The sequence below is a fragment of the Micromonospora sp. NPDC023956 genome (genome assembly GCF_040639195.1).
GTDB lineage: Bacteria > Actinomycetota > Actinomycetes > Mycobacteriales > Micromonosporaceae > Micromonospora.
In genome coordinates, this window is record NZ_JBEZZN010000004.1 from 115,343 (window position 1) to 320,373 (window position 205,031).

A 205,031-nucleotide genomic window follows, 5' to 3' on the forward strand; every position below is an offset into this window, starting at 1 on the left:
TGCTCATCGGCAACCGTGAGCAGGGGACCCCTCCTACCACCTACCGCGGTGGTGGCGGGACCGGTCGGGTCAGCGCAGGCGGACCTGGTACGCCCGGGCGGCGTCGCCGGACTCGAAGGCGGCCAGCAGCGAGCCGGCCCTCCCGCCCTCGACGGGGACCGTGACGGTCACCGAGCGGCCGGCGGTCAGCCGCACGGTCTTCTCGCCGAGCGCCTGGTCACCGTCCCAGGTGTACAGGTACGCCGTGCCGGTGCGGTCGGCGCGCAGGGTGACCCGCACCCCGTCCCGGGTGACCCGCTGGTCGCTCAGGCGCAGCGCCCGCTCGGGGAGCTTGGCGACGGAGGCCGGCGCGACACCGTCCACCGCGGACTGCGCGATGGTCTGCGGGCTGTGCACGCTCCGGGCGGCGGTGTCCGGGAAGACCGGCGCGCTGGGCTGCCGGGCTGCCGGGGTGTAGCCGGGGAGCGTCACCAGGCCGTAGCGGTACGGGTCGGCCCGGACGCCGGTGAAGGTGGACCAGCCGAGCCGGGACTGCGAGCTGAGGTCCTGGGTGTCCGAGTCGTACACCAGCACGTTGAAGCCCATCCGCTGCGGGTCGACCGCGTCCGGCAGCACCGAGAACGGGATGCTCGCCTCGAGCGTGTAGCCGGTGTAGGGCTCGCTGACCTTGCTGACCACGGTCATCCCCGGTGCGGTCTCCGCACCCGGGCCCTGCCGGTTGTCGGCGTCACGCTGCCAGCACGGCGGGTTGCCGTTGGCCGGGTCGTCGGTGATCGGGAAGATGCCCGCCTTGAACACGGTGGAGGTGTCCGAGGAGTTCCCCTTCGGGTCGACGATGATCTCGACGCTGTCGGTGCGCCGCTGCCGCTTGCAGTCCTGCGGCACGACCTTCTTGCCGAGCACGTCGTCGGTGACCTGCACGATCACCTTCAGCGCGTCCTCGGTGTAGGCGATCCGGCCCTTGGCCGTGGCGTCCTGCGGCGTGACCGACTGGCCCTCCCAGATCCGGGAGAAGTCCAGCTCCTCGCCGGGGTACTCGCCCGGGGCGGCCGCGCCGTCGACCGCGTGGTCGTGGCCGGCGTGCGGGACCTCGCTGGTCGGCACGATCTCCAGCGCGCCGGCCTCCACGTTGGTGCCGGACCGGCTGGTGGTGGTGATGGTGATGCCGTAGTCGCCGTTGACGCCGCCCTCGTTCGCGGTCGGCAGCGACGGGTCGCTGTTGGTCACGGTGAAGGTGACCGAGCCGGTCGCCCCGGCGGCCAGGCTGGCGTAGTTCTTCGTCGCCGCGTCGGCGGTGAAACCGGCCGGCAGGCCGAGGGTGACGCTGCCGGTCTGCGCGGTCGAGCCGTGGTTGCGCAGGTCGACGCGGACCTCGCGGCTCTTGCCGGAGCCGAGGGTGAGCACCGGCTTGATCAGGGTGTCGAGCTGCGGGTAGCCCTCCGCGCCGGCCCAGTCGCGGAAGATGCCGACCTCGGGCAGCGGCTCCAGGGTGCCCCGGACGTCGGCGACGACCCGGACGGCCCGGTCGGTGCGACCGGTGCCCTGGCCGGTGGCGAGGGTGGCGCCGAGCAGCGACTGCTGGTTGGTGGCGGCGTCGGCCGGGACGGTGACGGTGAAGGTGGCGGTCCGCTCCTGGCCCGGCGCGACCGCGCCGCGCAGCGCACCCGAGCCCTTGGCGGTCCAGCCGTCGGGCAGCCGCAGGGAGACAGTGGGCTTGGTCAGGGCCCGCTTGGCGGCCCGCACGTGGGCGGTGACCTGGACGGTCTGCCCGGGGGTGAGGTCGAACCGGTCGGCGGTCAGGTAGAACTCGGTGTCCTCGGGGAGAGCGCCCTTGACGGCGGGCAGCACCGAGCCGCGCAGGATCGCCTCGGGGGAGGCGTCCGCCGGGTCGTACGGCACCCGGCTGTCGACCAGGGTGTAGAAGTCGCAGCGGATCTGCGCCGGGTCGGTCGGGGCGGCGGCGCTGTTCGCCCAGCCCTGGGTGACGTAGTCGCGGCGGGCGTCCACCTCGATCTCGCCCCAGGTCTTACCGGACTTGCTCCGGGTGCCCTCCCAGACACCGAAGACCTGGTCGGTTCCGACGGTGGGCCGGAAGGTGGTGGCGCAGGCCGGGCCGGGCGAGGAGGTGCCGGTGCCCCCGGTACGCAGGAACTTCGCCGCCCGGAAGGGCTTGAGCCCCTCCTTGCGGATCTGCTCGGGGAAGGCCTTCGGGTCGGCTGCGGCGTGGAACGCCTCGGCGGCGAACCGGGCCGCCTGCTGGTGGTTGCCGTGGTTGCCGGGGGTCGGCGACGGGTTCATCGTCATGACGATCTCGGGCCGGGTCGTCCGGATCACCCGGACGATCTGGGCGAGGGTGTCGTCGTGACCCCAGATCTGCTCGGACAGGGGCGCGGAGGCGGTGTACCAGAAGTCGACCCGGTCCAGGTTGTAGAGGTTCTCCACCCCGGCGCGGCCGATCGCGGTGCGCTCCTCGCGCTCCCGGATGATGCCCAGCGGAGGGCCCTCCTCCAGGCCGACGGCGTTGCCGCCGCCCTCGCCCCGGGTGATGGTGACGACGCCGGAACGGACGCCGTGCTTCTCCTTCCACTGGCCGAGGGTGGCGAGGCTGCTGGCCTCGTCGTCGGGGTGGGCACTGACGAAGAGCACGTCCAGGTCGACTGCGTCGGTCGGCTTGGCGCCGGTGGTGCCGGCGGGGGCGGCGACGGCGGGTGCCCCGGACAGAGCCAGGGCGAGCGCGGTGGGTAACAGGAACGCCTTGAATCGCATGCAGATCCTTCCGCTGAACGCGGTGTCCGGGCAGCGACCGTCGGCGTCGGGCGCACGGCGGCGTCGACGCTCCGGTCGCGTTCGGACGGCTGATGGGGGACGGCCGGCGCGAGGCGCGGCAGGGCACCGGGCACCGGGGTACGCAGCGGTACGGGCATCCGTACACACTGGAAGGCCTTCGCCGGTGACGCTAGGGACCGGTGCACCGGCGCGTCAATCCTTTGCACGGCCTTTCTTTGTTTATGGAAGAAATAAAGTCGCCGGGTAGAGGCCATGATCACCCGGCGCATTCGGTGCGGTCGCGCTCGGTCAGCGACCCGGCGGTGGCGTGTTTTGCCAGCTAGCCACGGTTCTTCTCGGGATCCGAGATGCATTCGTGACTTGACTCGTTAATTCGTTCGCCGTAGGAAGGAAGTGTGACTGACGTGGTGACGCCACCGACGAGCCCGGTGAGCCGGGAGCGGGCCAAGGAGATCAAGCGGCTTTCCGTGATCTCCACCGCCCGCCAGGTGCGGGTGCTCTCCCGCGCCGAGCTGACCGAGCTCACCGGGCTGAGCCCGGCCACGCTCACCCCGCTGGTCCGGGAACTGATCGCCGAGGGGTACCTCATCGAACGCGGCCCCGGGACGTCCCGGACCGGCCGCCCCCGCGCGATGCTGGAGTTCAACCCCCGGGCCGAGCTGGTGGCCGCGGTCTCCCTCGAACCATCCCGGCTGAGCTGCGAAATCGCCGACAGCGACGGTACCGTCGTCGCCCACCGCACGGTCCGGCTCGCCGGCGACATCGTCGACACCGTCTGCCGGTCGGTGCCCGAACTGGCCGGCGACGGGCTGCCCGCGCTGCGCGGGGTGGCCATCGCCGCGCCGGGGGTCTCCTCCGGCGGGGCGGTCCGGCTCGCCCCCTCGGTGGGGCTGGTCGAGGGGCTCCCGATAGGGGAGTCGGTGCAGCAGCGGCTCGGCGTGCCGGTGGTGGTGGACAACGACGTCAACCTGATGGCGGCCGGCGAGCACGCCTGCGGGGCCGGCAGCGACGTGGCCGACCTGCTGCTGCTGCACGTCGCCGACGGCATCGGCGCCGGCCTGGTGCTCGACGGGCAGGTCCGCCGGGGTTCCGGCGGCGCGGCCGGCGAGGTCGGTTTCCTGCCGCTGGACCCGACCGGCCGGGGCCACGACGGCATCGGCCCGTTCGAGGCCCGCTGGTCGGAGAACGCCATCGCCGAGCGGATGGTCGCCCTGGCCCCCGGCCGTCGCCCGGACGCCCCGGTCGCCGCCCTGGTCGAGCTGGCCGGGACCGACGAGCGGGCCGCCGCCTACCTGGACGAGGTGCTCACCGCCTGGTCCCGGCTGATCGTCTCCTGCGTCTGCGTCGTCGACCCGGGCCGGGTGCTGCTCAGCGGGGCCGCCACCCAGCTCGACGACGCGGCCGTCGAACGGCTCCAGGATCTGGTCACCACCGCCGTACCCAGCCCGACCGAGGTGCGCCGGGCGGTCCTCGGTGACCGGGCCGTGCTGCACGGCGCGGTCAGCTACGCGCTCTCCGCAGCCGCCGCCGGCCTGCCCCACCTGCTTCCCACTCCCTGACCACACAGTTCCCCATCACCCGGAGGTACCCCATGAGACGTCGCCTTCTCCTCGCCGGGGCGCTCGCCACCGTGCTCGCCGCCGGCACCGCGTGCGGTGGCGGCGGTGGCGGTGACGACGCGGCCGGCGGCGCGAGCGCCGAGAAGCTGACCATCTACACGGCCCGCGACAAGAAGGTCTCCGACTACGTGGTGGAGCAGTTCACCGCCAAGTACCCGGAGTACAAGGGCAAGGTCGAGATCCTCAACCTGGGCGCGCAGGAGATCCTGGAGCGGGTCCGGGCCGAGAAGGCCAACCCGCAGGCGGACGTCTGGTGGGGCGGCACCCAGCAGGGTCTCTCCGCAGGTGCGACCGAGGACCTGCTCGCCCCCATGCAGCCGAGCTTCGCCGGCAAGATGGACGCCAAGTACAAGGACGCCGAGGGCCGCTGGTTCGGGGAGATCCTGCTGCCCGAGGTCATCATGTACAACAATAAGGCGCTCACCCCGGAACAGGCCCCGAAGGACTGGGACGACCTGCTCAAGCCGGAGTGGAAAGACAAGATCATCATCCGGGACGTGGCCGCGTCCGGCACCATGCGGTCGATCTACTCCGCGATGATCGTGCGGCAGTCGCCCGACGGCAGCAACCCGCAGCCCGGGTACGACTGGCTCAAGAAGCTCGACGCCAACACCGGCGCGTACGCCGCCAACCCGGCCGACCTGTACCTGAAGCTCTCCCGCCAGCAGGGCACGCTCAGCGCCTGGAACCTCCAGGACGTCCTGCTCCAGGCCAACCAGTCGAACATGCCCTTCGGGTACGTGATGCCGGCCTCCGGTGCCCCGGTGCTGGTCGACGGCCTCGCCGCGGTCAAGGGCGGCAACACCGAGGGCGCGCAGAAGTTCCTCGAGTTCCTCTTCGACGACAAGCTCCGTGCCGAGCTGGCCAAGGAGTACTTCCAGATCCCGGCGGTGGAGATCGCCGAGCAGCCGGAGTGGCTGGCCAACCTCGACCTCAAGCCGCTCGACGTCGACTGGGACGTGATCGGCAAGAACGAGACCGAGTGGATCAACCACTGGAACAGCCAGATCAAGAACAAGGGCTGACCGCGCGGACGCCGGACCGGGACCGACCCGGTCCGGCGTACCCGCCCGTCAGTGGTTCGTCCGACCAGGTGGCGTACCGCACGAAGGAGAGGGCCTCATGATCGATGTCACGCTGGAGTCGGTGAGCAAGCGCTTCGCGCGCGGTGGCGACACCGCAGCCGTGGACGACGTCGACATCACCATCGCCGCCGGGGAGTTCTTCACCCTGCTCGGCCCGAGCGGCTGCGGCAAGACCACCACCCTGCGCATGGTGGCCGGGTTCTACTTTCCCACCTCCGGGCGGATCCGCTTCGGCACCGAGGACGTCACCCGCCGGCCGCCGAACAAGCGCGACACCGGCATGGTCTTCCAGAACTACGCGCTCTTCCCGCACATGAGCGTCGCGCAGAACGTCGCGTACGGGCTGAAGATCCGCAAGGTGAACCGGGCCGAGGCGCGGCGGCGGGTCGAGGAGGCGCTCGGCGAGGTGCACCTCTCCGGCTACGGCGAGCGGCGCATCGACGAACTCTCCGGCGGACAGCAGCAGCGGGTCGCGCTGGCCCGCGCCCTGGTGATCCGGCCGCGCACCCTGCTGCTCGACGAGCCGCTGTCGAACCTCGACGCCAAGCTGCGCGAGGAGACCCGTACCGAGATCCGCCGGATCCAGCAGGAGGCCGGCACCACCGCGATCTACGTGACCCACGACCAGGCCGAGGCGATGGCCATGTCGGACCGGATCGCGGTCATGCAGTCCGGCCGGGTGCAGCAGATCGGCGCACCGCAGGAGATCTACCACCAGCCGGCCAACGCCTTCGTGGCCCGCTTCATCGGCCGCAGCAACGTGCTCGACCTGCCGGTGGTCGCCGCCACCGAGCGCGGTGTCACCGTCCGGCTGCCCGGCGGCCGCGAGGTCGCCGTCGGCGCGTCCGCCGGGCACGGCCGCAGGGCCGGGGAGAACGCCCTGGTCTCGGTCCGGCCCGAGCACATCGCCCTGACCTCCACCACCGACCCGGGCGCGCTGCCCGGCCGGATCACCGAGGTGGAGTTCACCGGCATGGCCACCAACCTGGTGGTCGACGTGGCCGGCGAGCCGATCCAGGTGGCCGCGGTGGACGTGCCGGCCGGCGTCACCGTCGGCGACCAGGTCGGCCTGCGCCCCAACCGGGAGCGGATGTGGGTGGTCCGCCCGTGAGCACCATCCCCGCCACCCCGAGCCCGGCCACCGTCCCGCCGGTCACCGGGGACCCGACGCCGCCGCGCGCCCCGCGCCGCCGACTCGCCGACCGCTTCGGCGGCGGGACCGGCTCCCGCTGGTTCCCGTACGTGCTGGTCTTCCCGCTCGCCCTGATCCTCTTCGGGTACGTCGTCCAGCCGATGTTCGCCACCTTCGCCGAAAGCGTCGGGGTGGACGGGGTGGAGAACTACACCGCCTTCCTCAGCGGCGACGGCGTGGCCCGCTCCGCCCTGGTCACCTCGCTGATCATCTCCGCGGCCAGCGTGCTGCTCTGCGGCATCGTCGGGGTGGCGATGGCCTTCCTGCTCAAGCGCTTCCAGTTCCCCGGCCGTGGGCTGATCGAGGCGATCATCCTGGTGCCGGCGGCCCTGCCGCCGCTGATCGGGGCGATCTCCTTCCAGCTGCTCTACAGCGAGACCGGCATCTTGCCGCGCGGCCTCCAGCAGCTGCTCGGCACCGAGAACCCGGTGCTGCCGTTCAGCGGCATCGCCGGTGTGCTGGTGGTGCACACCTTCACCATGTACCCGTACTTCTACCTGGCCACCTCGGCCGCGCTGACCGGGATGGACCCGTCGGTGGAGGAGGCGGCGTACAACCTGGGGGCCGGCCGGGTCCGGGTCTGGCGCACGGTGCTGCTGCCGATGCTGACCCCGGCGCTGGTCTCCGCCTCGCTGCTGGTCTTCATGACCTCGCTGGCGTCGTACACGGCTCCGCTGCTGTTCGGGGTGGACCGGACGATGACCATGCAGATCTACATCAACCGCACCAACGGCGACCTGCCGATGGCCTCCACGTACGCCTCCGTGCTCGGCGTGGTCTCGGTGCTGTTCCTGCTGGGCATGCGCTGGTACGAGGGGCGGCGCAGCTACCGCTCCCAATCCAAGGGCGTGGCCAGCCACCGGCGGGAGATCACCAACCCGTTCGGGCGCTGGGCGGCGCTGGCCGCGTCGCTGCTGGCCACCGCCGTGCTGCTCGCCCCGGTGGCGACCATCGCCCTGGTGGCGTTCTCCGAGGACGGCACCTGGACCACCGAGGTGATCCCGGCCGCCTACACCTGGCAGAACTTCGTCACGATCTTCTCCAACCCGGACGCGTTCCAGCCGATCCTGAACTCGCTCCAGATGAGCCTGCTCGCCACCATCGGCTGCATCGTGGTCGGCGTGCTCATCGCCTACGCGGTGCGCCGGCTGGACTTCCGGGGCCGGGGCCTGCTGGACGTGGCGGTCATGCTGGCCTGGGCGCTGCCCGGCACGGTGGTCGCGATCAACCTGATCTCGGCGTTCAGCACCGGCAACGCGTTCAGCTTCGGGCAGGTGCTGATCGGCACCTTCTGGATCATGCCGCTGGCGTACTTCGTCCGGTTCCTGCCGCTGGTGTTCCGCTCCAGCTCGGCGACCCTGGCCCAGATCGACCCGTCGTTGGAGGAGGCCGCCCGTAACCTGGGCGCGTCCTGGTGGCGGGCGTTCGGGTCGGTGACCCTGCGGCTGATGCTCCCCGGTGTGCTGGCCGGCGCGCTGCTCGCCTTCGTGCACGGCGTCGGCGAGTTCGTCGCCTCGGTGCTCATCTACACCTCGGACACCGCGCCGATCTCCGTGGAGATCAACAACCGGATGTACTCGTTCGAGGTCGGCACCGCCGCCGCGTACGGCATGCTCCAGGTCGTGCTGATCTTCGTGGTGATGGTGCTCTCCGGTCGCCTGGAGGGCGGCCGGCGGTCGAGTCGGGAGGCGGCGAAGTGGACGGCCTGACGGCCTGGCCGGCCGGGGGCGGGTTGATCCCCGCCACCCGGATCCCCGGCGGGGAACTGGCGGCGGTCGCCGCGGCGGCCGACTTCGCGGTGCTGCCGGTCGGCGCGGTCGAGTGGCACGGCCCGCACCTGCCGCTCGGCACCGACCTGATCCTCGCCGAGGGCTTCGCGCGCGAGAGCGCGGTGGACGGGCCGGCGCGCGAGGGCGCGGTGGACGGGCCGGCGCGCGAGGGCGCGGTGGACGGGCCGGCGCGCGAGGGCGCGTTCGGTGTGGCGGCCGGCGGGAACACGGTGGACGGGCCGGGCGGCAGGAACACGGTCGACGGGCCGGTCGGCGGTCCCGGTCCGCGCGGGGTGATCTTCCCCGCCGTGCCGTACGCGGCCTGCCCCGGGCAGACCCGGCCCTGGCCGGGCACCGTGGCGATCCGCCCGGAGATCGCCGTCGGGTACCTCGCCGACGTGATCGAGGGAATCGTGGCGGCCGGTTTCCCCCGGCTGCTGGTCGTCAACGGGCACGACGCGAACATGTCGACCGTCCGGGCCGCGATGGAGTGGGTCTCCGGGCGACGTACCGCCAGCCTGCTGCTGGTCAACTGGTTCCAACTGGTCACCCCGGAGGAGACCGCCGCGCTGTACGGGCCGCTGCCGGCGCGCGGGCACGGCGGGGCGTACGAGACCTCGGGCGTGCTCGGCTTCGACCCGGACGCGGTCCGCCTCGGCGCGGTCGACGACCTCCCGCCGAAGCCGAAACTGCCGGTGCCGCACCCGTACGTGCTGGTCGAGTCCCGACCCGACCCGTGGCAGGGCTGGTCCGGGCACATCTCGCTGGCCGACGAGACGATCGGGCGGCGGGTCCGGGAACTGGCCGGCGGGCGGCTGCGCGAACTGGTCGCCGCCTGGGTGGCCGCCGAACCCCCGGCCGCCCCCACCGCCGCCCCGCTGCCCGCGCCCGCTCCGGTCGAGCCGCCACCCGCGGTCGATCCGGTGGCGGGGCCGGCGTCGGCGGGTGCGCCGTTGTCCGGGGAGGACCGGTGACCGTGGACCGGGGACTCGACGTCGTCGACTTCCACCTGCACTTCCGGATCGGCGCGGACGAGACGATCCGCTCCTGCGAACACGCCGCCGGGATGCACCCGGGCGGCGAGCACGAACGGGCCGTCCGGGCGGCCGGTTCCGCCCCGTACGCGACGCAGTGGCGGCAGGCGTGGGGCTTCCCCGACCCGGAGCCGCCGGCCGAGCGCTGGCAGGACGAGGCGGACCGGTGGGCGGAGGAGTTGCGGGCGGTGCACGTCCGGCGGGCGGTCTTCGTCACCGGCGGCGGCAACGACACCCTCGCCGACGTGGTCGACCGGCACCCCGACCTGCTGCTCGGCTTCGCCCACCACGACCCGTACGGCCCGGGGGCCGCCGCCGAGCTGGAACGTGCGGTGGTCGAACGCGGCCTGCGCGGGCTGAAGCTCTTCGCCCCGTTGCTGCGCGGCCCCCTCGACCACACCGACCTCGACCCGCTCTGGGACACCGCCCAGCGGCTCGGCGTGCCGGTGCTCATCCACATCGGCCACTACGGCAGCGCCGGTGGCCTGAGCTTCGGCCGGTACGGCGGCCCGGACGAACTGGCCCGGATGGCCCGGCGCTTCCCCGAGTTGGCCGTCGTGGTGCCGCACTTCGGCGTCCAGCACGTGCAGGACCTGTTCTTCGCCGCGTGGGGCTGCCCGAACATCCACGTCGACACCTCCGGCTCGAACCAGTGGGTGCGCTGGATGCCCTACAAGCTGACCCTGGAGGACCTCTTCCGTCGCTGTTACGAGACCATCGGCCCGCACCGGATCGTGTTCGGCAGCGACTCGTCGTGGTTCCCGCGCGGTTACGTCACCCGCTACCTCGACGACCAGCTCCGGATCTGCCGGGAGCTGGGCCTGCCCGACGACCACCTGCGCGCCATCTTCGCCGGAAACGCCGAGCGGCTGCTCGGCCTCGACGACTGACCGGCTGACGTCGGGCGCGGCGAGCGACGCGCCCGGCCTGGAAGGAAGTGGACACCCGTCATGAGCACACCCCCGCTGACCACCTACCAGCGGCACCACCTGCGGCCCACGTACGACCACCACGTCGGGTACCTGTTCCCGGCGATGGTACGGGCCAGCCAGGCGCACGTGGTGATGCTGACCGAGCAGGGACTCGTCCCGGCCGACCGGGGTGCCCGGCTGCTGCGCGGTCTCGCCGAACTGCGCGCCGACCCCGCGCCCGCGCCGGAGTTCGACGGCACCTTCGAGGACACCTACTACCTGCTGGAGAAGCGGCTCGCACAGGCGTGCGGCATTCCCGCGTCCGAACTGGACGTGCAGATGGCCCGCAGCCGCAACGACCTGGACGCCGGGGTGTTCCGGATGCTCCTGCGCGACCAGCTGGTCGGTGTGCTCGACCGGGTGCTCGCCACCGGGACGACCGTCCTCGACGCCGCGCACCGGTACGCCGACGTGGTGATCACCGGCTACACCCACCGCCGGCCCGCCCAGCCCACCACCATCGGGCACGCCCTCGCCGGCTACGCCGAGGCGCTCGCCGGTGAGGCCGTCGGGTACGCCGACCTGATCGACGCGCTCAACGTCTCGCCGCTGGGCTCCTGCGCGTTCGCCGGCACCGACCTGGACATCGCCCCCGCCCGGGTGGCCGAGCTGCTCGGCTTCGGCGGCCTGGTCACCAACTCGTACGAGGCGGTGGCCGGGGCCGACCACCTGATCCGGGTGGGCACGCTCAACGCGCAGGCCCTCGCCACCGGTGCCCGGCTGGCCCGCACCCTGATGGACTGGCTGAGCTGGCGCTGGGTGACCACCCCCGGCGACTTCACCCAGGGCAGCAGCATCATGCCGCAGAAGCGCAACCCGGTGGTGCTGGAACACCTGGTCTCGATGGCCGGGGCGACCGCCGCCGACGCCGCCAGCGTGCTCAACAACGTCGGCGCGGCCTGGTGGGAGGACTCCAACAACGCCACCACCGACGTGCAGGTCCGGCTCTGGGAGAGCAACGACCGGGCCGACCGGTTCTTCGCCCTGCTCGGTGGCTTCCTCGCCGAGATCGAACCGCTGGAGCCACCGTCGGCGGAGGAGATCGTCGCCTCCGGGGCGACCACCACCGCCGCCGCGGACGCGCTCACCCGGCACGGGGTGCCGTTCCGGGCCGCGCACTCGGTCGTCGGCCGGCTGGTCCGGGGCGGCGCCCCGGGCACCTGGACCGTCGAGGGGGTCCGCGCGGCGGCCGGGGGCATCGCCGACGGGCTCTCCGACGCCGCGGTCGAGGACCTGATCGCCGCCGCCGTCCGTCCCGAGCAGGTCCTCGACCGGGCCCAGGTGGACGGTCCCGGCAGCGAGGCGGTACGGGCCCAGGTGGCGACCCTGCGCGTCGCCTTCGAGGCCGTCGCCGGCCGGCTCGGCGCGGTCCGTGACCGGCTGGCCCTGGCCGACGCCGCGCTGGACGCCGTCGCCGCCGAGCGAGCGGTACGGTGAGCGCGCCCGCCCTGTCGACCGGAGGTTGTGACCGGTGAGTGTTGGATTGTCCGGTCGAGCTGCCCAGCCCGCGCCGGTGGCCGGTGACCGGCCGGTACTGCTCGGCATCGATTTCGGCGGTACCAAGATGGCTGTCGGGGTGGCCGACGGGCAGGGCCGGATCCTGGTCCGCGAACGGGTCCCCACGCACGCCGACCGGGGTGCCCCGCAGGCTCTGGACCGGGCGTTGGCGCTGGCCGCGAAGCTGGTGGGCCAGGTGGGCGGCCCGGTCGTGGCGGCCGGCGTGGCCTCGCCCGGCGTGATCCGGCCCGACGGCATCGACCTGGCCCCGAACGTGCCCGGTTGGGACCGGCTGCGGCTGGCCGACGCGGTCCGCGACCGGTTCGGTGTGCCGGCGGTGGCGGTGGACAACGACCTGAACGCCGCAGCCCTGGCCGAACTGCGCCTCGGCGCGCTGCGTGACGCCGACCCCGGGCTGGTGGTCGGCATCGGCACCGGCGTCGCGGCGGCGATCACCGTCGGCGGCACGGTGGTCGCCGGCCACCGGGGCGCGGCCGGCGAGATCGGGTACGCCGTGTCCGGCGGCCCCTGGCCCGGCAGCATGCTCGAACTCGACTTCTCCGGCCGGGCGCTGGACCGGCTCGCCGACGAGCAGGGGGTGCGGGGTGGCGCGGCCGGGCTGGCCGCCGCCGCCGCGCGTCCCGGCCCGGCCCGGGACGCGCTCACCGCCCGGGTCGACGAGTTCGCCCGGCACCTCGCCACCTGCTGCCTGCTGCTCGACCCGCAGCGGGTGGTGCTGGTCGGCGGGGTGGCCGGCAGCGACCTGATCCGGGGCCTGCTGACCGAGCGGCTCGGTGCGGTGCTGCCGTACCGGCCGGAGGTGGTGCTCTCCCGGTTCGCCGACGACGCCGCCCTGCACGGCGCGGTGATCCTCGCCCGCGAGGCGGTGCCCGCGTCCCGCTGACCGCCTCCGGACACCGGCGGGTGGGCAGTGATCGACTCCGTTTCGCCGGAACGGCGGCCTCCAGCGTGCTGGATGGTCCCGCTTCGCCGGAACGGAGTCGATCACGAGCGCGCTCAGCGGGTGGCGCGCAGTGCCTCGATCAGCCACTCGAACGCCGGCACCATCGGCGGGAACGGTGGCCGCCGGTGGAGCACCCCGACCAGCTCCCAGTACCGCTCCACCCGGCGGTCGGTGAAGGTGGACATCCGGTCGGCCAGCGCGACCCGCTCCCCGGCGGAGAGCGCCGGGCCGACGATGCGGTCGAGGATCTCCCGGGCGGCGGGGGAGTCCGGGGCGATGCCGGCGGTGAGGGCGTCCCGGGCCGGGGTGACGTCGGGCATCGGCTCCGTCGGGGCAGCCTCACCGGCCGCCCCGGCCACCGCCATCTCCCGGGCGCGGCGACGGAACGCCGGGTCGCTGACCAGTTCGGCCAGCTCCACCCAGGCGTCCACCTCCTCGTCGGTGGGATCGTCCGGCAGGTCGGCCGGGATCGCGCCCCGCATCGCCGCCGCGATGCCGCCGGCGCGGGAGTCCGTGTCGATGCCGGCGAACACCTCCGCCACGAAGTCGTCGATGATCTGCTGCCGCTCCCGGGCGGAGAGGCGGGCCAGGTCGTGCATGAGTCTCAACTCCTCGGTCGTACTGCCGCGACGGACGACCGACCGCAGTACCGCCCGGCGCAGCCGTAGCGTCCGGATCTCGACGTCCAGCGCCCGGACGTGCGCCCGTGCCACCTCCGCCACCCCGGCCTGCCGGTCGAGGATGCGCGCCACGTCGTCGAGGCCGAGGCCGAGGTCCCGCAGCGTCCGCAGCAGGTCCAGCCGGGCCACCGCCGGCGCGTCGTAGAGGCGGTACCCGCCGCCGGACCGGGTGGTCGGCGGCAGCAGCCCCAGGTCCGACCAGAACCGGATGGTGCGTACGGTCAGGCCGGTGCGATGCGCGAGCTGCCCGATGGTGAACAGCTCGGTACGGTCGTCCACGACCACAGCGTGCACCCTCCAGCCGCTGGAGACTCAAGCCCTCCAGCGCTCAGCCCTCCAGTGCCGCAGCCCTTGAATGCCGCAGCCCTTCAGTGCCGCAGCCCTTCAGCGCTTCTCACCGCTAAGCGCTTCTCACCGCTAAGCGCTTCTCACCGCTAAGCGCTTCTCACCGCTCAGCGGTTCGCCCGCGGCGTTCACTCGTCGGCGGGGCGGTGGGCGCGCAGCATCAGCGACACCCCGGGCAGCCCCTTCACCGGCAGGTACCGTTCGGCGGCGACGACCGCCCGGAGCCCGAGGTTGACCACGCCGGGCAGGTCGTCCAGGTCGCTGCCGGTGGAGGTGCGCCGCCGCCAGGCGGCGACCGGCCGGAGCAGCACGTTCCAGCTCCACAGCTCGTCGACGACGAGGCCGGCCTGTTCCACCGTCGCCCGCAGCGACCCCCGGTCGTAGCGGCGGACGTGCCCCACCGCCACGTCGTGCGCCGACCAAAGCCGCATGTCGCACGGTACGGCGATCAGCGCGGTGCCGCCGGGTCGCAGCGTCCGGCGGATCTCGGCGGCGGCGAGGTGGTCGGCGTCGACGTGTTCGAGGATGTCGAAGGCGACCACCAGGTCCAGCCCGGCCGAGGTGACCGGCAGGTGTCGGGCGTCGGCCCGGATCACGTCCAGCCCACGTTCCCGGGCCACCTCCGCGCCCTCCACGCTGAACTCCAGCGCCACCGGTCGCCAGCCGTACGCCCGCAGCACGCGGGTGTTGCCGCCGCCGGCCGCGCCGACGTCCAACGCCCGCCCGGGGCGCTGACCCGAGGCCGCGAGCCGGCGCAGCGCCCGCCCCAGCAGCGCGCGACGCTCGCGGTACCACCAGTGGGTGTCCTCGAGCGCGGCGAGCTTGCGGATCTCGGTCGCTTCCACACGCACTCCTCGCAGGTCGGGCGACCCTCACCCTAACCGTGGCCGCTCCCGCCCCACCCCCGCCCGGCGAGTTGGTGGCAGGGCCCCTGCTGCCCTACCAGTGAGGGCGGGCGGGGCGGGAAAGCGCGAAGGCACCGCTGTCGCGGACGACAGAGGTGCCTTCGGTGCGGTTGCTGTCAGGCCCGGGTGAAGACGAGGGCCACGTTGTGCCCGCCGAAGCCGAACGAGTTGTTCAGCGCGGCCGGGACGTCCATGTGGCGCGCCTTGTTGGCGACCACCTCGAGGTCGAGACCGTCGTCCGGGTCGTCCAGGTTGATGGTCGGCGGCACCACGCCGTCGCGGATCGCGAGGACGGTGGCGATCGACTCCAGCGCGCCGGCCGCCCCGAGCAGGTGCCCCGTCATCGACTTGGTCGCGGTCAGTACGGGGTGGTCACCGAGCGCCTTGTGCAACGCCACCACCTCGGCCATGTCCCCGACCGGCGTGGACGTGGCGTGCGCGTTGACGTGCACGATGTCCTGCCGGGCCACGTCCGCGTCGGCGATCGCCTTCGCGATGGCCCGGATCGCCCCCGCACCCTCGGGATGCGGCTGCACGATGTCGTACCCGTCGGAGGTGATGCCGGCCCCGGCGAGCCGGGCGTAGACCCGGGCCCCGCGCGCGGCGGCGTGGTCGGCGCGTTCCAGCACGACCACCCCGGCACCCTCGCCGAGGACGAAGCCGTCCCGGCCCTTGTCCCACGGGCGGGAGGCCCGCTCCGGATCGTCGTTGCGGGTCGACATGGCCCGCATCGAGGCGAAGCCGGCCATCGGCAGCGGGTGGATGACCGCCTCGGTGCCGCCGGCCACCACCACGTCCGCCCGGCCGGAGCGGATGATGTCCAGGCCGAGTGCGATCGCCTCCGCGCCGGTGGCGCAGGCGCTGGCGACCGCGTGCACACCGGCCTGGGCACCCAGTTCCAGCCCCACCCAGGCGGCGGGGCCGTTGGGCATCAGCATCGGCACGGTGTGCGGGGAGACCCGCCGGGGGCCGGACTTCTCGAGGATGTCGTCCTGGTTGAGCAGCGTCACCGCACCACCGATGCCGGAGCCGATGCTCACCCCCAGCCGCTCCGGGTCGAGCCCGGAGTCGGCCAGGCCGGAGTCCGCCCAGGCCTGGTGCGCGGCGATCAGGGCGATCGCCTCGGACCGGTCGAGCCGGCGCAGCTTCACCCGGTCGATCAGCCCGGCCGGGTCGACCGCGAGTTGCGCGGCGATCCGGACCGGCATCTGGCCGGCCCACTCCTGGGTGAGCGCACTCACCCCGGAGCGGCCGGCGAGCATGGCGTCCCAGGTCGACGTGACGTCCCCGCCCAACGGGGTCGTCGCGCCGAGCCCGGTGACGACGACGTCGGTACGACTCATGTCAGGACTGCGCCTCGATGTAGCTGACGGCGTCGCCGACGGTCTTCAGGTTCTGCACCTCGTTGTCGGGGATCTTGACGCCGAACTTCTCCTCCGCCGCCACCACGACCTCGACCATGGAGAGCGAGTCGACGTCGAGGTCGTCGGTGAACGACTTCTCCTCGGCCACCTCGTCCGGGTTCACCCCGGCAACCTCTTCGAGGATCTCGGCGAGGCCGGTGGTGATCTCGTCACGGGTCATTGCGTTGTGCTTCCTCTCCATATGGGTTATCCGCACCCGGCCACGGTACGGCCGGGCGGGAACGGCGCGGTCGTACCGCAGCCGGATATCTGGGGCAGCAGCGCGGGCGGGCCCGCACCGACATCAGGGGCAGCGGACGACCTGACCGGCGTAGGTCAGGCCACCGCCGAAACCGAACAGCAGCACCGGGGCGCCCGAGGGCACCTCACGCCGTTCGACCAGCTTGGACAGGGCCAGCGGCACGCTCGCCGCCGAGGTGTTGCCGGACTCGACGATGTCCTTGGCGACGACGGCGTTCGGGATGCCCAGCCGTCGGGCGATGCCGTCGATGATCCGGGTGTTGGCCTGGTGCGGCACGAACGCGGCCAGCTCCTCCGGGCGTACGCCGGCCCGCTCGCAGGCCTGGAGCGCCAGCGGGGCCAGTTCGGTGGTGGCCCAGCGGAAGACCGCCTGGCCCTCCTGCGCGACGTACGGCCGCCAGCCCTCGATCCGGACCGCGTCGCCCTTCTCCGGGACCGAGCCCCACACCACCGGGCCGACCCCGGCCGGCTCGCCCTCGGCGGTGGCGGTGACCACTGCCGCGCCCGCCCCGTCGGCGAAGATGATGCAGGTGGAGCGGTCCGTCCAGTCGATGAAGTCGGAGAGCTTCTCGGCGCCGATGACCAACGCGTTGCGCGAGGCGCCGGCCCGGATGGCGTGGTCGACGGTGCCCAGCGCGTACGCGAAGCCCGAGCAGGCGGTGTTCAGGTCGAACGCGCCCGGTGCGTTGATGCCCAGCCGGGCGGCGACCCGGCATGCGACGTTCGGGCTGCGGTCGATCGACGTGCAGGTGGCCACCACGACGAGATCGATGTCGGCGGCGGTGAGCCCGGAGTTCGCCAGCGCCTTGTCGGCGGCGGCGGAGGCCATGTCGGCCACTGTCTCGCCGTCGGCGATCCGCCGGCTGGCGATGCCCACCCGGTCCCGGATCCACTCGTCGTTTGTCTCCACGAGCTGGGCGATCTCGTCGTTGGTCACCACCCGCGAGGGCTGGTAGTGGCCGAGGGAAAGGATCCGGCTTCCGCTCACGGTTGGAGTCCTCCGATACGGACGAGCGGCTGGCCCGGGGCGACCGGGTCGTCGTGGTGGGCGAGCCACTCGGTGAGCAGCCCACCGGCGTGCGTGGTCACCTCGACCGCCCCCTGGCGGGTCGAGAGGCGTCCGATGACCTGGCCGGCGTCGACGGTCCCGCCCTCGGCGAGGCCCTCGGCCGGTGCGAAGGTACCCGCCACGGACGCGACCACCACGCGGAACCGGGTGGTCGGTTCGTGCCGGGGTGCCGTGCCGTGCCGTGCGATCAGGCTGCGGGCGGCCGGCAGGTCGTCCGGGGTGTTCAGGGTGACGATCTCCGGCAGGGCGTCGGAGCCCTTGTACTCCCGCTTGATGAGGTTGTGCAGGGTGCCGGCCGGCGGCAGTTCGATCACCCCGGTCACCCCGAGGTCCACCAGGGTCGCCATGCAGAGGTCCCAGCGGACGGGGGCGGTGACCTGGCGGACGAGGCGCTGCACCATCTCCCGGCCGTGCGACACGGCGCTGCCGTCGAGGTTGGACAGCAGGACCCGGGCCGGGTTCCGGACGGTGATCCCGGCGGCGACGGCGGCGAGCGCGGCCTCGGCCGGGCCCATGTACGGGGTGTGGAACGCCCCGGCCACCTTGAGCCGCATGATCCGGGCCTTGGCCGGCGGCTCGGCGGCGAGTTTCTCGATCCCCTCGGTCGCCCCGGCGGCCACCACCTGCCCGGTGGCGTTGCGGTTGGCCGGGTGCAGGCCGTGCTGCTCGACGGCGGCGAGCACCTCGTCGGCGTCGCCGCCGAGTACCGCCGCCATGCCGGTCGACTCCAGTGCGCAGGCCGCCGCCATCTCCCGGCCGCGCACACCCGCCAGGGCGATCGCGGCCTCGGCGGGAAACACCCCGGCCAGCGCCGCCGCGCCGAGTTCGCCCACGCTGTGACCGGCGGTGAGTCCGACGTCGTGCATCGGCAGGTGCTCGGCAGCGAGCAGCGACGCCGCGACCAGCAGCGGCTGGGTGCGGGCGGTGTCCTTGATCTCGTCCGCGTCGGCGGCGGTGCCGAGGTGGACGAGATCGACACCGGCCAGCGCGGACCACCAACGCAACCGCGCCTCGGTGCCGTCGAGGTCGAGCCACGGGGTCAGGAAGCCGGGCTTCTGAGAACCCTGGCCGGGAGAGAGTACGGCGAGCACGTCTATGACTCTGTCTGAATCTTGGCGGCCGTGCGTTGTCGGCAGGCACCAAACCGCACTAGAACCTTTGGAGGGATCCTACAAAAACACCGGTTTCGGTACCCGGTCAGCGCGCCTCGGCCCGTCCGCCACCCGGCGGTGTGGGGAGCACCGGGGTGACCGGGTCCAGCCGGCCGACGGTCAGCGCCACCTGGAGGGCGAACGCGTCCCTCGGTATCAACGGGGACAAACCAGTCACCTCGGCGATCCGGCGCAGCCGGTACCGCACCGTGTTCGGGTGGACGAAGAGAGCCCGAGCCGTGCTCTCCAGCACGCCGCCCGAGGCGAAGAACGCGTCCAGGGTCTCCAGCAACTCGCCCCCGGAGCGGACCAGGGTGGCGTAGTAGTCCTGCCGTAACCGTCGGCGGGCCTCGGCGTCCCCCGCCAACGCCCGCTCGGGCAGCAGCGCGGCGGCCTCGACCGGGCGGGGCGCGGCCGGCCAGGCCGGAGCCGCCCGGTACCCGGCCAGCGCCGACCGTGCCGACTCGGTCGCCTCGTCCAGGCTCGGTACGGCGGGACCCACCACCACCGGGCCGTCGCCGAACGCCGGCAGCAGCTTGTCGGTGGCGGCCAGCGGGTCGGCCGCGCCGCCGAGCACCACCACCAGCCGGTCGCCGTGCACCCCGCCGATCACCCCGACCCGGATCCGCCGGGCCAGCCGGTAGACGGTGTGCAGCACGGCCGCCACCTCGCCGCCCGGCGAACGGCCCACCGCCACCGCCACCGGGGGCGCGTCCGCCCAGCCCAGCGCGGCGGCCCGGCTGGCCAGCACGTCCGAGGAGTCACCGCGCAGCAGCGCGTCCACCAGCAGGGCCTGGAGCCGGGCGTCCCAGTTGCCGCGTACCTCCGCGGCCCGCGCGTACGCCCGCGCCGAGGCGAAGGCGATCTCCCGGGAGAAGCGCAGCACCACCTCCCGCAACTGCTGCTCCTCGCCGTCGGCGGCCAGGTGCGGGACCTGCTCCTCCACCACGTCGATGGTCACCTTGATCAGCGCGACGGTCTGCTGGAGGCTGATCGACCGGGCGAGGGCCTGCGGGGCGATGGCGAAGACCTCGTCGGAGACCTCCTGGGTGCTGTCCGCCCGGCCCCCGCCGTCGCGCAGCCACTGCACCAGCGAGCGGACGCCGGCCTGGGCGACCAGCGTCACCCAGGACCGCTGGTCGGCCGGGAGTGCCCGGAACCAGGGCAGGGTCTCGTCCATCCGGGCCACGCTCGCCGTGGCCAGAGCGCCCGCCGCGCGTTCGATCCGGCGCAGCGTGGCGGGCAGTTGCGTACCCCCCGGCTCGGTCCCCACCGCCCTAGCCTGACACGCGCCCCGTCGGGCACCGCGCCCGAACCCCCGCCGCGTGCCATCATGGGCGATGATCGCGCGCCCGCCGCTGCTCCTGCCGCTGCTCGCCCTCACCGCTCTGCTCGTACTGGCGGTCCCGGTCCTCACCGACTGGGCGCCGCTGGACCGCGCCGACCGCGCGCTCAGCGAGGCCTTCCGGGGGTACGGCGACCACCGGCCGGGACTCGTCTCCGCCCTGCGGATCCTCACCGACGTGGCCGCCACCGTCCCGTTCCTGGTCGCCGGGGCGGTCGCCGCGCTCGCCCTGCTCGTCCGGGGCCGGCGCGCGGCGGCGGCGTTCTGCGCCGTCGTCACCGTTGCCGTGCCGGTGCTCTGGGGGCTGGCCCACTGGCTGCTGCACAATCCCCGCCCGCTGGACGGCTTCGTCACCGTCACCAGCAACGGTTTCCCGAGCGGGCACACCAGCAACGCCGCCGCCGCCGCGCTGGTGGTCGTGCTGCTCGCCTGGCCCCGGCTGGCCCGTACCGGGCGGCTCGTGGTGGTGACGGCGGCCACGGCGTTCGCGGTGTTCGTCGGCCTGACCCGGGTGGCGCTGCTGGCACACTGGCCCACGGACGTGCTCGGCGGCTGGCTGCTGGCGCTGACCGTCGTACCGCTCGCGGCGTACGCGGTCCGGGAGCGGGCGCCCGCCCGGTCCGACTGACCGCCCCACCCGGCCGGCTGCGGCCCCGCCTCGCCGGGGCGCCGGCCCCGGTCACTCGTCGACGGACATTACGCATGCGACGTACCGCCGGACGCGTCCGGCCAGTACGGTGACAGGGCACGGTGCGGCGCGTGGAACTTCCACGAACGTGATCGCGCGGCCCGCCGCCGGGGCACGATCCGGCGACGGGGCGGACAGGGCCCAGGGCGAGCGTGAGGAGACCGGAGATGCCGCACGGGGAGGCCGAGCACGGCTGCGCCCAGGGCGACGCCTGCCGGCCGGGTCACCAGGACCAGCAGGCGCCCGGCAAGCACCACAACCTCCGTCGGTCGCCGGTGGGTACGCCGCAGGTGGCCGAGCCCGTCGTCCGGCCCGCCGAGGAGGATCCCCCGGTGCCCCGTCAGCGGGGTGGCGACTGCGTCGATCCGGAGCCGGTGCGGGCGGCGTCCTGCCGCAGCGACCTGCCGGGCTGGGCCGGCGCACACCGGCACGGGCCGGTTCGGCCGAGCCAGCGGGCCACCCGACGGGAGCGCCCACCGCGCCGCTGGTGCTGACCGCCGCACCACGACACGGAACCGCTCACCCCGCTGACGCCCGCCCGGCTCGGGCCCCGGGGATCGGTGGCCGCCGATCCACGCCCGACGACCGGTGACGACGCGACGCCGGGTGGCCCCGAAGGGACCACCCGGCGTGCGACGCGTGCGGCGCGGCGGTCAGCGGGTGCGGCGCCGGATCAGCAACGCGATGCCGGCCAGCCCGACCGTGATGACGATCACCACGCCCGCGTTCAACAGCAGCAGCCGCTGCAACTCGCTGAGTGCCTGGTCGATGTCCCGGCCGGGGTCGAGGGACTCGTCGGGGAGCATCCGCTCGCCACCGCCGACCCCACCGCTGACCGCCTCGACCTGCCGGGGCAGGGGCACCCCGGCCGTCCGCAGGGTCTCGGACATGTTGAGCCGGCCGAGGAACCAGGCCGCGTTGGTCTTGGCCGCGGTCGGCTGCTTGGCCGGACGGAAGGCCCTCGGTCCCCCCTTGGCCAGCGGGTAGAGGTCGAAGGTCTGCTTCGGCTGGTCGCCGGCGAGCACCACGACCGTGTACTTCGGACCGAGGTCGGCCGCCTTGGGGCCCGAGGGCGCGCCGATGCCGAACCAGTTGACCTGGTCGATGACCGCGGTGACGTGGGCCGCAGCGGTGTCCGTCCGCAACCGCAACGGTTCGGCCAGCCCTTCGCCGCTGATGTCCACTCCGGGCGGCGCGGGCTTGGGCGCGGCGTGCGCCCCTCCGGCCGACATCACCGCCACCAGGACCGCCCCGACCGCCGCGACGAGTAGCCGCCTCACCCTCCGGACCACTGCCGCCTCCTCGCCCCGTTTCGATGGATGGCCTTGCTGCTGGTCACGCGCTGACTGGAGAAGGCACGAGCACGCCGGGTACGGCCGGACGTACTTATCACAGACTCCGCCGGCCGTCGTTCGGTTGCAGCTTCCAGGACAGTATTTTGAACTATCTGCGATGCAAGCCCGACCAATGACAAGACGTGTGATCGGTGGGCGGATCGTACCTTTACGGAGGGGTGCATGGGGGGCAGGGTCCTACGGCTGGCGGGTTGGCTGGTCATGATCGGCATGGCACTCGGCGTGTCGCTGTGGTCGGCGGCGCCGGCCGCCGCGCACAACTCGCTGACCGGCAGCGATCCCGCTGACGGCGCACGGTTGGCGCAGGCTCCGACCCGGATCGAGCTGCGTTTTCTCGCCCGACTCGATCCGAAGACGACGAAGATCACAGTAACCGGACCGGACAACGTGCCGGCGTCCCGGGGTGCCCCGACGGTGAACGGCTCCCGGGTGCGGGTGGCCTTCGTACCGGGCGCGGCCGGGCTGTACATCGTCGACTACCAGGTCCGGTCGTCGGACGGCCATCCGGTGAGCGGCGAGATCCGGTTCACCCTGACCGTCGGGACCCCGGCCGACCCGTCGCCGTCGCCCACGGTGACCGCCGCGTCGCCCACCCCGGCCCCGGTCGATCCCGTGCCGTCGACTGCCGCTGCCTCCGCCGCACCGGCTGCCGACACCGACGACGGCGGCGCACCCGCCTGGCTCTGGGGGGTCGGCGGGATCGTCGTGCTCGCCGCGCTCGCCGCCGGGCTGCTGCTGCTCCGCCGCCGCCCCCGGTCGGGCGGCTGACCGCAGGTCCCGCCGACCAGCACGTCGCCCGGCCACCGGATCGTGGACAGTCACCGTTCCCTGCGGACGGCAACTGTCCACGATCCGGCGTCGGTGCCGTCGGTGGGCGGGCGAGGGCGGATCCGCCGATGCGTTGTGGTGGTGGGGGCGGCGTGCGTCGACCGTACGGTCAGGGAAGCCGGACCCGGGCGGCACGCAGCCGGGTCAGGGTGCGCTCGCGGCCGAGCACCTCCATCGACTCGAACAGCGGCAGGCCGACGCTCCGGCCGGTCACCGCGACCCGGACCGGAGCCTGCGCCTTGCCGAGCTTGAGCCCGCGCTCCGCGCCGACCGCCTCCAGGGCCGACTTGAGTCGTTCCGCGTCCCACGTCTCCAGCGCCTCGAAGGCGGCGACCGCGGCGTCCAGCAGGTCGCCCGCCCCCTCCTTCATCGCCTTCGCCCAGGCCGCCTCGTCGACCAGCGGCGAGGCGAGGAAGAGGAAGTCCACGTTCGGCACGATCTCGCTGAGCACCGCGATCCGGGTCTGGGCCAGCGGGGCGACCGCCGCGAAGGCGTCCGCGTCGAACTCCTCCGGCTGCCACGGCGGCGGCGGGATCGTCGCCGTGCCGGTCAGCCACGGCTGGCAGGCGGCGACGAAATCCTCCACCGGCAGCGCCCGGATGTACTCCCCGTTGAACGCGCGCAGCTTCTTCTCGTCGAAGAAGGCGGGGGAGGGGTTCACCTCCTCCAGCCGGAACTCCTCCTCGATCACCGACCACGGGACGATCTCCCGGTCGCCGGAGGGAGCCCAACCGAGCAGCATCAGGTAGTTGCGCATCGCGTCGGCGAGGTAACCCTCGTCCCGGTACGCCTCCAGGGCGACCTTGTCGCGGCGCTTGGAGAGCTTCTGCCGCTTCTCGTTCACCACCACCGGGACGTGTGCCCAGACCGGCGGCTGCACGCCGAGCGCGTCCCAGAGCAGCTGCTGCTTGGGGGTGTTCGGCAGGTGCTCCTCGGCGCGGATCACGTGGGTGATCCCCATGGTCATGTCGTCGACCACGTTGGCCAGCAGGAACACCGGCGAGCCGTCGCCCCGGGCGATGACGAAGTCCTCGATCAGCTTGTTCTCGAAGGTCGGCTCACCCCGGATCAGGTCGACCACCACGGTCGTGCCCTCGTCGGGGGTGCGGAAGCGCAGCGCGCGCCCCTCGCCCGGCGCGAGCCCCCGGTCCCGGCAGAAGCCGTCGTAACCGGAGTACTGCGAGCCGCTGCGGGCCTGCACCGCCTCGCGGGCGCAGTCGCAGTAGTACGCCCGGCCCGACCCGTGCAGCCGTGCGGCGGCGGCCCGGTGCTCACCGGCGTTCTGCGACTGGAAGTACGGCCCCTCGTAGGAGCCCCGGGCGATGCCGATCCAGTCGAGCGCCGACAGGATGCCCTCGGTCCACTCCGGCTTGTTGCGGGCCGCGTCGGTGTCCTCGACGCGGAGCACGAACACGCCGCCCTGCTGCTTCGCGTAGATCCAGTTCTGCAGAGCCGACCGGGCACCGCCGACGTGGAACATCCCTGTCGGGGAAGGGGCAAAACGCACACGTACCGTCACGCCGTCCAGCGTACGGCTGCGGTGTCCCGGTGGTGGGAGGGGCCCCTCGGTGCCGCTTCCCGTCCTGGCGGAACTCCCGGCGCCCACGCGGCGGCGGAGCGGGCAGGACGGGAGGACGGCGGTGACCGGTCAGCGGACCGTGCGGATCTTCAGCACCAGGGCACTGCCGAGCAGGGTCACCAGGGCGGTCGCCGCGTACAGCGTCGGGTAGCCGCCGAGGTGCACCACGATCGGTGCGGAGACCGCCGGACCGAGCACCTGCGGTGCCGAGTTGGCGATGTTGATCACGCCGAGGTCCCGGGCCCGGTCGGTGGCGGCCGGGAGCACCTGCGTGATCAACGCGGCGTCCACCGACAGGTACACGCCGTAGCCCGCGCCGAGCAGCGGTGCGGCGACGACCGCGGTCGACCAGACCGGCGCGACGGCGAGCAACAGCGCTGCCACGCCCATCACCACCCCGGCGGCGATCACGAAGACCTTCCGTCGGCCGGAGCGGTCCGACAGCCAGCCGGCGACCACGGTGGTGACGGTCAGCCCGGCCGTGTAGAGCAGGATCAGCACCAGCAGCGCGCCGTCCGGATCGGGATGGCGCACCTCGTCGGTGAGGAAGTACAGCAGGTAGAGCGTGCCGAACGCGTTGCCGAGCTGGACCAGGAAGCGGGTGATCCAGGCCCAGCCGAAGTCGGGGTGCCGGCGCGGGTCGACGGCGGCCAGCAGGGCGCGCGGACGCAGCGCCGGGCGGTGCGCGCGGGGCAGCGGGTCGTCCGGGGTCAGCAGGGCGAAGGGGAGGGCGAGCAGCAGGACGACCGCCGCGATCGCCAGGTAGCCGGCGGCGTTGCCGGTGACCAGGACGGTCACCAGCAGCACCCCGAGCACCAGGCCGAGCGCCTGGGGGATCCCGATCCAGCCGGAGACCGCGCCGCGCTGGGCCACCGGCACCCGGTCCGGCACGGCGGCGGTGAGGCTGGCCAGCATCGCGTTGAAGCAGACCTGGGCGGCGACCCAGCCCACCGTCACGCCGAGGATGGTCTGCTGCCGGGCGAGCAGGACCAGGGCGAGGGCGCCGAGCAGTGCGCCACCGGCCGTCCAGACGTGCCGGCGGCCGAGGTACCGGCCGCCGAACCGGGCGACGGTACGGTCCGACAGCGCCCCGGCCAGCGGGTTGGCCAGCACCGCGGCCAGCGCCCCGACCCCGGTGACCAGGGCGAGCATGGTCTCCTTGCCGTCCGGGGCGATCCGTTCGACCTGCTGCGGCAGCAGCACCTGGATCGGGGTGAAGAAGGCCATCCAGACGCCGAGGTTGGCGGCCACGAGCAGGGCTATCCAGCCGCGCCGTACCGACACGGTGGGTTCGGCGAGCGCGGCCGGCAGCGAGCCCGGGGTCGGGTCGACGGTGCTCACCGTGGCCCGCCGTCGGGCGTCGGAGCCCGGGAACTCACGCCCCGCCCCCACGGCTGCGGGCGATCAGGTCCCGGTACCAGGCGTACGACGACTTGGGCGTGCGCGCCTGCGTGGCGGCGTCGACGTGCACCAGGCCGAACCGCTTGGTGAAGCCCTCCGCCCACTCCCAGTTGTCCAGCAGGGACCAGACGAAGTAGCCGCGCACGTCCACGCCCTCGTCGACGGCTGCCCGTACCGCGCGCAGGTGACCGTCCAGGTAGGTGATCCGGTCCGGGTCGTGGACCCGCCCGTCGGCGTCGGGCTCGTCGTCGTACGCGCAGCCGCTCTCGGTGACCTCGACCGGGGGCAGCGCGTCGCCGTACCGGTCGCGCAGGCCGACCAGCAGCTCCCGCAACCCTTCCGGCACCACCGGCCAGTCGAAGGCGGTGCGCGGGTACCCGTCCAGGTCGGCCAGCTCGAACGGCAGCGGCGAGCCCTCCTCCGGGGCACGGACGCCGGTCGGGTTGTAGTAGTTGACGCCGAGTACGTCGATCGGGGCGGCGATGGTGGCCAGGTCCCCGTCCCGAACCACCTCCGGCCCGGGGTCGAGGCCGGGTGGATAGCCGAGGCCGAGCACCGGATCGGTGAAGAGCCGGTTGTGCAGCGCGTCGTAGGCCGCCCCGGCGGCCCGGTCGGCGTCGCTGTCCCCGAGGACCCGAACCGGGGAGTAGTTGTTGGTCAGGGCCACCGGGCCGGTCGTCCGGGCGCGCAGGGCGGCGACGGCCAGCCCGTGCCCGAGGAGCTGGTGGTGGGCGACCGGTACGGCGTCGAACAGGAGTTGCCGGCCGGGGGCGTGGGTGCCCAGGCCGTAGCCGAAGCTCATGTGCACGAACGGTTCGTTGAGCGTGATCCACAGCCGGACCCGGTCGGCGAGGCGGGCGGCGACCAGATCGGCGTACTCGGCGAAGCGGTGGGCGGTGTCCCGGCACAGCCAGCCGCCGGTGTCCTCGAGGGACTGCGGCAGGTCCCAGTGGTAGAGGGTGGCGACCGGGTCGATACCCCGGGCCAGCAGCGCGTCCACCAGCCGGTCGTAGAAGTCCAGGCCGCGTGGCTCGGCCGGGCCGACCCCGGTCGGCTGGATCCGGGGCCAGGCGGCCGAGAACCGGTACGCGCGGACGCCGAGGCCGGCCAGCAGCGCGACGTCCTCGGCGTACCGGTGGTAGTGGTCGCAGGCGACGTCGCCGGTGCTGCCGTCGGCGATCCGGCCCGCCCGGTGCGCGAAGGTGTCCCAGACCGACGGGCCGCGGCCGTCGGTCCGGGCGGCCCCCTCGATCTGGTAGGCCGAGGTGGCCACTCCCCAGCGGAATCCGGCGGGGAACGGGGGCGTCGAGGTCGGCATGCACCCTCCACAGAAAGTGAAACGTATTCGGGACTCTAGATCCCGATCCGGCTATGCGCCATGACCGACCTTTCGTCAAGGGATTTCGGCGTGTCTTTTCGGAACCCGTCCGCATCTGTCCGTTTTGACGCATACAGTGCGGAATATCGTGGGATGTCCGCAGTGGGGGAAAAGATAGAAATGATCCTCGTGGAACGTAGTGCGCACGTGGCGGCGCCGGTGGAAGCGGTCTGGGACGTGGTGCAGCGGGCCGAACAGTTGCCGGCCTGGCTGGCCGGTGTACGGGCGGCCGAGGTGCTCTCGGGAGAGGGCTACGGTCGTCGGCAGCTGGTCCAGGCCGGGCGCGGTGCGGCGCACGAGGCCGAGGTGATCGCCTTCCAGGAACCCAACCTGATCGGTTGGCGGGAACGGGCCAAGGGGGCCGGTGCCCGGGCGGAGGCGCGCACCGAGATCTACGTCCAGCTGACCGCCGACGAGGAGGAGGGGGGCACGGTCGTCCGCCTCATCGTCGTCCGCTGGCCGGCCGGTCCGGTCAAGGCGGCTCTGCTCCGGCTCGGTCTGCGTCGGGTCGGCGCCGACCTGGAGGACTCGCTCGCCCGGCTGACCGACCTGGCCGCCGTCGGCTGAGCCGGGTCAGGTCCGGCGACGCCCGCGACGGCGGTGGCCCGACGTCCCCGCCAGGGACCCGGGCCACCGCCGTCTGTCCACCCGCCGAGTGGCCACGGGTGCCCACGGACCGGAAAGGGCCCGGCGCGGTCGTACCGCGCCGGGCCCTCGTCGGTCCGTCAGGTCAGGAGTCGCCGCCGGTCTCGCCGACCGGAGCGGCGTTGACGTCCTGGATCGCGTACTTGCGGGCCGCCTCGGCCGGCACCTCGGCCGGCACCACACCGCGCAGCGCGAGCTGCCGGAGCGTCGCGACGGCCACCGACTCGGCGTCGACGTGGAAGTGCCGACGCAACGCGTGCCGGGTGTCCGACATGCCGAACCCGTCCGTGCCCAGCGAGGTGTAGTCACCCGGCACCCAGCGGGAGATCAGGTCCGGTACCGCGCGCATCCAGTCGCTGACCGCGACCTTCGGCCCGTCGGCGTCGGCCAGCTTCTGCTGGATGTACGGCACCCGCTGCTCCGTGCCCGGGTTCAGCAGGTTGTGCTCCTCGCACTGCACCGCGTCGCGGCGCAGCTCCGTCCAGGAGGTCACCGACCAGACGTCGGCGGCCACCCCCCAGTCCTGGGCGAGCAGCTGCTGGGCCTTGAGAGCCCACTGCATGCCGGTGCCGGAAGCGAGGATCTGCGCCCGGGGCGCGTCACCGTGCGAGTTCACCGACGGGGCGGGGGAGTAGCGGTAGATCCCCCGCAGCAGCCCCTCGACGTCCACCTCGGCCGGCTCGGCCGGCTGGAGGATCGGCTCGTTGTAGATCGTCAGGTAGTAGAAGACGTTCTCCTGCGCCTCGCCGTACATCCGGTGCAGGCCGTTCTCCACGATGTGCGCGATCTCGAACGCGAACGCCGGGTCGTACGCGACCACCGCCGGGTTGGTGGCGGCGATCAGGTGCGAGTGGCCGTCCTCGTGCTGGAGACCCTCACCGTTGAGCGTGGTCCGGCCGGCGGTCGCGCCGAGCACGAAGCCCCGGGCCATCTGGTCGGCCGCCGCCCAGAACCCGTCGCCGGTGCGCTGGAAGCCGAACATCGAGTAGAAGATGTACAGCGGGATCATCGGCTCGCCGTGCGTGGCGTACGCGGAACCGGCCGCGGTGAACGAGGCCACCGAACCGGCCTCGTTGATCCCCTCGTGCAGGATCTGCCCGGTGGTCGACTCCTTGTACGACAGGAACAGCTCCCGGTCGACCGAGGTGTACTTCTGCCCGTGCGGGGAGTAGATCTTCTGCGTCGGGAAGAGGGAGTCCATCCCGAAGGTGCGCGCCTCGTCCGGGATGATCGGCACCCAGCGCTTGCCGAACTCCTTGTCCTTCATGATGTCCTTGAGCAGCCGGACGAAGGCCATCGTGGTGGCCACCTTCTGCTTGCCGGACCCGCGCTTGACGTCGGAGAACCGCTCGCTGCCGGGAATGGCCAGGGACTTCTGCTCCGTCCGCCGGGAGGGCAGGTAGCCGCCGAGCTGCTGACGCCGCTCGCGCAGGTACGCCATCTCCTCGGACGACTCGCCGGGGTGGTAGTACGGCGGGAGGTAGGGGTTGTCCTCCAGCGCCTTGTCCGGGATGTCCAGGTAGAGCCGGTCGCGGAAGGTCTTCAGGTCCTCCAGCGTCAGCTTCTTCATCTGGTGGGTGGCGTTGCGGCCCTCGAAGTGCGACCCGAGCGTCCAGCCCTTGATCGTCTTGGCCAGGATCACCGTCGGCTGCCCGGTGTGCTCCATCGCCGCCTTGTACGCCGCGTAGAGCTTGCGGTAGTCGTGCCCACCGCGCTTGAGGTTCCAGATCTCGTCGTCGCTGAGCTGCTCGACCATCTTGCGGGTGCGCTGGTCACGGCCGAAGAAGTGCTCCCGCACGTACGCCCCGGACTCCGCCTTGTAGGTCTGGTAGTCGCCGTCCGGGGTGGTGTTCATCAGGTTGACCAGCGCGCCGTCGGTGTCCGCGGCGAGCAGCGGGTCCCACTCCCGGCCCCAGACGACCTTGATCACGTTCCAGCCGGCGCCCCGGAAGAACGCCTCCAGCTCCTGCATGACCTTGCCGTTGCCCCGGACCGGGCCGTCCAGCCGCTGGAGATTGCAGTTGATCACGAAGGTGAGGTTGTCCAGCTCCTCGCGGGCGGCCACGCCGATCGCGCCGAGCGACTCGACCTCGTCCATCTCGCCGTCGCCGAGGAACGCCCAGACGTGCTGCTGGCTGGTGTCCTTGATGCCCCGGTGATGCAGGTAGCGGTTGAACCGGGCCTGGTAGATCGCGTTCAGCGGGCCGAGACCCATGGAGACCGTCGGGAACTCCCAGAAGTCCGGCATCAGCCGGGGGTGCGGGTACGACGGCAGGCCCCCGCCCGGGTGGGACAGCTCCTGCCGGAAGCCGTCCAGCTGGTCGTCGCTCAGCCGGCCCTCGAGGTACGCGCGCGCGTACATACCGGGGGAGGCGTGCCCCTGGTAGAAGATGTGGTCGCCGCCACCCGGGTGTTCCTTGCCCCGGAAGAAGTGGTTGAAGCCGACCTCGTAGAGCGAGGCGGAGCTGGCGAAGGTCGAGATGTGCCCGCCCACCCCGATCTCGGGACGCTGCGCCCGGTGCACCAGCATCGCCGCGTTCCACCGGATGTACGCCCGGATCCGCCGTTCGATGTGCTCGTCACCCGGGAACCACGGCTCGCGCTCCGGCGGAATGGTGTTGATGTAGTCGGTGGTGGTCAGCGACGGCACCCCCACCTGACGCTCCCGGGCCCGCTCCAGCAGGCGCAGCATCACGTAGCGCGCGCGCTTGGTTCCGCGCTCGTCGATGACCCCGTCGAGCGACTCGACCCATTCGCTGGTTTCTTCAGGGTCGATGTCCGGAAGCTGGCTCGGCAGACCGGCGGTGATCACCGGGCGCTTGCGTTCCGTGGCCACAGGCGTTCCCTCGGTTGTGTGTGGGATAGGTCTCTAGCGCCATCCTGCCCTCTGGTGGCACCCGTCGTCACGTCTGCCTCCCCCAGACGCGACGCTCAACACAGGTACCGACCAGTAACTTTCGAGCGGGTTGCGACCGGTGGTCCCACCCGGTCCGGAGCTGCGCTTTCCCGCCCCCGGTCGAGGCGCCGGTTCACCGTCCGTTTCCGGGGCGGCAACCATCGACCGGCGCTTGCCCGCGGCTCCTACCGTGACCGCATGACGATCCGACGCGCTCTGGCCGGTGCCCTCGTCCTGGTCGGCGTTCCCACCCTCGTGCTGGCGGTCCTCGGCATGCTCGGCGGTAACGGAGCCCTGGTGCCCATCGCCCTGCTCGGGCTGGGGCTGGCCGGGCTGGGTGTCCGGCTGGTGATCGACCCGCGCCCGGCCCGGCCCGGTGCCCGCCGGTCGCGGGGCGGGTACGTGGCTGCCGCCCACCACCCGTACCCCGCCCCCACCGGGGACGTCGGGTGGTACGGCCCGGCCGAGACCGGTGACCGTTCCGACAGCGGCCGGTCGGGCTACTCCGACAGCGGCTCGTCGAGCGGCGGCTGGTCCGGCGGCGACAGCGGCGGCTTCTCGGGCGGCGGCGACAGCGGTGGTGGCGGCGGTGGCGGTGGCGGCGGCGACTGACGCCACCGACCGGGGAATCGCGGTGGTGGCCGGTGCCGTACGACGCCGGCCCGCCTGCCCGCGTGCGCGGACTGCGGCAGAATGCGACGTATGCGTACCGAGGTGATCACCGTCCAGACCGGTTCCCGGCCCACGGTCCGGGACATCACCACCGAGGCCGGGCGGTTCGTCTCCGGTCAGGGCGACGGCCTGCTGCACGTCTTCGTGCCGCACGCGACCGCCGGTCTGGCCATCATCGAGACCGGCTCGGGATCCGACGACGACCTGCTCACCGCGCTCGACGAGCTGTTGCCCACCGACGACCGGTGGCGGCACCGGCACGGGTCGCCCGGCCACGGCCGGGACCACGTGCTCCCGGCCTTCGTCCCGCCGTACGCGACGGTGCCGGTGCTCGCCGGCCGGCTGGCCCTCGGCACCTGGCAGTCGATCTGCCTGGTCGACACCAACGGCGACAACCCCACCCGGAAGGTCCGCTTCTCCTTCCTCCCCGCCTGACCCTTCCCGGACCGGCCGGAGGTGCGGGACCGGACTACCCTCGCGCCGATGAAGGCAGAGAACATCGACGCACCCATCGTGGCGGTGACCGTCTACGCCGACCGGGCGCGGGTGACCCGGCGCGGCACGGTTCCCCTGGCCGCCGGTGAGCACCGGCTGCGGATCGGGCCGCTCCCGCTCGGCCTGCGCCGGGACTCGCTGCGGGTCGGAGGCCGGGGGCCGGCGACCGTGCTCGGTGTCGACCTGGTGACCCGGCACCAGGCGCGCAGCACCGACGAGCAGGCGCAGGACCTGGAACAGCGCCGCCGGGCGCTCACCGACGAACTGGCCGCGCTGGACGGCGCGGACGCCGTCGAGGCGCAGCGCGCGGAGTTCCTCACCCTGCTGTCCCAGCGCGCCGGCGGGACGTACGCACGGGCGCTGGCCAGCGGGGACGCGGCCCCGGCCGACGTCGCGGCCTTCGCCGACTCGGTCGCCGGGCAACTGGCCGCCGGGCACGAACGGCAGCGGGAGCTGGCGCGGCGGCGTACCGACGTGTCGGAGTCGCTCGCGGCCGTCGACCGGCACCTCAAGGAGGTACGCGCCAAGCGGGCCCCGGACCGCCTCTTCGCCGAGGTGACCGTCCTGGTCACCGACGAGGCCCCCGACGACGGCGCCACCACTCCCGCCACCCCCACCGCTCCCGGGTCCAGCGCCCCCACCGCTTCCGGGCCGGCCGTCGCCGACCTCGAGCTGGAGCTGACGTACGTGGTGGACGGGGCCCGCTGGCAGCCCTCGTACGACCTGCGGCTGGTCGACGAGGTCGTCACGCTCACCTGGTTCGGCCTGGTCAGTCAGGAGACCGGCGAGGACTGGCCGGAGTGCCGGCTCGAACTCTCCACCGCCCGGCCGGCGGTGACGGCCACCGTGCCCGAGTTGTCGCCCTGGTACCTGGATCGGGTCCGGCCGCTGCCCCCGCCGATGCCGATGTCGGCCCCGGCCGGCGGTGCGCTCCCGAAGCCGGCCCCCGCGGCCCGCTCGTTCGGCGCGGCGGAGTCCGGCCGCGCCGGTGCGCCCGCTCCCGCCCCGGTGCGGCAGAGCGTCGCCGAGGTGGAGCAGGGGATCGCGGCGGCGACGTACCGCCCGGCCCGGTCGGTCGCCGTCCCGGCCGACGGCTCCGCGCACCGGGCGACGGTCGCGGTGCTGGACCTGCCGGCGGCCCTGGACCACGTGACCGCGCCGGTCCGCGAGCCGGTCGCCCACCTGCGGGCCACCGTGCGCAACACCTCCACGCACACCCTCCTGCCCGGCCCGGCGGCGATCTTCCACGGCGCCGACTTCGTCGGCAGCACCCGGTTGCGGGCCTGGGCGCCGGGAGAGGAGACCGAGTTGGCGCTCGGCGTGGACGACCGGGTGCGGGTGGAACGGACGTTGACCCGGCGCAGCGACACCCGGGCCACCCTGGGCTCGACCCGGCGGCGGGACGTGGAGTACGCGGTCACCGTCGCCAACCACACCCCGCGCGTGGCGACGGTGACCGTGCGGGACCAGCTCCCGGTCTCCCGGGACGAGGGCGTGGTGGTCCGCGAGACGCGGCTCGACCCGGCCCCGGACGAGCGTACGGAGTTGGGTGAGCTGACCTGGCGGCTGCGGCTCGCGCCGGGCGGCACCGGCGAGGTGAGCCTGGGCTTCCGGGTGGAGCTGGCCAAGGGCGTCGACCTCGCCGGCTGGCGCGACTGACCGTCGCCGTTCGTACTGGCCGGGGCTCCGGAAGGGCGACCGGGCCCCGGCCTCGTACGGCATCGGCTGAGAACGATGCCGATGGATGATCAGACCGTAGGATGTCAGACATGACTCAGGGCACCGTGACCTCCGCCACTCCTGGCTTGGGCGACCGCGCGGGGCTCGCCGGGGACACGGTGCGCCGGATCATGCACCTCGCCGCCGCGATCCGGCACTGCCAGGACGTCGAGATCGCGGAACTGGGCCTCACCCCGGCGGTCGCCCGCGCACTGCACGAACTCGACCCCGACCACCCCGTACCCGCCCGGGACCTTGCCGAGCAACTGCGCTGCGACCGCTCCAACGTGACCGCCCTGGTCGACAAGCTGGAACGGGCCGGACTGGTCGAACGCCGGGTCGACCGCGCCGACCGGCGGCTCAAGACCCTGGTGGTGACCGAGGCGGGCCGGCAGGTACGCGCCCGCGTGCACCAGGTGCTGTCGGACTCCCGGCTGCTCACCGCCCTCGGTACCGACGAACTGGCCGCGCTGCGGCAGCTCGTCCAGAAGGTCTCCGGCGGCTGCGCCCCGGCGGACTGCCTGGACTGATCCCCACAAAACGGATCAACCGGGCGGGGGTCGCAGGGCGGCGGGCGGCGTCGGCCGGGCGGTGGCCCCTGCCCCGGTCCGTGTCTGAGTGGGCAGGTTCGGCCGTCGTCGGTAATGCTGTCGACGTGACCACCCCGCAAGATCTCGACGACCGGTTCCGGGAGAGCCTGGCCGCGCTGGCCGGCGCGGCGCAGCGACGGGACCCGGAGCAACCCGTCCGGGACGGCGCCACGCTGACCGGGACGCGCGCGCTCGAACTCTTCGACGCGCAGGTCACCAGCCGACAACTCGACCTGGCGGCACGCTGGCTCGGCAGCTTCGGCGAGGGTTACCACACGATCGGCTCCGCCGGGCACGAGGGCAACGCGGCGGTGGCCGCAGCGTTGCGCCCCACCGACCCGGCGCTGCTGCACTACCGCTCCGGCGCGTTCTACTGCGTCCGGGCCGCCCAGGTGCCCGCCGGGGACCTCGGCGCGGACGCCCCGGGCGGCGACGACACCGACGCCGGCAGGCCGGACCCGTACGCCGGTGCGGCGCGGGACGTGCTGCGCGGCGTGGTCGCCTCCGCCGAGGAGCCCGGCGCCGGCGGCCGGCACAAGGTGTTCGGCCGGGCCGACCTGGCCATCGTCCCGACCACCTCGACCGTCGCCTCCCACCTGCCCCGCGCGGTCGGCATGGGGCTGGCCCTGGAACGGCTGCGCCGGCTCGACGGCGTCGGCCGACGCCTCGGGGGACGGGGCGGCACCGGCGTCAACCGGCCGCCGTGGCCGGCGGACGCGCTGGTGGTCTGCTCGTTCGGCGACGCCTCGATCAACCACGCCAGCGCCACCGCCGCCCTGAACACCGCCGGCTGGTGCGACCACACCGGCCTGCGGGTCCCGGTGCTGTTCGTCTGCGAGGACAACGGACTCGGCCTGAGCGTCCGTTCCCCCGAGGGCTGGGTGGAGGCGATGCTGCGCTCCCGGCCGGGGATCCGCTACTTCGGCGCGGACGGGTGCGACCTGGTCGGGGCGTACGAGGGAGCGACCGAGGCCGCGGCCTGGGTGCGCCGGCACCGGCGTCCGGCCGTGCTGCACCTGAGCACCGTCCGGCTGATGGGGCACGCCGGCACGGACGTCGAGAGCGCGTACCGGGGAGCCGCCGAGATCACCGCGGACCTGGACCGGGACCCGGTGCTGGCCACCGCGCGGCTGCTCGTGGACGCCGGCCTCGCCGCACCCGCCGAGCTGATCTCCCGCTACGACGAGATCGGCTGGGAGATCCGCAAGGTCGCCGAGGAGGTCATCGCCGAACCGAAGCTCGCCTCGGCGGCGGAGGTCGTCGCCCCGCTCGCGCCCCGCCGGCCGCTCCGGGTGGCCCGCGCGGTCGCCGACGCCGCCGCCCGCGCCAGCGGCCCCGGGGCGGCGGCGAGGGCCGCCGCGTTCGACGGGAACCTCCCCGAGCTGGCCGGCGGGCTCACCCTCGCGCAGAGCATCAACGCCGCGCTCGCCGACGGCATGCTGGACCATCCGGAGATGGCCGTCTTCGGCGAGGACGTCGCCGTCAAGGGCGGGGTGTACGGAGTGACCAGGGGGCTGCGGGAGCGGTTCGGCGTGTCCCGGGTCTTCGACACCCTCCTCGACGAGACGTCGGTGCTCGGGCTCGGCCTCGGCGCGGGGATGGCCGGGATGCTGCCGGTGCCCGAGATCCAGTACCTCGCCTACCTGCACAACGCCGAGGACCAGCTGCGCGGCGAGGCGGCGACCATGCAGTTCTTCTCCCGGGGGGCGTTCCGCAACCCGATGGTGGTCCGGGTGGCGGGGCTGGCGTACCAGGAGGGCCTCGGCGGGCACTTCCACAACGACAACTCGGTGGCCGTACTCCGGGACGTGCCCGGCCTGGTGGTCGCGGTCCCGGCGCGGGCCGACGACGCCGCGCCGATGCTGCGGTCCTGCCTGGCCGGCGCGGCGGTGGACGGCAGTGTCTGCGTCTTCCTGGAGCCGATCGGGCTCTACCACACCCGTGACCTCTACGTCGACGGCGACGGCGAGTGGCTCGACCCGTACCAGGGGCCGGGCGGCTGGGTGGGCGCGCACGTGCCGATCGGCCGGGCCCGGGTCTACGGCGTCGGTTCCGCCGAGGACGTCACCATCATCACGTTCGGTAACGGAGTGCGCCTGTCGCTGCGCGCGGCGGCGCGTCTCGCCGCCGAGGGGGTCGGTACCCGGGTGGTGGACCTGCGCTGGCTCGCGCCGCTGCCCGTACCGGACATCATCCGGGAGGCGTCGGCAACGGGCCGGGTGCTGGTGGTGGACGAGACGAGGCGCTCCGGTGGAGTCGGTGAGGGGGTGATCGCCGCCCTGGTCGATGCCGGATATGTCGGGGCTGCCCGGAGAGTGGCTGCTGTCGACTCTTTCGTACCCTTAGGTCCGGCTGCCCGGCAGGTGCTGGTGTCGGAGGAAGCCATTACCCAGGGTGCCCGTACGCTGCTGGCGCGGTAAATTCCGTTCCACCCGGTGCGCCACTTGCGCCGGAAGGCTCGAGTGTGTGGACTTTGCCTAACGGTGTCGGAGGAGATGCCGGGAGCAGCGAATGAGATGAGGAGGCACGCGACAGTGAGCGCGACCGCTGGTCAGGCCGCCGACGGGGTACGCAGCCTGGCGGACCGGTTCGGGATCGAGCCGGGGATGGTCGTCATGGAGATGGGGTACGACGAGGACGTCGACCACGATCTCCGGGACGCCCTGACCGACCGCTGTGGAGAGCTGGTCGACGAGGACACCGACGAGGTGGTCGACGCGGTGCTGGTCTGGTACCGGGACGGCGACGGTGACCTCTTCGAGCTCCTCGTCGACGCCCTCGGCCCGCTGGCCGACAACGGCGTCGTGTGGCTGCTGACGCCCAAGGCCGGGCGGCAGGGGCACGTCGAGGCGAGTGAGGTCGCCGAGTCCGCGCAGACCGCAGGTCTCCAGCAGACGTCGACCATCAACGCCGGCCGGGACTGGAGCGGTGCCCGTCTCGTCCCGCGGCGTGGGTCCAAGAACAAGAAGTGACGCCGTCGCACCCGGCACCGGGTGTGGCAGGCTGGTCCCACCCGTGACTAACCAAGGAGCTTGCATGCCGATCGAGGTTGGCGCCGAGGCGCCGGACTTCGTGCTGAAGGACCAGAACAACCAGGAGGTCCGCCTCTCGGACTTCCGTGGTAAGCGCACCGTGCTGCTGGTCTTCTACCCGCTCGCCTTCACCGGCATCTGCCAGGGGGAGCTCTGCGAGGTGCGGGACAACCTCAACGAGTACGTCAACGACGACGTTCAGGCCCTCTCGGTGAGCGTCGACTCGGTCTACGCCCACAAGGTCTGGGCCGACAAGGAGGGATACCAGTTCCCGCTGCTGGCCGACTTCTGGCCGCACGGGGCGGTCGCCCAGGCGTACGGCGTCTTCAACGACGTCGCCGGCATCGCCAACCGGGGCACCTTCGTGATCGACAAGGCCGGCGTGGTCCGCTTCGCCGAGATGAACATGCCCGGCGAGGCTCGCGACCAGCAGGTGTGGCGCAAGGCGCTGGCGGAGATCGCCGCCGCCTGAGATCCCACCCCGGCATTCGGTTCGACCGGGCCGGTGGCTGGCAGGTAAGCTGCCAGCCACCGGCCTGCCGTACGGAGCGTCCGGGCGCGTAGCTCAGTGGGAGAGCACTCGCCTTACAAGCGAGGGGTCGCAGGTTCGAAACCTGCCGCGCCCACAAACCCACCTCTACCTGCGAAAACAGAGGCAGAGGGGCCTGGGTTGGCCAGGCTTAATCGCACAGACAGAACTCGCCTACTCGAATCGACGATCCTCAGGAAACGTCCACCGGGGCACCCCGAACACCCCCGGCGAGCGCGAACAACCGCCACGACCACCCCCACAGCCCGGTCACGGCAGAAAACCGCTCCACCACGCGCCCCGCCAGGGAAAACCGGCAGGAGATGAACGGCACGCGAGTGCTGTGTGGTGGTGGCGGACACGGCCAGTAAGCGCGGCAACCTACCGAAAGACCTCGGCCCTTACTCCGCTTGGATCGACTCCTTCGCGCTGTCCCTGCGCGTCGCCGAGAAGTCCGCGAACACCATCCGCATCTACACCGACGCCGCCGGATGGCTCGCCGGCTGGCTGCTGCTCAACGCCAAGGTCCGATCCTGGGACCAGGTGAGCCGGGACGAGCTGCGCCAGTTCTTCGTGCACATGCAGGAGATCGGCTACGAGCAGGGCTACCGGAACAACATCGCCCGAGGCTTGCAGGCTTTCTTCAAGTGGTTCGCCGAGGAGGAAGAGGTCCCGGACCCGTTCAAGACCTTCAGGCCACCACCGCCGCCGAAGATTGGGGAGAAGACCCCCGACGTCATCAGCAAGGAAGACCTGAAGGCACTGGTAAAGGACGCCGAGTCAGGTCGTGACTTCGAGGCCGGCGAGACGCGGCACTGCTGCGGCTGTTCGCCTGCACTGGCTGCCGGCTAGCGGAGATCACCAACCTTCGAGTTCAGGACGTGGACGTGCGGAACCGTACTGCCGTCGTGGTGGGCAAGGGCAACAAGACCCGCACGGTGAAGTTCGACGCCAAGTGTGCGCTTGCGTTGGACCGCTACCTGCGTAAGCGTGGCGAGCACAGGGCGTCCAAGGATTTCGACGCCCTGTGGTTCGGGGTGCGGCGACGCATGCCGATGACTCCGTCCGGCATTCCGCGGGTCATTGAGCGGCGCGGCGAGCGTCTGGGTTTGGACATCCACCCACACCTGTTCCGGCACACGTTCAGCCACAACTGGCTGGACGAGGGGGTGCTGAGGGGACCTGATGGAGTTGAACGGCTGGTATTCGCCGCAGATGCTCCGCCACTTTGGGGGTCGGCGAAGGCAGCCCGAGCACGTAGGGCCTACGACCGGATCGACGTGATGCGCGGCGTCTAGGCCGGCCCTTGTCGTTCTTGCCGATGGAGGCAGAGCCGAACACGGCTCACTCGCACCCGTCGGCGTCGCCCCGCCCGTAGCCCTCACAGCAGTCCAGTCGGTGCGCGTACACCCGCACCTCCCGCCCCCGCACCTCCTGAACGTCGGCCGTCCGCTCGTACAGGCAGGCACGCCACACCACCTCAGAACGCCGCGCGTCAACCACCTGGCCGTCGCCGGGGCCGCCGCGCAGGAGCGCATACATGCAGGCCACCGTACGCCGGGACAGACGGAAGCCCGGATGGAATGCTCACGGGTCACGGTGCCGCACGCCGGCTGGACCGCCACAATCCCTGCCGCAGGCTAACCTGCTCTCTACTCACCAAGGGCCACTACCGAAACGCGCCACGCACGCTCGAAACAAGTCGATCTGAGCCTTACTGGCCCACAACCCCACCTGCATCGAATCCGGATCGGCGGCAAGCCGCTCACCCATAGACACGAAATTCACACCAGCCTGGGAGATACGCGTATCAACGGCCTCGGCAGCCAGAGAACCCACCTCGCGGGCCACCGCCGGTGCCGGGGGAACATTCTCCGACGTCAGGTTCGCAGTCCTCGGCAGCGCGTAGACGGCCCGGCAGGCAAGCCGATCCTTGTCGGAGGTTGGGCTCGGCGAAAAGCTGGGAGTGACGGCGACCGGCGCACTGCTCGACGCGGCAACCGGCGTGGTGGTGTCGTCACTGGCACACCCCGAGGCCAGAACGGCACAGAGCAGGGCGGCGACATGAGCGGGGGTTCTGCTGATCACCGGCGCACCGTACCTGGACTGCCGGTTCCACGACTACAACCTCGCGTCGGCCCCTCGACGTCTACCGCAACGACGAAGCCGCCCCCATCTCGCAGGAAGGGGCGGCTTCACCGTGTCGGGCTTGAGCGCTACCAGTCGAGGCTCTGATAACCCGGTCCGCCACCCGACTCCTCAGGAGGGGGGTTGAAGACGAACTCTCGGTACGAGCGATCCGGGACGAGACGCCGGCCAGCCTGGGCCTTCTTGAGCCAGTCGACAAGTTCGGCGATGTCCTCCTCGCGCATACCTTCGTCACGGAGCTTCCCCGCGAAGGCACCAGGCTCGACGCGGTGCCACCGGTGGCGGACGTTCATGAGATCGGCCTTGAACATGGCCTGCTCGTTCCACTTCAGGTGGTTGTCGTAGCCCTTGGCCTTCATGGCGAGGTACTCAGCGATGCTGGCGACGCTAGGTGGTAGGTCTTCGGTGTTAGCCATGAGTCAGTTGTACCGGTGAGAGGTGACACCTCCACCGGGGCCATCCGAGGCGTATCGACCGGATAGCCCAGCCATCAACACGTCCACGGTCCGGGAAGGCGCACCAACGCCCGGAGGCCCCTCCATCGCCGAACAGCCGATCAGAACGGTGGAGGGTCCAGGTCCAGGTCCGGATCCGTGCCGGACGAGCCGGCGCCCCTCAAACTCTCACCCTGAGAAGGGCGCCAGCCTTCCTGAGCCGCCAGGAGTCGCGCCTCCTCCCTTGCCTGAAACAACGCCTGAAGCAGCGAATCCACCTGCTCATCCGTGAGCAAAGCCCGATAGGAAAAAGTCAGGCCGTTACCACCTGCGGTGACCCCCAGGTCGAACCAGACAGTCGGATGAACCAGCGGGCCGTCGTTGCGGGCCGAAGCACCCTCAAACGTCAACCGCGTCCCACCCCACGGATCAATGTTCACCCGATGAGGTGGGTACCACCCCGCCTCTTCTCGCTTACGCTCCACGTCCGGCTCTTTCTCCGCAGGGAGGGTGAGCTGATAGTCCATCAGTTCCCCGTTGCTGCGCATCGCCAACAGGCCAGCCTTCACCAGCTTAAGCGCCATCTCCGACAGCGGCATCGCCACGAGTTCGTCCCAGCTCATCGGCCAATCCCACACATCCGTTACCAAGGGTGCCGCATCCGACAGCGGGCCCTCACAGAATTTGTCGTGCTGGAATTCCAGGACCAGCCCACCGTCGTCGGCGGCAAGAACCAGCCCTTCCACCAGCGGTCCGAGGTCCGATTGCTCGTCGGAGAGGTACTTTTCTGCCTCTTCCGCCCACTCCTCTGCATCCACGAAGCGGGCGCCGATCAGGAAGCTCCACCCGTCAGTGCCGGTGATGATCTGGCCTGAGGTCATGGTCGGAGAGCGTAAAGCCCACTCTGGGTGCGTCTCCGGCGGGTCTACGTCGCCTTCTACGCCCCCATCACCCGCCGGCAGGGTCAGCCGGTAGTCCACGCGGTCGCCGTTCCTCCGCCCCGCTACCAGGCCAGCTTTCAATATCTCGGACATCGCCATCATCAGCGCCATCGACGAGAACAGGTTGTACGTCACCGCCTCTCTCTGATCGTCTCCCTCGCCGCACATCGCCTCCACCAGAGGACCCTCGCAGAAGCTCTCGTCCTCGAAGTCGAGAATCAGCCCGTCGTCGTCGGCGGCGAGAGCAAGGGCGGCGGTGACGGGCCAGCAGCAGAGGTGCATGCTGGTGGCGGTGATCCGTCGCGCTTCCAGTTCCCATTCGTCAACGGTTACGAAACGGGCACCGGTCAGGTAGCTCCACCCTTTGGCGTCGGTGGTGATCTGCTCTGGGGTCATGGCCGGACAGCGTAGGGCCAACGATGCCCCAATCCCCAATACGGCGTAGTGGTTACGGTCCCGCGACAAGCGGACCAGCGACGCCATCCCGACAGAACGCCAAGCCGGCGGCCACCGGCAATCTAGCCTCCGCTCGTGGACACCGAAGCCGCCGCCGGACTCGTCGGGCTCCTCGCCGTCATCGGCGTCGGCTGGGCCATCTGGAACCACGTGCACGGCGACTACTACGACGATGACGACGTCGTCTACTACGAAGAGTGGTACTACGAGGAGTGGGACGAGTAGGCGCGTGCCGGGCATAGCTGCTGGCGGATAGGCCACCCCGTAACGACCGGATAGCCTATCCACTCCTTGCGCCCCGGATGCTCACAGCGCACGCCGGCAGCAAACGAAGCAACTCGCCTCCCGGCTGCTTCGGTCCCGATGGCAAGGTCAATTAGCTGTTCCGGATCATGCTCCCGCGCGCAGAACCCGGAACCAGCCCTTCCGTCGGGTAGCCAACGCAGACGAGCCTCCCAACGCCTCACGCACCGACGCATCTAGAGCATCCATCGCAGCCAGCATGCGCAAACGCCCCGGATAGTCCTCGGGCACGTAATCACCTTCGTGTGTAGGAAACCCGTCGTTGTTCAGATCCCAATCCAAGGCAAGCTCGACGTCCTCCACCTCGGCCCACGCCCGCCGCATCGCCGGAGTCCCCAACAGGTCCAGCCGGGCGTCGACCGGCACCGACGGCTTGTAGAAAGTGGGGTGCCTGCTGGCGAGTTGGAGTACACCCCGGCCGGCGGTGATGCGGCGTTGGAGTTGGGCGAAGTTGGTGCGGCCTCGGTCCCAGACGATGAGTTCCCCGTCGAGCACTGTGCCGGCGGGCAGGGTCCTGACGGCGCGGGTGATGTCGGGGAAGTAGAGGGTGAGGTTTCGTCCGGCGCGGGACTGGAGGTACACGCCGTCGTGTCCTCGGAAGGCCAGGCATCGCCAGCCGTCCCATTTCGGCTCGTACAGGAGGTTCGGGCCGGCAGGCACTTCGTCGACCGGTGCGGCGAGCATGGGTGCGACCGGTCGGCGTAGGAGCCCTGATGTCGGCCCGGTGCGGTGCTGGGCCGGGCTCACCGCCTCCGCAGTCTGTGTGTGGTTCTCCTTGTTCCTCCCAGGTCATCGTCAGGGAGGCGGCGGCGAGCGTGGGTGAAGATCGGTGACATCGAATGGGGCACCAACGGAACGACGCCCGGACTGATGCCGGGCGTCGTCGTGCGTTGCGGGCGGGACGGCTCGATCAGTTCGTCCTGTGGGTGCGGCGGCGGAACTGCATGGCGACGGAGACGCCGACCGCCAGACCGATCACCAAGCCGGCGAACCCTACAGTCAGCGCACCGTTGCCGGAGTTCAGGCCGGACAGGTTGGACACGGGGTCCATGGTCGGTGCGGGGCTGGTCGGTTCGGCGGCGGTGGGCGCGGGGCTGGTCGGGTTGGGGCTTGGCGATCCGGTTGGCCTCGGCGTCACCGTGCCGGTGGGGATCGGGGTGGGGTTGTTGGTTGCCGTGGGCGTTGGCGTGGGGGCGTTGCAAGATGCGGGTTCGTTGACGACGCGCACGTACTTGTAGCCTGCGATTTCGAGCGACCACCGGTCGGTGGGCTTCACCCAGTCCTCGGTGATGTACGTGTTGCCGGGGAGGGCGGTTCCGGTCATCTCTTCGCCGCGCTGCTTGACGAGCTTGTACTGGCGTGCTTCGTCGGTGGCGTTCTTGATGCGGAGGGTGACCTGGTACGGGCTTGGCCGGCAGTCGACGATCAGGTTGAAGCTGGCCGCCGTGGTGCCACATGCCCTGAGCGCGTCGGGGGAGACTGAGGCAGAGGCCACGACGACGCCCTCGACGGTGACGTCCACGCTGTAGCCGCCGAGCGTCTCCCGGACGGCGCTGCCGCCTGCCGGGATCGTGAACACCGGGGGGTAGGGAGACGCGGTGTCGTTGGTGATGGCGGCTTCGATGTCGGCCGAGGTGTTGTTAGTGACCGTCCAGTACACCCAGCCGTTGCCGTAGGCGGGCTCGTAGCAGGGAGATGACACGGTTACGGCTGGGGTTTCGGCGTGGGCTGGCGCGGCGAAGCCTGTGAGTGCGAGCGCCAGGGCGGCGCTGGTGAGAACTGTGGGTAGTAGTTTCCGCATGCCTGCTCCTTGGGGATAACCTGGTGATCCGGATCGCGGTGAATCTTGACGCTTTGTGATCACTGCAAGCAAGCCATTGGTCACTCTCCCGATAGGGAGGCGCCAGGAGTGGTTGCGCCTTCTCCTTGCGTGGGCAGGGGCAAGGTTGCGGGACGGTCGGGGTGCAGCAGTTGGTCGAGCCTGCGTGGGCTGGGGACAGTAACGAAGCGGGAGCGCACGTCCACGAGCACCACCGGCATGCCGCGCTGGTGGGCCTTCAGGAGGGCCGAGTGGGTGCCGCCGGACCGTTTGCCGCGCAGCCACACCGCTACGGCCGCGTTGGATGCGGCCAGCATGCCGCCGTTCCGTTCGTGGAGGAGCTGCACGGCGCGGCGCTTGCGGGTGTCCCCGGTGAGGCCGTCGAGGTTGCCGTAGACGTGCTCGTCGGCGGCCAGGGCGCGCAGCCGGTGCCACTCAGCGACGGCCTCGGGGTCGGGCCACGGGTCGGGCTGCTGCGGGAACGGGATGTGCGCCGCGTACGGCACCTCGGCGCGGTAGAGGCTGTCTGCCCACCACATGTCCGCACCCAACGCCATGCCGGTGATGCCAGTCGTGGTGCCGTGCTTGTCGCGGAGCTTCACGGCGATGCGGTCGAGTTGTTCGCGGATCCAGTCATGGTCAGCCGCCGGGAGGTGTTGGGGGCGGTGGCCGGTGACCATCACCGTCGGCCACACCGGGGCGGTCACCGTCGGCTCCTCGGCTTGAGCGGACGTACCCGCGCAGCGTTGCCATCCAGTCGGGGTTCGGGTTCCTCCCGGCGGAACGCGTCGAGACGAGACACCCCGGCCAGCAGTTCCTCGGCGCGGGCGGCAGCAGCCAGCAACGCTAAGAACTCCTAACGAAATGATGTTGGACGTGTCCTCGGGACGTGAGGATCGTTCTGTCTGAACGTGAGGAGGGGTGAGCAGCCGCCATGGGTCGTCTCGGACGAACTGTGGGCCGAGATCGCACCGCTGCTGCCGCCCCGTCCGCCTCGACGGCATCGGTTCCCCGGCCGCAAGCCTCTCGATGGCCGCAAGGTGTGGTGCGGAATCCTGTTCGTGCTCTACACCGCGATCCCGTGGGAGTACCTGCCTCAAGAGCTTGGGTTCGGTTCAGGCATGACCTGCTGGCGCCGGTTGCGGGACTGGAACGACGCCGGTGTCTGGCAACGACTGCATGAGGTGCTGCTCGGCAGACTGCGGGCCGCTGGGCAGTTGGACATGTCCCGGGCGGTGATCGACGGCTCCCACGTCCGGGCGCTCAAGGGCGGGCCAAAACCGGTCCGAGTCCGGTCGACCGCCGCAAGCCAGGCTCGAAACACCACGTCATCACCGACGCGGGCGGCATCCCCCTTGCCGCGAGCCTGACCGGCGGCGACCGCCACGACGTCACCGAACTGCTGCCCCTGGTCGACAAGATCCCACGGATCAAGGGCATCCGCGGCGGGCCCCGGCAACGGTCCGACCGGATCTACGCCGACCGGGGCTACGACTTCGACTGCTATCGCCGCGAGCTACGCACGCGCGGCATCACACCCGTCATCGCCCGACGCGGTGTCGGTCACGGATCCAGCCTCGGCACCCGACGCTGGGTCGTCGAGCAGACCATCGCCCTGCTGCACTGGTTCCGCCGCCTCCGAATCCGCTGGGAGATCCGCGACGACATCCACGAAGCGTTTCTCACCCTCGCCTGCGCCATCGTCTGCTGGCGCAGGCTGCAACGCTCACAGAGTTAGGAGTTCTTAATCGCTGACGCCTTTTCTCCTTACAAGCGAGGGGTCGCAGGTTCGAAACCTGCCGCGCCCACAAACCCTTTCTGCCTGCGGAAAGCGCGGCCATCGGTGAGTCCTTGGCTCGCTGGGGTAGAGGCTGGTCGGCTGCCGTTGATGCACGCCGGTCAGACCGGTCAGTTGTCGAACCAGAAGACGATCCGTACATCCTGTGGAGCGCCCATCGCGGTCAGCAGGTTCAGCCGTCCGAAGTACCAGTCGCCGAGGAACTCCCGCAGATTCGCCGCCGGGGGTTCACCGTCGGTGCGGGTGTCGGTGAACGTCTGGTCGTAGTCGAAGTCGATCAGCTCGGCGAGGGCGAGCCAGGTGTGGGTGTGTCCGTCGGTGTCCCATGAGTCGCTCTTGGCTCGCACTTCCGGGGACACGTCGTCGGGAAGCCCACGGGGGTTGGCGATGACCGGGGTGTTGGAGTAGTTCCGCACGTCGGCGAGGAACCCGAACAGGCCGTAGCTGCGTATCCCGTCGAAGGGGCAGTGCCGGTCGTTCGGGTACTCGTTGTCGGGAAAGGCGTCGTCGCCTGCGTAGCGCCACTGGCCGTCGATGCGGATCTCAGCGTAGGCGTGAATGTCGCTCCCCAAGGGGATCTCCGTTCGGTGGGTGCCGGGCTGGGGCGGGTGACAGTAGTGCGGGCGTTCCTGACGTGCGCGGCGCAAGAGATCAGACAGGATTCAATCAGAAGCTGGACGCCTGGCCCTGGAGAGGAGAGCACACCCGCCACGGCTGCCGATGGCCGCGTCGACGTTCGTGTACAGACGTACCCGTCCGGTGGCCCTCGGCACGTGGCATGAGGACGGCGGCACCTGCGAGAGCGACGCGTGGGGTCCGTACGACGGCAAGAAGCCGAACACCACCCGCGACATCATGAAAGCCTGCCTCCAGGTCTGCCGTTCCTGCCGGTAGAGGGGTAACCGAGCGGCCTACTCGCACCCGTCCACGTCACCCCGCCCGTAGCCCTCACAGCAGTCCGGACGATGCGCGTACACCCGCACCTCCCGCCCCCGCACCTGCTGCATATCCGAGGTCCGCTCGTACAGGCAGGAACGCCACACCACCTCAGGACGCGAGACGTCGACCACCCGGCCGTCACCGGGGCCGCCGCGCAGGAGGGCAAACATGCAGGCCACGGTACGCCGGAGAGGGACGGCCTACTGACGTTCCAGATCACGCAGACACCCCGCCCGCCAGGCGGTACTCACCGTCGTCGTGCCGCACGCCGGCTGGACCGCCACCATCCCGCCGCCGAGGAAGACAGGCCGTCAGGCAGCCGGGGCGGCCCTGCCCGACTCCACCAGCTCGGGCACGCCAGCCGTCGTCCCGGCGCAGAAGAGGCACCCTCGAGAGAGGGTGCCTCTGGTGGAGCAGCGGAACAGCGGTGAGAAGTTCCCGTTTACCAGTTGCAGTTGGCGGCCGGGATCCAGCCGTCCTGCCCCGGTGCCTCGGCGCCGTGGCCGTAGTACCAGGTCTGAATGTCACTGCCGCCGTAGATCGAGTGGACGCGGAAGCCCGGCCCGGGGCTCAGGGTGCGGAGGACGTTGCCCCAGGGCTGGTCGCGCAGCCAGGTGGTCTGATTGGTCACGCAGATGTCACCGGGGGTGTCGCTGGCGACGGCCGGCGCGGACGTCACCGCCGTTCCGGCAGTGAGGACGGCCATTACCGTCAACACGCGTACAACGTTGCGCTTCATGCGCTTCCTCTCGATCAGATGCCGTGCGAGCCAACCGATTATGCCCAACGCTTCCGGCATGGCAAGCCGGCCCGTCCGCGCAGCAGATCCGGGCGCAGATGGTGTGTCGGTGGGAGACTGGCCGATTTACGACTCCTCAGCCGGCCCCTGTTGTAGGTGCACTCGCCGCGGGTGCGGTAGCTGAGATCGTTGGGTGGGTGGCGCTTTCCACGTCCCCGGCGCGGGGCACCCCACTCCTCGAATGTGTTCTCAGACCGCTCGAACCTCGGCGAGCCGCTTGACTGCGTACTCGTCGTCCCAGCAGACAGCGGCCTCCCATGCGGCCGACGCCTGCGCGGCGATGTCGTACGCGCCGTCGTCGAGGCCGGCGGCGTTGCCGGGCAGCACGAGATCGAGGACGGGGACGTCGACGTGCGCCTCGTCCCAGTCGATCAGCGCGACGTGGTTCGCGGTCATGCGGACGTTGCCAGGGTTGGGGTCGCCGTGCACGACGCACGTCTGATGTCCGGCGAGGCGCGCCCACGCCGCTCGGCACCGAGCAACGCCCTCAGTGGGCATCGCACCGAGGTCGATCTTCGTCCCGGTTTCGGCGTGCAGGAGATCGGTCGACGATCGCCAGCCTGGACGCTGCGGCCAGTCCTGCGTCAACCGATGCAGCTCGCGGAGCGTGCCGGCCACGCGACGCCAGTCGGCCTGCGTCTCGGGCGGTCCACCGTCCAGATAGGTCATCACCACCAGACCGTCGGCGAACAGCCGGCCGTCCGTGGTCGGGATCGGGACCGGCACGGTGAGACCTTCACGGTCGAGGTGTCGGAGGAGCTCTGTCTCCCACGCGAGATCAGCGTCGCTCCTGGTACCGAGACGACCGACCGCGAGCTGCCCGTTGACGCGCACGCTCCACAAGTCGTTGGCGACTCCGCCAGTGAGCGGCTCGATGCGAGCGACGTCCTCACCCCACTGCCCGAGTGCCTCCCACCCCACCGGCCAGATCCTACGGCGTTCCGAACACCACTGTTCTCGGCATGTCCGAACGCACCGGTACGGTCGCCGAATACTCGAAGCGACGGACGCCGACCGCGCCGCCGCGCGCTGCCTGCGGCAGAAGACGACGGATCAGCAGTGGGGCGCGGTTTCCGACAGCGCCCGGCGGTCCAGTAACTGCCCGATCGCCGTAGCGATAATCGGGTTGACGGCGAATTCCCGGCACAGCCAATCGAAGGTGAACCGGGCGGCAGCCCAGTTGTGCTCGTAGCCGGGCACCATCACCGACAGCGGCAACACGTCGGGCGGATAGGCCTGCTCGACGCGGCGGCTGGCCTCGAACGGATCTCGGCGATGCCCGGCCGGGGTGGTCAGGTTCAGCAGGGCGATCACCCGGTCGACGGCGTAGGTCTGGATGAACCGGGCGGCGGCCAGCCGCTCGCCGCGCAGCTCGCGGTGCAGGCCGACGTAGAGGTTGGTCAGCGCCTCGTTGAGATGGAACTCGACCGTGTCGAACGGTGGTACCGACGGCGACGGGCCGTAGTCGGCCAGCCCGGGTGAGACGTCGGCGCGCTGCCAGACGATCCGGGCGCCGGTGAACGGCAGTCGGGCCAGTTCGTCGACGGTGAAGATCGCGTACTCGGCGAAGACGCCGTCGGCGAACAGCGCCTTGCGGCCGTTGCGGTCGTTGGCGAAGCTGTATGCCACCGGGTGTGCGGCTGCCAGCCAGTCGATGTCGGACAGGTAGCGGTCTTTCGCGTCGTCGTCGACGACGACGAAGAAGTCCAGGTCCGAATGCTCGTCCATGCGGTCGTGCTCGGTGCCGGCCGAACCCAGGCCCAGCAGTGCGAGAACGTCGCCGCGGGTGGCCAGGTGTGCGCCGAGGTCATCGAGGCGCTGCAGCATCGGGTGCATGACACGCCGTCCCTTCGGTAAGAGTCGACGTTTCAGCCCGCACAGCCCTCCTGGCCGCCGAGGTCGCGACGCCTGCGATCTCATGGTTCGGCAGCGTCCGGGTGCCCGTCAAGGGCCGCCACACCATCTCGCCGCCTCACCCGCCTCACCCGCCTCCACCCGCCGCGCCGGTCGCACCGGTTCACGAGGACCTTGAGCGAGGGCTCAGCGAGCGGGCACCGGCTCGGACGACGGCCGCCACTCTCGCCTGATCAGCCCGTAGACCCACGAGTCGGAGACCTCGCCGTTCACGACGCAGTCCTCCCGCAACGTCCCTTCCCGCAGGAACCCGAGCTTCTCCAGTACGCGGGCAGATGCCACGTTGCGTGTGTCGGTTTCCGCCTGGACGCGATTCAGGTCCAGCGTGTCGAATGCCCACCGCAGCAGAGCGCGCGCGGCCTCCGTCGCGTAGCCGTGGCCCCACGCCGCATCGTCGAAGCAGTAGCCCAGCGACGCGCTGCGGTAGACCGGATTCCACCGGTTCAGACTGCACCAGCCGATGAACGTCGCGTCGGAGCCACGATCCACGGCCAGCCGCGCGCCGGTGCCCTCTTCTGCCATCTGCCGGCAAGCCGTGATGAACCGCTCAGCGCGTGCGCGTTCGCTCCACGGCGGCGCGTCCCAGTAGCGCAGCACGTAGGCGCTGCTGTGCAGCGCGAAGAGGTCGTTCGCATCCGCGTCTTCGAAGGGACGCAGTCTGAGGCGAGTGGTGTGCAGCGTGGGGGTGGGCAGCGACATGGGCGTCATGTCCCCTCCTGTGACGGGTGGCCGACCAACCAGACATCCGGTGCTCGACCCCTCGCAACGGATTTTCTCGGCGGGTGGGCGGAGCACGACTACTGGCATCGTTCGGTCACGATGTCGATGTGAGCGAGCGACTACAGGTGAGCCTGGCGGTACGCGGCCGGTCGTGGACGTCGCCCGTACGGCAGGCGGTGGTGGCCGGCCTGCTTGCCGCGGCTGCGGTGGCCGCAGCGCCCGAGTGGTCCGGGCGGGCCGCCGTCTCGGCGGCCCGGTGGCTCGGCCGGTACTGGCTCGTCGTCGTCCTCGTTCTGGTCGCCGTGGCGCTGGCGGCGGGCGGCCGGCGGCGGCCGGTCATGGCCGTCGGACGCCGGCCCCGGACGCCGACCACCTCCCTCCTGGTGCACGTCGTGCTGCTGGTGGTGGCGGCGACGGCTGTTGCCGTCCTGGCCGGTGTGCTGCTGTGGCGTCTCCTCGGCCAGCCGGCCATCGGTACCCCGACGGCCGGGCCGGCGGTCCCCACGGTGACACCGACGTGGAGCGGGCCGCAGGCGCTCGAGGGAATCAAGATCGTGTTGACCGTGGTGGGTGGCGTCGGTGCCATCGTCGCCCTGACCGTGGCGTACCGGCGGCAGCGCCTCAACGAGGTGGCCGCCTACCGGGAGGACACCAAGGTACTGCTGGACCGCTTCTGTGCGGCGGCCGAACTGCTGGGGTCACCAGAGGCGGCGGTGCGTACCGCCGGCATCTACGCCTTCGCCGCCCTCGCCAACGACGCGCCCGAAGCCAGGCAGGGCTGCATCGACGTGCTGTGCGCGTACCTTCGTCAGCCCTACGAGCCGCCGTCGCGGGCGACGGGAACGGACACCGGATCGCCGGGTCGTCCCGAGCGGGCGCAGCTCGCCACGGAGCCGTTGCCGGTCGGTCGGGAGCCGGGCCAGGACCGTCAACTCCGGCTGACCGTCATCCGGCTCATCCGCGACAACCTCCACCTACCCGAGGACGACCACCGCAGCTGGCGCGGTCACGACTTCGACTTCACCGGTGCGGTCTTCGACGGCGGCGACTTCAGCGGTGCGACGTTCAGCGGTGCCGGCACCGTCACGTTCGCCGGTGCCACGATCACCGGCCCGCTGACGTTCGCCGACGCCACCTTCGCCGGCGGAACCGTCTCCTTCGTCGGCGCCCGGTTCGCCGGCGGCAGCGTGACCTTCGACGGGGCCCGGTTCACCGGAGGCGTGGTCGACCTGTCGACGGTGGACGAGGAGCAGTGGACCCCAGCGGCGCTACGGTGGCCGGCGGAAGTCCCCGTACCGGCCGGGCTGCGAATGCCGGCCACCGCTGCCGACGCGACGACCACCGCAGGAGCCGTTACCCGTGCCGGCGTGAACCGTACCGCCGGCCGTCCTGCGCGCGACGGCCGACAGCACGATCAGCGGCGTCGGAGACGTGCCAGCCGCTAGGGCGCGGGCTAGCCGTCGGCGCAGTGCACGTGGCTCTCGAGGATCCAGCCGTCCGTGGTGTCCGCCTCGGCGCCGTGACCGAAGATCCAGATACGGCCGTGGACGTCACGGATACTCGACAGGTGGTAGCGGAAGCCGCGACCGGCGTGCAGCGTACGCAGGTAACCGACCCCGCCGTAACTGTCGTACGAGGCGAACAGCCATCCGTTCGAGCTGATGTTGCAGAGCAGACCGAACGTGCCGTGGGCGTGTGCGGGGCTCGCCGTGGCCAACGTCCCACCACCAACGGTGATCGCCAGTGCGGCGAACACGCTGAGAAGTTTCCGCCTCATGCGATTCCTTTCCGGCTTACGGTTTGTCGAACCCGGCGAGTGTCGCACCGCTGATCTGCGCCGGTGAATGGGAAAGGTTTCCCAGCGCCTGTCCCGACCCGGAGCAGGCGCCCAGGCTCGACGGGTGGTCGGCCCGTTCTGCACCGCGCGTCTGGCCCTGCGTACCTGCACCCTCGCGGACCTCGACGACGTCTGGGCCTACCAGCGGCGGCCGGAGGTGGCCCGGGGCCGCGATGCTCCGGCACGTGGACCAGGTTTCACCGCAACCGGCCGGACTGACCGGCCGGCCGGGGGGAACCCGCCAGAAGCCGTCGAGCCGTCGAGCCGTCGAGCCGTCGGGCCGTCGGGCCGGAGGGAGGACCGTGGGCTACGTCGACGTCAACGGGGTGCACCTGTGGCACGAGAGCCACGGGTCGGGCGTCCCCCTGGTGCTGCTGCACGGCGGCATCGGCTCCGGGGCGATGTTCGCCCCGCTCCTCGCGGCGCTCACCGCGCACCGCCGGGTGGTCACCGTCGACCTCCAGGCGCACGGGCACACGCCGGACGTGGACCGCCCGCTGCGTCACGAGACACTGGCCGACGACGTGGCCGCCCTGGTCGACCACCTCGGGCTGACCGGGGTGGAGGTGCTGGGGTACTCCCTCGGCGGCGCGGTGGCGCTGCGTACCGCGATCCAGCATCCCGGGCTGGTCCGCCGGCTGGTCTGCGTCTCGGCCCCCTGCCGCCGGGACGGGTGGTATCCCGAGGTGCTCGCCGGCATGGCCGCCATGGGGGCCGGGACCGCCGCCGAGACCCGCTCGTCCCCGGTGTACGCGCAGTACACCCGGGTCGCGCCGCGACCGCAGGACTGGCCGGTGCTCTGGACCAAGCTGGGGGCCCTGCTGCGACGCGACTACGACTGGTCCGCGGAGGTGGCTGCCCTGACCGTGCCGACCCTGCTGGTCTTCGCCGACGCCGACTCGGTACGTACCGCTCACATGGTGGAGTTCTTCGGCCTGCTCGGTGGCGGTCACCGCGACGCCGGACCGGAGGGCACCGACCGGCCCCCGTCCCGGCTGGCCGTCCTGCCCGGCCACACCCATCACGACATCGTCGGCTCGCCCGCCCTGCCGGCGGCCGTACTGCCCTTCCTCACCCACCCGGTACGCCCACCCGGCTGACCCGTTCCGCCGGTGCGGGGGCGCGCCGACCGGCGGGCACGGTCAGGGCAGGCGACGGGCCAGCCAGGGCAGGAGCGCGTCGCCCTGGGCCCGCTGGAACGCCCGTACGGTCGGGATGCCGGCCGGTGCGGGCTGCCGGGCCGCGTCGAGGAAGAAGCCGGCCCATCCGGCGAGCACCCCGGTCACCGCGTCCGGGGCGACGTCGGCGGTCAGCGGCCGGGAGCGCAGCAGCGCCTCGGGGTCGTGTCCGCCGTACAGCGCGACGTTGATCAGCAGGATCACGCTGTCCAGCCAGGCCGGCCCCCGGCAGGCCCACGGCCAGTCGACCACCGTCACCCGGCCCACCCCGTCGACCAGCAGGTTGTCCGCCCGTACGTCGACGTGGCAGAGGGTGTCGCCGGCCAGCGCGGCGAGGCCGCGGTCGGCGGCGGCGCCCAGCGCGGCCAGCCGTTCCCGAGCCCAGGGATCGAGGTCGCCCGGCGGGTCGGCGGCGATCCGCTGCCAGCCGGCGAAGTCGTACTCCAGGCTCTCGGCGGCGGCGGGCGCGTGGCCGGCCGGCGCGGGGGTGAGCACGGCGGCCAGCGCCGCCAGGGTGTCCAGCACGGCGGCCAGTTCGTCGGCGCGCCACGGGGTGACCGGGTGGCGACCCTCGACGTCGGTGTAGACCAGCGCCACCCAGTCGCCGTCGTCGTGGCAGCCGAGCAGCCGGGGCACCGGGGCGTGTCCGGGCAGGGCGGCGGCGTTGCGGGCCTCCTGCCGGTGCATGTGGGGGCTACGGTCGTTCTGGCCGGAGCTGACCGCCTTGACGAAGGCGCGCCGGCCGTCGGCGGTGCGTACCCGGTCGGCGGTACCGGGGGAGAAGCCGCCCGGCTGGGACACCGCCGCCGTGACCTCGCCGCCGATGATCCCCTCCACCGCCGTCCGTACCGTGGCCGGCAGGTCGGCCCAGCCGATCCGGTGGTTCCTGGTGATGCTCATCGGTCCACCGTGGCCGGGTCGGCCACGGCCGGGCAAGCGGAATAGTCGCCGGGGAGTGATCCGGTACCCGTGACGAGGCATGGCCGGGGCCGGGGCGGGTAGGCGCGGGGAACCGGCGGGGGAGGCGGCATGGCAGAGTTGACGATCGGTGTGCTGGGATCGTACGGAGGGCGCAACCTCGGCGACGAGGCGATCCTGACCGCCCTCCTGACCGACCTGCGCGCCCAGCAGCCGCAGGCCCGGATCGTCGTGTTCTCCCGCAACCCCGCGCACACCCGGGCCCACCACCCGGGGGTGGAGGCGGTGCCGTGGGAGGGGGTCAGCCGGGTCGACTCGGCCACCGTCCTCGACCGGCTGGACCTGCTCATCCTCGGCGGCGGCGGCATCCTCTACGACCGGGAGGCCCGCCGCTACCTGCGGGTGGTCCGGGTCGCCCAGGAACGCGGGCTGCCGCTGCTCACGTACGCGGTCGGGGTCGGGCCGCTGACCGAGGCCGTGGACTGCACCATGGTCCGGGAGACGCTGACCGGCGCGACCGAGGTGACCGTCCGGGACGAGGAGTCCCGGGTGGTCCTGGAGGAGGCCGGCCTGCTCACCCCGATCACGGTCACCGCCGACCCGGCGTTCCTGCTGAAACCGGAGGACTTCCCCGCCCAACTGCTGCGCGAGGAGGGTGTGCCGAAGGGCAAACGGCTGGTCGGGATGAGCGTGCGGGAACCGGGCCGGGCCGCCGAGCGGCTGGACGTGGACGCGTACCACCGTCTGCTCGCCCAGGTCGGTGACTTCCTGGTGCACCGGATCGACGCCAACGTGATCTTCGTACCGATGGAACGCGACGACATCCGCCACGCGCACGGCGTGATGTCTCACATGACCGCGGCCGAACGGGGACGGATCCTGCACGGCGACTACTCACCGCCGCAGGTGCTGGGGCTGATGCGTCACTTCGACCTCGCCGTCGGGATGCGCCTCCACTTCCTGATCTTCGCCGCGATGGCGGACATCCCGTTCCTGCCCCTGCCGTACGCCGGGAAGGTCTTCGACCTGGCCCAGCGACTCGGCGTGCCGGCGCTCAAGGGGGTGGCCCGGGAGGTGGAGGGGCCGCTGCTGGCCGAGGTCGACCGGCTCTGGGACGAACGCGACCGGCGCGCCGAGTCCGTCTCCCGACGGGTGGCGGAGTTGTGCGAACAGGCCCGGAGCACCTCCCAGGTGACCCGGGCGGTGCTGGACGGCCTACGGTCCCGCGCGCTCGCCCGGGTCACCGCCTGACCGCCACCGCTCGCTCCGCTCACCCCTGCTCGGCAGAAACGGTCGTGGCGTCCCCTGCCACCCCCGCGCCCCCGGGTGGCGGGCGGCTCAGGTGGCCGGGCCGCGCCAGCAGTAGCGCCAGGCCGGGTCGCCGTGGGTGGACTCCAGTTCGTAGATCTCCGCACCGGCCAGCCCGGTCGTGCCGATGTGGTGGTGGGTCAACGGCGGACGACCGTTCGGGTCCAGCTCGACGGTGACGGTCTCGCCGTCGAAGTCGCCGCCCACCAGGGGAATCTGTGCCGAGGATGCCATGGCCCCATCCTGCACGCACCCTGGTCGACCCGCACGGCTATGCCGCGACCGGCGCGGACCGGCACCCGTGGGGACAGATCGTGCGGCGGTTGGTGCGGGCCGCCACTGCGACGGCGGGATTCCGGAGGCGGAAAAGGGAGCGCTGGATGTCGGTGTTCCTCGCTACGGTCGGCGCATGGCCGAAACCACCATCCACCCGTCCATCGATCCCACGCTCGCTCCGGTGATCGCCCGCACCGGCGACGAGCGGGCCGTGTTGGAGGCCTTCCTCGACCTGCACCGGGGAGTCGTGCTCACGAAGCTGCGGGGCCTGACCGCCACGGACGCGACCCGCCGGCTGGTGCCCTCCGACACCACCGTCGCCGGGGTGGTCAAGCACCTCACGATGGTGGAGGCGAACTGGTTCCCCTGGCTGCTCGCCCCCGAGCCCGGCGAGGAGCACGTGTTCTCCGCCGAGGCGGGCCGGCGGAGCTGGACCGTCGGCCCGGAGGACACCGCCGAGCGGCTGGCGGCGGGATACGAGGCGGCCTGCGCCCGGTCCCGCGAGGTCGCCGCCCGGTTCCCTCTCGACCACGTCGTGCCGCAGCCCCAGCTCGGCGAGGTGAACCTGCGCTGGATCTACGTGCACATGATCGAGGAAACCGCCCGGCACGCCGGCCACGCGGACATCCTGCGGGAACTGACCGACGGGGCGACCGGAACGGTCTGACCGGCGAGCGGCCGCGTCTGGTGCCGGACACGGAACGGAGCGGAACGGGGGCGGGGCTCAGGGCCGGGGGAGCAGGCCGGACGGGTACTCCATGCCGTCGTGGGTGCAGGCCGCCGCCACCTGCGCCGCGTACCGGGCCGCCACCTCCGGGGTCCCGCCGCGCAACCGGCCGGCGACGAACCCGGCCGCGAAGGCGTCCCCCGCGCCGTTGCTGTCCACCACCGGATCGGGCGGGGTCGCCGCCGGCACCCGTACCGGCGGTCGGCCGGGCCGGTACAGCACCGCGCCGTCCGCGCCGTGGGTGACCACCACGGTCCGGGGCGCCAACGCGGCGGCCGTCTCCGCGGCGGCCGGGCACAGCCGTACCCCGCTGACGAAGACCAGGTCGGCGAGATCGGCGAAGGGCCGGTGGTAGGGGTTCCTGCCGTCCCAGTCGTGCAGGTCCGTCGAGATCCCCACCCCGTCGGGGAGGGCGGCACGCAGGGTCGGCAGCAGGTCGAGCGTCCAGTCCATGATCGACAGGTGTACGTGGGCCGCCTCCGCGACCAGCGCGGCCAGCTCGTCGGGGCGGAACGGGGGCGACCCCTGCCAGGGGCGGGAGTCGTACAGCGACATGCGGCGTCCGGCCGGGTCGACCAGGTTCACCGACCGCCGGGTGCCCCGGCTGTCCGTCCGCAGCACGGCCGTCACGTCCCGGCGGGACAGCGCCGCCCGGACCACGTCGCCGGGCGGGTCGTCGCCGACCACGTCGACCACCGTCACCCGCAGCCCGAGCGCGTGCGCGGCGAGCGTCACCCCCGCACCGGTGTTGCCGATCCGCAGGTCGACGGGGTCCACGGGGAGGGAGTCGGCCAGGGGCAGCGGCAGCGCGGGCACGCGTACCCGCACGTCCACCCCGAGACCGCCGAGAACCAGAAGGTCGGACACGGTGCCGACGGTATCCCGCGCCGCCTCACTATCCTGTCCCCGGGACGACGACGAGGGGGGCGTGTGCTGGTCATCCACGGGGTGTGGCTGGTCGGCGTCGGGCTCGCCCTCTGGGCCGAGGAGAGCAACGCCCCCGCCCGTCCGCCCCGGCGCGCGGGCCGTCCGCCCCGGGAACGCCCGCATCCCTTCGCCGCCGACCACGCCGCGCTGGTCGCCGCGATCGGTCCGGCCGCCGTCTCCGCCACCCGTGGCTCGACGGCGCTCACCCTGCCCACCCGGGGCGGCGCGCCGCTCGACTCGCCGGAACTGGTCCGCACCGCCGCCGGGGAACCGGTCCGCGGCGCGGTCACCCTGGCCCCCTGGCGGGTGCCCACCCTGGGGTACGCCCCGGCCGACGCCCTCGCCGTGCTCCGTCGGACCGACGGGTACGCCGGGGTGCCCGGGGCCGGTTTGCGGCACCTCGCCGAGCTGTCCGCCTTCGCCACCGATCTGGTGACCCGGGGCCGCGTCCTGCCCGTGGTGGCCGACGACGACCGGCCGGGCCGACACCTCGCCGGCCGGGCACTCGCCTGCTGGCATCCCCTGCTGACCGGCGCGGACGCCGGCTGGGCACGGGCCCTCACCCTGGCCCTGCCGCCGTCGGCGCGTGCCGTCGCCGTCGGCGGGGCGGGCCCGGCGGAGGTGGTCGCCGACGCGCTCGACGCGCTCACCGACGCCGCCGCTCGGGCCGCCCTGGACGGCCTCCGTCTGCCCGGTACCGGGCGACGTGACCCGGTCGCCGCCTGGTTGACGGCGCTGACCGGCCCCCGGCGCGGGTTCGCCGTCGACCCGGCCGACCGGGAGGCGCTCCGCGCCGACCTGGACGCCTGGCAACGCGACGCGGTCGGCAGTCCGGTCCGGGCCAGCTTCCGGCTGGCCGAGCCGCCCGCCCCGGCCGCCGTTCCCGTCTCCGTCGCCGTTCCCGTCTCCGCCGCCGCGAGCGCCTCCGTGGCCGAGCCCGTCTCCGTGGCCGAATCCCCCTCCGTCGCCGTCCGTGCGTCCGGTGCGGCAGTGGCCTCCGGCGCGTCCGCTCCCGGCGTTCCCACCGGAGCGGACGATCCGGGGACCTGGCGGATCGAGTTCGGGTTGCAGGCCGCCGACGAGCCGGGCCTGCTGGTCGGCGCCGGCCCGATCTGGCGCGACCCGGAGAGCGTCACGGTGTTCGGCGACCGGCTCGACGCCCCGCAGGAGACGCTCCTGGCCGAGCTGGGCCGGGCCAGCCGGCTCTGGCCGGAGTTGGACGGTGCGTTGCGGACCGCGACGCCGGAGGCCCTGGAACTCGACGCCGAGGGGGCGCACCGTTTCCTCCGGGAGGGTGCCCCGGTGCTGCACTCCGCCGGGTTCGGCGTGCTGCTGCCCGGCTGGTGGCACCGGCCGGGAGCGCGGCTCGGCGCGCGGTTGCAGGCGCGTAGCCGGACCGCGCCGGGCACCGTGGCGACCCCCGGCGGCGTCGGGCTGGACGCTCTGGTGGACTACCGCTGGGAGCTGGCCCTGGGGGACCAGCCGCTGACCGCCGAGGAACTGGCCGTGCTCGCGGAACGGAAGAGTCCGCTGGTCCGGCTGCGCGGGCAGTGGGTCGAGCTGGATCCGAAGCGACTCGCCGCCGGTCTGCGGCTGCTCCGGTCCGCCGGTGAGCTGAGCGTGGCCGACCTGCTCCGGCTCGGACTCGCCGACGGCGACGACGGATCCCTGCCGGTGCTGGAGATCAGTGCCGACGGCGCGCTCGGCGATCTGCTCTCCGGGCAGGCCGAGCGGCGGCTCACCCCGCTGGACCCGCCACCGGGCTTCACCGGTGAGCTGCGGCCGTACCAGCGACGGGGGCTGGCCTGGCTGGTCTTCCTCCAGTCCCTCGGGCTGGGCGCGGTCCTCGCCGACGACATGGGGCTCGGCAAGACGGTGCAACTGCTCGCCCTGCTCGCCGCCGACCCGCGCGGGGCCGGACCGACCCTCCTGGTCTGTCCGATGTCACTGGTCGGAAACTGGCAGCGGGAGGCCGCCCGGTTCACCCCGGAGCTGCGGGTGCACGTGCACCACGGGGCGGACCGGGCCCGGGGCGAGCGGTTCGCCGAGGCGGTGCACGGCACGGACTTGATGATCACCACGTATTCGGTGGCCGCCCGGGACGCGGTCGCGCTCGCCGGCATCGACTGGCACCGGGTGGTGGTGGACGAGGCACAGGCGATCAAGAACGCGGCCACCCGGCAGGCCGAGGCGGTCCGGGCGCTGCCCGCCCGGCACCGGATCGCGGTCACCGGTACCCCGGTGGAGAACCGCCTGGCCGACCTCTGGTCGATCATGCAGTTCGCCAACCCCGGACTGCTCGGTCCGGCCGCCACCTTCCGCCGGCGCTACGCCGAGCCGATCGAGCGGCACGGCGACGAGGAGACGGCCGGCCGGCTGCGCCGGGTCACCGGGCCGTTCGTGCTGCGGCGCCTCAAGACCGACTCGTCGGTCATCTCCGACCTGCCGGAGAAGCTGGAGATGGAGGTGCTCTGCAACCTCACCGCCGAGCAGGCCGCGCTCTACCGGGCGGTGGTCGACGACATGCTGGCGAAGATCGAGTCCAGCGACGGCATCGAGCGGCGCGGGCTGGTGCTGGCCACCATGACCAAGCTCAAGCAGGTCTGCAACCACCCGGCCCACCTGCTGCGCGACGGCTCGGCGCTGCCCGGCCGCTCGGGCAAACTGGCCCGGCTGGAGGAGATCCTCGACGAGGTGCTCGCGGCGGGGGAGAAGGCGCTGCTGTTCAGCCAGTACGCCGAGTTCGGCGGCATGTTGCGCGGCCACCTGTCGGCCCGGTTCGGCCGGGAGGTGCTCTTCCTGCACGGCGGGGTCGGCAAGGCCGACCGGGACGAGATGGTCACCGCTTTCCAGGCCCCGGACGGCCCCACCCTGTTCGTGCTCTCCCTCAAGGCCGGCGGCACCGGGCTCACGCTGACCGCCGCGAACCACGTGGTGCACGTGGACCGGTGGTGGAATCCCGCAGTGGAGGACCAGGCGACCGACCGGGCGTTCCGGATCGGGCAGCGCCGCCGGGTGCAGGTCCGCAAGTTCGTCTGCGCCGGCACGGTGGAGGAGAAGGTCGCCGCGATGATCGCCGAGAAGCGGGGGCTGGCCGCGCGGGTCGTGGGCAGTGGCGAACAGTGGCTGACCGAACTGTCCACGGCCGACCTGCGTGACCTGCTCACCCTCGCCCCCGGGGCGGTGGTCGAGTGAGTCCCGCAGAGCGGCGGTTCGCCGACTACGGCCCACCCCGCCGGGTCTCCGGTGGTCTGCGGGCCCGCAGCAGCCGGGGCGCGATCGGACAGTCCTGGTGGTCCCGGCGGTTCCTGGAGGTGTTGGAGTCCTTCGCGCTGGGCACCCGGCTGACCCGGGGCCGCGCCTACGCCCGCGCCGGCCAGGTGCTCACCCTGGACGTCGCACCCGGTGCGGTCACCGCCGAGGTGCAGGGATCCCGGCCCCGGCCGTACCAGGTCCGCATCGAGCTGGCCCGGTTCCCGGAACCGGTCTGGGCGGGCCTGGAGGAGGCCCTGGCCGCGCAGGCGTTCTTCAGCGCCCGGCTGCTCGCCGGCGATCTCCCCGCCGAACTGGAGGAGCTGTTCACCGCCGCCGGCGCGCCCCTGTTCCCGGCCGCGGTCGGCGAGCTGACCCAGCACTGTTCCTGCCCGGACGTCGCGGTGCCGTGCAAGCACCTGGCGGCCACCTTCTACCTGCTGGCCGAGGCGTTCGACGCCGACCCGTTCCGGCTGCTGCACTGGCGCGGCCGGGGCCGCGACGAGCTGCTCGACCGGCTCCGCGCCCGGCGCGGCGCGGCCACGTCCCCCGGTGCTCCGACCACCGCCGCTCCGGTCGGCACGTCGGTGGGACCGGCCACCGGGCGGTCGGCGGACACGCCCACGGCCGGGTCGGCCGCACCCCGCGCGGCCGGTACCGGACGGGTGCTCGGCGATCTGCCCGCTCCGCCCCTGACGGACCAGGTGGACCGGTTCTGGCTGCCGCCGGTGCCCCTGCCCGACCGGCCGCCCACCCTGGCCACGGACCCGGAGTTGGTGCTGCGTCAGCTCGGCCCGCCGGGCAGCGCCCTCGGCGGTCCGGGCCTGACCGAGCGGTTGCGCCGGGCGTACCGGCGCTTCGGCGCGACGGACCCCGGCCCGGCCGCTGCCGGTCCGACCGGTGGCGGGGCCGACGCGGCTGCGCCGGGCGGCGCGGCTGCGACCGGTGGCGCGGTCGACCCGGGTCCGACCGGTGGCGCGGTCGGCGCAGGCTCCGCCGGTCCGTCCGGGGCGGGTGCCGCGGAGGGCGGTCGGGCGTGACGACGGCCCGTCCGACGGCGGTGCCGGGACGTCACAGCCATCGCCGTCGGTAACGCCACAACAGGGCGGAGTTGGCCAGGAGCAACACGGCGCAGATCGCGCCGGTCACCCGGCCGGCGAGCACGGTCATCGCCGGCAGCGCGGCCCACAGCACGATCGTCAACAGCACCAGGTAGCGGCCCCGGTGCGCCCGTGCCCGTTGGTCGAGCCGGGCGAAGAACGCCGGGTCGCTCTCCCGGAGATATCGGGTGATCTGCTCGAACCTGCGCTGATCCTCTTTGCTGAGCATGGCGGTGCCTTCCCCTCATGCGGTTCAGCGGTCCGGCGGCATACCCGCTGCGGTCCCGGCTCACGCCCCTGCTGCTGCTTCTTTGCCCACCGGGTGCCCGCCGGGGGTCTTCCGGAGCCGCCGCCGGTCGGGCGCGGCCCCGGGTGTCCGCAGGTCGGACGTCTCATCGACGACTTAGTGGAACCTTAAGTTTCACTGTGCCGGTGACCTCGCCGGATAACGCCCCGACGCGGGGAAACGTCGCGTTCGGTGCGTCCGCCGCCGGGTCGGGCCTGCTCGGGACGGCTGCCACCGGACAGGCCGATATCCGACCCGGCCCGGCCCCTGTCACAGGGCAGTCTTAAGTGGCTCGCCGGGCGGCGTTCGCGCACCTTGATGGCCCTCTACCGCTTGGTTACCTTGCCGTAGCAACCCCCTCAGACAGCAGCCGTCCGCACCGTCGCCCCGCACCCGCGCCGGTCCCGGCCGGCACTTCAGCAGAAAACAGGATTGGTACATGGCCGACCAGAACGTGCCACCACGACGGCCGCGGGACGAGGGCCGCTGGGACGGACGACACCACCCCGACCGGGACGCGTACCAGGAGTCGTACCCGGCCCCGCCGTACGCCCCGTCCGGGCAGGGACCGACCGATCCGTACCGTCATCCGTACGCCGGACAACCGCAGGACCCCCGGGCGTCGTACGCCCCGTGGCCGGGTCAGGCGCAGTCGGCCGCGCCTCCGTGGACCGGCCCGGGTGGGTCGGCCGAACGTCGGGGACCGCAGTGGATCGGCCCGGCCGGCCCCGGTCTCCAGGGACACGGCTCCGACCCGGGACTGCCCGATCTGGACGACGACGAGGGTGACAGCCGTCGCCGCAACCGCCGCCGGGCCCTCGCCGCGCTCGGCGGTACCGCCGCGGTCGTCGCCGGTGGAGCGGCGCTCGCGATGACTCCGCAGGTACGCGGCCTCTTCCGCGACGACGCCGCCGGCGACGCGACCGTCACCCGGGTCACCGACGGCAACGCGAACCGCCCGAGCGGGCAGCAGCCGAGCACCGTGCGCACCTACACCGAGCAGAACGAAAGCTACATGGGCTCCCGGGCCGGTGCGGCGCTGAAGAAGAACACCCCGGCCGGTGGGCGTACCTTCCCCGGCCCGGCCGCCGCGGCGGCGGCCACGACCGTCACCGTCAAGACCGTGCTGGCCAAGGACCCCGCCCGGCACCTCGCCACCCGGGCCACCTTCGGCGCGACGCCCAAGGTGCTCGCCGACATCGAGCGGATGGGCATCGACGCCTGGCTGCGCTGGCAGCTCGACCCGGAGAAGATCGCCCCGACGAAGGCCGAACTGAAGCTCAGCGAGCTGCCCACCCTGCGGCTGACCCCGAAGCAGCTGCGCGAGCAGCGCGACCAGCTCAACGAGCGCGGTGCGCAGCCGGAGAAGGAGATGGTCGACGCCACCGTCGCCCGGCAGATCTGGTCGGAGCGGCAGCTCTTCGAGGTGATGGTCGACTTCTGGAACGACTTCCTGCACGTCGCCGCCGACTTCGACGGCGGCGAGGTGTACCGGCACTCCTTCGACGTCGACGTGGTCCGCAAGTACGCCCTGACCAGCTACCCGGAGATGCTGGTCGCCGCGAACCGGCACCCGGCGCTGCTGCTCTACCTCAACCAGAACGACTCCCGCGCCGACGCGGTCAACGAGAACCTCGCCCGGGAGAACCTGGAGCTGTACTCGGTCGGCGTGGACGGCGGCTACACCGAGAAGGACGTCCGGCAGGCGGCCCTGCTCCAGACCGGACGCGGGGTCGCCGACGGGGAGTACGTCTTCCGCGAGGACCGGCACTACGTCGGCAAGGTGAAGATCCTCGGGTTCACCCACGCCAACAACTCCAAGGACCCGGAGAAGGCCGACGCGGCGATCGACGCGTACATCCGCTACATCGCGCTGCACCCCTCCACCGCCCGGTACGTCGCGCAGAGCCTCGCCACCCGGTTCGTCTCGGACACCCCGGCGAAGACCCTGGTGGACCGGCTCGCCAAGACGTACACGGCGAACAAGGGCCTGATCAAGCCGGTGCTGATGACGCTGTTCAGCTCGTCGGAGTTCTGGGCCTCGGTGGGGCAGAAGGTCCGCCGCCCGATGGAGTACCTGATCGCCACGTACCGGGTGCTCGGTGTCTCGCCCGAGGTGTCCGCCGACTACAAGGCCGACGACAGCAAGCGCACCCCGTACGCCCGGGGGCTGCGCCGGATCCACGACAAGCTCCGGGAGCTGGGCCACTACCCGATGGGCCAGCCCACCCCGGACGGCTACCCCGACGTCTACGTCGCCTGGACCTCGGCCGGCACCATGGTCAACGGCTGGAACGAGGTCGGCGACGTGGTCAACGGCTACCGGCGGGAGTTCTCCTACGTCAAGCCGGAGCGGCTGGTCGCGAAGCCGCCGACCACCGCCGGGGCGTACGTGGACGCGCTCGCCCGGCGGCTCGTGCACCAGAAGCTGACCGCCCGGGAGAAGACGCTGATCCTCGGCGTCGCCGGGGTGTCGGCCACCACCAAGGTCGACGCGTCGTTCAACGGGGCCGTCACCGCCGTCGCGCGGGCGATCCTCGCGTCCCCCCAGCACCACCTCCGGTGAGGCACCCGATGGAGAAGACTGTGCACTCGTACCCCCTGCACCCCGAATGCCCGGACCTGCGCCGGCTGGCGGACAACCCGGCCGAGGCGCTGCTGCGGGCGGAGGCCGACGTGGTGGCCGCCGAGAACGCCGCCGAACGGGACCGCTACCTGCGGCTGGAGGCGGCGGAGGAGGCCCAGCAGGACGGTCGCGGGGTGACCCGGCGGACCTTCGTCGCCGGGGCCGCGGCCACCGCCACCGCGCTGGCCACCGCGCAGTTCGTCACCACCTCCGCGTCCTTCGCCGCGACGAAGACCGGCACCCTGATCCACGTCTTCCTCTACGGTGGACTGGACGGGCTGAGCCTGATCGCCCCCGCCGAGGACCCGGTGCTCCGCAAGGCCCGCCCGGACCTGCTGCTCGCCGAGGACTCCCTCGCCCTGTCCCGGGGCTTCAAGCTGACCAGCGCGTTCAAGCCGCTGGAGAAGTGGCTGAAGGCCGGCCAGCTCGGCTTCGTCCCGGCGGTCTCCGACGAGCGGCTGTCCCGCAGCCACTTCCAGGCCGCGGACGCCTGCAACCTGGGCGGCCTGCCCGGCGAGACCGGCGGCCGGGGCTGGCTGGACAGCCTCGTCGACGCGCTCGGCAAGGGCACCGCGTTCCGCAGCGTCGGCATCGGCAGCACGCTGCCCCGGTCCCTGGTCGGCAACAACGGCGCGCTCTCCCTGAACAGCGTCGGCTCGCTGCGGCTCAACGGCGACGACAGGTACCGGGCCGCCACCGAGAAGGCGATCAAGGGACTCTTCACCGGGATCAACCACCCGGTCGAGGAGGCCGTCCAGGACGGCCTCGGCGCGCTCGCCACCGCCCAGAAGCTCGCCGCCCGGCCGTACCAGGCCGCCGAGGGCGTCGAGTACCAGGGCGTCGGCAACTCGTTCAAGCAGCTCGCCCAGCTCATCAAGGGCGGCGCGAACGTCCGGGTGGCCACCATCGGCATGGGCGGCTACGACACCCACGAGAACCAGGGCACCCGGGAGGGCGGCCAGCTCTGGCGCCGGCTCAACGAGCTGGCCGGGGCGATGGCGGCGTTCTTCACCGACCTCGGCGACCAGGCCGCCGATGTGACGATCATGGTCTCCAGCGAGTTCGGCCGGCGGGTCGCGTCCAACAGCGGCGGCACCGACCACGGGCACGGTGGGGTGGTGACCGTCCTGTCCGGCCGCAAGCTCACCGGCTCGCTGCTCGGCGCCTGGCAGGGGCTGGACGACCTCGACAGCGGCGACGTGCCGGAGTACAACAACATGTTCAACGTCTACGGCTCCGTCGCGCAGGGTCGCTTCGGGCTGACCAACGCGGAGGTGGACAAGATCTTCCCCCGGATGAAGTACACCCCGATCAAGATGTACGCGTGACGTATCCCCGTACCCACGCTGCCGGCCGCCGGAGCGGGACCCCGTCCCGCTCCGGCGGCCGGTCGGCTGCCGTACCCCCACGGGTGCCGCCCCGGCGCGGGCCCGCCGGCCGGCGCGCGGTGCTCGCGGTGCTCTGGGCCGGGCTGCTGCTGGCCGTGCTGCCGTGGTGGCTCCAGACCCCGGACGACTCGCTGCGCACCACCACCGCCACGCTGACCGCCGCCGGCCGGATAACCGGCCTGGTCGCCGGCTACCTGCTGCTGGTGCAGGTGCTGTTGATGAGCCGCCTGCCGGTGCTGGAACGGCGGCTCGGCGGCGAGCAGATCGCCCGCTGGCACCGGGACATCGGGGTGACCCTGCTGGTCGCGGTGCTGGCCCACGTGTCGCTGACGCTGGTCGGCTACGCCCGGTTGCAGAAGCAGTCGGTGCTGACCGAGGTCGGGGTGCTGCTGCGCGACTACGAGGACATGCTCGGCGCCTTCCTCGCCGCCGGCATCCTGGTCCTGCTCGGCTTCACCGGGATCCGGGCGGTCCGCGCCGCCCTGCCCTACGAACTCTGGCACCAACTGCACCTGAGCAGCTACCTGGTGCTGCTGCTCGGGTTCGGCCACCAGTTCGCCCACGGCCAGCAGCTGTTCCGTCCCGGTCCGGTGCGCACGGGCTGGATCGTGGCGTACCTGCTGGTGGCCGCCGCGCTGCTCTGGGGCCGGGTGGTCGCGCCGCTGCGGTTCAACCTCCGGCACGCCCTGCGGGTCGCCGACGTGGTCGCGGAGAACCCGGACACCGTCTCCGTCTACCTGACCGGCCGCCGGTTGAACCTGCTCGACCTGCGCGGCGGGCAGTTCCTCCGGTGGCGTTTCCTGACCCCCGGTCGCTGGTGGCAGGCGCACCCGTTCTCGCCGTCGGCGGCCGGCAACGGCCGGTGGGTGCGGCTGACCGTCAAGGTGGTCGGTCGGCACACCGCGGGTCTGCGCGACCTGACCCCGGGCACCCGGGTGTGGGCGGAGGGACCCTCGGGGGTCTTCACCGCCGCGCACCGTACCCGCGACCGGGCCCTGCTGATCGCCGGGGGCAGCGGCATCACCCCGATCCGGGCACTGCTGGAGGAGCTGCCGCCGGACGCGGCGCTGATCTACCGGGCCCGGACGCCGGCCGACGTGCTGCTGCACCGGGAGCTGGACTGGCTCGCCGAGGCGCACGGCACCGACGTCTGGTACGTCATCGGCTCCCGCGACGACCCCGGCCCCCGGCGGATGATGAGCCCGCAGGGGCTCCGCCAGCTCGTGCCGGACCTCACCGAGCGGGACGTCTGGCTCTGCGGGCCACCCGGTCTGGTCACCTCGACGGTGCGGGCGCTGCGCCGGGCCGGCGTCCCCCGCCGTCAGATCCACCTCGCCACGTTCGAGCTGTAGGAAGGTTCTCCCATGCGTCGCGCGTTCCTCGCCGTCACCGGCCTGGCCGCCGGCACGACCCTGCTGGTCGTGCTCAAGGGCGCGCCGGAGGCCACCCGGCTCGCCGAGACCGTCCCGTCCGAGCGTCCCCCGGTGGTCCCCGCGCCCGCCGGTCCGACCCCCGCCGGCTCCGCCCCGGCCAGTCCGGGCCGGACGGGAACGCCCCGGCCCACCACCGGCCCCGGCGCGTCCGACGAGCCGTCCACCCCCGCCGGGGGCCGGAGCCCCAAGCCCCGTGACGACCGGACCACCGACGCGCCGCCCACCCCGCGCCGGACCACCGCGCCGCCGTCGGCGAGACGTACGGTCACCGGGCCGGTGGTCGGCAACGAGTACGGCAACGTGCAGGTGCGGATCACCCTCACCGGCGCCCGGATCGTCGACGTGGTCGCTCTGGAACTGCCGGAGGAGACCGCCGAGTCCGACCGGCGCAGCGCGTCGGTGAACAACCGGTACAGCGGCACGGACGGGGAGGCGGTGCGGCGGCAGGGTGCCGACCTGGACACCGTCTCCGGGGCCACCGCGACCAGCGACGCCTACCGGCAGTCGTTGCAGGCCGCCATCGACACCGCGCGGCGCTGAGATGGCCGGTCTCGCCGCCCGCCGTCCGCGCCGGTCCGCCCGCGCCGTCGCGCCGCCGCCCACCCGTTCCGCTCCGGTCGGCCGCGTCGCCCCGGCCGCGTCGCCCCGTCGCCCCGGCCTGCGCCGGGTCGAGCAGGTGATGGGTACGCCGATCAGCCTGGACCTCGCCGACGACCTGCCCCGCGCCACCCTGGACGACCTGGCCGACGAGGTGTTCGCCTGGTTGCGGGAGGTCGACGCCCGGTTCAGCACCTACCGGGCCGACAGCGAGGTGCGCCGCTTCGACCGGGGCGAGGTGCTGCTCTCCGAGGCGTCCCCCGACCTGCGGCTGGTGCTGGAGCGCTGCGCGGACCTCTGGGGGGCCACCGACGGCTGGTTCGACGCGTACGCCAGCGGCGGCCTGGACCCGTCCGGCTACGTCAAGGGCTGGGCCGCGCAGGTCGCCTCGGACCGGCTTCTCGCCGCCGGGGCCGCCAACCACTGCCTCAACGCCGGTGGGGACGTCCGGGTCCGCGGTCTCTCCCCGGCCGGCCGCCCCTGGCGGATCGGCATCCAGCACCCCTGGGACCGCACTGCCACCTTCCTCGTGCTCACCGGCACCGACCTGGCGGTCGCCACCTCCGGGGTGTACGAGCGGGGCCACCACGTGCTCGACCCGCGACGCGGGGAGCCGGCCCGGGGACTGCGCTCGGTGACCGTGGTCGGCCCGGATCTCGGCGTGGCCGACGCGTACGCCACGGCGGCCGTCGCGATGGGCTCGGCCGGCGTCGGCTGGCTCGGTCGGCTGGCCGGACACGAACACGCGGTGGTCACCGACGCCGGCCGGTGCCTGCGCTCACCACGCCTGCCCACCGGCTGACCGGGCCTGCTTACCGGCTGACCGTCCGGGCCCACCGGCTGACCGGGCCTGCCCACCGGCTGACCGTCCGGGCCCGTCGCGCCCGGCCGTCGTCGGCACGGCCCGGGACGGCCGGGCGGAATACGCCGGCCGGCCCGGGACGGGGTGGACCTCAGCGGGGCGGGCGGTGGCTGCCGGCGGGGCGGGTACCGAGCGGGCGCGGACGGCCCGGACGGGAACCGGTCGGTCTCGTGCCGACCCGGCGGTACGGCCGGCGGCGGTGCGGTGGTGGCTCGGCCCCCTCGGCTCGGCGGGCCGGATCGTCGATGGACATCGTTCCCCCGATCGGGGCGCGACCGCGCCCCCACCCGGAACAACGATGCGCTGCCCCGGCGGGACGTGGCGGACTCAGAAGCCGCGACGGACTCAGAAGCCGCGACGGGGGAGGGGGAGCTGACCGGGGAGCAGGTCGGCGGTCAGGGTGACGCCGAGGGCCCGCAGCACGTCCACCATCACCTTCTGCACCAGGTACGAGTCAGGCAGTCGCCAGCGGGCCTGCTCCGGAGCGAGGGCCCAACGCACCGGCCCCTCCGGCAGCCGCGTGGGCGGCGCGGGGATCCACGAGCCGACCCCGTGCCGGACGACGTGGAAGCAGTGGTCCAGTTCGGGCCGGAGCGGGTCGCCGGGGCGGACCAGGAACATCCAGCGCCCGGTGGGGGTGACCGCGACCGGACCACGGGCCCGGTCGGCGGGGTGTCCGGAGATCGCGTCGAGCACGTGCCGACCGAGGTACGAGGGCATCTCCAGCACGTCGACGGCACGTCCGGTGGGCAGCAGCACCCCGTGCGGGCGGCTGCGCCACCAGGTCGACACCCGCGCGGGGTCGGTGCTGGCGGCGAGTTCCCAGTTCTCCAGCGCGGGGTGGCAGCCGACGGTCGGGCAGCCGGCCCGGCCGCAGACGAAGCGGCTGCGGGCGAGACACGCGCCGGGGGTGACCTCCCAGCCGTGCATCGCGTACCGGACCGCGATCCGGCGCAGCCGCACCCGTTCCAGTGGCGACAGATGGACAACATGCGGTCCGACGGTCCCCCACATGGTGTGCTCCTCTCAGGTGTCACGTTCCGGTCACGTCGGTCGTCGAGGCCCGTCACTGCCGTCACCGGCACTCGTTCGACAGGCGAAATGCAAGTTGCACGAAGCTATGAGGTCTGATCGGACGAGTACCGCACAAGGTGTGCGACCGGACAAACCAGACTCGACGGATTGTCGCTTGTGGTGGGATTCCCGGACTGATCCGGGCGAGGAGGGAGCGGGAATGGACGAGTTACCGATCGGACGGCGGGTGGCCTACTGGCGTGGGCGGCGCAAGATGTCGCAACAGGTGTTCGCCGACCGGTTGGGCAAGTCCAAGAGCTGGGTCGACAAGATCGAGCGCGGGGTCCGCCGGCTCGACAAGTTCTCCGTCCTCTACGAGATCGCCGACATCCTCGAGATCGACGTGCAACTGCTGGTCGGCCGGGACCCGGAACGGCGCAGCGACGCGTTGAACTGCATCGACCAGGTCGAGGTCGACCAGATCCGGGCCGCCCTGGAGCGGTACGACGCGCTCAGCGCGTACTTCGACGCGGTACCGCAGCCGCCGATGCTCGGCGACATGCGCAAGGCGGTCAACCACGCCTGGCTCACCTACCAGTACGGTCGGTACGGCATGCTGACCCGGGCGCTGCCGAAGCTGCTGCGCGACGCCCAGGCCGCCGACGCCGCGTACGACGGCGACGACCAGGGGCGGGAAGCCGCCCACCTGCTCGGGCAGGTCTACCAGGTCACCTCGTCGGTGCTGCGCAAACTCGGTGACGGCGAACTGGCCTGGCTCGCCGCCGACCGGGCGATGGCGGTCTCCCAGCGCGCCGACGACCAGTTCCTCGCCGGCATCGCCACCACCCGGGTCGGCAACGCACTGCTCTCCATGGGCCGGGCCCGCTCCGCGCTGGAGCTGAACGTCCGGATCGCCAACCGGCTCGCCCCGGGCGGCGGCAACGACGAGAGTCCGGAACGCCTCTCGGTCTACGGGATGCTGCTGCTCCAGGGCGCGATGGCCGCCGCCCGTTCCGGCCACTCGGCCACCGTCGACGACCTGCTCGACGGCGCGCAGGAGGCGGCGAACCGGCTCGGCGGGGACCACAACCACTACTGGACCTGCTTCGGGCCGACCAACCTCAAGCTGCACCGGGCCGCCGCCGCCGTCGAACTGGGCGACGGAGGGCGGGCCGTGGAGACCCACCTCTCCATCGACCTGCCGGCGTTCAACGCCCTGCTGCCGGAGCGGCGGGCCCACCACATGCTCGACATCGCCCGGGGGTTCGCCCAGATCGGCGACGTGGCCAGCGCCGGGGAGATGCTGCTGAAGGGGGACCGGCTCGCGCCCTCCGAGATCCGCTGCCGCCCCATCGCCCACGAGGTGATGTCCGACATCCTGCGTCGCACACGTGGTGCGCCGTCTTCGCCGATCGCGGAGTTGGCTGAGCACATGGGAGTTGGAGTATGAGCGCGGTCGTCCCCTCGGCGCGCGACCGCCGGCAGGTGCTGTACGTGATCGTCTGTGGCTCGCCCCTGGCCGGCCGGGTCGGCCACCTGGTGCAACTGGCCCAGGCCGACGGCTGGGACGTCTGCCTGGTCACCACGCCGGACGGGGCGAAGTTCGTCGACGCGACGGCGCTGGCCGGGTTGACCGGCCATCCGGTCCGTACCCGCTACAAGCACCCGGACGACCCGGACGTCCTGCCACCGGCGGACGCGATGGTGGTCTGTCCGGCCACCGTCAACACGGTCAACAAGTGGGCGGCCGGGATCACCGACACGCTCGCGCTCGGGCTGCTGGTGGAGGCACAGGGCCTCGGCGTGCCGATCGTGGCGGTGCCCTTCACCAACAACGCGATGGCGACCCACCCGGCCTTCCGGGCCGCCCTGGACCGACTGCGGGAGTGGGGCGTCACGGTCCTCTTCGGCGACGACGTGTACCCGCTGCACGCGCCGGGGACCGGTGGTCGCCACCTGCACGCCTTCCCGTGGGAACTGGTCGTGGCGGCGCTGCCCGCCCCGGCCCGTCCCACGACCACGACCCGCTAGATCTCGCCCCCCGTGGCTCTGCGTAGTGGCCTCCTGGCGCAGCTGACATTGATCATTCTCGTGTTGCTTGCTTAGATTCCCGGAGCGCCGTCGAACGACGGAGCTGAATCTCCGTCGGCTGCACAGGGGTGTCAGAGACAGTGAAGAGCACAACGAAGGTGCTGCGCAGAGTGGCCGCCCTGGTGGGCGCGGTGGTGACCGCCGCCGCGCTCACCCTCACCGGCGCCTCGCCGGCCTCGGCCGCGAACTACTACTACGAGCTGCCGTACCCCGCAGGCGAGTCGTACCTGGTGACCCAGGGGCCGGAGGGCACCTACTCCCACGTCGGCCCGTACAACGAGTACGCGTGGGACTTCGGGCTCCCGCTGAACTACGAGGTCACCGCCTCGCAGGGCGGCACCATCGTCTACTCGGACTGGTCGCCGTACTGGCAGAACGGCATCGAGGTCATCATCCGGCACTCGAACGGCCAGTGCACCCACTACGCGCACCTGAACCGCTCCTTCTACTGGCCCGGCGACTGGGTCCCGCAGGGCCGGATCATCGGCTGGTCGGGGACCACCGGCGCGTCCACCGGGGCGCACCTGCACTTCCAGGTGATCAACTGCAACACCCGGGTGGGCATCCCGGCCACCCTCCAGGGCTGGACCCCGTGGACCGGCACCCGGCCGGTGAGCGTCAACCACTACGCCTGACCCGTCCCGCCACGCCCGAGCCGACCGGCCGACTGGTCGGTGAGCCCGGTGACGAGCAGAGGCCCCCTGTCGCCGCTTTTCGCGTAGCAGGGGGCCGGTGCTCGTCCGGTGCCGGTGCGCCTCCTCGTGGCCCGCGGGCGACGTGTCCCGAGCCGGGTCGCGCCCCCACCGGGCCGACGCCGGTAAGCTGGCGCGCCGTGAGCACAACCGGATCCCCACCCCCGACGGTCGCCGACGTGGTGGCCGTGCTGGAACGGCGCTACCCGCCGGCCTGGGCCGAGCAGTGGGACCGGGTGGGCCTGGTGCTCGGCGAGCCCCGCAGCGTCGTCCGCCGGGTCGCCTGCGTGGTCGACGTGGTCCCGGAGACCGTCGCCGAGGCGCTCGCCGTCGGGGCGGACATGATCGTCGCGCACCACCCGCTGCTGCTGCGCGGAGTCTCCTCGGTCGCGCCGACGACGTACAAGGGCCGCGTCGTGCACCGGCTCATCCGCGCCGACGTGGCGCTGTACGTGGCCCACACCAACGCCGACGTGGCGAACCCGGGGGTCTCCGACGCGCTCGCCGCCCGGCTCGGCCTGACCGGGCTCCGCCCGCTGCACCCACCCGCCCCGGGCAGCCCGGCGCACGGCGAGGGACGCGGCATCGGCCGGATCGGCGAGCTGCCCCGTCCGATGACGCTCGCCGACCTGACCCGGCACGCCGCCACCGTGCTGCCACCGACCGTGTGGGGGGTGCGCGCCGCCGGCGACCCGGCCCGCGTGATCCGCACCGTCGCGGTCAGCGGCGGCGCCGGCGACGGTTTCCTCACCGACGCGACCGCCGCCGGGGTGGACGCGTTCCTCACCGCCGACCTGCGGCACCACCCGGCCGGCGAGCACCTCGCCGAGGGCGGCCCCGCGCTGCTGGACGCCGCGCACTGGGCCACCGAGCGTCCCTGGCTGGACGACCTGGCCGCGCACCTGCGGGCGGCCCTGGGTGTCGAGACGTACCTGTCCGACCTGGACACCGACCCGTGGACCGTGCACGTCGCGAGCCCGCTGCCGCCCTCCGGGCCGGCGTCGTCGCCCACCGGATCGGCGTCGTCGGTCACCCCGCAGGAGAACCACACCCCCGGCGCGACCGCGACCGCCCGGGGCCGTACCGCACCCACCCAGGACGACCCCCACCCCGCCGTGGACGACAAGGAGCCCCGACCGTGAAGGCTGAACCGGCAGTCCAGCGCCGCCTGCTCGACCTCCAGGCGATCGACACCACCCTCGCCCAGCTCGCCCACCGCCGGCGCATCCTGCCCGAGCGCGCCGAACTGGAGGCCCTCGCCCGGGAGCTGTCCACCCTGGAGGACCAGCGGGTCCGCGCCCAGGTGGCGGTGGACGACCTCGACCGGGACATCGCCCGGCTGGAGAAGGACGTCGACCAGGTACGCACCCGCAAGCGCCGCAACGAGGACCGGCTCGCCGCCGGCACCGGCCCGGCCCGGGAAGTGGAGGCGCTCCAGCACGAGCTGACCTCCCTCAACCGGCGGCAGAGCGACCTGGAGGACGCCGAGCTGGAGCTGATGGAGCAGCGGGAGACCGCGCAGGGCGTCCTCGACGGGATCGAGCAGCGCCTGACGGAGGCGCGGGAGAAGCGCGCGGAGGTGGAGCGGCGGCGCGACGAGAGCCTGGCCGAGATCGCCAAGGAGGAGGAGTTCAAGCGCTCCGCCCGGCAGCCGCTCGCCGCCGACCTCCCGTCCGACCTGGTCACCCTCTACGACAAGATCCGCGAGTCGACCGGGCTGGGCGCCGCCCTGCTGCGCGGTGGACGCTGTGGCGGCTGCCGGCTCGACCTCTCCGGCGCCGACCGGGCCAGGATCGCCAAGTCCGCTCCGGACGAGGTGGTCCGCTGTGAGGAGTGCCGCCGGATCATGGTCCGCACGAACGAATCGGGCCTGTGAGCCTGGCCGGGGTGGTCGTCGAGGCCGACGGGGGCTCCCGGGGCAACCCGGGCCCGGCCGGCTACGGCGCGGTGGTCCGCGACGCGGCGACCGGTGAGGTGCTGGCGGAACGCTCCGAGGCGATCGGCACCGCCACGAACAACGTCGCCGAGTACCGGGGCCTCATCGCCGGACTGACCGCCGCCGCCGAACTCGGCGCGACCCGGGTCGAGGCGCGGATGGACTCCAAGCTGGTCGTCGAGCAGATGTGCGGCCGGTGGCAGATCAAGCACCCGGGGCTGCGTCCGCTGGCCGCCGAGGCCGCCGTGCTGGTCCGTCGCTTCGCGGCGGTGACCTTCACCTGGATCCCCCGGGACCGTAACCGGCACGCCGACGCCCTGGCCAACGCCGCGATGGACGCCGCCGCCGGCCGGTCACCGGCCGCCCCCGCCACGGCCGCGTCCCGTACCGCCGAACCGCCGCGCGAGGTGGCCGCTCCGGACTCGCCGGCCCGCGCCGCCGCCCGGGAGGCCGCCGCCCGCGCGGCCACGAAGGCCACCACGGGCACCGACCCGGCGACCGCGCCCGCCTCCTGGGAACCGCGCGGTGCCAGCGAGGCCACCCGGCTGGTCCTGGTCCGGCACGGGCAGACCGAGTGGACCGCGCAGCGTCGCTACTCCGGCCGGGGCGACGTGCCGCTGTCCGGCCGGGGGCGGGACCAGGCCCGAGCCACCGCCGCCCGGGTGGCCGCCCTCGCGCCGACCGTCGCGGCCGTGGTCAGCTCACCCCTGTCCCGCTGTACGGCGACCGCCCGACCGATCGCCGCCGCGCTCGGCGGGGCACCGCTGCGGATCGAGGACGACCTGGTCGAGTGTGACTTCGGGGCCTGGGAGGGGCGTACCTTCGCCGAGGTGCGCCAGGAGTGGCCCGGGGAACTGGACGCCTGGCTCGCCTCCCCGGCGGTCGCCCCGCCGGACGGGGAGTCGTTCACCGACGTCACCGTCCGGGTGCGTCGCGCGCTGGACCGGCTGCTCGCCGGGTACCCGGGGCAGACCGTGGTGGTGGTCTCGCACGTCTCCCCGATCAAGATCCTGCTGCGGGACGCGCTCGCCGCCGGGGACGCCTTCCTGCACCGGCTCTACCTCGACCCGGCCGGGGTGTCGGTGCTCGACCTCTGGGCCGACGGCGGGGTGGCCGTCCGCTCCGTCAACGACACCGCCCACCTCGGTTGAGGCGACGACGCCCCGCACCGGCCGTTGGATACGATCTGCTGATGTCAGCAGAGCCGGACGACCCGCACCGCGGGCGTGTGCTGGGCTGGTCGATCATCCTGCTGCTCGGTGTGCTCGCGGCGCTGTTCGTGCTGTGTCTGGGCCAGAAGTACCTGGATTGAGCAACCGGACCCCCGACCCGGGCTGACCCCTTCCCGGCCGAGGCTGGTCGACCCGGACCGGCTGCTGCTCCCCCGGCAACCACCTGGCAGCGGCGTGCCCACCGCTCGGCGCACCCGATCCGCCGCTGAGCGCAGTCACCCGCTGTCACTAGTGACGCCGGTCACAACATCGATAACCTCCGGTCCGTCTCTGTACCGCGACCCCCGGAGGTGGGCCCCATGACCTCGCCCGAACCGGAGCCGCCGACCCCGACTCCTCCGTCGCCGACGGTGCGTTCCCGGGCCAAGGACCACAGCCCGTGGAACTGGCTGCTCTTCGTCCCGATCGTCGTACCGCTGATCCCCGTGCTGTTCAACGGCGACCAGCCCCGGATCCTCGGGTTCCCGCGCTTCTACTGGCTCCAACTCACCTACATCCTGCTCGGCGTCGCCACCACCACGCTCGTCTACCAGCTGACCAAGAAGCGGGGTGGCCGGTGAGCGCGAGGAGTAAGCCGGGCCTGCCAGCCCCGCAGTCGCGAGCGAAGGTGGTGCAGTGATGTGGCGTGACCACCTCACCGAGATCATCGTTTTCACGCTGCTGTTCCTGCTGGTCAGCGGAATGGGCTTCGTCGCCGCCCGGTGGCGGGCACCGAAGGACATGGCCCATCTGGACGAGTGGGGCCTGGGCGGGCGCAGCTTCGGCGGCTGGATCACCTGGTTCCTGGTCGGCGGCGACCTCTACACGGCGTACACCTTCGTCGCGGTGCCGGCGCTGATCTTCGGAGCCGGCGCGGCCGGGTTCTTCGCCGTGCCGTACACCATCGTCATCTACCCGATGGTCTTCCTGGTGCTGGTCCGGCTCTGGTCGGTGTCGCACCGGCACGGCTTCGTCACCCCGGCCGACTTCGTCCGTACCCGGTTCGACTCGCCGGTGCTCGCCCTGCTCGTCGCGATCACCGGGATCGTCGCCACCATGCCGTACATCGCGTTGCAGCTCGTCGGCATCGAGGCGGTGCTCAAGACGATGGGCGTGACCGGGGAGAGCGCGCTGGCCCGGCACCTGCCGATCATCGTGGCGTTCGCCATCCTCGCCGCCTACACCTACCAGTCCGGGCTGCGCGCCCCCGCGCTGATCGCCTTCGTCAAGGACAGCCTGATCTACGTCGTCATCCTGGTGGCGGTGCTCTACCTGCCGTACAAGCTGGGCGGGTGGGGTGAGATCTTCGACGCGGCGGACGCCAAGTTCGCGGCCTCGGAGAACCCGAACGACGGCATCCTGCTCAATGCCAACAACCAGCTCCAGTACGTCACCCTGGCGTTCGGCTCGGCGCTGGCGCTGTTCCTCTACCCGCACAGCATCACCGGCGTGCTGGCCAGCCGGAACCGGGACGTGATCAAGCGGAACATGTCCGCGCTGCCCGCGTACAGCCTGCTGCTCGGGCTGATCGCCCTGCTCGGCTACATGGCCATCGCGGCACAGGTGAAGCCGCTGCCGGGCGCGAAGGAGGGCACGGTCGACAGCAACACCGTCGTACCGGTCCTGTTCGACCAGCAGTTCCCGGACTGGTTCGCCGGGGTGGCGTACGCGGCCATCGGCATCGGTGCCCTGGTGCCGGCGGCGATCATGTCGATCGCGGCGGCGAACCTGTTCACCCGCAACATCTACAAGGAGTACCTGAAGCGGGACGCCACCCCGGCCCAGGAGGCCAACGTCTCCAAGATCACCTCGTTGGTGGTGAAGGTCGGCGCGGTGGCCTGCATCGTCTTCCTCGACCCGCAGTTCTCCATCGACCTGCAACTCATCGGCGGCGTGATCATCCTCCAGACGCTGCCGGCCGTGGCGCTCGGTCTCTACACCCGGTGGTTCCACCGGGGCGCGCTGATCGCCGGCTGGGCCGCCGGCATGGGACTCGGCATGTGGATGCTCTACCAGATCCCCAACGCGGCCACCGGCCGGAAGCACTTCGGCGGCTCGGCGTTCCCGCTGGCCGAGTTCGGCGTCGACACGAAGAAGACGATCTACGTCGGCATCGTGGCGGTGCTGGTGAACCTGCTGGTCGCGACGATCGTCACCCTGGTGCTGCGGGCCGCGAAGGTGCCCGAGGGCGCGGACGGCACCAGGCCGGACGACTACTTCGCCGACGAGGGCGACCCCCGCGTCACCTCCGGGCCGGGCCGCGACGTCGACGCGACGTCGGAGCCGGTCGCCTGAGCCAGGCGGGGCACCTCCGTCCGGCGGGAGAGCCGGTGGCGAGGGGCCCCGCGCCCGCTCCGTCCGGGTGGGGGACGGACCGCCACGGGCATCTGCCCGGCAACCGTGGTCCGGGCCTGAGCGGTCGGTGGGCCCACCTCGGCAGGGGTGGCGGCCCCGGCCGTCGGTAGGTCCAGCGGCGGTCGGCCGGCTCAACGCAGCGCGCGGTACAGCAGGAAGCAGCCGATCACCGTCCCGAACGCCACGATCAGGGATTTCACCACCACCGGCGGGAGTCGGCGGACCAGGCGCGCCCCCGCGTACCCGCCGATCAGCGTCGCCGGGGCGACCACCGCCACGGCGACCCAGTTCACCGGCCCGAAGGCGGCGAAGATCGCCACCGTGGTCACTCCGACCACTGCGGAGATCAGGTTCTTCAGCGCCGACACCCGGGCCAGCGTCTCGTCCAGGACCAGCGCCAGACCGGCGACCAACATCACCCCGAGGGCCGCGCCGAAGTAGCCCCCGTACAGCGAGCCGACCGCGACCATCGCCTGGAGCGTCACCACCCGGCGGCGCGGGCCCAGGTCGCGGGGGTGGCCGACCAGCCGGCGCAGCGGGTCCTGGAAGGCCAGCACCGCCGTCGCCCCCAACACCAGGAAGGGTACGACCAGTTCGAACGCGCGGGCCGGGGTGTTCAACAACAGCAGGGTCCCCGCCACCGCTCCGACGACCGCCGTCGGCGCCAGTCGCAGCACCGTGCGACGGACCGGCAGGTCCCGCCAACTTCCCGCCACGCTCGCCAGGTAGCCCGGGGAGACGGCGACCGAGTTGGTGACGTTCGCCGGCACCGGTGGCAGCCCCACCGCGATCAGCGCGGGAAAGGTGATCAGGGACCCGCCGCCGGCCACCGCGTTCACCGTGCCCGCGGCGAGACCGGCGGCGAGCAGCAGCGCGGCGTCGGAGAAGTCCATAGGGCCAAGAGGGTACCGAGGCCAGGTCCGATGGGCCGACCTCGCCGGCGGGAAGACCGGTCCCGGCTGGGCCCACCACGGCGTCGCGGTGGCCGCCTCCGGCCGGGTCGTCGCCGAATGGCTCATCGGTGGCCGGCTCATCCGGCTGCGCCGCTCCGGTTCCTGACCGGCTCCCGGCCCGCCCGCTGCCCGCGGGGTAGGACGCAGGAGCCTCCCGGGGACGCATTGCGTCAGATATCGAGTTGGCCAAAAGCCAATAGACCGGCGTCGTGGCTCCCCGCCGAGCTGGCAACCTACTGGCGTTGATCTTCCAGGGCCTTTGGCCGTTGTGTGAGTGGCCTGGAGAGCACCATCACACGTTGCGATTGCCGGGTGGACGGGAGTTTCCGCTGCCCGCGTTGTCCGTTGCACGGAATCGACAGACGCTGGTCGATATGCAACGTGTGTTGATGCACCTATCGGCCGATGTTTCTAGGATCGATTCCCGTGGACCCAAGCAGACTGATCGACCGGGGGAGCTGCGGTGGGGGGCAACAACGAACGTGCGGCGGTTCTTCGGGGTGTGGGGGGCTACCTTCCACCCCGGATGGTCACGAACGATGACATCGTCGAGCGAATCGGGACAACGAAGGACTGGATCGAGCAGCGGACGGGCATTCTTCGTCGGCACGTCGTGGACGAGGATTGCGCAACCTCTGATCTCGCTGTCGGAGCAGGTGAGCGGGCATTGGCGTCCGCCGGTGGAGTGACGCCGGACACAGTAATTGTCGCCACCACCACGCCGGACTATTCCTGTCCGGCGACCGCGCCTGCGGTGGCCGAGAAACTCGGCCTGGAAGGAGCGGCTGCCTTCGATCTGAATGCGGTCTGCACCGGTTTCGTCTACGGTCTGGCGACCGCCGCCGGGCTGGTTCGACTGGGCGTGGCCCGCAACGTGCTGCTCATCGGGGCGGACACCTTCACCAGGATCGTCGATCCGACTGACCGGGACACGGCGGCCGTGTTCGGCGACGGTGCCGGTGCGGTGGTGATCGGCGCCGGCGACGCAGCCGAAGAAGGCGCGCTGCTCGCCTTCGACCTGGGCAGCGAGGGTGCCCTGGAGGATGCGATCCAGGTGCCTGCCGGCGGGTCCCGTCGACCGTTCACCCCGGACGCGGCGGCAGCGGAGCGCACGCTGACCATGGCCGGCCGGCTCGTGTACCGGCACGCGGTGCGCCGCATGGCCGAGTCCTGCCGGTCGGTGCTGGCCGGCGTCGGCTGGTCGGTGGGCGACGTGGACCGGCTCGTGCCACACCAGGCGAACGCCCGCATCCTCCGTGAGGTGGCGCTCAATCTCGACATTGCCACCGATCGCCTGGTCAGCAATATCGACCGAGTCGGCAACACCGCTGCCGCTTCGATTCCACTCGCACTGGCCGACGCAACGGCGGCGGGCGTCATGCAGCCCGGTGACCGGACCGTGCTGACCGCTTTCGGCGGGGGTGCCACCTGGGGATCGGTGGCGCTGCGCTGGCCCCGGCTGCGCTGAACTCTAGGAACCCACATGGACTTCGAGAAAATCAATTCCGTCGTCACGGACATCGCAAAGGGTCTGGACATCGATGTGACAAAAATCACCGAATCAGGTGGTGGTTTCGAGGATCTGGGTGTTGACTCATTGACCGTCATGGACCTTATTAGCCGGGCTGAGGCCGCCTTCGGCATCGAACTGCCGGACAGTGCCCTCAACTCCATCGAAAGTGTCAGCGGACTCGTGGACTACATCGCGGAGGCAACGGCATGAAGATCGAGCAGCAGGTCGAGGGCAAGTTCGGCGTCACGGTGACCGGTTTCGACGCGGCCAGCGCGTCCGACGACGACATCCTCAACCTCAAGGAGACCGTCTACCGGGAGAAGATCGCCGTCCTCAAGGGTCAGAAACTCGCTCCCAAGGAGTTCCTGGCCCTGGGCGAGCGGTTCGGCCGGGTGGAGCCCTACTACGAGGAGATCTACCACCACCCCGAGGTTCCGCAGGTCTTCGTCTCCTCGAACATCCAGGAGAACGGCAAGCAGATCGGTGTGCCCAAGACCGGCCGGTTCTGGCACTCCGACTACCAGTTCATGCCGCGCCCCTTCGACCTGACGTTCATCTACCCGCAGGTGATCCCGCAGCAGAACCGGGGCACCTACTTCATCAACCTCTGCGCCGCCTACCGGGCCATCGGTGAGGATCTCCGGACCGCCCTGGCCGGCACCCGGGCCCGGCACAGCGTCAAGCGTTACTTCAAGATCCGTCCGGGCGACGTGTACCGGCCCATCTCCGAGATCCTCGACGAGATCGAGGAGCGCACCCCCACGGTGACGTTCCCGACCGCCTTCCCGCACCCCAGCACCGGTGAGCCGATTCTCTACCTCAGCGAGGGCTTCACCCTTTCGATCGTGGACGAGAACGGCACCGAACAGCCCGCCCTGCTCCAGCAGCTGCTCGAGGCCACCGGGCAGCTCGACCAGACGTTCAGCCACGACCTCATCCACCTGCAGACCTTCGAGCAGGGTGACCTGCTGGTGTGGGACAACCAGAGCCTGGTGCACCGCGCCCTGCACACCAGCACCCCGGAGCCCGCGGTGTCCTTCCGGGTGACCGTCTACGACGAGTCGGCGAAGCGGTGAGCCCCACCGTCACCGGGACCGGTCTCCTCGCCGACGCCGGGCTCCGCGAGGAGGTGCTGCGCTGCTATCTGCCGCACTGCCGCTACCTGACCGACATGCACGTCGACCAGGCGGCCGACACCGTCGAGGGGCGGGCCACGCTCTCGATCGCCGAGTCCTGCTACATCCAGGACACCGGTCACCTCAACGCCGTCGAGGTCAACATCGGTTACAACCAGATGCTGTACTACACCATCGCCCGGACGGTACGTGACCGGCTGCACCCGGTCTTCGCGGACTGGTCGATGGAGGACTACTGGCGTCGGCAGCTCGCCGACATCCTGATCGTCAACCTCAGCAGCACGTTCCGCGCACCGATCGACCGTACGGCGTTCAGTGGATCGTTCACGCTGCGCCGGGCCCGGCAGCGTCGGCTGCGTTCCGACCGGCCAGCGACCATCATGCTCGACACCGCCTTCCGGTTCTGGGACGCGCACGGCGGTTCCTGCTCCGGGCAGGTGGACGTGGCGGTCGTCGTCTCATGAGCCCCACGGATCTCGGGCCGGGCGGTCCGGCCACGATCGGGGCGGCCGTCGCCCACCACGCCGCCCACATCCCGGACCACCCCGCCATCGTGTGCGAGGGGCGCACCCTGACCTACCAGCAGCTCCATCGCGGTGCCAACCAGGCGGCCCGCGCGTTGGCCGCAGCCGACGCGCGGGCCGGCTCCCGGGTCGCCTACCTGGGGGTGGAGTCGGAGTGGTACTACGAGCTGTACGTCGCCTGTGCCCGGACCGGGGCGGTCCTCGTCCCGATCAACTGGCGGCTCACGCCACCGGAGATCGAGCACATCCTGCGGGACTCCGGTGCCGAGCTCCTGGTCGCGAGCGAGGACCATCTCGCCGCCCTCGACGGCATCCGGGGCGACCTGCCGCAGCTGGGCGCGGTCGTGTCGCTCGCCGGCTACGAGTCGTGGCGCGCCGGTCGGGACCCTGCCGACCTGCCCGACACCACCGACCGGCAGACGCCGGTGGTCCAGCTCTACACCAGCGGCACCACCGGCCTGCCGAAGGGCGTCGTGCTGGCCCAACGCAGCTTCTTCGCGGTCCGCGAGGCCCTCGCCGACGCCGGGCTCGACTGGATCGACTGGCAGCCCGACGACGTCAGCCTCATCGGCATCCCGGGCTTCCACGTGGGTGGCATCTGGTGGGCCAGCCAGGGTCTCGTCGCCGGGGTCACCAACGTCGCCATGCCGTTCTTCGACAGCAGTGTCGCCGTCGGGCTGATTCGTGGCCGAGGGGTCACCACCATGTGCGTGGTGCCCGCGATGCTGCGCCTCATCCTGCGGGAACCGGGGGTGGGCAAGGCCGACTTCGATCAGCTCCGCAAGGTCGTCTACGGTGGCTCGCCCATCGCCTCGTCGCTGCTCACCGAGGCCGTCGAGGCGATGGGCGCCTCGTTCGCGCAGATCTACGGCCTGACCGAGACCGGCAACACGTCGATCTGCCTGCCACCGGCCGACCACCAGCCGGGCAGCCCCCGGCTCGCCGCAGCGGGCCGACCGTACCCGGGCTTCGCTGCGAAGATCATCGACGGCGACGGCGGACCGGTCCCGCCGGGCACCGTGGGCGAGGTCTGCCTGCGTACCCCGGCCCGGATGCTGGAGTACTGGGGGATGCCGGACGCCACCTCGGCGACCCTGGTGGACGGCTGGATCCACACCGGTGACGCCGGCTACCTCGACGAGGACGGCTACCTGTACATCTGCGACCGGATCAAGGACATGATCATCGTCGCCGGCGAGAAGATCTATCCCACCGAGGTCGAGAACGCGCTGATCCAGCATCCGGCCGTGGCCGAGACAGCGGTGGTGGGCGTGCCCGACGACCGGTTCGGCGAGGCGGTCCACGCCTTCGTCGCCCTGGACCCGGGCGCGCAGGCGACTCCCCGGGATCTGGCCACCTTCCTCAAGGGCCGGATCGCCACCTTCAAGATCCCCGTACGGTTCACCTTCCTGGAGCGCATCCCCCGCAACCCGAGCGGCAAGATCCTGCGCCGGGAACTGCGCGAACGGTTCTGGACGGACCGCGTTCGCCAGGTCAACTGATCACCAGGAGACCGAGAGATGACCACCTCACTGACCCTTTCCGACCTGCGCGCGGACGTCGCGGAGATGCTGTTCCTGGAGCCCGAGGAACTGTCCGACGCCGACGACCTCCTCGAGCAGGGACTCGACTCGATCCGGGCGGTGCAACTCGTCGAACGCTGGCGCGAGCGCGGTGCGGAGGTGAGCTTCATCGAGCTGGTCGAGCGACCCACCCTGGCCCACTGGTGGACGCTGATCACCTCCCGGTCGAGTGGCGGTGCGCATGCCTGACGGGCTGCGGCCGCTGAGCGACGCCCAGCACGGCATCTGGACCTGGCAGCAGCTCACCCCGGACACCTCCGTCTTCAACATCGCGGAGTACGTGGAGATCCGCGGCCCGGTCGACGTCGACCGGCTCGCCGAGGCGGTCCGCCGCACCGTCGCCGGGACGGCCGCGCTCCAGGTCCGCTTCGTCGACGACGACGAGCAGGTGATGCTGGCCGACGCGCCCGGGTCGGCCTGCCCGGTGGAGGTGCTCGACGTTCGGGACCGACCTGATCCGGTGCGGGCGGCCCGGGACTGGATGACCGCGGATCTCGACCAGGCCGTCGACCTGACCCGTGATCCGTTCTTCCGGCACGCGATCGTCGTGGTCGCCGACGACCGCTATTTCTGGTACCACCGGGTGCACCACGTCGCCCTCGACGGGTTCGGTCTCGCCCTGATCGCCCGGCGGGTCGCCGAGACCTACACGGCCCTCGTCGAGGGTCGGGAGCCGCCGCCCTCGCCGTTCGCCGACCCGGCCCTGCTCGCCGCCGAGGACGCCGAGTACACCGCCGGCCCCCGTCCCGCCCGGGACCGTGAGTACTGGACGGACTACTGCGCCCAGCTACCGGAGCCGGTCACCCTCGCCAGCGGGGCCGCCACCGGAGCGGAGCAGGGCAGCGTACGCCAGGAAGCGGTCCTGCCCCCGGCGACGGTCGACGCGCTCAAGACGACCGCGACCCGGTCGGGGGTCGCCTGGACGGACCTCTTCACGGCGGCCTTCGCCGCCTACCTGGGCCGCATGTCCGGTGCCGGCGAGGTCGTCCTCGCCCTACCCGTCATGCTCCGGCTCGGGTCCGTCGCGCTGCGGGTCCCCACGATGACCCTCAACGTCGTGCCGCTGCGCGTCACCGTCGGAGCCGAGGACGACCTGCCCGCCGTCGCCCGCCGGATCGCCGCCGACATCAGGGCCAGCCGACCGCACCACCGGTACCGCTACGAGCAGCTACGGCGGGACCTGCGGCTGGTCGGCGCCGACCAGAAACTGTTCGGCCCGGCGGTCAACGTCATGCCCTTCGACTACGGTCTGCGCTTCGCCGGCCACCGCGCCTCGGTGCACAACCTGGCCGCCGGCCCGGTGGACGATCTCATGATCGGCCTCTTCGACCGCGCCGACGGTCACGGCATCCGGCTGGCCGTCGACGCGAACGCCCGCCGCTACACCACCGACGACCTGCGGCGGCACCTGAGCCGTTTCCTGACCTTCCTGGACCGCGCGCTCGCCGACCCGGCGCCCCCGGTCACCGGGGTGGATCTGCTGCTCCCCGGGGAACGGGAGCTGCTGCTCGGTGCCTGGAACGCCACCGAACGGCACCTGCCCGACGAGCACGTGCCCGCCATCTTCGAGACCCGGGCCCGGCACAGCCCGACGGCCACCGCCCTGGTCGCCACCGACGCCCGTGACGGCACCCTGGCGAGGCTCTCCTTCTCGGCGTTGAACGAACGCGCGAACCGGCTCGCCCGGCACCTGGTGCGACGCGGTGCCGGCCCCGGTACGTACGTGGCGTTGCTGCTGCCGCGGACCGACCTGCTGCCGGTCGCCCTGCTGGCGGTGCTCAAGTCCGGGGCGGCCTACGTGCCGGTCGACCCCGACTATCCGCCCGCCCGGATCGGCTTCCTGCTGGCCGACGCCGGCGCCACGGTCACCGTCACCGACCGGCGCAACCAGGAACGGGCGGGCCTCGACCCAGGCTCGTCCGTCCTGCTCGACGACCCGGAGACCGTGGCGTCGATCGCGGTCCACCCCGCCCACGACCTGACCGACGACGACCGGTCGGCCCCGCTGACTCCGGCCGACCCGGTCTGCCTCATCTACACCTCCGGATCGACCGGCAACCCCAAGGGGGTGGTCCTCGAACACCGTGGGATGACCAACCTGTACCGGCACCACCGCACCCACCTGATCGACCCGGAGACCGCCGCCGTGGGAGGCCGCCGGATGCGGGCGGCGCTGACCGCCTCGCTGTCGTTCGACACCTCCTGGGAGGGGCTGTTCTGGCTGCTCGCCGGGCACGAGCTGCACCTGCTCTCCGACGACGCCCGCTACGACCCGGACCAGGTCGTCGGCTACGTCGACCAGCACCGCCTCGACTTCATGGACGTCACCCCCACGTATGCGGAGGAACTGCTCCGGGCCGGACTGCTGGCCCCGGGGCGGAACCGGCCCGCCGTCGTCGCGCTGGGGGGCGAGGCCACCCCGCCGCGACTGTGGACGACGCTGCGCGAAACCGACGGCCTGCACTCCTACAACCTGTACGGCCCGACCGAGTGCAGTGTCGACACGTTGTGGTGCCGCCTGGCGGAGAGCCCCACGCCGATCATCGGCCGGCCGGTCACCAACAGTCGGGCGTACGTGCTCGACGAACGCGGCAACCTGCTGCCGCCGGGCGCGATCGGCGAGTTGTACCTGGCCGGCGTCCCCCTCGCCCGGGGTTACCACCAGCGCCCCGAACTCACCGCCGAGCGGTTCGTCCCCGGCGTCCCGGGCCTGCCCGACGCCCGCCTCTACCGCACCGGCGACCGGGCCCGGTGGCGCGGCGACGGCACCGTGGAGTTCCTCGGACGCCGCGACGACCAGGTGAAGATCCGCGGTCTGCGGATCGAGCTCGGTGAGATCGAAGCCGCCCTCTGCACCCATCCGACGGTCGCCCAGGCCGCCGTCGCGGTGCGTCGGGACCCGCGCCTGGGTGACCGGCTCGTCGCGTACGTGGTGCCCACTCCCGACGGCAGCTGTGAGCCGAGCGCGCTCCGCGCCCACCTCGGCCGCGAGCTCCCCGCCCACCTGGTTCCCGCCGCGTACGTCAGTCTGCCCGGGCTGCCCCGCAATCCGCACGGCAAGCTCGACCGGGCCGCCCTGCCCGCACCCCCCGCCGGGTCCGAGCCGGCCGGCCGGGCCCCCCGCGACCACTGGGAACAGCGGCTCTGCGCGCTCGTCGCCGAACTGCTGGACCTGCCACCGGTGAGTCCCGACGACGACTTCTTCGCCCTCGGCGGGCACTCGCTGATCGCCGCCCGGCTGGTCCGGCAGCTGCGCCTGCGCTACGGGCGGGACCTGTCGGTCCGTACGCTCTTCCAGACGCCGACCCTCGCCGACCTCGCGGCGATCCTCGCCGCCTCGGCAACCTCCGCTCCCGGCGGGGACGAGCACGGCGACCTGGCCCGCGACGCGCGGCTCGCCCCGGACCTCGTGGTCACCGCCCCGGCATCCACGGTCGTCGCCGGGCCGGGCGTGATCCTGCTGACCGGTGCCACCGGCTTCCTCGGCAGTTTCCTGCTGCACGAACTCCTCGCGCACACCGACGACCGGATCGTCTGCCTCGTCCGGGCGGCCGACGACGGGCAGGCGCGGACCCGGATCCACCAGGCCCTGCGCGGTCGTCGGCTGTGGCGGCCGGAGCTGGACGATCGGGTGGAGGCGGTGGCCGGTGACCTGACCGCACCCGCCCTGGGGCTCGACCCGCACCGCTGGGACCGGCTGGCCGGTGAACTCACCGCCGTTCTGCACAACGGCGCCCGGGTCAACCACTTCGACAGCTACCCTCGACTCCGACCGACCAACGTGACCGGCACGCTCGAGGTCCTGCGCCTGGCGGCCGGTCGGGCGGTGCCGGTCCACTACGTCTCCACCTGCGACGTCGGGGTCGGCAGTGGCGCCAACCCGGCCCGGATCGACCCGGATCACCTGCCCGACGCGACCCAGGTGCTGCGGAACGGTTACGTGGCCAGCAAGTGGGTCGCCGAGCAGCTGGTCCGTCAGGCCGGGGAACGCGGGCTCCCGGTCACCATCGTCAGACCCAGCAGGGTCGGCGGTCACTCGGTCAGCGGGGTCACCCCGACCGACGACGCCTGGTGGAGCCTGGTGCGGGCGATCGTCCGCCTCGGGTCCTATCCGGAGGACGGCCTCTCCGCCGTCGACCTGGTGCCGGTCGACCACGTGGCCGCCGCGATCCGGGTCCTGCTGAAACGACCCGCCTCGGTCGGCTCCGCCTACCACCTGACGAGCCGGCGGCCGACCCCGCCCGCCGCCGTGCTCGCCGCCCTGCGCTCCTACGGGTACGAGCTGCGGGGGGTGCCGTCGCCGCGCTGGCTGCACGAGCTGCGCGTCGTCGCCGAGGAGACCGCCGCGTCCGGCGACTACTCCCTGGCGGTGCTCAGCGAGCATCCGCTCGCGGCCGCGGCCTCCGCGACTCCTGTCGAGTTTGCCGTAGATTCGACCTGGTTGGCCCTGGCGGGGAGCGCCCTACCGTCGGCGGACATCGACGATGCGTACCTGCACCGTTGCGTGGAGCACCTGGTCGCCACCGGATTCCTGCCGGAGCCGGGACGACTGCTTGTGACGAAGGGGAGTGCATGACCGCGACCGCGACCGCGAGCGTAACGGCCGGCCTCGATCGGCGGACCCGGCTCGGCGTGGCAGCGCTGCTGCTCGCGACATTCCTCGGGCAGTTCGAGAGCTTCGTCATCGTGGTCGCCCTGCCGCAGATCCAACAGGACCTCGGTGCCGACTTCGGCGAGGTGCAACTGGCCGCCGCCGTCTTCGTCTTCGCCTGCGCCGCGGGCCTGGTGATCGGTGGCCGGGCCGGCGACCGGTACGGCCGTCGCCGAATGTTCCTCGCCTCGGTGGTGTTCTTCACGATCAGCACCCTGGTCTGCGCGCTGGCGGCCGACCCGGCCCTGCTGATCGGTGCCCGGCTGGCCCAGGGGATCGGGGCCGCGGTCATGATCCCGCAGGTGCTCTCCCTGCTGCGGGTCGTGGTCACCGACCCCGTCGCCCAGGCGAGGGCGGTCGGCGGGTACGGCGTGGCGATGGGGGCCGGCGTGGTGGCCGGGCTCAGCGGCGGCGGACTCCTGATCGGCCTGGACGTCGGTGGACTCGGCTGGCGGCTCGCCTTCCTGGCGATGATCCCCGCTGGTGTGCTGATCCTCCTGGGTGGGCTCGGGCTTCCCGAGAGCCGGGACGACGCTCCGCAGCGACTCGACGTCGCCGGTGCCGTGCTCACCCTGCTCTGCCTGCCCAGCCTGCTGACGCCGCTCATGCTGGGCCCCGCCTACGGCTGGCCGGGCTGGGTGTGGCTGTTCCTGGTCGCCGGGGCGGTGCTGGCCGTGATCCTCGTGCTGCAGCAGCGCCGGGGCGCCCGACGCGGCGTCGACGTGCTCTTCGCGCCCCGGCTCTTCGGGGTCACCGGCTTCCCCACCAGCATGGTCACGCTGCTGGTTCTCTACGCCGGCAACGCCGGCTGGTTCCTGATCCTCACCTACCACCTGCAGCGCGGACTCGAGCTGAGTCCGATCGCCACCGGCCTGGCCTTCGCGCCGCTGGGCGTCGGTTTCGCCCTCGGCTCCGCGACGAGTGGTCGTCTGGCCAGCCGCAACAGCAAGCGGGTGGCGGTCGGCGGTGCGGCGTTGGCCGCGGTCAGCCTGCTCGGCGCGGCCGCCTCGGTGGGACTGTCCGACGGTCCGCAGATCGCGGCGCTGGCGGTCCTCGCCGGCACGGCGGGAGCCGGCCAGGGTCTGATGGTGGCCCCGCTACTGGCGGGCATCCTGGCGCTCACCAACGTCCGGGATGTCGGAGCGACGGTGGGCATCGCCACCACCGTGATCCAATTCGGACTGGTGATCGGCTTCGCGGTCACTGGGGTCGCCTACCGGTTCTTCGGCGGCAGCGATCCGGCGGGCCTGGACCCGACCGGGGGGTCAGCCGGGACGGCGTTCGCCTCGGCGGCCCTGGTGGTGGCGGCGGCCGCCGGGGTGACGGCGCTGCTGAGCGCCCGTCTGTTCCGCCTGGGATCATTCTCGGGAACTGGATCATCCCCGGGAACTGACAGCGCCGGATCCCTACCTGAATGTCGGTCGCTCGAGGGAAACGACGACGTTGCTCTTCGGTTCACCGACCCGAGTACGTGCAACCGCCGCTGACCCGGCGGTCCTCGAGGACGGATGCTCTCCATGGCCCCACCATGTGACCTCGTGTCCCGTACCGTCGCGCTGCGTACCCGACGCGCCGGTGGCGTCGACGTCTTCGCCGGTGCCGGCGACAGAGAGTTGTCCGAGATCAACGCCGAAGCCCTGGCAGCGGCGAACGTCGATCTTCGGGCCATCGGTCGCTACCAGCAGGACGAGGACGTCAGGGCGAGGGCGGAGAAGCTGTTCAACCAGTTCCCGCCATGGCCGGCGTCGAAGCGGAGGACCTACACCTCGGTGTCGGACAGCTTCTATCTCGGGCCCCTGGACACGATCGCGGTGAAGCGGATCAGCGATGCCGTACGCGCCGGCTGAGCCCACCAGGCGACCGCCTCCGCGATCTCGGTGGCCATCGACGGCCATCCGATCCTCGACGGCGCGACGCTCGCCGCCTTGTCCGGCACCGTGACCGGCCTGCGCCGCTCTGCCATTCGAACCCAGCACCGCTGGCGGGACCGATCGGACCGCGTGACGATTCCGGAGGGACTACGCAGCATGACCACCCACATCCAGGAGCAGGCCGGCCGTACGATCCGCCTGCTGGTCTGCGACGCCCAGGCGCTCTTCGTGACCGGCATCCGCACCCTGCTGGCCGGATCGGCCGACGTTCGGCTGATCGGCGAGGCGAAGGACGCGAGTCAGGTCGTGACGCTCGCCAAGGCACGGCGTCCGGACGTCGTCATGCTCGGCCTTCCGCTCGTCGAGGGAGAGCTGCTGCCGACCGTCGCGCAGTTGCAGGCCCCGGGTGAGCCCTCCACACCGGCCATCCTGGTCATGGCGACCAGCAGCGACGAGGACGAACTGCTCGAGGCCGTACGCGCAGGGGTCCGTGGGGTGGTCAGCCGGACCTGCTCCGGCGCGGATCTGGTCCGTGACGTCCGCGCGGTGGCCAGCGGCCGGGCGGTGCTCGCCCCGTCGATGGCCGCGCGGCTGGTCGAACTCGCCGCCGGCCCCGGCCCGGCGGCGGAGCGGCCGGTCAACCAGGCGGCCGCGTTGACTCCTCGGGAAGCGGAGGTGCTCACCCTGGTGGCGCAGGGGCTCAGCGACAGCGCGATCGCCAACGTGCTGTGGGTGTCGAAGGTGACGGTCCGTTCGCACATCCACCGCACCATCGCCAAACTCGGCATGACGACCCGCGCGCAGGCCGTCGCCTACTACTACCAGAACGGCCTGTTCCGCAACGAACTCACCGCCGGACGCAGAGTGTCGAGCGTCTGAGGACCGGCCACCGTCACCTCGCCGCCACGATCTCCACCGTCGGGGTCGACGAGGGTGGAGGGCGGCAATACCCGGGGCGGTGACGTCGTTAGGATGGGTACGCGACGGACGAGTCGACCGGGCGGTCGCGTCGGCGGGCGGCGACGCCCGCCGCCGAGGAACGTCCGGACTCCACAGGGCAGGGTGGTTGCTAACGGCAACCCGGGGCGACCCGCGGGACAGTGCCACAGAAAACAGACCGCCGCGCCCAGGTGGCGCGGTAAGGGTGAAACGGTGGGGTAAGAGCCCACCAGCATCCCGGGTGACCGGGATGGCTCGGTAAACCCCACCCGGAGCAAGGCCAAGTAGGGCCGCCGCCCGCGAGGGCGACGGCCTGCGCAGACGCTTGAGGGCGGCCCGCCCGATGTCTGCGGGTAGGCCGCAGGAGCCTGTCGGCGACGGCAGGCCGAGATGGATGGCCGCCGCCGACGCGGACCCTGGTGACGGGGTACGCGTCGGGCACAGAATCCGGCGTACAGGTCGACTCGTCCGTCGCCCACCAGCTCAGAGCTTTGATCAAGGCTCTGAACTGGTCTTTTGTTTGGTGCCGTTGGTTGACCTTGGTCAGCGTTGGGCGGCGTCTGACGGCCCGGTGACGGCCCAGACGGCCCAGAGACGGCCCAGGAAACGCTGACTCCCCGATCAGGTGATCTCGTTGGCGGTGGCCTTGGTGGGGCTCTGCGGCGGCCTGGTCCTCATCGACGGCGGGCGACGTGAGGGAGGGGGCGGCCACGTCCCCCTGGCGGTGGAGCTGGTGCCGCGACTCGGCGACCCGGTGGCAAGCCAGTCCTGGGGTTGGACTGGCGCGGCAGCCGGAAGCCCCGACCACTCGACCAGCCGACCCGCCGGCTTCCGTCACGGCCTCGCTGGGGCTGGTATCTCCGGTGCGGTGGGGCGGTGTCCCGGCGGCGGCCCTGGGCTCGCCGAAAAGCACTCGGCAACCGACACCGAGACTCGTAACGTGAGGCGGTGTGAGCAACAGTGACGAGCGTGACGTGGTCCGACGAGGGTACGACGCCCTCTCCTACCACTACCGCGCTGGCGACGCCGACGATGGCCAATACGCACCCTGGTTGGCCGACCTGCATCGGCGTCTTCCGGCCGCAGCATCGGTCCTCGATCTCGGCTGTGGCTGCGGCGTGCCGGTCGCGCGCTTCCTCGCGAATGCCGGGCACCACGTCACCGGAGTCGACATCAGCGACGTGCAGATCGAGCGAGCCCGCCGCCTGGTGCCGACCGGCACTTTCCTCCGCGCTGACGCCACTCGGCTCGAACTGCCACCGATGTCGTTCGACGCCGTGGTCTGCCTCTACGCGCTCATCCACATGCCGTTAGCCGACCAGCCACGTCTCATCGATCAAGTCGCCACCTGGCTACGCCCCGAAGGCTGGCTGCTTGCTACCACCGGCCACAACGCCTGGACCGGCACCGAGAACAACTGGCTCGACGGCCCCGCCGCCATGTGGTGGAGCCACGCCGACGCCCCCACCTACCGGACCTGGCTGCAACAGGCGGGGCTCAGGATCACCTCCGAGGACTTCGTCGCAGAGGGCACCAGTGGACATGCCCTCTTCTGGGCGCAGCGACCACCTATCTAGGCCAATCGTCAAGCATGTGGTGGGACTAGACATGTTGCATCAGCCTGTGTCGTGTCCCGGCTGATGCTCTACACGGTCGACAGTCTCGGCCCGCCCGAGGGACGTTACGTTCGGTGATCGCGGTTACCTCAGGATCGCGGACGAGCGTGGGTGTGGGCGTCTCTTACTCAGGTGCCGGTGGGCCGCCACAGCCAGCGCAGCGCGTCGGGCAGGAGGACGCCGCCGTGGTTGGGGCTGTGGCCACCATCGCCGAGCACGAGCCGGAAGTCATATCCGGCTTCGGCCAGAGCTGCGGCGACGCGCAGGTTGTTGGCGAGCCAGTTCCGTTGCGGCTCGTTCCAATGCAAATCTCGGTGGCCTGCCTGCATGAAGATGCGTAGCGGCTTGCGGGCAACGCTGGGGATCACCTCGGGGAAGGGGTTTCCGTCGGGCATCTGCACGAAGCTGGACAGGCAGCACATCACGCGACGGAACGTGTCTGGGCGGAGCCACGCGGCAGTGAATGCGCCGTTGCCGCCGCTGCTGCCTCCACAGATGCCCCACTGGTCTGCGTCATCGGTGATCGAGTAGTGCTGCATGACATGCGGGATGATCTCGGCCAGCAGGAACGTGGCTAGGCGATCGTCGGACGCGTCGTACTCGACGTTGCGGTTCTTGGGGTTCTCGGTGCCCGCAAGGATGCCGGGGTCGACGAACAGGCCGACGGTGACCGGGATGTCACCGCGGTGGATGAGGTTGTCCAGGACTGTCGCGCCCCGGACTTCTCCCTCCGGATCGAGGTACCACCGTCCGTCCAGGAACACGATCAGCGACGCGGGCTGCGACGGGTCGTATTGAGCGGGCAGGTGAACCCAGAACTTCCGCGAGGTGCCCGGATAGACGGCGCTGTGGTTCCAGCCGAACTCGATGGTCTGACCAACGGGCACGTCCGGCTGCCGGTACGAATCTGGGCCGTGGGCATAGCGAACGGCCGACTGATCTATGGGAAGGGAACGGAACGGCACCACTAGGGTCACTCGGGCACGCTATGCACCGTCGTTCCGACCGGGCAACGAGATTTCACATCCGCTCATCGGCTGAACCATGAGCGGGCACAGCGATGCCCCCCGTCACACGACGTAATGATCTAACCTTCGCTCCAGCCTTGAAGTTAAGGGTCAGGTGGGACGGAAACGTAAAGCATCAGGTGGGACTAGACGGCCTGCTCAGCCCACCCCCCAGCCCTCTCGCCGGAAGCGTTGCCACGTGCGGGAATTCGGCGTACAGGTCGACTCGTCCGTCGCCCACCAGCTCAGAGCCTTAAACCAGGGCTTTGAACTGGTCTTTTGTGTGGCGCCGTGGGTTGACTCGGTCGCCGCCGGGGGCTGCCGGCCCCGGACATCGCCCTCGGGATGTCTCCCGGATGACGGGCACGTGGCCTGAGCGGAACGTCCGTGCACTACTCGTTGATGAGCTGCTCTCGAAGAATGTCCGCGTGCCCACAGTGCTGGGCGAGCTCGCGCAGCACGTGGAGATACACCCACCGCAGCGGAAGCGGGCCCCGCCGGTGCCCGTGAAGGATGTCGTCCAGACCCAGGGACGACGTCGCCCGGCGTGATGCTCGACAGGCTTCGCGGTGGGCCTGTTGGACGGTGGCGATCGTGTCGTGGTCATCGAGGATGAACGAGTCCTCTGACGCCGCAGGGATGCCGATCTCCGCACGTGACCGGCAGGTGACGGCTTCGTCGAACCAGACCTTCTCGACGAAGGTCGCGTGCTTCACGAGACCCAGCAGCGTGGTCCGGGAGGTCACCAACGAGCGGCGCGCCTGTTCCTCGGTCAGCCCGTCCAAGCAGCCGTTGAGCGCATCGCGGTGCTCGTCGAGGAACGCCTCGAACTGGGCACGGGCTGGCTGTGCGACGACCTGGTCGGCGAAGGTGGGCGGGTAGGAAGGCATGGGCGCAGCATTCCAGACCGTCGCGTCGGAGCAACCAGCGGAGATCGGCCCGAGCGGTCGGCTGGCTCGGGCGCCGCGCGACCGTCGAGGGCTGGTCGCGACGGACACGGCGGGCAGCCAGCGCAGGTACCGCTCGACGGCCACCCGCGCAGTGGAAGCGCCGGCCAGGACCACGGCCCCTGACGGGTCGGTTCTTCCTCGGTCACTACGGCGGGGCTGCCTTGAAAAGAAGTTTCCGGGGTGGTGTCGTATCGAGGGGCAGCCGTTCGTGGGACTGGTGAACGGCGGCCTCCCGGGCCGCCGCGCAGGAGGAACCGGGCAGGGCCTTCGTCCGGGCCCGAGAGGAGACGACCATGACGGAATACCTGATCAGCTTCAACGACGAGTGGGTGCGCCCCCACACGGCGGAGGAGATTCGCGAGAAGGGCACCGCCGCCCGAGCCGTGGTCGCGGAGATGCAGGCCGAGGGGGTTCTGATCTTCTCCAACGGCGGGCTCGACCGGTCCACCGCGGTGTGCAGTGTCGAGTTGGTCGACGGCAGGCCCGTCTTCACCGACGGCCCGTACGTCGAGACCAAGGAGCACCTCGGCGGCTTCGCCGTCGTGGACGTGCCCGACGACGCGGCGGCGCGTTACTGGGCCGGCAGGCTCGCGACCGTGCTCGACTGGCCGCAGGAAATCCACCGGTTCCGAGGTCCCGGAGAGCCTCGGCGTAACGGCTCCGGGGAGAGGTGAGCGCGGTGCCCAGGTACCTGTTGTCCGTCTACGGGCCGGCCGAGCACACCGAGTTCGGCACCTACCCCTCCCGGGAGGCCATGCTCCAGGCGTTCGCCGACACCGGCGCCTTCAACGAGAGGCTCCAGCGGGACGGTCACCTCGTCTTCGCCGACGGCCTGGAACCCGCGACGACCGCCACCACCGTCGACGGGCAGGGCGAGAGGCCGGCCTTCACCGACGGGCCCTACCTGGAGACGAAGGAGCACCTCGGCGGCTTCTGGATCATCGAGGCGGCCGACCTCGACGTGGCCCTGGCGCTTGCCGCCGAGGGGTCGAGAGCGTGCCGAGGCACGGTCGAGGTGCGTCCCTTCCGAACCGGCCGATCCGTCCGAGCGCTGCTGGAGCCGTGACCGGTCCCACCGTCGAGCAGGCGATCACCCGTGCCCACCACGAGGAGTGGGCGCGGGTGGTCGCCAGTCTCGCGCGCCGTTTCGGCGACCTCGACGTCGCCGAGGAAGCGGCGGCCGAGGCGTTCGCAGCGGCTGCGGAGCGGTGGCCGCGCGAGGGCGTACCGCCCAATCCCGGCGGTTGGCTCGCCACCACCGCGACCCGCAAGGCGATCGACCGGCTCCGTCGCGAGGCGCAGCGCGACGCCAAGCACCAGGCGGCCCGGATCGTGTACGACGACACCCCTCCCGAGCCGACCGGCCCGGTCGAGGACGACCGGCTCAGACTGGTCTTCACCTGCTGCCATCCTGCGCTCGCCCTGGAGGCCCGGGTGGCGCTCACCCTGCGCCTGCTCGGCGGCCTCACCGTCGCCGAGATCGCCCGCGCCTTCCTGGTGCAGGAGACCACGATGGCGCGCCGGATCACCCGCGCCAAGGCAAAGATCAAGGCGGCCCACATCCCCTACCGGGTGCCCTCGGCCGACGACATCCGTGAGCGGCTCGCCGGCGTGCTCGTGGTCGTCTACCTCGTCTTCAACGAGGGCTATCTCGCCAGCGAGGGGGACGACCCGGTGCGCGTCGACCTCACCGACGAGGCGATCCGCCTCGGCCGCCTGCTCCGCACTCTCCTCCCGGACGACGGGGAGGTAACCGGCCTGCTCGCCCTGATGCTCCTCACCGACGCCCGGCGGCGGGCGCGCGTGTCCCGTACCGGGGAGCTGGTGACCCTCGACGAGCAGGACCGCGGCGTATGGGACCGCGCCCTCGTCGCCGAGGGCAACGCCCTGGTTCGCGAGCGGATCGAGGCGGTGGCGGCCGGCGGTGATCCTCCCGGGCGCTACCAGCTCCAGGCCGCGATCAACGCGGTGCACACGGCTGCCCCGTCCGCCCGGGACACCGACTGGTCCGCGATCGTCGCCCTCTACGACCGCATGGTGCTGCTCGACCCCTCGCCGATCGTGTGGCTCAACCGGGCGGTCGCGGTCGCCGAGGTCGACGGCCCCGGGGCCGGGCTCGCCGAGATCGACCGGCTCGCCGGGGTCCTCGACGGCTACCACGCCTTCCACGCCGCGCGCGCCGACCTGCTGCGGCGACTCGGGCGCGGCGGCGGGTCGCGGGCGGCGTACGACCGGGCCATCGAGCTTGCCGGCAACCCCGCGGAGCGGGCCTACCTCACCCGCCGCCGCGACCAGCTCGCCGGCTGACCGGCACTCTCCGCCAGGTGGGAGACGGAACCCGGCGTCAGGCCGGCGGCGTCGGGTCATGCGGCGTGACCTGCGGATCGCGGCACGCGCGTGCCGCGGACCTGCGCGTCGCTCGCACGGTGGTTCAGGCTACGAGCAGCCGGAGGCCGAGTTCTGCGGTGTCGAGGGCGAGCAGGTCGCGGTTGCGTTCGGCCCACCGGCCCGAGGAGAGGTCTTCGCGGAGTGCGCTGACTGCCCGTTGCTCAGCCTGCGGTCCGACTCTGGTCCACACCGAGACCGCCCGGCGGACATGTTCTTCCAGGTATGCCTCGGGCCGGCGCCAGTGTGCCTCGAAGAAGCCGTCAGCGCAGTCCCAGGGGACGAGCACCGGCTCCGCGCGTCCTCCGATCGCGCGGGTCAGGTCGGCCAGGGACGGCCAGCCGACGAGGAGGTCGGCGAACTCGGGCAGGTAGTCGCGGGTGAGCCAGAACCGCTGACGCCAGCCGGTGTCGGCGGCGTCGTACGTGAACACCACCACGCGGCGGGCCACCCGCCGCATCTCCCGCAGCCCGGCGACCGGGTCCGGCCAGTGATGGACGGTGCTGACCGCCATCGCGGCGTCGAAGGACTGGTCCTCGAACGGCAGACTCTCCGCAGCGGCGGCCACGCACGGGGCCGCGCCCACGGGACGCTGCGCCCGCATGACCGCCGACGGTTCCACCGCCGTGACATCACGGTCGGGTGGTTCGTAGGAGCCGGTGCCAGCGCCGACGTTCAACACCGTCCGTGCGTCCCCCAGCGCGTCCCAGATGCGCGCGGCGATCCGCGGTTCGGTGCGCCGCGTCGCCGGGTAGGCAGATCCGATGGCGTCGTACAACTGCGGGCCGAACACTCTCAGTTGCTCCTCGGGCGTCGTGCTGATCCCCATTGCTCGTGCCTCCAGCTCCCGGTCTATGGCGGTCACCATGGCAGCAGCGCGGTCGCGCTGTTCCCGCAACAGGCCGCGCAGCCGGTACAGGTGCGCGACGGCGTCGGTGGCCGGGTCGTCGACCAGATCCGCGATCTCCCGCAGTCCGAAGCCGAGCCGCCGGTAGGCGAGCACCTTCCGGAGTCGTTCCACATCGTCCGCGGAGTAGGCCCGGTGCCCAGCCGCGGTCCGCGTGGACGGCTCCAGGAGGCCGATCTCGTCATAGTGATGCAGCGTGCGGACGCTGACGCCGGCCAACTCCGCCACGCGCCCCACGGTCAGGTGCTCCTCCACGCCACCGACTATGTGGCATGACGCCGCGTGAGGAGCAAGCGCTGCACTGCTGACCTGATCGAGTCAGCGGCAGCGGACCCGGCGGCATCGGCGTCAGCGGCAGCGGTCATCGCGAGCCGGCAACCGGGCGACCGCTCCTCCCGGTCTTCGGGGCTGACGTCCCTCCGGGGCAACTCGGTGGGGGAAGGTGCGGGACCTCGGTGTGGGGCGGGCGAGGCTTCACGGGCCCAGGTGCACTGGCCTGGGCGGGATGCCATGGGTGACCAGTGCCGTCAGTGACGCGGCGAGGGCGCGTGGCCCGAACAGGTCGGGCCCCCGGTAGGCGACGATGTGGGCGAGCGGCCACCACCGAATCTCGCTGATGTTCTCGGCGGCGAGCTCGTCGTCGGACATGGTGCCTCGGGGGACGAACGCGGCGGTGCGGACGAGGAAGTAGTCGTTGACCACGCCGTCGTAGCCCGGCAGGTGTCCGGGTGCGACGAACTCCTGGTGCCACACGTGTGGTGGGTCGGTGTCGATGGCGAGCCCTACTTCCTCCCGCAACTCGCGCCGAAGAGCCGCGAGCGGGGTTTCGCCGCGCTCGATGCCCCCACCGGGTGTCGCCCAGACGACCCGGTCGGGCGGATCGGGAACGACGTGTCGACAGAGCAGGACGCGGTGGTCTTCGGTGAGGATGATCGCGCGGACCGAGTGCCGCAGTTTCAGTGATGACACGTCGGCATTCTCGGTGATGTACCCGCAAGAGACACGGGGCTTTGTTCCCATCGAGGGCTGCGCGGCTTGCCCCACCGTGCGGCGGGTGCACCGGTTCGCCGCGCCGTTCGCTGTGGCCTTCCTGGTTGGGGCCGGCATCATGCTGCTCTCCGGACCGCGCCTCGGGCTCCTGGTCGGCACCGCGCCGGCCCGTGCCCGGTGCGGTCGGCCGGCGGGCGGGTTCAGGCGCGTCCGGGCGGTTCCGCCTCCTGGCCGTCGACTGTGACGGTCGGTTCGTGGGTGACCGGGAAGTTGACCGAGCTGGCGATGAAACAGCCCGCGTGCGCGTCGTGGTGCAGGGCTGTCGCCTTCTCCACCATCGCCGCCGAGGCGACCCGGACGACGGGACGCAGCACCGCCGACGTGAACTGGCCGCCGTTGCCCGCCAGCGCCATGGTGCCGTGCGCCCGGTCGACGTATCCGGTGACGACCACCCCGTGCCGGGAACAGAGTGCCAGGTACGACAGCATGTGGCACTGGGCGAGCGCGGCGAGCAGCAGTTGCTCCGGGTTCCACCGGGCCGGGTCGCCCCGGAAGGTCGGGTCGGCGCTGCCGGCGATGGGTGCCGGCCCCTCGGCGGTCACGTCGTGGTCGCGGCCGTAGTCCCGGTATCCGCTGGTGCCGGTGCCCCGGTTGCCGGTCCAGCTGACCACCGTCTCGTACTCGTGCAGCCTGGTCATGTGGTGGTCCTTTCGCCTCGGTCGGTGCGTAGCCAGAGCCGGATCAGGTCGCGGCGCAGCGCCGGGTCGGGGTCGTCCTCGTACGCGGTGCGACTGTGCAGCACCACCCGGTTGTCGAGAAACTGCATGTCACCGGGGCGCAGGTCCATGGTGAGCACGAAGCGGGGGGAGTTGGTGAGCTGGTCGAGCACCGTCATCGCCTCGACCTGCGCCGGGCTCAGCGGCGGTACGTGCGGGCTCCGCTGGGCCGACCGGATGTAGTCCGGACCGTAGTGGGAGCGCAGCCCACCCGCGTCGTCGCGGGTGTAGACCGGCTGCTGGTAGAAGCTCTCCGGGCCGTCGCCGGTACGGCGGTCGTACCACCACGGCCGGTAGAGCACCTCCGCCAGGTCCGGTCGGGTACGCACGATCTCGTTGTGCACCGCCACCGCGCTGACGATGGTGCTGAGTCCACCCGAACGCGCCGGCCGGACGCAGAGCAGCGCCACGACGTCGGTCGGGTCGGCGTGGAACCCCAGCCGTTGGCGGTGCTGGTGGCTGCGGGTCGTCGACCGGGCCGGGTCGGCGCCCTCGTCGCGGACGTGCACCAGCGGCACCCGCTGCGACAGCTGCGGCACGATGTCGCCGACATGGCAGGCGAGCCCGGCCGCCAGGATCTCGCACCGACGGTCGGCGAGACCGGCGACCGGTACCCCGCGCAGCAGCCCGACGCCGCTCCCGCTGGTCACATCGGCGGCGAGCCGGGTGAGCAGGGGGCCGAGCGTGGGCAGCGGAAAGACGTCGGGCCTCAGCTCCGCCAGTGGTGTTCCCGCCCGCTGCACCGCGTCGGCCGCGGCCAGCAGCTCGGCGCGGTGGACGTCGGTGAGGATCCGGTGCCAACCGTCGTCGTGGGCCATCCGCTCGCCCTGCCAGTCCGCCGGATGGCACGCCCCGGTCACCGTCATCGCGTCCACCTCCCCGATCCCGCCCGGGGCGACCGGGCGTCGATCCCATCATGGGGCGGCGCCGGCCCGCCCGGGGGTCCGGTCTGCCCAGGGCGTAACGGACGGCCATGGGCCCCACCGGCGTCCCGGGCTGGCGGTGGTGGGTTCCCGTGACGCCGGTGGGGTGCGGGGTCGGATGGCGCAGGCGGGCCGGACCGGATCAGCCCGGATCGGATCAGCCGGGACCGGATCAGCCCGGACCGGCGAGTAGATCGGCGAGGCGCTCGGCTACCGAGGGGGCGTGCAGGTGCAGCCGGGCCACGTTGACCGCGTCCTCGCCGACCACGGCGAGCAGCGCCTGACTGCTGACCGCGTAGACGCTGAGGTAGCCATTGGCGTTACGGACGGTCGACTGCCGGAACGGCCCCTGCCGGAGGCTGAGACCGATCTGCCGGCCCAGACCGAAGGTGCTGGCGGCGAGGGCGGCCAGGTCGTCGGGGCGCGCATCGTCGGGCATGGTGTGGGTGATGAGCAGTCCGTCGACCCCACCCAGGACGCAACCGGTCACGCCCGGGATCTGGAGCCGGAGCTCGGCCAGCTCGGTGTTGATCGTCGCGTACGGCAGGGAGCGGTTCCCGGCCAGTGACGGAGGGTACTCCGGCGGTGGTGGAGTTTCGGCCGGCCGGACCCGTCGGGGAAGGGCTGTCTCGCCCGGGACGGTGGTGCTCACAACTCCAGGTTCTCCTCGATGGTGCGCAGCTGGTGCCGGGCGAGGGCCAGGTTGGCGCGGCTCTTGCTCAGCATCAGGTAGAGGAAGAGACCCTTGCCGTGGCGGCCGGTCAACGGCCGGATCACGTGGTACTGCGAGCCGAGCGTGATGAGGATGTCCTCGATCTCGTCGTTGAGCTTGAGCATCTCGATCGTGCGGATCTTGGCACGGACCACGTCGGTGTTGCCGGCGGCGGCGACGGTCAGGTCCAGTTCGGCGCTGCCCCCCGCGACGCCGAGCGTCATGCCGCTGGTGTAGTCCACCAGGGCGACACCGATGGCGCCCTCGATCTGCATCGCGTTCTTCAGGGCGACGTCAAGGTTCGCCACGGACTTTCCCCCAGTCAGCGAGATGGCGCCGCTGCCGCCGGGAACGGTGCCAGGGACGGGTGACCCGGTCGGCGCGACACCTTGTGGAACGTTGCAGAGAGGCTCGCACATCGCCCAGGTCAGCGCACCTCGGCAGCGGTCCAACCATTCGACCAGACCGCCGGGAGCACACCACTGAACCGCGAGAACGTGCCGTCCGGGGGATAGCTCCGGTTCGCGGTATCTGTTAGGGGACGGGCGGTGTGACCCCGTCCGGGGCACCGAACCGGCGTTCTCTGCCGTTTCGGCCCGCGCGGCGGCGAGCACTTCTACCGTGGAGGACATCGGCGGCTACGCATGATCCGGTGGCGGCCGGTGGAGTCCGGGTGCACAGTGATGCCATGAATGACAGCGGACGCGCAAGCTACTACTGGTGCCTGCGGCACCACCGGGTCGAGACCGACGCCGACAAGTGTCCGGCCAAGTTCGTGCTCGGCCCGTATCCTTCGGCCGCCGATGCCGAGAACGCCCTGGACAGGGTGCAGGAGCGGAACGAGGCGTGGGAGGCCGAAGACGCCCGCTGGGCCGGGGAGAACAGCTGAACGACGTGGGGTACCCCGCGTCGAGGATCTCCGGGCTCCGGACGGAGCACGGCGAGCGCACGTCCCCGAGGAGGGAGACGAGATGGCCGACGCAGGCAAGTCCACCACCCGTCCGGCCACCGCCCGTACCACCGCGAAGAAGACCGCCGCGGCGGAGCGGAACACCGGTGCCAGCAGCACGACCCCGGTCCGGAAGTCCACCGCGACCGCCCGGCGCGGCACGGCGGGCGAGGTGACCGCGTCCCGTGCCACCACCGCCCGGCGGACCGGTCCGGTCGCTCGGCAGGAGATCGCCGGTGCCGGCAGGACCCGTGCGGGCGGCACCGGTCCGGAGCGGGCCCGCGAGGCCACCGCCGGCACGAGGTCCGCCGGGTCGAGCGCCGGTACGACGGCGCGGAAGGCCGCGACCGCGCCCGTGGGTACGGCGCGGAAGGCCGCCACCGCCCCTGCCGGTACGGCGCGGAAGGCCGCGACCGCGTCGGCGGGTACGGCGCGGAAGGCCGCGTCCGCGTCCGCGGGTACGGCGGGTAGGGCCGCGACCGCGCCTGCGGGTAGGACGCGGAAGACTGCCACCACGGGTACCGGTGCGGTGGGTAAGGCCGCGACCGCGACTGCCGGCGCGGTGCGGAAGGCTGCCGCCACGGGTACTGCGGAGGCGGCTCCGGTCGCCGCGAGGGCGACGGCGGCGGCGAAGCGAACCGTGACCAGCCTGGCGAAGAAGACCGGTGCGGTGAAGGGCACCACCGCTGCGGCGACGAAGGCCCCGGCCGCCGCCGCGAACACGACGGCCACCCGGGCCGCCGCCGCGAAGACGACGGCGGCGACGCGGAAGACCGGCTCGGCCGCCCGGAGGACCGGTACGGCCGCCCGGAAGGCGACGACGGCGGCCCGTCCGGCGGTCCGGAAGGCGACCACCGCGACCCAGGCCCCGGTCCGGGCCGCCCCGGCCCGCGCCCGCCGGGCCACCGGTTCGGCCGGCTGACCCGCGCACCGGCGCCGGGCGTCGGCGTACGCCCACCGGGCCCGGCGGCGCCTTCCGAGCGGAACGGCCGGCGCGCTGCCAGGATGGGTGCCGTGGTCATCCGACGCGTACTGGCACCCCGCATCGACTTCGGCGCGCTCCGGCGGGAACTGAGCCTTCCCGACCACTTCCCGCCCGAGGCGCAGCGGGAGGCGGACGAGGCGGCAGGGCGTCCTCTCCCGGCATTCACCGACCGGACCGACGTCCCGCTGGTCACCCTCGACCCGGCCACCTCCCGGGATCTGGACCAGGCGATGTGCCTGACCCGGCGACCGGGCGGCGGCTACCGGGTGCACTACGCCATCGCCGACGTGGCCAGCCACGTCCGCCCCGGTGGGGCGCTGGAGGCGGAGACCTGGCAGCGCGGGCAGACCGTCTACCTGCCCGACGGCAACGTGCCGCTGCACCCGGAGACGCTCAGCGAGGGCGCGGCGAGCCTGCTGCCCGACCTCGACCGGGTGGCGGTGCTCTGGACCATCGACCTGGACTCCGACGCGGCAACCGTCGGCGTGCACCTGGAACGGGCCCGGGTCCGCAGCCGCGCCAAGCTCGACTACCGGGGTGTGCAGGCCGACGCCGACGCCGGTCGGCTGGCCGAACCGATCGCCCTCCTGCCGGAACTGGGTGCCCTGCTGACCGCGCGGGGCCTGCGGCGCGGGGCGGTCAACCTGCCCCTGCCCGAGCAGGACGTGGAACCCGACGGTGACGGCTGGCGGCTGGTGTTGCGCGGGCCGGTGCCGATGGAGGACCACAACGCGCAGATCTCGCTGCTGACCGGGATGGCCGCCGCCGACCTGATGCTCGCCGGCCGGGTCGGACTGCTGCGGACGATGCCCGCCGCGAATCCGGATGCGGTGGCCCGGCTACGCGCCGCCGCCGCGCCGCTCGGGGTGGACTGGCCGGAGGGCATGGCGGTCGGCGACGTCATCGCCGGGCTCGACCCGACCCGGCCCCGGGCGGCGGCCTTCGTCGACCAGGCCGCCGAGCTGATGCGCGGGGCCGCGTACACGGCCTTCGACGGCACGGTGCCGGCGGAGCCGGGGCACGGCGGGGTGGCCGCCGCGTACGCCCACGTCACCGCGCCGCTGCGGCGGCTCGCCGACCGGTACGCCACCGAGGTCTGCCTCGCCCTGTACGAGGACCGGCCGGTGCCGGAGTGGGCGCGGGCGGCGCTGCCGCGACTTCCCGAGACGATGGCGACCACCGACCGGACCGCCGGGGCCGCCACCCGGGGCGCCATCGAACTGGCCGAGGCGGTGCTGCTCGCCGATCGGGTGGGGGAGATGTTCGAGGCGGCGGTGCTGGACGTGGACGCCCCCGTCACCCGTCCTGGCCGCCAGCCCGGCGGAACGGTGGCGCTGGACTCGCCGCCGGTGCGGGCCCGGTGCACCGGTGAACTGCCGCTGGGGGAGCGGATCACCGTCCGGCTGGTCACCGCCGATCCGACCACCCGCCGGGTGGCCTTCGCCCGCGCCTGACCGGGCCGTCCGACCGGACGGGTGCAGGGCGGGGTCCGGCCGGTCGCCCCGTCCCCGCCAGCCGGCTGCGGACTTTCTCACCTTCGATGGCTCTGCCGCCTGGGCGGAGCCGTTTGCGAGGATGAGCCCATGGCATACGACGCGAGCGCGCTGCCCGACGTGTCCGGGCTGACCGTGGGCATCATCGGCGGCACCGGTGACCAGGGACGGGGGCTCGCCTACCGGTTCGCCCGAGCCGGGCAGACCGTGCTCATCGGCTCCCGGTCCGCCGAGCGGGCGGAGGAGGCCGCGCGGGAGATCGCGTCGTTGCCCGGGGTGGCCGCCGACGCCACCGTCAGCGGGGCCGGCAACGAGGAGGTGGCCCGGCGCAGCGACGTGGTGATCGTGGCGGTGCCGTGGGACGGGCACGCCGCCACCGTCGCCGCCCTGGCCGGACCGCTCGCCGGCAAGATCGTCGTCGACTGCGTGAATCCGCTCGGTTTCGACAAGCAGGGGCCGTACGCGCTGACCGTCGAGGAGGGCAGCGCCGTCCAGCAGGCTGCCGCGCTGCTGCCCGAGTCCCGGGTGTGCGCCGCGTTCAACCACGTCAGCGCGCCGCTGCTGGCCGACCCGGAGGTCGAGCGGATCCCGCTGGACGTACTCGTCTGCACGGAGGACCGGGACGCCGCCGCGGTGGTCGCCGCGCTGGCCGCCCGGATCCCCGGCATGCGGGGCATCTACGCCGGTCGGTTGCGCAACGCGCACCAGATCGAGGCGTTCACCGCCAACCTGATCGCCATCAACAAGCGGTACAAGGCGCACGCCGGTATCCGGGTCACCGACCTGTGAGCCGGTGACGCCGGTACCCCGACGGCAGGGGACCGACGGAGACACCGTTCTCGTCGAGCGCGTTGAAGACGACCAGCACCGTGTCGCCGAAGTCGACGCCGAGCGCCACCGTCCCGTTGGCCAGGTCGCCCCGGTCGCCGTGCCACTCGAGCAGCTCGACGCCGGTCACCGGCTGGCCGACCAGGTCGGCCAGCCCGGGTAGCGGCTCCGGACGCCAGGCGATCGGGGCGTCGTCCAGGCCGAGCCACCGGACGTCGCACGCCGGGTCGACGGTGTTCCAGGAGATCGCGACCTCGTCGAACTTCCAGTGGTTGACCTCGACCTGCTCGCCGGCGAAGTCCAGCAGCACCGGGCAGTCCGCCCACCAGGAGTCGTCGGTCAGGTCCCAGGCCAGCCAGGCCCGGGTCAGCGTACGGCCGGTCAACCCGGCCAGCCGTGATCCGTGCGCGGCCGTGACGGCCGTCCGCCCGGTCAGCCACCGTGCCCGGTACCCCGGGATCCCGAAGTCGTCCACCCGCCGATTGTGACCGTCGACCGCGCCCCGCCGCCCCCGCGCCCGTCGCCGGCGCCCCCGGTGCCCGATGCCCTCCGACCCGGTGCCCGTCGCCCGCGCCCCCCGTGCCCGTCGCCCTCCGCCCCCGTGCCCGGCAGTCGGCGGTCGTCGGGTGGTGGTCGGGCGCGATGATCCACTCAGGTTCGGCGACATGGGGGCGTCATCGGGGCGGGAGGGGCCCGTTTCGCCGAAACGGAGTCGATCATGGCTGGCGTGACCGGTACGACGTCGGGCGGTGGCGGTAGGCGACGGGCGGTAGGCGGTGGGCGGTGGGCGCCGGGGTCGGGCCGGGGGCTCGGCGCTCCCGGCCCGACGGCTTACCTCAGCCGGCCCGACGGCTTACCTCAGAACGTGTGCTCGGTGCTCGGGAACTCCCCGGCGCGGACCTCGTGGGCGAAGCGGCGGGTCGCGTCGGTCAGCACGCCGGCCAGGTCCGCGTAGCGCTTGACGAAGCGGGGTGCCTTCCCGGTACGGAGGCCGGCCATGTCCTGCCAGACCAGCACCTGCGCGTCGGTGTCCGGGCCGGCGCCGATGCCGACGGTCGGGACGGTCAGCGCACCGGTCACCCGCTTGGCGACCTCGCCGGGCACCATCTCGAGCACCACGGCGAAGGCACCCGCCTCGGCCACCGCCCGCGCGTCGGCCAGCACCTCCTCGGCGGCCTCACCGCGCCCCTGCACCCGGTACCCGCCGATGGTGTGCTCCCGCTGCGGGGTGAAGCCGACATGTGCCATCACCGGGATGCCCGCCCCGGTGATCGCCTCGATCTGCGGGGCGCAGCGCCGGCCGCCCTCCAGTTTCACCGCGTGGCAGCCGCCCTCCTTCATGAACCGCACCGCCGTGCGCAGCGCCTGCGTCGGCCCCTCCTCGTACGAGCCGAAGGGCAGGTCGGCCACGACCAGGGTGTGCCGGGTGGCCCGGACCACCGCCCGGACCAGCGACAGCAGCTCGTCGACGGTCACCGGCAGCGTGGTCTCGTGGCCGAACACGTTGTTCGCGGCCGAGTCGCCGACCAGCAGTACCGGGATGCCCGCCTGGTCGAAGATCCCGGCGGTGTACTGGTCGTACGCGGTCAGCATCGGCCACCGCTCGCCGCGCTCCTTGGCGGCGAGCAGGTCCCGGGTGCGTACCCGCCGGGTCGCCGGGCCACCGTAGAGCGCCGTCACCTCGGCCGGCGCGTCCACTGACGCTCCGGTGGGCACGGCACCGCTCACTACATCGGACATGTCCGCTCCTCTCGCCTCGAGGCCGCCCTCGCGGTCCCCGGGCCACCCGCATCGTCGCACCGCCCGAGGGCGGCCCGGCAGGGCGCAGTGGAGGAATTCACAGCCCGCGGGAGGCCGGTCCGGACCGGCCCCCCACGGCGAGGGTCAGCTCCGTTCCCGCCACCGGTTGGTGATCGGCAGCCGCCGATCCCGGCCGAACGCCTTGATGGAGATCTTCGTGCCCGGGGCGGACTGCCGGCGCTTGTACTCGGCGGTATCCACCATCCGCAGCACCCGGTCCACCACCGCCGGGTCGTGGCCCGCCTCGACCAGCCCGTCCCGGCCCAGGTCCCCGTCGACGTAGCCGATCAGGATCGGGTCGAGCACCGCGTAGTCGGGCAGGGTGTCGCTGTCGAGCTGACCGGGGCTCAGCTCGGCGCTCGGCGGCTTGCCGATCGAGTTCTCCGGGATCGGCGGCGTCTCGTTCCGGCTGGCCGCGTCGGCGTTGCGCCACGTCGCCAGCCGCCAGATCAGTGTCTTCCAGACGTCCTTGACCGGGTTGTAGCCGCCCACGGAGTCGCCGTAGAGGGTGGAGTAGCCGACCGCCAGCTCGCTCTTGTTGCCGGTGGTCAGGACCAGGTGCCCCTCCTGGTTCGACAGCGCCATGAGGATCACCCCGCGTACCCGGGCCTGGAGGTTCTCCACGCTCACCCCGGACAGCGACAGGTTCGCCAGGAAGGTGTCCACCATCGGCTGGATCGGCTCGACGCGGTAGTCCAGGCCGGTCCGCTTGGCCAGGTCGGCCGCGTCCTCCCGGGAATGGTCGGAGGAGTGCTGGCTGGGCAGGGAGACGCCGACCACCCGCTGCGGGCCGAGCGCGTCGACCGCGATCGCCGCCACCACCGCCGAGTCGATGCCGCCGGAGAGGCCGAGCACCACCGAGGGGAACCGGTTCTTGTCGACGTAGTCGCGCAGCCCCAGCACCAGGGCCTGCCACACCTCGGCCTCGTCGGCGACCGGCTCGATGACGCCGCCGGCGGCCGGCGGCCCGGCCGGGGCGACCCCGGAGTCGCTGATCCGGGTGCGGCTGATCCGCATCCCGTCGGCCAGCTCCCCGGACTCCGGCGCGTCGGACTCCGCCCCCGCCGGCAGGTCGAGGTCGTGCACCATCAGGTGCTCGACGAACTGGGGGGCGCGGGCGAGCAGCGTGCCGTCGGCGGCCACCACCATCGAGTCGCCCTCGAAGACCAGCTCGTCCTGGCCGCCGACCATGTTGACGTACGCGATGGCCGCCCCGGCCTCGGCGGCGCGCCGGCCGACCAGCGGCAGCCGGACGTCGTCCTTGTTCAGCTCGTACGGCGAACCGTTGATGGTGACCACCAGCCCCACCCCGGCCTGCCGGGCCACCGCGAACGGCCCACCGGCCTGCCAGAGGTCCTCGCAGATGGTCAGCGCCACGTCCACGCCGTCGACCCGCACCACGGTCAGGGTGTCCCCGGGCACGAAGTAGCGGTCCTCGTCGAAGACGCCGTAGTTGGGCAGGTGGTGCTTGAAGTAGGTGGCCACCACGGTGCCGCCGTGCAGCACCGCGGCGGCGTTGCGCGCTCCCCGGCCCGGCTCGGCGTCCGCGCTGACCTGCGGCGGGCCGTCGGCGTCCAGGTAGCCGACCACGACCGGCAGGTCGCCGAGGCCGTCGGCCGCCAGGTCGGCGGCGAGGGAGTGCAGCGCGGTCCGGGACGCGGCCACGAACGAGCGACGGAAGACCAGGTCCTCGACGGGGTAGCCGGTCAGCACCATCTCCGGGAAGGCGACGAGCCGGGCACCGGCGTCCGCCGCCCGCCGGGTCCACCGGCGGACCAGCTCGGCGTTGCCGGCCAGATCACCGACCGTCGGGTTGACCTGGGCGAGAGCGATGCGCAGGGTGGGCATGTCCTCATCTTGCCCCAGCCGGTCCGGGCCGGCGCGGCGGGCAGCCCCGGTGAAACGGGTGGGGGTCGGGCCCGGCGGGATCCGATCCGGGCGGCGCGCAGCGCGGTGGGACACCGGGGGCGCCCCGCCCGCTGGTCGCGTAACGTCGGCGTAACGAGGCCGGTGGAGACTGGTCGGTCAGGCCGTCCCGGGGTGTTCCGACGACGGGCGAGCGACGTGCGAGGGGTGGAAGTGGACCGTCAGCAGGAGTTCGTCCTCCGTACGCTGGAGGAGCGGGACATCCGTTTCGTCCGGTTGTGGTTCACCGACGTGCTCGGCACGCTCAAGAGCGTCTCCGTCGCACCCGCCGAGCTGGAGGCCGCCTTCGAGGAGGGCATCGGCTTCGACGGCTCGGCGATCGAGGGCTTCGCCCGGGTCTTCGAGTCCGACATGGTGGCCATGCCCGATCCGACCACCTTCCAGGTCTTCCCGTTCGAGGGCGGGGTCAGCGGCGAGAGCGCCCGGATGTTCTGCGACATCCTCCTGCCCGACGGCAGCCCGTCCTGGGCCGACCCGCGGCACGTGCTGCGCCGGGCGCTGTCCCGGGCCGCGGAGAAGGGCTTCACCTTCTACACCCACCCCGAGATCGAGTTCTTCCTGCTGGAGAACGGCGCCCAGGACGGCTCGGTGCCGGTCCCGGTCGACACCGGTGGCTACTTCGAGCACACCACTCACGCGGTGGCCCGCGACTTCCGGCGGCAGGCGGTGCTCGCGCTGGAGCGCATCGGCATCTCGGTCGAGTTCAGCCATCACGAGGTGGCCCCCGGGCAGCAGGAGATCGACCTGCGCTACGCCGACGCGCTGACCACCGCCGACAACATCATGACCTTCCGGCACGTGGTCAAGGAGGTGGCGCTCTCCACCGGGGTGCAGGCCAGCTTCATGCCGAAGCCCTTCACCGACCAGCCCGGCAGCGGCATGCACACCCACCTGTCGCTGTTCGAGGGGGAGCGCAACGTCTTCCACGACGCCGAAGACCCGATGAAGCTCTCCAAGGTGGCGAAGTCCTTCATCGCGGGCCTGCTCACCCACGCCCGGGAGTACACCGCGGTGACCAACCAGTGGGTCAACTCGTACAAGCGACTCTTCCCGCTGGCGCTGCCGGACCGGATCACCGAGAGCCCGGCGTACGTCTGCTGGGGTCACCTGAACCGCTCCGCGCTGGTCCGCGTCCCCGCGTACGGCAAGCCGAACTCGGCCCGGGTCGAGGTCCGCTCGCCGGACTCGGCGACCAACCCGTACCTCGCCTTCGCGGTGATGCTCGGTGCCGGGCTCAAGGGCATCGAGGAGGGCTACGAGCTGCCGGCGGGGGCCGAGGACGACGTCTGGTCGCTGTCCAGCGCCGAGCGCCGGGCGATGGGCTACGAGTCGCTCCCGGAGAACCTGGCCGAGGCGATCGACGTGATGTCCGGCTCGGAACTGGTCGCCGAGGTGCTCGGCGAGCACGTCTTCGACTTCTTCCTCCGCAACAAGCGCGCCGAGTGGGAGCAGTACCGCCGCGAGGTCACCCCCTACGAGCGGCAACGCTACCTCTCCCTCTGACCCGCTTGCGGCCTGCCGCTATCGTCTCGACCACACTGCCGGCGTCCCCTGGCCGGCACACCCTGCGGGAGGCAGTTCGGTGCTGGAGGACCTGTTCACCGGAGCGATGCAGAGCATCGTGTTCGGAATCGTCGGTGTCGTGCTGATGGCGGCCGGCTTCGGCCTGGTCGACGTGCTCACCCCCGGCAAGCTCCGGGATCTGATCTGGGTCCGGCGCAACGCCAACGCCGCGTTGCTGCTCGCCGCGAACCAGCTCGGCATCGCCGCGATCGTGTTCACCGCGATCTTCACCAGCTACGACGACTTCGGCCGGGGGCTCGCCTCGACGGCGGTCTTCGGGCTGGTCGGCCTGGCCATCATGGCGCTGGCGTTCTTCGTGCTCGACCTGCTCACCCCGGGCAAGCTGGGCGAGATCATCTGCGCCGACGAGCCGCACCCGGCGGGCAAGGTCAGCGCGGCCACCCACTTCGGCGCCGCGTTGATCGTCTGCGCCTGCATCGCCTGACCAGGCGCTGTCGTACCGACAGATCCCCGACAGGTCGGCTCCATCGTTCCGGCCTCCCCGACAGACCTGGACCGTTACCGTCGCGTGTGGACGGTAACGGTCCAGGATCGTGTCCAGGGGTCGTCAGGAAAGGGGCGCGGTGGTGGCGGAGGTAGTGGGGTACGCCGACGCGGTACGCCTGCTCGGCGGGGAGCGGAGCCGGTTCGTCGAGACCTTCGACCGGCTGGCGGGCTGGGCGTTGCTCGTCGGCGCAGGCCCGGTGCCCGCCCTGCTGGGCCTGTTCGACGCCAAGGCCGAGTTCGTCCGGCTCGGCCAGGGACTGCTGCGCCAGCTCTCCGAGCAGCGCTCCGGCCTGTCCCGGTACGGCCGCACCCAGCGGCTGGAGGCGGCGCACGCGGTCATCGCGGTGACCGCCTTCTTCGCGGTGCTGGACGAGGCCGACCTGCCGTTCGCCCTCGCCGACCTGGAGATCGACAAGCCCGAGCAGCTCGCCCTGGCCGGCGGCGGGGCCGCGCCGCTCCGGACGGTCGTCGCGCAGATGTTCACCCTGGCCGACCGGACGCCCGGCGCCCACCTGCCCTATGCCCGGCTCCGCGAGGCACTGCACGACCACTACCGGGAACTCGGGTCACGCCTGGCCGAGCACGTGACCGGGCTCGCCGCCTGGGAACGGCTGCCCGCCGTCCACCGGGAGACGTTCCGGGGCCTGGTGGACCGGCTGCCGGACGCGGCGGTGGACCGGCACCGGGACCTGCTCACCGCCCTGGCGACGGATTTCCCCGAGGTGGCGTACTGGTCCGGGCTGCACGAGCACCAGGCCACCCGGGACGAGATCCGGCAGTTGACCGCCGGGCTCGGGGAGCTGCACCGGGTCCTCGCCGACATCTCCACCGGTGGCGTGCCGGACGCGCGACGGGGTGCCCTGGCGCGGGCGCACGCGGCGAAACTCGACCGGCCGATCGTGGAGTCGGCGGAGGCCCCGGACGGGCTCCGGATGCCTCTGCTCGGCGAGGCGTACGTGCCACCCCGGTGCCGGGTCGCGGTGCTGGAGCCGGGAGCGCGGCCCGGTGACGAGGAATGGTGGGCCGGTCAGGACGTCCGGGACGACCTGGCGGACGTCCTGACCGGTCACCTGACCTCGCCGGTCGCCACCCGGGCGCCGCTGCTGGTGCTCGGCCAGCCGGGTTCCGGCAAGTCCGTGCTGACCCGGGTGCTCGCCGCCCGGCTCCCGCCGGCCGACTTCCTGGCGGTCCGGGTGGCGTTGCGCGAGGTGAGCGTCGAGGGCGACCTCCAGGACCAGATCGAACAGGCGATCCGGTACGACACCGGGGAACGGCTGGAGTGGCCGGCGCTGGTCCGCTCCGCCGGGGACGCGCTGCCGGTGGTGCTCCTCGACGGCTTCGACGAGCTGCTCCAGGCCACCGGCGTGACCCAGACCGACTACCTGCTGCGGGTCGCCCGCTTCCAGCGTCGGGAGGCCGAGCAGGGGCGACCGGTGGCGGTGCTGGTGACCACCCGTACCAGCGTCGCCGACCGGGCCAAGCCGCCGCCGCAGACCGTCGCGCTGCGGCTGGAACCGTTCGACGAGAACCGGGTACGGCGCTGGGTGGACACCTGGAACCGGGTCAACGCCGACCGGTTCGCCCCGCTCGGCGTCCGACCGTTGGAGTCGGAGGCGGTGCTCGCCCACCGGGAACTGGCCGAGCAGCCGTTGCTGCTGTTGATGCTCGCGCTCTACGCCGCTGCCGGCCACGACCTGCGCGCCGCCGGGGAGCTGCGCCGGGGCGAGCTGTACGAGCGGCTGCTGCGCAGCTTCGCCCGGCGCGAGGTGGACAAGCACCGGCCGGGACTCGGCGACCGGGATCGGGACCGGGCCACCGAGGACGAGCTGCGCCGGCTCGCGGTGGTGGCGTTCGGCATGTTCAACCGGGGCGTCCAGTGGGTCACCGAGGACGACCTGGAAGCGGACCTGGCCGCCCTGCCCTTCCTGGCTGCCGGCACGTCGGCGACGCGCGGCGGTGGGGATCTGCGGGCCCCGCTGCGCCCCGCCGAGATCGTGCTCGGGCGGTTCTTCTTCGTGCACCGCTCCCAGGCCACCCGGGACGACCGGCGGGTGGCGACCTACGAGTTCCTGCACGCCACCTTCGGCGAGTACCTGATCGCCCGGACGACCGCCCTGGTCCTGCGCGACCTGACCGCCGTCGCCGCCGCCAGCATCCTGCGACCGGACGTCGACGACGACCCGTTGGCGGCGTTGCTCTCCTTCGCCACGCTCACCGGGCGGGCGCCGATCGTCACCTTCCTCACCGAGCTGCTCCGGTCGTGGGACGCCGACCGCCGCGCGGACGCGACCGACGTGCTGCTCCGGCTCTTCCGGGCCGCGCACGACCCGCGTCCGCCGCGCCGCTTCGACACGTACGTGCCCCGGGCGGCGTCGGTGCCGGCGCGGCACGCCGCGTACAGCGCCAACCTGCTCGTGTTGATCCTCTGCGCGGCCGGCGAGATCCGGGGCCGGGACCTCTACCCCGGGGCTGCGGATCCCCGGCCGCCGTGGCGCGGTCAGGCCCTGCTCTGGCGGTCACAGCTCGACGGGAACGGGCACAGGAGCCTGATCAGCGCTCTCGCTCTCGACCGGCTGGTCGCCGGCAACCAACGTGATGTCCGGCTGCGTCTGGCCGGCCCCGACTGGCAGCCGCCGCCGGTGGATCTCGCCTGGACGTACGGCCTGCGCCCCAGTGGTGCGGCGTACGTGTCCGGAAGCTTCGTCGAGGTGCGGCAGAGGGCGAACGTCGAGTGCTGGAGTGACGGTGACGATCTCCTCCTGCACGCGCTGGAACCGTTGTCGGAGCGTCCTGCGCTCCGGCTCGGGGGACTGATGAGCGGACGACTCGGTTGGCAGTCGGGGCTGCACGCCCTGCTCCGGATGTGGCTCGGGCCGCTGTCCCGAGAGGATCGGACCGACCAGGAGGAACAGTATCGGTCCGTGGTGTGGGCCGCGAAGTCGGACCTCGTGTCCACCCGGGAGTGGAATCACCTGGTGGCCCTGCTGCTCGACCGCCTCACGACGGATTCGGCGGTTCGTCCCCGGGTCGTGACATGGGTGCTCGGCGACCTGGTGGAGGTCGAGCCCTGGGACGTCGTGAGCGGCTGCTCCTTCGTCCGGTGCTGCCTGGCCTTCCTGGGACGTGACCGGGAGGCGGACGTGGTCCTCGCCGACCTGCTCGACCTGCTTCCCGACCGGATGTCGGTCGACATCAACCCGCAGTTCGAGATGCTGCTGGCCGAGGCACACGTCCGGTTGACCGAGCTGGACCGCAGGCGGTACCGGTACGCGGCGTCGCAGGTCGCCCGGATGACGCCGTGGCTCGTCACCACCCGCCCCGATCTGGTCGAACGACTACGACGGCTGGTGGTGCCGGACGACGCCGTGCGCGGGCCGTGGCAGCGGATGCCGGAGCCGTAGCCGGCGGGGTCGTGACCGACCGACGCCGTCGCGGGCCCGACAGCGGGCAACGGCGGGACGCCGCCGTCCGTCCCACCCGAGGGCGCGGAACAGACGGCGGCGTCACCGTGGCGGGTCGGTCACCGACCGGGGCGACCGCCCCAGTGGCCGCCGGGGAACACGTCGGCCTCGACCGCCGCCGTGATCGCGTCGGCCTGCTCCTGGGTGAGCTTGCCGTCCTTGACGGCCTGGGCCAGCCGCTCCTTCATCGCGGCCTGCCGGTCGGCGGCGTCGCCACCGCGCCACCCGTCGCGCCAGCCACCGCGCTCCGGGCGGTCACCCTTGCGCTCCTCCCGCAGCTTCTCCAACGCGGCGGTCACCCTGTCGGCCGGTACGCCCAGCTCCTTGGCGAGCGCGTCGGCGAACGCGTGCTGCCGGTCGGCGCGGTCGGTGCTCTCGCTCGCGGTGGGGCTCGGCGTGGTCGTCTCGCCGTTCCCCGCGAAGGCGACCGTCGGCACGGCGATCCCCAGTCCGAGCGCGCCGGCTGCCATGAACCCGGCGATCCAGTGCTTCCTGGCCATGCTTCCTCCTGCTGCTCGCGGTGACCCGGACTCGACGACGGTGACCGAGATAGCTGGAGGTCACCCATGGTGAGCCTGTCATTCCGCTGGGAATCGCGGGGATGAACCAGGAGGAAATCCGACGTCGAGTCGGAAAAACGACGTCCGGCCGCCGGCCGCGGCACGGCGATCGGGCCGGGCCGTACCGGCGGGCGGCGTCAGCGGACGGCGGGGGAGACGGTCAGGGTGCCGGCTCCGGTGTCGAGGACGGCGGGGGTGCCGACCGGGACGGTGAGCTGGCCGGGACCGTGCCCGATCGGCAGACCGCCGAGCACCGGAACGCCCAGGTCGCCGAGGCGGTCGGTCAGCACGTCGACGACCGTGGTGTCCCAGCCGTCGGCGCAGCCGGTGAACTGGCCGACCGCCACCCCGGCGAGGCCGTCCAGCGCCCCGGACCGGCGGAGCTGGGTGAGCATCCGGTCCACCTTGTAGGGGGGCTCCTGCACGTCCTCGACCAACAGGACCGCCCCGGTCAGGTCCGGCATGTCCGGGGTACCGAGCGAGGCGGCGACCAGGCAGAGGTTCCCGCCGAGCAGCGTCCCGGTGGCCCGTCCCGGTACGCGTACCGGAAAGGTCTCCTCGGCCGGGTCGGCGGTCACGGTGACCGGTTCGGTGGTCGTCAGCGCGGCGTGCAGCGACTCCGCCGAGCGTCTCGGGGTGCGCTCGTCCCGCCAGGCCGCCCCCGGCCCGTGCACACCGGCCAGCCGGGCGCCCCGCCAGAGCGCGAACTGGAGGGCGGTGATGTCGGAGAAGCCGGCCACCACCTTCGGGTCCCGGCGCACGGCGGCCATGTCGATCGCGTCCACCATGCGCTGCGCGCCGTACCCGCCCCGGGTGCAGATGACCCCGCGTATCCCGGGGTCGGCGAACGCGGCGTTCAGGTCGGCGGCCCGCAGCTCGTCGGCCCCGGCCAGGTAGCCGTGCCGGGCGTAGGCGTTCGGCGCGGGCACCGGGCGCAGCCCCCAGCCGGTGAGCAGCTCGACGCCACGGGCCAGCCGCTCCGCCCGGATCGGCCCGGACGGCGACACCAGCATGACCGCGTCCCCCGGGCGCAGGGCGGGCGGACGGACCACGTCGGGGGTACGGCTCACAGCGGCAGAGCCTAGCCCGGCGCCCCGCCGCCCGGCGGTCGGACGTGGCGCACGGCGGCGGAGCCGGTCCGGTGCGGCACCGGCCACCCGATAGCCTCGACGTCGTGGCAACCGCGCTGGTGATCGAGAACGACCCGACCGACGACCCCCGACGCCTGGGGGAGTGGCTGACCGAGGCGGGGCTCACGCTGCGGGTCCTGCGCCCGTACGCCGGTGACGAACTCCCCGCCGACCTCGACGGGTACGTCGCCCTGGTGGTGCTCGGTGGCGAACAGCAGCCGTACCCGAAGCCGGACGGCACACCCGGCGCGCCGTGGTTCCCGGCCCTGGAGGGGCTGCTGCGCAAGGCGGTCCGCCACCGGGTGCCCACCCTCGGGATCTGCCTCGGCGGTCAGCTCCTCGCCACCGCGCACGCCGGCGAGGTGATCCGGAGTCCGTCCGGCCCGGAGGTCGGCCCGTGCGTGGTCGGCAAGCGGGACGCCGCCGACACCGACCCGCTCTTCCGGTACGTGCCGCTGATCCCCGACGTGATCCAGTGGCACGTCGACGAGATCACCGAGCTGCCCCGGGGCGCGACCCTGCTGGCCGCCTCCACCCGCTACCCGCACCAGGCGTTCCGGATGGGGGACCGGGCCTGGGGCTTCCAGTTCCACATCGAGTGCGACACCGCCATGATCGCGGACTGGGCCACGGACTCGACGCTGCTGGCCCGGCTGGGCTACGACCCCGAGGTGGTGGTGGCCGCCTGCGACGCGGTGATGGCGGACCTCGAGGAGGTGTGGCAGCCCTTCGCCGCCCGGTTCGCCGCACTCGCCCTCGGCGAGCTGGACGACGAGCCGCCCCGGCCCACCCTCCCGCTGCTCGGGCACTGAGCCGGCGATGACCAGATCCACCAGGACCAACCGCCTCGCCCGGTACGGCTTCGTGGTCGGTGACGACGGGGGTGTGCGCGCCGCCGACCTGCTCGGCCCGGCCGGGCTCGCCCTGTGGCGGCCCGAGTCGCAGGAACCGGCGGACGAGCCGGCCACGGAGCTGCTGACCGCGCTGTCCCGCGCGGCCGACCCGGATCTGGCCCTGCGCCAGCTGCACCGGATCGTCGAGGCCGAGCGCCGGACCACCGAGCAGCCGGCGCTGCTCGGGGCGCTGCACGCCGACCCGGGGCTGCGCCGCCGGCTGGTCGCCGTGCTGGGTGCCTCCTCGGCGCTCGGTGACCATCTGGTCGCCAACCCGGACCACTGGCGGGTGCTCGCCACCGCCCCGGACGGGCTCGCCCCCACCGTCGACGGGCGGCTCGGCCCGCTCGGCGCGGACAAGCCGGTCCCGGCGCTGCGTGCGGCGTACCGGTTGGCCCTGCTGGGGATCGCGGCGGCCGACCTGACCGACGAGCGCGCCCTGGAGCAGACCATGGCGGCGCTCTCCGCGCTCGCCGACGCCACCCTGGCCGCCGCCCACGACATCGCGGTCGGGGAACTGCCGGAGGGCACACCGGTGCCCCGACTGGCCGTGGTCGCCATGGGCAAGTGCGGCGGCGGCGAACTGAACTACGTCTCCGACGTCGACGTGATCTTCGTGGCCGACGACGACGCCGACCTGACCGTGGCCACCACCGTCGCCACCCGGCTGATCCACATCTGTGGGCTGGTCGCCTGGCCGGTGGACGCCGCGCTGCGCCCCGAGGGCAACCGGGGGCCGCTGGTCCGCACCCTCGCCAGCCACCTCGCCTACTACCGCCGCTGGGCGCGCACCTGGGAGTTCCAGGCGCTGCTGAAGGCCCGCCCGGCCGCCGGTGACCTGGCCCTGGCCCGCGAGTGGATCGACCAGCTCGCCCCGCTGCTGTGGCGCGCCGCCGAACGCCCGGAGGCGGTCTCCGACGTCCGCGCCATGCGTAAAAAGATCATCGAGAACATCCCGCCGAAGGAGCTGGAACGCGAGATCAAGCGTGGTCCGGGCGGACTGCGCGACATCGAGTTCGCCGTGCAGCTGCTGCAACTGGTGCACGGCCGGGGCGACGAGTCACTGCGCGAACCGGGCACCATCCCCGCGCTGCGCGCCCTGGTCGCCGGGGGCTACGTGGGCCGGGCCGACGGCGAGGGACTGCTGCGGGGGTACCGCTTCCTGCGCGGCGTCGAGCACCGCCTCCAGCTCCAGGGCCTGCGCCGTACCCACACCGTGCCGGCCGAGCCGGCCGGGCTGCGCTGGCTCGCCGCCGCGCTCGGCTACACCGCCAAGCCGGGGCGCAGCGGCGTCGAGGAGTTCCGCGCCGAGTGGGTCACCCACGCCACCGAGGTACGCCGGCTGCACGCCAAGCTGCTCTACCGGCCGCTGCTGGAGTCGGTGGCCCGGGTGCCGCTCGACGGGCTGCGGCTGACCCCCGAGGCGGCCCGGAACCGGTTGGAGATCCTCGGTTTCGCCGACCCGGCCGGGGCGCTGCGCCACCTCCAGGCCCTCACCGGCGGGGTGAGCCGCACCGCCGCCATCCAGCGCACCCTGCTCCCGGTGCTGCTCAGCGAGTTCGCCGACGCTCCCGAGCCGGACCGGGGGCTGCTCAACTACCGGCAGGTCTCCGACTCACTCGGCAGCACCCCGTGGTACCTGCGGCTGCTGCGTGACGAGGGGCCGGTGGCCCGCCGACTGGCCCGGGTGCTCTCGCTGTCCCGGTACGCCGCCGACCTGCTCGCCCGGGAGCCGGAGGCGCTGCGCCTGCTGGCCCAGGAGAGCGAGCTGACCCCGCGCCCCCGGGACGTGCTCTGCGACGGCTTCACCGCGGCGGCGGCCCGGCACGCCGACCCGGTCCAGGCCACCCGGGCGGTCCGCGCGCTGCGCCGCCGCGAACTGGTCCGGCTGGCCTGCGCCGACGTGCTCAGCCGGGCCGGCACGCTCGCCCCACGGGCGGCCCGGGAGACGCCGCCGGACGTCAGCGCCGTCGGCGCCGCCCTGGCCGCGGTCACCGACGCCACCCTCACCGCCGCGCTGCGCATCGCAAGGGCCACCCGCCCGGACGTGCCCGGACTCCGGTTCGCGGTGATCGGCATGGGCCGCCTCGGCGGGTACGAGTCGAACTACCTCTCCGACGCCGACGTGCTCTTCGTCTACGACGCCCCGCCGGGGGACCAGGAGAGCGCGGCCAGCGCCGCCGCGCAGGGCATCGCCGAGGAACTGCGCCGGCTGCTCGGCATGCCCGCGCCGGACCCGGCCCTCGGGGTGGACGCCGACCTGCGACCGGAGGGTCGGCAGGGCCCGCTGGTGCGCAGCCTCGCCGCGTACGCCCAGTACTACGCCCGCTGGTCGCGGGTCTGGGAGGCGCAGGCCCTGCTGCGCGCCCGGTTCGTCTGCGGCGACGCCGACCTCGGCGCCGAGTTCGAGGCGATGATCGAGCCGGTACGTCACCCGGCCGACGGACTCACCCGGGAACAGGTCGTCGAGATCCGCCGGATGAAGGCCCGGGTGGAGACCGAACGACTGCCCCGGGGCGCGGACCCGGCCACCCACACCAAGCTCGGCCGGGGCGGACTCGCCGACGTCGAGTGGGCGGTGCAGCTCCTCCAGCTCCAGCACGCCGGCCGGCACCCGGAACTGCGCGGCACGCGTACCCTCGGGGCGCTGGCCGCCGCCCGCGACGCCGGCCTGGTCGACCCGGCCGACGCCGCCGCGATGGCCGCCGGCTGGACGACGGCCGCGCAGGTCCGCAACGCGCTGATGCTGGTCCGGGGCCGGGACGGCGACCAGCTGCCCCGGCACGGCGTGGAACTGGCCGGCGTGGTCCAGTTGCTCGGCGCGGAGGACCCCGGCGAGTTCCTCGACGAGTACCTGCGCACCGCCCGGCGCTGCCGCACCGCCATGGAACACGTCCTCGATGCCTGAACCGGCGCCGCACCCGCCCGCCCCGGCCCGCTCCGCCGCCCCCCGGACGGGGACCGCACCGGCGTCCGGCCGTCGGCGGCCGGTCCCGCTGCTGGTCGCCGGGGCGGCTCTGCTGCTCGCGGCGGTGTTCCTGCTCGCCCCGCCGATGGGCACCGACCTGGCCGCCCAGGTCGCCCGCGCCGACTTCGTCGACCGGCACGGCACCGCCCCCGTCGACCTCGGCTGGTACGGCGGGGTCCACCAGTACGGCTACAGCCTGCTCACCGCCGGCCTGGGCGCCCTGTTCGGGGTACGCGTCGTCGGCGCGGTCGCCGCCGTGGTCGCCGCCGCCGCGCTGGGCTGGCTGTTCGTCCGGCACCGGGCCCGGCGACCGCTGCTGGCCGGACTGCTCGGCGCGGTGGTGCTGGTCGGCAACCTGGCCAGCGGCCGGATCACCTTCGCCTTCGGGCTGGCCCTCGGGCTGACCGCCCTGGTCGCGGTCTCCGCCGACCGGCCGGCCCGCCCGCTGCGGCTCGTCCTCGCCGCCCTGCTCGCCGCCCTCGCCACCTGGGCCAGCCCGGTCGCCGGCCTCTTCACCGGCCTGGCCGGCGCGGCGCTGCTGCTGACCAGCCTGCGACCGGGGACCGGTCCGGGTCGGCCACTGCCCGGCGGCTGGCGGATCGACCGGCCGCTCGGCGAGGCGCTGACCCTCTGCTTCGCGCCGGCGGTCGCGCTCGCCCCGATGGCGGTGCTCTTCGGCAACGGCGGTACCCAGCCGTACACCGCCGAGTCGATGCGGATCAACGTGGCGCTGGCCGTGCTGGTGCTGTTCGTGCTGCCCCGGCGACGCCGGGTGCTGCGGACCGGGGCCGCGCTGGCCGTGCTGCTGCTGGTCGGCGCGTACTACCTGCCCACCCCGATCGGGTCGAACGCGCTGCGGCTGCCGATGCTCTTCGCGCTGCCCGTGCTGGCCGGCTATGCGGTACTGCCCACCGGGTGGCTGGCCGCGCTGCTCGCCGCCACCGTCTGGTGGCAGAACCCGGTGATGACCTCCGACCTGGGACGGGCCGGATCGCCGGAGTCGTCCGCCGCCTTCTACCGGCCGCTCGCCGACGAACTGGCCCGTCGCGCCCCGGTCGGCCGGGTCGAGGTGGTGCCGCTGCGCGACCACTGGGAGTCGGCGTACCTGCCGTCGACCGTGCCGCTGGCCCGGGGCTGGGAACGGCAGGTGGACACCGACCGCAACGCGCTCTTCTACCGCGCCGGGCTGGACGCCGACACGTACGCCGACTGGCTGCGTCGCACCGCCGTCCAGTACGTCGCGCTCGCTCCGGACAGCGTGCCCGACCGCTGGGCCCGGGAGGAGGCCGACCTGGTCGCCGGCGGGTTGCCGTACCTGACCGAGGTGTGGCGCGACGGCACCTGGCGGCTCTACGCGGTCGCCGACCCGACGCCGCTGGTGGCCGCCCCCGGCCGGCTGGTCGCCACCGACCCGGGCCAGGTGCGGTTCACCGCCCCGGCGGGCGCCGGTGACCTGCTGGTCCGCGTCCGGTGGTCCCGGTGGCTGAGCCTGGAGGGGCCGGACGGCTGCCTCGCCCGGGGCCCGGACGACTGGGTGACGGTCCGGGTCGACGGTGCGGGGGAGTACCGGCTGACCAGCTCGCTGCGTCCCCGGGGAGGGTGCTGAGGTGACGCGGACGACCGAGAGCGGGGGCGACCCGTCGGCCAGCCGGGGCACCGACCCGTCCGCCGGTCACCGGGCCGATCCGACCGGCGCGGCGCGGCTGCGGCTGGTCCGCTGGGGCGGGCTCGCCGCTGCCGTGCTGCTCGCCGTGGCCTCCCGGCTGGGCGGGGTCCTCCCGGAGTTCACCGGCGGGGTCACCCCGGTCTCCATCTGGCGCGGCGAGCACGGTCCGCTCCTGCTGACCGCCTGGCTGGTCGGCACCGCCGGACTGGTCGGCGCGTGGTGGGCGGCCCGGCACGACGTCCCGTCGACGCGCTGGGCGTACCTCACCGCCGGGTTGTGGACGCTGCCGCTGCTGGTCACCCTGCCGACCGGCAGCCGCGACGTCTACTCGTACGCCTGCCAGGGCTGGGTGTACGCCGCCGGCGGTGACCCGTACGCCGGTGGGGTGGCCGCCGCCGGCTGCCCCTGGCTGGACGCGATCTCCCCGATCTGGCGGGACACCGCCGCCCCGTACGGGCCGGTCTTCGTGCTGCTCGCCGGGGCCGCCGCCGCCCTCGGCGGCTCGCTGCTCGGCACCGTCGCGCTGCTGCGGGTGGTCGCCGTGCTCGGGCTGCTCCTCGCCGCCGCCTGCCTGCCGGGGCTGGCCCGCGCGGCCGGGGTGCCCGCGCGGCGGGCGGTCTGGCTGGTGCTGGCCTGCCCGCTGGTCGGTGTGCACCTGGTCGCCGGGGCGCACAACGACGCGGTGATGGTCGGCCTGCTGCTGGCCGGCCTGCTGCTGGTGGTCCGCCACCCCGGGCAGCGGCCCCGGCTGCTGCTCGGTGGGGCGCTGCTCGGGCTGGCCGTGGCGGTGAAGGTCACCGCGCTGGTGGTGCTGCCGTTCGCGGCCCTGGGCGCGGTGGCGGGCGTCGTCACCTTCCGGGCGCTGCTGCGCGACGGGGTCTGGCTGGTCGCCGGCGCGGTAGCCGCCCTGCTGGGTGCCTCGGCGGCCGCCGGGCTCGGGTTCGGCTGGATCGGTGGGTTGACCCGCAGCGGCGACTCCGAGCAGTGGACGTCCCCTCCGACGGCCGTGGGGTTCACCGTCGACTACGCCGGCCGGCTGCTCGGCCGGGACCCGGACGCGGTGCCGGTGGCCCGTGCGGTCGCCGTGGCGCTGCTCGCGGTACTGCTGGTGGTGCTCTGGTTCCGCGCCTGGCGGGGCCTGCGCCGACTCGGCACCGTCCGGCAGCGGGTGACCCGGCTGGCCGTCGCCCGGCCGCGCGCCGCGCTCACCGGCGCCGGGCTCGCCCTGGCCGCCACGGTCGCCCTCGCCCCGGTCTTCCACCCCTGGTACGCGATCTGGCCGCTGGCGGTGCTGGCGGTGGCCGCCACCCGGACGGCCTGGTTCCTGGTGCCCGGCGCGGTGGCGGCCTTCCTCACCCTCCCCGACGGCACCAACCTGGCCCGGTTCACCAAGGCCCCCGGCGCGATCCTGATGACCGTCCTGGTGCTCTGGCTGGCGGTGCTCGCCGTTCGCCGCAGCGGTGGTGGCAGAGGTCCCCGGCTACCACCCGGGGACGAGCAGAGGGCTCCTGCCACCACCTCGTGACGAGCAGGGAACTCCTGCTACCGCCTCATGACGCGGCGACGCAGCAGCACCGCCGACGGCAGTGCGCCGACACCGACGGCGCTGACCACCACCGCCGTGCCGGCCAGCGACGCCCAGGTGGGGTTCTGGGCGAGCCCGGCCACCGGGATGGCCCCGGCGAGGGAGTGCAGGGTGAGCAGGCCCACCGGGCCGAGCAGCGTCAGGGTGGCCCACAGGCCCCGGGTGTCCCGGGCCAGGGCGAGACCGGCGGCGAGCAGGGCCACGACGACCAGCAGCCCGACGCCGACCGTGGACAGGAGGGTGACGGTGGTCCAGCCGTAGTAGCCCCAGCCGTCACTCAGCCCGGGAGCCAGGTGGAGCGTGGCGAGCGCCGTCACCAGCCCGGCGAGGGCCGGCAACCACCGACTCCCGATCGGCGGGTGGGCCGGCAGGGCGAGCGTCAGCAGGCCGAGCGCGATCTGCGGGGCCAGTACGGACAGCGCCGGACGGGGCAGCGCCGGCACCGCGCCCAGTGGCACCACGGCGACGGTGAGCAGGACGGCCACGGCCACCGCGACGCGGGTCGACCGGCCGGGGGCGAGGCCGGCGACGACGGCGGCCAGCAGCCAGGCCACCCAGGCCAGTACCCCGACCGAGGCGAACGGACCGACGCTGGGGTAGCCCAGGTCCGCGTGCGGCGGGTGCAGGTCCCGGACGAACCACCCGGCGGCCAGCACGGTCGCGGCGGTGAGGGCAAGCGTGGCGGCGAGGCGTACGCCGGGGAGCACGTCGGTGGCCCCGGCGGCCCGTAACCGCTGGCGCAGTCCGCCGCGCAGCAGGTCCGCGGCGTCCGCCAGCGAGGGCCGCCGGTCGTGCGGACCGGCCAGGTCGAGGTACGTACCGACGATCTCGTCGCCGCGCGTGCGGCGGTACTCCGGTGGGTACGCGCGCAGCAGGCGACGGTAGCGGCGCTCCAGGTCGTTCACGCCAGCCCTCCGGCGGTACGGGGAGCGGTGGCCGGTCGGGCAGCGTGCGACCGGGCCCGTAACCGGGCGGTGGCGACCTCGACGTTGCGCCGTAGCCGCTCGGTCTCGGCGGCCAGCGTGCTCTCCCCGGTGGGGGAGAGCCGGTAGTAGCGGCGCAGCCGTCCGTCGACCTGCTCCTCCCGGTCGAGGTCGACCAGGCCGGTGTCGGTCAGTCGGTCCAGTGCGCCGTAGAGCGTTCCGGGACGCAGCGACAGCCGCCCGTCGGAGAGCGTGGCGACCTCGCGGATGATCGCGTAGCCGTGCAGCGGCCCGCCGGCCAGCGCGGTGAGGATGAGGAACGTGGGTTCCCGCAGCGTCGTGTCCATCGCCGCAATATATCGGAGACGAAGATATGCCGGTAGGCGGTACAAGGGTCGGCCCGGCTGGACACCGCCTGCCGTCGGACGCGAGGGTCGTTCCCACCCGATCGGAGAATTCGGTCCCCTCCCTCGGGCCCGTCGACGGCGTGGAGGTAGGCAGGAGGTGGCGTGGGTGGATACCGATCTGCCGTCGTTCGAGGCGTACGTGCGGGCCCGCACCCTGGGCCTGTCACGAATCGCCTACCTGCTCACCGGCGATCACCACCTGGCCGAGGACCTGGTCCAGCAGACGTTCCTCAGCGTCGCGGGGCGCTGGGAACGGCTGGCCGCCGGGGGCGACCCCGACGCGTACGTCCGCAAGGTCCTCTACCACCAGCACGTCTCCTGGTGGCGGCGGGCGCGGCGGATCACGCAGGTGTCGCTGACCGGCGTCGACCGACCGTTACCGGACCGCACCGACCAGGTGGGCGTGACCGTCGCGGTGCAGCAGGCCCTGGCCAGGCTGGGCCCCAGGCAACGCGCGGCCCTGGTCCTGCGGTACTTCGAGGACCTCACCGAGGCGGAGACCGCCGAGGTTCTCGGCTGCGGGGTGGGCACCGTCAAGAGCCAGGTCCGCGACGGGCTGGCCCGCCTGCGCACCCTCGCCCCCGAACTGGCCGAGCTGCTGGAGGTGACGTCGTGAGCCGATCGCCGCTGACCGACGTGTTGACCCGCATCGCCGACCAGGCGCGTCCGGCACGGGTCGCGGCGGACACCCGACGCAGGGGGGTCCGCCGTCGCCGGGTCCGGAACACCGGTCTCGTCGGGCTGGCGGTGGTCACCGTCGGCGTCACCGCTGCGCTGCTGCCCGGCCACGGCGGGCCGGGAGCCCTGCCGGCCGGCGCCCCGCCGGCCACCGTGCCGTCCACCGTGTACCCGCCGATCACCGGCGAGGGGACCGTCCTCGCGGCGCCACCCGGGCCGGCCGCGATCGTCGTCGCGGGTGACCACGAGTTGCGCGGCAGCGACGTCTGGGGCTGGGAGGGCCGCAGCCTCGTCGTCGGACAGAACGGCCGGTACCGACTGGCCCGCACCGTCGGCGAGACCGACACCGGACTGGGTGGCCTGCTGCTCTCCCCGGACGGCCGGTTCCTGGCCGACCGGCCGTGGCTGGAGGGCGCACGCTGGCCGGACGACGGCCGGGAGCAGACCGTGGTCGTCGACCTGTCCACCGGCGCGCTGGTCCAGTACGACGGAGGCGATCCGGTGCTCTGGTCCCCGGACGGTCTGTCGATCCTCCAGTACGCGTCCGGGGCGGGCGGCGACCCGAGGGCGAACGGCAGGCTGCGCCTGCTCGACCTGAGGACGGGTCGGGCGCACCCGCTGCCCGACGTTCCCGGCCTCCGGCGGGTGGGTGACTTCGCGGCCTTCTCGCCGGACGGGGCGCGGATCGCGGTGGCGACCGGGGACGCCCTGCACGTCATCGACCTCGCCGGCAATTCGCTGCGGAAACTGGCCGATCTCGGCGGCACCGACCGCCTTGCCGGGCGGGGAGCATGGCTGCCGGACGGCGGACGGATCGCCGTCTACTCGGTGGACGGCTGTACGGGCGAGGCCGCCTGTGACGAGGCGAGTCTCCGGCGCAGGACGTTCGACCTCCGGTACCTGGACGCCGACGACGGGCAGCCGACCGACGGCCCGAGGCTCGCTCCCGCGCGCGGGCTGGCCGCCCGGGTACTGGGCTGGCAACGCGACGGCGCGGCGGTGGTGGCCGTGTACGAGCCGGAGAAGGGCCTGGTCAAAGCCGCGAACGACCCGAACTGGTCGGACCTCGACTGGTGGGCCGTCGGCGGCGTCGAACTCATGGCGTTCCGCACCGACGGCAGCCGGCACCGGTTGGTCGACCTGCCCGAGAGCGCGTTGTTCGTCGAGGTGCCGGCCAACCTGCTCGACGGTTTCGGCGGGCCCGCGCCGTCCCGGGCCGAGGGCGCGGTCCGCTGGCTCCTCGCCCTGTACTGGCCGCTCGGCCAGATCGTCGAACTGCTGGCCGGGTCGGTGGCGGCGGTCGGCGCGGCGGCGTGGTGGCGCCGACGCCGGCGACGGACCCGACCGGACCCGTCGACGCGCCGGTGGTGAGGCCGGCGGTCGTCGAGGAGCACGGGACAGCCCCCGGGAGCACGCTCCCGGGGGCTGCCATGGTGCCTGTCGACCTCGTCAGCAGTCGAAGTACATCGCGAACTCGTGCGGGGTCGGGCGCAGGCGCACCGGGTCGACCTCGTTGGCCCGCTTCCACTCCACCCAGGTGGAGATCAGGTCGGGGGTGAAGACCCCGCCGTCGAGCAGGTAGTCGTGGTCGGCCTCGAGCGCGTCGAGCACCTCGGACAGCGAGCCCGGGACCTGCTTGACGTCGCCCCACTCCTCCGGCGGGAGGTCGTAGAGGTCCTTGTCGATCGGGGCCGGCGGCTCGATCTTGCTCTTGATGCCGTCCAGGCCGGCCATCATCATCGCCGAGAAGGCGAGGTAGACGTTGGCCGACGGGTCCGGAACGCGGAACTCGACCCGCTTGGCCTTGGGGTTGTTGCCGGTGACCGGGATGCGGGTGCAGGCGGAGCGGTTGCGCTGGGAGTAGACCAGGTTGACCGGCGCCTCGAAGCCCGGCACCAGGCGGCGGTAGGAGTTGACCGTCGGGTTGGTGAAGGCGAGCAGCGACGGGGCGTGGTGCAGCAGGCCACCGATGTACCAGCGGGCGGTGTCGGACAGCCCGGCGTAGCCGGTCTCGTCGTGGAACAGCGGCTCGCCGTTGAGCCAGAGGCTCTGGTGGGTGTGCATGCCCGAGCCGTTGTCGCCGAAGATCGGCTTCGGCATGAAGGTCGCGGTCTTGCCGTTGGCCCAGGCCTCGTTCTTCACGATGTACTTGAAGAGCTGGAGCTGGTCGGCGGCGTGCAGCAGGGTGGAGAACCGGTAGTTGATCTCGGACTGACCGGCGGTGCCAACCTCGTGGTGCGAGCGCTCGACGGTGAAGCCGGTGTCGACGAGCCGGCGCACGATGCTGTCGCGCAGGTCGGCGTAGTGGTCGACCGGCGGGACCGGGAAGTAGCCGCCCTTGTACGGGGTCTTGTAGCCGCGGTTGCCACCGGCCTCCTCACGGCCGCTGTTCCACGCGCCCTCGATCGAGTCGATGTAGTAGAACGACTGGTGCGCGGAGGTCTCGTGCCGGATCGAGTCGAAGATGTAGAACTCGGCCTCGGCGCCGAAGTACGCCGTGTCGGCGATGCCGCTGGCCGCGAGGTACGCCTCGGCCTTCTTCGCCACGTTGCGCGGGTCCCGGGAGTACGCCTCACGGGTGAACGGGTCGTGGATGAAGAAGTTCAGCGCGAGGGTCTTCTGCGCGCGGAAGGGGTCGATGAAGGCGGAGGCGACGTCGGGGAGCAGGAGCATGTCCGACTCGTGGATCGCCTGGAAGCCGCGGATCGAGGACCCGTCGAAGGCGAGGCCCTCGGTGAGGAGGGCGTCGTCGACGGACTCGACCGGCATGTTGAAGTGCTGCATCACGCCGGGCAGGTCACAGAACCGTACGTCGACGAACTTGACGTCCTCGTTCTTCAGGTATCGCAGGAGTTCCTCGGGATTGGCGAACACACGTCCTCCTGGCACGTCCACGGGTGGCTGGCTGCTTGGCGACGCTATGGCCGGGGGGTTGCTCGGCCATGTCCTTGCTGTTTCTGCCGTGTTACGACCCGCTCGGGCTGCTCTTTCGTGCCGGTGAGGGTCGTCACGGCGCGCCGTCGAGCCGTCCCTGGTCCCCGTTCGGACGATACCCGCCCCGGCCGTCCGGTAACGCCGATCGACGTCCCCGTCGTCGGGGTTTCCGCCCCGACTAGCCTTGGCTGCTGTGAGCATGTCCCATCGCCCGGTGCCCCCCGCCACCGATCCCGCTTTCACCCCGCCCAGCCTGGGTCGCCGCTTCGGCGCGCTGGTGGTCGACTGGGTGCTCTGCCTGCTGGTGTCGAACTTCTTCGCGGACCCGCTGACCGACGGCTGGGCCCCGGTGCTGGTGCTGGTCGTCGAGTACGGCATCTTCCTCGGCCTCTTCGCCCAGACCCCGGGCATGTACATCACCCGGATCCGGTGCCTGTCCTGGGCCGACGGCGGCCGGATCGGCGTCGGCCGCGCGCTGCTGCGCGGTCTGCTGCTCGCCCTGGTCGTGCCGGCCCTGGTCATGGACGACAAGCGCCGGGGCCTGCACGACCGGCTGGCCGGTTCCGTGATCGTTCCGGCCCCGCGTCCCGGGCCCGCCCCCTCCTGACCGTCCCGCCCGCCGGGGTGCCCCGCCGGCCCGGACAGCTCCCTGGTCCCCGGTCCGGACACCTCCGCGCTCCTCGGCGCGGCAGCGGCGACGCCAGCATCGTCCCGGTACGACGCGAGGGCCCGCCGCCGGGTCGGCCGACCCGGGCGACAGGCCCTCGATGGCGGGGGCGGAGCGGTCAGCGACCGCGCGACTGGCGGAACTGGCCCTTGCTGGGGCGCATGTTCTTGGGGATGGCGCCCTTCGGCAGCTGCGGCCGGGCGGTGAGCGCCTTGAGCCGTTTGTCCAGCGAGTTGACGTCCTTGCCGCTGAGGTTGCGGGGCAGTCGCATCAGCGTCATGCGCAGCTTGCGGATCGGCAGCTCGCCCTCTTCGTTGCCGATCAGGTAGTCGTAGAGCGGCGCGGTGCCGATCACCTTGGCCAGCCGGCGCTTCTCCTGGCCGAGCAGGCCGCGCACCCGCTGCGGGTGGCCCTCGGCGAGCAGGATCACGCCCGGACGGCCGATCACCAGGTGCACCATGTCCATCTGGGTGGTGGAGCTGACCGCCGGGGTGACCCGCCAGTCACCGCGCATGTTCTCCATGATCGAGGCCGCCGCGCCGGGCTGCCCCTCGGCGGCGTTCATCATCGCCCGGTTGGACCGCAGGTTGAGCACGATCAGCACGGCGAGCAGGGTGAACAGGATGCCCAGCGGCAGCCAGAGCCAACCCCAGTTCAGCACCGCGACCACGGTCAGCGCGAGCGGGATCAGCACCGCGCCGGCGACCAGCGGGGCGAACCACCGGTCCTGCTTGGCGGTGAACTTGAACACCATCCCGATCTGCTTCAGCCGCTGGCCGAACGAGACCTTCTCCTGGGGCTTCGCCATGGCGCAAAGTGTAGTGGTCGCCGTACCAGCCGATCACCACGGCCGGCAGCCCGCGACGGACGGCTCAGTCGACGGCGCGGCGGGGGAACACCGGCGCGGCCCGGCCGGTGCCGTGCCGGCCCGTGTCGGGGCTGCCGGCCGCACCCTCCTCGTGGTACTCCTCCTCGACGTTGACCGCCCAGATGTCGTGGCCGGCGTCGTCGAGGATGTTCTCCGCGGTGAGCATCGCGGTGAGCATCGAGTGGTCCTGGTTGTTGTAGCGGTGCATGCCGTTGCGGCCGACCGGGTGCACGTTCGGCACCGCCTCGGCCAGCCACCGGCGGATCGTGTCGACGGCCTGCTCGTACCCCTCGTCGTAGATCGGGTACGCCTTCGGCATCCGGACCACGTACCCGGTGCGGACCGCGCCCGGCGGAACCAGGCCGAGCCGCTCCAGCTCGGCGGTGCCGAACGCGACGAGATCCTCGTCGGTCGACGTCCACAGGTCGTCGCCCTCGTTGACGAAGTACTCCAGTCCCAGGCAGGTCGACCCGTCCTGGACCAGGTACGGCGACCAGGAGCCGAAGTTCTGGATCCGGCCGACCCGTACCCCCGGGGTGTGTACGTAGATCCAGTTGTCCGGGAAGCCGGCGGCGGCCGGCACCACCAGCGCCACGGTGAGGAAGTCCCGGTGGCGCAGCGCGTCGGCGGCGGCCCGCACCGGCTCCGGGGCCGGCGGGTCCATCGCCCGCACCAGGTCGGAGATCGGCATGCTGGAGACGACGTGGTCGACCTCGATCCGGCGCTGCCCGTCCGGGTCGGCGACGGTCACCGCGACCGCCCGCCCGTCGGACCGGTGCACCGTCCGCGCCCAGCTGTTCAGGGTGACCGTCCCGCCGGCCTTGGCCACCAGCTCGGCGCAGCGTTCCCACATCATCCCCGGCCCGTACTTCGGGTACTGGAACTCCTCGATCAGGCTGGTGATGTCCTTCTGGTTGCGCCTGGGCAGCAGCGCGTTGCGCACCGCCCCGGCCAGCGAGAGGTTCCTGATCCGCTGGGCGGCCCAGTCGGCCTGCAACTCGGTGGCCGGCATCCCCCAGACCTTCTCGGTGTAGGTCTTGAAGAACATCCGGTACAACCGGGTGCCGAACCGGGCGGAGACCCACCCCTCGAAGTGGTTCTGGTCCTTCGGCGGCCGGACCCGGGTCCAGACGTACGACCCGACGCAGCGCACCGCCTCGACCACGCCCAGGTTGCCCAGCGCGTTGCCGGCGCGCAGCGGGTAGTCGAAGAGCCGGCCCCGGTAGTGGATCCGGCTCATCCGGGGGCGCAGCAGGAAGTCGCTGTCCGGCAGGACCTCGTGCCAGAACTCCTCGACCCGGGCCACCTTGGTGAAGAACCGGTGCCCGCCGATGTCGAACCGCCAGCCGTCGCGCTCCACGGTGCGACTGATCCCACCCACCACGTCGTCGGCCTCGAACACCTCCACCGGCGCGTTGCGCCGGGTCAGCTCGTAGGCGGCGGTGAGACCGGCGGGACCGGCTCCGATGACGACGGTGTGCGGCGGCGTGGCCATGAGATAAATTCATCACCTTCGACGTACGTCGGCAACCGTCAAATCGAAGGGTGGGACGGTACGGCCGCGGGCGGGACGCGCGGAATCTAGCACGCCGTAGCGGAGCGTGTCCGAATGGACACGGTGAAGGGATGATCCGGGGTGCGCCTCAGCCCACCGGGCTGGCCGCGCGGGCCTCCAGGGCCTGCCGGTAGAGCCGCCCCGCCCGGTACGACGAGCGCACCAGCGGCCCGCTCATCACCCCGGCGAACCCGATCTCCTCGGCCTCCGCGCGCAGCTCGACGAACTCCTCCGGCTTGACCCAGCGCTCGACCGGGTGGTGGCGCGGGGTGGGACGGAGGTACTGGGTGATGGTGATCAGCTCGCAGCCCGACTCGTGCAGGTCGCGCAGCGCCTGGGTGACCTCGGCGCGCTCCTCGCCCATACCGAGGATCAGGTTGCTCTTGGTGACCAGGCCGGCGGCCCGCGCCTGCCGGATCACGTCCAGGGAACGCTCGTAGCGGAACGCCGGCCGGATCCGCTTGAAGATCCGGGGCACCGTCTCCACGTTGTGCGCGAGCACCTCCGGCCCCGATCCGAAGACCTCGGCGAGCTGGGCCGGCACCGCGTTGAAGTCCGGGATCAGCAGCTCGACGCCGCAGCCGGCCTGGAGAGCGTGGATCTGGCGGACCGTCTCGGCGTAGAGCCACGCGCCACCGTCGGGCAGGTCGTCCCGGGCGACACCGGTGACGGTCGCGTAGCGCAGCCCCATCGCGGCCACCGACTCGGCGACCCGGCGCGGCTCGTCGGCGTCGAACTCGGCCGGCTTGCCGGTGTCGATCTGGCAGAAGTCGCAGCGCCGGGTGCACTGGTCACCACCGATGAGGAAGGTCGCCTCCCGGTCCTCCCAGCACTCGTAGATGTTCGGGCAGCCGGCCTCCTGGCAGACGGTGTGCAGCCCCTCCCGGGAGACCAGCCCCCGCAGCGACGTGTACTCCGGCCCCATCTTGGCCTTGACCTTGATCCACGGGGGCTTGCGCTCGATCGGCGTCTCCGCGTTGCGTGCCTCGATCCGCAGCAGGCGCCGCCCCTCCGGGGCGACGGTGGCGGAGCGCGGAGCCTGGGCGGTGGTCGGCGCGGACTGCTCGATGGTCACGCGATCGAGCCTACGCCCGCTGGTACCTGTCGATGCACTTCGGGCGACCGGCGTCACGCCCCCGGGTACGTGAGTCCACTCACCCGGGTCCGGCCGGAAAACGCTGTCGGTTCCGGGGCGGCGACCGGTAGCGTGCCACCCGAGCGACGACGGAGCCGAGTAGCGCCCCGCCGAGCCAGTGCAGAGAGCCGCCGAAGTGCTGCGAGGCGGTCTGGCGACGGTGCGTGAAGACCCTCCCGAGCTGCGGGAAGAACGGCGGCGGGACGCCCCGCGCCCAGTAGACCCCGCCCGGCTGGCCCCGGTGAAAAGGCGACCAACGAGGCTCCCGCCGCGGCGGGAGCGAAGGTGTGGTGGCACCGCGAGGCTCCCGCTCGCCCACACCTCCCTGGGGATCGCGTTGCGATTGATCAAGGAGGTCACCAGATGCAACGCATCCTTTCCGCCCAGCTTCCCACCCACGTCGGCACGATCGTCCGGATCGCCGGCTGGATCCACCGCCGCCGGCTGCTCAAGTCGGTGGCCTTCCTGATCGTCCGGGACGCCACCGGAACCGCTCAGGTGGTGGTCACCGACCCGGCCGTCCGCGCGGTCGTCGAGGCGTCGACCGAGGAGACGGTCATCGAGGTGGTCGGCACGGTCACCGCGAACCCGGCCGCCCCCGGCGGGGTCGAGCTGACCGACCCGGCGGTACGACCACTCGGCCCGCCGGCCGTACCGCCGGGCTTCGACCTGTTCCGGCCGACCCTGACCGCGAGCCTGCCCACCCAGCTCGACCTCGCCCCGGTGGCGCTGCGGCACCCGCGCCGGTCGGCGGCGCTGCGCGTCTCGGCGGCGGCGGTCGCCGGGTTCCGGGCCACCCTGGACGCCCGGGGCTTCGTGGAGATCCACACTCCGAAGATCGTCGGCTCGTCCACGGAGAGCGGGGCGAACGTCTTCGCCCTGGACTACTTCGGGCGGCCGGCGTACCTGGCCCAGTCGCCGCAGTTCTACAAGCAGCTCCTGGTCGGCGTCCTGGAACGGGTCTACGAGGTCGGCCCGGTGTTCCGGGCCGAGCCGCACGACACCACCCGCCACCTGGCGCAGTACACCTCACTCGACGTCGAGGTGGGCTTCGTGACCGACCACCGGGACGTCATGGCCGTGCTCCGGGACACCCTCGCCGGGCTCCTCGCCACCGTCGCCGACCGGGCCGGGCCGGCGTTGCGACTGCTCGACGCGACCGTTCCGGAGGTGCCGGCGGAGATCCCCGCCGTGCACTTCACCGAGGCGCTGGCCATCGCGGGCGCTCCGGCCGACGAACCCGACCTCGCCCCGGCACACGAACGGGCCCTGGGCGAGTGGGCCCGGCGTGAGCACGGCTGCGACTTCCTCTTCGTCACCGGCTACCCGATGGCGAAACGCCCCTTCTACACCCACCCCGACCCGGCGCGTCCGGGCTACTCCAACGGGTTCGACCTGCTGTTCCGGGGGGTGGAGCTGGTCACCGGCGGACAGCGGCTGCACCGGCACGACGACTACCTGGCGGCGCTGGCCGCCCGGGGCGAGCCGGCCGGGCCGTACGCCGGCTACCTGGACGCGTTCCGGCACGGCATGCCACCGCACGGCGGCTTCGCCATCGGCCTGGAACGCCTGGTCGCCCGCCTGGTCGGCGCGGCCAACGTGCGCGAGGTGACCGCCTTCCCGCGCGACCTGCACCGCCTGACCCCGTAACCCGCCCGGCCCGGGTCGGCCCGCGTCGGTCGGTCCGGGTCGCGTCGGTCGGTCCGGGTCGCGTCGGTCGGCCCGGCCCGCGTCGGTCGGCCCGGGTCGGTCGGTCTGCGGCGGTCGGTCTGCGTTACGCCGATCTGGCGGTGTCCGGCTCGTCGGACACCGCCAGATCGCCGAAGCCGTGCGCGCCGAAGCCGTGCGGGTCGGAGGGCGTGCGGGTCGGACGACGGGTTCAGGCGAGCAGGGTGGCCAGGTGCCGTTCGACCACCGGCAGCGCGTCGGCCACGGTGACCGGACGGCCCAGCTCCGCGCTGAGCGAGGTGACGCCGGCATCCCGGATGCCGCAGGGCACGATCCGGTCGAAGTGCGTCAGGTCGCAGTCGCAGTTGAGCGAGAAGCCGTGCTGGGTGACGCCCCGGGAGACCCGGATGCCGATCGCGGCGACCTTGCGGGCCGGACCCCGGTCGTCGGCCGGTACCCACACCCCGCTGCGGCCCTCCACCCGGTCGGCGGGCAGCCCGAACTCGGCGCACACGTCGATCAGCAGCTGCTCGGTGCGGCGGACGTAGGCCACCACGTCCACCGGGTCGGGCAGCCGCACGATCGGGTAGCCGACGAGCTGCCCCGGCCCGTGCCAGGTGATCTTGCCGCCCCGGTCCACGTCGACGACCGGGGTGCCGTCCATCGGGCGGTCCCACGGCTCGGTGCGCTTGCCGGCGGTGTAGACGCTCGGGTGCTCCAGCAGCAGCACGGTGTCGGGGCTCTCGCCGGCCACCACCGCCTCGTGCAGCCGGCGCTGCTCGTCCCAGGCGGCCTGGTAGTCGAGAAGGCCGGCGTGGACCGAGGTCAGGTCGGACGTCGTCGTGGTCACGTCGTCCAGCGTAGTACCGGCCGGACCCGCCGACCCCGGTGAGCCGGCTCACCCGGCCGACCCGCTCTCCCCGAGCCGCTCTCCCCGAGCCGCTCTCCCCGAGCCGCTCTCCCGGAGCCGTTCTCCCGGGCCGGCGCGGTCGGGCCGTTCTCCCGGACCCGCTCTCCCGGGCCGGTGGGCGGTCCAGTTCGGGTCAGGCCGGCGGGATCGTCCAGAGCCAGACGTCCTGCACCCGCTGCGGCGGGCCGAGCAGCTCGGTGGCCGCCCGCCGCAGCGATTCCTCGTCGAGGTCGTACTTCGCGCCGTGTACCCGGTCGGGGAGGACGACCGCCTCCACCCGCCAGTGCCGCAGATCCTCCCGGACCAGTTCCCGCGTCCCGTCGGTGATGATCGGCACCCGTCCGGTCCGCCCGGCCTGGTCCATCAACGAGTCGAAGGTGCGCGGTACCGGCCCGATCCGGCCCCGGCCGTCCGGCCCGCCGGGGCCGAGGAAGAAGCCGGCCGGCAGGGCGAACTCACCCTGCCGGTGGGCCAGGGCGTACGCCTGCCAGCGCTGCCCGTCCGGGGTGACGTCCACGGTCAGCGGGATCGGGGTCAGCACCCCGCCGGGGGAGACGTGCTCGCGCCACGCGCCGGAGGTGACGAACGCCGGGATCGGCTCCCGCGCGATGGTCAGCAGCGGGGCGGGCAGCAGCGGCAGCAGCGCCACCGCGTACCCGACCGCCCAGGCCAGCGTGGTCGACCGGTGCCGGGGCGGGTCGGTGCGCAGCCGGTCGACGGTGTACGCCAGCAGCAGCCCGATCACGGGTGCGACCACCAGCGCCAGCCGGGCCGGCAGGGCGGCGTTGATCACCGGTAGCCGGCCCAGCCACTCGAACGGCAGGGCGACGCCGGTCCGCTCGCCGTCGATCACGGCCTGCGGTCCCCAGGAGAGCACCGTGAACACCACCGCGGTCACCCCGAGGGCGAGGAGGGTGGCCCGGCGGGTGGCGGTGGCGTGCCGCCACAGGAAGCCGAAGCAGACCGGGGCGAGCAGCAGCAGCGGGATGCCGAAGAACGAGTTCTCCTCGGTCGGGTTCGGGGCCAGCGAGGTGCCGAGCCCGGCCTCACCGGCCAGCGAGCGGCGCGGGTACGCCAGGTACGCCGCCATGTCCTCGGAGTGGACCACCGGGTCGAAGCCGGTGCCGTGGAACCGCTGCGGTCCGGCGAAGTGCAGCCAGAGCGGGTACGCCAGCAGCACCCCGGCGACCACGGCGGTGACCGCGACGCCGCGCAGGAAGTCCGGCAGCGCGGCGCGTACGGTGGCCCGGTTCGCCGGGTGCGCCACCCAGACGGCGAGGAACACGACGAGGGCGAGGGCGGTGAAGAACAGCCCCTCGGCCGCGATCGAGAAGGCGACCGCGACCAGTACCCCGAAGACCACCCCGTTGCGCAGCCAGCGGCCCGGCTCCCGGAGCGCGAACAGCCGCCACACCAGCAGCGGCACCAGCCAACCGGCGGACCAGTTCAGGTGGGCGTTGGCGTGCGACACCATGCCGGGGGAGAAGGCGATCACCAGTGCGCCGACCCCGGCGGCCAGCGGGGTGCGGACCAGGTGCCGGGAGAGCAACCAGTACCAGGCCAGCGCGGTGGCGGCCAGGTTGAGGGTGAGGATCACCAGGAACGTCGCGGGCGGGCCGACCAGGTACGTCAGCGGCGCGAACACCGCCGCGTACACGGTGATCGAGGTGTTGACCGCCAGGTTGACCCCGTCCGGGACGTTGAGCAGGTACGTGAAGAGCGGGTTGTCGCCGTGGGTGAGCGCGTGCGCGCCGAAGGCCAGCAGCCACTCGAAGAGGGCCTGGTCGCTGGAGTTGACGGTGATCGCCCGTCCGTTCGGGTCCCGCCAGAGCCCGCTGGTGACCCAGACCGCCAGGGCGAGCGCGACCAACGCCATCACCAGGTCCGCCCGGCGGCTCCGGGGCGGGGCGGACGACGGCGCGGGCGGCCCGGAGACCAGGGACGGGGAAGTCGGCACGGAGCGGACGTTACCAACCACCCGGTGACAGACCGGCCGGACACGGAACCTCGTGGACTCCCCGCAGGGCCACACGTCGGCGATGGTGAATATGTGAACGGCGGCCATGTCACGTCCTCGTCATGTCGGCGTAACGTCGCGGCAATTCGAGTGACTCAGTTCACATCTGGAGGCCGTCGTGCGTCGACCCCCGTCCACCCTCACCCGGTTGGCCGCCGTGCTGGCCGGGGCCGTCCTCGCCGTCACGGCGGCCGCCGTGGTCGCCGCACCCGCACAGGCCGCCAGCCTGACCCCGGTCAGCGGCTTCGGCTCCAACCCCGGCAACCTCGCCATGTACGCCTACCGGCCGGACGGCCTGCCCGCCAACGCTCCCGCCGTGGTGCTGCTGCACGGCTGCGCGCAGAACGCCACCGGCTACTTCACCAACTCCGGCTGGCGCAAGTACGCCGACCAGTGGCGGTTCGCGCTGATCCTGGCCGAGCAGAAGTCCGCCAACAACTCGAGCTCCTGTTTCAACTGGTTCGAGACCGGCGACACGACCCGGGGGCAGGGCGAGGCGCTCTCCGTCAAGCAGATGGTCGACCACGCGAAGGCCACCTACGGCATCGCCGCGAACCGGGTGTACGTCAGCGGCCTCTCCGCCGGCGGCGCGATGGCCGCCACCATGCTCGCCACGTACCCGGACGTCTTCGCCGGCGGCTCGGTCGTGGCCGGCGTGCCGCACCGCTGCGCCACCAGCATGGTCAACGCGTTCTCCTGCATGAACCCGGGCGTGAACAAGACCCCCGACGAGTGGGGCACCCTGGTCCGCAACGCCCACCCCGGCTACGCCGGCGCCCGGCCGAAGGTGGCGATCTGGCACGGTACCGCCGACTACACGGTGGCCACGGCCAACGCCACCGAGTCCCGCGACCAGTGGACCAACGTGGCCGGCGTCTCGCAGACCCCCACCAACACCACCAACCTGCCCGGCGGCACCACCCTGGAGACCTACGGCAACGACCGGGTACGGGTCTACCGGGTCGCCGGCATGGGCCACGGCACCCCGGTCGACCCGGGCAGCGGGGCCGACCAGTGCGGCACCGCCGCGGCGTACTTCCTGGACACCATCTGCTCGGCGTACCGGGACGCGCTCTACTTCGGCCTCGACGGAGGTTCCACCGGCCCGGGACCGACCACCACCCCGACGGCCAGCCCCACCGCCAGCCCCACCGCGACGCCGACCGCCGCCCCCACCTGCGTGACGGCCAGCAACTACACCCACGTCGCCGCCGGACGGGCCTACCACTCCGGTGGGTACGCCTACGCGAACGGCTCCCAGCAGCGGATGGGCCTCTACAACACCTTCGCCAGCAGCACCCTGAAGCAGACCGGCCCGAACCACTGGGTGATCGGCTGCTGAACCGCCCCACGGCCCCACCTGGTTCGCACCCGCTCACGTGGCCGGCCGGTCGCAGGGGTCCCTTCCGACCGTGACGTGTCGAGGAGGGGCCCCTGCCGCCGTGTCCGGCCAGCGTCCGCGCGGCCGGACCGCAGCCCGCGCGGCCGGGGTGCCTCCGAGTTGCCGCCGTCCTCGATCACCCCGCAGCTCGCGCGGCCGGACCGCAGCGCTGCCGACGCGAAGGAGCGGGCCGGGGCAGGGGCGGGGGAGCGGCTACTCGTACAGCGCGGCGCGCAGGGCGCTCGGCAGGTCCGGGTGGCGGAAGGGGAAACCGGCGCCGGAGAGCACCCCGGGCAGGACCCGCGTGCTGGTCAGCGCCTCCTGGGCGAAACCGCCCAGCGCGACCCGCAACGCCAGCGCCGGGACCGGCATGATCGCTGGCCGGTGCAGTTGCCGGGCCAGTTCCCGGGCGAACTCCGCGTTGCGCACCGGGTTCGGGCCCACGACGTTCACCGGTCCGGCCACGTCGGCCCGGTCGAGCAGGAAGAGCATCGCGTCGAGCCAGTCGACCATCGAGATCCACGGCAACCACTGCCGTCCGTTGCCGAGCTTCCCGCCGACGCCCAGCCGGAACGGCAGGAGCTGCGGCTTGAGCAGACCGCCGTCGCGGTGCAGCGGCAGGCCGGTCCGCAGCCGTACCACCCGTACCCCGGCGTCCTCGGCCGGGCGGGTCGCCGCCTCCCAGACGCGGGCGACGTCGGCGAGGAACCCCTCGCCGGCCGGCGCGTCCTCCTCCACGATCCGGTCGCCGGTGTTGCCGTACCAGCCGATCGCCGAGGCGTTCAGCAGCGCCGCCGGCCGGTCCGCAGCGGGTAGCCCGGCCATGGTGATGGCGAGGGTGCTCGTGGTCTCCACCCGGCTCGACCGGATCAGCGCCCGGTAGGCGTCGTTCCAGCGTTTGTCGCCGACCCCCGCGCCGGCCAGGTTGACCACCGCGTCGACCCCGGCGACCACCGCCGGGTCGAGCTGGGCGCTTCCCGGATCCCAGCGCACCTCACCGGGGCCGCGCGGCGGGCGGCGCACCAGCCGGACGATCTCGTGCCCGGTTCCGGTGAACCGGGCGGCCAGCCGGGTGCCCAGGAAGCCGGACGCACCGGCCATGAGGATCCGCATGCCCCATCTTCACCCAGACCCGCCGGTCCGGCTGCGCGGGCGGCCCAATCCGCCCGGATGCCGGGCGATGTGCGCTGTGGGTGGATGCGGAAGCGTGCCGGCAGGTCCGTGGCGGCGGACCGTCACCGACTACTGGTCACGGTGCCCGGCTGGTGGATGGTGCGCAGGTCGTACAGCTTCGGATCGCTCTGCTCGACGATCGCGCCGATCTCGGCGAGGTACGGGCGGGCCTCGGGCATCCGGAGCATCGCCTCGACGTGCGCGGCGCTGGTCCACTGGGCGTAGTTGACCACCCGGGTGCCGTCCCGGCTGGCGTGCACGTTGGCCGACCGGAACCCCGGCACGGTGGCGAAGAACGCCCGGGTGGTGCGGTCGAGGGCCGTGACCAGTTCGGCCTGTCGCCCGGGTGCCACGGTGAACACGTTGATCAACGTGACCAGGTCGGCGTCGGTGCTGATCACGGTCTGCGGGGTGGTCGACATGGTCGTCCTCGGTGGCTGGAGGTGCCGGATGCACCGCGTCGCTGACGGCCAGGCTACCGGGATGATCGCCGACGTCGGGCTCCCGTCCGGCCGGACCCCACCGGTTCTCGAGCGTGGCCGTCGGGTGCGGAGGCGTCGACCGGGCACCCGGCCCGCTGGCGTCGCACACGCCGCAGGGGCGCCCCGGTGGTCGGGGCGCCCCTGCGGCGGCGTACTCAACGGGTCAGGACAGGCCGAGCTCCGCCTCGAAGTTGCCGGCCTCCAGGCGCTCCTTGACCGCGACCAGGAAACGGGCCGCGTCGGCACCGTCGATCAGCCGGTGGTCGTAGGAGAGGGCCAGGTAGACCATCGAGCGGACGGCGATCACCTCGCCCAGCTCCGGGTCGTTCACCACGACCGGGCGCTTGACGACCGCACCGGTGCCGAGCATCGCCGACTGCGGCGACGGCACGATCGGGGTGTCGAAGAGGGCACCCCGGCTACCGGTGTTGGTGAGGGTGAAGGTCGCCCCGGCGATCTCGTCCGGGCTGATCTTGTTGGTCCGGGTCCGGTCGGCCAGGTCGGCGATCCGCTTGGCCAGCCCGCCCAGGTTGAGGTCACCGGCGTCGTGCAGGACCGGCACCATCAGGCCCCGCTCGGTGTCCACCGCGATGCCCAGGTTCTCGGACTTCGGGTAGGTGATCGTGCCGGCGTCGAGGTCCATGCTGGCGTTGACCACCGGGTACGCCTGGAGCGCCTCGACCGCCGCCAGCGCGAAGAACGGCAGGAAGGACAGCTTCACGCCGTGCCGGGCCAGGAAGGCGTCCTTGGCCCGGGCCCGCAGCTTGGCGACCTTGGTGACGTCCACCTCGACCACGGTGGTGAGCTGCGCCATCTCGTGCAGCGACTCCTGCATCCGCTTGGCGATCACCGCGCGGATCCGGGGCAGCTTCTCGGTGGTGCCCCGCTTGGCGCTCGGCTGCGCCTTCGGCTGGGCCGGGGCCGCCGGGGCGGGTGCCGAGGCGGCGGCGGGCGCCGGAGCGGCCTTGGCCGCCTTGGCCTTCTCCACCGCGTCCAGCACGTCCTGCTTGCGGATCCGGCCACCGACCCCGGTGCCGCTGATCGAGGAGAGGTCGACACCGTGCTCGCCGGCCAGCTTGCGCACCAGCGGAGTCACGTAACCGGCGGCCTCCTCGCCGCCCTGCGCCGGGGCGGTCGGACGCTGCGGGGCGCCCGTCGGGGCGGACGGGGTCGCCTGCTGCTCGGCCTTGGCGGGCTGCGCCGCCTGCTCGGCCTCGGCGGACGGCTCGTTGTAGGACAGGCCGGGGGTCGGCTCCTGGACGGCCGGCTCGGGCTTCGGCTCGGGCTTGGGTTCGGCCTTCGGCTCGGGCTTGGCCTCGGCCTTCGGCTCCGGCTTCGCCTCGGCGGGCGCGGCGCCGGCCGCACCGACCACCGCCAGGGTGGCGCCGACCGCGGCGGTCTCGTCCTCGGGAACCTGGATCTCCAGCAGGGTGCCGGCGACCGGCGACGGGATCTCGGTGTCGACCTTGTCGGTGGAGACCTCGAGCAGCGGCTCGTCGACCTCGACGCTGTCACCGACCTGCTTGAGCCAGCGGGTGACCGTACCCTCGGTGACGCTCTCGCCGAGCGCGGGCATCTTGACCGGGGTGCCCTCGCCCGACGACGCCGGGGCGGCCTCGGCCTTCGGCTGCTCCTGCTCCTTCGGCTGCTCCGGCTCGGGGGCGCTCTCGGCCTCGGCGGTCGGCTCGGCCTGCTCCGCCGGGGCCTCCTGCTCCTGCTCCGGTGCGGCGTCGCCGCCGTCGGCCTGCTCGCCCTCGCCGGCGATGACGGCGAGTTCACTGCCGACCTCGGCGGTCTCGTCCTCGCCCACCACGATCCGGCTCAGCACGCCCGCCGCCGGGGACGGGATCTCGGTGTCGACCTTGTCGGTCGAGACCTCGAGCAGCGGCTCGTCGACCTCGACCGTGTCGCCCTCCTGCTTGAGCCAGCGCGTGACGGTGCCCTCGGTGACGCTCTCGCCGAGCCGGGGCATGGTGACCGATACCGGCATCTTTCAAGACTCCTTCGTGGCCTGGTGCGGATCCTCGCCCGCTTGCCGCCGGACGTCGCGGATTGGATGTGGTCAGGCGTGTGCGTGCAGCGGCTTGCCCGCCAGCGCGAGGTGCGCCTCGCCGAGGGCCTCGTTCTGCGTCGGGTGGGCGTGCACGAGCTGCGCCACCTCGGCCGGGTAGGCCTCCCAGTTGTAGATGAGCTGCGCCTCGCCGATCAGCTCACCGACCCGGGCGCCGACCATGTGCACGCCGACCACCGGTCCGTCCTCGACCCGGACCAGCTTGATGAAGCCCGTGGTCTTGAGGATCTGGCTCTTGCCGTTGCCACCCAGGTTGTAGTTGTAGGTCTTGACCTTGTCGGCCCCGTACTGCTCCTTGGCCTTGGCCTCGGTGAGACCGACCGAGGCCAGCTCCGGGTCGCAGTAGGTGACCCGGGGGATACCCGCCTCGTCGATCACGGCCGGGTTCCGGCCCGCGATCTCCTCGGCGACGAAGATGCCCTGCTGGAAGCCACGGTGGGCGAGCTGGAGACCGGGGACGATGTCGCCGACGGCGTACACGTTCGGTACGCCGGTGCGCAGCCGCTCGTCGGTCAGCACGTACCCGCGGTCGATCTTGACGCCCTGCTCCTCGTACCCGAGGTCGGCGGTGACCGGACCGCGACCGACGGCGACGAGCAGCAGCTCGGCCTCGACGGTCTCGCCACCGGCGATGGTGACCTTGACGCCCTTCTCGGTCTTCTCGACCTTCTCGAACGGCTTGCCGACCTTGAAGTTGATCTTCCGCTTGCGGAACGCCCGCTCCAGCGCCTTCGACGACTCCTCGTCCTCGGCGGCGACCAGGCGGGGCAGCGCCTCGATGATCGTCACGTCCACCCCGAAGGACTTCCAGACGCTGGCGAACTCCACGCCGATCACGCCGCCACCGAGCACGATCGCCGAGGCGGGCACCCGGTCCAGGGTCAGCGCGTGGTCGCTGGTGATGACCCGCTCGCCGTCGACCTCCAGGCCGGGCAGGCTGCGGGCGTACGAGCCGGTGGCCAGCACGACGTTGCGGCCGGTGTACCGCTTGCCGTCGACCTCGACGACGTTCGGCCCGACCAGCCGGCCGGCACCCGACACGAAGGTGACGTTCTTCGAGCCGCCGACCAGACCCTGGAGACCCTTGTACAGACGTGCGACGACGCCGTCCTTGTACGAGTTGACGCCGGCCATGTCGATGCCGACCAGCTCGGCCTTGACGCCGAACTGCTCCGACTCGCGGGTGCTGTCGGCGATCTCCGCCGCGTGCAGCAGGGCCTTGGTCGGGATGCAGCCGTTGTGCAGGCAGGTCCCGCCCAGCTTGCCCTTCTCGATCAGGGCGACCTTGAGGTCCAGCTGGGCGGCGCGCAGCGCCGCCGCATAGCCGCCGCTGCCTCCTCCGAGGATGACAACATCGAAGGTCGCGTCGTTCGACTCGCTCACACTCAACTCCCAGGTCGCGTCGCTGCTACGAGGGTCATGCCAGGAAAAGGGCATACTCGCCTCGGTCATCTTGTCACCTGGCCCCGCAGGGCGCGTACTCAGGTGCTCAACGACACGTCGAGGACACGTACGCTTGGCGGAAGGCTTTCCGAGACGGCGGGTGGAGGGGATGGCCGGTGGCGCTGTTCCGACGACGACGCAAGCCCAGTGGTGGTGACCCGGGTCCGGGACGCGCGGCCAGCCGCGCCGACCTCGAACACCTGGAGAACTTCGTGCGGACCAGACGGGGGGTCGAGGCGTTCATCGAACCGCAGACCACCGTCACCGAGACCACGGTGATGCTGATCGCCGACGACGGGGAGTGGACGCGCCGGCGCATCGACTCGCCGGAGAACGCCCGTCGCTTCGCCCACCGGCTCGCCATCCCCATCTACGACGTGCGCCTGGTCGGCTATCCGCAACGGATGCGCGACTTCAACGAGCGCCGTAAGCGCCGGCCCGAGCTGTACTGACCGGAAGCCGTACCCGGCGGTGTGCCGGGTGTTGTCCGCAGGGGTCCCCTGTTCCGCGCAGAGCGGTGACCGGGGACCCCTGCCCCCACCTCAGCCCTCGGCGGCGATGTCCTCGACGAGCTGGACGAGGGTCCGGACCGGCACGCCGGTGCCGCCCTTGGTCCAGTGCCCGGTGGGCTCGCCCGAGTGGTAGCTCGGACCGGCGATGTCGATGTGCGCCCAGGCCACGTCGTCGGCGACGAACTCGCGCAGGAACGTGCCGCCCTGGAGCATGTGCCCGGCCCGGTCCATCCCGGCGTTGACCTGGGAGATGTCGGCCACCTCGGAGTCCATGCCCTTGCGCACGTCGTCCGGCAGCGGCATCGGCCAGGCCGGCTCGCCGACCGCGTCGCCGACCGCCCGGACCCGCTCGCAGAGTTCCGCCGTGCCCATCACCCCGGAGACCCGCTTGCCCAGCGAGATGACCTGCCCGCCGGTCAGGGTGGAGGTCTCGAAGAGGTAGTCGCAGCCGTCCGCGCAGGCCCGCGCCATCGCGTCGCCCAGCACCATCCGGCCCTCGGCGTCGGTGTTGAGCACCTCGACCCGCTTGCCGTTGAACATGGTGACGACGTCGCCCGGCCGGTACGCCGTACCGGACGGCATGTTCTCCGCGATCGGCACGTACGCGTTCACCGTCACCGACGGCTTCAGCGCCGCGACGGCCAGCATGGTCGCCGCGACCGCCGCCGCGCCGGCCATGTCGGACTTCATCTCCCACATGCCCTGGGAGGGCTTGATGGAGATGCCGCCGGTGTCGAAGGTGATGCCCTTGCCGACCAGCGCGACCCGCTTGCCGGTCGCCCCACCGGCCGGGGTGTAGCTGATCTTCACCAGGCGGGGCGGGGCCTCCGAGCCCTGCCCGACGGCGATGATGCCGCCGTAACCGCCCTCGGCCAGGGCCGCCTCGTCGAGCACCTCGACGGTCAGACCGGCCGCCCGCGCGGCCTCGGCCACCGTGTCGGCGAAGGCCGGCGGGCGCTTGTCGTTGGGGGCGGTGTTCACCCAGTCCCGGCTGAGCCGGACCGCGCCGGCCACCGTGGTGGCGCGGGCGATCTCCGCCTGCGCGGTGGCGTCCCCGGCGTCCGGCACCGACACCAGGATCTCGGCCACCGGGTCCCGCCGGGTCGGCTGCGGCTTGGTCTTGTAGCCGGCGAACCGGTATCCGCCCAGCAGCGCGCCCTCGGCGACCGCGCGCAGCGCCGCCGGGGCGTCCGCGTCGTCCGGCAACGGCAGGCTCAGCGCCACCCGGCGCGCGCCGGCCAGCGCCCGGACCACCGAGCCGGCGGAGCGGCGCAGCGTCTCCGGCAGCGGGGCGGCACCGGTCGGCTCCGGGCCCAGCCCGACCGCGGCGACGATCGGCGCGGTGATCGTGCCCAGCGTGGCGAGCTTGATCACCTCGCCGGGAGCACCGGTCGCGCCGAGCAGCGCCAGTGTCTCGGTCAGCTTGCCGTCGAAGGCGGCGGCGATGCTCTCCGCACCGCTGCCGAGGAGCAGGGAACCGGCAAGGCCGCTGGTGGCGTCCTGCTCGCCGGTCTGACTGTGCACGCCGATCACGACGGCGTCGACGGCAAGCTCGGCGGGGTCGGTGTCGACCAGGCTCAGGGTGGTGCTGGGCGATGTCACTGAAGCTACTCCGGGCGGGCCGGGCCGGTCGCGGGTTGCGTCCGGCGGTGGGGATCTCCGGGGGCAACCTACCCGCCGGGGACAGGGCTGTCCCGCCCGTGGATCCGGCGGGTCCCGCCGATGCTAACCAGCGGTGCGCGATCCCCGGCAAGTTGCCACCCTTGACAACCTCCCCGTCCCGGGGACGGGGATCGCCCCGGCCGCCCTCGCCGGTGCAGCAGCGTCTGCTGGAGCCCAACGGAGGAGACCTCGTCGGGGAACGCCGGTTCCTCGGTCCTCTTCCGGACGGTCGGCGTCGCGCCGGTCGCGTTGCCGTTGATCCGCTCCTGGCGCCGGCGGATAGGCTGTCCCCGGCCTGCTCCGCAGGAGGTTTCGTTTCCTCCCCCGCCGAAGGCGGGAGTATCCACAGAAGGAATCCGATGACCGACGTGACCTCCGACGCGACCGCGGCCCGGCCGCGTCGCTCCCCGTTGCACGAGCGTCACACCGCCGCGGGCGCGAAGTTCGCCCCCTTCGGGGGCTGGGAGATGCCCCTGGAGTACGCCGGAGGCGGCGTGCTCAAGGAGCACACCGCGGTCCGGGAGGCCGTGGGCGTCTTCGACGTCTCCCACCTGGGCAAGGTACGGGTGACGGGATCCGGCGCGGCCGGCTTCGTCAACGCCTGCCTCAGCAACGACCTCGGCCGGATCGGCCCCGGCCGGGCGCAGTACACCCTCTGCTGCGACGACGCCACCGGCGGGGTGGTCGACGACATCATCGCCTACCTGCACGACGACGAGCACGTCTTCCTCATCCCGAACGCCGCGAACACCGCCGAGGTGACGCGTCGGCTGCGCGCCGCCGCGCCGCCCGCGGTCACCGTCACCGACGAGCACGAGGCGTGCGCCGTGCTGGCCGTTCAGGGGCCGCGCTCGGCCGCGCTGCTGGACGCCCTCGGCCTGCCCACCGGGCACGAGTACATGAGTTTCTCCACCGCCGTGCTGGACGGCGTGGAGCTGACCGTCTGCCGCACCGGCTACACCGGGGAACTCGGCTACGAGCTGGTGGTGCCCGCCGGGCACGCGGTCACCGTCTGGGACGCCCTGCACCGCGCGGGCACGGAGTTCGGGCTGCGCGCCTGCGGCCTGGCCGCCCGGGACACGCTGCGCACCGAGATGGGGTACCCGCTGCACGGGCAGGACCTGTCGCTGGAGATCACCCCGGTGCAGGCGCGCTGCGGCTGGGCGGTCGGCTGGGACAAGCCGGCCTTCTGGGGGCGGGACGCGCTGCTCGCCGAGAAGGCCGCCGGCCCCCGTCGTACCCTGCGTGGCCTGGTGGCGGTGGACCGGGCGATCCCCCGTGCCGGCATGGCCGTGCACCTCGGCGACGCCACGGTCGGCACGGTCACCAGCGGCACCTTCTCGCCCACGCTCAAGCAGGGCGTCGCCCTGGCGCTGCTCGACACGGCGGCGAACCCGGCCGACGGCGACGAGGTGGAGATCGACGTACGGGGCCGTCGTGCCCGGATGCGGGTCACCCGTCCGCCCTTCGTCCAGCCGTCGGTCCGCTAGGCAGCCGACCCTGTCGCCGCGACGGCGACCAGCCGGGCTGACCCGGCCCACCGACCCCCGCCGGTCCGAGGGCGGGGGTCAGTGAGGGCGGTCGCCGGAGTCGAGGACGGCCTGGGTCCAGCCGCCCTCGAGGACCCCGGTGGGGCCGAGCAGGGCCCAGTCGACGACGTCCGTGGCCTCCACCGCGACCGGGGTGCCGATACGGACCTCCGGGTCGTTCGTGGCGTCGCTGGAGCTGGTGCCGCTGATCCGCTCGGCGGTCTCCCAGGAGGTCACCGCCGCCCAGACGAACTCCGGTCCGTCGTCGCCGGGTAGGCCGTACTTGACCACGAGCTGCGTCTCGGCGGGCAGTGCCCCGGCCAGGAACCGGGCCCGGACGTCCGGCAGCGCGGCGCGCGCGGTGGCCACCGCCTTCGACATGGCGTCGCCCCGGCGGGCGTAGCGCACGTCGGGCTGGATGCCGGAGAACAGCGTGGCGCAGGCCGAGGCGAAGTAGCGTCCGGGCGGTCCGGGGTTCCCGGCCGGCGGGTGCAGGCTGAGGAAGGAGTCCGCCTCCGGATCCGTCGCCGGGTCCAGCTCCAGCCGCAGCAGCACCGGGGCGGTCGCCCCGTGCTGTTCCGGGTTGCCGTACGCCACCGCGATGTCGTGCCCGGTGACCGTGGTGAGCACCGGGAGCTGGACGAAGGCCGGCACCTCCTCGCCGGCCAGCCCGTCGGTCCAGGTGCGCAGCAGCCGACGGGCCACCCCGGTCAGCGCCGCCCCCCAGGCGCGGGTGAGGTGGTCCGGCACGCCCTGGGTCTGCAACTCCAGCAACCCGAACCGGCGCAGCCCCTTGGTGGTGAACCAGAGCCCGTCGGTGTCCGAGGAGTACGGCACCAGCACCCAGTCGACCAGGCGGACCCGGCCCTGCGCGTCGGGGAGCGAGCGCAGCGCGGTCGCCGGGTCGAGGAACTGCAACCCGAAGACGTCCACCACGTCCCCGTCGACGGTCTCGGCGACGGCGGCGGCCACCGCCCGCGCCGCCCACTCGTGCGCGGGTGGCCACCCCGGTCGGTACTCGGCCCGGACCACCACCACGTGCGTCGCCTCGGCCAGCCGCGTCAACTGCTCGCGGGTCGCGCCGAACGCGGTCAGCAGATCCGGCGGGAGTGCGGGGAACTCGTCGATCGGTCGGGTGTCCACGCTCATCAACGGGCTCGCCAGCATCTGCCGGGCCAACCCGTACGCCGGCTCGGCCAGCCGGCCGGCCAGCGCCGTCACGGCCGTCTGCGGGCTCACCCTCGGCAGTCCGCGCATCGGCACCAGATAGGTCGCGGTGAGTGTCTCCGGTACCGGAACGGGCAGGAAGTCGTCCGTGATGAGCAATTCGTCCCCACATCGCCGTGCCGGTGCTGTCGGGGAAGAACGCTACCCGGCATGATGAGTCGTTTTCAGCCGGACAGCACGACTCCCAGGTAGACCAGGGTGGTGGCGACCTCCACGCTCGCGCCGAGCACGTCGCCGGTGATCCCGCCGAGGCGGCGTACCAGATGGCGCAGCAGCGCGAGTACGGCGGTGAGCGCGACGGCGACGGCGAGCGGCCCCTGCCACGGGCGGCCCGGCACCGCGGCGAGCGCCGGCACCGCGACGGCGACCACCCCGGCGGCCACCGCGACCGGGCCGACCGTGCCGGCGACCAGTGCCCCGAGCCCCTCCGGGCGGGCCGCCGGAATCCCGCGCCGGCAGGCCAGGGTGACCCCGAGCCGGCCGGTGGCGGTGGCCGTGACCACCGCCGCGAGCGCCGCCGGCCACGACCGGGTGGCCAGCTCCGCGAGCACCGCGCTCTGCACCAGGAGGACGAGCACCAGCGCGGCCACCCCGAACGGCCCCACGTCCGGCTTCTTCATGATCTCCAACGCGGCGGCTCCCCGCCGGTACGAGCCGAGCGCGTCGACCGTGTCGGCCAGCCCGTCCAGGTGCAGGCCCCGGGTGAGCAGAGCCCCGCAGCCGACCGTCACCACGGCGGCGACCAGGGGCGGGGCCACCGCGCCCAGACCGATCAGCACCCCGCCCAGGATCACCCCGAGTACGGCCCCGACCAGCGGCGCGACGGTCATCGCCGTACCGGCGGTGGCCCGGTCGACCCGGCCGGGACGCACCGGCGCGGTGGTGAGCGTGGTGACCGCCAACCGTAGGCCGGCGCCGAGGCGCGACTCAGCCGGCATGACCGGCACCCGGCCCGCCCCGCGCCGGCAACCCGGCCGACCTGCCCCGGGGTGGCGCGCCGCCCGGCCGGGACGGTGGCGGTGTACCGGCCGGCCGGGTCGGTGGCGGTGTACCGGGCGGACGGGACGGAGTCGGTGTGCCGGGCGGACGGGTCGGCGGCTCAGCCGGCATGCCGGTCGGGAGCGTACGTCCGCTCCTCGTCGTCCGAGCCGGTGGTGGTGGGGCCGGGGCCGGCGGGCTCCGGCTCGGCGAACTCGGGCGCCTCGTCGTCGTCGGCGTCCGGTGTACCGGCGGGATCGGCGTCGCCGCCCCGGGCCGGAAGCGCGGCGGCCAGCGCCAGCACCGAGCGCAGCAGCGGCAGCGCGGCCAGGGCGTTCGCCCCCTCACCCAGGTCGAGCCGCAGGTCGAGCAGGGGGGTCAGGCCGAGCACGTCGGCGGCGAGCCGGACCGCCGGGTGCCCGCCGTGGTCGGGCAACAGGCACCAGTGCCGGGCCTGCCCGGCCAGGTCGCGGCTGACCATGCCGGCCGCCACGCCCACCGGACCGTCCAGCAGCACCGGCAGGCGGCGGGCGGTCGCGCCGAGCAGGATCCCGGTGGCCACCGCGATGTCACCGCCGCCCAACTCGGTCAGCACCGTCTTCGCGTCGCGGGACGCGTGGCGGGTCCGGTGCAGGGCGTCGCGGACCGTCGCGCAGCGGCTCATCCACGCGGTGTCGTCCACCGTGCCGTCGCGTACCACCCGGCCGAGCACGGCCGGCGGTTCCGCCCCGGCCGTGGCGGCCAGCACCGCCGCCGCGGCGGCCTCGGTGCCGGCGCCGCAGGCCGCCAGCACCAGCAGGTGTACGCCCGCGTCGGCGGCCTCCTCGGCGAGGCGCCAGCCGTGCCGCAGGGCCGACTCGACCGCCTCGGCGGCCAGCGCCGGCCCGATCTCGATCGGGCCGGCCGTGGGGGCGTCCACCACCTGGAGGGTCGCGCCGTTCTCGGCGGCGAGCCGGGCCAGCACGCCGACGCCGCCGCGCGCCTGTGCGGCCCGGCGGGCCGACTCGTCGGCGGTCGACCCGGCGGAGGCCCCGCCCTCGTGGTCGCCGTGCAGCAGCAGTACGCGGACCGGGCCCCACGGCTGTGGGGTGGGCGTGCCCTGGGTGGCGGCGGCGAAGCCGACCACCCGCTCCAGGATCCCGAGACCCGCCCCCGGCACGTCCCGGGTGGCGAGGCGTTCCACGGCCTGCGGGCCGGCGTACTCGTCCGGCAACGGCAGCTCCATGCCGTTCTGGATGACCAGGCCGGTGGCGACCATCGGCAGCGCCATGGTCGGCGCGGCCCAGGCGGTGCCGTCCGCCGACGGCGCAGCGGGCGGGACGGCCGGGGTGAGCACGTCGGGCAGGGCGGGCTCCGGCACCGACGCCCCGGCGCCCGGGGTGACCCGCGCGTCGGGCTCTGCGGGGCCCGCCTGCGCCGGGATGCCCGCCCGGTGCCGGTCCGAGCCGGCCGGAGCCGGGTCGCCCGGGAACGGGACGGCCGGCGCTCCGGCGGGGCCGGTCGCCGGGGCACCGGGCCGCTTCAGCCAGCAGGGCTGACCGGCCACCACCAGCGCCACCGCGGCACAGGCGTCGGCGACGGCCCGGTTGGCCGAGCCGAGCGCGTCGGCGAAGGCCCGCCCGAGCGGAGTGGTGGGCACCAGCGACAGCCCCACCTCCGGACTCACCAGCACCAGCCGCGCCGGACAGGCCCGGACGGCCTCGGCCAGCTCGGTGATGGTGGCGGTGTCGTCGGCCGGCTGGTGGACCGGGTCGAGCAGCACGGTGATCCAGCCACCGAGGTCGTCCACGAGCAGCGTCTCGTGCGGCTGTGCGTTGGCCAGCACGTCGGCCAGCCGGCGCGGGTCGTCGCCGGTCTCCTCGGTGGTCCAGGTCTCCGGGCGACGGTTGCGGTGCGCCTCCAGCCGGGCGGCCCACTCGGCGTCGTCCGGGTCGCCGCCGGCTGCGGTCGCGACATAGCGGACCACGACCGCGTCGGCCACCAGCGATTCGGCGAACTCGGACTTGCCGGACCGGATACCGCCGAGTACCAGGACCGTGTTGCACCCGTCTACGGACATGCCCGTACCTTAGGCCACCGTTCGCGTTCCGACCCCGCAGGTGCGGCGTACCTCAACGGTCGGGGTAGAGGGCGGCCACGTCGGCGGCGTACCGCTCGCGCACCACGTCCCGCCGGATCTTGAGGGTGGGGGTGAGTTCGCCGGCGGCCTCGGTCAGGTCCCGGGGCAGTACCCGGAACGCCTTGACCGCCTCGGCGTGCGAGACGGACCGGTTGGCCCGGTCGACGGCGGTCTGGATCTCCCGGCGGAGCGCGGGGTCCTCGCGCAGGTCGGCCACCGTGGCGCCCGGCCGCCCGTGCGCGTCCCGCCACCGAGCGAACTGCGGCGGGTCGACGGTGACCAGCGCGGCCACATACGGCCGGCCGTCGCCGACCAGCACGCACTGGGCGACCAGGGGGTGCGCGCGGATACTGGCCTCGATCGGCGCGGGGGCCACGTTCTTGCCGGCGGCGGTGACGATGATCTCCTTCTTCCGCCCGGTGATCCGCAGGTAGCCGTCGGCGTCGATGCTGCCGAGGTCACCGGTGCGCAGCCATCCGTCGGCGGTGAACGCCTCCCGGGTCGCCGTCGGGTTGTTCCAGTACCCCCGGAACACCACGTCGCTGCGGACGAGGAGCTCACCGTCGCCGTCGATCGCCAGCCGTACCCCCGGCAGGGGCCGACCGACCGTGCCGATCCGTAGCGCCGAGGGGCGGTTCACCGCCAGCGCGGGTGAGGTCTCGGTCAGCCCGTACCCCTCCAGCAGGAGGATGCCGGCACCCCGGAAGAAGTGCGCCAGCCGCTCACCCAGCGGTGCGCCGCCGACGATGGCCAGCCGGCAGCGGCCCCCCAGCACCCGGCGCAACCGTCGGTACGCGGCCACGTCGCACAGCAGGTGGGCCAGGCGCAGCGCGGTCCCCGGCCCGCCGACGGTGTCCAGGCGACGGCTGTACGCCACCGCGACCCGGTACGCGACCTCGGTCGCCCAGCCCCGGACCGCGACCGTCGCCCGTCGCCCCCCGCCGGTCCGCTGCCGGAGCTGGTCGTGCAGCTTCTCGAACACCCTCGGTACGGCCAGCACGAAGGTGGGACGGAACCGCCGTAGCTGGTCGACCAGGGTGCTCTGGTCGGCGACGTGCACCAGGGTCGCGCGGGACCGCACCGTCCCGACCTGGACCAACCGGGCGAACGCGTGTGCCAGCGGCAGGAACAGCACCGTGCGGGCCTCCGCGCGGAACACCTCGGGCAGGACGGCGATCGCGTTGTCGACGTCGAGGAGGATGTTGCGGTGCGTCAGCACGCAGCCCTTGGGCCGGCCGGTGGTGCCGCTGGTGTAGACGATCGTGGCGATGTCGTCGCCGCTGACCGCGCCCCGTCGCGCGGGCACGGTCTCCGGGTCGACGGCCCGCCCCCGCTCCACCAGGTCGACCAGGGCGCCGGCGTCGATCTGCCAGACCTGCCGCAGCGCCGGCAGGCCGGACCGCAGTCCGGCCAGCGACCGGGCGTGGTCGGCGGTCTCCACCACGCACGCCACGGCCTCCGCGTCGGCGAGGATCCAGGCCATCTGGTCCGGGCTGGACGTGTCGTACACCGGCACCGGCACCGCACCGACCGACCAGAGGGCGTAGTCGACCAGGGTCCACTCGTAGCGGGTCCGGCTCATCAGCCCCACCCGGTCCCCGGCCGCCACCCCGACCGCCACGAACCCCCGGGCCAGGGCGGTCACCTCGTCGCGGAACCGCCGGCAGGTCACCGGGTCGGTGTCGCCGGCGCCCCGCCCCCCGGACGGCCAGGCCCGGTGGTCCGGGTCCGGGCGGAGGAACTGCACCGCCTCCGGGTCCCGGCGGGCGTTCTCCCACACCATGCCGGCCAGGCCACCGGCCCCGACGCCGGTGACCACCGGCGGCACCGCCACGTCCCGCACCACCGCACCTCCAGTGCCCCCCGACGATTCCCGCCGATCATGTCCCGGCGGGGGGCGGTGGCGGTCGGGAAGGCGGGAACCGCCCCGCCGCGCGACCGGGAGTGCTACACGCGGCGGCCGGACCGGGCCGGCGCAGCCGGTGGCCGGACCGGGCGGCCAGCGGGGACCGTCGTCCATGTCCCGCAGCCGGTACGCCGACTAGGCTGGCAACGGCCGTCCCGGGCGGGACGCATCAGCGAGGGGAGACACGGCATGCCGTGGAGCTGGCGGTACGAGGGCGCGAACGGCGAGTCGGTGGACGGGCCCACCGAGACGTTCACCAGCCAGGCGGACGCCGAGTCCTGGATCGGGCAGGCCTGGCGGCAGCTCGCCTCGTCCGGTGTCACCTCGGTCGACCTGGTCGAGGACGACCGGGTCGAGTACCGGATGAGCCTCGCGCCCGTGGCCGAGTGACCGACCGTCCGGGCGGCGAGCCGCTGGTGCTCGGCGTGCCCCGGGCGGCGTTCCGGCCCAGCCCGGTCTTCCTGGCCCTGGTCGCGCTCTTCGTCACCAGCGCCGTACTCACCTGGCACCGGGTCGGCAACGTCCGGCTGGACGTGTTCCTGTTCGTCGTCTCCGGCTGGCTGGTCTCGCTCTGCCTGCACGAGTACGCCCACGCGATCGTCGCGTTCCGGGCCGGCGACCGGAGCGTGGCGCACCGGGGCTACCTGACCCTCAACCCGCTGAAGTACAGCCACCCGCTGCTGTCGATCGTGCTGCCGGTGGTGGTGGTGCTGCTCGGCGGCATCGGGCTGCCCGGTGGAGCGGTCTGGGTGGACCGGCACCGGATCCCCGGTCGGCTGCGGCACACCCTGGTCAGCCTCGCCGGCCCGGCGACCAACGTGCTCTTCACCCTGGTGCTGATCCTGGCCCTGCGGCTGACCGGCCCCGCCCCGCTGGAGTTCCTGGCCGCGCTGGCACTACTGGCCTTCCTCCAGCTCACCGCGAGCGCGCTCAACCTGCTTCCGGTGCCCGGACTGGACGGCGGCAACATGATCCAACCCTGGCTCAACCCGCAGTGGCGACGGATGTACGACCTCTTCGCGCCGTACGGGTTCATCCTGCTCTTCGCGCTGCTGTGGAACCCGCGCATCGCCGGGTGGTTCTTCGGCGCCGTCTTCGCCGTCGGTGACGTCCTCGGCCTGCCCGCGCCCCTCTACGCGTACGGGCTCGACCTGCTGCGCTTCTGGCAGTCCTGACCGGTCCGGGCCGTCGTCCTGGTCGACGACGGCCCGGACCGGTGCGGCGGCGGGTCAGGGCCGCTTGGCGGGGCTCTCCGTCTTGGCCGGGTCCCGCTCGGTGATCGGGCCGACGATCTCGTCGATGGCCTTGAGCAGGTCCGCGTCGAGCTTCACTCCGCTGGCCTTGACGTTGTCGTGCACCTGATCGGGGCGGGAGGCGCCGATGATCGCGGAGGAGACGTTCGGGTTCTGGAGCACCCAGGCGATGGCGAGCTGGGCCATGCTCAGCCCGGCCTGCTCGGCGAGCGGCCTGAGCCGCTGCACGGTGCCGAGCACCTCGTCGGTGAGGAACCGCGCCACGAACGCCGCCCCGGACTTCTCGTCGGTCGCCCGGGAACCGGCCGGCGGCGGCTGCCCCGGCAGGTACTTGCCGGAGAGGACGCCCTGCGCCATCGGGGACCAGACGATCTGCCCGACCCCCAGCTCCTCGCTGGTGGGGACCACCTCGGCCTCGATCACCCGCCACAGCATCGAGTACTGCGGCTGGTTGGAGACCAGCGGGATGCGCAGCTCCCGGGCGAGCTGGTGGGCCTCGCGGATCTGCGACGCCTTCCACTCCGAGACGCCGATGTAGTGCGCCTTGCCGGCATGCACGATGTCGGCGAACGCCGACATCGTCTCCTCCAGCGGGGTGCTGTAGTCGTACCGGTGGGCCTGGTAGAGGTCCACGTAGTCGGTGCCCAGCCGACGCAGGGAGCCGTTGATCGACTCCATGATGTGCTTGCGGGACAGCCCCCGGTCGTTGCGCCCCGGACCCGTCGGCCAGTAGACCTTGGTGAAGATCTCCAGCCCCTCCCGGCGCTCGCCGTGCAGCGCGCGCCCGAGGACCTCCTCGGCACGCGTGGCGGCGTAGACGTCGGCGGTGTCGAAGGTGGTGATGCCGACGTCGAGGGCGGCCCGGACGCAGGCCAGCGCGGCCTCCTCCTCGACCTGCGATCCGTGGGTGATCCAGTTGCCGTACGAGATTTCGCTGACCATCAGGCCCGAACGGCCCAGGTGACGGAATTTCATGCGTCGACCCTAGCCCGAATCCCACCCCGCCCGAGGGGACGCCCCGGCGCGGCGGGGTCGCTCAGAGCAGCGGTTCGGTGTCCGCGAGCAGGTGGTCGATCTCCGCCGTCAGCCGGTCCCGACTGCCGTGTACCGGCTCGATCAGCGGCTCGCCACGTCGGTCCAGCGCACCCCACCGGCCGGCCGGGTCCCGGATCAGGAAGGCGACCGGGTGGACGACCACCGCGTCGTGCTCCGGCGCGACGACCGCCCGACCGGACCGGTCCAGCACCCCTCGCCGGCCGCCGAGATCCACCACGGCCAGCCCCTCGTCGGTGAAACCGTCGACGTACCGCCCGTCGGCGAGCGGGGTGGTGAAGCCGTCGTACCTCGGGGGCACCACCATCCGCCCGGACCGGTCGACCGCACCCCAGGCGTCGTCGACCCGGACCACCGCCACCCCGCGTCGGAACGGTCGCACGTCGTCGAAACGCGACGGAAGGACCACCCGGTCGGCGGTGTCGACCGCCTGCCAGCCGCCGGAGGTGTCCGGCAGGACCCAGGCCAGGCCGTCGGAGAACGAGCGGACGTCGAGGTAGGACGGCTCGATCAGGGTCGCCCCGGTATCGTCGATCAGCTCCCAGCCGTCGACGTCCGGACGGCGTACCCAGGCGACCCCCTCGCGGAACGGCTGCACCTCGGCGTACCCGGCGGCCACGACCAGCTCGCCGTCGGCGTCGGCGTACCCCCAGAGCTGCCGTTCCTCGTCGAGGGTCGGCAGCGGGGGTCGACGGGTCCGGAGGATCTCCTCACGGGCCCGGGGCAGCGGTCCGAAGCCCTCCGTGGCGGCCTTCGCGAGGACCGCGTCCAGCGCCACCTCGGTTCGCGCGATCAGCTCGCGGTCCTCGCCCCGACGCAGGTCCAGGGCCTGCTCGAAGTGCTGGCAGGCCTCCACGTGCCGCCCCTGCTCGTAGCAGGATCGGGCGAGGTGCTCGTGCAGGGTGGCCCGGAGCCGGTCGGGCAGTTCCGGGGAGTCGGCCTCGGTGAGGAGCCGGTCGGCCTCGGCGAACTCGCCCCGCCAGTGGAGCACCCGGGCCAGCCGGGCCTGCACCAGCGCGGTGCGCCGCAGCTCGCCGGTGGCCTCGGCGTGGGTCAGGGCGAGTCGCCCGTCGTCGAGCGCGTCGTCGAGGTCGCCCAACAGCCGGTTGACCACCGCCCGGAGGCTGAGCAGCCGGGCCCGCGAACGGTCGTCCGGGGCATGGTCCAGCTTCCCGGTGAGGCGGTACCGGACCTCCCGGAGGGCGTCCGGCCCGTCGACCACCTCCCGCAGGGTCTGCGGGTGCAGCGGCCAGCGGCGTCCGGCCAACCACTGCTCCGGGTCGGACCGGGAGGGATCCGTCCAGCTCGGTGGCGGACCGTCGCCGCCTCGCTGCCACCCGGCCGACGACGCGAACGGAGACTGACCGGCCGGCCCGGAGATCGGCCGGTGCGGCGGCCCGGAAATCGGCCGGTGCGGCGCTGCGGAGACGGGCCGGTGCGGCGGTCCGGAGATGGGCCGGTGTGGCGGTCCGGAGACGGGCCGGTGCGGCGCCGGAGCGGCGGGCTGTCCGGGGGGTGCGGAGATCGGCCGGGCGGGCGGCCCGGTGGCGGTGAAGGCCGGTGGTGCGGAGATCGGCCGGGCGGGCGGCCCGGTGGCGGTGAAGGCCGGTGGTGCGGAGATCGGCCCGGCGGGCGACTCCGGATTCGGCCGTACCGGATTCGCCGGCACCGGCGGAGCGGACGGTGGTGCGACGGTCGCCCGGAACCCGGGCGCGGTGGCCTCGGGCGGCGACGGCGCGGCGGACATCGGCCGATCCGCCGCCACCGGGCCGGGACGTTCCGGCGGGCCGGCAACCGGGGTGCTGCCGGGCGCGACGACGGGCCGGAAGGCGGGAGGTGCCGAAACCGGGGATGCGGAGGGCACGGCCGGCGGCCCGGCCGGGCCGGGAACGGGTGCCGGTGGGGCACCGGCCGCCATGTGTCCGCGGGCCGGTTCGGACGTCGACGGAGGCGGCGGCGAGGGACGTACCGGTTGCTTCGGACGGAACCAGGCGTCCGCCCCCTGTGGATCGGCCGAAACCGGCGGCGGTGCATCCGACGGCGTGGAAGCGGTCGGCGTCGACGGCGGACCGACGGACGGTGGTGTCGTGCCAGACGCGGTGCTGACCGGGGCGGGCCAACCGGCGGGCGCCGCCAGCCCGACCGGCGAAGCTCCCACGGCCTGCTCCGTAGCCCGGATCCCGGCCCCCGGCACCGCGGCCGGTGGGTCCGGAGCCGTCGTCGCGGTCACCGGCGGTGCAGAGACCGGTGGGGCGGAGACGGGCGGTGCGGAGACGGGCGGTGCGGAGACCGGCGGTGCGGGAACGGGCGGTGCGGAGACCGGCGCCGCGAAGACCGGCGGTGCGGGAACGGGCGGTGCGGAGACCGGCGCCGCGAAGACCGGCGGTGCGGAGACGGGCGCGTCGACCGTCGGCGGTGCGTCGGACTCGGCGGGCGGCTCGCTCCCTACCGGATCCTCCACCCTCGACAGCGCGGCCGAAACCGGCGGCGCGGACACCGGCGCGGCGGGCGTTGACGGTGCGCCTGCCGGCGGGGTCGACCCGGGCGCGTCGTGCGCCGGTGGTGGCGATGCGGGCGGGTCGACCACCGGCAGTGCGGGGGTGGGCACGACGGAGACCGTGGGCACGAGCACGTCGGCCGCAGGCGGCCCGGAAACGGGGGCGGCCGGTGGCGCGGTTCCGGGCGTGCTCGGAGCGGGCGTGGCGGGGAGCGGCAGGGCCAGCGCAGGGGCAGGAGAAACCGGCCTGGCCACCGGTACCGGGTCGACGTCGTCGGCCCCGTCGCCGGCCGGTCCGGCCGTGTCGACCGTCTCCGGTGCGGCGTCGACCGCGTCGACCTCCACCGCGTCGACCTCCACCGCGTCGACCTCCACCGCGTCGACCTCCACCGTGCCGACCGGTTCCCGCACCGGGGCGGCCGTGTCGGTCTGCACCGGGTCGACGGTCTCCGGCGCGGTGCCGGTCCCGTCGGCCTGCACCGTGCTGCCCGCTTCCGTTGCCGGAGCGGTCGCATCGCCCGCCGGAGTGTCGGCCGGCTCGTCCGGTGCCCGTTCCTGGTCGAGGTCCCGGAGCGCGGTCTGACGTTCGGTGCCGCCGTCGCTGCCGCTGCGATCACCGAAGTCCGAGTCGGAGCCGGAGCCCTTCTGCGCCGGTTCGTCGCCGGTACCGTCCGGTGCCGTCGGCTGCCCGGCCCTGACCGCGTCGGGCCGGTCCCGGACGTCCGGTTCCGGTTCCGTCGAGAGCGGGTCCGGATCCGGACGGGCGTCGGCGGTGCCGGTCACCGGTTCGAGCGTGGCCGTCCTCGACGGTTCCTCGGTGCCGGTGGCCGGATCCAGCGTGCCGAGAAGGCTGTCCGTCGGGCGGTCGGGGCGCGGGCGGGCGTCGTCCGCCGGTACGACGGATGTGGTGTGCGCGGTGTCCGCGTCGACCCGGCCGCCCGGTCCGTCGGCGGGCTGGCCCCCCGACGGACCGGGGACGACGTCCGCAGTGTCCGGCGCGGGGCGGTCGGGTGCGGGTACCGTCTCCGGTTCGCCCGTGATCGAGGGTGACCCGGACGGGGAGCGACCGTGGCCCGGTCCCGCCTCGGACCGCTCGGTGTCCACTGCCGGCGCAGGGCGCACCGGCTCCGGGGCGGGCTGACCGTCGTCGGTGAATCGTCCGGGGCCGGGCGTCGTCCCGGGGGAGGGCAGGAACTCCAGGCGCAGCCCACCGGGAGGCGGCGCGGTGACCGGTGGGAACGCGGCTCCACCGTCGGCCGGTACGGGAGCGGCTGCGCCAGCCTCCGGCGGGGGCACGGTGGCGTCGCTGGCCGGGGCGGGCGTCGGCGGCACGGTCGACGTGGTGGGTGTTTCCTCCGGCGGCGGCGCGACCGGGCGCAGATCCTCGGCCGTCAGGCGTTCCTCGTCGGGAACGTACTGCTCGCCCCGTGCCGCCGACCGGGCGGCCGGCCCGATGCGGGCGGTGTCCTCGACCTCGGAGGACCACTCCTGCCGGGCCCGGGTGGCGGCCGGCTCCTCGGGCCGCGCCTCCCACGGTCGGGCCCCGACACCGTCCGGTACCTCCCGCGCCCGGGGCCCGACCCCGTCGGCTGCGTCCCACGACCGGGAGCGGACCGGGTCCGGTACGGCCTCTGGCCGCGTCCGGGCATCCTCGGGTGCGTTCGCCGGTCGGACGTCGTCCGGAGCGGTCCGGGACGGCGGGTGGGTGCCCTCGGGCGTGGTCCAGGGGCGCGGTCGGGCATCCTGCGGCGGGTTCCCCGGTCGCACGTGCCCGGTCTCGTCGTGCGGCTGCGGCCGGGCGGCCCCGACGGGGCCCGGCCGTCCCGGGTGGGACCACGCCTGGGTGGTCTCGTCGTCGGCCGGGGACCAGTTCCGGGCGCGGGGAGCGGGCTCGCCCCGACCGTCCGACCACGGTGGACGTGCCGACCCCTCGTCCCGCCCGGTGGGCTGCCGGGGGTAGGCGCGGATCTCGTCCCGGGCCCACTGCGGACGGGAGTGGCGGTCGTCGTCTGCGGAGTGGTGTTCGGTGGACCACCGCCGGTCGGGCCCGGTGGCCGGGCGGTCGGACCAGGGGGAGGCGGTGTCGGCGGGCGGCGCGGGTGGACCGACCGGCGGCCGGAACGGCTCCGGGGCCGGGGCGGGGTGCGGGGGCCAGCCGTGTCGCCAGCCGTCCGCCCCGCCGTCCGGACGGTCGTGACCCGGCCCGGTGTGCGCGAAGCCGTCGGGCCGGGGCACCGGACGCGCGGACGGGTCGGATCCGGGTGCCGGGCGGTGGGGCGCCGGGTGACCGCGATGCTCGGTCGGATCGTGCCAGCGTGCGGCGTCCGGCGGATCGATGCGGCGGGCGCCGTACGGTGGCTCGTCGGGCGGGTCGTGCCGGTGCGCGCCGTACGACGGCTCCTGGGACCCGGCGTGCCGGCGTCCGCCGTACGGGGGGTGCTCCCCGGGCTCCGGCAGCCAACCCGGCTCGGCGCGGGGTGCGGGGGACACCGGTGGGGACGGTCGGGGGTCGCGGGTCGGTGTGGTCCACCCGTCGGGGCCCTGCCGGGGGTGGTCGCCGTGCCAGCCGACGGGTCGGTCCGACTCCCGGTCCCGCTGCCGGTCGCGGTCGATCGTCCATCCGGGCGGCTGGTGCCGGAGGTCGGCGCGGGGCGGGTCGGCCGGGGGACCGCTCCGCCACTGCGGGGTCGGGGGCGGCTCCACCGGGCGGCGGTCCGGTGGTGGTGGCCATCCGGCGGGCGGCCGGGCGTACGGGTCGTCGACCGGGGACCGGTACTCGTCCCGCCGGCCGTGCCAGTCCTGCCCGTCGGGGTCGCCGTGGTCGTCCCAGAGCGGCGCGCGCCGGTACCGGCCGTCCCGGTCGAGCGGCACCAGGGGAAGGACCTCGGCCCGGCCGGTGGCGCGGTGCCGGTCGCCGCGGAACGGGACCTGCTGGATGCCGATGTCGCCGGGGTAGCGCTGCCCCGGGAACTGGGGGTGCCACTCGGTGGTCGGCTCGACCATCCAGGACGGTTCGGCCTGGTCGCGCCAGCGTTCGTACCCGCTCATCCGGTGACCTTCCGCCCGCCCGCGCGCCGCGCCCGGGGAGCCGGATCGCGTCGGTCGCTCACGGCGGTGTCACCTCGTCGGAAATTGTCGCGCTGGCAGCCCGGGCGTGTCGGTAAAGTCGCCCGGTCCGGCACTGCGTGGCTGCGGAAGGAGGGTAACGGCGTGGGCTCCGTCACCGCCACTGTGGGACCGGCCCGGCACTCAAACGTTATCCTAAGGTTTCGGACATTTGCTGCGATAGCCGGATCGGGCTTTCGTCGCCACGCCACGTATCGGCAGGCCGCGGTGGCCGGGGTGGTCACCAACACCGTCTTCGGATTCCTCCGGTGCTACCTGCTGCTCGCCGTGGCCCGCGAGGCCGGCTCGGTCGCCGGCTACGACCCGGCCCGGCTCGCCACCTACGTCTGGATGGGGCAGGGGCTGCTCGCCGTCGTCCTGCTCTGGGGCTGGACCGAGCTGGCCGACCGGATCCGCACCGGCGACGTGGTCAGCGACCTGCTCCGGCCGGTCGACCCGGTGACCAGTCACCTCGCCACCGACCTGGGCCGTGCCGGGTACGCGGTGCTGGCCCGCCTGCTGCCGCCGGTGCTGGTCGGCCCGCTCTTCTTCGAGGTCTACCTGCCGGCCCGCTGGTCCACCGCGCTGCTGTTCCCGCTGTCGGTGCTGCTGGCGGTGGTGGCCAGCTTCGGCTGCCGGTACCTGGTCAACGCCACCGCCTACTGGCTGCACGACATCCGCGGTTCGATGATCCTCTGGACGCTCGCCTCGGGCCTGCTGGCCGGGCTCTACTTCCCGCTGCGCTTCCTGCCCGAGGGGTTCTACCAGACGCTGTGGATCGTCACCCCGTTCCCGAGTCTCTTCCAGGCCCCGCTCGACGTGCTGGTCGAGGTCGATCCGCCGCTCATCTCGTTCGGCCTGGTCGGGGTGCAGGTGGTCTGGACGGTGCTGATCCTGGTGGCCTGCCGGCTGGTGCAGCGTCGGGCCGAGCGTCGGCTGGTGGTGCAGGGTGGCTGACCCGGCCGGCACGACGCTTCGCGCGTACCGGGCGCTGCTCGGCGCGCAGGCAAGGTCGCAGACCGCGTACCGGGTGTCGTTCACCGTGGACCTGGTCGGCAACGTCGGGGCCACCGTCTTCGACGTGCTCACCGTCTTCGTCCTCTTCGGCGTGACCCGGGAACTGGGCGGCTTCACCCTGCGCGAGACGTTCGTGATGGTCGCCCTCTCCGCCTGCTCGTTCGCCACCGCCGACCTGCTGGTCGGCAACATCGAACGGCTGACCCGGTACGTGCGTACCGGCCTGTTCGACACGGTGCTGCTGCGCCCGCTCGGCGCGCTCCCGCAACTGCTGCTGATGGACCTGCCGCTGCGCAAGGTCTCCCGGGTGGTCTTCGGGCTGGCCGTGCTGGTGGTGGCGGTCGGCACGGCCGGGATCGAGTGGACCCCGGCCCGGGTGGCGCTGGTGGTCGTCGCCCCACTGGCCGGAGCGGTCTTCTTCGGGTCGGTCTTCGTGGCCACCGCGACGGTCGCGTTCTACTGGGTCGAGTCGGGGGAACTGGCCAACTCGGTCACCTACGGTGGCCGGGACTTCACCTCGTACCCGATCACGGTCTTCGACGGCTGGTTCCGTGCCGTCTTCGCGTACGGTCTCGGCTTCGCCTTCGTCAGCTACCACCCGGCGCTGGCGCTGCTCGGCCGGGACGACCCGCTCGGCCTGCCGGGCTGGGTGGGCTGGGCCGCGCCGGGTATCGCGGTGGTGGCCGCCGCGATCGCCGGCACGGCCTGGCGGATCGGCGTCCGACACTACCGGAGTACGGGGTCATGAGCACGACCGTGATCGAGGCACACGCGCTGCGCAAGGAGTTCACCGTGCGGGTCCGCGCCGGACGGCTGCGCCGGCAGAAGCGGACCGTCACCGCCGTCGACGGCGTCGACCTGCGGGTGGAACAGGGCGAGATGCTCGGCTACATCGGCCCGAACGGGGCCGGCAAGTCGACCACGCTGAAGATGCTCACCGGCGTGCTCACCCCCACCGCCGGTGAGGTGCGGGTCTGTGGTCTGCCACCGGTCGCCCGGCGGACCCGGCTCGCCCTGCGCATCGGCGTGGTCTTCGGGCAGCGCTCCCAGCTCTGGTGGGACCTGCCGCTGCGCGACTCGTTCGACCTGCTGCGGCACGTCTACCGGGTGCCGGCCGCCGCGCACGCCGCGCGGCTGCGCCGCTGCCGGGACCTGCTCGACCTGGACGCCTTCCTGGACGTCCCGGTCCGTCAGCTCTCCCTCGGCCAGCGGATGCGCGGGGAGCTGACCGCCGCCCTGCTGCACGGCCCGCAGGTGCTCTTTCTCGACGAGCCGACCATCGGGCTGGACGTGGTCAGCCGGCAGGCGGTCCGGGGTTTCCTCGCCGAGCTGGGCCGCGCCGGGGACACCACACTGGTGCTGACCACGCACGACCTGGCCGACATCGAGCGGCTCTGCCGCCGGCTGGTGGTGATCGACCACGGTCGGGTGGTGCACGACGGCTCGATCGCCGCCCTGCACAGCCGGTACGGATCCCGCCGGATGATCGTGGCCGAGCTGGACGTGGCCCTGCCCGAGCCGCCGACGCTGCCCGGCGCGCCGTTGCAGCGGGTGGAGGCGGACGGGCACCGGCTGGTCTACGCGCTGGAGTCGGCCGGCGCGGCCGAGGTGGTCGCCGGCCTGGCCGGGCTGGCCACCCTCCGCGACATCTCGATCGTCGAACCGGACATCGAGGACGTGGTCGCCCGCCTCTACCGCACCCCCCGCCCCGGCTGAGCGCAGCGCCGTACGGGCGCACCGGGTGGTGTGCGGTCGGTGTCAGGGGGCCCCGACCACCAACTCAGATCGGGTCGCCCAGGTTCACCCGGGGGCCGGGGGCACGCATCTTGCGGAAGGTGATCGAGCGCATGATGGCGTAGAGGTAGAGCGAGCCCATCCGCTGTCCGGTGGTGGGGAAGCGCTCACGGACCAGCTTCTTGATCTTGCGGCTGATCAGGATCGAGTCGATCACCACACCGATCGCCAGCGCCGCCCAGAGCACGTTCGACACCAGGCGCACGGTCGGCGGCATCGCCGCCGACGAGCCGATCAGCACGACCAGCGCGCCGCCGAAGAACCAGGTGCCGACGGTACGCCGCGAGTCGACGACGTTGCGGGCCAGCAGCCGTTCCGGCCCCCGGTCACGGGGGCCGCCCTCGCGACGGAACTCCTCCGCCGCCTCGGCCCGCAGCCGGCGACGCCGCTCCTTGGCCTCTTCCTTGCTCAACGGCTTGGAGGCCGCGGCGACCCGGCGGTTGGCCGTGGGGCGCTTCGGGGTTTCCCGACCCTTGGCGGGCGTGTAGCCGCGCGGGCGGGCGGAATCGGACGTCTCGTCCGCCGTCACCTCGGTGACGGCGTCGTCGACGACGGCGGTGGACTTGCGGCGAAACAGCGAGGGCACGTGGTGAAGGGTAGCCAACCGTCGGCGGCCGGTGCACATCACGGTGCACCGGCGCCCACGGGGGGGCGGCAGCTTACGCCCTCGGGGGCGGTTCACCCGACCCGTACGCCCGGAAGACGACGGGGCGCGGCAACGGCATCGGGCCCGCCGCCCGCCCCGGCGGTTCGGTGCGGCGTCGGCTACGCCGTCGGACGCTCGACGTGCGCGCCGAGGTCGGCGAGCTTCGCCTCGAAGTCCTCGTAGCCCCGGTTGATCAGGTCGACGCCGTAGACCCGGGAGGTGCCCTCGGCGGCGAGCGCCGCGATCAGGTGGCTGAACCCGGCGCGCAGGTCCGGGATGACCAGGTCGGCGGCGTGCAGCTTGCTCGGGCCGGCGATCACCGCGGAGTGCTTGAAGTTGCGTCGGCCGAAGCGGCACGGGGTGCCGCCCAGGCAGTCCCGGTAGACCTGGATGTTCGCGCCCATCGAGTTGAGCGCCTCGGTGTAGCCGAGCCGCTGCTCGTAGACCGTCTCGTGGACGATCGACAGGCCCCGGGCCTGGGTCAGCGCGACCACCAGCGGCTGCTGCCAGTCGGTCATGAAGCCGGGGTGCACGTCGGTCTCCAGCGCGGTGGCGTGCAGCTCGCCGCCCGGGTGCCAGAACCGGATGCCGCCCTCCTGGCCCAGGTCGCCCAACCGGGGCGGACGGGTGTCGGTGACCTCGTACTCGCCGCCGACCGAGCGGAAGACGTTCAGGAAGGTCATCATGTCGGCCTGCTGCGCGCCGAGCACCTCGACGTGCCCCCGGGTGGCCAGTGCCGCCGCCGCCCAGCTCGCCGCCTCGATCCGGTCCGGGATCGGCCGGTGGGTGTAGCCGTGCAGCTTCGGCACGCCCTGGATCTCGATCACCCGGTCGGTGTGCACCTTGATGATCGCGCCCATCTTCTGGAGCACGCAGATCAGGTCGATGATCTCCGGCTCCACCGCCGCGTTGCGCAGCTCGGTGACCCCCTCGGCCATCACCGCGGTCAGCAGCACCTGCTCGGTCGCGCCCACGCTCGGGTACGGCAGCGCGAACTTGGTGCCGTGCAGGCCGTTCGGCGCGGACAGGTGCAGCCCCTCCGGGGTCTTCTCGACCGTCGCGCCGAACTCGCGCAGCGCCTGGAGGTGGAAGTCGATCGGGCGGGGGCCGATGTGGCAGCCGCCCAGGTCGGGAATGAACGCGTGACCGAGGCGGTGCAGCAGCGGACCGCAGAACAGGATCGGGATCCGGCTCGAACCGGCGTGCACGTTGATCTGGTCGGTGCTGGCACTCTCCACGTTCGCCGGGTCGAAGACCAGCTCGCCATCCTCCTGGCCGTCGCTGACCTTCACGCCGTGCAGGCCGAGCAGGCCCCGCACCACCTCGACGTCCCGGATCTTCGGTACGTCGAAGAGCCGGCTCGGGCTGTCGCCGAGCAGGGCGGCGACCATCGCCTTGGAGACCAGGTTCTTCGCGCCGCGCACGCGGATCCGCCCTTCGAGCGGAGTCCCTCCGTGTACGACCAGGACGTCGTTGGTCAACGCAACCTCCAGCGCGTCGGTGCTGCCGTGTGGGGTGATTGAGGGGCCGGCGACTCGTCGCTACCCGGACTGCGGCCGGTGGTAAACGGCTCGCTCAGTCGTCGCTCGGGCAGCATAGCCCTCGGTGACGAGAATGACTCGGGCAGACCGCATCGGATGCCGTGAAACGGTGAGGGGGGTACGTAACCGCACCCCACGTCACCGGCGGTCGTCAGGCCCCGGGCAGGGCCAGCATCTGGTCCAGGGCGACCCGGGCGTGGTGCGCGGTGTCCCGGTCGACGGTGATCTGGTTGACCACCCGGCCGGCGACCAGCTCTTCCAGCGCCCACACCAGGTGCGGCAGGTCGATCCGGTTCATCGTCGAGCAGTAGCAGACCGCCTTGTCGAGGAACATGACCTGCTTGTCCGGGTGGGCCAGGGCGAGCCGGCGGACCAGGTTCAGCTCGGTGCCGACCGCCCAGGCCGAGCCGGCCGGGGCCGCCTCGATGGCCTTGATGATGTACTCGGTGGAGCCGACGAAGTCGGCGGCGGTGACCACCTCGTGCCGGCACTCCGGGTGCACCAGCACGTTGACCCCCGGCACCCGCCGGCGTACGTCGTCGACGCTGTCCAGGGTGAACCGGCCGTGCACCGAGCAGTGCCCCCGCCACAGGATCATCCGCGCGTCACGCAGCTGCTCCGGGGTGAGCCCGCCGTTCGGGCGGTGCGGGTCGTAGAGCACGCAGTCGTCCAGCGAGAAGCCCATCTCCAGCACGGCGGTGTTCCGGCCGAGGTGCTGGTCGGGCAGGAAGAACACCTTCGAGCCCTGCTCGTACGCCCAGTCCAGGGCCCGCTTGGCGTTCGACGAGGTGCAGACCACCCCGCCGTTGCGGCCGACGAAGCCCTTGATGTCGGCCGAGGAGTTCATGTACGTCACCGGGACGGTGTCCGCGGCGATCCCCAGCTCGGTCAGCACGTCCCAGGCCGTCTCCACCTGCGAGAGCACCGCCATGTCCGCCATCGAGCAACCGGCGGCCAGGTCGGGCAGGACCACCTTCTGGGTGTCCGTGGTGAGGATGTCGGCGCTCTCCGCCATGAAGTGCACACCGCAGAAGACGATGTACTCGGCGTCCGGACGGGCCGCCGCCTCCCGGGCCAGCTTGAACGAGTCGCCGGTCACGTCGGCGAACTGGATCACCTCGTCACGCTGGTAGTGGTGGCCCAGCACGAAGACCTTGTCGCCCAACGCCGCCTTGGCCGCCGCCGCGCGGGCCACCAGATCGGGGTCGCTCGGCGCGGGCAGGTCACCCGGACACTCCACGCCACGCTCGGTGGCGGGGTCACTGCCCCGGCCGAGCAGGAGCAGCGCCGTCGCGGTGTTGGAGGGTTCCACCCAGGTCGAAGTCACGAACCCATGGTCCCACAGCGTGGCCACGGCGCAGCCTTCCCGGATGTGGGCTGCCACACTGCTGGGCATGCGTGTGCTGCTCTGTCCGGACAAGTTCGCCGGCACCCTGCCGGCTCAGGAGGTCGCCCAGGCGGTGGCCACCGGCTGGCGTGAGGTCGCCCATGGTGACGAACTCCTCATCCGACCCCTCGCCGACGGTGGGCCCGGTTTCGTCGCGGTCCTCGCCGACGCGCTCGGCGGCCGGCGGGTGCCGGTGCCGACGGTCGACCCGCTGGGCCGCCCGACGACCGGGGAGTTCCTGCTCACCGAGGACGGGACCGCGTACCTGGAGAGTGCCCAGGCCTGCGGGCTGCACCTGCTCGGCGCCGACGAGCGGGACCCGAAGACCACCACCTCGTACGGGCTGGGACTGCTCGTCACCGCCGCCGTGGAGCACGGCGCGCGGACGGTGGTGATCGGGCTGGGCGGCTCCGGCACCAACGACGCCGGCGCCGGCATGTTCGCCGCGCTCGGGGCGACCCCGCTCGACGACGCGGGCCGGGCGCTGCCGTACGGCGGAGCGGCGCTGGCCGCCGTCGCCACCCTGGACGGGACGCCCCGCCTGCGCGACGCCACCCTGGTCGCCGCCACGGACGTGGACAATCCGCTGCTCGGGCTGCACGGGGCGAGCAACGTCTACGGCCCGCAGAAGGGGGCCAGCCGACAGGACGTGCTGCTGCTCGACGCGGCGTTGGAACGGTTCGCCGGCGTACTGGAGAAGGACCTGCCGGGCTGCCCGGCCGGGCTCGGCGCGCTGCCCGGCGGCGGTGCGGCCGGTGGGCTCGGCGCGGCGGTGCTCGCCCTCGGCGGCCGGTGCGAGTCCGGCATCGGGCTGGTGACCCGGGCGATCGGCCTGGAGAACGCGTTGGACGCGGTGGATCTGGTGATCACCGGGGAGGGCTCCTTCGACCACCAGTCGCTGCGCGGCAAGGTGGTCGCCGGGGTGGCCGGCGCGGCCCGGGACCGGGGGGTGCCCTGCGTGGTGGTGGCCGGCCGGGTCAGCACCGGCCGGCGGGAGGCCGCCTCGGCCGGGGTGACCGACGCGTACAGCCTCGTGGAACACTTCGGTGGCGAGGAACACGGTGGGGTGGAGGCGGCGATGAGCCGCCCGGCGGAGGGCCTGCGGGCGCTGGGTGCCCGGCTGGCCGGGCAGTGGAGCCGGTGACGGTCGCGGGTTCATCCGCTGGTGGAGCCGCCGACCCACCGCCGACCGGGCCGCCCCGGCCCGGAGCGGCCTACAATCAGACCTGGACCACAGTGGGAATCACTGGACCGGCGAGCACGTTGGCCAGGAGAGACCACACCGACGCGCGCAGGGAGAATTCCACGTGACCACGCCAGCGCAGACCGACCCGACCGAGGCCAAGGCCCCCACGACCGTCGTCCTCACCGAGGTCGCGGCGCAGAAGGTCAAGGCCCTGATCGAGCAGGAGGGCCGCCAAGACCTGCGGCTCCGGGTCGCGGTGCAGCCGGGCGGCTGCTCCGGCCTGCGGTACCAGCTCTTCTTCGACGAGCGTTCCCTCGACGGGGACATCGTCAGCGACTTCGGTGGCGTCGAGGTCGTCGTCGACCGGATGAGCGCCCCCTACCTGACCGGCGCCACGATCGACTTCGCCGACCGGATCGACGCTCAGGGCTTCACCATCGACAACCCGAACGCGGGCAGTTCCTGCGCCTGCGGCGACTCGTTCAGCTGAGTCGCCCACCCCGGGCCTGACGGCGGGGCCGCCCCCGAACGGGGGCGGCCCCGCCGTTTTCGTGCCCTCCGTCACCGCTGGGGCTGCCCGGTCCCGGTGGTGGCAGGGGGGGCGCTCGTGGTGCGAAAAGCGGCCCTGCGGCCACCCCGTGCCCTCAAGCGCCGCTCGAAGGGCCATGTCCCGATCGGCGGGCCGATGGGAAGATGGCCGGGCCGGTAGGCTGACCGGCGCTCTGCTCCCCGACCGCGAGGGTTGACATGAAGATCGCCGTGACCGGCTCGATCGCGACCGACCACCTGATGAGCTTCCCCGGCCGGTTCGCCGACCAGCTCATCGCCGACCAGCTGGACAAGGTCTCGCTGTCCTTCCTCATCGACGACCTCATCGTCCGGCGGGGCGGCGTGGCCGCCAACATCGCCTTCGGGATGGCCCAGCTCGGGTTGACCCCGGTGCTGGTCGGCGCGGTCGGCGCCGACTTCGCCGACTACCGGTCCTGGCTGGAGCGGCACGGGGTCGACTGCGACTCGGTGCACGTCAGCGAGGTGGCGCACACCGCGCGGTTCGTCTGCACCACCGACACCGACATGTGCCAGATCGCCTCCTTCTACGCCGGGGCGATGAGCGAGGCCCGCAACATCGAGCTGGCCCCGGTCGCGCAGCGGGTCGGTCGCCTCGACCTGGTCCTGGTCGGCGCCAACGACCCCGAGGCGATGCTGCGGCACTCGGCCGAGTGCCGGGAGCGCGGTTACCACTTCGCCGCCGACCCGTCCCAGCAGCTCGCCCGGATGGAGGGCAGCGACGTCGCCGGCCTGATCGACGGCGCCACCTACCTGCTCACCAACGAGTACGAGAAGTCGCTGCTCCAGAGCAAGGCCGGCCTGACCGACGCCCAGCTGCTCGACCGGGTGACCATCCGGGTCACCACCCTCGGCAAGGACGGCGTGGAGATCGAGGGGCGGGACATCCCGCGCATCCACGTGCCGGCGGTCCGGGACGTCCGCGAGATCGACCCGACCGGCGTCGGCGACGGCTTCCGCGGCGGCTTCTTCGCCGGTCTCTCCTGGGGTCTGAGCCTGGAGCAGGCCGCCCAGGTCGGCTGCCTCTCCGCCGCGATGGTGCTGGAGAACCACGGCGGGCAGGAATACCAGATCCACCGGGACGCCTTCGTCAAGCGGCTCGCCGAGGCGTACGGCGACGCCGTCGCCGACGAGGTCCGTCCGCACCTGCTCGGCTGAGCACCTCCGTGCAGCGTCCGGGCAGCCGCCGACACACGACGGCTGCCCGGATCGTTCGGCGTCGAATCCGGGGCGGACGGCGTCCAGCCGGTGGAGCGGCCTCAGGGCGGGCGGGGACGACCCGGGGCCCACGACCGCGCCGGGCAGCCGCGAGCCGGGAAGTAGCGGCGGGGCGCTGGCCGAAGGCCGGTGGGCAGGGGATCAGCGGGTGCGGCGGACGTCGTAACCGGGGCCGTCGACGGCGGTCAGGAACTCCTGCCCGCGCATCCGGCACCAGGCCGGGATGTCCACCGCCGCGGCCGGGTCGTCGGCGAGCACCCGCAGCACCGCGCCCACCGGGAGGTCCGGCAGCCGGCGGGCGAGCGCGATGACCGGCAGCGGGCAGCGCTGCCCGAGACAGTCCAGCACCTCGTCCGGTCCGGCGCTCGTGTCCCGTCGCGGTCCGGCGCTCGTGACGCGTCGCGGGTCGGCCCCGGTGGGCTGGGCGGCGTTCACAGCCCCACCACCCCGGCTTCGGCCCGCAGGTCGGCGACGATTCCCGGCAGTTCGGCCAGGAAGCGCTCGACGTCCGCCTCGGTGCTCTCCCGGTGCAGGCTGACCCGGACGTTGCCGTGCGAGAGCACCCCCATCGCCTCCAGCACGTGTGAGGGCCGCAGCGTCGAGGCGGTGCACGACGACCCGGAGGACACCGCGAAACCCCGCCGGTCCAGGGCGTGCAGGAGCGCCTCGCCGTCGACGTAGAGGCAGGAGAAGGTCACCAGGTGGGGGAGGCGGTCCACCGGGTCGCCCACCACCTCGACGTCCGGCACCTCGGCCGCGACCCGGGCCCGGATCCGCTCCACCAGCGGCGTGAGCCGGGCCGCCTCGGCCGCCGCGTCGGCCGCCGCCGCGCGCAGGCTGGCCGCCGCCGCGACCACCGCCGGCAGGTTCAGCGAGCCCGGGGTACGCCCCGACTCCCGTTCGTCGGCGGGCCAGGGCGACTCCCAGCGGGTGCCCTTGCGGACCACCAGCAGCCCCACGCCGGACGGGCCGCCCCACTTGTGCGCGCTGGCGGTCAGCACCGACCAGCCGGCCGGCACCGGTACCCGGCCGACCATCTGGGCCGCGTCGACGTGCAGTGGCACGCCCACTCCGGCGCAGGCGGCGGCGGCCTCGACGACGGGTTGCACGGTGCCCACCTCGTGACTGGCCGCGATCAGGCTGGCCCAGGCCACCCCCGGCATCCGGACCGCCGCCGTCCACCCGTCGAGGTCGAGCCGGCCGCTGCGGTCGACCGGCACGGACACCGCCCGGCCGCCGTCGGCGACGTGTCGTTCGGCGGCGTGCAGGACGGCGGAGTGCTCGATCGCCGAGTGGACCAGCACCGGACCGACCCGCCGCCGGGCGGCCAGCCCACCCAGCACCGCGCCGTGCGCCGCCGTGGTGCCGTTGGCGGTGAAGGAGAGTTCGTCGGGGCGTACCCCGAGGGTCTCGGCGGCGGCGGCCCGCGCCGCGTCGAGGAGTTGGCGGGCCCGACGGGCCTGTGTGTAGAGCCGACCGGGGTCGGCCCAGCCGTCTTCCAGGGCGACGGTCAGCGCCTGCCGGGCCACCGGGTGCAACGGGGTGACGGTGGCCGCGTCCAGGTAGACCGGGGGAGCGCTCACGGGTGCCAACGTAGCGCGCGGGGGGTGTTCGTGATCCCCCGACCGGGGCGGACACGCGACCCCAGGGCGTTCCGTTCCGTCATGGTCGAGTAATCTGCGACCGTCGGTGACGCCTTTGCCGCCGGTGCTGTCAACCGCCGGCCGGGCCGGCGGAACCGGGGCAGACACCGCGGCGCGCTAGGGAGGCAGGACCAGGTGGTCGCAAGGAGTTCGGAGGTACGGCCGACGGCCGTACGGCACAGCGCTTCCCCGAAGGCCGGTGGGCGTCGGGGACGGGGTGCCGGGCGGCTCGCCGGTCTCGGTCTCGGCGCAGGGGCGGCTCTGGTCCTGCTGACGGGATGTGACGTCGGTGCGGCGTTCGACGGTTTCGGCTGGCCGCAGGGCGGCATCTCGGCCGAGTCCCGGCGGATGTACGACCTCTGGATCGCGTCCTGCATCGCGGCGCTCGCGGTCGGGGTCTTCGTCTGGGGCCTGATCTTCTGGTGCATCATCCGGTACCGCAAGCGCGGCAACGAGCTGCCCGTGCAGACCCGCTTCAACATGCCGATGGAGTTCCTCTACACCATCGCGCCGATCCTCATCGTCTCGGTGCTCTTCTACTACACCGCGGTCGTCCAGACCGACGTGGAGAAGCGCACGCCGAACCCGGACGTGGTCGTCGAGATCGTCGCGTTCAAGTGGAACTGGCAGTTCAACTACCGGGACGGCCTGGGCAAGGACGCGAACACCGTCGCCTCGGTCCTGGGCACCAGCGAGGTCATCCCGGTCCTGGTGCTGCCGACCAACCGGTCCATCCGGTTCGAGGAGACCAGCAAGGACGTCATCCACTCCTTCTGGGTGCCGGAGCTGCTCTTCAAGCGGGACGTCTTCCCCGGCAAGATCCGCAACGAGTTCGAGATCTCCGAGCTGGTGACCGAGGGCGCCTACGTGGGCCGCTGCGCCGAGCTGTGCGGCAGTTACCACGCCTTCATGAACTTCGAGCTGCGGGTCGTGTCGCCGGAGGAGTACGAGCAGTTCCTCGCCGCCAAGCGGGGCGGCCGGTCGACCCAGGAGGCGCTCCAGTCCATCGGCGAGGACCCGTACGCGACGACCACCCGGCCGTTCGAGACCCGGCGCACCGAGAGCAACTTCAACAACGCTGCCGGCACGCCGGCCGGCGCCGGACGCTGAGGGGGCGGGCATGAGGACCGAATGGAAGATCTTCTCCATCATCGCGGCGTTCCTGCTCGCCGTCAGCGTCCTCTACGGCGCCTGGACGGCCGGTGAGTCCGGTCAGGTCGAGTGGGTCGGTACCGTCGCCCTGCTGCTCTCGTTCGCGCTCTGCGCGATGTGCGGCGGCTTCTTCTGGTTCGTCGCCCGCCGGATCGACCTGCGTCCGGAGGACCGCGCCGACGGCGAGATCATCGACGGCGCCGGTGAGGTCGGCTTCTTCAGCCCCGGCAGCTACTGGCCGTTCGGGCTGGCGCTCTCCGCCGCCATCACCGGCTTCGGCCTGGTGCTCTGGCAGTACTGGCTGATCGGGCTGGGCATGGTGGCGGTCGTCCTGACCGCCTCGGGCCTGCTCTTCGAGTACTACACCGGTACCCGGCGCACCGCCGAGCACTGACCGGCGTCCGCCCACCACGACGAAGGCCGTCTCCCGAGCGGGGAGGCGGCCTTCGTCGTGGTGGGCCTTGCGGTGCCGCCGGGACGCTCCTGGCGGGTTCGCGGGTGAAACCGCGTCGACCGGGTCGCGGGTGCGCTCGCTCAGGCGGCCCGACGGTGTGCTTCGCCCGGCGCGGGGCGCCGGTCGGACAGCCGGGCGGGACCGAACCGGAACGTGGCGATCAGGACCGCCGCGCCGCAGGCGGTGCAGACGAACTCGGGGCAGTCCACCCCGTGTCCGTCCCCGCAGGGCGGGACCTCGAACAGTTGGACGCCCTGGCAGCTGTCGCAGTACAGCTCGCGCTCCGACACGGGCGTCTCCTCTCTGTGCGGGCTGCCGGCGGGGCGGGGCCGTCGGTGACCCGGCCCGCAGACGCCGGGCAGCAGGACCGCCTGGCACGGCAGCAGCGAAAACTACTCGGCTGTAGTTTGGCACGCGGGTCCGACAACCCACCGGGAGCCTGGCCGGGAACCCCGCTCGGCACCGGACCGGACTGCCGGCGGAGAGCTGCCGGGAAACCCGTCGGGGGAACTGGCCGGGGCCCGCCTGCTGCCGACCGGGGGCCGGGAGGGGCGGGTGACCGGGGCCCGGGGGAGGGCCGGTCGCCGCCGCTCAGACCGAGCGGGCCACCTCGATCCAGCGGTCGAGGATCCGGGCCGCCGCGCCGGAGTCGATCGACTCGGTGGCCCGGTCCAGCCCGGCCCGGACGGCGGTCAGCAGGTCGCCGTCGAGCGGCCCCTGGGTGGCGAGCGCGGCGGCGGCGTTGACCAGCACCGCGTCGCGTACCGGTCCCCGCTCGCCGGCCAGCAGCCGTCGGACGACATCGGCGTTGTACGCGGCGTCAGCGCCCCGGAGGTCGGCCAGGGTGGACCGGGGTACCCCGAGGTCGGTCGCGTCGAGCAGCGCCTCTCTCACGGTGCCCTGCTGGGCCACCCAGAAGCGGGTGGGGGCGGCGGTGCTGAACTCGTCCAGCCCGTCCTCGCCCCGCATCACCAGGACCGAGTCGCCCCGGGCGGCGAAGACGGCGGCCATCACCGGGGCCATCCGCAGGTCGAAGCAGCCGACCGCGCCGGCCCGCGGCCGGGCCGGGTTGGTCAGCGGCCCGAGGAAGTTGAAGAAGGTGGGTACGCCGATCTCGCGCCGGACGGGGCCGGCGTGCCGCATGCCCGGGTGGAACCGGGCGGCGAAGCAGAAGCCGATGCCGGCCTCGGTGACGCAGCGGGCGACCCCCGCCGGATCGAGGTCCAGCGGGACGCCGAGGAACTCCAGCACGTCGGCGGTGCCGCAGGAGGAGGAGGCGGCCCGGTTGCCGTGCTTGACCACCCGGACCCCGGTCCCGGCCACCACCAGTGCCGCCATGGTGGAGATGTTGACCGTGTGGGCGAGGTCACCGCCCGTGCCGACCACGTCCAGCGCGGTGGCCCGCAGCGGCTCCGGCAGCTCGACCGGGACGGCGTTGCCGAGCATCGCCTCGACCAGGCCGGCCAGCTCGGTCGGCGTCTCGCCCTTGGCCCGCAGCCCCACGGCGAACGCGGCGATCTGGATCGGTGTGGCCGAGCCCGTCATGATCTCGCCCATCGCCCACGCGGTGTCGGCGGTGGGGAGTTCCTCGCCGCGCAGCAGGGCGGCGAGCAGGTGCGGCCAGGTCCGATCGCCCATGGTGGGCCTCCCGAGCAGACGTGGGATGCGGGTGACGGCACCGGTGTCGACGGTGACGGACCGGGCCGGGCGATCGCGGACCCGGGCGGGCCCGGACCGTGGAACGGAGCGTTCCGCCTCAGGCCGCGCGGCCGGCGCCGGCGTGCCGACGCAGCAGCTCGGCGACGGTGGCGCCGGTGGTCACCGGGTCCAGCGGGTGCACCAGGGTGGCGTCGACCTCGGCGTACGCGGCCAGCCAACGGTCGGCGGCACGGGCGATCACCACGCAGGTCGGGGGAGCGTCGGCGCGGTCGTCCTTGACCTGGCGGGCGATGCCGATGCCACCGGCCGGGCTCGCCTCGCCGTCGAGCAGCATCAGGTCGATCTCGTAGTCGTCGACCAGCCGGATGCACTCGTCGTAGCTGGCCGCCTCGGTGAACTCGACGCGCAGGTCGGCGGCGGGACGGGTGCCCACCGCGAGCCGCATCCGGTCGCGCACCTGCGGGTCGTCGCTGTAGAGCAGGACGGTGTAAAGACGATCGCTCATCGCTGGCTTGGCTCCCACGTCGTAGCTGCCCGCTGATCGTACCGGTCGGGCCGGACCGGTCGGCGCCGGTGCCCACGCCCCCGCGCGGTGGCCCGGGTCAGGCCGGGGTGCCGGCGGCGCGGGCCCGGGCCTCCTGGCGGTCCAGGTCGCGGTCGATCCGGCGGGCCTCCCGCTCGGACTGGCGGACCCACTGCACCACGAGCACCGCCAGCATGGTGATGCTGACGAACTCGCCGCCGGCCCACACGATGCCGCCGGCGACGACCTGGTCGTTCCACGGGTCCGACCAGGCGAGGTCGAGCGACGGGTACCAGTCCCCGCCGAACAGCGTGCTGCTCTGCATGATGGTGAGCCCGAGCACGGTGTGGAACGGCACCGACAGCAGCATCAGCAGGGCCCGGCCCGGGTACGGCCAGCGGTTCGGGATCGGGTCGAGGCCGAGCAGCGGCCAGAAGAACACGCAGCCGGTCATGATGAAGTGCGCGTGCACCAGTTCGTGCGCCCAGACGTGTTCCAGGGTGTACCGGTACAGGTCGGTGAAGTAGAGCACGAACGGGTTGACCACGAAGATCGTGAAGGCGACCAACGGGAACGTGTAGATCCGGGCGATCCGGCTGTGCACCACCGCGACCAGCCGCTGGCGCGGGCGCTTGGGCAGGGTGCGCAGCGCGAGGGTGACCGGGGCGCCGAGCGCGAGGAAGATCGGCGCGATCATGGAGAGCACCATGTGCTGCACCATGTGCACCGAGAAGAGCGCGGTGTCGTACGCGTGCAGTCCGCTGACCGTGACCGAGGCGATACCGCCCAGCCCCGGGCCGAGGAAGAACACCGTCCGGGCGACCGGCCACCGGTCGCCGCGCAGCCGCAGCCGGTGCACCCCGTAGAGGTAGAGACCGGCGGCCAGGACCAGGCCGACCGCGAGCCAGGAGTCCAGCTGGGTCTCGGTGAACACCCGGGTGATCTCGAACGGCGGCGGCGGCTCGGCGGCGAGCGCCGGTCCCGCTCCGGCGGCCGGGGTGGCGGTCATGATCGGATCGAGGTACCACACGCTTTTCAGGCTAGGCCAGGCGAACCGGACGCCCTCCGTCGGCCCGCCGGAACGACCGATATGCCACCCCGATGCTCGCCGGGCCTGATCGGGCGCAATAATGACCGCGTGACTGCGGCCCCAGCCATTGACAAGAGCCGGATCCATTCGCTGACCCGACCGAACATGGTCAGTGTCGGCACGATCGTCTGGCTCTCCAGCGAGCTCATGTTCTTCGCGGCGCTGTTCGCGATGTACTTCTCCATCCGCGCGGCGGCGCCGGAGCAGTGGGAGAAGCACACCGAGGTGCTCAACGTCCCGTACGCGACGACCTTCACGCTGATCCTGGTGGCGTCCTCGGTGACCTGCCAGCTCGGTGTGTTCGCCGCGGAGAAGGGCGACGTGCACGCGCTCCGGCGCTGGTTCACGATCACCTTCGTGATGGGCCTGATCTTCGTCCTCGGCCAGCTCAACGAGTACCGCGAGCTGGTCCACCACGGCATCAAGATCAACTCGGACGGGTACGGGTCGATGTTCTACCTGACCACCGGGTTCCACGGCCTGCACGTGACCGGCGGTCTGGTGGCCTTCATCATCTTCATGATCCGCACCACCATGGGCCGGTTCACCCCGGCCCAGGCCACGTCGGCGATCGTCGTGTCGTACTACTGGCACTTCGTCGACGTCGTGTGGATCGGGCTCTACGCCATGATCTACTGGCTTCAGTGATCTTGGCGCCGCGGCGCCGCTCCGTCCCCGAGACAAGGTCCAACCGGTTAAGGACAGGTCATGACTTCTGACAACGACCGCCGACGCGGCCTGCTCGCGCGGCTGCGCCGCCAGCGGTCCGTGGCACCCAGCAGGGGCCGCCGCCGGCTGGGTGCCGCGGTCCGGCTGATCGCCGCGCTCATGCTGGCCGGCGGGGCGTACACCGTCTTCGCCCCGGGTGCGCAGGCACAGGACAACCCGCCGCTCACCGGTGCCGCAGCCGAGGGCAAGGCGCTGTTCGACGTGAGCTGTGTGACCTGCCACGGCCGCAACGCGCAGGGCGTCGAGGGGCGCGGGCCGAGCCTCATCGGCGTCGGCGCGGCCTCGGTCGAGTTCCAGGTCGGCTCGGGCCGGATGCCGATGGCCCGGCAGGAGGTCCAGGCGGAGCGGAAGACCCCGGTCTTCACCGACGAGGAGACCCGCCAGCTCGCCCAGTACATCCAGGAGCTCGGCGGCGGCCCGGAGGTTCCCCAGGGCGACCTGCGCGCGGACGGCAACCTCGCCACCGGTGGTGAGCTGTTCCGGATCAACTGCTCGCAGTGCCACGCCTTCGGCGGCGGCGGCGGGGCGCTCTCCTCCGGCAAGTACGCCCCCAGCCTCCAACCCGCCACCGACCGGCAGATCTACGCCGCGATGCTCAGCGGCCCGCAGAACATGCCGGTGTTCGGCGACAACCAGATCACCCCGGAGCAGAAGGCGGACCTCATCGCCTACATCCAGGAGACCCTGAAGAACGACCAGGACCCCGGCGGGTTCAACCTGGGCCGGTACGGCCCCTCGACCGAGGGACTGGCCATCTTCCTGGTCGGCATCGTCGCGCTGGTCTTCGCTAGCCTGTGGATTGCGGGCAAGTCGTGACCGAGCGAATCATTCGATTCAGCGCCGTGGTGCCCACGCTCGGCACCGCCCGTAGCGAGGTGACGGCATGAGCACGCACACCGAGAAGCCGGCCCGGGAGCCGATCGACCTGGACGACCCCGAGCTGACCCGGTTCGACGTCGTCCAGGAGGGTCTGCGCCGGGACGACATCGAGATCGTCCACTACGAGCCGCAGTTCGTCGCGGGCAGCAAGGCCGAGCGCCGCACCACCCGGCTGGTCGCCTCGTTCTTCCTGCTGACCGGGCTCGCCGCGACCGCCTTCCTGGTGGTCTACATCTGGTGGCCGTGGCAGTACGAGCCGGGCCACGGCGGGGACAAGCTCTACACCCCGCTGCTCGGCCTGACGCTCGGCGTGGCCCTGCTCGGCATCGGCTTCGGCATCCTCACCTGGGGCAAGAAGCTGCTGCCCAAGGAGGTCGCCATCCAGGACCGGCACGAGGGCGAGGTCGACAGCGAGGGTCGCAAGATCACCGGGCAGACCATGCTCTTCGTCGCCGACGAACTCGGCGTGAAGCGTCGTCCCCTGCTGGGCATCTCGCTCCTGGCCGGTCTCGCGCCGGTCGGCGCGGTCGCCGCCGCGCCGCTGGTCGGTGGTCTGATCAAGCAGCCGCACGAGAACAACCAGATGTTCACCACCGGCTTCAAGCCGGCCGAGGGTGGCGGGCGGATCCGCCTGGTCCGGGAGGACGGCCGACCGGTCCGTCCGGCGGACATCAGCGCCGGTGGCCAGATCACCGTCTTCCCCGGCATCGAGCACGGGGTGAGCAACAAGCACGCCGACTCGGTGACCCTCCTGATCCACCTGAGGGAGTCCGACGCGGTCGAGGCGCGGGAGGCCAACGAGCGGGTCGGCCACCGCGACTACATGTGGGGCAACTACGCGGCGTACTCCAAGATCTGCACGCACGCGGGCTGCCCGGCCAGCCTCTACGAGCAGCAGACCAACCGGTTGCTCTGCCCCTGCCACCAGTCGCAGTTCCTGATCACCGACAACGCCCGGCCCATCTTCGGTCCGGCCAGCCGGCGCCTGCCGCAGCTGCCGATCGAGGTGGACGACGAGGGCTTCTTCGTGGCAAAGTCCGACTACACCGAGACCGTCGGGCCCGACTTCTGGGAGCGGCCATGAAGCGCCGAAAGTTTGACATGGCAGCGGTGCCGGGAAAGGCCGCTGCCCAGGTTGACGACCGGTTTGGCGTATCCACCCCGCTGCGCCGGGTACTGAACAAGGTCTTCCCGGACCACTGGTCGTTCCTGCTGGGCGAGATCGCGCTCTTCTCGTTCATCGTCCTGTTGCTGACCGGTGTCTTCCTGACGTTCTTCTACGAGCCCGCGCTGACCGAGGTCATCTACAACGGCAGCTACGCGCCGCTTCGCGGGACGCCGATGTCGGCCGCCTACGCCTCCAGCCTGGACATCTCGTTCGACGTCCGGGGCGGTCTGATCATGCGGCAGATGCACCACTGGTCCGCGCTGCTGTTCATGGCCGCGATCGTCGTGCACATGCTCCGGGTCTTCTTCACCGGCGCGTTCCGCAAGCCGCGCGAGACGAACTGGATCATCGGTTCGCTGCTCTTCTGGGTGGGCTTCCTGGCCGGCTTCACCGGCTACTCGCTCCCGGACGACGGCCTTTCCGGCACCGGCCTGCGGATCGCTTCGGCGATCATGCTCTCCATTCCGGTGATCGGTTCCTGGGTCACCTCGTCGATCTTCAACGGCGAGTTCCCGGGCGACATCATCATCAGCCGCTTCTACATCGCCCACGTGCTGCTCGTCCCGGGTCTGCTGGTCGCGCTGATCAGCGCGCACGTCGGCCTGGTCTTCAAGCAGAAGCACACCCAGTGGCCCGGCCCCGGCCGGACCAACGACAACGTGGTCGGCGAGCGGATGTTCCCGCGCTACGCGCTCAAGCAGGGCGGCTTCTTCATGGTCGTCTTCGGCGTCGTCGCGCTGATGGGCGGTCTGTTCCAGATCAACCCGATCTGGCTGTTCGGCCCGTACGAGGCATGGGTGGTGTCGGCGGCGAGCCAGCCCGACTGGTACGTCATGTTCCTCGACGGCTCGACCCGACTCATGCCCGCCTGGGAGATCAACATCCCGATCGGCGACGGCTACGTCATCCCACCGCTGTTCTGGCCGACGGTGGTGCTACCCGGCATCCTGGTGGGGCTCTCGACGCTCTACCCGTTCGTCGAGGCCCGCCAGCTCAAGGACAACAAGGCGCACAACCTGCTCCAGCGCCCCCGGGACGTCCCGCACCGTACCGGCCTCGGCGCCATGGCCATCGCCTTCTACCTCGTCCTGACGCTCTCCGGCGCCAACGACGTGATCGCGGACAAGTTCATGATCAGCTTGAACGCGATGACCTGGGCCGGTCGGATCGGCCTGCTGATCCTGCCGCCGCTGGCGTACTACGTGACGTACCGGATCTGCCTCGGCCTCCAGCAGCACGACCGCGAGGTCCTCGCCCACGGTGTGGAGACCGGCATCATCCGGCGGCTGCCGGACGGCCGGTTCGAGGAGGTCCACCAGCCGCTCAGCGCGGCGGACGGCCACGGCCACAGCGAGCTGGACTACGTCGGGTGGGTGGTCCCGAAGAAGATGAACCGGCTCGGTGCGCTCGGCCCGGCCATCCGGGGCTTCTTCTACCCGATCGAGAAGCCGGTCGAGGCGCCGGTCTCTCCGGGGCACCCGCCGGTGGAGCCCCGCCCGGAGCGGGAGGAGATCGGCAGCGGCCCGAGCCGCCACTGATCGCCACCCGACCGCAGCACCCGTGGCGCCCGCCGGTTCACCGGCGGGCGCCACGCCCGTTCCCGCCCGGTCCACGGTGACCGCGCTCGCGCGGCCGAGCGGGACCCGTCGTCACGGTGCCGGGGGTTAAACCCGGCCAGCCGGGTATCCGTGCGGTCCAACGACCACGGGGAGGGAACATGTTGGGTATCAAGAGGCTCGGGGTGGTAGCTGCCCTGACGCTGGTCGGGCTGGCTCCTGCCGCCGCGACCCAGGCGGCTCAGCCGTCGACCCAGGACCGGCAGTACCTACAGGCGGTCCACCAGGTCAACCTGGCCGAGATCGTCACCGGTGAGCTGGCCCAGCAGAAGGGGCAGAACCAGGGCGTCAAGGACCTTGCCGCCACTCTGGTGACCGATCACACGCAGCTCGACCAGACCGTGCAGGACACTGCGAAGCAACTCGGCGTCGAGCTTCCCAAGGACCCGACCGCCGACCAGCAGGCCGTGGTGGATCAGCTGAACAACGTCAACGGTGCCGAGTTCGACCGGCAGTGGGTGACCGCCGAGCTGGCCGGGCACGTCCAGGCCATCCAGGCGACCCAGACGGAGATCTCGCAGGGCTCCGAGCAGTCGGTGGTCCAGCTGGCCCAGGACGCCCTGCCGGTGCTCCAGGCGCACTACGACGAGTTGGTGACCCTGGCGGAGCAGCTGGGCGTGCCGGTGCCGCAGACCAGCGCCAGCGGCACGCCGGGGCCGGGCGGTAGCGGCACGCCGGCTCCGTCGGGGACCGGTCCGGCCTCACCCGCTCCGGGCGGTACGGCCACCACGCCGGCTCCGGGCGGCACCACCGGTCCGGGCGAGGGCGGCGTCACCGAGACGCCGGCCCCGACGGGTAGCTGACCAGTACACGAGCGCCGGTCCGCCTCCGGGTGGGCCGGCGCACGTGTGCCCGCCGTCCCACGGCGGGCTCAGTCGGCGTTGGCCAGCCCGATCGCGAACGCCTCCTCCAGATCGTGCTGCGAGTACGCCCGGAAGGCGATGTGCGACTCGGTGTTGATCACACCGGGGACCTTGGAGATGCGGCCGGCGATCACCTGGGCGATCTGCTCGAACTCGCGTACCCGGACCATGGCGATGAGGTCCACGTGACCGGCCACGGAGTAGACCTCGCTGACCCCCGGCAGGGCGGCCAGCGCCTCGGCCACCTCGGGGATCGCGTCGGTGGCGCAGTCGATCAGCACGATGGCGGTGATCACGGGCGATCTCTCCGTTCGTCGACGTCACGCCCATGCTAGTGGCTGGTGGGTGCCCGGACTCCGCCACCCGCGCCGCGTTCACGCGGCGGCCCGCGCCCACGCCGGGGTGGTTGCCCGGGGCGCCCCTGCGCGGGGAGAAGCGGTAGCCGGATCCCTGCTACCGCGCCACGCGCCTCCGGGCGGAGGGCGGGGATCAGTCGGTGCGGACGGTGAGGGTCCCGCTGGCCCGGATCGCCCCCTGCAGGCGCTCGTCGGGGCGGACGGTCGCGCCGGGCCAGACCACCGAGCGGGTCACCGTGCCGGCGACCACCGCGCCGGCACCGACCACCGACCGCACGCAGGTGCCGGTCACCGTGGCGGCCGGGTCGACCAGGTTGTCGTCCCCGGCGGCGTGCAGGTTCGCGGCGAGGTAGTCGCCGGGGGTGCCGGTGTCGTAGAAGGTGCCGGCGAACGGCACCACCTCCAGCGCCCCGGCCGCCTCGGCCGGCCGCCAGACGGCCCGGACCAGGTCGCCGAAGGTCGGAGGCAGGTCGCGGACCTGCCGCCAGGGCAGCAGGGAGAAGCCGACGAACCGGTGACCACTGAAGGTGCCCGGTGCGCGCGGGTCGGGTGCCGGCTGGCCGAGCAGGCGGACCGTCTCGCCGTCCCAGCCGTCGAGCAGGGCGGCGACGTCCGGACCGGGTGCGACGTCGGGGGCGGCCAGGTAGGCGTCGGCATTGCCGACCAGCACGCCCCGACCGGCGATCCAGTCCCGCAGGTTACCGATTCCGCCGGCGGTACCGAGCGGGTCGCCCGGCTCGACCGAGAGGTGCGCGCGGGACCCGACGTGGGCGACCACCTGCCCACCCAGGTAGCAGGCGTTGACCGCCACCGCCCCCGGGCCGGTCAGACCGAGGCCGGCCACCCGGGCCAGAGCCCGGTCCAGGAGCGCGACGTTGCCCACCGGGCAGAGTGCCTTGGGTACGCGTTCGGTCAGCGGACGCAACCGGGTGCCCTCCCCGGCGGCGAGGACCACCGCGCAGACCTCCACCGCGCTGGTCACGCCGCCGGCCGCCCGTCCGGCCCGGTCTGTCCGTCCGGCCCGGTCTGTCCGTCCGGCCCGGTCTGTCCGTCCGGCCCGGTCTGTCCGTCCGGCCCGGTCTGTCCGTCCGGCCCGGTCTGTTCGGCAAGGGGGCCGATGCCGTAGTACCCGAGCAGCCGGGCGGTGGCCCGGCTCAGCCGGGGCAGGTCGTCCAGCGGATGCCAGGCGGCTTCGAAGACCTCCGCGCCGTCGACCACCAGCTCGGTCCGCGACGCCGGCACCTCCGCCTCGAAGACGACGTCCACCCAGCCCAGGGCGTGCACCACGGCGTTCGGCACGGCGGGGCGCAACTGGTCGGGGGAGAGCCGGACCCCGGACTCCTCGGCCAGTTCGCGGGCCGCGCCCACCACCGGAGCCTCGTGCCGGCGGAGCAGCCCGGCGGGCAGGGTCCAGCTGTGGCCGGGGGGCTGACGCAGCAGCAGGAGGCGGCCCGCGCCATCCGCCTCGGCGTCCCGGACCAGGGTGACCGCGCCGACGATGTACTTCGGCACGGCCAGCCGGACCAGCCGCCGGCGCAGGGACACCGGCAGGCGGTAGAAGGTCCGGTAGACGACGGCCCGAACGACTGCTCGGGAGCGGGGGATCATGACTCCAGGTTAGTGGCCCGGACGCACTCGCCGGAGCACCGGGGGAGGGAATCCCTCACTGTCGGTGGTCGACCAGGTCGATGAGCTGGGTGACCACGGTGTCCGGGTCGAGCGCCCGGTCGAAGACGGCGACCAGCAGTGTCTCCAGGTCGGGGTAACCGAGTTCCTCGGAGAGCCGCAGCAGCGGCAGGTCGCTGGCCAGGCCCCGGTCGTGCTTGCGCAGCGCCAGCCCGATGGTGGCCCGGCCCAGGCGGACCTTGTCGGCGATCGAGATGCCCGGCTCGGTGTGCTCGGCGAACCACCTGTTGATCTGCATCTGGGCATGCGGCGACTTGACGAAGTCCAGCCACTCGCGGCGGGGCCCCCGGGGCGCGGCCAGCGCGTCGAAGCCGTTGTCGTCGGTCTCGGTGAAGATCTCCACCACGTCGCCCTCCTTCAGTTCGGAGGAGAGCGGCGCGAGTCGACCGTTGATCTTGGCGGCGAGGCACCGGTCGCCCCGCGCGGTGCCCAGTTCGTACGCCAGGTCGACGGGGGTGGCTTCGGCCGGGAGCACGATCTGCCGTCCGTCGGCGAAGACCTGGATCTGGGCCTCGGCGAGGTCGCAGCGCAGCGACTGGAGGAACTGGTTCGGGTCGGGGGCGTCCTGCTCCCAGTTCAGCACCCGACGCAACCAGTCCAGTTGCTGGGCCCGCACCGCCGTCCCGTCGGTGCGGGGGAAGCGGAAGTCGGCGGCAACGCCGTACTCGGCCAGGCGGTGCATCTCCTCGGTGCGGATCAGCACCTCGACCGTACGGTCCTGCGGGCCGCGCACGGTGGTGTGCAGGGACCGGTAGAGGTTGTTCTTCGGGGAGGCGATGAAGTCCTTGAACCGGCCCGGCGCGGGCCGCCAGAGCCCGTGCACCGCGCCGAGTGCGGCGTAACAGTCGGTGGCCGGGCCGTCCACCACGATCGCGATCCGGGGAAGGTCGAACGGGGCCGCGTGGCCGCCGGCCACGGTGTCCTTCCAGATCGAGTAGAGGTGGCGCGGGCGGGGGGCCACCGTGGCGTCCACCTTGCTGCGCCGCAGCGCGACCCGGGTACGGGCGACCACCTCGCGCAGGTACGCGTCCCAGCCGGGCCGGTCGTGCAGGTGCCGCTGGATGCGGGTGTACTCCTCCGGCTGCAGGTGCAGCAGCACGACGTCGTCCAGTTCCCGTTTGAGGGCCTGGATGCCCAGCCGGTCGCAGAGCGGCACCAGCACGTCGAGGGTCTTGGTGGCGATCCGGTTGCGGGAGGCCGCGGAGCGGACGCCGAGCGTGCGCATGTTGTGCAGCCGGTCGGCCAGCTTGATGATCAGCACCCGGACGTCCTTGCCGGCCGCGATGATCATCTTGCGGACGGTCTCCGCCTCGGCGGCCTTGCCGTAGAACGCCTTGTCGAACTTGGTCACCCCGTCGACCAGGTGCGCCACCTCGGGACCGAAGTCCTCGGCGAGCGCCTGGAGGGTGTAGCGGGTGTCCTCCACCGTGTCGTGCAGCAGCGCGGCGACCAGCGTGGTGGTGTCCATGCCGAGGTCGGCGCAGATCTCCGCGACCGCCAACGGGTGAGTGATGTACGGCTCACCGCTCTTGCGGAACTGGCCCCGGTGCATGTTCTCCGCGATGGAGTACGCCCTGCGCAGCACCGCCGTGTCGGCGCTGGGGTGGATCCCGCGATGCGCCCGGACCAGCGGGGTGACCGGGTCGTTGTCGGTGGTCGGCCAGGAGAGCAGGGATCGCAGTCGGCGGGCCAGCGGCAGCTCGCCGGCGGGTGTGGGAAGGGCGCCCCCCAGGGCGGCGCCGTGTCCGGCGTCGACGTCCACCTGGGACACCTCCTCACCCCGGCCCCACGGCCGCCGGTGTCCGGCAACCGGGAGCAGGCCCACGAATCGGGCAGGACTGCACTTCTCCAACAGCCTATGTGAGGCGACGTCATCCGATCGGTCACTTGCTCATGGGCGTTCGGTCGAGAGTTGCGCCGACACCGCCCGCTCCGCCTTCGCCAGCAGGGCCCGGAACCGGGCCGCACCGGCGACCGGAGAGGACCAACCGGCGGAGGACTCCACCAGTCTGGTCTCCGGTCGCTCCAACCAGGACAGGATGCGCTCGGTCTCCTCGGCGGTGGCCGCGGGCACCGGGCCGTGCCCGGCCGACACCGTCTCGGCAGTGGCCCGGATCAGCTGCAACGTCGGTCGCGGGTGGACGCCGGGCGGGGAGACGCCGGCTCCGGCGAGCCGGCCGTGCCGCACCAGGGCCAGTTCCCAGCCGCCGCCGGGCGCGGGGTGGGCGGCGGCCAGCTCGGCGATCCCGGTCAGCCCGGCCAGCCGCTGCATCCGTACAGTCGCCCGGAGCAGCGCCGCCAGCCGGGCGCGGACCACCGCGGCCTCCTCGTACCGTTGGGCGGCGGCGAGCGCCTCGATCCGGGCCAGCAGCGCGTCCACCACCGGCTGCGGGTCGGCGGCGGTGGCGGTCCGGAACGGCGCCGCCGCGCGGTGGTCGTACTCGTCGGGGGTGATCCGGTGCTCGCAGGGTGCCGGGCAGCGACCCAGCTCGGCCAGCGCGCAGGCCGGCGTCACGGTGCGCAGCGACAGCCGGTGGGTGCACTGGCGCAGCGGCAGCGCGTCGTGGAACGCCGCCGCGGCCAGTTCCGCCGCCCGGCGGGAACCGAACGGTCCCAGGTAGGCGTCGTCGGCGGGGCCGATCTCCCGGACCACCGACAGTCGTGGGTACGGCCCGCCGGTGAGCTTGAGCCACAGCATCCGCTCGGGGAACTTCGACCGCCGGTTGTACGGCGGGGCGTGCGCGGCGATCAGCCGCAGCTCGCGCACCTCGGCCTCCAGGGAGTGGGCGCACTCGATCGCCTCCACCCGCTCGGCCGCGCCCAGCATCTCCGACATCCGGGCCCGCTTCTCGGCGGCGGTGAAGTAGCTGCGCACCCGGGTGGCGATGTCGCCGGAGGTGCCGACGTAGAGCGGCCGGTCGTCGGCGGCCCGGAAGATGTAGACCCCGGGGGCCTTGGGCAGCCCCTCGGCGAGGTAGCGCTTACGGCGCTGGGTGGGGGTGACCGCGCGGGCGAACTCGATCGCCTCGCCCAGGGTGTGTACCCGGTGCCCACCGAGCCGACCGATCAGCCCGTGCAGCACGTCCACCGTCGCCCGCGCGTCGTCGAGCGCCCGGTGGGTCGGCTGGGTGGTGGTGCGGAAGTACGTGGCCAGCGTGCCCAGCTTGCGGTTGGGCACCTCGTCGCGGGTGAGCACCCGCCGGGCGAGCGCGGCGGTGTCGAGCACCCGGGGATTGGGCCAGCGGTAGCCGTGCTTGGCGCAGGCGGCCTTGAGGAACCCCACGTCGTACGGGGCGTTGTGGGCGACCAGCACCGCGTCGGCGAGGAACTCGAGGAAGCTCGGCAGCACCGTCTCGACCGGGGGCGCCGGCAGCAGCATCGCCTCGGTGATGCCGGTCAGCACGGTGATGAACGGCGGGATCGGCTGACCGGGATTGACCAGGGTGCCGAGCACACCCAGCTCCTCGCCGCCGCGGACCTTGACCGCGCCGATCTCGGTGATCCCGCCGCCGTCCGGCGCGCCGCCGGTGGTCTCCAGGTCGACCACGACGAAGGTCACCGCGTGCAGCGGGAGCCCGGGGTCCATCCCCTCGCCGGCCGGGCCCAGCCCGGCCAGTGTCTCCTGCACGTATTCCCCTGCGGTCACGGGCGGCACGGTAGTGCCCCGGTCCGACACTCCCGTAACAGGTGACCCGTGCGTTACCACGCGACTAGGATGAGAGATCGGCTCACTCACCGGGCGGTGGGCCCGCTCGCGGTGGGAGACTTGCCACATGCCCCTCACCGAGCCGTACGACGACCGCACCCCCGACCCGGGGACGGTCGCCACGGGGCTCGACGCCTCCGGTGACGGCGAGCACACGACCGCGCCCACGCCAGAGGCGGGAAGCTCGGAGCCCGAGCCCGTGCTGCCCGAGCCGGTTCGACAGCGGATCGTCACGCTCACCGCGGCGGTGCTGCCCGGTCTGCCGGCCGACGAGGTGCCCGTGCCACTGCGCCGGGTGGCCAAGTTCGCCCCCAACCGGCGGGCCCGGCTCGGTGCGCCGGCCATCGCCGCCCAGCTCACCGCCGATCCGCTGTTCCGGCAACGGGTCACCGCCCGGGTGCTCGCCGACTCCGGTGACCTCGGTGCCGCCGTCGTCGAGGGGACGGCCCCGGCCGCCGCCGACCCGGTCGAGGTGGCCGCCCTGGCGTATCTCGTCCGCCCGACGGGCTGGCGGGACCTGGTCGACGCCAGCGGCGCGGCGGTGCGCGCCGAGGCCGACAGCGCGGTCGTCGCGGAACTGGTGCGGGAGGCCGAACAGCGGGCCACCCGGGCCGAGCACGACCGGGCGGTGGCCCGGGTGGAGGCGGAGAAGCTCCGTGACGAGCTGGCCCGGGTCCGCGACGAGCTGGGCCAACTCCGTGAGGAGCACCGGGTGCTGGCCCGTTCGCTGCGGGAGACCCAGGCCCGGGAACGCCGGGCCAACGAGCTGCTCGCCACCGAACGCGGCCGGGCCGCCCGCGCCGCCGCGGACGCCGACGCCGAGCTGCGCCGGGTCCGCAACCGACTGGCCGAGGCGGAGGCCGTCGCCGGGGTCGCCCGAGCCAGCGCCAAGGAGGCCCGGTCGGTCGACGACGCGAAGCTCTGGCTGCTGCTGGAGACGATCGGCCAGGCGGCCGTCGGCCTGCGCCGGGAACTTGCCCTGGACCCGGTGGACCGGCTCCCCGCCGACTTCGTCGCCGACACCCTCGCCGACCAGCCGACCGCCGCCCCGGCCAACCCGTCCGCCCGTGCCCGGGACACCGACGACCCGGCCCGGCTGGACCAGCTGCTCGCCCTGCCCAAGGCGCACCTGGTGGTGGACGGCTACAACGTCACCAAACGCGGCTTCGGCGAGATGTCCCTGGAACAACAGCGCAAGCGGCTGATCACCGGGCTCGGCGGGATCGCCGCGCAGACCGGGGACGAGGTGACCGTGGTCTTCGACGGCGCGGAGCGGATGCACGGGCTGCCGCCGACGCCGCGCGGGGTGCGGGTGCTCTTCTCCCGCAAGGGGGAGACCGCCGACGAGTTGATCCGCCGGCTGGTCCGGGCCGAGCCCGCAGGGCGTCCGGTGGTGGTGGTCTCCTCCGACCGGGAGGTCGCCGACGGGGTCCGCCGGCACGGCGCGTACCCCCTCGGCGCGGACGCGCTGCTGCGGCGGCTGGCCCGCTCCTGAGCGGCGCACGCCGGTTCTGTCGTACCCCCCGCGTAGCGTGACGGTGACCGAGGGTGTTCGAGCTGCCGGGTGGCCGATGGCCGCGTGGCCGTGGCTCGGGTGCCGCACCGCATCGCTTCAGGAGGAAGCCATGCTCATCGACTGCGCCAGATGCGAGATCCGGGGTCGCGGCTGTGCAGACTGCCTGGTCACCGTGCTGTTCGACACACCGGAGCAGGTTGCCGGGCTCGGTGCCGCCGAGCAGCACGCGGTCGAGATCCTCGCCCGCGCCGGCTTCGAGGTGGAGGTTCTCGCTGGTCCCGCCCCGGCCGGCACCGCCCGGCCGTTCCGCGCCGCCTGAGGCCGGCACCGCCTGGCCGTTCCGCGCCGCCTGACGCCGGCACGGTCCGACCGGATCGACCCGTCCGGGCCACTTTCCACCGAGATCTCCGCCCGCTCCCGCCGGGCCCTAGGATGGGCGGTCACGGCGAGAGGAAGACGGCATGGTTCGGGTACGCGGCCTCGGTGGAGCACGCCGGTGACCCCGCGCGGCTGGGCGATGCTCACCCTCGCCGTCCTGGTCGTCGCCGGGCTGCTCACGGTGGCGCTGCTCATCCCGTGGAGTCGTCCGCCCGCGCCCCGCGCCGACCAGCTCGCCGCCCTGCGGGACCTCCCCGTCGACCGGGTGGAGCGGGCCCGCGAGTTCCGGGCCGCACTGCGCCCCGGCGGCTGGGCCGCCCTGACCGTCGGGCTGCTGGTGGCGCTCCTGCTCGGGCTCACCCCGCTGGGCGCGCGCCTGGTCGAGCTGGCCGGACGCCCCTTCGGTGGGCACTGGACCGCTCAGGCCCTGGCCGGCGGACTCGCCGTGGTGCTCGTCGCCGACCTGGTCACCCTTCCGTTCGCCGCCTGGCGGCAGGTGGTCCTCACCCGATACGACCTGAGCACCAACGGCTGGGGCGGCTGGACCGTCGACCTGCTCAAGTCGTACGCGCTCAGCGCGGTCGTCGGCGCGGTCGCGCTGCTCGGCTTCTACACCGTGCTCCGGCTCGCCCCACGCTGGTGGTGGGCGTTCGGGGCGGCCGGCGCGGCCGGGCTGGTGCTGCTCCTCTCCCTCGTCCTGCCGGTGCTGGTCGAGCCGGTCTTCAACCGGTTCACCCCGATGGAGCCCGGTCCACTGCGGACCGAGGTCATGGAGCTGGCCGCCCGGGACGGCGTGCCGGTCCGCGACGTGCTGGTCGCCGACGCCTCCCGCCGCACCCGCGCGGTCAACGCCTACGTCTCCGGCTTCGGCCCGACCCGCCGGATCGTCGTCTACGACACCCTGCTGCGGGAGGCGACGCCGCAGGAGGTGACGAGCGTGGTCGCCCACGAGTTGTCCCACGCCAAGCACGGGGACGTGCTGGTCGGCACGGTGACCGGCGCGCTCGGCGCGGCGGCGGCGGTGGTCGCCCTCTACCTGCTCGGATCATGGGGTGGGCTGCTGCGGCTGGCCGGGGTCGACTCGATCCGGGACCCTCGGGCCTTTCCGCTGGTGCTCGCGCTGGTCACGCTGGTCGGGTTGGTGAGCACACCGGTCCAGGCGATGCTGTCCCGCCGGGTCGAGGCGCGGGCCGACGCGCACGCGATGGCGCTCACCGGCGACCCGGCGACGTTCGAGGCGATGCAGCGTCGATTGGCCGGGGCGAACCTGGCCGACCCCGACCCGCCCCGCTGGGAGTACCTCTACTCCGCGTCACACCCGTCCACCGTGGAGCGGATGGCCGCTGCCCGCGCACACGCCAGGGAGACCGGCCGATGAGCCGTACGCTGCTGATCACGAACGACTTCCCGCCCCGACCCGGCGGCATCCAGTCGTTCGTTTACAACCTGGCGCTGCACCAGCCCGCCGGCTCGGTGGTGGTCTACGCGTCGACCTGGCGGGACGCCGAGAAGTTCGACGCGGACCAGCCGTTCGAGGTGGTCCGGGAACGCACCCGGGTGCTGCTGCCCACCCCGCTGGTCGCCCGGCGTGCCGCCGCGCTGGCCCGCCGGTACGACTGCGACTCCGTCTGGTTCGGGGCGGCGGCCCCGCTCGGGCTGCTCGCCCCGGGGCTGCGTCGCCGGGCCGGGATCCGTCGCGTGCTGGCCCTGACCCACGGGCACGAGGTCGGCTGGGCGGCGCTGCCGGTCGCCCGGACGGCCCTGCGCCGGATCGGCCGGGGCGCGGACGTGGTCACCTACCTCGGCGACTACACCCGGGTCCGGCTCGAACGGGTCCTGCACGGCCTCACCGACCTGCGGCGGCTGGCACCCGGCGTGGACGTGGACGCGTACCACCCCGACGTGGACGGGGAGGTGGTCCGGGCCCGACTGGGGTTGACCGACCGGCCGGTGGTGGTCTGCGTCTCCCGGCTGGTGCCGCGCAAGGGGCAGGACACCCTGATCCGGGCCCTGCCGGCGATCCGCCGCCGGGTGCCGGACGCCGCCCTGCTGGTGGTCGGGGGCGGACCGTACCGGGGCACCCTGGAGAAACTCGCCCGCCAGACCGGGGTGGAGCGGGACGTGGTCTTCACCGGCACCGTGCCCGCCGCCGAGCTGCCGGCGCACTACGCCGCCGGTGACGTGTACGCGATGCCCTGCCGCACCCGCAACCGGGGGCTCGACGTGGAGGGGCTGGGCATCGTCTACCTGGAGGCGTCCGCCACCGGACTGCCCGTGGTGGCCGGGGACTCCGGCGGCGCGCCGGACGCGGTCCGCGAGGGCGAGACCGGGTACGTGGTGCGCGGGCGGGACGTGGCGCAGCTCGCCGACCGGGTGGCGACCCTGCTCGCCGACCGGGACCTGGCCCGCCAGTTCGGTGCGGCGGGACGGGCCTGGGTCGAGCGGGAGTGGCGCTGGGAGACCCAGGCCCAGCGGCTGGCCGCCCTGCTCGCCGGCTGACCACCCCCCGCCGCCGCTCCGGAGCGGTGCCGGGGCCGGTGCGCCTCAGCGGGGTGCGGCGATGACGGTCGGTGTGGCCTGCCGTTCCCGGCAGAGCAGGTCGAGGATCTGCCCGGCCGGGCCCGGCCGGCCGAAGTGCCAGCCCTGCGCCGAGTCGCATCCGATCGCCCGCAGCCGTTCGGCCTGGGCGGCCGTCTCCACCCCCTCCGCGGTGACGGTGAGGTCCAGCGCGTGCGCCAACGACACCAGGGAGGCGAGGATCCGCTCGTCGGTGCGGCTCGCCGGGTCGGCGTTGGCGCCGCGCAGCCCGGTGACGAAGTTCCCGGCCACCTTCAGCTCGGTCACCGGCAGGTCGCGCAGGTACGCCAGGTTGGAGTAGCCGGTGCCGAAGTCGTCGATGGCGATCCGGACACCGGCGTCGGCCAGCGTCCGTAACGCGTGGACCGGTTCGCCGGTGGTGCTCATCATGGCGCTCTCGGTGATCTCCAGCTGGAGCCGTTCCGGTGGCAGGCCGGTCTCCTCCAGCAGGTCACGTACCTGCCGTACCAGGCCCGGACCGTGCACCTGCCGGACCGCCAGGTTGACGCTGACGAACGGCGCGCGCGACCGGCCGCCCGCTGGCCAGCCCTCCGCCTCCCGGGCCGCGTCGGCGAGCACCCAGCCACCGAGCGGCACGATCAGGCCGGTCTCCTCGGCCAGCCCGATGAACCGGTCCGGCCGTAGCTCGCCCAGTTCGGGGTGACGCCACCGGACCAGCGCCTCCGCCCCGACCACGCTGCCGTCGTGCAGCGAGGTCAGCGGCTGGTAGTCCAGGTAGAACTCGCCCCGCTCCAGGGCGGCCGGGATGGCGGCGGAGAGCGCGTACCGGGCCAGTTCCTGCTGGTTGCGGTCGACGTCGAAGAGTTCCCAGCGGGCCCCGCCGGCCCCCTTCGCCCAGTGCAGCGTGCTGTCGGCGGCCCGCATCAGGTCGCTCGGGGTGGTGCCGGCGACCGGGCGTTCGACGATGCCGATGCTGGCGGAGACGGTCAGCTCGTGCCCGTCCACCAGGGCGGGCCGGTTGACCGCGTGCAGCGCCGCCTCGGCGACCCGGACCACGTCCTCGGTGCCGGCGGTCCGCTCCACCAGGATGACGAACTCGTCGCCGCCGAGCCGGGCTACCAGATGGCCGCCGACCGCCTCCCGCAGTCGCCGGCTCACCGAGACCAGCAGCGAGTCGCCGACATGGTGGCCGAGCGTGTCGTTGACGACCTTGAAGCGGTCCAGGTCGAGGAAGCAGAGCCCGACCCGGTGGCCGGCACGGCCCGCCCGGTCGATCGCCGCCGTCAGGCGCTCGGTGAACAGGGTGCGGTTCGGCAGGGCGGTCAGCGGGTCGTGGGTGGCCTGGTGCCGGAACCGCGCCTCGCTCTCCCGGAGCGCCCGCTCGGCCTGTGCTCGGGCCACCATGGCGGCCCGCCGCAGCGACTCCTGGGCGTCCAGTGTGCGGTCCCGCAGCGCGCGGGCGTAACCGGTGGCGACGGTCGCCAGCAACCGGGCCAGCCGGTCCGCGGCGTCGTCGGCGACCAGCCCGAGGTCGGAGAGCAGCCGGAGCTGGATGATCTCGACGGTCCGGCCGAGCCCCTCGGCCGAGGCGATGTGCGCGGCCACCAGGTCGATCCCTACCTGGTGGCCGATCCGGGGATCGAAGGGCTCCGCGCGCAACGCGTCGGCGAGCCGGTCGGTGAGCAGCTGGAGGAAGCCCTCCAGCTGCTCCTGCGTCATCGGCAGGTAGCTCGTGCCAGAGACCGCCCTGGCCCAGGCGCGGGCGAAGGCGCCGGGACACGGGCGGGACCCCGTCGCCGGGGGCGGCTCATCCACCGAGCCGCCCCACCCCGCCCAGGAAGCCCGACCGGGCGGCGTCCTCGGCGTGCTCGGGGAACTCCGGCCGCCACGCCGGCACCCACACCAGACCCGGTTCGATCAGCTCGAAACCGTCGAAGAACGTGGTCAGCTCGGCGCGGTCGCGGAGGATGAGCGGATTGTCGGTGTTGCGGTAGACCCGTTCTGCGTCGGACCGGGCGTCGCCGTACTGGCCGATGTCGCTGGCCTGGGAGAGGACCAGGAAACTGCCCGGGGCGAGGGCGTCCCGGAGGGTGCGCAGGATCTCCGCCGGCCGGTCGTCGTCCGCGACGAAGTGCAGCACGGCGACGATCATCAGGGCGACCGGCTCGGTGAGGTCGAGCAGGGCGTGCAGGTCGGGATGGTCCAGGATCCGCTCCGGCCGACGCAGGTCCTCCTGGAAGACGACGGCCCGCTCGTCGTGACTGAGGATCTCCCGGCTGTGGGCGACCGCCACCGGGTCGACGTCGACGTAGACCACCCGGGAGTCGGGGGCGATCCGCTGCGCGACCTCGTGCACGTTGCCGACGGTCGGGATGCCCGAACCGATGTCGAGGAACTGGCGTACGCCCGACTCGGCCAGGAAGTGCACGGCCCGCCGCATGAACGCCCGGTTGGCCTGGGCCATCAGTGGCGCCTCCGGGACGGCGGCCATCATCGCCCCGGCGGCGGCCCGGTCGGCGGCGAAGTTGTGCGACCCGCCGAGGTAGTAGTCGTACATGCGGGCCACGCTCGGGCGCTCGACGTCGATGGTGTCGGGTGCCCAGTCCGGCCGCATTGCGCTACCCCTTTTGACACGTTCACGACGACGGTCGCCCCCGTGGGCCACCCGGGTATTCTGCCCGCTCACCGCCCGGGTGACCAGACCGCGTCACCTCGGCTTCGGGTCCGGCGCGGGCCGGAAAGCGGGCCGGGAGGTCGGCGTCGGCCACCTCGGGCGGACGCGGACCTCCCGGTCGGCGGGCGACGCTCTAGAACTTGGGCGCGTCCGGGGCTTCCAGCAGGCCCAGCCGCAGCGCGGTCATCAGCGCCTGGGCCCGGTTGGCGGCACCGAGCTTCTCGTAGAGCTTCGAGATGTGCGTCTTCGCCGTGGACTCGCTGACGAAGAGCTGCTTGGCGATGCCGGCGACGCTCATCCCGTCCGCCAGCAGCCGCAGCACCTGGCCCTCCCGGGGCGAGAGCTGCGGACCGGACGGCGCGAGCCGGCGCTTCATCGCCTCGGCCAGGTCGGCGGCGGTGAAGGCGCTGGGGGAGGAGGCGGCGTGCCGGGCAGCGGCCACCACCTCGTCGGCCGGCGCGGTCTTCGGCACGAAGGCGCTGGCCCCGGCCTCCAGGGCCCCGAAGAGCTGGTCGTCACCGGCGTACATGGTGAGCACCACGATGCCCATCGACGCGCTCGACTTGCGCAGCGCCCGGGTGGCCTCCAGGCCGCTGCCGTCGGGCAGGCGCAAGTCCATGATCACCACGTCGGGCTGGAGCGCGCCGGCCTGCCGGACCCCCTCGGCGGCGGTGGCGGCCTCGCCGACCACCTCGAACTGGCGGTCCCGCTCGAAAGCGTGCCGCAGACCCTTACGGATCAGGTCATGATCGTCCACAAGGAGGACCTTGGTACGGGTGGCCGGTATCGGACTGGTGGTCATCCTCGGGTTACTCCCCTTCTCCTGCGGTCACGCTACCGCGCACGGTATCGCGTCGGGGCGAGGTGCCGAGAACCACCGCCACCGTCGTACCGCTCGGTTGCCGTGGACGGATCTCCAACCGGCCCCGGATACGTTCCGCCCTCTCCGCCATGATCGCAAGGCCGTACCGGCCGTCCGGGCGCTGGTCGGCCATTCCCTGACCGTCATCCGACACTTCGATCTGCGCGTACGGGGGGTCCACCTCGCAGGTGACCCAGAGGTTGGTCGCCCCGGCGTGCTTGCGGGCGTTGGTCACCGCCTCCTGGGCGATGCGCAGCAACTCGGCCTCGGTGGCGGCGGGCAGCCGGGCGGTCGACTCGTCCAGGGACAGGTGCACCCGCAGCCCGCCGGAGGCGCCGACGGTACGGGCGTACTCGGCGATCGCGGCGGCCAGCCCGCCGTGCCGGTCCACCTCGCTGCGCAGCTCGAACAGGCTCAGCCGCAGCTCCTGGATCACCCGGGTCACCTCACCGCGCAGCGTGCGCAGGCTCTCCGCGGTCTCCTCGGCGTCGTCGTGCACGGTGGCCAGGGCGTTGTCGATGCCGTAGCCGACCATCACCAGCTCCTGGGCGACCCCGTCGTGGATCTCCCGGGCCAGCCGCTGCCGCTCCTCGTTGGTGGCCAGCGAGCGCACCTCGTCGAAGAGCAGCGCCGCCTCCAGCCGCAGCGCCGCCGGACGGGTCAGCGCGGTCACCTTCTCCACCACCGCCGCCGGGTACGCCTGCGCCACGTCCGCCTCCAACGCCACCAGGCCCACCGTCCGGACCCCGGCGACCAGCGGCACGATCAGGGCGGAGACGTCCCCGCCCCGGTGCGAGCGGGCCTGTGACCGGTTGGCGGTCTGCGGCTGCTGGCTGGCCCAGGCGTCGGCGATCGCCGAGTCGGCGTCGAGCGTGGTCTCCCAGTCCACCCGGTCCACGCCGACCTGGGCGAGCACCACCAGCCGGCCGCCGCCGCTGGCGGAGAGCACCGCGGCCCGGTCCGCCCGGGTGACCGTGCGCAGCTCCTCGAGCAGGTGCTCGGAGATGCCGCCCGGGTCGAGGGTGGCGCCGGGGAGCTGCCGGGCGACCCCGCGCAGCTGGGTCAGCAGCCGGGTCGCCTCGGCGTACGGCTGGGGCTGGGGTTTGGCGTCGACGCGGACCGCCATCACCCGGTGCAGGGTGCTGGCGGCGTAGAGCCCGAGCCCGGCCAGCAGCAGCCACTGGGCACAGACCGCGAGGTATCCGAGCTGGCCGAGCTGGCGTTCCCCGTCGACCTCGGTCAACGCCCCGCTGAGCAGCAGGGTGACCGCGGTGACCGCGAGCAGCGCGGCGCCCTCGCGGAACTGGCGGCGCAGCGCGGTCACGGTGACCGGTACGGCCAGGTAGGGCAGGACCGCCGAGGCGCCGAGCCCGCCGATCGGGCCGCCGATGGTCGCCACCGCGGCCACCTGGCTGGCGGCCAGGCCGAGCACCACCACCTCGGCGGCCCGACTGAGTGGACTGAGGAGCCGGTCGCTCGGCGCGAGCAGCGCCGGCACGCCGGCCAGGGCCAGCAGGGCGATCCACCAGAGCTGGTCGACCTCCCGGGTGGCGATCAGGGTCAGGACGGCGACCAGCGCGAGCACGACCACTCGGGCGGTGACGGCCAGTGGGTGCGGCTGGGGCCGGGTGGGTGTGGAGGCGGACACGTGACGGATCGTAGTCAGCGGGAGTAGATCTCGGCGATCTCGGTCGCGTACGTCTCGTGCACGACGTTCCGCTTCACCTTCAGCGAGGGGGTCAATTCGCCGGTGGCCTCGGTGAAGTCGCGCGGCAGGATCCGGAACACCTTGATCGCCTCGGCCTTCGACACGGTCCGGTTGCCAGCGTCGACCGCGCTCTGGATCTCGGCGAGCAGCGCCTGGTGTTCCCGCAGGTCGTCGAGGGTGGCGGTGGCCGGCAGGCCGGCCGCGTCCCGCCACTTCGGCAGCGCCTCCTCGTCGATGGTGACCAGCGCGGCGATGAACGGCTGCCGGTCGCCGACCACCACGCACTGACTGACCAGCGGGTGCGCGCGCACCTGGTCCTCCAGCACCGCGGGGGCGACGTTCTTGCCGCCCGCGGTCACGATGATCTCCTTCTTGCGGCCGGTGATGCTGAGGTAGCCGTCGGCGTCGAGCTGGCCCAGGTCACCGCTGCGGAACCAGCCGTCCACGAGTGCCTCGGCGGTCGCCTCGTCGTTCCGCCAGTACCCGCGGAAGACCAGGTCACCGGCGATGAGGATCTCGCCGTCGTCGGCGATGCGGACGGTGACCCCGGGCAGCGGCCGGCCGACCGAGCCGATCCGGGTGGCGCCGGGCAGGTTGGCGGCGGCGGCCGGGGAGGTCTCGGTGAGGCCGTAACCCTCCAGGATCGTCACCCCGATACCGCGGAAGAAGTGTCCGAGCCGGGCGCCGAGCGGGGCACCACCGGAGATGGCGTCCCGGCAGCGACCGCCGAGGGCGGCGCGCAGCTTGCGGTAGACCAGCTTGTCGAAGAGGGTGTGCTGCAACCGCAGGGCCAGCCCCGGCCCGCCCGGCCGGTCCTGCGCCTCGCTCCAGGCGACCGCCACCGCCTCGGCCCGGTCGAAGATCCGGCCCTTCCCCTCGGTCCGGGCCTTCTGCCGGGCGCCGTTGTAGACCTTCTCGAAGACCCGGGGCACCGAGAGCACGAAGGTCGGCCGGAAGTCCTGCAACTCCGCGACCAGGTTCGTGGTGTCGGCGCAGTGCGCCATGGTGGCGCGGGCGTGCACCATGCCGATCTGGACGAGCCGGGCGAAGGCGTGCGCCAGCGGCAGGAAGAGCAGGGTCGAGGCGCCGGCGTTGAACAGGTTCGGCAGCACCGGGACCGCGTTGGCGATGTCGGCGTACATGTTGCGATGGGTGAGCACGCAGCCCTTGGGGCGGCCGGTGGTGCCACTGGTGTAGATGATGGTGGCGACGTCGTCGGCGTGGACCTGCCCGCGCAGCCGGTCGATCTCCCGGGGGTCGACGGGCGCGCCCAGGGCCACCAGCTCGTCCACCGCCCCGAGGTCGATCTGCCAGACCCGGTCCAGTTCGGGCAGCTGGTCGGCGATCCCGGCGACCAGGGTGGCGTGCGCGGTGGTCTCCACCAGGCAGGCGACCGCTCCGGAGTCGGCCAGGATCCAGGCGGCCTGGTCGGCGCTGGAGGTCTCGTAGATCGGCACGGTCACCGCGCCGGCCGCCCAGATGGCGTAGTCCAGCAGGGTCCACTCGTAGCGGGTGCGGCTCATCAGCCCGACCCGGGAGCCCCGGGTGATGCCGGCCGCGACCAGGCCCCGGGCCACCGCGACCACCTCGTCACGGAACTGCCGGCAGGTCACGTCCGTCCAGGTCCGTCCCGTTCCGTCGGCCGCCGGCAGCGGGCGCGCGAACTGCACCGCGTCCGGTGCGGCGTCGGCGTTCGCCCAGACCGGGTCGGTCAGGTTGGCCGCGTCGCCGACGCTGACGATCGGCGGGACGGAGAACTCGCGCACCTGCACTCCTCGTGCTCGCGGACGGTCGGGCCGGGCCGTCGGACGGGCCGGACGACCTCGTCGAAACCTACCCGTCGCCGCCGGTCACCAGGTGGGCCGGGTTCGTGGGGGTGGACCGGGGCACTGCCCGGCCCGGCCCGGCCGGGTAGCCTCCCCCCATGGCGGACTCCTCCACCCAGTCGATCACCATCGACGCGCCCCCGGACCGGGTGGTCGCGGTCATCTGCGACTTCGCCCGCTACCCCGAGTGGACCGAGGCGGTGCGCCGGGTCGAGGTGGTCGAGGAGTACGAGGACGGCTACGCCAGCCAGGTCCGGTTCACCATCGACGCCGGCGTGCTGGCCGACGAGTACGTGCTGGCCTACGAGTACGCCGAGGACCTCTCCCGGATCGAGTGGCACCTGGCGGCCCCGTCCCGGATGCAGCGCGCCCAGCGGGGCTCGTACGACGTGGTCGGCAACCCGGACGGCACCTCCACGGTGACCTACACCCTCGAGGTGGAGCTCTCCGTCGGCATGCTCGGGATGTTCCGCCGCAAGGCCGAGAAAATGATCATGGACACGGCGTTGAAGCAGTTGAAGCATCGGGTAGAAGCACCCGGTGTGACCCGCTGAACCGAACCGGCGCGGTGCCGCCGGGGTAGAGGAGCCGAACGTGGGGGGTACCGATCCGGGTTCGGCCCGGGAGGAGGCGGAGCGGCTGGTCGCCACGGTGCTGGCCACCGCGCGACTGGCGGCGGCCGGTACGCCGACCGGGTCGTGGGGTCCGCTCGGTGGGATGCTCGCCGGTGTCCTCGGTCACAGTGGGCGCCCCGGGACCGGCGGTGTGCCGGGCGGGGCCAGCGGGCCCGGTGCCGCACACGGATTCGCCACCGGTACGGCCGAGTGCGACGTGTGCCCGATCTGTCGCGCGATGCGCGCCCTGCGGGACCCCAGCCCCGAGTTCGCCGAACGTCTGGCCACCGGCGCAGGCGACCTCGCGGCCGGCGTCGCCAGCCTGCTCAGGGCGTTCGTGCCGGAACCGACGGCGACCACCGCCGACGAACCGGATCCGGCCGGTGATGATCAGGTGTGGCGCGAGGCCACCCGTACCGGGCATGATTCCCATCCGGCGCCCGCACGGGACGTCTGGTCCGCCGCGACCCGCGCGGAGGACGCGACGAACCCGGCCGTCGCCGTCGCCGAACCGCCCGTCGACGCCGCCGGGCCGGACCCGGCGCGAGCCCCGACCGTGGGTCCCGTCGTGCCCGCGTCGCGTGTACCCGACGGTGCGGACGGGGAGCCACCAGGCGACGGGGCCTGACCCACGACATCCCGCCACCCCGGCCACCGGCCGGCGGCGCCGGGCAGCACAGCAGAGGGGAGTGGCAGCGGTGACGCTGACCATCGGAGTCGACGTCGGTGGCACCAAGGTGGCCGGCGGTGTGGTCGACGACACCGGCCGGGTACTGGCACAGGCCCGACGGGACACCCCCGCCGAGGACGTGGGCAAGACCCGGGACGTCATCATCGAGGTGGTCACCGAGCTGGCCGCCGGCCGCCCGATCGGCGCGATCGGCATCGGCGCGGCCGGCTGGATCGACGCGACCCGCTCCACCGTGCTGTTCGCCCCCAACCTGGCCTGGCGGGACGAGCCGCTGCGGGCGTACGTCAGCGCCGCCGTCGGCCTGCCGGTCATCGTCGAGAACGACGCCAACGTGGCCGCCTGGGCCGAGTTCCGCTACGGCGCGGCCCGGCACGCCGAGGACTCGATGGTGATGTTCACCATCGGCACCGGTGTCGGCGGTGGCATCGTGCTCGGTGGCGAGCTGGTCCGGGGCGCGCACGGCATCGCCGCCGAACTGGGGCACATGCTCACCGTCCCGGACGGCCACCAGTGCGGCTGCGGCCGGCTCGGCTGCATCGAGCAGTACGCCAGCGGCAACGCGCTGGTCCGCTTCGCCCGGGCCGGTGCCCGGCAGGAACCGCAGCGCGCCGCCGCGTTGCTCGCACTGGCCGGCGGGGACGCCGAGTCGATCACCGGACCGATGGTCACCGCCGCCGCGCAGGGCGGCGACGCGATCTCCTGCGAGGCGTTCGCCCAGATCGGGCGGTGGCTGGGCACCAGCCTCGCCGACATGGCCCAGATCCTCGACCCGCAGGTGCTGGTCGTCGGCGGCGGCGTGGTCGAGGCCGGTGACCTGCTGCTCGGCCCGACCCGGCGGTCGTTCGCCGAGGCGCTCGCCCAGCGGGGCCGCCTGCCGGTGGCCGAGGTGCGCCCCGCCGAGATGGGCAACACCGCCGGCGTCATCGGCGCCGCCGACCTGGCCCGGCGGCTCTAGGTGAAGCGCGAGGAGTGCAGCGCAGCGGAGCCCCGCAGTCGTGAACGGAGGGTGGTTGGGTGAAGCGCGAGGAGTGCAGCGCAGCGGAGCCCCGCAGTCGTGAACGGAGGACGGATCTGATGGACGGTGTGCCGCTGCGGGTGGTGTCGTACAACATCCACACCCAGCGGGACGACACGGCCGCGCTGGCGGAGGTGGTCCGGGCCGTCCGACCCGACGTGGTCATCGTGCAGGAGGGGCCACGCCGGTTCCGCTGGCGGAGCAAGTGCGCCGCCCTGGCCGACTCGTTCGGTCTGGTGGTGGGCGCCGGTGGACTGCCGGCGCTGGGCAACCTGCTGCTGACCAGCCTGCGGGTGCGGGTACACGCCACCAGGTGCCAGCGCTTCCCGCTCACCCCTGGCCGGCACCTGCGCGGCGCGGCGTTCGCCGAGTGCACGGTCGGCGGGGCCCGCTTCGTGGTGGCCGGCACCCACCTGTCGACCGACCCGGCCGAGCGCCCCGCCCAGGCCGCCCTGTTCCGGGCGGAGATCGAGACGGCGCGGTGGCCGGTGCTGGTGGGCGCGGACTTCAACGAGGGACCGGGCGGCGCCGCCTGGCGGACGATCGCCGACGGGCTCACCGACGCGGCCGTCGCCGCCGACCGCGCCGAGCGGCTCACCTACTCGTGCGCGGACCCGCGCCGCCGGATCGACGCGCTCTTCGTCGACCCCCGGATCACCGTGGTCGACTACGACGTGGTCGACACCCCGCAGACCCGCCGGGCCAGCGACCACTTTCCCGTCCTGGCGGATCTGCTGCTGCCGGTCACCACCTGATCGGCCCACGGGTCCGGGCTGGACAAACACTCTCCGAAGTGGAGAGGATGCGGCGGCGACCCGGCACGCGTACGGCGTCCCCAAGGAGAGATACCCGGTGTCCACCCCCACCGACCACGGCGGTCACGACGACCCGTCGGTCACGCTCGCCCTCACCCCCGACGGCCGTCCGGTCGCCGACCGTGGTGCCACGGTCTGCGTGATCGGCGCCGGGGCCAGCGGCCTGACCACGGTGAAGAACCTGAAGGAGCACGGCTTCGGCGTCGACTGCTACGAGCGGGAGACCGGCGTCGGCGGCGCGTGGAACTGGCGGCACGACCGCAGTCCGGTCTACGCGAGCACCCACCTGATCTCGTCGCGGCCGTTCACCCAGTTCCCCGACTTCCCGATGCCCGACTCGTGGCCGGACTACCCGCACCACAGTCAGCTGTTGGCGTACTTCGAGCGTTACGCCGACCACTTCGACCTGCGTCAGCACATCTGGTTCGGCACCGAGGTGATCCGGGTCGAGCCGGTCGCCGGGGACCGCTGGGACGTGACCACCCGCAGCACCGGCGGATACGGTCCGGAACGGACCTCCCGGTACGCCGCCGTCGTCATCGCCAACGGCCACAACTGGTCGCCGAAGCTGCCCGAGTACGAGGGGCTGGCCGAGTTCCGGGGCGAGACGATGCACGCCTCGGCGTACAAGGACCCGGCCCAGCTGCGGGGCAAGCGGGTACTGGTGGTGGGGGCCGGCAACACCGGCTGCGACATCGCGGTGGAGGCCGCCCAGCAGGCCGCCAGCTGCTGGCACTCCACCCGGCGTGGCTACTGGTACGCCCCCAAGTACGTCCTCGGCCGCCCCGCCGACCAGGTCAACGACCTGCTGTTGGCGCTCCGGGTGCCGAGACGCGTCCGGCAGTGGCTCTACCACCGGACGCTGCGGCTGACCGTCGGTGACCTGACCCGCTTCGGGCTGCCCCGACCCGACCACCGGGTCTACGAGACCCACCCGATCGCCAACAGCCAGCTCGTCTACTACGTCGGGCACGGCCGGATCACCCCGGCGCCGGACGTCCGCCGCTTCCACCCGTACGCCGTGGAGCTGGCCGACGGCCGTCAGATCGACCCGGACCTGGTCGTCTTCGCCACCGGTTACCTGCCGCGCTTCGAGTTCCTCGACGCGCGGATCCTCGGTGACGAGGCCGGGGTGGGACGGCCGACGCTCCACCTGAACGCCTTCCCCCGCAACCACCCGACGCTGGCCGTCGTCGGACTGGTCCAGCCGGACTCGGGGGTCTTCCCGATCTTGCACTGGCAGGCGGTGCTCCTCGCCCGACTGCTGCTGCTGCGCCAGTACCGCCCGGAACGGGCGGAGGCGTTCGCCGCCACGGTCGCCGCCCGAGCCGGGAAGCGGTACGCCGGCCGGGTCGAGGACAGCAGCCGGCACTGGTTCGAGGTGGGACACGTCGACTACCTGCGCGCCGTCCAGCGCGCCCTGGACGAGTTGGAGGTGGTTC

At 72.9% G+C, this 205,031-nt stretch carries 181 protein-coding genes, 1 tRNA gene, 1 other RNA gene and 2 pseudogenes; 101 read left to right on the forward strand and 84 right to left on the reverse strand.

The genetic code is table 11. The features are described 5' to 3' along the window. Positions 1-69 precede the first annotated feature (69 nt). Positions 70-2,766 carry a sugar-binding protein gene (locus AB0F58_RS10125; RefSeq protein ID WP_357140743.1) on the reverse strand — a complete coding sequence of 899 codons (2,697 nt, stop codon included), beginning with the start codon at positions 2,764-2,766 and terminating at the stop codon, positions 70-72. A gap of 416 nt (positions 2,767-3,182) precedes the next feature. Between AB0F58_RS10125 and AB0F58_RS10130 the strand changes: the two genes are divergently transcribed. From AB0F58_RS10130 to AB0F58_RS10165, 8 genes are all read left to right on the forward strand, one after another. Beyond that, positions 3,183-4,346, forward strand: a complete 1,164-nt coding sequence (locus AB0F58_RS10130) for an ROK family protein (protein ID WP_357140745.1) — start codon at positions 3,183-3,185, stop codon at positions 4,344-4,346. 32 nt (positions 4,347-4,378) lie between these two features. Beyond that, positions 4,379-5,431 carry an extracellular solute-binding protein gene (locus AB0F58_RS10135; protein WP_357140747.1) on the forward strand — a complete coding sequence of 351 codons (1,053 nt, stop codon included), beginning with the start codon at positions 4,379-4,381 and terminating at the stop codon, positions 5,429-5,431. Between the two features lie 97 nt (positions 5,432-5,528). After that, complete coding sequence (locus AB0F58_RS10140; protein WP_357140750.1) at positions 5,529-6,602, forward strand: ABC transporter ATP-binding protein; 1,074 nt, start codon at positions 5,529-5,531, stop codon at positions 6,600-6,602. Continuing rightward, the gene (locus AB0F58_RS10145) at positions 6,599-8,392 is read left to right on the forward strand and encodes an iron ABC transporter permease (protein WP_357140753.1); all 1,794 of its coding nucleotides are present in this window, start codon (positions 6,599-6,601) and stop codon (positions 8,390-8,392) included. The genes AB0F58_RS10140 and AB0F58_RS10145 overlap by 4 nt, the downstream gene beginning before the upstream one ends. Next, positions 8,380-9,426, forward strand: a complete 1,047-nt coding sequence (locus AB0F58_RS10150) for a creatininase family protein (RefSeq protein WP_357140755.1) — start codon at positions 8,380-8,382, stop codon at positions 9,424-9,426. The genes AB0F58_RS10145 and AB0F58_RS10150 overlap by 13 nt, the downstream gene beginning before the upstream one ends. Next, positions 9,423-10,376: an amidohydrolase family protein gene (locus AB0F58_RS10155; RefSeq protein ID WP_357140758.1), complete on the forward strand. Its 954-nt coding sequence runs from the start codon at positions 9,423-9,425 to the stop codon at positions 10,374-10,376. Before AB0F58_RS10150 ends, AB0F58_RS10155 begins: the two co-directional genes overlap by 4 nt. Before the next feature lie 60 nt (positions 10,377-10,436). Then, the gene (locus tag AB0F58_RS10160) at positions 10,437-11,894 is read left to right on the forward strand and encodes a lyase family protein (RefSeq protein ID WP_357140760.1); all 1,458 of its coding nucleotides are present in this window, start codon (positions 10,437-10,439) and stop codon (positions 11,892-11,894) included. 34 nt (positions 11,895-11,928) lie between these two features. Continuing rightward, positions 11,929-12,858, forward strand: coding sequence for an ROK family protein (locus AB0F58_RS10165; protein ID WP_357140762.1), 930 nt, complete (start codon positions 11,929-11,931; stop codon positions 12,856-12,858). Between the two features lie 113 nt (positions 12,859-12,971). On the opposite strand, the gene AB0F58_RS10170 is transcribed toward AB0F58_RS10165, so the two are convergent. From AB0F58_RS10170 to AB0F58_RS10200, 7 genes are all read right to left on the reverse strand, one after another. Next, positions 12,972-13,877, reverse strand: a complete 906-nt coding sequence (locus AB0F58_RS10170; RefSeq protein ID WP_357140764.1) for a MerR family transcriptional regulator — start codon at positions 13,875-13,877, stop codon at positions 12,972-12,974. 194 nt (positions 13,878-14,071) lie between these two features. Continuing rightward, positions 14,072-14,788 (reverse strand): class I SAM-dependent methyltransferase, encoded by a 717-nt coding sequence (locus tag AB0F58_RS10175; protein ID WP_357140768.1) that lies wholly within the window; start codon positions 14,786-14,788, stop codon positions 14,072-14,074. Positions 14,789-14,964: 176 nt separating this feature from the next. Further along, positions 14,965-16,191 carry a beta-ketoacyl-ACP synthase II gene (fabF, locus tag AB0F58_RS10180; protein ID WP_357140771.1) on the reverse strand — a complete coding sequence of 409 codons (1,227 nt, stop codon included), beginning with the start codon at positions 16,189-16,191 and terminating at the stop codon, positions 14,965-14,967. A 1-nt stretch (position 16,192) separates the two neighbouring features. Further along, entirely contained in the window at positions 16,193-16,432 is a 240-nt protein-coding gene (locus AB0F58_RS10185) for an acyl carrier protein (protein ID WP_357140774.1), read from the reverse strand. Positions 16,433-16,555: 123 nt separating this feature from the next. Further along, entirely contained in the window at positions 16,556-17,500 is a 945-nt protein-coding gene (locus AB0F58_RS10190; RefSeq protein WP_357140776.1) for a beta-ketoacyl-ACP synthase III, read from the reverse strand. Beyond that, positions 17,497-18,672, reverse strand: coding sequence for an acyltransferase domain-containing protein (locus AB0F58_RS10195; protein ID WP_357140778.1), 1,176 nt, complete (start codon positions 18,670-18,672; stop codon positions 17,497-17,499). Before AB0F58_RS10195 ends, AB0F58_RS10190 begins: the two co-directional genes overlap by 4 nt. Positions 18,673-18,778: 106 nt before the next feature. Beyond that, positions 18,779-20,077, reverse strand: a complete 1,299-nt coding sequence (locus tag AB0F58_RS10200) for a helix-turn-helix domain-containing protein (RefSeq protein ID WP_357141796.1) — start codon at positions 20,075-20,077, stop codon at positions 18,779-18,781. On the opposite strand from AB0F58_RS10200, the gene AB0F58_RS10205 reads away from it, so the two are divergent. Then, the gene (locus tag AB0F58_RS10205) at positions 20,073-20,705 is read left to right on the forward strand and encodes a phosphatase PAP2 family protein (RefSeq protein WP_357140780.1); all 633 of its coding nucleotides are present in this window, start codon (positions 20,073-20,075) and stop codon (positions 20,703-20,705) included. The two genes, AB0F58_RS10200 and AB0F58_RS10205, sit on opposite strands and share 5 nt — an antisense overlap. Positions 20,706-20,932: 227 nt before the next feature. Beyond that, the gene (locus AB0F58_RS10210; RefSeq protein WP_357140783.1) at positions 20,933-21,259 is read left to right on the forward strand and encodes a hypothetical protein; all 327 of its coding nucleotides are present in this window, start codon (positions 20,933-20,935) and stop codon (positions 21,257-21,259) included. A 159-nt stretch (positions 21,260-21,418) separates the two neighbouring features. On the opposite strand, the gene AB0F58_RS10215 is transcribed toward AB0F58_RS10210, so the two are convergent. Beyond that, positions 21,419-21,997 (reverse strand): hypothetical protein, encoded by a 579-nt coding sequence (locus AB0F58_RS10215; protein WP_357141799.1) that lies wholly within the window; start codon positions 21,995-21,997, stop codon positions 21,419-21,421. A gap of 285 nt (positions 21,998-22,282) precedes the next feature. Here AB0F58_RS10215 and AB0F58_RS10220 point away from each other — a divergent pair, with 285 nt between their 5' ends. Continuing rightward, positions 22,283-22,888 carry a copper resistance CopC family protein gene (locus AB0F58_RS10220; protein WP_357140786.1) on the forward strand — a complete coding sequence of 202 codons (606 nt, stop codon included), beginning with the start codon at positions 22,283-22,285 and terminating at the stop codon, positions 22,886-22,888. Positions 22,889-23,057: 169 nt separating this feature from the next. On the opposite strand, the gene gltX is transcribed toward AB0F58_RS10220, so the two are convergent. The 3 genes from gltX to AB0F58_RS10235 form a co-directional block, all read right to left on the reverse strand. Further along, positions 23,058-24,467, reverse strand: coding sequence for a glutamate--tRNA ligase (gene gltX / locus AB0F58_RS10225; protein WP_357140789.1), 1,410 nt, complete (start codon positions 24,465-24,467; stop codon positions 23,058-23,060). Between the two features lie 129 nt (positions 24,468-24,596). After that, positions 24,597-25,868: an MFS transporter gene (locus AB0F58_RS10230; RefSeq protein ID WP_357140792.1), complete on the reverse strand. Its 1,272-nt coding sequence runs from the start codon at positions 25,866-25,868 to the stop codon at positions 24,597-24,599. Between the two features lie 34 nt (positions 25,869-25,902). Further along, positions 25,903-27,246 (reverse strand): GH1 family beta-glucosidase, encoded by a 1,344-nt coding sequence (locus AB0F58_RS10235; protein ID WP_357140795.1) that lies wholly within the window; start codon positions 27,244-27,246, stop codon positions 25,903-25,905. 180 nt (positions 27,247-27,426) lie between these two features. On the opposite strand from AB0F58_RS10235, the gene AB0F58_RS10240 reads away from it, so the two are divergent. After that, a complete protein-coding gene (locus AB0F58_RS10240; protein ID WP_091459609.1) occupies positions 27,427-27,873 on the forward strand; it encodes an SRPBCC domain-containing protein in 447 nt (148 codons plus the stop codon). Positions 27,874-28,036: 163 nt separating this feature from the next. Here AB0F58_RS10240 and aceE read toward each other — a convergent pair whose 3' ends face one another. Then, entirely contained in the window at positions 28,037-30,787 is a 2,751-nt protein-coding gene (aceE, locus tag AB0F58_RS10245) for a pyruvate dehydrogenase (acetyl-transferring), homodimeric type (protein ID WP_357140799.1), read from the reverse strand. Positions 30,788-31,045: 258 nt separating this feature from the next. Between aceE and AB0F58_RS10250 the strand changes: the two genes are divergently transcribed. From AB0F58_RS10250 to AB0F58_RS10295, 10 genes are all read left to right on the forward strand, one after another. Then, positions 31,046-31,459 (forward strand): hypothetical protein, encoded by a 414-nt coding sequence (locus AB0F58_RS10250; RefSeq protein ID WP_357140802.1) that lies wholly within the window; start codon positions 31,046-31,048, stop codon positions 31,457-31,459. A gap of 90 nt (positions 31,460-31,549) precedes the next feature. Further along, on the forward strand, positions 31,550-31,954 hold the full coding sequence (locus AB0F58_RS10255; protein ID WP_357140805.1) for a YjbQ family protein: 405 nt from the start codon (positions 31,550-31,552) through the stop codon (positions 31,952-31,954). Between the two features lie 48 nt (positions 31,955-32,002). After that, positions 32,003-33,673 carry a DUF4139 domain-containing protein gene (locus tag AB0F58_RS10260; RefSeq protein WP_357140808.1) on the forward strand — a complete coding sequence of 557 codons (1,671 nt, stop codon included), beginning with the start codon at positions 32,003-32,005 and terminating at the stop codon, positions 33,671-33,673. A 110-nt stretch (positions 33,674-33,783) separates the two neighbouring features. Beyond that, positions 33,784-34,263, forward strand: coding sequence for a MarR family winged helix-turn-helix transcriptional regulator (locus tag AB0F58_RS10265; RefSeq protein WP_357140811.1), 480 nt, complete (start codon positions 33,784-33,786; stop codon positions 34,261-34,263). 125 nt (positions 34,264-34,388) lie between these two features. Further along, positions 34,389-36,743 (forward strand): transketolase C-terminal domain-containing protein, encoded by a 2,355-nt coding sequence (locus tag AB0F58_RS10270; RefSeq protein WP_357140814.1) that lies wholly within the window; start codon positions 34,389-34,391, stop codon positions 36,741-36,743. Between the two features lie 114 nt (positions 36,744-36,857). Then, entirely contained in the window at positions 36,858-37,295 is a 438-nt protein-coding gene (locus AB0F58_RS10275; RefSeq protein ID WP_357140817.1) for a DUF3052 domain-containing protein, read from the forward strand. A 64-nt stretch (positions 37,296-37,359) separates the two neighbouring features. Further along, on the forward strand, positions 37,360-37,827 hold the full coding sequence (locus AB0F58_RS10280; RefSeq protein WP_357140820.1) for a peroxiredoxin: 468 nt from the start codon (positions 37,360-37,362) through the stop codon (positions 37,825-37,827). Positions 37,828-37,909: 82 nt separating this feature from the next. Continuing rightward, positions 37,910-37,981: transfer RNA gene (locus AB0F58_RS10285), tRNA-Val, on the forward strand. 248 nt (positions 37,982-38,229) lie between these two features. Beyond that, positions 38,230-38,736, forward strand: coding sequence for a hypothetical protein (locus AB0F58_RS10290; protein WP_357140823.1), 507 nt, complete (start codon positions 38,230-38,232; stop codon positions 38,734-38,736). A gap of 5 nt (positions 38,737-38,741) precedes the next feature. Continuing rightward, positions 38,742-39,182 carry a tyrosine-type recombinase/integrase gene (locus tag AB0F58_RS10295; RefSeq protein WP_357141800.1) on the forward strand — a complete coding sequence of 147 codons (441 nt, stop codon included), beginning with the start codon at positions 38,742-38,744 and terminating at the stop codon, positions 39,180-39,182. A 46-nt stretch (positions 39,183-39,228) separates the two neighbouring features. Here the strand turns inward: AB0F58_RS10295 and AB0F58_RS10300 are convergent, their stop codons facing one another. From AB0F58_RS10300 to AB0F58_RS10315, 4 genes are all read right to left on the reverse strand, one after another. Further along, positions 39,229-39,426: a hypothetical protein gene (locus AB0F58_RS10300; RefSeq protein ID WP_357140826.1), complete on the reverse strand. Its 198-nt coding sequence runs from the start codon at positions 39,424-39,426 to the stop codon at positions 39,229-39,231. Between the two features lie 114 nt (positions 39,427-39,540). After that, positions 39,541-39,972, reverse strand: a complete 432-nt coding sequence (locus AB0F58_RS10305; RefSeq protein WP_357140829.1) for a hypothetical protein — start codon at positions 39,970-39,972, stop codon at positions 39,541-39,543. A gap of 128 nt (positions 39,973-40,100) precedes the next feature. Further along, the gene (locus AB0F58_RS10310; protein WP_357140832.1) at positions 40,101-40,448 is read right to left on the reverse strand and encodes a hypothetical protein; all 348 of its coding nucleotides are present in this window, start codon (positions 40,446-40,448) and stop codon (positions 40,101-40,103) included. A 140-nt stretch (positions 40,449-40,588) separates the two neighbouring features. Continuing rightward, positions 40,589-41,803, reverse strand: a complete 1,215-nt coding sequence (locus AB0F58_RS10315) for a hypothetical protein (protein WP_357140834.1) — start codon at positions 41,801-41,803, stop codon at positions 40,589-40,591. A gap of 135 nt (positions 41,804-41,938) precedes the next feature. On the opposite strand from AB0F58_RS10315, the gene AB0F58_RS10320 reads away from it, so the two are divergent. After that, positions 41,939-42,088 (forward strand): hypothetical protein, encoded by a 150-nt coding sequence (locus tag AB0F58_RS10320; RefSeq protein ID WP_357140837.1) that lies wholly within the window; start codon positions 41,939-41,941, stop codon positions 42,086-42,088. A 165-nt stretch (positions 42,089-42,253) separates the two neighbouring features. On the opposite strand, the gene AB0F58_RS10325 is transcribed toward AB0F58_RS10320, so the two are convergent. From AB0F58_RS10325 to AB0F58_RS10335, 3 genes are all read right to left on the reverse strand, one after another. Further along, complete coding sequence (locus AB0F58_RS10325; protein WP_357140840.1) at positions 42,254-42,850, reverse strand: hypothetical protein; 597 nt, start codon at positions 42,848-42,850, stop codon at positions 42,254-42,256. A gap of 226 nt (positions 42,851-43,076) precedes the next feature. Further along, complete coding sequence (locus tag AB0F58_RS10330) at positions 43,077-43,967, reverse strand: hypothetical protein (RefSeq protein ID WP_357140844.1); 891 nt, start codon at positions 43,965-43,967, stop codon at positions 43,077-43,079. Between the two features lie 80 nt (positions 43,968-44,047). Next, positions 44,048-44,692: a hypothetical protein gene (locus AB0F58_RS10335; RefSeq protein ID WP_357140847.1), complete on the reverse strand. Its 645-nt coding sequence runs from the start codon at positions 44,690-44,692 to the stop codon at positions 44,048-44,050. 204 nt (positions 44,693-44,896) lie between these two features. Here AB0F58_RS10335 and AB0F58_RS10340 point away from each other — a divergent pair. Next, positions 44,897-45,723, forward strand: a protein-coding gene (locus AB0F58_RS10340; protein WP_357140850.1) for an IS5 family transposase whose coding sequence is annotated in 2 segments (ribosomal slippage) — positions 44,897-45,260 and positions 45,260-45,723 — 828 coding nt in all. Because the reading frame shifts where the segments join, the coding sequence is not laid out codon by codon here. 170 nt (positions 45,724-45,893) lie between these two features. Here the strand turns inward: AB0F58_RS10340 and AB0F58_RS10345 are convergent. Next, complete coding sequence (locus AB0F58_RS10345) at positions 45,894-46,355, reverse strand: hypothetical protein (RefSeq protein ID WP_357140853.1); 462 nt, start codon at positions 46,353-46,355, stop codon at positions 45,894-45,896. A gap of 166 nt (positions 46,356-46,521) precedes the next feature. On the opposite strand from AB0F58_RS10345, the gene AB0F58_RS10350 reads away from it, so the two are divergent. Further along, positions 46,522-46,677 carry a hypothetical protein gene (locus AB0F58_RS10350; protein WP_357140855.1) on the forward strand — a complete coding sequence of 52 codons (156 nt, stop codon included), beginning with the start codon at positions 46,522-46,524 and terminating at the stop codon, positions 46,675-46,677. A 17-nt stretch (positions 46,678-46,694) separates the two neighbouring features. On the opposite strand, the gene AB0F58_RS10355 is transcribed toward AB0F58_RS10350, so the two are convergent. The 5 genes from AB0F58_RS10355 to AB0F58_RS10375 all read right to left on the reverse strand — a co-directional run bounded on the left by AB0F58_RS10355 (position 46,695) and on the right by AB0F58_RS10375 (position 50,143). Then, the gene (locus tag AB0F58_RS10355) at positions 46,695-46,892 is read right to left on the reverse strand and encodes a hypothetical protein (protein WP_357140858.1); all 198 of its coding nucleotides are present in this window, start codon (positions 46,890-46,892) and stop codon (positions 46,695-46,697) included. Between the two features lie 272 nt (positions 46,893-47,164). After that, on the reverse strand, positions 47,165-47,461 hold the full coding sequence (locus AB0F58_RS10360; RefSeq protein ID WP_357140861.1) for a hypothetical protein: 297 nt from the start codon (positions 47,459-47,461) through the stop codon (positions 47,165-47,167). 249 nt (positions 47,462-47,710) lie between these two features. Beyond that, the gene (locus AB0F58_RS10365; RefSeq protein ID WP_357140864.1) at positions 47,711-48,442 is read right to left on the reverse strand and encodes a phosphotransferase; all 732 of its coding nucleotides are present in this window, start codon (positions 48,440-48,442) and stop codon (positions 47,711-47,713) included. Between the two features lie 132 nt (positions 48,443-48,574). Then, complete coding sequence (locus tag AB0F58_RS10370; protein ID WP_357140867.1) at positions 48,575-49,441, reverse strand: hypothetical protein; 867 nt, start codon at positions 49,439-49,441, stop codon at positions 48,575-48,577. A gap of 120 nt (positions 49,442-49,561) precedes the next feature. Further along, complete coding sequence (locus AB0F58_RS10375; RefSeq protein ID WP_357140870.1) at positions 49,562-50,143, reverse strand: GNAT family N-acetyltransferase; 582 nt, start codon at positions 50,141-50,143, stop codon at positions 49,562-49,564. 119 nt (positions 50,144-50,262) lie between these two features. On the opposite strand from AB0F58_RS10375, the gene AB0F58_RS10380 reads away from it, so the two are divergent. Then, the gene (locus AB0F58_RS10380) at positions 50,263-51,600 is read left to right on the forward strand and encodes a pentapeptide repeat-containing protein (protein WP_357140873.1); all 1,338 of its coding nucleotides are present in this window, start codon (positions 50,263-50,265) and stop codon (positions 51,598-51,600) included. A gap of 8 nt (positions 51,601-51,608) precedes the next feature. Here AB0F58_RS10380 and AB0F58_RS10385 read toward each other — a convergent pair whose 3' ends face one another. Then, positions 51,609-51,932: a hypothetical protein gene (locus AB0F58_RS10385; protein WP_357140876.1), complete on the reverse strand. Its 324-nt coding sequence runs from the start codon at positions 51,930-51,932 to the stop codon at positions 51,609-51,611. A 362-nt stretch (positions 51,933-52,294) separates the two neighbouring features. Here AB0F58_RS10385 and AB0F58_RS10390 point away from each other — a divergent pair, with 362 nt between their 5' ends. Beyond that, a complete protein-coding gene (locus AB0F58_RS10390; protein ID WP_357140880.1) occupies positions 52,295-53,092 on the forward strand; it encodes an alpha/beta fold hydrolase in 798 nt (265 codons plus the stop codon). Between the two features lie 42 nt (positions 53,093-53,134). On the opposite strand, the gene AB0F58_RS10395 is transcribed toward AB0F58_RS10390, so the two are convergent. Then, entirely contained in the window at positions 53,135-54,070 is a 936-nt protein-coding gene (locus tag AB0F58_RS10395) for an aminoglycoside phosphotransferase family protein (protein WP_357140883.1), read from the reverse strand. A gap of 129 nt (positions 54,071-54,199) precedes the next feature. Here AB0F58_RS10395 and AB0F58_RS10400 point away from each other — a divergent pair, with 129 nt between their 5' ends. Further along, entirely contained in the window at positions 54,200-55,339 is a 1,140-nt protein-coding gene (locus AB0F58_RS10400) for a polysaccharide pyruvyl transferase family protein (RefSeq protein ID WP_357140886.1), read from the forward strand. Positions 55,340-55,426: 87 nt separating this feature from the next. Here the strand turns inward: AB0F58_RS10400 and AB0F58_RS10405 are convergent, their stop codons facing one another. Beyond that, entirely contained in the window at positions 55,427-55,630 is a 204-nt protein-coding gene (locus AB0F58_RS10405; RefSeq protein WP_357140888.1) for a hypothetical protein, read from the reverse strand. 175 nt (positions 55,631-55,805) lie between these two features. On the opposite strand from AB0F58_RS10405, the gene AB0F58_RS10410 reads away from it, so the two are divergent. Beyond that, entirely contained in the window at positions 55,806-56,339 is a 534-nt protein-coding gene (locus AB0F58_RS10410; RefSeq protein WP_357140891.1) for a DinB family protein, read from the forward strand. A gap of 57 nt (positions 56,340-56,396) precedes the next feature. Here AB0F58_RS10410 and AB0F58_RS10415 read toward each other — a convergent pair whose 3' ends face one another. After that, positions 56,397-57,266: a PfkB family carbohydrate kinase gene (locus AB0F58_RS10415; RefSeq protein WP_357140894.1), complete on the reverse strand. Its 870-nt coding sequence runs from the start codon at positions 57,264-57,266 to the stop codon at positions 56,397-56,399. A 63-nt stretch (positions 57,267-57,329) separates the two neighbouring features. On the opposite strand from AB0F58_RS10415, the gene AB0F58_RS10420 reads away from it, so the two are divergent. Both AB0F58_RS10420 and AB0F58_RS10425 read left to right on the forward strand, forming a co-directional pair. Further along, positions 57,330-60,521 (forward strand): DEAD/DEAH box helicase, encoded by a 3,192-nt coding sequence (locus AB0F58_RS10420; protein ID WP_357140897.1) that lies wholly within the window; start codon positions 57,330-57,332, stop codon positions 60,519-60,521. Beyond that, positions 60,518-61,441: pseudogene (locus AB0F58_RS10425) on the forward strand (SWIM zinc finger family protein); the annotation flags it as partial. The gene AB0F58_RS10420 and the pseudogene AB0F58_RS10425, both read left to right, overlap by 4 nt. A gap of 208 nt (positions 61,442-61,649) precedes the next feature. Here AB0F58_RS10425 and AB0F58_RS10430 read toward each other — a convergent pair. After that, a complete protein-coding gene (locus tag AB0F58_RS10430) occupies positions 61,650-61,907 on the reverse strand; it encodes a DUF3040 domain-containing protein (protein WP_357140900.1) in 258 nt (85 codons plus the stop codon). Positions 61,908-62,403: 496 nt separating this feature from the next. On the opposite strand from AB0F58_RS10430, the gene AB0F58_RS10435 reads away from it, so the two are divergent. From AB0F58_RS10435 to AB0F58_RS10455, 5 genes are all read left to right on the forward strand, one after another. Continuing rightward, a complete protein-coding gene (locus AB0F58_RS10435; protein ID WP_357140903.1) occupies positions 62,404-64,530 on the forward strand; it encodes a DUF1800 family protein in 2,127 nt (708 codons plus the stop codon). Between the two features lie 8 nt (positions 64,531-64,538). After that, positions 64,539-65,918 (forward strand): DUF1501 domain-containing protein, encoded by a 1,380-nt coding sequence (locus AB0F58_RS10440; RefSeq protein ID WP_357140906.1) that lies wholly within the window; start codon positions 64,539-64,541, stop codon positions 65,916-65,918. After that, positions 65,915-67,330, forward strand: a complete 1,416-nt coding sequence (locus AB0F58_RS10445) for a ferric reductase-like transmembrane domain-containing protein (RefSeq protein WP_357140909.1) — start codon at positions 65,915-65,917, stop codon at positions 67,328-67,330. The genes AB0F58_RS10440 and AB0F58_RS10445 overlap by 4 nt, the downstream gene beginning before the upstream one ends. Positions 67,331-67,342: 12 nt before the next feature. Then, on the forward strand, positions 67,343-67,951 hold the full coding sequence (locus AB0F58_RS10450) for an FMN-binding protein (RefSeq protein ID WP_357140912.1): 609 nt from the start codon (positions 67,343-67,345) through the stop codon (positions 67,949-67,951). A 139-nt stretch (positions 67,952-68,090) separates the two neighbouring features. Continuing rightward, entirely contained in the window at positions 68,091-68,810 is a 720-nt protein-coding gene (locus tag AB0F58_RS10455) for an FAD:protein FMN transferase (RefSeq protein WP_357141803.1), read from the forward strand. A 405-nt stretch (positions 68,811-69,215) separates the two neighbouring features. Here the strand turns inward: AB0F58_RS10455 and AB0F58_RS10460 are convergent, their stop codons facing one another. Beyond that, on the reverse strand, positions 69,216-69,884 hold the full coding sequence (locus tag AB0F58_RS10460) for a bifunctional DNA primase/polymerase (protein ID WP_357140916.1): 669 nt from the start codon (positions 69,882-69,884) through the stop codon (positions 69,216-69,218). Positions 69,885-70,104: 220 nt separating this feature from the next. On the opposite strand from AB0F58_RS10460, the gene AB0F58_RS10465 reads away from it, so the two are divergent. The 8 genes from AB0F58_RS10465 to mctP all read left to right on the forward strand — a co-directional run bounded on the left by AB0F58_RS10465 (position 70,105) and on the right by mctP (position 78,109). Then, the gene (locus AB0F58_RS10465; protein WP_357140919.1) at positions 70,105-71,334 is read left to right on the forward strand and encodes a helix-turn-helix domain-containing protein; all 1,230 of its coding nucleotides are present in this window, start codon (positions 70,105-70,107) and stop codon (positions 71,332-71,334) included. Beyond that, positions 71,331-71,915, forward strand: a complete 585-nt coding sequence (locus AB0F58_RS10470; protein ID WP_357140922.1) for a flavoprotein — start codon at positions 71,331-71,333, stop codon at positions 71,913-71,915. The genes AB0F58_RS10465 and AB0F58_RS10470 overlap by 4 nt, the downstream gene beginning before the upstream one ends. Before the next feature lie 140 nt (positions 71,916-72,055). Further along, a complete protein-coding gene (locus AB0F58_RS10475) occupies positions 72,056-72,610 on the forward strand; it encodes a M23 family metallopeptidase (RefSeq protein ID WP_357140925.1) in 555 nt (184 codons plus the stop codon). 197 nt (positions 72,611-72,807) lie between these two features. Continuing rightward, positions 72,808-73,809, forward strand: a complete 1,002-nt coding sequence (locus tag AB0F58_RS10480; RefSeq protein ID WP_357140928.1) for a Nif3-like dinuclear metal center hexameric protein — start codon at positions 72,808-72,810, stop codon at positions 73,807-73,809. After that, the gene (locus AB0F58_RS10485; RefSeq protein ID WP_357140930.1) at positions 73,806-74,543 is read left to right on the forward strand and encodes a C4-type zinc ribbon domain-containing protein; all 738 of its coding nucleotides are present in this window, start codon (positions 73,806-73,808) and stop codon (positions 74,541-74,543) included. The genes AB0F58_RS10480 and AB0F58_RS10485 overlap by 4 nt, the downstream gene beginning before the upstream one ends. After that, positions 74,540-75,754 carry a bifunctional RNase H/acid phosphatase gene (locus AB0F58_RS10490; RefSeq protein WP_357140933.1) on the forward strand — a complete coding sequence of 405 codons (1,215 nt, stop codon included), beginning with the start codon at positions 74,540-74,542 and terminating at the stop codon, positions 75,752-75,754. The genes AB0F58_RS10485 and AB0F58_RS10490 overlap by 4 nt, the downstream gene beginning before the upstream one ends. Positions 75,755-76,134: 380 nt before the next feature. Continuing rightward, a complete protein-coding gene (locus AB0F58_RS10495) occupies positions 76,135-76,395 on the forward strand; it encodes a DUF3311 domain-containing protein (protein ID WP_357140936.1) in 261 nt (86 codons plus the stop codon). A gap of 58 nt (positions 76,396-76,453) precedes the next feature. Beyond that, positions 76,454-78,109, forward strand: a complete 1,656-nt coding sequence (mctP, locus tag AB0F58_RS10500) for a monocarboxylate uptake permease MctP (RefSeq protein WP_357140938.1) — start codon at positions 76,454-76,456, stop codon at positions 78,107-78,109. 191 nt (positions 78,110-78,300) lie between these two features. On the opposite strand, the gene AB0F58_RS10505 is transcribed toward mctP, so the two are convergent. Next, complete coding sequence (locus tag AB0F58_RS10505) at positions 78,301-79,062, reverse strand: sulfite exporter TauE/SafE family protein (protein ID WP_357140942.1); 762 nt, start codon at positions 79,060-79,062, stop codon at positions 78,301-78,303. A gap of 523 nt (positions 79,063-79,585) precedes the next feature. Between AB0F58_RS10505 and AB0F58_RS10510 the strand changes: the two genes are divergently transcribed. From AB0F58_RS10510 to AB0F58_RS10565, 12 genes are all read left to right on the forward strand, one after another. Next, the gene (locus tag AB0F58_RS10510) at positions 79,586-80,590 is read left to right on the forward strand and encodes a beta-ketoacyl-ACP synthase III (protein ID WP_357140945.1); all 1,005 of its coding nucleotides are present in this window, start codon (positions 79,586-79,588) and stop codon (positions 80,588-80,590) included. Between the two features lie 15 nt (positions 80,591-80,605). Then, on the forward strand, positions 80,606-80,845 hold the full coding sequence (locus AB0F58_RS10515; protein WP_357140948.1) for a phosphopantetheine-binding protein: 240 nt from the start codon (positions 80,606-80,608) through the stop codon (positions 80,843-80,845). Further along, positions 80,842-81,711, forward strand: a complete 870-nt coding sequence (locus AB0F58_RS10520; RefSeq protein ID WP_357140950.1) for a TauD/TfdA family dioxygenase — start codon at positions 80,842-80,844, stop codon at positions 81,709-81,711. The genes AB0F58_RS10515 and AB0F58_RS10520 overlap by 4 nt, the downstream gene beginning before the upstream one ends. Next, positions 81,708-82,235, forward strand: coding sequence for an FcoT family thioesterase (locus AB0F58_RS10525; RefSeq protein ID WP_357140952.1), 528 nt, complete (start codon positions 81,708-81,710; stop codon positions 82,233-82,235). Before AB0F58_RS10520 ends, AB0F58_RS10525 begins: the two co-directional genes overlap by 4 nt. After that, complete coding sequence (locus AB0F58_RS10530; protein ID WP_357140954.1) at positions 82,232-83,797, forward strand: long-chain-fatty-acid--CoA ligase; 1,566 nt, start codon at positions 82,232-82,234, stop codon at positions 83,795-83,797. The genes AB0F58_RS10525 and AB0F58_RS10530 overlap by 4 nt, the downstream gene beginning before the upstream one ends. Before the next feature lie 18 nt (positions 83,798-83,815). Then, positions 83,816-84,067 (forward strand): phosphopantetheine-binding protein, encoded by a 252-nt coding sequence (locus AB0F58_RS10535; RefSeq protein WP_357140956.1) that lies wholly within the window; start codon positions 83,816-83,818, stop codon positions 84,065-84,067. Continuing rightward, positions 84,060-88,454: an amino acid adenylation domain-containing protein gene (locus AB0F58_RS10540; protein ID WP_357140959.1), complete on the forward strand. Its 4,395-nt coding sequence runs from the start codon at positions 84,060-84,062 to the stop codon at positions 88,452-88,454. The genes AB0F58_RS10535 and AB0F58_RS10540 overlap by 8 nt, the downstream gene beginning before the upstream one ends. After that, positions 88,451-90,016: an MFS transporter gene (locus AB0F58_RS10545; RefSeq protein ID WP_357140963.1), complete on the forward strand. Its 1,566-nt coding sequence runs from the start codon at positions 88,451-88,453 to the stop codon at positions 90,014-90,016. The genes AB0F58_RS10540 and AB0F58_RS10545 overlap by 4 nt, the downstream gene beginning before the upstream one ends. A 51-nt stretch (positions 90,017-90,067) precedes the next feature. Next, on the forward strand, positions 90,068-90,376 hold the full coding sequence (locus AB0F58_RS10550) for a hypothetical protein (protein ID WP_357140967.1): 309 nt from the start codon (positions 90,068-90,070) through the stop codon (positions 90,374-90,376). 180 nt (positions 90,377-90,556) lie between these two features. Further along, a complete protein-coding gene (locus AB0F58_RS10555; RefSeq protein ID WP_357140970.1) occupies positions 90,557-91,279 on the forward strand; it encodes a response regulator transcription factor in 723 nt (240 codons plus the stop codon). 109 nt (positions 91,280-91,388) lie between these two features. Further along, an RNA gene (gene rnpB / locus AB0F58_RS10560) (RNase P RNA component class A) lies at positions 91,389-91,810 on the forward strand. Between the two features lie 479 nt (positions 91,811-92,289). Further along, positions 92,290-92,916 carry a class I SAM-dependent methyltransferase gene (locus AB0F58_RS10565; RefSeq protein ID WP_357140973.1) on the forward strand — a complete coding sequence of 209 codons (627 nt, stop codon included), beginning with the start codon at positions 92,290-92,292 and terminating at the stop codon, positions 92,914-92,916. A 167-nt stretch (positions 92,917-93,083) separates the two neighbouring features. Here AB0F58_RS10565 and AB0F58_RS10570 read toward each other — a convergent pair whose 3' ends face one another. Together AB0F58_RS10570 and AB0F58_RS10575 are read right to left on the reverse strand one after the other, a co-directional pair. Further along, positions 93,084-93,932 (reverse strand): alpha/beta hydrolase-fold protein, encoded by an 849-nt coding sequence (locus tag AB0F58_RS10570; RefSeq protein ID WP_357140976.1) that lies wholly within the window; start codon positions 93,930-93,932, stop codon positions 93,084-93,086. A 422-nt stretch (positions 93,933-94,354) separates the two neighbouring features. Then, positions 94,355-94,996 (reverse strand): DinB family protein, encoded by a 642-nt coding sequence (locus AB0F58_RS10575; protein ID WP_357140978.1) that lies wholly within the window; start codon positions 94,994-94,996, stop codon positions 94,355-94,357. A gap of 209 nt (positions 94,997-95,205) precedes the next feature. Between AB0F58_RS10575 and AB0F58_RS10580 the strand changes: the two genes are divergently transcribed. From AB0F58_RS10580 to AB0F58_RS10590, 3 genes are read left to right on the forward strand one after another with little or no spacing between them, the layout of a single operon-like run. Then, a complete protein-coding gene (locus tag AB0F58_RS10580; RefSeq protein WP_357140980.1) occupies positions 95,206-95,586 on the forward strand; it encodes a YciI family protein in 381 nt (126 codons plus the stop codon). After that, a complete protein-coding gene (locus AB0F58_RS10585) occupies positions 95,583-95,978 on the forward strand; it encodes a YciI family protein (RefSeq protein ID WP_357140983.1) in 396 nt (131 codons plus the stop codon). The genes AB0F58_RS10580 and AB0F58_RS10585 overlap by 4 nt, the downstream gene beginning before the upstream one ends. Continuing rightward, entirely contained in the window at positions 95,975-97,219 is a 1,245-nt protein-coding gene (locus AB0F58_RS10590) for a DUF6596 domain-containing protein (RefSeq protein ID WP_357140985.1), read from the forward strand. The genes AB0F58_RS10585 and AB0F58_RS10590 overlap by 4 nt, the downstream gene beginning before the upstream one ends. Before the next feature lie 124 nt (positions 97,220-97,343). Here AB0F58_RS10590 and AB0F58_RS10595 read toward each other — a convergent pair whose 3' ends face one another. From AB0F58_RS10595 to AB0F58_RS10620, 6 genes are all read right to left on the reverse strand, one after another. After that, complete coding sequence (locus AB0F58_RS10595; RefSeq protein ID WP_357140988.1) at positions 97,344-98,459, reverse strand: MerR family transcriptional regulator; 1,116 nt, start codon at positions 98,457-98,459, stop codon at positions 97,344-97,346. A gap of 219 nt (positions 98,460-98,678) precedes the next feature. Beyond that, positions 98,679-99,164 carry an NUDIX domain-containing protein gene (locus AB0F58_RS10600; RefSeq protein ID WP_357141805.1) on the reverse strand — a complete coding sequence of 162 codons (486 nt, stop codon included), beginning with the start codon at positions 99,162-99,164 and terminating at the stop codon, positions 98,679-98,681. Positions 99,165-99,394: 230 nt separating this feature from the next. After that, positions 99,395-99,892, reverse strand: coding sequence for an OsmC family protein (locus AB0F58_RS10605; protein ID WP_357140991.1), 498 nt, complete (start codon positions 99,890-99,892; stop codon positions 99,395-99,397). Further along, entirely contained in the window at positions 99,889-100,836 is a 948-nt protein-coding gene (locus tag AB0F58_RS10610) for a TauD/TfdA family dioxygenase (RefSeq protein WP_357140995.1), read from the reverse strand. The genes AB0F58_RS10605 and AB0F58_RS10610 overlap by 4 nt, the downstream gene beginning before the upstream one ends. Positions 100,837-101,065: 229 nt before the next feature. After that, positions 101,066-101,545, reverse strand: coding sequence for a roadblock/LC7 domain-containing protein (locus tag AB0F58_RS10615; RefSeq protein WP_357140998.1), 480 nt, complete (start codon positions 101,543-101,545; stop codon positions 101,066-101,068). Continuing rightward, positions 101,542-101,913, reverse strand: coding sequence for a hypothetical protein (locus AB0F58_RS10620; RefSeq protein ID WP_357141001.1), 372 nt, complete (start codon positions 101,911-101,913; stop codon positions 101,542-101,544). Before AB0F58_RS10620 ends, AB0F58_RS10615 begins: the two co-directional genes overlap by 4 nt. 380 nt (positions 101,914-102,293) lie before the next feature. On the opposite strand from AB0F58_RS10620, the gene AB0F58_RS10625 reads away from it, so the two are divergent. The 4 genes from AB0F58_RS10625 (at position 102,294) to npdG (ending at position 105,821) form a co-directional block, all read left to right on the forward strand. Next, the gene (locus AB0F58_RS10625; protein WP_357141004.1) at positions 102,294-102,494 is read left to right on the forward strand and encodes a hypothetical protein; all 201 of its coding nucleotides are present in this window, start codon (positions 102,294-102,296) and stop codon (positions 102,492-102,494) included. 82 nt (positions 102,495-102,576) lie between these two features. Beyond that, complete coding sequence (locus tag AB0F58_RS10630) at positions 102,577-103,476, forward strand: hypothetical protein (RefSeq protein ID WP_357141007.1); 900 nt, start codon at positions 102,577-102,579, stop codon at positions 103,474-103,476. A gap of 92 nt (positions 103,477-103,568) precedes the next feature. Next, the gene (locus tag AB0F58_RS10635) at positions 103,569-104,993 is read left to right on the forward strand and encodes an RNB domain-containing ribonuclease (RefSeq protein ID WP_357141009.1); all 1,425 of its coding nucleotides are present in this window, start codon (positions 103,569-103,571) and stop codon (positions 104,991-104,993) included. Positions 104,994-105,122: 129 nt separating this feature from the next. After that, a complete protein-coding gene (gene npdG / locus AB0F58_RS10640; RefSeq protein WP_357141012.1) occupies positions 105,123-105,821 on the forward strand; it encodes an NADPH-dependent F420 reductase in 699 nt (232 codons plus the stop codon). On the opposite strand, the gene AB0F58_RS10645 is transcribed toward npdG, so the two are convergent. From AB0F58_RS10645 to AB0F58_RS10655, 3 genes are all read right to left on the reverse strand, one after another. Next, a complete protein-coding gene (locus AB0F58_RS10645) occupies positions 105,808-106,335 on the reverse strand; it encodes a hypothetical protein (RefSeq protein WP_357141015.1) in 528 nt (175 codons plus the stop codon). The genes npdG and AB0F58_RS10645 overlap by 14 nt on opposite strands. Positions 106,336-106,718: 383 nt before the next feature. Continuing rightward, positions 106,719-107,600 (reverse strand): 3-methyl-2-oxobutanoate hydroxymethyltransferase, encoded by an 882-nt coding sequence (gene panB, locus AB0F58_RS10650; RefSeq protein ID WP_357141017.1) that lies wholly within the window; start codon positions 107,598-107,600, stop codon positions 106,719-106,721. 144 nt (positions 107,601-107,744) lie between these two features. After that, positions 107,745-109,508, reverse strand: a complete 1,764-nt coding sequence (locus tag AB0F58_RS10655) for an NAD+ synthase (RefSeq protein WP_357141021.1) — start codon at positions 109,506-109,508, stop codon at positions 107,745-107,747. 231 nt (positions 109,509-109,739) lie between these two features. On the opposite strand from AB0F58_RS10655, the gene glnA (AB0F58_RS10660) reads away from it, so the two are divergent. The 3 genes from glnA (AB0F58_RS10660) (at position 109,740) to AB0F58_RS10670 (ending at position 115,057) form a co-directional block, all read left to right on the forward strand. Further along, a complete protein-coding gene (gene glnA, locus AB0F58_RS10660) occupies positions 109,740-111,089 on the forward strand; it encodes a type I glutamate--ammonia ligase (RefSeq protein WP_357141024.1) in 1,350 nt (449 codons plus the stop codon). A 79-nt stretch (positions 111,090-111,168) separates the two neighbouring features. Then, on the forward strand, positions 111,169-111,594 hold the full coding sequence (locus AB0F58_RS10665) for a DUF350 domain-containing protein (RefSeq protein ID WP_357141027.1): 426 nt from the start codon (positions 111,169-111,171) through the stop codon (positions 111,592-111,594). A gap of 142 nt (positions 111,595-111,736) precedes the next feature. Next, positions 111,737-115,057 (forward strand): hypothetical protein, encoded by a 3,321-nt coding sequence (locus AB0F58_RS10670; RefSeq protein WP_357141030.1) that lies wholly within the window; start codon positions 111,737-111,739, stop codon positions 115,055-115,057. A gap of 119 nt (positions 115,058-115,176) precedes the next feature. On the opposite strand, the gene AB0F58_RS10675 is transcribed toward AB0F58_RS10670, so the two are convergent. Together AB0F58_RS10675 and AB0F58_RS10680 are read right to left on the reverse strand one after the other, a co-directional pair. After that, positions 115,177-115,617 carry a hypothetical protein gene (locus AB0F58_RS10675; protein WP_357141033.1) on the reverse strand — a complete coding sequence of 147 codons (441 nt, stop codon included), beginning with the start codon at positions 115,615-115,617 and terminating at the stop codon, positions 115,177-115,179. Between the two features lie 197 nt (positions 115,618-115,814). Then, positions 115,815-116,690 (reverse strand): LD-carboxypeptidase, encoded by an 876-nt coding sequence (locus tag AB0F58_RS10680; protein WP_357141807.1) that lies wholly within the window; start codon positions 116,688-116,690, stop codon positions 115,815-115,817. Between the two features lie 161 nt (positions 116,691-116,851). On the opposite strand from AB0F58_RS10680, the gene AB0F58_RS10685 reads away from it, so the two are divergent. From AB0F58_RS10685 to mptB, 4 genes are all read left to right on the forward strand, one after another. Then, on the forward strand, positions 116,852-117,619 hold the full coding sequence (locus AB0F58_RS10685) for a type 1 glutamine amidotransferase (RefSeq protein WP_357141035.1): 768 nt from the start codon (positions 116,852-116,854) through the stop codon (positions 117,617-117,619). Positions 117,620-117,626: 7 nt separating this feature from the next. Further along, positions 117,627-120,608: a bifunctional [glutamine synthetase] adenylyltransferase/[glutamine synthetase]-adenylyl-L-tyrosine phosphorylase gene (locus AB0F58_RS10690; RefSeq protein ID WP_357141038.1), complete on the forward strand. Its 2,982-nt coding sequence runs from the start codon at positions 117,627-117,629 to the stop codon at positions 120,606-120,608. Continuing rightward, positions 120,601-122,274 carry a hypothetical protein gene (locus tag AB0F58_RS10695; RefSeq protein ID WP_357141041.1) on the forward strand — a complete coding sequence of 558 codons (1,674 nt, stop codon included), beginning with the start codon at positions 120,601-120,603 and terminating at the stop codon, positions 122,272-122,274. Before AB0F58_RS10690 ends, AB0F58_RS10695 begins: the two co-directional genes overlap by 8 nt. A gap of 97 nt (positions 122,275-122,371) precedes the next feature. Continuing rightward, a complete protein-coding gene (gene mptB, locus AB0F58_RS10700; protein WP_357141810.1) occupies positions 122,372-123,859 on the forward strand; it encodes a polyprenol phosphomannose-dependent alpha 1,6 mannosyltransferase MptB in 1,488 nt (495 codons plus the stop codon). 17 nt (positions 123,860-123,876) lie between these two features. On the opposite strand, the gene AB0F58_RS10705 is transcribed toward mptB, so the two are convergent. Continuing rightward, a complete protein-coding gene (locus AB0F58_RS10705; RefSeq protein WP_357141044.1) occupies positions 123,877-124,824 on the reverse strand; it encodes a hypothetical protein in 948 nt (315 codons plus the stop codon). Then, positions 124,821-125,189 carry a PadR family transcriptional regulator gene (locus AB0F58_RS10710; protein WP_357141047.1) on the reverse strand — a complete coding sequence of 123 codons (369 nt, stop codon included), beginning with the start codon at positions 125,187-125,189 and terminating at the stop codon, positions 124,821-124,823. The genes AB0F58_RS10705 and AB0F58_RS10710 overlap by 4 nt, the downstream gene beginning before the upstream one ends. Before the next feature lie 166 nt (positions 125,190-125,355). On the opposite strand from AB0F58_RS10710, the gene AB0F58_RS10715 reads away from it, so the two are divergent. Then, the gene (locus AB0F58_RS10715) at positions 125,356-125,865 is read left to right on the forward strand and encodes a SigE family RNA polymerase sigma factor (protein WP_357141050.1); all 510 of its coding nucleotides are present in this window, start codon (positions 125,356-125,358) and stop codon (positions 125,863-125,865) included. Continuing rightward, the gene (locus AB0F58_RS10720) at positions 125,862-127,298 is read left to right on the forward strand and encodes a hypothetical protein (protein ID WP_357141053.1); all 1,437 of its coding nucleotides are present in this window, start codon (positions 125,862-125,864) and stop codon (positions 127,296-127,298) included. The genes AB0F58_RS10715 and AB0F58_RS10720 overlap by 4 nt, the downstream gene beginning before the upstream one ends. A gap of 78 nt (positions 127,299-127,376) precedes the next feature. On the opposite strand, the gene glnA (AB0F58_RS10725) is transcribed toward AB0F58_RS10720, so the two are convergent. Further along, positions 127,377-128,801 (reverse strand): type I glutamate--ammonia ligase, encoded by a 1,425-nt coding sequence (gene glnA, locus AB0F58_RS10725; RefSeq protein WP_357141057.1) that lies wholly within the window; start codon positions 128,799-128,801, stop codon positions 127,377-127,379. A 259-nt stretch (positions 128,802-129,060) separates the two neighbouring features. Here glnA (AB0F58_RS10725) and AB0F58_RS10730 point away from each other — a divergent pair, with 259 nt between their 5' ends. After that, positions 129,061-129,468, forward strand: a complete 408-nt coding sequence (locus tag AB0F58_RS10730) for an RDD family protein (protein WP_357141813.1) — start codon at positions 129,061-129,063, stop codon at positions 129,466-129,468. Positions 129,469-129,646: 178 nt separating this feature from the next. Here AB0F58_RS10730 and AB0F58_RS10735 read toward each other — a convergent pair whose 3' ends face one another. The 3 genes from AB0F58_RS10735 to lipA form a co-directional block, all read right to left on the reverse strand. Beyond that, positions 129,647-130,336, reverse strand: a complete 690-nt coding sequence (locus tag AB0F58_RS10735) for a DUF4191 domain-containing protein (RefSeq protein ID WP_357141060.1) — start codon at positions 130,334-130,336, stop codon at positions 129,647-129,649. Positions 130,337-130,400: 64 nt separating this feature from the next. Beyond that, positions 130,401-131,891: an NAD(P)/FAD-dependent oxidoreductase gene (locus AB0F58_RS10740; RefSeq protein WP_357141063.1), complete on the reverse strand. Its 1,491-nt coding sequence runs from the start codon at positions 131,889-131,891 to the stop codon at positions 130,401-130,403. A 148-nt stretch (positions 131,892-132,039) separates the two neighbouring features. Then, a complete protein-coding gene (lipA, locus tag AB0F58_RS10745; RefSeq protein ID WP_357141066.1) occupies positions 132,040-133,026 on the reverse strand; it encodes a lipoyl synthase in 987 nt (328 codons plus the stop codon). 423 nt (positions 133,027-133,449) lie between these two features. Between lipA and aspS the strand changes: the two genes are divergently transcribed. After that, entirely contained in the window at positions 133,450-134,736 is a 1,287-nt protein-coding gene (gene aspS / locus AB0F58_RS10750; RefSeq protein ID WP_357141069.1) for an aspartate--tRNA(Asn) ligase, read from the forward strand. 229 nt (positions 134,737-134,965) lie between these two features. On the opposite strand, the gene lipB is transcribed toward aspS, so the two are convergent. Continuing rightward, complete coding sequence (gene lipB / locus AB0F58_RS10755) at positions 134,966-135,604, reverse strand: lipoyl(octanoyl) transferase LipB (protein WP_357141072.1); 639 nt, start codon at positions 135,602-135,604, stop codon at positions 134,966-134,968. 193 nt (positions 135,605-135,797) lie between these two features. Next, on the reverse strand, positions 135,798-137,621 hold the full coding sequence (locus tag AB0F58_RS10760; protein ID WP_357141075.1) for a DUF2079 domain-containing protein: 1,824 nt from the start codon (positions 137,619-137,621) through the stop codon (positions 135,798-135,800). Positions 137,622-137,799: 178 nt separating this feature from the next. On the opposite strand from AB0F58_RS10760, the gene AB0F58_RS10765 reads away from it, so the two are divergent. Then, entirely contained in the window at positions 137,800-139,023 is a 1,224-nt protein-coding gene (locus tag AB0F58_RS10765) for a PHB depolymerase family esterase (protein ID WP_357141077.1), read from the forward strand. Positions 139,024-139,275: 252 nt separating this feature from the next. Here AB0F58_RS10765 and AB0F58_RS10770 read toward each other — a convergent pair whose 3' ends face one another. The 4 genes from AB0F58_RS10770 to lpdA all read right to left on the reverse strand — a co-directional run bounded on the left by AB0F58_RS10770 (position 139,276) and on the right by lpdA (position 144,225). After that, on the reverse strand, positions 139,276-140,175 hold the full coding sequence (locus AB0F58_RS10770; RefSeq protein ID WP_357141080.1) for a TIGR01777 family oxidoreductase: 900 nt from the start codon (positions 140,173-140,175) through the stop codon (positions 139,276-139,278). Positions 140,176-140,297: 122 nt separating this feature from the next. Continuing rightward, the gene (locus AB0F58_RS10775) at positions 140,298-140,657 is read right to left on the reverse strand and encodes an antibiotic biosynthesis monooxygenase family protein (protein ID WP_357141083.1); all 360 of its coding nucleotides are present in this window, start codon (positions 140,655-140,657) and stop codon (positions 140,298-140,300) included. Between the two features lie 223 nt (positions 140,658-140,880). Next, positions 140,881-142,707 carry a 2-oxoglutarate dehydrogenase, E2 component, dihydrolipoamide succinyltransferase gene (gene sucB / locus AB0F58_RS10780; protein WP_357141086.1) on the reverse strand — a complete coding sequence of 609 codons (1,827 nt, stop codon included), beginning with the start codon at positions 142,705-142,707 and terminating at the stop codon, positions 140,881-140,883. A gap of 72 nt (positions 142,708-142,779) precedes the next feature. Beyond that, positions 142,780-144,225 (reverse strand): dihydrolipoyl dehydrogenase, encoded by a 1,446-nt coding sequence (lpdA, locus tag AB0F58_RS10785; RefSeq protein WP_357141816.1) that lies wholly within the window; start codon positions 144,223-144,225, stop codon positions 142,780-142,782. A gap of 122 nt (positions 144,226-144,347) precedes the next feature. Here lpdA and AB0F58_RS10790 point away from each other — a divergent pair, with 122 nt between their 5' ends. Next, positions 144,348-144,683 carry a hypothetical protein gene (locus tag AB0F58_RS10790; RefSeq protein ID WP_357141089.1) on the forward strand — a complete coding sequence of 112 codons (336 nt, stop codon included), beginning with the start codon at positions 144,348-144,350 and terminating at the stop codon, positions 144,681-144,683. Positions 144,684-144,773: 90 nt separating this feature from the next. On the opposite strand, the gene AB0F58_RS10795 is transcribed toward AB0F58_RS10790, so the two are convergent. Next, complete coding sequence (locus AB0F58_RS10795) at positions 144,774-146,345, reverse strand: leucyl aminopeptidase (protein WP_357141092.1); 1,572 nt, start codon at positions 146,343-146,345, stop codon at positions 144,774-144,776. Between the two features lie 419 nt (positions 146,346-146,764). On the opposite strand from AB0F58_RS10795, the gene gcvT reads away from it, so the two are divergent. Beyond that, positions 146,765-147,895 (forward strand): glycine cleavage system aminomethyltransferase GcvT, encoded by a 1,131-nt coding sequence (gcvT, locus tag AB0F58_RS10800; RefSeq protein WP_357141095.1) that lies wholly within the window; start codon positions 146,765-146,767, stop codon positions 147,893-147,895. A 78-nt stretch (positions 147,896-147,973) separates the two neighbouring features. Here gcvT and AB0F58_RS10805 read toward each other — a convergent pair whose 3' ends face one another. The 4 genes from AB0F58_RS10805 to AB0F58_RS10820 form a co-directional block, all read right to left on the reverse strand. Continuing rightward, positions 147,974-149,260 carry a DUF2314 domain-containing protein gene (locus AB0F58_RS10805; RefSeq protein ID WP_357141098.1) on the reverse strand — a complete coding sequence of 429 codons (1,287 nt, stop codon included), beginning with the start codon at positions 149,258-149,260 and terminating at the stop codon, positions 147,974-147,976. A 65-nt stretch (positions 149,261-149,325) separates the two neighbouring features. Beyond that, positions 149,326-150,099, reverse strand: coding sequence for an adenosylcobinamide-GDP ribazoletransferase (cobS, locus tag AB0F58_RS10810; protein WP_357141101.1), 774 nt, complete (start codon positions 150,097-150,099; stop codon positions 149,326-149,328). 161 nt (positions 150,100-150,260) lie between these two features. Beyond that, positions 150,261-152,198: a bifunctional adenosylcobinamide kinase/adenosylcobinamide-phosphate guanylyltransferase gene (locus AB0F58_RS10815; protein WP_357141104.1), complete on the reverse strand. Its 1,938-nt coding sequence runs from the start codon at positions 152,196-152,198 to the stop codon at positions 150,261-150,263. Positions 152,199-152,250: 52 nt separating this feature from the next. Then, the gene (locus tag AB0F58_RS10820; protein ID WP_357141107.1) at positions 152,251-154,101 is read right to left on the reverse strand and encodes an AMP-dependent synthetase/ligase; all 1,851 of its coding nucleotides are present in this window, start codon (positions 154,099-154,101) and stop codon (positions 152,251-152,253) included. A 252-nt stretch (positions 154,102-154,353) separates the two neighbouring features. On the opposite strand from AB0F58_RS10820, the gene AB0F58_RS10825 reads away from it, so the two are divergent. Together AB0F58_RS10825 and AB0F58_RS10830 are read left to right on the forward strand one after the other, a co-directional pair. After that, entirely contained in the window at positions 154,354-154,554 is a 201-nt protein-coding gene (locus AB0F58_RS10825; protein WP_357141110.1) for a hypothetical protein, read from the forward strand. Continuing rightward, a complete protein-coding gene (locus AB0F58_RS10830) occupies positions 154,551-155,339 on the forward strand; it encodes a site-2 protease family protein (RefSeq protein WP_357141113.1) in 789 nt (262 codons plus the stop codon). Before AB0F58_RS10825 ends, AB0F58_RS10830 begins: the two co-directional genes overlap by 4 nt. Positions 155,340-155,393: 54 nt before the next feature. Here AB0F58_RS10830 and AB0F58_RS10835 read toward each other — a convergent pair whose 3' ends face one another. Beyond that, on the reverse strand, positions 155,394-156,392 hold the full coding sequence (locus AB0F58_RS10835; protein WP_357141116.1) for an aldo/keto reductase family protein: 999 nt from the start codon (positions 156,390-156,392) through the stop codon (positions 155,394-155,396). Between the two features lie 61 nt (positions 156,393-156,453). Then, positions 156,454-162,015: a WG repeat-containing protein gene (locus tag AB0F58_RS10840; protein WP_357141119.1), complete on the reverse strand. Its 5,562-nt coding sequence runs from the start codon at positions 162,013-162,015 to the stop codon at positions 156,454-156,456. Between the two features lie 294 nt (positions 162,016-162,309). Here AB0F58_RS10840 and AB0F58_RS10845 point away from each other — a divergent pair, with 294 nt between their 5' ends. The 3 genes from AB0F58_RS10845 to AB0F58_RS10855 are packed head-to-tail and all read left to right on the forward strand — an operon-like array spanning position 162,310 to position 164,805. Next, complete coding sequence (locus AB0F58_RS10845) at positions 162,310-163,029, forward strand: ABC-2 family transporter protein (RefSeq protein ID WP_357141122.1); 720 nt, start codon at positions 162,310-162,312, stop codon at positions 163,027-163,029. After that, on the forward strand, positions 163,022-163,837 hold the full coding sequence (locus AB0F58_RS10850) for an ABC-2 family transporter protein (RefSeq protein ID WP_357141125.1): 816 nt from the start codon (positions 163,022-163,024) through the stop codon (positions 163,835-163,837). Before AB0F58_RS10845 ends, AB0F58_RS10850 begins: the two co-directional genes overlap by 8 nt. Further along, positions 163,834-164,805 carry an ATP-binding cassette domain-containing protein gene (locus AB0F58_RS10855; protein WP_357141128.1) on the forward strand — a complete coding sequence of 324 codons (972 nt, stop codon included), beginning with the start codon at positions 163,834-163,836 and terminating at the stop codon, positions 164,803-164,805. The genes AB0F58_RS10850 and AB0F58_RS10855 overlap by 4 nt, the downstream gene beginning before the upstream one ends. Positions 164,806-164,869: 64 nt before the next feature. On the opposite strand, the gene AB0F58_RS10860 is transcribed toward AB0F58_RS10855, so the two are convergent. The 3 genes from AB0F58_RS10860 to nadA form a co-directional block, all read right to left on the reverse strand. Continuing rightward, complete coding sequence (locus AB0F58_RS10860) at positions 164,870-165,508, reverse strand: DUF3043 domain-containing protein (protein WP_357141132.1); 639 nt, start codon at positions 165,506-165,508, stop codon at positions 164,870-164,872. 140 nt (positions 165,509-165,648) lie between these two features. Beyond that, on the reverse strand, positions 165,649-167,010 hold the full coding sequence (gene murA / locus AB0F58_RS10865) for a UDP-N-acetylglucosamine 1-carboxyvinyltransferase (protein ID WP_357141135.1): 1,362 nt from the start codon (positions 167,008-167,010) through the stop codon (positions 165,649-165,651). A gap of 211 nt (positions 167,011-167,221) precedes the next feature. Then, entirely contained in the window at positions 167,222-168,397 is a 1,176-nt protein-coding gene (gene nadA, locus AB0F58_RS10870) for a quinolinate synthase NadA (RefSeq protein WP_357141138.1), read from the reverse strand. A 43-nt stretch (positions 168,398-168,440) separates the two neighbouring features. Between nadA and AB0F58_RS10875 the strand changes: the two genes are divergently transcribed. From AB0F58_RS10875 to AB0F58_RS10885, 3 genes are all read left to right on the forward strand, one after another. After that, complete coding sequence (locus AB0F58_RS10875; protein WP_357141141.1) at positions 168,441-169,601, forward strand: glycerate kinase; 1,161 nt, start codon at positions 168,441-168,443, stop codon at positions 169,599-169,601. A 163-nt stretch (positions 169,602-169,764) separates the two neighbouring features. Then, on the forward strand, positions 169,765-170,133 hold the full coding sequence (gene erpA / locus AB0F58_RS10880; RefSeq protein WP_357141144.1) for an iron-sulfur cluster insertion protein ErpA: 369 nt from the start codon (positions 169,765-169,767) through the stop codon (positions 170,131-170,133). A gap of 257 nt (positions 170,134-170,390) precedes the next feature. Continuing rightward, positions 170,391-171,368, forward strand: a complete 978-nt coding sequence (locus AB0F58_RS10885; RefSeq protein ID WP_357141147.1) for a carbohydrate kinase family protein — start codon at positions 170,391-170,393, stop codon at positions 171,366-171,368. 201 nt (positions 171,369-171,569) lie between these two features. On the opposite strand, the gene AB0F58_RS10890 is transcribed toward AB0F58_RS10885, so the two are convergent. Beyond that, on the reverse strand, positions 171,570-171,776 hold the full coding sequence (locus AB0F58_RS10890; RefSeq protein ID WP_357141819.1) for a sulfurtransferase TusA family protein: 207 nt from the start codon (positions 171,774-171,776) through the stop codon (positions 171,570-171,572). Positions 171,777-171,859: 83 nt separating this feature from the next. Further along, complete coding sequence (locus AB0F58_RS10895) at positions 171,860-173,011, reverse strand: aminotransferase class V-fold PLP-dependent enzyme (protein ID WP_357141149.1); 1,152 nt, start codon at positions 173,009-173,011, stop codon at positions 171,860-171,862. 195 nt (positions 173,012-173,206) lie between these two features. Between AB0F58_RS10895 and coxB the strand changes: the two genes are divergently transcribed. Together coxB and AB0F58_RS10905 are read left to right on the forward strand one after the other, a co-directional pair. Then, a complete protein-coding gene (coxB, locus tag AB0F58_RS10900) occupies positions 173,207-174,181 on the forward strand; it encodes a cytochrome c oxidase subunit II (RefSeq protein WP_357141152.1) in 975 nt (324 codons plus the stop codon). Positions 174,182-174,191: 10 nt separating this feature from the next. Then, positions 174,192-174,617, forward strand: coding sequence for a cytochrome c oxidase subunit 4 (locus tag AB0F58_RS10905; RefSeq protein WP_357141155.1), 426 nt, complete (start codon positions 174,192-174,194; stop codon positions 174,615-174,617). Between the two features lie 140 nt (positions 174,618-174,757). Here the strand turns inward: AB0F58_RS10905 and AB0F58_RS10910 are convergent, their stop codons facing one another. The 4 genes from AB0F58_RS10910 to AB0F58_RS10925 all read right to left on the reverse strand — a co-directional run bounded on the left by AB0F58_RS10910 (position 174,758) and on the right by AB0F58_RS10925 (position 177,868). Beyond that, the gene (locus AB0F58_RS10910) at positions 174,758-174,967 is read right to left on the reverse strand and encodes a hypothetical protein (protein ID WP_357141159.1); all 210 of its coding nucleotides are present in this window, start codon (positions 174,965-174,967) and stop codon (positions 174,758-174,760) included. Between the two features lie 301 nt (positions 174,968-175,268). After that, positions 175,269-176,315, reverse strand: a complete 1,047-nt coding sequence (gene trpD, locus AB0F58_RS10915) for an anthranilate phosphoribosyltransferase (RefSeq protein ID WP_357141166.1) — start codon at positions 176,313-176,315, stop codon at positions 175,269-175,271. A gap of 118 nt (positions 176,316-176,433) precedes the next feature. Then, complete coding sequence (locus AB0F58_RS10920; RefSeq protein ID WP_357141169.1) at positions 176,434-176,841, reverse strand: hypothetical protein; 408 nt, start codon at positions 176,839-176,841, stop codon at positions 176,434-176,436. A 97-nt stretch (positions 176,842-176,938) separates the two neighbouring features. Then, positions 176,939-177,868 carry a cytochrome c oxidase assembly protein gene (locus AB0F58_RS10925; RefSeq protein ID WP_357141822.1) on the reverse strand — a complete coding sequence of 310 codons (930 nt, stop codon included), beginning with the start codon at positions 177,866-177,868 and terminating at the stop codon, positions 176,939-176,941. 129 nt (positions 177,869-177,997) lie between these two features. Between AB0F58_RS10925 and AB0F58_RS10930 the strand changes: the two genes are divergently transcribed. The 5 genes from AB0F58_RS10930 (at position 177,998) to AB0F58_RS10950 (ending at position 183,144) form a co-directional block, all read left to right on the forward strand. Continuing rightward, positions 177,998-178,597, forward strand: coding sequence for a heme-copper oxidase subunit III (locus tag AB0F58_RS10930; protein ID WP_357141172.1), 600 nt, complete (start codon positions 177,998-178,000; stop codon positions 178,595-178,597). A 60-nt stretch (positions 178,598-178,657) separates the two neighbouring features. Then, positions 178,658-179,494: a cytochrome c gene (locus tag AB0F58_RS10935; RefSeq protein ID WP_357141175.1), complete on the forward strand. Its 837-nt coding sequence runs from the start codon at positions 178,658-178,660 to the stop codon at positions 179,492-179,494. Between the two features lie 67 nt (positions 179,495-179,561). Further along, positions 179,562-180,641 (forward strand): Rieske 2Fe-2S domain-containing protein, encoded by a 1,080-nt coding sequence (locus tag AB0F58_RS10940; protein WP_357141177.1) that lies wholly within the window; start codon positions 179,562-179,564, stop codon positions 180,639-180,641. Further along, positions 180,638-182,263 carry a ubiquinol-cytochrome c reductase cytochrome b subunit gene (locus tag AB0F58_RS10945; RefSeq protein WP_357141180.1) on the forward strand — a complete coding sequence of 542 codons (1,626 nt, stop codon included), beginning with the start codon at positions 180,638-180,640 and terminating at the stop codon, positions 182,261-182,263. The genes AB0F58_RS10940 and AB0F58_RS10945 overlap by 4 nt, the downstream gene beginning before the upstream one ends. Positions 182,264-182,442: 179 nt before the next feature. Beyond that, the gene (locus tag AB0F58_RS10950; protein ID WP_357141184.1) at positions 182,443-183,144 is read left to right on the forward strand and encodes a DUF4142 domain-containing protein; all 702 of its coding nucleotides are present in this window, start codon (positions 182,443-182,445) and stop codon (positions 183,142-183,144) included. 68 nt (positions 183,145-183,212) lie between these two features. Here AB0F58_RS10950 and AB0F58_RS10955 read toward each other — a convergent pair whose 3' ends face one another. The 5 genes and pseudogenes from AB0F58_RS10955 to AB0F58_RS10975 form a co-directional block, all read right to left on the reverse strand. After that, positions 183,213-183,500: an Lrp/AsnC ligand binding domain-containing protein gene (locus tag AB0F58_RS10955; protein ID WP_088982823.1), complete on the reverse strand. Its 288-nt coding sequence runs from the start codon at positions 183,498-183,500 to the stop codon at positions 183,213-183,215. A gap of 193 nt (positions 183,501-183,693) precedes the next feature. Continuing rightward, positions 183,694-184,542, reverse strand: a complete 849-nt coding sequence (locus AB0F58_RS10960; RefSeq protein WP_357141187.1) for a sugar phosphate nucleotidyltransferase — start codon at positions 184,540-184,542, stop codon at positions 183,694-183,696. 116 nt (positions 184,543-184,658) lie between these two features. Continuing rightward, positions 184,659-185,168, reverse strand: a pseudogene (locus AB0F58_RS10965) (NUDIX domain-containing protein); the annotation flags it as partial. 55 nt (positions 185,169-185,223) lie between these two features. Next, positions 185,224-187,008: an HD domain-containing protein gene (locus AB0F58_RS10970; protein WP_357141826.1), complete on the reverse strand. Its 1,785-nt coding sequence runs from the start codon at positions 187,006-187,008 to the stop codon at positions 185,224-185,226. A gap of 129 nt (positions 187,009-187,137) precedes the next feature. After that, complete coding sequence (locus tag AB0F58_RS10975) at positions 187,138-188,892, reverse strand: DEDD exonuclease domain-containing protein (RefSeq protein WP_357141190.1); 1,755 nt, start codon at positions 188,890-188,892, stop codon at positions 187,138-187,140. A gap of 127 nt (positions 188,893-189,019) precedes the next feature. Here AB0F58_RS10975 and AB0F58_RS10980 point away from each other — a divergent pair, with 127 nt between their 5' ends. The 4 genes from AB0F58_RS10980 (at position 189,020) to AB0F58_RS10995 (ending at position 193,345) form a co-directional block, all read left to right on the forward strand. Beyond that, a complete protein-coding gene (locus tag AB0F58_RS10980) occupies positions 189,020-190,447 on the forward strand; it encodes an NYN domain-containing protein (protein WP_357141193.1) in 1,428 nt (475 codons plus the stop codon). A 130-nt stretch (positions 190,448-190,577) separates the two neighbouring features. Then, positions 190,578-190,787 (forward strand): hypothetical protein, encoded by a 210-nt coding sequence (locus tag AB0F58_RS10985; protein WP_357141196.1) that lies wholly within the window; start codon positions 190,578-190,580, stop codon positions 190,785-190,787. A gap of 177 nt (positions 190,788-190,964) precedes the next feature. Continuing rightward, positions 190,965-192,224 (forward strand): M48 family metallopeptidase, encoded by a 1,260-nt coding sequence (locus AB0F58_RS10990; protein WP_357141199.1) that lies wholly within the window; start codon positions 190,965-190,967, stop codon positions 192,222-192,224. Further along, complete coding sequence (locus AB0F58_RS10995) at positions 192,221-193,345, forward strand: glycosyltransferase family 4 protein (protein WP_357141202.1); 1,125 nt, start codon at positions 192,221-192,223, stop codon at positions 193,343-193,345. The genes AB0F58_RS10990 and AB0F58_RS10995 overlap by 4 nt, the downstream gene beginning before the upstream one ends. A gap of 45 nt (positions 193,346-193,390) precedes the next feature. Here the strand turns inward: AB0F58_RS10995 and AB0F58_RS11000 are convergent, their stop codons facing one another. The 5 genes from AB0F58_RS11000 to AB0F58_RS11020 all read right to left on the reverse strand — a co-directional run bounded on the left by AB0F58_RS11000 (position 193,391) and on the right by AB0F58_RS11020 (position 200,394). Beyond that, positions 193,391-195,103 carry a bifunctional diguanylate cyclase/phosphodiesterase gene (locus AB0F58_RS11000; RefSeq protein WP_357141205.1) on the reverse strand — a complete coding sequence of 571 codons (1,713 nt, stop codon included), beginning with the start codon at positions 195,101-195,103 and terminating at the stop codon, positions 193,391-193,393. A gap of 88 nt (positions 195,104-195,191) precedes the next feature. After that, entirely contained in the window at positions 195,192-195,998 is an 807-nt protein-coding gene (locus AB0F58_RS11005; protein ID WP_357141208.1) for an SAM-dependent methyltransferase, read from the reverse strand. A gap of 193 nt (positions 195,999-196,191) precedes the next feature. Continuing rightward, a complete protein-coding gene (locus AB0F58_RS11010; RefSeq protein WP_030337723.1) occupies positions 196,192-196,860 on the reverse strand; it encodes a response regulator transcription factor in 669 nt (222 codons plus the stop codon). 7 nt (positions 196,861-196,867) lie between these two features. Further along, complete coding sequence (locus AB0F58_RS11015; protein WP_357141212.1) at positions 196,868-198,568, reverse strand: GAF domain-containing sensor histidine kinase; 1,701 nt, start codon at positions 198,566-198,568, stop codon at positions 196,868-196,870. 14 nt (positions 198,569-198,582) lie between these two features. Continuing rightward, positions 198,583-200,394 (reverse strand): long-chain fatty acid--CoA ligase, encoded by a 1,812-nt coding sequence (locus tag AB0F58_RS11020; RefSeq protein WP_357141215.1) that lies wholly within the window; start codon positions 200,392-200,394, stop codon positions 198,583-198,585. A gap of 158 nt (positions 200,395-200,552) precedes the next feature. Here AB0F58_RS11020 and AB0F58_RS11025 point away from each other — a divergent pair, with 158 nt between their 5' ends. The 5 genes from AB0F58_RS11025 to AB0F58_RS11045 all read left to right on the forward strand — a co-directional run. Further along, on the forward strand, positions 200,553-201,008 hold the full coding sequence (locus tag AB0F58_RS11025) for an SRPBCC family protein (RefSeq protein ID WP_357141219.1): 456 nt from the start codon (positions 200,553-200,555) through the stop codon (positions 201,006-201,008). A 40-nt stretch (positions 201,009-201,048) separates the two neighbouring features. After that, complete coding sequence (locus tag AB0F58_RS11030) at positions 201,049-201,696, forward strand: hypothetical protein (RefSeq protein ID WP_357141222.1); 648 nt, start codon at positions 201,049-201,051, stop codon at positions 201,694-201,696. A 61-nt stretch (positions 201,697-201,757) separates the two neighbouring features. Beyond that, complete coding sequence (locus AB0F58_RS11035) at positions 201,758-202,714, forward strand: ROK family glucokinase (protein ID WP_357141226.1); 957 nt, start codon at positions 201,758-201,760, stop codon at positions 202,712-202,714. Positions 202,715-202,833: 119 nt separating this feature from the next. Then, complete coding sequence (locus tag AB0F58_RS11040) at positions 202,834-203,529, forward strand: endonuclease/exonuclease/phosphatase family protein (protein WP_357141230.1); 696 nt, start codon at positions 202,834-202,836, stop codon at positions 203,527-203,529. A 97-nt stretch (positions 203,530-203,626) separates the two neighbouring features. Beyond that, positions 203,627-205,031, forward strand: a 1,405-nt coding sequence (locus tag AB0F58_RS11045) for an NAD(P)-binding domain-containing protein (RefSeq protein WP_357141233.1), incomplete at its 3' end; no start/stop codon positions are given.

What these genes read in the sequence shown, in the direction of transcription:
- AB0F58_RS10125 (WP_357140743.1), bottom strand. Translation starts at nt 2,766, where the DNA reads ATGCGATTCAAGGCGTTCCTGTTACCCACCGCGCTCGCCCTGGCTCTG.
- AB0F58_RS10135 (WP_357140747.1), top strand. Translation starts at nt 4,379, where the DNA reads ATGAGACGTCGCCTTCTCCTCGCCGGGGCGCTCGCCACCGTGCTCGCC.
- AB0F58_RS10140 (WP_357140750.1), top strand. Translation starts at nt 5,529, where the DNA reads ATGATCGATGTCACGCTGGAGTCGGTGAGCAAGCGCTTCGCGCGCGGT.
- AB0F58_RS10160 (WP_357140760.1), top strand. Translation starts at nt 10,437, where the DNA reads ATGAGCACACCCCCGCTGACCACCTACCAGCGGCACCACCTGCGGCCC.
- fabF (WP_357140771.1), bottom strand. Translation starts at nt 16,191, where the DNA reads ATGAGTCGTACCGACGTCGTCGTCACCGGGCTCGGCGCGACGACCCCG.
- AB0F58_RS10185 (WP_357140774.1), bottom strand. Translation starts at nt 16,432, where the DNA reads ATGACCCGTGACGAGATCACCACCGGCCTCGCCGAGATCCTCGAAGAG.
- AB0F58_RS10205 (WP_357140780.1), top strand. Translation starts at nt 20,073, where the DNA reads ATGATCGCGCGCCCGCCGCTGCTCCTGCCGCTGCTCGCCCTCACCGCT.
- AB0F58_RS10210 (WP_357140783.1), top strand. Translation starts at nt 20,933, where the DNA reads ATGCCGCACGGGGAGGCCGAGCACGGCTGCGCCCAGGGCGACGCCTGC.
- AB0F58_RS10215 (WP_357141799.1), bottom strand. Translation starts at nt 21,997, where the DNA reads ATGTCGGCCGGAGGGGCGCACGCCGCGCCCAAGCCCGCGCCGCCCGGA.
- AB0F58_RS10220 (WP_357140786.1), top strand. Translation starts at nt 22,283, where the DNA reads ATGGGGGGCAGGGTCCTACGGCTGGCGGGTTGGCTGGTCATGATCGGC.
- AB0F58_RS10235 (WP_357140795.1), bottom strand. Translation starts at nt 27,246, where the DNA reads ATGCCGACCTCGACGCCCCCGTTCCCCGCCGGATTCCGCTGGGGAGTG.
- AB0F58_RS10240 (WP_091459609.1), top strand. Translation starts at nt 27,427, where the DNA reads ATGATCCTCGTGGAACGTAGTGCGCACGTGGCGGCGCCGGTGGAAGCG.
- AB0F58_RS10250 (WP_357140802.1), top strand. Translation starts at nt 31,046, where the DNA reads ATGACGATCCGACGCGCTCTGGCCGGTGCCCTCGTCCTGGTCGGCGTT.
- AB0F58_RS10255 (WP_357140805.1), top strand. Translation starts at nt 31,550, where the DNA reads ATGCGTACCGAGGTGATCACCGTCCAGACCGGTTCCCGGCCCACGGTC.
- AB0F58_RS10260 (WP_357140808.1), top strand. Translation starts at nt 32,003, where the DNA reads ATGAAGGCAGAGAACATCGACGCACCCATCGTGGCGGTGACCGTCTAC.
- AB0F58_RS10265 (WP_357140811.1), top strand. Translation starts at nt 33,784, where the DNA reads ATGACTCAGGGCACCGTGACCTCCGCCACTCCTGGCTTGGGCGACCGC.
- AB0F58_RS10280 (WP_357140820.1), top strand. Translation starts at nt 37,360, where the DNA reads ATGCCGATCGAGGTTGGCGCCGAGGCGCCGGACTTCGTGCTGAAGGAC.
- AB0F58_RS10300 (WP_357140826.1), bottom strand. Translation starts at nt 39,426, where the DNA reads ATGTATGCGCTCCTGCGCGGCGGCCCCGGCGACGGCCAGGTGGTTGAC.
- AB0F58_RS10310 (WP_357140832.1), bottom strand. Translation starts at nt 40,448, where the DNA reads ATGGCTAACACCGAAGACCTACCACCTAGCGTCGCCAGCATCGCTGAG.
- AB0F58_RS10315 (WP_357140834.1), bottom strand. Translation starts at nt 41,803, where the DNA reads ATGACCCCAGAGCAGATCACCACCGACGCCAAAGGGTGGAGCTACCTG.
- AB0F58_RS10325 (WP_357140840.1), bottom strand. Translation starts at nt 42,850, where the DNA reads ATGCTCGCCGCACCGGTCGACGAAGTGCCTGCCGGCCCGAACCTCCTG.
- AB0F58_RS10330 (WP_357140844.1), bottom strand. Translation starts at nt 43,967, where the DNA reads ATGCGGAAACTACTACCCACAGTTCTCACCAGCGCCGCCCTGGCGCTC.
- AB0F58_RS10355 (WP_357140858.1), bottom strand. Translation starts at nt 46,892, where the DNA reads ATGTTTGCCCTCCTGCGCGGCGGCCCCGGTGACGGCCGGGTGGTCGAC.
- AB0F58_RS10360 (WP_357140861.1), bottom strand. Translation starts at nt 47,461, where the DNA reads ATGAAGCGCAACGTTGTACGCGTGTTGACGGTAATGGCCGTCCTCACT.
- AB0F58_RS10370 (WP_357140867.1), bottom strand. Translation starts at nt 49,441, where the DNA reads ATGAGATCGCAGGCGTCGCGACCTCGGCGGCCAGGAGGGCTGTGCGGG.
- AB0F58_RS10375 (WP_357140870.1), bottom strand. Translation starts at nt 50,143, where the DNA reads ATGACGCCCATGTCGCTGCCCACCCCCACGCTGCACACCACTCGCCTC.
- AB0F58_RS10385 (WP_357140876.1), bottom strand. Translation starts at nt 51,932, where the DNA reads ATGAGGCGGAAACTTCTCAGCGTGTTCGCCGCACTGGCGATCACCGTT.
- AB0F58_RS10395 (WP_357140883.1), bottom strand. Translation starts at nt 54,070, where the DNA reads ATGAGCATCACCAGGAACCACCGGATCGGCTGGGCCGACCTGCCGGCC.
- AB0F58_RS10400 (WP_357140886.1), top strand. Translation starts at nt 54,200, where the DNA reads ATGGCAGAGTTGACGATCGGTGTGCTGGGATCGTACGGAGGGCGCAAC.
- AB0F58_RS10405 (WP_357140888.1), bottom strand. Translation starts at nt 55,630, where the DNA reads ATGGCATCCTCGGCACAGATTCCCCTGGTGGGCGGCGACTTCGACGGC.
- AB0F58_RS10410 (WP_357140891.1), top strand. Translation starts at nt 55,806, where the DNA reads ATGGCCGAAACCACCATCCACCCGTCCATCGATCCCACGCTCGCTCCG.
- AB0F58_RS10430 (WP_357140900.1), bottom strand. Translation starts at nt 61,907, where the DNA reads ATGCTCAGCAAAGAGGATCAGCGCAGGTTCGAGCAGATCACCCGATAT.
- AB0F58_RS10435 (WP_357140903.1), top strand. Translation starts at nt 62,404, where the DNA reads ATGGCCGACCAGAACGTGCCACCACGACGGCCGCGGGACGAGGGCCGC.
- AB0F58_RS10440 (WP_357140906.1), top strand. Translation starts at nt 64,539, where the DNA reads ATGGAGAAGACTGTGCACTCGTACCCCCTGCACCCCGAATGCCCGGAC.
- AB0F58_RS10450 (WP_357140912.1), top strand. Translation starts at nt 67,343, where the DNA reads ATGCGTCGCGCGTTCCTCGCCGTCACCGGCCTGGCCGCCGGCACGACC.
- AB0F58_RS10455 (WP_357141803.1), top strand. Translation starts at nt 68,091, where the DNA reads ATGGGTACGCCGATCAGCCTGGACCTCGCCGACGACCTGCCCCGCGCC.
- AB0F58_RS10460 (WP_357140916.1), bottom strand. Translation starts at nt 69,884, where the DNA reads ATGTGGGGGACCGTCGGACCGCATGTTGTCCATCTGTCGCCACTGGAA.
- AB0F58_RS10465 (WP_357140919.1), top strand. Translation starts at nt 70,105, where the DNA reads ATGGACGAGTTACCGATCGGACGGCGGGTGGCCTACTGGCGTGGGCGG.
- AB0F58_RS10470 (WP_357140922.1), top strand. Translation starts at nt 71,331, where the DNA reads ATGAGCGCGGTCGTCCCCTCGGCGCGCGACCGCCGGCAGGTGCTGTAC.
- AB0F58_RS10495 (WP_357140936.1), top strand. Translation starts at nt 76,135, where the DNA reads ATGACCTCGCCCGAACCGGAGCCGCCGACCCCGACTCCTCCGTCGCCG.
- mctP (WP_357140938.1), top strand. Translation starts at nt 76,454, where the DNA reads ATGTGGCGTGACCACCTCACCGAGATCATCGTTTTCACGCTGCTGTTC.
- AB0F58_RS10505 (WP_357140942.1), bottom strand. Translation starts at nt 79,062, where the DNA reads ATGGACTTCTCCGACGCCGCGCTGCTGCTCGCCGCCGGTCTCGCCGCG.
- AB0F58_RS10515 (WP_357140948.1), top strand. Translation starts at nt 80,606, where the DNA reads ATGGACTTCGAGAAAATCAATTCCGTCGTCACGGACATCGCAAAGGGT.
- AB0F58_RS10520 (WP_357140950.1), top strand. Translation starts at nt 80,842, where the DNA reads ATGAAGATCGAGCAGCAGGTCGAGGGCAAGTTCGGCGTCACGGTGACC.
- AB0F58_RS10530 (WP_357140954.1), top strand. Translation starts at nt 82,232, where the DNA reads ATGAGCCCCACGGATCTCGGGCCGGGCGGTCCGGCCACGATCGGGGCG.
- AB0F58_RS10535 (WP_357140956.1), top strand. Translation starts at nt 83,816, where the DNA reads ATGACCACCTCACTGACCCTTTCCGACCTGCGCGCGGACGTCGCGGAG.
- AB0F58_RS10540 (WP_357140959.1), top strand. Translation starts at nt 84,060, where the DNA reads ATGCCTGACGGGCTGCGGCCGCTGAGCGACGCCCAGCACGGCATCTGG.
- AB0F58_RS10545 (WP_357140963.1), top strand. Translation starts at nt 88,451, where the DNA reads ATGACCGCGACCGCGACCGCGAGCGTAACGGCCGGCCTCGATCGGCGG.
- AB0F58_RS10555 (WP_357140970.1), top strand. Translation starts at nt 90,557, where the DNA reads ATGACCACCCACATCCAGGAGCAGGCCGGCCGTACGATCCGCCTGCTG.
- AB0F58_RS10580 (WP_357140980.1), top strand. Translation starts at nt 95,206, where the DNA reads ATGACGGAATACCTGATCAGCTTCAACGACGAGTGGGTGCGCCCCCAC.
- AB0F58_RS10605 (WP_357140991.1), bottom strand. Translation starts at nt 99,892, where the DNA reads ATGACCAGGCTGCACGAGTACGAGACGGTGGTCAGCTGGACCGGCAAC.
- AB0F58_RS10610 (WP_357140995.1), bottom strand. Translation starts at nt 100,836, where the DNA reads ATGACGGTGACCGGGGCGTGCCATCCGGCGGACTGGCAGGGCGAGCGG.
- AB0F58_RS10625 (WP_357141004.1), top strand. Translation starts at nt 102,294, where the DNA reads ATGAATGACAGCGGACGCGCAAGCTACTACTGGTGCCTGCGGCACCAC.
- AB0F58_RS10630 (WP_357141007.1), top strand. Translation starts at nt 102,577, where the DNA reads ATGGCCGACGCAGGCAAGTCCACCACCCGTCCGGCCACCGCCCGTACC.
- npdG (WP_357141012.1), top strand. Translation starts at nt 105,123, where the DNA reads ATGGCATACGACGCGAGCGCGCTGCCCGACGTGTCCGGGCTGACCGTG.
- panB (WP_357141017.1), bottom strand. Translation starts at nt 107,600, where the DNA reads ATGTCCGATGTAGTGAGCGGTGCCGTGCCCACCGGAGCGTCAGTGGAC.
- AB0F58_RS10655 (WP_357141021.1), bottom strand. Translation starts at nt 109,508, where the DNA reads ATGCCCACCCTGCGCATCGCTCTCGCCCAGGTCAACCCGACGGTCGGT.
- AB0F58_RS10675 (WP_357141033.1), bottom strand. Translation starts at nt 115,617, where the DNA reads ATGGCCAGGAAGCACTGGATCGCCGGGTTCATGGCAGCCGGCGCGCTC.
- AB0F58_RS10680 (WP_357141807.1), bottom strand. Translation starts at nt 116,690, where the DNA reads ATGCTGGTGTCGCCGTCCGGGCCGATCCGGGCGGAGCGGCTGGCCCGT.
- AB0F58_RS10690 (WP_357141038.1), top strand. Translation starts at nt 117,627, where the DNA reads ATGACCAGATCCACCAGGACCAACCGCCTCGCCCGGTACGGCTTCGTG.
- AB0F58_RS10695 (WP_357141041.1), top strand. Translation starts at nt 120,601, where the DNA reads ATGCCTGAACCGGCGCCGCACCCGCCCGCCCCGGCCCGCTCCGCCGCC.
- AB0F58_RS10710 (WP_357141047.1), bottom strand. Translation starts at nt 125,189, where the DNA reads ATGGACACGACGCTGCGGGAACCCACGTTCCTCATCCTCACCGCGCTG.
- AB0F58_RS10730 (WP_357141813.1), top strand. Translation starts at nt 129,061, where the DNA reads ATGTCCCATCGCCCGGTGCCCCCCGCCACCGATCCCGCTTTCACCCCG.
- AB0F58_RS10735 (WP_357141060.1), bottom strand. Translation starts at nt 130,336, where the DNA reads ATGGCGAAGCCCCAGGAGAAGGTCTCGTTCGGCCAGCGGCTGAAGCAG.
- AB0F58_RS10740 (WP_357141063.1), bottom strand. Translation starts at nt 131,891, where the DNA reads ATGGCCACGCCGCCGCACACCGTCGTCATCGGAGCCGGTCCCGCCGGT.
- aspS (WP_357141069.1), top strand. Translation starts at nt 133,450, where the DNA reads ATGCAACGCATCCTTTCCGCCCAGCTTCCCACCCACGTCGGCACGATC.
- AB0F58_RS10770 (WP_357141080.1), bottom strand. Translation starts at nt 140,175, where the DNA reads ATGCGGATCCTCATGGCCGGTGCGTCCGGCTTCCTGGGCACCCGGCTG.
- AB0F58_RS10775 (WP_357141083.1), bottom strand. Translation starts at nt 140,657, where the DNA reads ATGTCGACCACCCCGCAGACCGTGATCAGCACCGACGCCGACCTGGTC.
- sucB (WP_357141086.1), bottom strand. Translation starts at nt 142,707, where the DNA reads ATGCCGGTATCGGTCACCATGCCCCGGCTCGGCGAGAGCGTCACCGAG.
- lpdA (WP_357141816.1), bottom strand. Translation starts at nt 144,225, where the DNA reads ATGCCCTTTTCCTGGCATGACCCTCGTAGCAGCGACGCGACCTGGGAG.
- gcvT (WP_357141095.1), top strand. Translation starts at nt 146,765, where the DNA reads ATGACCGACGTGACCTCCGACGCGACCGCGGCCCGGCCGCGTCGCTCC.
- cobS (WP_357141101.1), bottom strand. Translation starts at nt 150,099, where the DNA reads ATGCCGGCTGAGTCGCGCCTCGGCGCCGGCCTACGGTTGGCGGTCACC.
- AB0F58_RS10815 (WP_357141104.1), bottom strand. Translation starts at nt 152,198, where the DNA reads ATGTCCGTAGACGGGTGCAACACGGTCCTGGTACTCGGCGGTATCCGG.
- AB0F58_RS10825 (WP_357141110.1), top strand. Translation starts at nt 154,354, where the DNA reads ATGCCGTGGAGCTGGCGGTACGAGGGCGCGAACGGCGAGTCGGTGGAC.
- AB0F58_RS10835 (WP_357141116.1), bottom strand. Translation starts at nt 156,392, where the DNA reads ATGAAATTCCGTCACCTGGGCCGTTCGGGCCTGATGGTCAGCGAAATC.
- AB0F58_RS10840 (WP_357141119.1), bottom strand. Translation starts at nt 162,015, where the DNA reads ATGAGCGGGTACGAACGCTGGCGCGACCAGGCCGAACCGTCCTGGATG.
- AB0F58_RS10855 (WP_357141128.1), top strand. Translation starts at nt 163,834, where the DNA reads ATGAGCACGACCGTGATCGAGGCACACGCGCTGCGCAAGGAGTTCACC.
- AB0F58_RS10860 (WP_357141132.1), bottom strand. Translation starts at nt 165,508, where the DNA reads ATGTGCACCGGCCGCCGACGGTTGGCTACCCTTCACCACGTGCCCTCG.
- AB0F58_RS10875 (WP_357141141.1), top strand. Translation starts at nt 168,441, where the DNA reads ATGTGGGCTGCCACACTGCTGGGCATGCGTGTGCTGCTCTGTCCGGAC.
- AB0F58_RS10885 (WP_357141147.1), top strand. Translation starts at nt 170,391, where the DNA reads ATGAAGATCGCCGTGACCGGCTCGATCGCGACCGACCACCTGATGAGC.
- AB0F58_RS10905 (WP_357141155.1), top strand. Translation starts at nt 174,192, where the DNA reads ATGAGGACCGAATGGAAGATCTTCTCCATCATCGCGGCGTTCCTGCTC.
- trpD (WP_357141166.1), bottom strand. Translation starts at nt 176,315, where the DNA reads ATGGGCGATCGGACCTGGCCGCACCTGCTCGCCGCCCTGCTGCGCGGC.
- AB0F58_RS10920 (WP_357141169.1), bottom strand. Translation starts at nt 176,841, where the DNA reads ATGAGCGATCGTCTTTACACCGTCCTGCTCTACAGCGACGACCCGCAG.
- AB0F58_RS10925 (WP_357141822.1), bottom strand. Translation starts at nt 177,868, where the DNA reads ATGACCGCCACCCCGGCCGCCGGAGCGGGACCGGCGCTCGCCGCCGAG.
- AB0F58_RS10935 (WP_357141175.1), top strand. Translation starts at nt 178,658, where the DNA reads ATGACTTCTGACAACGACCGCCGACGCGGCCTGCTCGCGCGGCTGCGC.
- AB0F58_RS10940 (WP_357141177.1), top strand. Translation starts at nt 179,562, where the DNA reads ATGAGCACGCACACCGAGAAGCCGGCCCGGGAGCCGATCGACCTGGAC.
- AB0F58_RS10945 (WP_357141180.1), top strand. Translation starts at nt 180,638, where the DNA reads ATGAAGCGCCGAAAGTTTGACATGGCAGCGGTGCCGGGAAAGGCCGCT.
- AB0F58_RS10950 (WP_357141184.1), top strand. Translation starts at nt 182,443, where the DNA reads ATGTTGGGTATCAAGAGGCTCGGGGTGGTAGCTGCCCTGACGCTGGTC.
- AB0F58_RS10980 (WP_357141193.1), top strand. Translation starts at nt 189,020, where the DNA reads ATGCCCCTCACCGAGCCGTACGACGACCGCACCCCCGACCCGGGGACG.
- AB0F58_RS10985 (WP_357141196.1), top strand. Translation starts at nt 190,578, where the DNA reads ATGCTCATCGACTGCGCCAGATGCGAGATCCGGGGTCGCGGCTGTGCA.
- AB0F58_RS10995 (WP_357141202.1), top strand. Translation starts at nt 192,221, where the DNA reads ATGAGCCGTACGCTGCTGATCACGAACGACTTCCCGCCCCGACCCGGC.
- AB0F58_RS11000 (WP_357141205.1), bottom strand. Translation starts at nt 195,103, where the DNA reads ATGACGCAGGAGCAGCTGGAGGGCTTCCTCCAGCTGCTCACCGACCGG.
- AB0F58_RS11005 (WP_357141208.1), bottom strand. Translation starts at nt 195,998, where the DNA reads ATGCGGCCGGACTGGGCACCCGACACCATCGACGTCGAGCGCCCGAGC.
- AB0F58_RS11010 (WP_030337723.1), bottom strand. Translation starts at nt 196,860, where the DNA reads ATGACCACCAGTCCGATACCGGCCACCCGTACCAAGGTCCTCCTTGTG.
- AB0F58_RS11025 (WP_357141219.1), top strand. Translation starts at nt 200,553, where the DNA reads ATGGCGGACTCCTCCACCCAGTCGATCACCATCGACGCGCCCCCGGAC.
- AB0F58_RS11040 (WP_357141230.1), top strand. Translation starts at nt 202,834, where the DNA reads ATGGACGGTGTGCCGCTGCGGGTGGTGTCGTACAACATCCACACCCAG.